A 168,039-nucleotide genomic window follows, 5' to 3' on the forward strand; every position below is an offset into this window, starting at 1 on the left:
GATGCCCAGCCTGTCGAGGTAAGGCACCAGCGCCTCTGCATCGGCGAACCGGAATTCGCCATTGAACTGCAGGCGGTAGGTTGCGCGAATATTCATTGGCAGCTTTCATTCAGGGCATCGGTTCGCGCCGCCACTTCGGGCAGCGCAAGCAGCATGGCAAGAGGCTGGGAAAGCCTGCGCCGCCAGTTGGGATGTTCGTCGATCGTGCCGGGCAGATTGGGCTGTTCGACAAGGCCGAGCAGATCTTCGATCGTGGCGATGACCAGCGGGCAGGGCGTCATTGCCAGATGCCGCAACGCCGCAACGATGACCGCTGCCGGCTCATCTGTCGGCGGACATGCCCCCGATGCTGCGCCAGAAGCCACAAAGGCGTTCCACAATGCCTGGCGTTGCAAAGCACGAGTGGCCTTATCCTCCGCCTCGGTGTGATGGTGCGAGCCGCGGCCGATCTGCCGGTTCCATGCCTGGTCGCGACCTGTCCACCAGCCGGCGATGGTCACCAGATCATGCGTCCCGGTCATCGCGACGGCATCGTGATCCCATGCTGCGGGCGGCAGGAAATCGTCTCCGGCCTGCTCGAACCAGAGCACGCGCATGCCGGCGACCGCGCGTGCCTTGAGCCGTTCGCGCAGGCCGGCCGGCACGGTGCCAAGATCCTCTCCGATTACCACCGCGCTGGCGCGATGCGATTCGATGGCGGCAATCCGCAGCATGTCTTCGAATGGATAGGAAAGATATGCGCCTTCCCCTGATGAAGCGCCGGCGGGAATGACCCACAGGCGGCGCAGGCCAAGCGCATGGTCGATGCGGATACCGCCGGCAGAACCCAACCCGGCCCGCAGGGTAGCGATGAAGCCCTGAAATCCGTTGCGTTGCATGGCAAACGGGGAGAGTGCAGTGATGCCCCAATCCTGCCCGTCCGGGCCAAGCTGGTCAGGCGGTGCACCCACGGACAGCCCGTCGAGCAACTCCCCACCACTGCCCCAGGCGTGACTGCCGCCTGCATCCATCCCGACGGCAAGATCGCAGATAAGGCCGATCGTCATGCCTGCCTCGCGCGCCTGCGCCTGCGCATGATCAAGGCTGATCCTGGCCAGCCATTGCGCAAAGACGAAGAAATCCACTTCCTCGCAGTGATCTGTGGCAAAGGTCTGCGCCGCCTCGCCGGCAGGATCATGGTAAGGCTCTGGCCAACCCTGCCATCCGGTGGCGCCGGTGGCGAAGAAATGGGTGTGCAGCGCATCAAACAACGCGTGCTGTTTCAGAGCAGGCCCCATCTGCAGCCGCCATTTCGACACTTCATCGCGCGTCTCCTGCGTCTGCATGGCAAAGACCTGTCGCAGCCAGCCGATGCGCGCAGGAATGGCGGCGCTCCAGTCAATGAGCGCATTGCAGCCTGTATCCGCTACATCAGCCTGCGGGTGACCAAGGAGCCCCGGATTGCCCAGCAGGATGTTCAGAAACAGTCTGCTGGAGGGGGCATAAGGGCTGAAACGCGAAGCATCTGCTGGAAAGAGGGCATGTACAGGGCTGATCGCCAGAGCATCCGCTCCTGCGCGCCCGAGCGGTGCCGCAGCAGCGGCCAGCGCTCCCAGATCGCCGAATGCGCCCGCCTGTCCCTCGACCCCATTGCATAATGACGGGATTTGCAGCGAAACCCCCCAAGCCTGCCTGCCGTTCGTCGCGTCAAGGATCAAGCGGCAGCGCGGCGGCGCAATCGCGAGGCGGATCACCTGCCCGGCAATGATGAGCTTGTGGTAACCGACAACCGCGATGCCGGGCACAAGCGCGCCTTCTGGTCCAACAGACAAGGATAGTAGCTGGACCGCACCTGTCTCCAGCCGCAGTTCGCCCGTTGCAGCGTCGTTTCCTGCCGTGAGTTCTCCTGCCGCAAACCATTGCAAAGGCAGGATGAACTCTTCACCACGATCAGCCGATACGAACCTGTTCCTGCCAAGCTGCTCCCGATGATGGGCGAGGCTTCGCGCCGCCGCAGCATCGCTCTGTGCATCATGGCCAAGCGCCGACAGGATTGCCGTGAGTGACTGGTCAGATACGCGCTGCGCCGTGCCTGCGGCATCCTGCCATTCGATCTGCAGGCCTACCGCCCGCGCAAGTTCGTGAAGCATGCTCATGCAAGACCTGCTGCAAAGCTGCCCGGCGCTCCGGCGTTGCCAAGGACGAAGAATGGATCCGGGATTGCCGGAAAAGCAACCGGCTCTGGCCCGATGTTGATCGCGATGTTCAATGCAGCCCCGTCCGCCATGTGCCAGAACGCGTGAACTGCGCCAGTACCGAGCAATGCAGCTTCGCCGTTCCGGGCTCCTTTCAGCCTTGGCACGACATATCTGTGTCGCAACGCGATCAACGCGCTGTAAAACGCTGTCCATTCCGCTGCATCCGGACCCGGCTCAGGAATCGACGCGGCAAAGCTCGCCTGCGCGTTCGGGTCAGGAATCCGGGCGCGATCGGCCGCATTGGCAAAAGCGGCAAACCCTGCAAATTCGCGGCGACGACCTTCGCGAACGGCATCGGCAAGCTCCTCTGTGAAATCCGTGAAGAACAGGAACGGTGTCGTGCTGCCCGTCTCATCGCCCATGAACAGCAGCGGGATCTGCGGACACAGCAGCAGCAAGGCTGTCGCTGCACACAATCGCGTCTTGGAAACGAGCTGCGTCAGCCGCTCTCCCATTGCGCGGTTGCCGATCTGGTCGTGGTTCTGAAGGAACGAGACAAAAGCCGTGGGTGGCAAATGCCCGCTTTTGGTGCCGCGCGCGTGCGTGGCACCGGGCGGTTGCTCACCTTGATAGACAAATCCCTGCGCCAGGCAGCAGGCCAGCTTGCCGGTCGGATTATCGGCGAAGCCTGCGTAATAGGCTTCTGTCTCACCGGTCAGCAGGACATGCAGCACATTGTGGAAATCATCGTTCCACTGCGCATCGTAAAGCGCCGGCGTCAGGCGGGCGGCATCGTTCGCCTCGTTTTCCAGCACCAGATGCTTGTGCACATCGGCAAATCGCTCCCGGATGCGGGTTGCCATTTCATCAAGGAAGGCGGTGTCATCTATGGCATGCACCGCGTCGAAGCGCAGGCCGTCGATCCTGAACTCGTCGAGCCACATCATCGCGTTGTCGATGAAGAAATCGCGCACCGGCAGCTGTTGCACCGCCACCGCACCGCCCCACGGGGTCTGTTTCCCGGTATCGAAAAATGCGCCGGCATAACTGCCCAGATAATTGCCGTCGGGGCCAAAATGATTGTAGACGACATCAAGGAACACCATCACGCCCAGTGCGTGCGCGGTATCCACAAGGGCTTTCAGCGCGTCCGGCGTGCCATAGGCAGGCGCGATCGCGTATGGCAGAACGCCGTCATAGCCCCAGCCCCTGCTGCCGGAAAAATCGCCGACCGGCATCAGTTGCACTGCCGTGATGCCAAGCTTCGCCAGACGCGGCAATTGCTGCGCCACGCCTGTAAAACCGCCCATGGCACCGACATGCACCTCCTGGATCACTGCCTCTGTCCAGGGGCGCCCTTGCCATGCGTTGCATTGCCAGGTGTAGCCTGCCGGGTCGGTCAGCACGCTCCAGCCATGCACGCCATCTGCCTGGCCGCGTGACGCCGGATCGGGCACAACGAGATCAGGAGCGAGGCGGAACCGATAGCGGGTGCCCAGAGCGCAGGGAGCCGTTGCCGAAAACCAGCCATCGTCCCGCCTTGCCATGGACACGGCCGCAACCACACCGGCAGTATCCAGTTCCAGCGTCACTTCGTCGCGATCGGGTGCCCACAGCGTGAACGTTGTGGTGCCGTCCGCGTCGGTTTGCGGTCCCCAGCGCATGCTCATCCGACCGGCTTATGACCGACGACAATAGCCGCTGCATGCGCGGCCAATTCGATCGTCTCGTGCACCGCACGCTCGCCCGCTGCCGGATCGGCACTGTCGATCAGCAGTTGCCGCACCATCGTGGGAGGCGGCATGTGGAAAGTGATGGGATCCTCTGATCCGTTCATTACCAGCAGAACCGATTCCAGATCGCCATCTTCCCGGCGGCGAACGCGACGCATGACCAGCGCCCGCCCGTCGGGATTATGCCAATCCTCGTCCGACAGGTTCTGCCCCCGCTCATCGAACCAGTCGATATCGAGCATGCCAGGCGCCACTTCCACTTCCCCATGGAGGAAGTTGCCGGCATGGATCAGCGGATAGGTTTTGCGTATCTCGATGAGCCGCGCGACAAACGCCTGCATCGCCTGTCCACGTTCGCTGCCGGCCTGTTCCCAATCGAACCAGCTGATCGCATTGTCCTGGCAATAGGCATTGTTGTTGCCGTTCTGAGTCCGCCCGAACTCATCCCCGCCCAGCAGCATGGGCGTGCCCAGCGATGCGATCAGCGTCATCAGCATGGAGCGGCTGACCCGATCGCGCAGCGCCTCTGTCGCGGCGTCATCGGCTGGACCTTCCGTGCCCCAGTTGCGCGACAGATTGTCCGAATGGCCGTCGCGATTTTCTTCGCCATTTGCGTGGTTATGCTTGCCCTCGTAGCTGACCACGTCGCGCAGCGGCTGCCCGTCATGCGCGGTGATGAAATTGACGCTGGCCCATGGCCGCCGCGCCCGGCGGTCGAACAGGTCGGCAGAACCGGCCAGCCGATTGGCAAATTCGGGACGCATTCCGGGATCGCCGCGCCAGAAGCGCCGCGTCGCATCGCGGTACTTGTCGTTCCATTCGGCAAAACCGGGTGGATGGTTGCCAAGCTGGTACCCGCCCGGCCCGATATCCCACGGCTCGGAAATCAGCTTGAGCTGATTGAGCACCGGATCCTGTCGCAGCACGTCGAAAAAGCCTGACCTTGGATCAAAACCATTGTTGCCGTCGCGACCAAGCGTCACGCCAAGGTCGAACCGAAACCCGTCAACATGGTAGGAGTCGGCCCAGTACCGCAGGCTGTCAGCCACCATCTGCAACACGCGCGGATGGCTCAGGTCCAGGGTATTGCCGGTGCCGGTATCATTGACGCAGTAACGCGGATTGTCCTCCACCAGCCGGTAATAGGTGGCATTGTCCAGCCCGCGCAAATTGAACGTGGGGCCAAGTTCGCTGCCCTCGGCGGTGTGGTTGTACACCACGTCCAGAATAACCTCGATCCCCGCTGCGTGCAGGCGCCGGATCGCGATGCGCAGTTCATCGCCGCTATCGGTGGATTGGTATCGCTGTTCAGGCGCAAAGAACCCCAGCGTGTTGTAACCCCAATAGTTTACCAGCCCCGCTTCCTGAAGGCGGCGGTCCTGCACAAAGGCATGGATGGGCAGCAGTTCCAGCGTCGTGACGCCAAGCTGCTTCAGATGCGCGATGACGCAAGGGTGCGACAATGCCGCATAAGTGCCACGTTCGGCCTTGGGCACCGCTTCTGCAAGCCGGGTGAGACCCTTGACATGCGCTTCGTAGATGATGGTGTCGCTCCAGGGCACCATCGGGCGCACATCGCCGGTCCAGTCGAAGGTGCCTGCTTCCACCACTGCCTTTGGCATGGCAGCAGCGCTGTCACGGCGATCAAAACTCAGATCCTTGCGGCCTGAATTGACGCGGTAGCTGTGCAATGCATCGGTCCAGCGCACATGCCCCGTCAGCTTCCTGGCGTATGGATCGAGCAGCAGCTTGTTGGGGTTGAATCTGTGGCCGTTTTCAGGCTCGTACCGGCCGTGCGCCCGAAAGCCATAGACAAGACCTGGTCGCGCATTTGGCAGATAGCCGTGCCACACCTCGTCGGTCCATTCGCGCAGCTCAAGCCGGGCAAGCTCCTTGCGCCCTTGTGGATCGAACAGGCAGAGCTCGATTTTGTCGGCATTGGCGGAAAACACGGCAAAGTTTACCCCCAACCCGTCGAAACTTGCCCCGAGCGGGTAGGGAGAGCCCGGCTCCAGCCGGTCAGGAAATCTGTTCAAGCATTTGTTCCTTCAAGATTTGTCATTGCCGGCACCAGGATGGTCGCGCTGAGCGGGGGCAGCACCAGCGCTGCTGATGCAGGCTGCCCGTGCATGCCTTCACCATCGGCAAGCACTTGTCCGGCATTGCCGAAATTGGCGCCACCGTAAGCCTGTGCGTCGGAGTTGAGCAATTCACGCCAGCTTCCAGTCTGCGGCATGCCGATGCGATAGTCGTGATGTGGTGTGGGAGTGAGGTTGAACACCGCGACGACCGGCGCTGCATCAGGAGCGCGGCGCACAAAGGCAAAGACGCTGTTGTGCGCATCATCGCCGACCAGCCATTCAAAGCCGTCAGGCTCGGTATCGCGGGCATGAAGCGCTGGCTGTATGCGGTAAATCCGGTTCAGGTCGCGCACCAGTGCCTGCACTGCGGCGTGTTCCGGCTGATCGAGCAGATGCCAGGGCAGCGAAACGTCGTGGTTCCATTCGGCATCCATGCCCAGTTCGCAGCCCATGAACAGCAGCTTCTTGCCCGGATGCGTCCACATGAAAGCGAGATAGGCGCGCAGATTGGCAAACTGCCGCCAGCGGTCTCCCGGCATCTTGTCGAGGAGAGACCCCTTGCCATGCACCACCTCGTCATGGCTGATTGGCAGCACATATTTTTCCGAATAAGCATAGACCATAGGGAACGTCAGCTCGCCATGGTGCCAGCGCCGGTGGATTGGATCACGCTCAAAATATTGGAGCGTATCGTGCATCCAGCCCATGTTCCATTTGTAGTCGAAGCCAAGCCCCCCATCGGCAACCGGCGCGGACACCCCGGGCCATGCGGTTGATTCCTCGGCCACGGTTATCGCGCCGGGGCAGCGCTGCGACACCGCCTCGTTCATGGCTTTGAGAAACGCGACATTCTCAAGGTTTTCCCGACCGCCGTGAATGTTGGGCACCCACTCGCCCGCATTGCGACTGTAATCGCGGTAAAGCATCGAGGCGACCGCATCGACGCGCAGGCCATCGACATGGAATGTTTCCAGCCACCAGATGGCGGATGACAGGAGAAACCCCGACACTTCGCGCCGGCCCAGATTGTAGATGAGCGTGTTCCAATCCTGGTGAAAACCCTCCTTGGGATCGGCATGTTCATAAAGATGCGTACCGTCGAACTGCGCCAGCCCATGCGCGTCGGTCGGGAAATGCGCCGGCACCCAGTCGAGGATGACGCCGATCCCCGCCCGGTGGCAGGCATCGACGAAACCTGCAAACTCCTGCGGATTGCCAAACCGTGCGGACGGGGCAAACTGGAACAGCGGCTGATACCCCCACGATCCGCCGAAGGGATGCTCCATTATCGGCAGCAATTCCACATGGCTGAACCCCATTTCCACCACATAGGGAATAAGCCTGTCTGCCAGATCGCGCCAGTTCATCGCGCGGTTGGCGTCATGCGCATCATCGCCGTCGGGCTTCATCCACGAGCCTGCATGCACTTCGTAAACGGCAATCGGGGCATCGGGCGCCTGCCGCCGGGCGCGGTCTGCCATCCATTCTGTATCGGTCCAGCCAAAGTCGGGTTTTGCTGCCACGACAGAAGCTGTCGCCGGCGGTCGTTCGGTCTGCCGGGCGAGCGGGTCGGCCTTTTGCAGGATGCCGCCATGCGCGCCCATGATCTCGTACTTGTAGACGGTGCCGGGACCGATCCGCGGTACGAACAGTTCCCAGACCCCTGCTGATTGGCGCAGGCGCATGGGGTGCCGGCGTCCGTCCCAGCTGTTGAACTCTCCCACTACCGACACCCTGCGGGCGTTGGGAGCCCAAACAGAAAAGGCAACGCCCGAAATCCCGTCCATCTCGCAAGGTTGGGCGCCGAACACATGGGCCAGTTCCAGATGCCGGCCTTCGGCAAACAGGTGCAGATCGAAATCGGTCAACACTGTACCAAAGGCGTAGGGGTCCTCTGTCTCCTGCACCGCACCGCCGGGCCAGCGGATCTGCAGCCGGTAAATCGCGGGCGAGCCGGTCTTCGCTGATCTCGTCCTGCCTGATGCCAGCGCGCCAGTGAACAGTCCGGGTGCGGTCTGCTCCAGCAAGCCGAGTTCACGGCCAGTTGCGCCGTCAAGCACGGCAACCGCTTCGGCTCCCGGCTGGAACGTGCGCACGACATCGTCGTCGCCGGTCTGGTGCCGCCCCAGCCAGGCAAACGGATCGTCCAGCCGCCCTTCGAGCAAGGCGGAGGCCGCTGCTCCCATCTGATGATCAATTGCAGTCATGGGCGGTCCTTGGGCAAGATGGTTCGGGCAGCGCGGGCCAGCCCTGCGATCGGCACGCCGATCCAGTCAGGTCGGTTGGCCGCTTCGTAAGCAACCTCGTAAGCGGCTTTTTCCAGCACCAGCAACGTCAGCAACGGATCGTCTGGATCCAGTTCCCCCGCAGCAGCAGCATAGCCGCCGATGAACGCCGCAATTGCCTGCTGCCGGAACGTCTCGGTGTTTTCCTGCGCTGCATGTTCGGACATTTCAGCCGCCGGTGGTCGGCTGCGTTCTGCCACGGCCGCGGCATAATCGAAGGACCGGATCATGCCGGCAACATCACGCAGCGGCAGATCCCTGGCGCGGCGATCCGCCAGCGGACGGGTTGGCTCACCTTCGAAGTCGATGATCATTACATCATCGCCGCTGACCAGCACCTGACCCAGGTGCAGATCGCCGTGAATACGGGTGCGCTGCTGCCCTTGCGCTTTTCTCACCAGGGTTGAAATCCGATCGATCAGCGCATCTCTGCTGGCGATGAGGAACTGTGCTTCGTCCGCGTCGCTGCCGGTCAGCGCTGCGCCGCGCAAACGGCCAATAGCCTTGTCGACTTCGCCCTTGATCCGCCCGCCGAGCTTGTCTGCATCGCCCAGATCCAGGGTTTCGGGCTTGAAGTCGGGATTGTCGGTGGATTGTCCCAGCACCTGATGCATCTCGCCCAGCCGTTTGCCCAGATTGGCGGCAAAATTGCGATAATTGGCAAACCCGCCATCCTCATCAGTGGCAAGCCGTTCCAGAGCGCCCAGCGTCCATTGCCAGCCGTCGCCCTGATTATAGACGAAGGCTTGCGCCAGCATCACGAGCGTTTCCCCTGTGTCATCCACCTGCTTCACGGTGCCCAATATCGGGGGAACATTGGCAAACCCGTTGTTCGCAAGGTAAGTCACCATTTCGGCGTCGGGGTGGACGCCGGGGGCAATCTTGCGCAGCAGCTTGAGCACGGCCTTGCGGCCCACGATCATCGTGCTGTTCGATTGTTCGGCCGCGATCCATTCCGCCTCGGCGGCTGGATCGACATCGAACTGGCTCGTGGCGGCAAATTGCAGCGTGCCGGTGCCGCTGGCAACACCTGCATTGTCTTGCATTGCCGTCAGGACCGACCGGCTGAATTCAGCCAGCGCAAATCCGTCCGTCAGAAGGCCGACATTGCGTCCGCGTCGCACCCGCGCCATCGCGAGATTGGAAGCGAACGGCCCATGCTGCTCGCCTTCCCAGGCGATCCCCAGCGGCAGGGTGTAGACCGCCTCTGTCGCGTCTGTCCGCACTCTCACCTGCGCCAGCAACAGGTCCTCTGCCTGGGGCAAGGGCGTCAGCGCTTCGATCACGATACCGCTGATCGTCTCGTCCTTGGCGCCGAACCAGCGACGGTGCGCAATATACTCCGGCAGCACGTCCTGCTCCAGCACACGGGCGTTATCACCACGCGCCACGTCGGCAAGCTGCGGCCGCAACACGAAGGTATGCCGCTCCACATCCAGGGCGGGCGCCGAGGATGACCATTCAGGCGCTTCTGCCGTGTCGCTCAGCTCAAACCAGACAAAGCCATAGGGCGGCAGCGTCAGCAGATAGGGCAATTGACCGATCCGCGGGAAAGCAGCGCCGCCGGTCATCTCGATAGGCGTGCGCCCTTCATATTCATGAAGGTCCAGTTCGACCGCTTGCGCGGTGCGTCCAAGATTGGCGACACACAGGATCGTCTCGTCCTGATGGCGGCGCAGATAGGCAAGGACACGCCGGTTGGCAGGACGCAGAAACACTTGCTCGCCGCGCCCGAAGGCCTGATGTTCGTTGCGCACTGCCAGCATCCGCTTCAACCAGTTGAGCAGCGAATGGCGGTCGCGTTCCTGCGCTTCCACATTGACAGCATCGTAACCATAAAGCGGGTCTTGGATGACTGGCAAGGTAAGCGATGCCGGATCGGCCTTCGAAAAGCCGCCGTTGCGATCGGGTGACCATTGCATTGGCGTGCGCACCCCGTCCCGGTCGCCCAGAAAGATGTTGTCGCCCATCCCGATCTCGTCCCCGTAATAGAGGACCGGTGTGCCGGGCATGGTCAGGAGCAGCGCATTCATCAGTTCGATGCGCCGCCGGTCCCGCTCCATCAGCGGAGCAAGCCGCCGCCGGATACCCAGATTGATCCGCGCGCGCCGGTCGGCCGCATACGTATTCCACAGATAATCGCGTTCGGCGTCCGTCACCATTTCAAGCGTCAGCTCATCATGGTTGCGCAGGAAAATCGCCCATTGCGCGTCTTCTGGAATATCGGGCGTCTGGCGCATGATGTCGGTGATCGGGAACCGGTCTTCCTGCGCGACCGCCATGTACATGCGCGGCATCAGCGGGAAATGGAACGCCATGTGACATTCGTCGGTGCGGTTGGCTTCATCCCTGCCGAAATAGGCCTGCGTGTCCTCAGGCCACATGTTCGCCTCGGCCAGCAGCATCTTGCCTTCGTAATGCGCATCGAGGTCGGCGCGGATCTTCTTCAATACGTCATGGGTTTCGGACAGGTTTTCATTCGAGGTGCCGTCCCGCTCGATCAGATAGGGAATGGCATCGAGCCGCAACCCGTCGATCCCGGCATCGAGCCAGAAATGCATGACCGACAGCACTTCTTCAAGCACGCGTGGATTGTCGAAATTGAGATCGGGTTGATGGCTGTAGAACCGGTGCCAGAAATAGGCGCCCGCCTCATCGTCCCAGGTCCAGTTCGACTTTTCCGTGTCGAGAAAGATGATGCGCGTGCCGGAATAAAGCTTGTCATCATCGGACCAGACGTAAAACTCACGCTCCGGGCTGCCGGGCGGAGCGCGGCGCGCTGCCTGGAACCATGGGTGCTGATCCGACGTGTGATTGATGACAAGCTCGGTGATGACGCGAATATCGCGTTCATGCGCGGCAGTGATGAGCGCGCGCACATCGTCCATGGTGCCATAGTCTGGACTGACCTCCCGATATTCCGCGATGTCGTAGCCATCGTCGCGACGCGGACTGGGGTAGAACGGCAGGAGCCAGATGGTGTTGACGCCAAGATCGGCGATGTAGTCGAGCTTCTGCATGAGCCCGGCAAAATCGCCGATGCCGTCATTGTTGGAATCGAAAAAGCTTTTGACGTGCACCTGATAGATGACCGCGTCCTTGTACCAGAAAGGATCTTCGGAACGGGTGATCGCGGCAGCGACGGTGTCGACAGAAGTGTTCATGCCATTCCTTCAGGGGCGGAGATCCGCCAGATGCGATAGGGTTGGTCGGGCGCCAGCGTGATGGTCTGTTGCTTGCCCTGCCAGTCGAAGCGATGCCCCTCCACCAGATCCTCCACATGGATTGCGGCATTGTCGTCTAGGCCAAATTCCCACAAAGGCACTTCAAACGTGCAGCCATGCGGTTGATGCGGATCGAGGTTGACCATCACCATGATCATTTCCACGCCATCGGGCGACGGCTTGCCATACCACAGGATGTGGTCGTCATTGGCGGCGTAGAAGCGCGTGTTGAGATGCGTCTGCAATGCCGCATTGTCGCGGCGCAGGCGGTTGAGCGTGGTGACATCGGCAATGATGTTGCCGGGCGCGGCCCAGTCGCGGGGGCGCAGCTCGAACTTCTCGCTGTCGAGATATTCCTCCTTGCCCGGCCCAAGCGGCGTTGCATCGCACAGTTCGAACCCGGAATAGACACCCCACAACCCCGACAGCGTCGCTGCCAGTACAGCGCGGATCCGGTGCGCGGCACGGCCGCCGGTTTGCAGGAAAAAGGGGTTGATGTCAGGCGTATTGACGAAGAAATGCGGGCGGTAAAATTCACGTGGCGCCTGCGTAGTCAATTCAGTAATGTAATCGATCAATTCCTGCTTCGTTTCACGCCACGTAAAATATGTGTAGCTTTGCGAAAAACCGACCTTGGCCAGTCGGTACATCATGACCGGGCGGGTGAACGCTTCGGACAGGAAGATGACTTCGGGACGGCGGGCGCGCACGTCCCCGATCATCCATTCCCAAAAGGGCAGCGGCTTGGTGTGCGGGTTGTCGACGCGGAACACTTTCACACCATGACCGACCCATAACAGGATCACGTCGCGCAGCGCTTCCCAAAGACCGGGCACGGCATCTGGCCCATAAAAATCTACGTTGACGATATCCTGATATTTCTTCGGCGGATTTTCCGCATATTTCATCGATCCATCGGGCCGCCAGGCAAACCAGCCGGGATGTTCCTTCAACCACGGATGATCGGGTGCGGCCTGAATGGCAAAATCCAGCGCAATCTCCAGCCCGTGCTCGTGCGCCGCCTGCACGAGCCTATCGAAATCGGCAAAACTGCCCAGCTCGGAATGAATGGCATCGTGCCCGCCTTCAGCGCTGCCGATAGCGTAGGGGCTGCCGGGGTCGCCAGCCGCCGGGGTCAGCGTGTTGTTCGGGCCCTTGCGGTTGATCCGGCCGATCGGGTGAATGGGCGGGAAATACAGCGTATCGAAGCCCATCGCGCGCACACGCGGCAGATGGTCGACAACATCGGCAAAGGTGCCGTGGCGCGGCGCTTCACCTGAAGCCGGCACCGGCCCCATGGACCGGGGGAACAGCTCGTACCAGCTTGAAAAACGTGCTTCGATCCGTTCCGCCTCGACCGCTTGGGCAGGCGAGCGAAGCATGTGCGGGCGATCATCGGTCCGGGCCATCAGTGACGCAAGCTCATCGTCAAGCAACAGCGCCGCCGTATCCACGCATGTCTGGTCGCCGCCTGCCTCGCCCCCGCCGGCCTTTTTGCCGCCGGCCTCGTTGCTGCCTGTCACGTCGTTGGCGGCCTCGTTCAAAGCGGCAAGCCAGCGCTTCAGCTCCGCTGATGATGCTCCGTCGGCTCGAGCCGCTGCTTCGCGCACCAGCTCGCAGCCTTCCTGATAATCGACCGGCTGCGCCACGCCTGCCTCGCGCTTCTTGCGATAATCCCGCCGAAAGCCGCCGAACCGGTCGAGCCAGGCTTCGACCTCGAACACGTGCCGGCCAAGCCGCTGCAGGACGAACGATGCCTCCCACTGATCGCCGGGCAGTTGCGTCATGGCAATGCGCGTCGGTTGCGCATCATCAGCTGCGCGCCAGAGCAGTTCGGCGGCAAGCTGCTCATGGCCATCGGCAAAAATCGTGCAGTCGACGGTGACTACATCACCCACCACGCATTTTGCAGCATAGCCGCCCTCCACGGTGGGAGACACATTTTCAATGACCAGCCGAGGCGCTGCAAAGGCGCGTGCTTCAGGCCCATTGCTGGTAGCAGCGTCGCTGGCATGGTTGCTGACCCCGGTACGCATGACAGGTTCGCCCCGATGAACGATCATGGTGCGGATTTCCTTTGGCCCAAGCGGCGGCTGCATCTGTTTGTTCAAACTGTCTGCTGCAAAAGGAGCGATATGCTGGCTCAGAGTTCCCGTTGCCGGCACCGGCTGCTCCCCATCGCTGCGGTTCATGAACACGAGCAGGGCACGCTGGCTTTGCCGCAGATCGGCACGCTCAGCACACATCAGCGCCTGCACCGGAGCAGTTTTCGCACTCAGCCGTTGTGGCGGGCCGGAAAACTTCCGGACCTCTCCAATGACTGCATGCGCCTGCGCGATCTCCTCTGAATATTCCAGTGCACGAGCCGGCAGGATTACGCCTGCCGACACAAGCAGGCCCTCATGATCGGCAGCAACGAAACCGGATGCGGGCAGCGCGGTTCGTGACAAATCGTAAAGCTGCGGAAGCGAACCGCGCCTTTCGCCGGGCGCACTGCCGGGCAATATGCCGGCCGCAGGCGCCCGCGCCAACGCATCGCAATGATCCGACCATACAGCAGCACTGCCATTGCCTGCATCGCCAATTTGCGCAATCAGGGTAAGCGCGTCACCCCCCGTGCGTAGGTTTTTCAGGACGTGCGCAACAAGACGCTCTTGGGGGAGGTTGGCTGCGGCGATAACGAAGCCATCTATCTTGCCCACGTCGGCCAGAACACCCAGCGTCTGGGCAAGCTCATCGGCCAAAGGCAGCCAGTCATCACCATCCTCAACGTGGGCAACCACCAGATTATCCGCCGCATCGTGCTGCGCCGGCATGCTTCTGCGCGGATCCACAGGAGCAGTGGCAGCCTGCCTGTCGCCCGGCTGTACAAACCATTCAGGGTTGGCTGCCACCATCGGGTGATCGGCCGGCAGCGTCTGCAAATCACCCTGCAGCAGAAACTTCAGACCGTGCCGATGCACACGATCGGCCAGCGTCTCGACAACAGCGGGATCAGCGTTCAGGATGCTGCGGGAACTTATCGCCACCACGCTGTCGCAGCCCGCGCTCGCCGCCTGATGCAACATTGCGTCATCGAACGCCTCTGCGCGAAAGTCAGCAGCGATGATGCAGTTCAAAAACGCCAAGAAATTCTCCCCGTGATCGGCACACCGCCTGTCTGGTTACATCCCCTTTACCAATGGGCCGGTGTGCCGATGGTTCCGCTAACGCGCCAACAAGTTGCGGGCCTGACTGGCAATCTGGGCCAGGACGGCGGGGCTGACCGGCACGCTGGCCTGCGCACGGCCGACAACAGCACGAAACCGCCTGATCGCAGCTTCATGTGTCGCAGCCCAGTCAGCCATGGCATCGGCCGGGTCTGTGCGCGCGTCACTGTTCTGACACAATGTCTTGAGGAAAATAAGCCGCATCTGCTGAAAATCGCGTGCCAGTCCTGCCACCAGCAGTCGCTCCCAGGGATCGGACGGGCTCATGATCGCGGCCATGCCTTGCGCCCAGTCCAGCCCCAGCCTGGCGCCAAGACCGGTGAAGGCTGCGGTCAGGCGACGCGGCTCCATCCCGGCGCTGGCAGCAAGATCGGCGATTCCCACTGCGCCATCCATTTCGAACACATGGCTGACTGCACCGGCGGCCGCTTCGGGCGCGCCCGCCTTGGCCAGACGCTCGCGCAACCGGCGGGAATGCCTCCGCGCTTCGTCCTCAAGCAGATTTTCCGTTTCGTCGCTGATAACGGAAAAACCGGGGGCCAGCTGTTCGTGCAATCGGGATGGCACCATCCGCCCTGCACCAGCGCGCAGCAGATCGGCCATGTGGCTGCGCACTGCAATCGCAAGCTGGTCGAACAACAACAGGCGCGCAGCCTCCGGCATTTCGGCATGGTCCAGAAGCTGCCAGATCGCGTCCAGCCCCAGCAATTGTTCGGCCACGACAAACGCAGAGGTGACCTGCGCCAGATCCGCGCCTTCCTCTTCGGCGAGCTCAAAGGGAAGCACGATGCCGAGCCGATTGACGATCCGGTTGGCAAGGCTGGTGGCGATGATCTGGCGGCGCAGACGATGGGTAGCAATGAAGCTTGGGTATTGCTCCTGCATCTGCGGCGGGAAAGCCGCCAGCAGCGTGTTCAGCAAGGTCGGATCATCAGGAACGTCGCTTGCCTCGATGGCGGATTGCAGCACCAGCTTGCTGCTTGACAGCAGCACGGCAAGTTCAGGGCGGGTCAAGCCCTTGCCTTCGGTAGCGCGGCGAGCCAGCACGTCGCCATCTGCAAGCCCTTCTGTCCTGCGGTCAAGGCTGCCCATATCCTCGAGCAGTTCCATGACACGGGTGTAGGACGCGGCCGCTGGCGCGCCGCCCAAGGACGCAATCGAAAGCGCCAGAGCCTGCAGCCGGTTGTCGTCAAGGACAAGCGCGGCCACCTTGTCGGTCATCTCCTCCAGCAAAATATTGCGTGCCGGTCGCTCCAGCGCGCCAGCGCGGCAGGCGGCAGCCAGTGCGATCTTAATGTTCACCTCATTGTCGGAACAGTCGACACCGGCCGAATTGTCGATGAAATCGGCGTTGATGCGCCCGCCAGACAAGGCGTATTCGATGCGTCCGGCCTGCGTCACGCCCAGATTGGCGCCTTCACCGACCACGCGGGCGCGTAACTCACCGCCATTGACCCGCAACGCGTCATTGACGGTGTCGCCTACCTGGACATTGTTTTCGACAGTGGCCTTGATGTAGGTGCCGATGCCGCCAAACCACAACAGGTCGACCGGTGCGCGCAAGATTGCGGAAATGAGCGCATCAGGCTCGATCTGCGCGCAATCGATGCCGAGCGCCTCCTGCGCCTGTTTGCTCAGAGTGATGCGCTTGTCCGCACGGGAAAAGACGCCACCTCCGGCCGAGATCAGCCCGGCATCGTAATCGGCCCAACTTGAATGCGGCAAATCGAACAGACGCTTTCGCTCCTGCCACGAAGCCGCAGGGTCAGGCGCCGGATCGATGAAAATGTGGCGATGGTCAAATGCAGCAACCAGCCGGATTGCCTGCGACAGCAGCATGCCATTGCCGAACACGTCGCCCGACATGTCGCCGCAGCCGACAACGTCGATACTGTCGGTCTGGACATCGACGCCCATCTCGCGAAAGTGGCGCTGCACTGACATCCATGCTCCACGCGCGGTGATCCCCATGGCCTTGTGGTCGTAGCCGTTGGAACCGCCGCTGGCGAATGCATCGTCCAGCCAGAAGTCGTGCGCCTCTGCAATGGCGTTGGCGACATCCGAAAAACGGGCCGTGCCCTTGTCCGCGGCGACAACGAAGTAGGGATCGTCGCCATCATGGATGACAACTCCGTCGGGGTGAACAACCGCGTCATCGATGATGTTGTCGGTAACCGCCAGCAAGGTGCGAATGAATATCTCATAGCTTGCCTGCCCTTCGGCCGCCCAAGCCGCGCGGTCGCGAGCAGGATCAGGCAATTGCTTGGGGTAAAAACCGCCCTTGGCGCCCGTCGGCACGATGACGGCATTCTTTACGCGCTGCGCCTTCATCAGACCAAGCACCTCGGTTCTGAAATCGTCCCTGCGATCGGACCAGCGCAAGCCGCCGCGCGCCACCGGTCCTGCCCGCAAGTGAATGCCTTCGACCCGGCGGGAATAGACGAAGATCTCGCGCCAGGGGATAGGCCGGGGCAGGCCTGGGATCTGCGCCGAGTCGATCTTGAACGCCAGCGCTTCTGCGGCGGTGGGCGCAAAGGCGTTGGTCCGCAAAACTGCCTCGATCATCGCCTGGTAAAGCCGCAGGAGACGGTCATCGTTGATGGCGGCAACCTCGACCAGCGCGCTTCTTATGGTTTCGCGCGCCTCGTCAGTCGCCGTGTCCCGGTCGCCTTCGAACATCGGGTCATGGCGGGCGCGGAACAGGTCGATAAGCGCACGCGTGATGGAGGGTGCCCGACCCAACGCATCCACCACAGTGTAGATGGTAAAGCTGATGCCTGCCTGCCGCAGGTAGCGGTATATGGCGCGCAGCCAGTCCGCCTCTGTTGACTGTAGTGAAGCCGAAATGATGAGCCGGTTGAAAACATCGTTCTCAGCCACGTGGTTGAGCACTGCGGCAACCGCTGCTTCCACAATCTGAGCGCGGTCGAGCAATGCAGCGGCATTTTCCCCGGGCGGAAGCGCCAGCGTGAAATCGTGGATCGTGCCCATCGTGCCCTTGTCAAGCAAGGTTGGCATTTCGCTCAGCACGGTGAAGCCGAAGTTTTCCAGGGCCGGCACTGCGTCAGAAAGCGGCAGATTGCCGTCGTGCTGGTAGATCTTCATACGCAGATGATCGACAGGGTCATTTTCCAGTCGGTAGAGGCGGGCATCGCGCGACACCGCCTCGTCCGCTTCGTTCCTGGCCTCGCCCGCGTGCAGGCGCCGGACGCGGCGGATATCCACCGCTGCCTCTGCCGCACCATACGAGGCGCGATAGGGCATCGGAAATGCTTCGGCAAAGCGGGTGGCAAGCGCCGCTGCGCGACCGGCATCTTCGCCCTGCGCGAGTTCGGCCTCCACTGCATCCGACCAGCCGCGCAACATTGCCTGCAAGGCCTGATCGATCGACGCTTCGTCGAAACGCCCGCGGCCTTCGCGAATGTCGAGGACATAGCGGATCATTGCCAGGGCACCGCCCTCCACCTGCAGGCTCCAGTCGAGCACGCTGGCGTCCGCCTCCTCCTCCAGCAGCGCCTGGATACGGGTGCGGGTGCGGGTCGACAGCATGTCGCGCGGCAACCAGACAAAGGCGAACAGATGACGGGCAAGCGGCGCCTCCACCAGTGCAACGCGCGGCCTTGGCCGATCCACCAGGCTGATCATGGTCGTGGCGACCCGTTCAACATCCGCATCGGAAAACCCGATCACCAGATCGTGCGGCAGCGCAGTCAGCGCGTGTTGCAACGATTTGCCGGTATGGCCGCCCGGACGAAAACCCAGCCGGTCCATCAGCCGCGCAAGCTGCTGCCGCATCCGGGGCACCTTGTCAGGCGCGACATTAAGGCCAGTGCTGGTCCAGATGCCGGCATGCACGGACAAGGCAGCAACGGTCCCATCGCGCATCACCGGCACGATGAACAGGTCAATCGGCACACGGCGGTGCACATTGGAGATGAGGTTGGACTTCACGATCAGTGGCGCGCGCGCACCGCCGCCCTGACGCGCATCGTCAAACCACCTGAATGCGCGTTCATAAGACGCGTCGGCAAGCAGGCTGGTCGCGCTCTTGCGGCAGATACCCAGCGCCTCTGCATGACTGCCATCACGATAGCGCGTCACATGACCCAATTGTGTCATCATGTCGTTGCCAAGCCAGCGCAGCAGTTCAGCGCCTTCCTCGTCGTTGATGCGCGTTGCATCATGGGCAAGCGCTGCCCGCATTCTGGGCCAATCCTGCACTGCGGCGCGCACGTCCCTTACTGTGACGGCGATCGCACGTTCCAATTCGCGTCTCTGCCGGGCATCCTGACGCGGCGTCTCGATATAGATCATCGATTCCAGACGTTCAGCATCGACCATTCCGACATCCACCAGCAATCCTGCCCGATCGCGTTCGACGCCAACGACAGGATGCACCAGCCGGTCGATCACCAGCCCTTGCGCGGCGACCGTGGAAGCAAGCGAATCGACCAGAAACGGCATATCGTCATTGATGACGCCGATCCGCATGACGCGCCGTCCGTCGCCGCCTGTGGCAATGGCAATGGCAGGATCACCATCCGGGCGCGATGCGGCGGTGTCGAGCAGGAAGCCGGCGGCTTCCTCAAGGTCTGCAGCATCCATGGGCGGCTCGCCTGCCAGCATGGACCGGGTAATTGCCTGGCCCAGCCGGACGGCCATCGCAGGGTCGCGATCCTGGTCCGCCCCGCCGGCGGCAGCATCGCCCGCAGTGGATCCTGCAGAAGTTTGCCCGGCAGCAGAAGCTTGCGCGCGATCCGTTGCTGCCGGGGAATTGCTGTCCTTGTCCTTGCGCAGGTCCATGTCTCTCTCCGTTAGAGCTGCGGTGCACCAAACGGCTCGCCGCGCTATATTATTAGTGCGTTATGGCGCAATGATCGTTCTTTTCAAGCACTGCCATCAAGAACCGGAACGCCTGTCCTCCTGGGTCGGTCCCACGGTTGCGGCAAGATTGTCGATCAGCCTCGTCCCGCCGATCCGTGCCGCGACAAACAGCCGGGCGTGTTCCTGCAACCGATCAAGCAGCAACAGACTGCGTTCGTCGCGCAATTCGGCATAATCAATGCTGTCGAAGCCTCTCTCGAGCAACCGGCAGCGCAGACGGGCAAGCGCCTCGCTGCACGCGTCGCCTTTGGCCATCGCCCGGACCGCCTCCTGCATGAACTGCGGCAGCGCAGCTGCGGTCACCCGCGCGTCGCCGGAGAGGTAACGGTTGCGCGAACTGAGCGCGAGACCGTCCGGCTCGCGAACGATGGGCACACCGTAAATGGCGTCGACATGCGGCTTGGCAAGATCCAGATCGCGCGCCATGCGGCGAATGACGCCAAGCTGCTGCCAGTCCTTTTCTCCGAAGAACGCAAGGTCAGGTGCGACCTGATTGAACAGCTTGAGCACCACGGTCGCCACTCCGTCGAAATGACCTGGACGATCCGCACCGCAAAGACCCTGGCTTACCCCTCCTACAGATATGTTGGTGGCGTAGTCATGGGGATACATCATGCTGACAGCAGGTGCCCAGAGCACGTCCACGCCCTGCGCCTCCAGCAAGGCGGCATCGGCGGCGAGCGTGCGCGGATAGGCATCCAGATCCTCGTTGGCGCCGAACTGCCGAGGGTTGACGAAGATCGATACCGCGACGATCTGCGCCTGTTGCCGGGCTGCGCGCACCAGCGCCAGATGTCCATCGTGAAGAGCACCCATCGTCGGCACGAGCGCCAGCCGCGCATCCGGTCCGGCCGCCTTGCGCAAATCCGCGATCGTCTGTCGCAGCGGTATGATTGCGTGGAGTGTTTGCACGCGCCAGATCCTCCCTTATGGCTGTTGCTGCATGTTCCTGATGCGTCTAGCGGCACGCGCGTTCTCGACAAGCGCGTTGTTGCGTGACAGGCGCTGCATGGGACGAATGGCGAAAGAGAAACGACTTGAACGATTTTTCAGCGATCGAGCAATCAGGACCCGGCTCCCGCGCTCCGCAAAGCCGGCCGTTCTCGGGGCCGCACCGGCTGGTCTTCGCCAACGAAAAGGGCGGTACGGGCAAATCCACCACCGCGGTTCACACAGCGGTGGCGCTTGCCTATCAAGGGGCTCGCGTGGCAGCGATCGACCTCGATTTCAGGCAGGCGACCTTCTACCGCTACTTTGAAAACCGCGTCGAAACAGAGCGGCGCCGCAGCATCGCACTTCCCGGCGCGTCGGTCGCCGTGTTTTCTGGACCCACCACCGAAGATCTCGATGCGCTGGCGGAGGAGATCGGCGCCGGCTGCGATTTCCTCATCTTCGACACCCCGGGCCGTGACGACAAATATGCTCGCCATGTCGCCGTTCAGGCTGACACGCTCGTAACCCCGCTCAACGACAGTTTCGTCGATTTCGATCTTATCGGACAGGTCGATGCCGAAACCTTCAAGGTGCGGCGCCTGTCTTTCTACGCCGAGATGATCTGGGAAGCGCGCAAGAAGCGCGGCTTGAGCACGATCAATGGCGAACGTCGGGAAATGGACTGGGTGGTCGTGCGCAATCGGACACAGCACATCGAAGCCCGCAATATGCGGCGCATCAACGAAGCGCTGGCCGAGCTTGCAAAGCGGGTAGGCTTTCGCGCAATCCAGGGATTGTCAGAGCGCGTCATCTATCGTGAGTTGTTCCCGTCCGGCCTCACCCTGCTGGACAAGGGGCATCTGGGCGAACTCGCTACCAGCCATCTGGTCGCGCGGCAGGAACTGCGAAGCTTGTTGAAGGGGCTTAACCTGCCCATGCCGGCGCGGCAGCAGGCCGATGCGCCTGCCACATTCTCCCTCTAGGCTCCGGCGTTGGCAAAGCTCCTCATTCTTGTCTTCCTGGCGATCATCATGTGCCGCATGGTGTTCAACGCCTGGCCCTGGCAATTGTGGCAAACCAGCACGACCGCTGCCCGGCAGCGGCAGGACCAGCTTGTCAATGCTCGCGAAGTTCTGCAGCTACCAGCGGGAGCAGGGCGTCAGGACATCGTCGCTGCACATCGGCGGGCTGTCCTTGATGCGCATCCCGATCATGGCGGAAGCGCAGAGGCGATGTACCGGATCGATGCAGCGCGTGACCTGCTGCTGGAACAATTGCCGTCCAAGACGCATCAGTAAAGACAGGCTGTGCACGCCGGGTGCGCTTACAACAAACTTCTGCAGGTTCGAACAGTTTAGCGACGGACCATGCCATCAAGTCGAAAGGTCATCATGTCCCATCAGTTCAATTCCACAGTCCTGCGCGAATACGACATCAGAGGCATCATCGGCGAAACGCTGGGGCCAGACGACGCGCGCGCGATCGGTCGCGGTTTTGCAACGTTGCTGAAACGTGCCGGCGGCAGCAAGGTCGTGGTGGGGTATGACGGGCGCGTCAGCTCACCAGTCCTTGAACATGCGCTTTGCGAAGGGCTCAATGCCAGCGGCTGCGACGTGGTGCAGGTCGGGATGGGGCCAACCCCGATGCTGTATTACGCAGAAGCGTCATCCGAACAGGTAGATGGCGGCATTCAGATAACAGGCAGCCACAATCCCGCCAATTATAATGGCTTCAAGATGGTATTTCTTGGACGGCCGTTCTTCGGGGCCGACATCCTCGAACTCGGCAGGATGGCCGCTGCCGGAGACTGGATCGACGGGACCGGCACTGTCGAGCGGCGCGATGTGATGGACGAATACATCACCCGCCTCCTCGCCCCCATCGCTGCGCTTTCCCCGGTCGAGCGGGAGCGGCTCTCCTCCCTGCGCATGGCCTGGGACACCGGCAACGGTGCTGCGGGCCCCGCTGTCGAGTTGCTCACTGCCAGACTGCCCGGGGAGCACTTCCTTCTTTTCACCGACGTTGATGGTCATTTTCCCAATCATCACCCTGATCCAACTGATGAGAAGAATCTGGCGGACCTTAAGAAAATTGTCGCTGGCAAGAAGCTCGATTTTGGAGTTGCTCTAGATGGGGACGGCGACAGAATAGGTGCGATCGACGGTGACGGGCGCGTGATCTGGGGCGATCAGCTGCTGATGATCTTTGCCGAGGATCTGCTCAAGATCCTGCCGGGATCGACGGTTATCGCCGATGTGAAGGCGAGCCGGGCGCTGTTCGACATGGTGGCAGAGCATGGCGGCAAGCCGCTGATGTGGAAAACAGGCCACTCCCTGATTAAGTCCAAAATGAAGGAAACTGATGCGCCGCTGGCTGGGGAAATGAGCGGACATGTGTTTTTCCGTGATGATTATTACGGATATGACGATGCGCTTTACGCCGGCGTGCGCCTGCTCGTCGCGTCGGCGCGACTCGGCCGCAGCGTAACGCAGATGCGCGGCGACATGCCCGGCATGATCAACACGCCCGAACTGCGCTTCCAGGTGGATGAAAGCCGCAAGTTTGCGGTCGTGGACGAGGTTAAGGAGCGGCTGACCGGCAGCGCCGACGATGTCGATGATACAGATGGCGTGCGCGTCACCAATGCCGATGGCTGGTGGCTGTTGCGCGCATCAAACACGCAGGACGTGCTGGTCGCGCGCGCCGAAAGCGACAGTGATGCAGGGCTGGAGCGCTTGATGGCGCAGGTCGATGCGCAGCTTGCCGCCAGCGGTGTGGAACGTGGAGAACAGGCGGCACATTGAGACTGGCTTTGCAAAGCGGGAACAGGCGCGTTGCAAAAAAGCCGTTTCATCTGTAATCATGTCCGGGAGGATCGGCGACGTCCCTCCTGCCGGACATGCACCGCCATCGTTCGGCCGGAATGAACCGCGACGCTGGATGGTAACAGGTGCGACAATATTATGGAAACACCAGCCACTGCCAAAAGCACGAGCGGCCTGCGTGGTGATTACAGCCGGGCCGCGGACGATTGGACCGTCACGCAGGATTGGGACAGCTACAGCGAACAGGAGCATGACCGCTGGCGGCGGCTCTATGCCCGTCAAGGCGCGCTGGTGCAGCACCATGCAGCGCCCGGCTTTCTCATGGGGCTCAACCGGCTCGATTGCGCAGCCGGGATTCCGCGTTTCAACGATGCCAACCGGCTGATCGGAGAGGCAACGGGCTGGCAGCTGGTGGCGGTGCCGGGATTCATTCCCGACGAGACGTTCTTCGACCATCTTGCCAACCGGCGCTTTCCCGTGACCCGCTGGATCAGGGAGGAGCACGAGCTTGATTATCTGGTCGAGCCCGATCTGTTCCACGATTTCTTTGGCCATGTGCCCATGCTGCTCGACCCGGCGTTTGCCGATTTCCTTGCCGCTTATGGACAGGCGGGGGAACGCGCGATGGCGATGGATGCGCTCGATATGCTGGCGCGCATCTACTGGTACACGGTCGAATTCGGACTGCTCGATACGCCCAAGGGGCTGAAGGCATTCGGTGCAGGCATTGTGTCATCGGCGGGCGAGACGGTGTTTTCCGTCACTGATCCCGATGTCCTGCGCCTGCGGTTCGATCCGGAGCGGGTGATGCGCACAGCCTATGCCATCGACGATTTCCAGAAAGTCTATTTCGTCCTCGACAGCACGCAGCAGCTGATCGACGGGCTGGTCGATCTGGATTTCGGGCCGATCTACACCGCCTATCGCGACAAGGAAGCCTTTGTGCCCGGCGAAGCGCGCGACACCGATGCCATCTACCCGATGCACAGAAACGCAAAGGATCAGACATGACCGACCTGTTCGAAAATCCGATCGGCCTAGACGGCTTCGAATTCATCGAGTTTTCCGCGCCTGACAAGGGTGTGCTGGAACCTGTGTTCGAGGCGATGGGCTTCACGAAGGTCGCGCGTCACCGGTCCAAGGATGTGGAGCTGTGGCGACAGGGCGAGATCAACCTTGTCACCAATTACGAACCGAAAAGCCCCGCCTGGTTCTTCAGTCGGGAGCATGGCCCAAGCGCATGCGGCATGGCGTTCCGCGTCAGGGACGCGCGCCACGCTTATGATGAATTGCTGAAGCGCGGGGCTGAACCGGTCGAGGTGGAAACCGGCCCCATGGAATTGCGGCTGCCTGCCATTCGTGGCATCGGCAACGCCATCATCTACCTCGTTGACCGCTATGACAATGGCGAGCCGGACCGCCTGTCGATCTATGACATTGATTTTGAATATCTGCCCGGTGTCGACCGCCATCCAGTCGGAGCGAACCTCGACCGGATCGATCATCTGACGCACAATGTCTATGGCGGGCGCATGGCCTACTGGGCCGATTATTACGAAAAGCTGTTCAATTTTCGCGAGATTCGCTTTTTCGACATCAAGGGCGAATACACCGGGCTGACGTCGAAGGCGCTGACCGCGCCCGATGGCAAGATCCGTATCCCGCTGAACGAGGAAAGCGACGGCGGCAAGGGCCAGATCGACGAGTTCCTGCGCGCCTTCAACGGCGAGGGCATTCAGCACATCGCGTTCATCTCCGACGATCTGTTCAGGACCTGGGACAGCCTGAAACAGAGCGGCGTGCCGTTCATGACCGCGCCGCCCGAAACCTATTACGAGATGCTGGAAGAGCGGCTGCCCGGCCATGGCGTTGCGGTGGATGAACTGCGCCGGCGCGGCATCCTGCTCGATGGCACCACGCTTGGCCCGGATGGCAAGCCGGGCGAGCCACGCCTGCTGCTCCAGATTTTTGCCGAGGCCAATGTGGGACCGGTGTTCTTCGAATTCATCCAGCGCCGGGGCGACGAAGGCTTTGGCGAGGGTAATTTCAAGGCGCTGTTCGAAAGCATGGAACGCGACCAGCTGCGCCGCGGCACGTTGAAAGTGGACGAGCCGGCCTGAACACTACCAGGTGATCCGGCCGCGCCCGTTCGCCTCCAGAAAGGCGTTGGCACGGCTGAACGGGCGTGAGCCGAAGAACCCACGATGCGCGGATAGTGGGCTTGGATGCGGCGAACGGATGATGCAATGGATGCTATCGGCGCCCAGTGCCGGGATCCGTTCAGCCTTGGCCTGTGCGTGACTGCCCCACAGGATAAAGACGCTGGGTGACTGCGTTGTAGCGACCGCTGAGACAATGGCATCTGTCACCGCTTCCCACCCTTCTTTGCGGTGAGAGGCCGCCCTGCCTGCCTCGACCGTCAGCACATCATTCAGCAGCAGCACGCCTTGTTCGGCCCAACGGGTCAGATCGCCGCTCGCCGGGGGGATGATGCCGCAATCTGCAGCAAGTTCCTTGTAGATGTTGCGCAGGGATGGCGGCAAACGCTGGCCATGGGGAACGGAAAAGGACAGTCCGTGCGCCTGCCCGGCGCTGCCCTGATCGGGCTTGCCCACATCGGCGTTGTTCTGTCCGGCAACGCGCTTACCGGGCCCATGGTATGGATCCTGTCCCAGGATCACAACCCGCACCATGTCAGGTGCGGTAAGCTCCAGCGCCCGCAGCCGGTCGCCTGCCGCGGGATAGATGATGGCTCCGCTGTCCGCCTGCAATCTTAGCCATTCTGCGATTGCGCGCATCTCCTGCTGCACCGGTTGCAAGATTCCGGCCCAGCTACCGGGCACCGCATCTGGAAACTGCGAAGCTGTACACTGCGGGCCTGCAAACTCCGGGTCTGTTGCCTGATGGCCTATAACCTCATGGCCGGTAACCTGATGGCCGGTAACCTGATGGCCTGTAACCTGATGACTGGCCGCCACCTGGCTGTTGCAAATGCGATTGTTCGGGCGTTCAATGGGCAGCGACATGGGTTCTTTCCTGGCGGCAGGCGCTGGCAAACCGCGCATCTGCCTGCCGGTTGTCACAGGACACCGGTAGCAGGCACCCTTTTCCTTTGTGCAGTTTACCCCTAAAGGCGTGGCCATGACAGTGTATTTTCATGAAGAAGACCTGCCCCCCGATGTGCTTGCACCCGGCGCCGTGGCGGTGGACACCGAAACGATGGGGCTCGTCACCCGGCGCGACCGGCTCTGCGTCGTGCAGATTTCGGATGGCCAAGGGGACGAGCATCTGGTCCGCTTTTCGCCGGCAAGCAGCTTCGATGCGCCCAATCTGAAGGCGGTTCTGGCGGATCGATCGCGGGAAAAGTTCTATCATTTCGGCCGCTTCGATCTTGCCGCCATCCAGTATTATCTGGGCGTCATGGCAGCGCCTGTGTTCTGCACCAAGATCGCCAGCAAGCTGACCCGCACCTACACCGATCGGCACGGGCTGAAAAACCTCGTCAGCGAATTGCTGGGCAAGGATATTTCCAAACAGCAGCAGTCAAGCGACTGGGGCGCGCCTGTCCTCAACGACGCGCAGAAGGATTACGCCGCCTCGGACGTGCGTTACCTGCACCAGCTGGTCGCCGTTTTTCGCGAGCGTCTGGAGCGGGAAAACCGCGTGGCAGTGGCGCAAGCCTGTTTCGATTTCCTGCCCGCGCGCGCGATGCTTGATATCGCAGGTTGGGAAGACCGGGATATATTCAGCCACGAGGCATGACGGCATATCGCTTCCTTTCGGCGCCCGTCGCTCTAGATAACAGGGCATGACCGCCCAGGCCGAAATCATGCGCGACAAGCGCCGGCACCTCGCGGAGCCGGGCGGCGGGCATGACCGGCTGATCCGGATCCTGTCGATTGTGCTGCCGGTGGCGATCCTTGCGCTGGCAGCCGCGATGGTGCTTGCGCCGCTGACGCCGCGCAGCGAAATAAGCTTCCTTCTTGACCGCAACAAGGTTGCGCTGACGCAGAACCGCATGACAGTCAAGAAAGCGATGTATCGCGGATTGGACAAGGATGCGCGTCCGTTCTCCCTCATGGCGGGAAGTGCAGTGCAACGCTCGCGTGAAACCGCGCGTGTGGGTATTGACGACGTGACCGCGCGCCTGCTTCTGTCGGAAGGTCCGGCGCAGCTTACCGCCCGGCGAGGCGTTTACGACATGGACCGGCAATCTGTGATGATCCCGGGTACCGTCCATTTCGAAGCAGCGGACGGTTACCGCATGATGGCGCGCAATGTCGCCATCGACCTTCGCGACAAGGCGCTGGTCGGCGACGGACGGGTTGAAGGCACCGTTCCTGCCGGTTCCTTCAGCGCGGATCGGATCGAGGCGGATTTGCAGCAGCGGACGGTTTCGCTTATCGGCAATGCCCGGCTGCGGATGACGCCAGGAAAACTGAAGGTGCCATGATGACCCGATTGCTGCCGCCACTCAGGACCATGCCCGTTGTTGCTGCAAGGCTGTCGCGCTGGCGTGCCGGTGTGCTGATCGTGTCATTGGCGTCCACCGGCGTCTTACTGGCGGGCGTCGATCAGCTTCTTGCTCAGACCATCGCGGGCTTCAATTCCAATCAGCCTGTCGATTACGCGGCTGACCGGATCGAGCTGCAGGACAGGGACAATCGCGTCGTCTTGTCAGGCGATGTGGTCGTTTCACAAGGCGATCTGCGACTGACGGCAGCGCGCACGATCGTGAACTACACCGATGCGGGAACGCTCCGCATCCAGCGGATCACCGCAACAGGCGGAGTAGAAGTGTCACGCGGCAGTGAAACCGCGCGTGGAGCAGTCGGCGTGTACGATTTTGATCGCCGTATCATCACGCTGGTCGGCGATGTGGCCTTGCGACGCGGCTCCGATACACTGAACGGCGGCAGGCTGGTAATCGATCTCGCCAGCGGGGTATCAAGCGTGGATGGCAGCAGCGCAGCCACGTCCGCCGTGACGCCAGGCGCAAGCTCGACATCGGGCCGCGTCACGGGCAGCTTCGCCGTTCCGCAGCGCTGACCATCCGCGCCTTTGTCGGGAGAGTAATGTGAAGGATGCACGCAAGGTTGCGCTGATCACCGGCGTGACGGGGCAGGACGGAGCGTATCTGTCGCGGCTGCTTCTCGACAAGGGATATGAAGTTCACGGGGTCAAACGGCGTTCATCGTCTTTCAACACCGGCAGGATCGAGGAGATTTACGAAGATCCGCATACCAAGGATCAGCAATTCTACCTTCATCATGGCGACCTTACCGATGCGACCAATCTCATCCGCATTGTCCAGGAGACCCAGCCCACCGAAATCTACAATCTGGCCGCGCAAAGCCATGTCGCGGTCAGCTTCGAGACGCCGGAATACACCGCGAATGCAGATGGCATCGGAACTTTGCGCCTGCTGGAAGCGATCCGCATTCTGGGGCGGGAGAAAAAGACCCGCTTTTATCAGGCATCGACATCGGAACTGTACGGGCTGGTGCAGGAAGTACCGCAGCGCGAGACGACGCCGTTCTATCCCCGCTCGCCCTATGGCGCAGCCAAGCTTTACGCCTATTGGATCACCGTCAACTATCGCGAAGCCTATGGCATGCATGCGTCGAACGGCATCCTGTTCAACCATGAAAGCCCGTTGCGCGGCGAAACCTTTGTCACGCGCAAGGTAACGCGGGCGGCCGCCGCAATCAGCCTCGGCCGCCAGGAGCGGCTCTACCTCGGCAATCTGGACGCCCGGCGCGACTGGGGTCATGCCCGCGAATATGTCCGCGGCATGTGGCTGATGATGCAGCAGGACGAGCCCGACGATTACGTGCTTGCCACAGGCGAGACAACGCAGGTGCGCGAATTTGTCCGCTGGGCATTCGAGGATGCAGGCATTCCCATCGTCTTTCGCGGCTCTGGCGTGGATGAGAAGGGCTATTGTACAAAGACTGGCCGCTGCCTTGTGGAGGTCGACCCTCGCTACTTCCGGCCGACCGAAGTCGAACTGTTGATTGGCGATCCGGCCAAGGCGCATCAAAGGCTTGGCTGGCGGCATGAAACACAGGTGCGGGAGCTTGCAAGCGAAATGGTCGCGGCTGACCTTGCGCTGATGCGGTCTGCCTCCGATGACGCCGGCTCCCCAGTGGCTGCCGATATTCGCGCAGCCGGCTGATGGCGTATGAACTTGCCGCAAAGCGGGTCTATGTCGCCGGACATCGCGGGATGGTCGGCTCTGCGATCGTGCGGCGGCTTCAACGCGAGAATTGCACGATCCTGACTGCCCCGCGCGACATCGATCTGCGCGAACAGCAACAGGTGCGCGGTTGGTTTTCCCACAACACGCCCGATATCGTCGTGATTGCGGCGGCAAAGGTCGGCGGCATCCTTGCCAATGACAGCTTTCCTGCGCAATTCCTGTATGACAATCTGATGATCGTGGCAAATGTGATCGAGGCTGCGCACTGTCACGGCGCTAGTAAGCTGCTGTTCCTCGGCTCGTCCTGCATCTACCCGCGACTGGCGCCGCAGCCGATTGCAGAAAATGCGTTGCTTACCGGCCCGCTTGAGCCGACCAATGAAGCGTACGCCATTGCCAAGATCGCGGGCATCAAGCTGTGCCAGGCTTACCGGCGGCAATATGGCTTTGACTGCATCAGTGCCATGCCGACCAATCTTTACGGGCCGGGCGACAATTACGATCCTGCATCAAGCCATGTCCTGCCTGCCCTTGTCCGCAAGGCGCATGAGGCCAAGCGCGGTCATGCGCCTGCCATGGAAGTATGGGGCAGCGGCACTCCCACGCGAGAGTTCCTGCATGTCGACGATCTGGCCGATGCCTGTATATTCCTGCTGCGCAATTACACGTCGGCGCAGCCTGTGAATGTAGGTTTCGGAGAAGAGATCAGCATTGCCAATCTTGCCCGGCTGGTCTGCGACATTGTGGGCTATACCGGCAGGCTGGTGTTCGACACACGGAAGCCCGACGGCACGCCGCGCAAATTGATGAGCAGCGCCAGATTGCGCGCACTTGGCTGGAAGCCGTCGATCGGCCTGCGCGACGGGATCGCGGACAGCTACGCGCAGTTCCTCGACGCCGGCGCGCTGCAGTGATGGCAGAGCGGCACGGCTCCATGAAGCTGCTGTTCATCGGTCTCAACTACACGCCTGAGCCGGTCGGGATCGGTCCTTATACAGCAGGGCTGGCAGAGGCGATGGCAGCGCGCGGCGCGCAGGTGTGCGTGGTGGCTGGCAAGCCTTACTATCCGCAATGGCGCGCCTATCGCGATCAGGCGCGCGGCATTCATACCGCCTTGGAAAACGGGGTGCGGGTCACGCGTGTTCCCCATTACATTCCGCGACAGCCGAGCGGGTTGCGCCGCCTGCTGCATCATGCCAGCTTTGCTGCCACGGCTTTCATCCCGGCAATGCTCCGAGCCCGTACCCGTGCTGACGCCGACGCTTACACCCGGCCCGGCCTGGTGTTCGTGGTCGCCCCTTCCCTGCTTTCCGTAGCGGTGGGCTGGTGCGCGGCGCGGATCGCCGGAGCCCGCTTGTGGGTGCATGTTCAGGACTTCGAAATCGAAGCTGCCGTTGCCACCGGGCTGCTGCGTGATGGGTCAATTGCAGCACGCTGGCTTCTGGCAATCGCAATGACAATGGAGCGGCGCCTGCTGCAAGGTGCCGATGTGGTGTCCGCGATCAGTCCGCAGATGTGTGCAAGGCTGAAAGAAAAAGGCGTGGCACCACCGCGCATCCGTGAACTGCGCAACTGGAGCAATGCCGCCTTTGGCTTCGAGAGGTCCGATGACACGGCGTATCGGCAGCAATGGTGCATTGGCGCGCGCAAGGTGGCGCTTTATTCAGGCAACATTGCCAACAAGCAAGGCATCGAGGTTGTCATTGCCGCCGCAGCGCTTCTGGAGAAGCGGGCGGACATATTGTTCATCATCTGTGGCGAAGGGCCGAACCGGGAGCAGCTGGCGGCATCGAGCGCGCATCTGGACAATGTGCAATTGCATGATCTTCAGCCAGCGCAGCGCATGGGCGACCTGCTGTCGCTCGCCAGCGTGCATCTGCTGCCGCAGATTGCAGGAGCAGCAGACCTGGTGCTGCCTTCCAAACTGACCAACATGCTGCGATCCGGCAGACCGGTGGTCGCCACCGCGCTTCCTGGCACCGGCCTGTTTGCCGAAGTCGAAGGATGCGGAATTGCCGTTGCGCCAGGCGATCCGCAGGCCTTTGCTGATGCCATCATCAAGCTTGTCGATGAACCGCAGCTTGCCAGCGCCTGCGGCGAGGCAGCGCTGGCCCGCGCTGCCGAGCGCTGGGATCGGGACAGCATCGTCGCTGACTTCGACAAAGCCGCGTCCGCGCTCGTACAGGCAGGAGAGTGAGCCACGGCCTGCGGCAGCTTCGCCACTCGCGGCTTGCGCGCAATATCGGTGCGCTGGGTTATGGGCAATTGGCGCAGGTTGCCGGGCAATTGCTTGCCGTGCCGGTGTTCGCGACCGTCTGGGGGCTTGAAACCTATGGCGTCTGGCTGCTGCTGTTCACCATCCCATCCTATCTTGCGATCAGTGACCTTGGCCTGACTTCGGCAGCTACCAATGACATGATCATGACACGCGCGGCAGGCAATCATGCACAGTGTGTCATGACCTATCGCACCATGCGCGGCGCATTGTTGCTGGCGGGCGGCATCGTCCTGATTGTGGCAGCACTGCTGCTGTTCCTCCTGGCGCCCGGCATGCTTGCTTTTGCACAAGCGGCAACGGGCGGTCATGCAGCAGGCGTCGCCATGCTGCTGGTTGGCTACGGAGCATGTTCCTTGCAGATGAACGGAATTATTGCCGGGCTGCGGGCCAGCGATCGATGGGCGCAGGCAGGGCTGGCCTATACCTCCGTCTTTGTCGCTGAAACAATTCTTGCAATTGCAGCGGTGCTGCTGGGGGCGGGCCTTGTGCAGGTGGCGCTGTGCTATCTTGGAACCAGAGCCGCTGCGCTGCCGCTGTTTGCGCTGTGGTTGCGATCTGCTGCGCCTGAACTGGTGGCGAAGCCTGCCTCCGGCCGGGCGGAATTCAGCGTGGCGGAACTCAGGCGGCTGGGCCGGCCCGCGCTTGCGGCGCTTGCCTTGCCGACAGGGTTTGCACTGTCGCTGCAAGGAAGCGTGGCGATTGTCGGCGCGCTGGCCGGGGTTGCAGCGGTTCCGGTATTCACCGCTGTCCGTACGCTCACCAGGCTTGGCGTGCAGATGACCAACATGGTCAGCAGTGCCGCCATGCCGGTCTTCTCGATTGCAAGCGCCACCGGGGCACGCACGCGGCAAGCTGCATTGCTGATCCTGAGCCTTGGCACCTGTGGCGTCGTGCTGATCCCTGCTTTTTTCGTGCTGTCGCTGTTCGGTCGATCGATCGTGTCTGTCTGGACCGGCGGGGTCGTGAAACCGGAGCACGCACTGGTCGTCACGATGGCGGCAGTCATGGCGTGCAACGGCACGTGGATGGCGCTGTCCAACATGTTGCTGTCGGTCAACCGTCACGCGGGATATGCCGTGTTCTACCTTGCCATGTGCCTTGTCTCGCTGGCGCTTGCGTGGTTGATGACCGGGCCCCTCGGCGTCGTAGGCGCGGCGCTCGCGCTTGTAGTGCTTGACGGTGCGATGCTGCTGCGGCTGATCATCGAGGTGCGGCGCGCGAGCCTGTTTTCAAAAGCGGACTTTCGGGCGGCCTGGCGTGACCTGCGCGTGCGGGCGCGGGAACTTGTCGGCGCAGGCTAGATGCCGATGTCGGTGAGCAGCTGGCGGATATTGTTGCGGTAATTGGCAAAACTGTAAGCGCGTGCAGACGCCTGCGCGGCGGCGCGCCAGCCATCCAGCCGGTCACGATCCTCGATAGCCTCCATCATGGCGGCATGGACAGCAGCAGTACCGGGGGCGCCGATCTGCACGCCGGTCTGCGGAGTCACGGCTAGCGCGCAGCGATCCGACTGGATCAACGCGCATCCCGCGGCGAGCCCTTCGTACAGGGTGATCCCCGCCCCTTCGAAATGGCTGGGCAACAGCAATACATGATGGTCTGCCATGATCGCTGGCACTGCCGAACGCGGCACTGTCGGAAGATAGGTAACGCGATCGCGATAACGGGCAAAGATGTCGCGCGGCAGCTTCATGTCACCCACGATGGTAAGCTGCGCGGCGCTGGGCGGGATCATGGCGATCGCTTCAAGCACATGCTGGATGCCCTTGCGCGGAATGACCAGCCCCATCCACAAGAACCGGACCGGCCTGGTCCGATCGACCGGCTGCGGCGACGGACAGGCGGCAAACAGTTGCTCGTCATAGCAATAGTTCAGCACCCGCAGCCTGGCGTCGATGACCGGATCACGCTCTGCCGAACGGATGGTTGTAGCGGCAAATTCGCTTCCGACCAGGATCGTATCGGCAAGCCGATACTCCTGCGCATCATCCTCGATAATCCGTTCCGGCACGCGTTCTTCCGATGGCAGGAACCAGGCGGCATATCGCTCGCGGACCTGCGCCATCATGGCGTTGTAGATGCGGAAATCACCATTGGTCCGGTCAAGGATGCAGCTTCGTCCATATTGCTGCGCAAGTTCGAACGTGCTGCGGGCCGATCCGCTGTACCCCCAAAGGGAGAAAGGCGTGGCAGAACGGATGTCGCTTGCCAGTGCTGCGACAAAGCGGCGATTGCCCGCACGGTCGATCCGCTTGGCCAGGCTGCGCCAGCCCGCCCGTGCCAGCAGGCGCTCTGCCCATTCCGCCAGTCCTGCCGTACGCACCAGCGCCGGATCGAGCGCGGGGTGACTGAACCTGCCGAACTCATGGTGAAGCCTGCTTGCCAGCGGTTCCGGCAGCAGCCGCTCCAGACGATACGGGAAACGGTCCGGCTGATAGAAGATGGAAGTGGCATACCAAGCCAATTGGCCAAGCTGCTGCAGCGCCAGCGCGGTCTGCCAGCTGTGCTGCGTGCCAGGATGGAAGACCGCTATGTTCATATGCCGCACTCCTACACCGTCGTTCGCCGCTTGGCCCTGCCGAATATCGCGCGATCTTTTATTTTCCTACAGATAACCAGATGGGTGATGGAGCAGGTAAGTCTGTCATCGAAGGATCTTGCAAATGCCCAAGCCAATACTCTCACCTGCTGGATATACGCCTGAATTTGCGATGGCGTTTGCAAACCAGAGCGGTTCATCGCAGCAGGTGTCGTCAGGTGCTCCGCTGCCGGTGACCTTTGCCACGCCTGCAGGACCGCCGCCAATGAGCGGCAAGGCTACTCTTGACAAGCGCGCCGGGCCGTTCCTGCCCCGGCCGGGACGCGCGGTCATGCTGGTACTGTCCGGCACCTGGCAAGGCACGGTCAGGCTGTTGCGGTCGACAGATGGCGGCGCCACGACTTTCGGGCTGACCGCAGCTGGCCTGCCTTACGGCGAATACAGCACCAATATCTGCGAACCGGTGTGGGAAGAAGCGGAAGAGGGCGCCGCGCTCTACCTCGACATGAAGGTAACGAGCGGCTCGATTTCCTATCGGTTGGGGCAGTAAGCGATGGCATTCGATATCATCGCACGCGCGGTCGCAATGGCCGCGCAGGACAAGGCGAGTCGCGCGCTGCTTGCCGGATCACCGCGCATCGGCCTTGTCGACCGGATCACCAATCTTGCTGCCCAGTCGCTTGACCATGCGGTGGAGCTGATCGTTGCAGGTGGCCATGCCGGCAATGGCAACGCCACGGCGAGCTATGTGAGCGATGCGCTGGCAAATGCTGAACTGCGCGCGCGTTTCCCTCTGTTCTGCTGGGCCGATCAGAAGGGGCGGTATTTTCGCCTGCTGCCCGACGCAGAAGGGCTGATCGCTGTTTCGGCAGGCGGTGTCATCGGCACCGACAAGCCGGATCATTCTGTCAATCACCAGCCGGGTATTCAGCAGGCGCTGGACTACGCAGCGGCCATCAAGGCCAATGGAGCACGGTTCGACAAAGCGCATTATTCGCTGCGCACGCCGCTGCGTACTCCGACCAGCGACGGCAGCGACATCAACAGCGATTTTACCGGCCACCCCATCATCATCAACAGCCGTCAGGAAATGCGTGCCGCCGCGGGCGGAACGACGTTGCACCGCCGCTGCAATGATGGGTCGGATCCGGCAATCCTTGCCAACACACAGAAAATCGCGAAAAATCGCCATTGGCGTGGTGGCTTGATTTTCCTGCGCGGCCGCACCGTGCGACCTGCCGATTACGATGAGCTTGCCACCTTGATCCTGCGGGGCGACTGGACCTTGCGAGGCGGCATTGCCCGTTCGGCAACTGGCGGGCTGACGGGAGAAGAGGATTATTACAAGCTCAACGCCGACGGATCGGGCTGGGATATTCTCGACAAGGGCATCTGGCTGGAAAACGACCGGCATGTGGGTGATGTCGTGTTCGACGGCATGATCTGCATCGACGGGTTCAGAGGCGAATTGTTCTACCAGGGTGGCAGGTTGCATGGTTCCATCTACCAGAAAGGCCGGCTGGAACTTGCCAATACCGACGCAGATGCTTTCAATCCCGGCCCCAGTTTTTCACGTGACAGCGACCGCGGAGAGATCATTGCCGAAAAGATCGTCATCCATGATGCGCATCAGGCGCTGGAGGGGGCGAGCGGCTATGGCGCAAGCCGGATCGGCGCGCTGACGATCAGGGATTGCGGCATGGCCAGCGGTCTGATGGCAGGATGGTGGAGCGATGCAGCAGATGCGCGTGACTACACTCCGAGCCTGTCGATGGGCACGGTCGTGGTCGAGCGGTCCGGAGAGTTCTGGCCGCTGCGCTGGAACCAGATCGAACGGGTCATCCTGACCGACACGTTCCTGCGCTTTGGTAACGGTTATTTCAACGTCTATGGCGCTCATGTGGGCGAGGCGATCGTGCGGGTGGAAGGAACACCGCTGGCCCAGGCGATCGCCTTCTCCAGCAATTCGGCCATTGCAGGAAGCCGCGGCACCTATGATTGTACGGTGCAGCGGCTGATCTGCGAACGCACGGCTAACGGGGTCAAGAACAATGCGCAGATCACCACGCCGGTAATCTGGAGCCAGTCGCTTGGTGACCGGCTGCATGTAGGCGAGATCATGGGCGAGACGCTCAAGATGCCCGAAGCCATTGGTTCGCCGCCCGACTTCGGTGTCGCAGTCGGCCGGATCGCGCTCAAGACGACGCAGTTTTCGGTGGCGAACATCGAGACGGGATCATCGACGCTCGACCTTCGCTACAGTTATGTAGGGGTGCATTCCAGCAATCCGGTCGGCATCTGGCCTGTGAAACTGCCGTCGCCGCAGAACAGGCTGCCGCGTGGTGCGCAGCTACATCTGTTCAACGACGGCACCGCACCGCTCGCGGTGCAGATTTCTGCCACCCGGCTTGATCGGCGGATGATCATGCTCAAAGGCGGGCATGCGATTTTCGAGACAGATGGCTATTTCTGGTTTCCACTGACGCCACATGCAGTCCTGAGCGGCAATGTCACGGCGACCATGCAGAAGGGCGGCGCGGCGATTGCGCCGGGTGAAATGTCCGACGAAGTGATGCTGACCGTGAATGGCGCGCGGCCGCTGATGAACGTACGGGTCGCCTGCACGTCTGTCTTGCCAGGCAGTGCACAGATGCTGGCACGAGTATCGGCGGACAACACGGTTGCCGTGCGGGTGCGCAACAATGGCAGTCAGCCGCTGACATTGCCGAGCGCCGGTTACAAGGTTGCGCTGGACTATCTCGACTGATCGACCGGGTCGGCTGGCAGGTGCTGCGTTATGCTTATGACGCGGCCGATTGCCAGCCCTGTTGCTGCTGCCTATAGCACGGCGCCATGCATGTCCCGGCCCACAGCGTCATCTCCGGCCTGTCGGGCCGCTGTGCAGGAAAGCAGGAATGAACCGGGTTGCAAGGCGGCAGCGGCCGCTGCGCATAGCGCTCGTCTGGTCGCAGTTCGGCGCTTACCACATCGACCGGTGCGAGGCGGTGGCCCGCAGGCTGACAGGCAAGGCGCAGGTGCTTGCGGTGGAAATGGCGACCGCGACGCACACCTACGCCTGGGAGCCTTCGGGCGATGTTGCCGGCGCACGCAAGATCACGCTTTTCCCGGGCCGGAACCGCGAAAGCCTGTCATTTGGCGAACGCTTTGGGGCTCAGCTGCGTGTGCTGCGCAGATGCGATTACGTGTTTATCGGCGTGCCCTACTCGCGATCGGATGTGATCGCGCTCAGCGTCACCCTGCGACTGCTCGGTGTGCAGGTGATCGCGATGAACGATTCAAAGTTCGACGACAAGCAACGTTCGGTGCTGTTCGAATTGGTGAAATCCTGCGTTCTGGTTCCTTACAGCGCTGCCATAGTCGCGGGCGCGCGGCAGTACCGCTACATGCGTTTTCTGGGCTTTCGCAATCGCCCGGTGCTGCCGGGTTACGACACCATCGGTGTAAAGCGGGTGCGTGCGCAATCGGAGCAACAAGTCGCGCCTAGTGGGACCCCATACGAAGAGCGCGACTTCCTGTTTGTCGGCAGATTTGTCGAAAAGAAGAACCTGCCGCTGCTGCTGGCGGGGTATGCGCAATATGTGCGCCTTGCCGGCACCATGGCGCGGCGACTGGTGCTTGCAGGGTCAGGGCCGCTGGAAGCGGAGCTGCGCCAGATGGTCCTGTCGCTTGGCATCGGTGAGAAGGTCGTGTTTACCGGCTTCCTTGGCCCTGTCGATGTCGCGCGGCAACTTGCCCAGGCGCTCGCGCTGGTCCTGGTCAGTGGCGAGGAGCAATGGGGTCTCGTCGTGAACGAAGCAGTCGCGCTTGGCTTGCCCGTCATCGCTTCGCTGCCGGTGGGTGCAGGCGACGCGTTGGTGCGCAACATGGTGAACGGCCTGCTGGTGGAGCCGGCCAGCAAGGAAGGTATCGCGCGCTCCATGCTGATGCTTGCAACCGATCAGGCGCAATGGACAAGAATGGCGGCAGCCTCTGCCCAACGGGCATGGTTTGGCGATGCAGAGCGGTTGGCCGATGCAGTCGAGCTGATCCTCGATCCCGATGCCGCCGCAGCGGGACGCGAAATGGCACGGTTGCGCGACACTCTGGGCATCTGATCGGCCCTGCTACTCCGCGTTCGGCCGGCCCGCGAAATGGCTGCACTGTCATCTTGACCTTGCACTGTGCCATATTGGCACGTAATCGGCAGATCGGCTTGGTGGGTGGTGGGCTGCGACGCCGCCCTCGTCATGAACGCAGGCGACGGTTCACCGGGAATGTTCTATGCCCGATCTGACGATCCTTGACTGCACCTTGCGGGATGGGGGCTATTACAACGATTGGGATTTCGATCCTGAGCTGATTGCCGCTTACCTTGATGCCATGCACGCGGCCAAGGTGGACGTGGTTGAACTGGGCCAGCGCTTCCTTGGCAATGCAGGGTTCAAGGGGCCGTGCGCCTATACGACCGACGAATTTCTGGCCACGCTCAACCTTCATGGCGATCTGCGCATCGCGGTCATGGTAAATGGCGCGGACCTGCTGCACGGCAGCGATGTCTCCGCCGCGCTGGCGCAGCTTTTCCCCCAGACCCGCTCCTGCTCCGCAGTCGATCTTGTTCGCATCGCCTGCCATGTTCATGAAGTGGAGGATGTGCTCCCTGCAAGTTTGTGGCTGCAGGACGCAGGTTTCAAGACCGGCATAAACCTGATGCAGATCGCCGATCGGTCTCGCGATGAGGTGGTGCAGATTGCCCGACAGGTAGCCCGCCACCCGGTTGACGTGCTGTATTTTGCCGACAGCATGGGCAGCATGACCCCGGACCATACTGCGCGCGTGGTCGGCTGGTTGCGCGAAGCCTGGCACGGGCCGATCGGCATTCACACGCATGACAACATGGGTCTGGCATTGCAAAACAGTCTGCGCGCGCTGGACGCAGGCGCTTCGTGGGTCGATGCGACAGTCACCGGCATGGGGCGCGGCCCCGGCAACGCCCGCACCGAGGAATTGGTGATCGAACTCAACGACCGGGAGGAACGCGGCGCGGATCTCGTTCCGCTGCTGTCGCTTATCCGACGTCACCTGCAGCCGATGAAAGCGCGTTATGGCTGGGGTACCAATCCGTTCTACTACCTTTCGGGCAAATACGGCATCCATCCCAGCTATGTTCAGGAAATGGCAGCCGACTCCCGCTTCGATGAAGAGGATTTCCTTGCCGTAATCGAGGATCTGCGCGCGCGCGGGGCTAAGAAATACAGTGCGACCTCGCTTGCAGCGGCACGCAATTTCTTTCGCGGCGAGCCGGGCGGCAGCTGGCATCCGGCGGATCTGATGGCCGGGCGCGAAGTGATGATCATCGGATCGGGTCCGGGCGTGGTTCGCCATCGCGATGCGATAAGCAGCTATATTCGCAGGAAAGAACCTGTGGTGCTTGCACTCAACACGCAGTCGCCCGTCGCGGAAGATCTGGTGACGCTGCGTGTGGCCAGCCACCCGGTCCGCCTGCTGGCCGATGCTGCGCAGCATTGCCATCTGCCTCAGCCGCTGGTGACGCCTGCATCGATGCTGCCGCCGCGGCTGCACGAGGCCTTTGCCGGCAAGGACCTGCTTGATTTTGGAGTGGCGATCGAAGACGGCCGCTTTGCCTTTGGCGACACATGCTGCACGATCCCCAATGCGCTGGTAATCAGCTACGCTTTGGCTGTCGCCGGCAGTGGCGGTGCGCAACGGATCCTGCTGGCGGGCTTTGACGGTTACCAGTCAGGAGACCGGCGTAACGCGGAGATGGATGCAACGCTCGACCTGTTTTGCGCCAGTGGCGAGGCGCCACCGGTGCACGCGGTGACACCCACGACCTATCGCGGGGTCGAGGCCATGTCGATCTACGGAATGTAGCCTGTGCAAAGCTGTGTCATCATCCCTGCCCGCCATGGCTCCACCCGGTTTGCCGGCAAGCCGCTGGTCCCGCTGCTGGGCAAGCCCATGGTGCTGTGGGTAGCGGAACTTTCGGCACGCGCAGTTGGCGCAGAGCATGTATATGTCGCGACGGAAAGCGAACACGTGCACCAGGTGGTCGAAAGCGCTGGCTTCAAGGCCATCATGACCAGCCCTGAAGCGCTTACGGGAACAGACCGGATCGCAGAGGCGGCCAGCGTGCTCGATTACGATGTCTTCATCAATGTGCAGGGCGACGAGCCGCTGGTCGATCCGGCCGACATCATCCGCTGCCGCGATGAAAAACTGCGTGACCCGGGCAGCGTCATCAATGGTTTCACGTGGCTGGGAATGGGAGAGGATGCCAGCGACATCGACCTTCCCAAAGTCGTGACAAACGAGCAGGACATGCTCGTCTACATGTCACGAGCGGCGATTCCCGGCTGCAAGAATCCGGAAAGAACAGGAGCGCTACGCTACAAGAAGCAGGTTTGCATCTACGCTTTCACCAGGCAGGAGCTGCACGGTTTTGCCGCTTTCGGGCGCAAGGGTCAGCTTGAGGCTTGCGAGGACATCGAGATCCTTCGCTTTTTCGAGCTTGGCTGCCCGGTGCGCATGGTCGAGACCCGCCCCGGCAGCCTGGCGGTGGACCGGCCCTGCGATGTTGCAGGCGTGGAGGATGCACTGCGCCGCAAATGGCGCATGAGCGGATCTTGATGCGGTATGGCACGCTTGTCTTTGACTGCGACGGCGTCATCATGGATTCCAATCGCGTGAAATCAGAGGCCTTTCACCGCATTGCCCAGCCCTGGGGCGAGCGGGCGGCCAGCGTGCTGCTCGAGTATCACCGCGCCCATGGCGGCATTTCGCGCCATGTGAAGCTGCGCCACTTTCTTGAGCATATCGCACAGGCGCCATCCGATGACGAACATCTGGACATCCTGTTGCAGCGCTATGCGAAGGCGGTGCGAAACGGCCTTTTGACCTGCGCCATTGCACCCGGGCTTGGCGCGTTGCGCGCGCGCACGGCAGACGCAAGATGGATGGTAGTATCGGGCGGACTGGAGACAGAGCTGCGCAGCGTCTTTGCCGAACGCAACATCGCCCATCTGTTCGATGGCGGCATCTTCGGCAGCCCCGCTGACAAGGACATGATCCTGACAAGGGAGCGTGCGCACGGCAATCTGACCATGCCGGCTGTGTTTCTGGGCGACAGCCGCTACGATCATGATGCAGCAAGGCGCGCCGGGCTGGATTTCGTCTTTGTGTCCGGCTGGACTGAAATGGAAGACTGGCGCGCCTTTGTCGCCGATTACCGCCTGCGGGCGATCGACAATATCGCGCAGCTTGAGCAATGACACAGGACTTGGATCGTGTCCGTGCCCTCATCGCGCTGTTCGCCGATGCGACGGGCGATCCGCTCACCATCGTTGCGTCTGTCTTCACGCCTTATCAACTGTTGCTGTTCAGGCGCATCCACGACCTGCTGCCCGGCCGGCCCGTGCTGCTCATCGACAGCCGGCCGCGGGCGTACCGCCTGCGTCATCCGGCCGATTTAACAGGTGCAGCGGTGCTGCCAATGGAACTGACTGGCGCGGTCACCGATCGCACACAGGCAGAGCTGGTGAACGAAGCCATGGCGGCGATCGGGCGGTTCTGCGGCGCAGACCCGTTTGTATTCCTGTGCGCGTCGTTCCAGCGACATTTCAACACGGTCGCCTACACCCGCCTGCGCCGGCGTCCGGACGTTCGCCTGCTGCTGATGGATGATGGGCTTGCCACCTTTCTGGATCAGGGAACCACGCCACGCGAACGCGCACGCAATCTGGCGCGCGAGTTGGTGGCCCGGATACGCAATCTGCCGGCGCGTGCGACAGTGCGCGGGCACCCTCTTGGACTTGACCTGGCAGAAGTGCAGGGCATCATCCTCAGCATGCATGTCGGCGCACCAGCCCGCAGCAAGGCATGCAGCGCAACAGGCGGCGGGCGGCGCTATTTCCTGCTGCCGCAGCAGACCGCCACGCTTCCTGAAGGGGATGCCAGCAAGGCGCTTTTCATCGGGCAGCCTTATCGCGACGTGTATGGCGATGCCATTCTTGATCCCATGATCGAGGCTATCTGCGCCGATCTTGCCGGACGCGGCTTTACGACCATTGCGTTCAAACCCCACCATTTTCAGTCTGACAAGGAGATCGCCCGCTATCTTGCACATGGCATGGTGCTTGATGATCCGCCCTGCGCGGTCGAGGAAATGATCGCGCATTCGCCCTATCGGACCATCGCCTCCATCAACACCACCGCGCTGCTGACGGTACGCGCATTGCTGGGCGATGAGGTCAGCGCCATTGCCTATGATCCGGCGGCTTTCAAGCCAGCACAGGACACACGCGACATTCTCGAGGTCGAGGCCCTGTTCCGGCAGGGCGGAGTGGAAATTGTTAATGTCTTGTCACGCGGCCGCGTAGCCAGCTGATCCCATGTATCTTGCCGCTGTCCTCCTGTCGCTGCTGACACTCACCATCGTGGCGACATGGTTTGTCCGCAGCCGCATCTTCAGCGTGTTCCATCCGCTGACCTTCTACCTTGCCTTTCACGCTTTCGTGTTCGTCCTTCGGCCGCTGTTGGCGGTCGTGCTGGATTATCGAACGGTCTATCGCTTCTACGGCTTCGTGCCGTCCACAGACGACCGGGTCACGGTCATCATCGCGTCCAACCTGGGCATGGTCGCCTTTGCGTTTTTTGCCGCGCGCGCAGGCAATGTGCCGATGCGCTTTGCAGCCGGCCCGGCCGTTGCGAAGGAGCGGCGCCAGCTTGCCAGCATCCTGCCTGCGGTTCTGGTGATTTGCCTGCCGCTAGGTCTTTTTTCGCTGTGGCAGCGGCTCAATAATGCGGCGCTTGGCTTTGCCGTCGAAGGCATGCAACTCGATCGCGGCACCGGTGCATTCATCAACACGCAGGCAATCGGCTATGTCACCGATGCGCAGCTCGTGCTGGCAAGTTCCTGCGCGCTGATCGCGTGGTTTTTCCGCTTCCGCCTGCTTGCCTGGTTGCCGCTTGGCGTTTTTGTCGTGCTGCGTGCAGGCACGGGCGGGCGCGGACCGATCATTGTCGCACTCGTGCTTGCTGCACTGTTCTACCTTTATGACCGGCAATTGTCCCGTCCGTCTGCACGGCTGGTGACAGGCGCTGCCGCCGTGCTGGCCCTGTTTTCCGCAATCGGAATCGACAGGGGTGCTGCTGTGCGAGAGGCTTTCGGCATGTCTGCAGCAGCGATGCCCGGTCCGACCCATGACGATGCCTTTCTGGAGGGCATGGATTTTGCCAATATGGAATATTTCGAATTCGTCGTTTACGCCGTTCCGCAGCGATCCGGCACTTACGATTATTTCCTGAACAATCTTCAGATCCTCACCGAACCTGTACCGCGTGTCCTGTGGCCGGCAAAACCGATCGGGCCACCTGTTAAGCGGGTGGAACTGTTCGACTACGGGTATCCGATTGGCATGACGTTTTCCCTGCCTGGGCTTGGGTGGTATCAGCTTGGATATGCAGGGGTGGTGATATGGTGCGGCCTGTGGGGCTGGGTGCTGGGGCTGTTTTATCGCCGTTTTGCAACCGGACCGCAGACAGTGCTGCACACAGCTTCCTACATGATTTTGCTTGCCGTGCTGCTCATCGCTTTTCGCGACGGCATGCTGCTCAGCATTATCCGCACGCTCGCCTTCTACCTGCTGCCTGTCATGCTGCTCTGGCTGCTGGCACGGGGGTTGGGTATGACGGCTGCTGCGCCGCCTCACCCGGATACAGAGCGCACACAAAGCGGGAGGGCTGCAAGAAGCGTGACGCCGGGCACGCCTGCACAGCGGCGCAGGCGCATGGCGCGCGCATGGCTGCAGCAGCGCAAGGGTGGGGCATGACGCGTCTGCGCATCGGCCTGCTGACCGCCTCCGCCTCTCGTCTTGGCGGCGGCGTATTCGAAGCCGTGGTGCAGCAGGCGCAGATGATCGAGGCAGTCGGCCATACGCCGGTCATCATCGCTCTCGGCGACAAGTTCAGCATGGCTGACCGCCCACGTTTCAAGGGCGCAGAGGTGGTGACCTGCACGGTGCTTGGTCCGGCCAGCATCGGCTATGCCCCGCAACTGGTTGGTCATCTGCACAGGCTTCGCCTTGATGTGCTGCATCTGCATGGCATCTGGATGTATCCGTCACGCGCTGGCGCTGTTTGGGCAAGGCAAAGCAGACGCCCCTATATCATCTCGCCGCACGGGATGCTTGCTCCCTGGATCACTGCACGGGGCAGATGGAAAAAGGCGCTTGCCCGCACTTATTACGAACGCAGCGGATGGCGGCAGGCAGACCTCCTTCATGCGCTGACCACGGCAGAGGCGCAGGACATCATGCGCGAGTGCGGTCGCACCGATACCGCTGTCATTCCCAATGCCGGCCCGCCGCCAGGCGCACCGCGCGATACGCTGCCCGCCCCGATAATCAGCTTTGTTGGCCGCATTCATCCCAAGAAAAATCTGAATTCGCTGATCCGCGCATGGGCCATGCTGCAGGCAGCAGACGCACTCCCTCCAGCAGCGCAACTGGTGATCGCCGGATGGGGTAACCAAGCGCAGGTTGCCGCCTTGCAGCAGCGAATTGGCGATGTGGCAAATGTCAGGTTCATAGGCCCGGTCACAGGCGCCGCCAAGCAGTCGCTGATGGAACGCAGCCGCTTTGCCATACTGCCTTCGCTGAGCGAGGGGTTGCCAATGGCGGTTCTGGAGGCGTGGGCTGCACCTGTGCCTGTGTTGATGAGCAAGCATTGCCAGCTTCCCGAAGGTTTCAACCAGGGTGGCGCCATTGACTGCGGCACTACTGCAAACGACATTGCGGCAGCGTTGCGCACCGCTTTTGCCATGGACGATCGCAAATGGCATGCAATGGCGCAGGCAGCGCAGCGGCTGGCAAGCACCCGTTTCGATCGATCCCGCATCGCGCAACTTTGGAATCACACTTACGAAGGGCTGGTCTCGCCCAAGGGCCGGGCGGATGCGGGCAAGGAAATCGCGGGGAGCTCGATTGCGGACAGGAGAAGCTCATGAGCCTGCTCGATGCCCGCCTAGCCAAATCGGCGGAAGGCGGGCCCAGCTTCTCCCTTGGCAACCGCCTGTTCCGCATCGTCTGGACTTTTGCGTGGCTGGTCCTTGCCCGGTTCACGCCGCCGCCACTGCATGGCTGGCGCCGGCTGGTGCTGATCGCTTTCGGTGCAAAAATCGGTGCGCGTGCACGTATCCACGCCAGCGTCGCCATCTGGCATCCACGCAACCTTGCGATCGGAGCCGACACCCTGATCGGACCGGGCGTTCGCCTTTACAACCAGGGACGCATCACGATCGGTGCCCGTGCAGTCGTCTCACAACGCGCACATCTTTGCGCCAGTTCGCACGATGTACGCGACCCGCATTTTCAGCTGGTCACCAGACCCATAATTCTTGCCGATCATTGCTGGATTGCGGCAGAGGCATTTGTGGGACCCGGTGTTCATGTCGGCAAAGGTGCGGTGCTTGCTGCCCGCGGCGCTCTGTTCACCCCGGCTTTGGCCGACACAATCTATCGCGGCAATCCAGCCGTCGCGATCCGCCCGCGCGGCACGAGCAGCAACGAAGTAAACATCGGCTAGCGCAACAAACGCTTCAGGAGTCCGGCATCTTGTCGAGCTGGATATGATGCAGCCGCACTGCAGCATTGCCCGGCGACAGCCAGATGCTGAGCACCTGCGACGGGCAGGAGGGCACGCGCATTGTTCCGATGTCGTCCATCACCGAACGCCGCTGCGGGACGCCGCAGTCCAGAGCCACGCCGATGCGGCGCGACCGACGTCCGTCTTCCGTCGCGATCCACCGGATGCGCACAGTTCCTGAAGGCAGTGCGACATGCTGCTTGAGGATCGGCCTCGCTGTGCCGGCTTCGCTCGTTACCAGGACAGCGCCGGTTGGCGCGCCGGTCTGCGCAATTGCCATTCGCACCTCTCCAGCGCCATCTCTGCCGGACCTTTGCACCGCGATATCGCCATGATGCATTGCCCGCCATCCCAGCGGATCGCCATCGCCGAACCTGGCAAAACGGTCAAAACTGCCGTCACGCAATGGCAGCAGCGCAGCCGGCCCGGCGCAATGTGCCGCCCAGATCGATTGGGCAAGCGCGAGGCGGTCGGCGATAACAAGCCGTTCGGCAAAAGGCGCAGCTGCACCACAGCCCACCACGCCCCCTGCTGCTGCCATTTGCGCCATGATCGCCGCGCGCTGTTCAAGCGTTCTGGTCGATATCGTACTGTCCGGCTGGAGGAATGCTTCGCGCCAGTCAGGTCCAAGCATCAGCCGTTTTGCCAGTACTGCCTGACCGCGCGGGTCCTGCTCCAGACGAGACAGCATGATTGCCGAGGCGCCATGGTCAGGAAGCGCACGCAGCATTGCATCGGTGCGCGCTGCGGCGCGTGTCCAGTCCTCCTGTTCAAGCGCCCGGTCCAGCCAATAGGCCTGCGTCAGCGGCTCCCGCCAGCCAAACTGCGCCGCGACCGCAAAGGCCTGTTGCGCACCCGCCTCATTGCCGCCGATCAGCCGGACCGTTCCCAGCAAAGCGGCCGGAGCTGCAGCGAACGGATCGCGCAGCACCGCACGTTGCACATGAGCTTCTGCAAGATCGACGCGCCCGTTCTGCAGCAGACGCCGCACAAGCGCGGCTTCTGTTTGCGCCCGCAGGTCAGGCGGTATCGCGCGCGTCCAGTGCAGATGCTCAGCAGAAGCACGGTCAAGCCCGCTCGACCAGGCAAGCACGGCATAAACACATACCAGCCCGACTGCGACGCATTGCCACCAGCGTGGCACGGCACCTGCACGAAATTGCGGATGGATCAGGCCCGTCGCCGTTCCCCTCGCGATCGCGTCCAGGGCAATTCCCACCGGCTGCCAAGGCGGGCCGCGTTCAGGGCATCGGGTTCTCCTCCATAGGCGGGGTAGCGGTAGTAATCCAGATTGCCATAGGCAGAGTTGCTGTGGGCAGCCGCGTCGGCGTCAAATTTGGTGAGCGTGGCGCCCAATACGACCGCCTGCACCTGCCGCAAACGGGCCAGTGCGTTCCGGACCGTCCTGCGCCGCGCAACGTCAGCTTCGACCACCAGGATCACTGCATCTGCCAGCGCCGCGATCGCCGGCGCATCCGCAAGGCCAAGCACCGGCGGGCTATCGACGATCACGGCATCGAATGTTCCTGCAAGCTGTTCCAGCAGCGCGGCGAACCTCGGTGTGGCCAGCAGTTCGCCAGCATTGGACAGGGTCGGTCCTGCGGTGAGGATCGACAGACCCGCCACGTCGAGCGGCCTGATCACTTCCTCCAGGGTAGCAAGGTCGGTCAGCACGCTCGACAGACCTGTTTCATTGCCCGTGCCGGCGATCTGGTGGGCGGAAGGACGACGCATGTCGGCATCCACAAGGATCACGTGCCGCCCCATGCGCGCAAGACCCGCAGCCAGGGCATAGCTGGTCGTTGTCTTGCCTTCGGCCGGGCGGGCGCTGGTAATCATCAGGATCTGCGGCAGTCCCAGCGGCGAGGCATGCAGCACAAGACCGCGCAGCGAGGCATACGCTTCACCCACGAAGGAGCAGGGGTCGGCCAGTTCCTGAACAAGATCGCCACTGGCAGCCGGAATGACGCCAAGCAACGGAAGGCCGGATTTCGCTTCGACATCCTCGGGGATCCGAATGATTTCATCAAGATGTTCGCGCACGAACACCAGAACGGCGGCAAGGAGCAGACCTGCGGCAAGACCGACAAGCAGATTGTGCAGCAGATTGGGTGACGAGGGCAGCGAAGGCGGGCGGGCGCGGTCAATGATGGCAATGTTGCTTGCCGCGATACCAGCGGCCGCGTTCAATTGGCGGCTGCGCTGCAACAGGCCGTCGTACAGCGCGCGGTTGGTGTCCGCCTCTCGGGCCAGCGTATTATACCGCACGGTCCGGTCCTGTTCGGCCAGCGTAGCCTGCTCCTGATTGCCAACCTGTTCGCGCAGCCGGTCCTCGGCAAGCTGCGCGGCAAGATATTGCGTGCGCGTTGCGTTGCGGATCTGCGTCGCGGTCTGCTGCAGCTGCGCCTGCGTTACCTCAAGCTGGCGCTGCAGTTCGCGGATAGCGGGGTGCTCGTCCACGTAGCGCAACCGCTGCGCCTGCAGTTCGGCATCGAGCTGTGATCGCCGGGTCATCAGCGCCTGCACGGTCGGATTGGAAAGCACCGCCTGCGAGGAGAGCAAAGGCTGTGCCCGCTCTGCCTGCCAGCGGGCTTCGGCAGCGGCCCGCTCTGCGCCTGCCGCTGTCGCTGCCTCGTTCAACATTGCAAGATTGCCCACCGTGACGCTGGTGTTGCGGACCGTTCCTTCTGCAGCGCCGGCGTCGTCGAGCCGGATGAGCCGCGCCTGCCGCGCGTAATCATTGAGCGCCCGCTCGGATTTCTCAAGGTCCGCCCGCGCATCCTCCAGCTGACCGGCGATGAAGGTCCTGGCATAAGCAGCGCTGTCGAAATCGCGTTGGAGATTGGCCGCGATCAGCTCCTCTGCAAAAGCGTTCGCGATTTTCGCAGCAAGCGCGCGGTCGGCACTGGCGACCGTTATGCGGGCGATATCGGTGTCGCGCGACAGGATTGCCGTGGTGCGTTCCTGCACGATGGCGGTGGCTGTCGCTTCTGCCATCATCCCGGGCGCCAGAGAAGGCGCTGCCATACCCATCTCCTGTGCAAAGCCGGGATCTGCGGCAAGATCAAGCTTGCGCACGACCCGTTCGGCCAGCCCGCGACTGCGCAGGATCTCGAGCTGAGAATTGAGGAACCGCTCGGCATCGAGCGATGATGCGCGCAGGGCGCGGTCGCTGTCCAGATCCTCTCCCAGCACATTGTCGGCAGCCTGCCGGATCTGCACGCTGGCCTCTGCCTCGTAAAGCGGAGTGGCCAGCAATGTTGCCACCAGCGCCACAAGCAGCGCAAGCGCCACCACGATTGCGATCGGCACGCGATGGCGGCGGATCTTGGCCCGCGCGCTACGCAGTGCCTGCCCGACGCTGCTTTCATCAGCGCTGAAATCGTAAGACCGTTCTGCTGCAGCAATCGGCGCCGCGTGGGGGCCTCCTGCCCTGCCCCGCGCACCAGCCATCTGTTTGCCAGCCCGTCCAGGACCGCTCATGCCGACAGGTTCAGGCAAGCGCCTGATCCTGCAGGACAGCGGCGGATCGCAACGGTGGATGGCAAGACTGCATCAAAACACCGTGAACACATTCAACAGCGGCGACATGCGCAAAACGTCCTGATAGCCCCGGCGAAGCTGAGAAAAGCCGACCACCACCACGTCGCCGCCCTGCACCAGCGGATCCGGGGCACGTCCGGCGCGGATCTGCGCCACATCGAAGCGCGCTCCCGCCCGCCGCCCGTCGATGCTGCGGAAAATCATGATCTCGTCCAGCAAGGCTGTATTCTGCGGGCTTTTGGCAAGTGCAAGCGCAGACAGCAAGGTATGGCCTGGCTGGATCTGGAACACGCCGGGGGCGGCAACTTCGCCCTCCACGGTGATCGTCTGCATCGCCGCTTCGGCAAGTGAAACCGTGACTCGCGGATCGCGCAACAGGCTTTCGCGCAACATCTGCGCGATCCGTTCGCCAAGCGCGCGCTGTGTGAGCCCGGCTGCGCGCATCTCGCCCAGCATCGGCAGAGCCACATTGCCGGCCCCATCCACCAGCAGCGATGATGCACCAAGATCTTCTTCGCGAAAGACGCGCACGTCGATCCTGTCGCCGATCGCAATGACGTGAACGCCAGCCTCCGTGGTGGGTGCAAGCGCAATGGCATCGTAAGCCGCAGTGCCTGTTGGCAGCACCGGCGCAACGCTGCTCTGGCAACCCGCCGACAGCGCAAGGCACACCAGAGGCGCCAATGCGCTGAAGCGGAACGGGACAGGCTCTGTCATGTCGATCCCACCTTCAAATCGCCCCGCATAGACATGTCTGGTGCTGCCTGCCGTGCGGTTCCGGAAATCGGCGCAGGCGCGAGCATCCCGATGGCGCAGGCGAACACGCACAGCAATGTGGATGAACGCAGCGGGTAGTCGACAAGGGAATGTGCTGCAAGGATCACCAGCACGCCCGATGTGAAAAGCACATGAGCTTGCGGCACCAGCCGGTTGCGCCACGCTCGCCACAGCAGGAACGCGACGATTGCGCCGCTTGCCAGCAAGACGGCGATCCCTGATCCGCCCGCTTCCACCAGAAGCTCCAGATAATCATTGTGGGCACGGTTGGGAACCGACAGATCGACGGTTTCCAGCGGCTCATAGGCGATCGCTACCGGCATGAAGGTGCCCATGCCAAACCCCACTGGCCAGGCCTGCTGAGCCGCATATGCAGCATCGCTCCACAACTGGAGCCGGAACTCGGTCGCAAAATCGAATCTTGCCGCCACCATCTGCAGGCTCGGCAGACGGAAAGCTAAAAACGCCGCACCGGCCCCGCCTGTAGCCAGAATGACTGCATTGCGTACTGCGTGACGCCGCATGGCAAGGTCAGGCACGGTAAGCACCGCCACAAGAAACAGCGCCGGCACCAGCAGAACAATGCCCGCGCGTGACCCTGTCATGAGCACGGCCGGCACGAACATACCAAAAACGATGGCAAGCACCACCAGCGGAGCCAACACGCGATACGCCGTGCGCGCCTCGTTGCCTGAGGAACTGTCGTCGGATCTGTGCTGATCCCTGCGGGCGTGCCTCCGTGTTTGGCGGGCGGTGCTTGCAAAGGCCGCCAAGGCCACCATCGCGATGAGCAGCATGTCGGCTGCCGCATTTCGGCTGGCCTGCAATCCCGTCAGCCAGCCGGTATTCCCGCTTGGGTAGAGCCGCGCTCCTGTTCCTGTACCCTGCGCAAGCTGCACTGCTCCCAGAAGCACGCCGGCAAAACCAGCCGTTGCAATGGCAGCGAGCAGGATGGTCCGGTCGGCAGGCGGCAAAGCTGCGGTCATGAGCAGCACGGCAAGGGGCGGCCCAAGCGCCAGCAGCACTGCGAGGGTGCGCATCGGCGCCACGCTGATCGGCCACCAGTTCTCCTGCGCTCCGACCAGTGCAAGCGATCCTGCAAGGCTTTCCCGCCCCGGCAGTGACTGCCAGATCCATGGTGGCAGCGGCACCAGCTGCAAGGCAGGCAACACGATCGCAATGGCAGCAAGGACCCGCACCGGTGTCGCTATCCGGGGCGGCGTGCCAAGGCAAAGCCAGACCAGCATGATGACTGCAGTCACCAGTTGGAGAGCCAGCCCGGCCAAAGGCGCCGGGCTGCCGCCGCCGCCAAGCACAAGCGCTGCCACCAGCGAGGCTACAGCAAGGCTGCGCCGGTTCTGACCTGCGCGGCTCTCCGCGATGGATGAGCGCGTCCAAGGCGCCTCCATCGGCTCGTGCACACGCCTGATCATGCACGGGAAGGTGCAGGATCATCCCGCACTGTCGGAAGGAACATCGTCCTGCTCAAGCAGCAGCCCAAGTCCGGCTGCAAGAATACCGCCCCCGATCCCGAAGAGGAGCAGCGGGTCTGCGCCAGCTGCGGCACTGGCTGCGCTCCTTGTGGGCAGTGTTCGCGCTCGCGCGGTGCGTGTCTGTCGTGGCAAGGCGGTGGGGCGGCTTGACGCAGGCAGATCACGCTGCATCACTGGCAGCGCATCAGCCGAGCGGGTCGCCTGCGCCCGGGCAACCGGCGGCAGTGCCGACATTGCGACGACTGCGGCTGCAAACATGAGTGTCGAAATATTCATTGCAATTGCCCTGGGCTGGCGTGTGCTGACCACGCGATCAGAACGCCCGTTCATGACACACGACGCGCACTGTCGCGCAGGTGATCGCGATGTCCCGCCACAAGGACCAGCCGTTCAGATATTGAAGATCGGATTGCAGGCGGCCGGTAAGGTCCGCCTCGGTGGCGGTTGCCCCGCGAAACCCCCTGATCTGCGCCAGGCCGGTCAATCCCGGCTTGAGCGTATGGCGCTGCCAGTAACGGACATCCACCTCCCAGAACAGTTTTTCCCCGGCACAGGAGCCCAGCGCATGAGGACGCGGGCCGACCAGGCTCATCGATCCGCCAAGCACGTTGAACAATTGCGGCAGCTCGTCGATGGAGGTGCGCCTGATGAACCGGCCAATGCTGGTGACGCGCGCATCCCCATGTGTGGCCGACTGATCGCCATCGGCATCATGGCGGTCGACCCGCATGGAACGAAACTTCAGGATGTGAAAGAACCGGTTGGACTGCCCCATCCGCCGTTGCACGAACAACACAGGACCCCTGTCCTCGAGCTTGATCAGCAGCGCGACCGTTACCATCAGCGGCGCAAGCAGGATGAGCGCCGGGATCGCAACTGCCAGATCAAAGGCGCGTTTGACCGCCTGCGAGCGCAAGCCAAGCGATTTTTGCGCCACCAGCAAGGTGCCATGCCGCCCGCGCCGCCGTGCGCCAAGCGCGCCCATCGCCGTGACCGCGTCATCGAGGATTTCTCCTTCGACCGACATGCATTTGAGGATCATGGCCCAGGCCACCCGGCGTTCCGGCGGGCAGGTCACCACCACCTTGTCCATGTTGCGCAGATACCGCCCCACCAGATCCAGCGTTGCAGGATTGTCGAGCGATGGAACAAGCCGGTGCGCGTCGGCAGTGATCCGGTAAGCGCCCGCTATGCACAGCGGCGGGCCATCATCATCGATGATCAGGAGGTTTTGAACGATCGGGCCGCAACGCCACGCTATGAAGTGACGCATGAGACTGCGCGCAAAAGCGAGCATCACAGAAGAAAAGACCACGCCCATGCTCAGCACCATGCGTGAAAATGCGTCACCTGTTTTGGTGTAAAAAGCCATGAAGATGAGCGCCAGAGCAGCGAGCACGAGAGCGGCAATGACATGAAGCATCGAATGTAGCGGTCGCTCAAGTGCAGCAAGGCAGTAGGCGCCGTTGTAAAGTCCGACTGTCAGGAACAGGGGAAGCAGCAGCTGCATCTGCAGCATCGGCTGCGGCGCGGCGAAATCGCCAAGGTAGATAGCTCCTGCGATCCCGAACCCCACGACCAGCGCGGTGATGTCTGCCAGCATCAGCGCCAGATAGCATTGCATGCGCCGCCGCTCCAAAGAACGGACCTTGCGCAAAGTGGACGCTTCGGATCGCGCCTTGCCGGCAAGCTGGGCCGAGTTGAACCGGTGGGTGAACCGCTGCGCTGATCGGGAGGATATCCCGACAAGTTCGCCAATATGCGCCAATATCGATACCCCACCCGCAACGATCTGCGATTCGGCCGAATTTGGACATTCGCGCCGCCCCCCCGCAATCAGATATTAACCATATTAGCGCGCCGAATCGATCGCACAATCCCTAATAGGAGAATGCCGCCCGGTGCTTCTCTGGCCGCTAGGGCTTGCGCGCGCCCCGGGCGATCTGCACGCATCCGGCCATGAACCGCAGGGTCGCCCCTTGGCTGTCGGCAAGAATTTCCTGATGCAGCTGCATGAGCCGCTGTGTCAGCCGCGCGAGCCGGTGCGCAGGCCAACGCCGCAGCTGGTCGGCAATTGCCGCGCGATGACGAAAGAAGATCCCCGGCTGCTGGTCGACGAAAGCGGCCAGATCGGTGCGTCGGCCAAGCCCACCACGCAGTTCGATAAGCTGTGCCACCCGCCGCTCCAGGGCAAGGATGGTGCCGACAGGGCTCATGTCCTGCTGACGAAATCGGGCAAGCTCGCCCGGCAGCGCCGCGACATTGCCTGATAATACCGCATCGACCAGCGGCATCATGCCATCGTCCTGCGTCACCGCGCCGATCGCGTCCACATCGGCAGCGGTGGCCGTACGCGGAGATTGTGGCGCAGCATCGAGGTAAAGCGCCAGCTTGTGCACTTCGGATGCTGCCATGCGCGTGTCGAGCATGACCGCAGCAGCAATGTGCTGTGCAAGGTCCGCACCCATGCGGACGCCTTGCGCATCGGCCATCTGCCGCACCTGCGCGGTCACGGACCTAAGATCGGGAGGGTGGAACATCGCGACCAGCGCGTCGTCCCGCTTCTCGAGCAGTTTGGCAGTGCGCGATTTGTCCGTGGCGCCGCTTGCCACCACGATGACTGGCCAGCCATTCAGCGATTTTGCCCCCATCTCGTCAAGCAGGAGCCTGATCGCCTCTGCCGCTTCGTCCCCTTGCGCGCGGACATAGATATGCCGCGAATCGCCGAATAGGGAAGTCGAGCGGGTTTCGGTAACCAGTTGCACCGGTTCGCGTCGGAGCTGCGCACCGGAAAGATCGACTCGCTCTCCGGGCCGGTCCAGCAAACCGACAATCCGATCTGCAGCGGCAAACGCACCCGACTCATCGGGGCCACAGCAAAAGAAGATCCGCGCCGACCCTGCTGCGCGGGTGACCACCTCATTGAAGTTGCGGCCGGTCGCCTTCAATGGATCATTGCTGCCGGTTGCGCAGGTTCAGCGCCAGCGTGGTGACGATCCGGTCGGCGACTTCGCGGGTCAGGTTCTGCAACGCGGTGCGTTCGGCCGCCACCGTGGCAAATTCGCTCGACACCACGTCTATGCCTGCGTCAGCGCCCGATGTCGCCTCCACCAGCACTTCGCCTGTCTGCGTATCGACCAGCCGGTAGCGGGCGCGCAAGGTGCGCCGTTCTCGCCCGATGGTATCGTCGCTGAGGAGGCCCAGCCCCTCAAGGCTGTCGTCCAGCCGCACGTCGAGCCGGTAAGCGGCGCCGGCATCCGCGCCGGTACCCAGCCGTTCCAGCAGGGCATCGCGCATCATCCAGCCTGCCTCGCCGGCGATCGGCGGCACCGTCACGCCCGACAGGCCAGCCGCAACCGCACCATCGCCGCCACCCACATACATCGGCTGCAGCCCGCAGGCCGCGACAAGCAGCAGCATGGGCATTGAGGCAAGGTGGCGCATCACACGACCAGATTGACGAGGCGGTCGGGCACCACGATCACCTTGCGCACAGCCGCGCCGTCGAGATTGCGCTGCACCTTCTCGCTCGCCAAAGCCAGCCGCTCCAGCTCATCGTTCGGCAGACCGCGCGCCACGGTCAGCGTGTCGCGCAGCTTGCCTTTGACCTGAACGGCGACGGTGACCTCATCCTCCACCAGCATTGCTGCATCGACCTTTGGCCAGGCAGCATCGGCGATCAGGCCCTTAAACCCCGCACGTGCCCATGCCTCCTCGCACATATGCGGCATCATGGGGGCGGCAAGCTGCATCAGCGTGCGGATCGCAGCGGATCGGCTGGCCGAAGGCGACGCCTTTTCAGCCGCATTCGTCAGCTCGTAGATGCGAGCCACGGCCTTGTTGAATGACAAGGCTTCGATATCCTCGCCGGTCGCGGCGATGATCTGGTGCGTCTTGCGCGACAGGGCGGCATCCTCGCCCTGCGCCTGCGGGTCGTATTGCCCGAACAGACGCCACAACCGCTGCACGAAACGGCTGCAACCCTCGATCCCGGCTTCGGACCAGGGCAGATCGCGTTCCGGCGGGCTGTCGGACAGCATGAACCAGCGCACTGCATCGGCGCCGTATTGGGCGATGATCGCGTCGGGGTCGATGACGTTCTTCTTGGATTTGGACATCTTGAGGACACGGCCAATTTCGACCGCTTTGCCGTCCGTTTTAAGCGTTGCACCTTCCGATGTTCGCGACACTTCCGCAGGCGAGAAAGAGTCGAGGGTCAAGATTGTCCCTTTGCCATCCGCCCGATTAACACGCTTTTCGCGGAAATACGTTTCGTGCGTCACCATGCCTTGCGTGAACAATTGCCGGAATGGTTCAGCAACATCGATCATGCCGATATGCTTCAATGCCCGCGTCCAGAACCGCGCGTAAAGCAGGTGCAGGATCGCGTGCTCCACTCCGCCGATATATTGATCGACCGGCAGCCATGCCGCAATTTCAGCAGGATCGAACGGCCGGTCGGCGGGCTGGCTAGCGAAGCGCAGGAAATACCAGCTTGAATCGACGAAAGTGTCGAGCGTATCGGTTTCCCGCACCGCCGCGCCGCCGCATGACGGGCAGGACACATGCTTCCACGTCGCGTGCCGTTCCAGCGGATTGCCGGGCGTGGCGAAATCCACATCCTCGGGCAGGATCACCGGCAGGCTGTCCTTCGCCACCGGCACGATGCCGCAGGCATCGCAATGGATGAACGGGATCGGCGTGCCCCAGTAACGCTGACGCGAGACGCCCCAGTCGCGCAGGCGCCAGACCGTCTTGCCCTCGCCCCAGCCGTCCGCTTCCGCCTTGTCGATGACCATGCGCTTGGCCGCATCGACTGTCATGCCGTCAAGAAAACGCGAATTGACCAGCACGCCTTCGCCCGGCTCCGCCTCGCCGGCAAACGGCTGGTCGGCTTGGTCGGTTGACGCTGCAACGACCCGCGGGATCGGCAGGCTGTATTTGGTGGCGAACTCGAAATCGCGCTGGTCGTGGCCCGGCACGCCCATGACCGCGCCGGTGCCGTAATCCATCAGCACGAAATTGGCGATATAGACGGGCAGATCGTCGCCAGTGAACGGATGCACCGACCGCAAGCCGGTATCGAACCCCAGCTTTTCCGCCGTCTCCAGCTCGGCAGCGGTCGTGCCGCCGGCCTTGCACCGGGCGATGAAATCGGCGGCATCGGACGACTGGGCCGCAACCTGCTGCGCCACCGGATGATCGGCGGCGACCGCAATGAAGCTGGCACCGAAAATCGTGTCGGGCCGGGTCGAATAGACCGCGATCGCCTCGTCGAAATTGCTGCCGGCGAAGCGAAACTCAAGGCCGGTGCTCTTGCCGATCCAGTTTTCCTGCATCAGCCGCACCTTGTCCGGCCATTTGTCGAGCGTGCCAAGCCCGTCCAGCAATTCCTGCGCGAAGGCGGTGATCTTCAGGAACCACTGCGACAGCTTGCGCTTTTCGACCAGCGCGCCCGAACGCCAGCCCCGCCCGTCGATCACCTGTTCATTGGCCAGCACCGTCTGGTCGACAGGGTCCCAGTTGACCGCGCTTTCCTTGCGATAGACCAACCCTGCATCGTAAAGCGCAAGGAACAGCGCCTGCTCCTGCCCGTAATATTCAGCGTCGCAGGTCGCGAATTCACGACTCCAGTCAAGCGCGAAGCCCAGCCGCTGCAATTGCGCCTTCATCGTGGCGATGTTTTCGCGGGTCCAGGTGCCGGGGTGCACGCCACGTTCCATGGCCGCGTTTTCCGCCGGCATGCCGAACGCATCCCATCCCATCGGATGCAAGACCTCATGCCCCGTCATCCGCTTGTAGCGCGCCAGCACGTCGCCCATGGTGTAATTGCGCACGTGGCCGATGTGGATGCGCCCCGACGGATAGGGGAACATCTCCAGCACGTAGCTCTTGGGCTTAGGGCTGGCCGAATCGGCGCGGAAGGTTTCCTCTGTTGCCCATGCATGCTGCCAGCGGGCATCGGCCTCACCGGGATCGAACCTGTTATCGGTCATGACTGGCCTGCGATCAGCCGACCAGCGCGTCGCGACGCAATGCGCGGGCCTGCGTCAGGATGATATCCTCCAGCTTCTGCACCGTAGCAGCCTGAACCGGGGCATCGACCCAGCCGCCGCCCTGCGCCACCTGCCGACTGGCGGCCACGCGCAAGGCATCGGCGCGCAATTCGCGATCAAGGATGGTGACCGTCATTTTCATCCGCTCGCCCGGCTGCTCGGGATTGACATACCAGTCAGTTACAATGACGCCGCCGGCACTGTCCGCCTGCACCAGCGGCATGAACGACAGCGTATCAAGGCTGGCCCGCCACAGGTAGGAATTGACGCCGATCGTCGTGACGGTGGCCGCAGCCATGTCCGTGCGCACGCGTTCCGAACCGCCGCACCCGGCCAGTGCGGCAACACCGACAAGAACGGCGCTGGTCAATATCGGGCGTCTGCGCATCACTATCATCAAGGCTCTCATCATATCGGGCTCGGCAATCACATTTACGGTATACAACAAACGCAGCGGAATGAACCGGGGGGTATGCCGGACCAGATCGCACAAGCGGCGCGGGACCCCCGCATGGATCCTGCGCGCCGCTTTAACACTGGCGACGCGCCGGCGGCAAGTTCTTGCACGTCGACAGATGAATGCGGCACAAACATCCCTCAAACAGCGCTTCTGGAACGCGCCTGCCCGTGTGCTGCGATGGCAAGGGATCGTTGAACACGGGACCCCGATCCACCGGCAGTTTGCAAACCCATCCAAAAAGCGGGTTTCGCGACTGTCGGATTCTTGCAACATTGCATCAAGGATCGCATTGGTGCTGTTGGTGGCCGTAGTAAAAGCAAGCGGGAACTGTTAAGGCTTATGAAACTTGTCTGACCAGCGGCATCGCGGGTCCCACTCGCAGGACCATGGCTTGCGCAGGGATGTTGTGCCGCTGGCTACGAGGGGTCACGAGGCGGCGAATGAAGAGGTGTCACTTGTCATGAAATCGGGGCGAGTAGGGGCATGAAGCAGAGGCAGACGGGACGCAGGATAGGGCGCGCTGGCGCAGCGCTGCTGCTTGGTGCTGTCTGCATTTCGGGCCTGTTCAGCGCTGTTTCTGCACAGCTTCCGCAAGAGATCGTCGGTGTAGCGGCTCTGGGCGGTTTGGGCGGATTTACCCCATCGTCTGCAAACCCGCGCCTCATCCAGCGCATCAGCAGCAGTTTTGACGGCGATCTGGCAAGCGATGCACGATTGTTCCGCTTTACGCCGGCCGGCTCGGCAGAACGTGGCGTGCGCGGCGTTACAGTGGCGGTCCGGGTCGATTCCCATGCAGCCCGGCTGCTGTCTTCGCGGCGCCAAGTCGCTTTTGGAAAGAGCACGGCAAGTCGCACCGGCATGCCGGCGATCGCACCGGTCGCTTTCAACCTTGGCGTTGCGCGAGGCTACCACAGCTTCTCGCAAGATCTGGCCGCGCTGACGGGTGGGGGCAAAAGTACACCGGGCCGTTCCTTGCAAGGCCGGCTGGCGGCACGCGAAGATATGAGCAGCGCAGCAAGCCGTTCATTGGTGCTGCCATCTGACGTGCGTCTCATCGAAATGCCGGATCTTGCCAGCTTCACCCCTGCCCGGCCTGCGGATCGCAGCAGGTTCAGCGCGCAGGTCGTGCTTGATGGACGCGAACTGCCTGGAACCGCTCCGCGAACCTTGGCGGGTGACGGGGGCGTTTCGGTTGATGTCGGCGGAGCCTATCGCGTGGCGCGCAATCTGGATGTGACCGCAGGCCTGCGCTATTCGGCAGAGCGTGATCGGGTGGCTCCTGGTGCAGGAGACCAGCAGGACAGCCAGGCGGTGTATGTCGGAACGAAATTCAAGTTCTGAACCGGTTCGGGCGCACGCTTCAGCCTGACACCGCAGAATAGGCGAAGACACGCTTCACATGCTCAACCTTGCAAGCGCTTTTTCATAGGTTGTGGGGAGCACGCAATTGCAGCAATTTCATGGTGCTCTGCAACAATATTGCGCTGTCCGGTAGATAATTTAACTATTCTGACAAAATTTGGCCTGAACGGTGTTGTTTGCTCTTCCTGCTGCCCATAGGTTGCATGTTCGAATACAAAAACAGGAGGATGCCAATGTCGAAAGTTGCAGTCGTTACAGGCGGGTCACGCGGCATCGGCGAGGGGATCAGCCTTGCCTTGCAAGACATGGGCTACACCGTCGTCGCCAATTATGCTGGAAATGATGAAAAAGCCCGGCAGTTTACCGAACGAACCGGCATTGGCTGTTACAAGTTCGATGTCGGCGACCATGAAGCCGTGCTTGAAGGTTGCGGCAGGATTGCCGCTGAGGTCGGCCCCATTGACATCGTGGTGAACAACGCCGGCATCACCCGCGATGGTGTGCTTCACAAGATGACTTGGGACGACTGGAACGAGGTCATGCGCATCAATCTGGGCGGCTGCTTCAACATGGCCAAGGCCACCTTTCCGGGCATGCGGGAAAGGAAATGGGGCCGGATTGTGAACATCGGCTCGGTCAATGGTCAGGCAGGGCAATATGGCCAGGTAAACTATGCAGCCGCCAAATCAGGCATTCACGGCTTTACCAAGGCGCTGGCGCAGGAAGGCGCGCGCTATGGCGTTACTGTCAATGCAATCGCGCCTGGCTACATCGACACGGATATGGTGGCCGCCGTGCCGGACCAGGTACTCGAGAAGATCATCGCCGGAATTCCGGTCGGCCGGCTGGGGCACCCTAACGAAATTGCCCGCGGGGTGGCTTTCTTCTGTGCCGAAGACGCCAATTTCGTGACAGGAGCCACTTTGAGCATCAATGGCGGTCAGCACATGTATTGAGGAATACATGTTGCGGTAACGGATCGCTGCGCCGTCAGCATGGCCAGGGCTCAGTCTTCTTCTGCATCAAGACCGTAGGCGGTGTGCAGGATCCGCACCGCCAGTTCGGTTTCATCCTCGTCGATCAGCACCGATACCTTGATTTCGGAGGTGGTGATCGCCTGGATGTTGATCGTGCGTTCGGCCAATGCGGCGAACATCTGAGCCGCGATCCCGGCGTGGCTTTTCATGCCGACTCCCACGACGGAGATCTTCGCCACCTTGCTGTCGGTGATGATGCGGTTGAAGCCGATGTCGCCGCGCCGATCCTCCAGCAAAGCCTCGGTGCGGATGAGATCGGCCTGCGGCACGGTAAAAGTCACGTCGGTCTCACCCTTGTCACGCCCGACGTTCTGGATGATCATATCCACGTTGATGCCGGCATCGGCCAGAGGCGTGAAGATATTCGCCACCGCCCCGGGCTTGTCCGGCACGCGGGTAAGGATGACTTTTGCTTCGTTCTTGTCATGCGCAATGCCGGTGACGAGTTGACGTTCCATGTCCAAAGTCTCCATTTCCTCGTCAGAGACGATCAGTGTTCCGGGCAGCAGGTCTGCAGGTGGTGCATCGGCGTCAATGAAGCTCGACAAAACCTGCACCCGCACTTTTTCCTTCATGGCGAGCCCGACCGAGCGGGTCTGCAGCACCTTGGCGCCGACCGACGCAAGTTCGAGCATTTCCTCGTAGGTGACGGCGCGCAGCTTGCGTGCCTTAGCCACAATCCGGGGGTCAGTGGTGTAGACGCCATCGACGTCGGTGTAGATGTCGCAACGGTCTGCCTTGACAGCAGCCGCGACTGCGACCGCAGAAGTGTCTGAACCGCCCCGCCCCATGGTCGTGACCCGCCCGTCGATCGACAGACCCTGAAACCCTGGCAGGACGGCGATCTCCCCGCTCTGCATCGCTGCGACCAGCCGGTCGGAATCGATGCCTTCCACCCGCGCCTTGGCGTGGCTTTCCACCGTGCGGATCGGCACTTGCCAACCCAGCCAGCTGCGCGCGCGGCATCCCAGGGCCTGTAACGTCAGCGCCAGCAGGCCTGCCGTCACCTGCTCGCCCGATGCGACGACCACATCGTATTCGGCCGCATCGAACAGCGGATTGGCTTCCCGGCAGAAATTGACCAGTCGGTCTGTTTCCCCCGCCATCGCCGAGACGACGACAGCCACCTCATGCCCCGCGTCCTGCTGTCGGCGCACGATATTGGCGACCCGGCGGATGCGTTCCGTCCCCGCCATCGAGGTGCCGCCAAATTTCATCACAATACGCGCCAAGCCATGTGCCTTTCGCTGGAATAGAGCCCGCCGCGCTGTTAGGCATGGCACATGGCCAATGCAACTGTATCACCTGCAACCATCCGCCCGCATGAAGCTGCGCATTTTGGCGCGCTGGCAAGCGAGTGGTGGGACCCCGCCGGATCGTCGGCAATGCTGCACCGGCTAAACCCTGTACGGCTGCGCTTCATCCGCGAGGCAATCGACAGCCATTGGGGCGGCGACATCCGCTCGCGCCAGCCACTCGCGGGCAAGCGTGTGCTCGACGTTGGCTGCGGCGCAGGGCTGCTGACCGAACCGCTGGTCCGGCTTGGCGGCATGGTGACCGGGGTGGATGCCGCGGCGCAGAACATCGCTGTTGCTCGCGCGCATGCAAACGCGATGGACCTCGACATTGCCTATCATGCCGGCGAACTGTCCGCGCTGGACGATGGCCGGTTTGACCTGGTGACCGCCATGGAAGTCATCGAGCATGTTGCCGACAAGGGCGCGTTTGTGCATGCGCTTGGCGAACGGCTTGCCGATGGCGGGCTGATGGTCCTCTCCTCGCCCAATCGCACGGTGCGCTCGCGGCTGCTGCTGGTGGAGGGTGCGGAGCGTCTGGGGCTGGTTCCGCATGGCACGCACGACTGGTCGTCCTTCATCACTCCTGATGAATTGCGCGAACTGCTCGCAGCGGCGGGGCTGACGATGGGTACGCCGCGTGGTATCGCCTTTTCTCCCATGCGGGGGCTGCAATTGGCGGACGACATGGCGCTGAACTATATCGTTACCGTCACCCGCAACACCCCGTTACAGCCTGGCGTATAGCGCAAGGATGCGCGCATAGGCCCGTTCTGCCGCGGCTTCGTCGTAAACCGGCAAATCAATCACCGTCCAGCCGTGGTCGGCGGGATAGACTTCCACCTCGGAACCGCGCCCGGCCTGTTCAACGCTGGTTTTCAACACCTCCTTGACCGAAGGCTCCCTGGCGTCGTCGTTCCGGGCAATCGCGATCAGAAAAGCTGCCTCGCTTGCAGCGATAAGGCGGTGCGGGCTGTTCGGTGCATCTGTCACCAGACCGCCGCCGTGCAGCGATGCTGCCGCGCCGACCCGGGCGGGATTGGCAGCGGCAGTGCGGACAGCGAACGGCCCGCCCATGCAATAGCCTTGCGTGCCGACGCGCCGTAATTTGTCGACCGCCGGCTGCGCATCAAGCCAGGCGACAAATGCTTGCGAATCATTGACGATGCGCGCGTCGGTCAACGCCTCGCGCATGGGGGCGATCTTTGCCTGACCTTCTGGCGTGCGCCAGTCGCTGAAGCTTTCCAGCACCGGGGCACGCGCATTGCGGTAGTAAGGATTGACAGCGAGAACGGCAAAGCCTTCTGCGGCAAGGCGGCGGGCCATGATCTTGAACGCATCGCGCAAACCCGCGACATCGGGCCACAGCAGCACGGCGGGCGCGGTTCCAGTTGCAGGATACACCCAGAACGCGTCCGCCACGCCATCGGGCGTCGGGACCGTCACCATCTGTTCGCGCAAGGCGCCTGCCGCGATGCCGGGCGTGGTGCAGGACGCCGCCATCATGGCCGCACTGGCAGCGGCGAACTGCCGGCGCGACAGGCCCTTGCCCACAAGCGCCCGCTGTTCCGCGTCATCGGTATGTTCGTCGCACATGGCACTGCTCCCCTACAAAAGCGCAGCCTGCCACGCCGCATCGTCAAAGCCAATGATGACCGCATCGCCATGCTCCATCACGGGGCGCTTGATCATGGCAGGATGCGCGAGCATCAGCGCCAGCGCGCGTTCGGCATCAAGCCCTGCCTTTTCGGCATCAAGAAGCTTGCGAAAGGTGGTGCCGCGCCGGTTCAGCAGCGCCTCCCAGCCATGCACGGCGATCCAGTGCCGCAGCCGGCCCTCGTCGACGCCATGTTTCTTATAGTCATGGAAGGTGTAGCCAAGGTCGTGCTCCTCGAGCCAGTGGCGCGCTCTTCTGACGGTGTCGCAGTTGGGTATGCCGTATACCTTAACGGTAACCGACTGTCTTGACGGCTGGTCTGTGGTCATCATTATCTCGCTTCAGTCGGGCAGGCGATATAACTAAAAACGCCATGCTGTTTTAGAAGGATCTAAGCGGCAGCTAACGACCCCAATTAGAGCCATCCGGTCTCGCGCAACGTTTTTACCATTGCCCGGCTTACCGGGATTTCGATCCCTCCTAGGAGTACTAATCGAATATCGCGCCCTTGACGGCGATGTTGCACAACCGCGCTTCGCGCGACCCACCAACTGCGATGAACTTGTTCGCCTGTGCCGTCCGGCATCAGTTCGATAGCTTCGGCAAGCGACAGCAGGAGCATCTCGCTGCGATCTTCAGCGATCACACGGACATAATGATCCTCGACAGATAGTGCGAGGATTGATGGAAACCGGGTCTGAAGGCGTTCATGCAGTGCGGACTCTGGTACGCCGGCAATCTCATTTTCGCGAATATCCGGCGCACTATCATTATGCTTGCCGTGTTCGTTGCCTTCGTTTGAGGCGGAAGCCCGCCAGTAGATAATAAAGAACAACCCGAAAAAGCCGACACCAACGAGGGTCGCCCGCGGCCAGATTACCGAAAAACCTTCTCCGAGCGCCGCCTCAGGACCACCCAGAAACCACAGCACCGTCCACGCAATAGCTGCTGAGGACAAAGGGATTGCAAAGACATAGCCCCACAACTTGCTCAGGCCCAAAAGCCGTGCAGCGGCAGTTCCCACAATCGCGAGCAACCGCACCACCACCCAAGCAGCAACGAAGCCTACGAGCGCGAAGGCTAATCTCGCGCCGAGCGGTATATCGGGAAGTGAAAACAGGTTGAGCAGCGCGGCACCGCACCCGACTGCGGCGACAATACCGAACTCGGCCAGCAAGCGCTCACTGCGACTCAGCGACACGCAGACCATCCGCGAAAAGCATAGACCATCCACGCATCCCAGCGATAAGCGACAAGCGACGCATTCGTGCTTTCCCTGCAAATGAGGAATGATCAGATCGGTCATGAACACCTCCTACCCACTTACCGATCCAGGAAACAAGCATGCCATTTTCTACAACGTTTCAAGCTAATAAACCCGCACGACCTTCAAGCCTGGCGGTCACGGCTGCAATTACGATTCTGATCACAGTCATCATGACGGTGCTTTCAATTTTCTTTGGCGGCTTTGGTTCAACGGACGCGATGGCAAGCGAGGTACGCGGCTTCAGTCTACCTATAATTATCCACCTCACCACCGCTGTACCAGCCTTGCTTGTTGGGCCGGTGGTACTGTGGCGGCGAAAGGGCAATAATTTGCATCGGTGGCTTGGGCGCGCTTGGATTGGGCTGATGCTGGTGACCGCAATCGCGTCGGCCTTCATTCATTCGCCCGGCGCGGGCATTGCCGGCACCGGGTACAGCTTCATCCACATCTTCACAATCTGGACGTTGACCAATGTGCCTCTTGGCGTGTGGTTCGCCCGAAGTGGACGCATTGAAGCGCATCGTAGCGCAATGGCCGGGCTTTATGTCGGGTTGGTGATAGCAGGTTTGGCTACTCTGACTCCCGGTCGCTTGCTCGGCAATCTTGTCTTTGGCTGATCTGCGGGTGCTCCGCAGTGTTTTCGATCACTGTAGGACAAAGGCTCACAAGAATGTCAGTTTTCCACCCATGTTCGGCCGTCAACGCGCGCCTTGGATTTGCTCGCGATCCGCCATCTTTATTCACGTTTGTCCAAGGCCGCCGGATCCTGTTTGCAAAGGCCGTCCTACAGAGGCAAGTGTAACGGCTCGTTTCCCACGCGAAATAGCCCCGCAGCATGGACTTTCGCGCCGCAACTCACCAAAGCGTGGCGGCAAAGGAACCTTGCCATGAGCGTCAACATTTTCGGCCGCGTGCTGCGGTTCACCACCTGGGGCGAAAGCCATGGGCCGGCGTTGGGCGCGGTGGTGGACGGGTGCCCGCCGCGGTTGCCGTTGACAGAGGCGGACATCCAGCCCTTACTTGATCGGCGCCGGCCCGGCACCAGCCGTTTCACGACGCAGCGCAATGAGCCGGACCAGGTGCGCATCCTGTCGGGCGTGTTCGAGGGGCAGACCACCGGCACGCCGATTTCGCTGATGATCGAGAACACCGACCAGCGCTCCAAGGATTACTCCGAAGTCGCGGACAGCTATCGCCCCGGCCATGCCGATTACGCCTATGACGCCAAATACGGGTTTCGCGACTATCGCGGCGGCGGGCGCAGTTCGGCGCGCGAAACGGCGGCGAGAGTGGCGGCAGGCGCGGTGGCGCGCAAGATTGTCGGCGATGTGCAGATCCGCGCCTGGGTCGCCGAGATCGGCGGCGATGCGATCGATCCTGCCCGCTTCGACGCTGCGCAAATCGCGCTGAACCCGTTCTTCTGTCCCGATCCCGTGGCCGCCGCGCGGTGGGAGACGCTGGTCGACAGTGCGCGCAAGGCGGGATCATCGCTGGGCGCAATCGTCGAGTGCGAGGCGCGCCATGTGCCCGCCGGGTGGGGTGCACCGGTCTATGGCAAGCTCGATGCCGATCTTGCCGCCGCCATGATGGGGATCAATGCGGTAAAAGGCGTGGAGATCGGGGATGGCTTTGCCGCGGCTGCCCTGCGCGGCGAAGACAATGCCGACCCCATGCAGCCGGGCGCGGATGGGGTGGAATTCACTGCCAATCACGCCGGCGGGATTGCCGGCGGCATCTCGACCGGTCAGCCGGTGCGGGTGCGCGTGGCATTCAAGCCGACTTCCTCCATCCTGGTGCCGGTCCCCACGGTCAACCGCGCAGGCGAAGCGGCGCGGATCCGCACCAAGGGGCGGCACGATCCATGTGTCGGCATCCGCGGCGCGCCGGTAGTCGAGGCAATGATGGCTCTCGTGCTGGCCGATCATTTCATGCTGCATCGGGCGCAATGCGGCGCCTGAACCGTTGCGCTCAACTGCCCGCCTGGCAAAGCGCTTCGAGTGTTCGCTTCTCTCGATCAAATGGGCGTGATTGAGTTATTCTATCACTCACATCGGTTTTTGCCGCTTGGGGTTTGGCATTGGTCCTCTTATCTGAAGCTGGCAACACCAACACAGCAACCAGCAGGAGATGCACCATGGGAATTATCGGAAGCCAGCTAAAGCCGTTCACCGCCACGGCCTATCAGGCAGGCAAGGAATTTTTTGACGTATCCGACACGGACGTGAAGGGCCACTGGTCCGTGTTCTTCTTCTATCCGGCAGATTTCACCTTCGTCTGCCCGACTGAACTGGAAGATCTGGCTGAACAGTACGACACGCTGAAGAAGATGGACGTCGAGGTCTATTCCGTCTCGACCGACACGCATTTCAGCCACAAGGCATGGCACGACACGTCGGACAAGATTTCCAAGATCAAGTTTCCCATGCTGGGCGACCAGCTTCACACGCTGTCGAACAATTTCGGCGTGCTGCGTGAAACGATGGGTCTCGCCGACCGGGCAACGTTTGTCGTCGATCCCGATGGCGTCATTCAGATCATGGAAATCACCAGCGAAGGCGTTGGCCGCAATGCCAAGGAACTGGTGCGCAAGATCAAGGCCGCGCAATACGTCCGCGCTCATCCCGGTGAGGTCTGCCCCGCCAAGTGGGAAGAGGGCAGCGACACCCTGGCTCCTTCGCTCGACCTGGTCGGCAAGATCTGATCCTGCCGAACCTGATTGGAGCCCGATGACGGCTCTGATCACGGGGCCTTGATAGCAGGGTCCTGACGAAACAGCGCGCGGCCCGGGGTGGTTTGCCGTCCCGGGCCGTTCTGTGCCCGCACCTGCAACATCGCCGATAACAGTGAAAGCCGCGCTATCTTACCTGAAAATCAAGGAAACCGAACATGCTCGACGCCAATCTGACCCAGCAATTGCAGACTTACCTCGGCAATCTGAAAACCCCCATCGAGCTGGTCGCCAGTTTGGGCGACGATGCCAAATCGACCGACACCCGCGCACTGCTGCACGAAATTGCGGCTCTGTCCGACAAGGTCAGTGTGCTGGAAACCGGCACCAATGCACGCAAGCCAAGCTTCGACATCCGCCGCGCCGACGATCATGCCGCCGCCGTGACTTTTGCCGGACTGCCGCTGGGTCATGAGTTCACCTCGCTGGTGCTGGCCCTGCTGTGGGCAGGCGGACACCCGCCCAAGGTCGATGACGAAATCATCGAGCAGATCCGCCAGCTTGGTGGCGACTTCGACTTCGAGATGTATTTTTCGCTGTCATGCCACAATTGCCCCGACGTGGTGCAGGCGCTGACGCTGATGGCAATCTTCAACCCACGGGTAAAGGCAACGCTGATCGAGGGTGGCGCCTACCAGGACGAGGTGGAGCGCCGCGATGTCATGGCGGTGCCGGCGGTGTTCCTCAATGGCGAAGTGTTTGCCAACGGCCGGATGGACGTGAAGGAAATCCTCGCCAAGGTCGACACCGGCGCGGCTGCCCGTGCCGCAGAGAAGCTCGCTGCCAAGGATGTGTTCGAAGTGCTGGTGGTTGGCGGGGGTCCCGCCGGCGCGGCAGCGGCAATTTATACCGCGCGCAAGGGGTTCAGCACCGGCATCGCCGCCGAGCGGCTGGGCGGCCAGGTAATGGACACGATGGGAATCGAGAACCTCATCTCCGTCACCTATACCGAGGGACCGAAGCTTGCCGCTGCACTGGCCAACCATGTCGCGGAATACGACATCGACGTGATGGACCTGCAAAAGGCGACGCAGCTGATTCCCGCAACAGGTCCGGGCGGTATCCACGAAATCGTGTTCGATAACGGCGCCTCGCTCAAAGCGCGCTCGCTCATCCTGACGACCGGCGCACGCTGGCGCCAGCTTGGCGTGCCGGGCGAGGATGAGTACAAGAACAAGGGTGTTGCCTACTGCCCGAACTGCGACGGTCCGCTCTACAGGGGCAAGCGCGTCGGCGTGATCGGCGGCGGTAATTCGGGTGTCGAGGCGGCAATCGATCTTGCCAATATCGTCGGTCATGTGACTTTGATCGAGTTCGACAGTCAGCTTCGCGCCGATGCGGTGCTGGTCGACAAGCTGAAAAGCTTCCCCAATGTCGAGATCATCACGTCTGCGCAAACCACCGAAGTGACCGGCGACGGCACCAGGATGAACGGCCTCGCTTACAAGGACCGGAACACCGACGCGGAACACACGATTGCTCTTGATGGCGTCTTTGTGCAGATCGGGCTGGTGCCGAACACCGAATGGCTGAAAGGTTCAGGCGTCGAACTGACCCCGCATGGCGAAATTATCGTCGATGCGCGCGGCGGAACCAATTTGCCCGGGGTGTTTGCCGCCGGCGACGTAACGACCGTGCCATACAAGCAGATCGTGATCGCCATGGGCGAGGGGTCGAAAGCAGCGCTGTCCGCCTTCGACTATATCATCCGCACCGAGCCTGCCGAACAGATCGCGCAAGCGGCGCAGGAAGCTGCGCAGATCGCAGCGGAGTAACACCCGCGGCAGGGCGGCGGCGGGTTTCTCATCCTCGCCGCCGTTTCAGCACGACGTACAATGCGCCCTGCCCACCATGCCGCGGATGGGCCGGGCGAATTGCTGCTACACTGCCTGCATGAGGTCCGGCGGCGATCCAGTCCATCAGCTTGGCGCGAATTGCCCCACGCCGCTCGGACCGGTCTGCGGCATGAACCGGGCGCGGTTTGCCAGCCACGATCAGCAGCAGGCGCGCGCCTTGCGCCACCGCCTGCTGCAAACCCGCGTTGAGACGCGCATAGGCGGCGTCAAGCGTGTGCCCGTGCAGATCGAGGGTGAAATCAGGCGCGACACTGGCACGCGCCATTTTCCTATCCCATGAGGCATCAAGAGAGCCGCCATCGCGTATTTGCGCAGCCTGCCGCATCGGATGCGGCATGGCAGGCGAAACCTTGGGCTTCGCCTGTGCAATGTCCAGGTGCAGGGTTGTTGGCGTCCTTGCTGCAGCAGGGGCAGCACCACCGCTGGGCCCGAGGAGTTGCGCGGATTGCGTAGCATCCTTGCCGGATAGCTTGTTCACGGGTGCGCCATTTGCCCGCTTGCCGCCGTCGAGCGGGGTTACCGTTGCCGCAAGTTGCGCCCATGATCGCTGCTCTTCCGGCGACAGCTTGCGAGCGCCCGGACCCGTGTTCGGCAATGAACCTGCCGGCCTGTGTTGCCGGCCTGCCCCAAAAGCGCTTGATCTGCGAAAGCCTGGTTCCCCGTCACTCGTTCCGTCGCGGCGCAAGGCAGCCCACTCCCGTGTTCGACCCGATGTCTGACTTAGCGTCTGACTTGGCGCGCTGATCCGGCACCTTGCGGAACGGGTCGGAGCCAGCCGGTGAGCAGGTCAGGCAGCGTCGGTGCTTTCCAGCAGCCAGTTCGGCGCTGCTGCATCCACTCTGCGGCTGAAGGTCCAGACATCGTCGCTTTCAACCGCATCATCAAGCGACCCGGCGATCATGGCGCCGTCACGATCGTGTGTCATGGCAGCAATGTCGGCAAGAAAACGCACGGTGAGATGCGCCATCGGAGCGGAAAAGTCCGCAGCAGTAATCTCTGCCTGTTCGATCCGGATGAGGCGATTGCTCACCACCTCGCCTGCTTCGACGCGCGCATCGATGGCTGCGGCGAAACTTTCGTAAACACCGTCATCGCACAATTCCTGCAGAGTTTCCTTGTCGCCTTGCCAGAACGCCTCCAGGATCATGCCATAAGCGGAACGTGCGCCTTCGATGAAGCGGGCAGGTTCAAAGGTCCGATCGGCAGCAGCGATTTCCTGCACTGCCCGCCGCGCACCCGGCGCGACCGCGCTCATCGCCCGCTCCATGGCTGACGGGGCCGTCTGCTCTCCGGTCGGCTGGGCACGATCCCGCGCTGGCAGGGCACTCGCGTCGCGCGACTGCGATGGCGGGGGCAGCCTGCCCAGCGTTTCTTCCTCATGCTCCGCCCGGCGACCAAGCACCGAATAAAGCTTGTAGCCAAGAAACGCAGCAATCAGCGCAAGTATGATGATCTGAACCACAAAATCCATCCATAGCAGTGCACATCGATAGCAGTGCACAAGGGTCAAGGCACGATAATCAGGTACGAAACCTTTGCAAAAAGGGTCACGTCAGCCACCAGGCGGACTCGACATATCCAACCTGCACTACATAAGCAGCGTTTGCAATTCGACAACAGTACCGCGCGATGGAGACGCCTTTTTCACATCAGCCAGCCATCCTTGCGGTAGCTGATGTCGCCTGTTGCAGTGCCTGTGCAGCTGCACGCCTGCGTGTGCCTATGGTTGAAGCGCGCAGCGGCTGGTGCTACGCGCTGCGCCGATGTGTTGCGCCAGGGGCAGATGCGCCGGACGCGTTCTTGCACCAAACAGCTACAGGAAGTGAACAGGCATGGCCGAGCAAGGCAATGGTTCCATCGATACCGCAGGTGGTCACGGCAACGGCAATGGCGCCGATACGCAGCCGGCGATTGGCATGATTTCCCAGTACATCAAGGATCTGTCGGTCGAAAATCCCAACGCGCCGCGCAGTTACCAATGGCCCTCGCAGCCGCAGCTTGACGTGCAGCTCAACATCAATGCGCAAGCGATCGAGGGCGAGGTGCACGAAGTCGCCCTGAAGGTGACCGTGACCGCCAAGGCGGAAGAAGGCACCAGCTATATCGTCGATCTGGTCTATTGCGCGCTGATTGGCATGCGCAATGTACCTGACGATCAGGCGCATGCATTTCTCTACGCAGAAGCGCCTCGTATCCTGTTTCCGTTTGTCCGCAGGATCGTTTCCGACGCGGTGCGCGACCTCGGATTTGCTCCGCTCCTGCTCGATCCGATCGATTTTCAGGGGCTTTACGTGCAGCAGCTCAACCAGCGTCGCGAACAGCAGGGTACAGGTGGTGACATGCCGCCTGTCGGCAGCGCCTGACGCAGGCTGAACGGCTCGCGCTGCACCAGGCAACGGGCAGATGAGCCTTGTTCGCAACGTCGGCACGATCGGCGGGTTGACCGCAGTCAGTCGCGTGTTCGGCTTTGCGCGCGACATTCTTCTGGCGCGCGTGCTTGGTGCGGGATTGGCCGCCGATGCATTCCAGCTGGCGTTCATCCTGCCCAACACGTTTCGCCGGCTGTTTGCCGAAGGGGCATTCTCGGTCGCGTTCGTGCCCATGTATACGCGCGCCCTGCATTCCGCCGATGGCCCTGATGGCGCAGGCGGACTGGCTGCGCAGAAATTCGCCAATGATGTGCTGGCGGTGTTTGTCTGGGTGTTGCTGGGGTTCTCCGCGCTCGCCATGCTGGCCATGCCCGGCATTGTGTGGCTTCTGGCGAGCGAGTTCAAAGAAATCCCCGGCAAGTTCGAACTGTCGGTGACGCTGGCGCAAATCACCTTTCCCTACCTGGCGCTGGTCAGCGTGGTGGCAATGCTGTCAGGCGTGCTCAACGCGCGGTCACGCTTTGCGCCCGGCGCTTTTGTCCCGGTGTTGCTCAACATCGTTCTTATCAGCGGGATCGGCGTGGGATATTACCTGCGCGGCGACAGCGGGGACAATGTCGTTGTTGCAACGACGCTTGCGGTCGCGGTGGCAGTGGCGGGTGCGGCCCAGCTTGCCTACATGGCATGGGCCACCCGCAGGGTAGGTGTGGTGCTGACGCTGCGGCTGCCAAAGCTTACTCCCGAGGTCAGGCGGTTGGCCAAACTGATCCTGCCGGCAACATTCGGTGCGGGCATTTACCAGATCAGCCAGTTTGTCGATACGTTCTTTGCGACCTCACTGCCGCAAGGCTCGCTGACATTACTGAAGCTGGCCGACCGGCTCAATCAGATGCCGCTGGGCATTGTCGGTATAGCTCTGGGGACCGCCATCCTGCCTATGCTCGCCCGTCATATTCAGACAGACGACCGGGCTGGTGCGCAGCGCTTGCAGACCAATGCGGTGGAAATCGCCATGTTGCTCACCCTGCCCGCCGCCGTGGCGCTGGCGATTTGCGCCCCGGCATTCGCAACCGCTTTCTTTGTCGGCGGACAGATGACGCAGGCCAATGGCGACACGATGGGGCGCATCGTCATGGCACTGGTGGCAGGCTTGCCGGCCTATGTGCTGGTCAAGGTGTTTCAGCCTGCCTTCTTCAGCAGGGAGGATACCCGTACCCCGGTATGGATTGCCGCAGGCGCGCTGATTATCAATATCGCGATCAACTTTGCCGTGGTGCCGGTGTTCGGGATCGTCGGCCTTGCCGGGGCGACGGCATTTACCGCGTGGCTTAACGTCACGACTTTGTACGTCGTGTTGCACCGGCGCGGGTGGTACCGGGCTGATCTGCACCTTGTGGGCCGGATCGGGCGTCAGACAGCGGCGGTCGGGGTCATGGCCGTGGCGCTGTGGCTGGTCGTGCCGCTGATGGCGGAAAATTACAGCGGCGGCGCGCTCGACCGCGTCTGGTCACTTGGCGTGCTGGTCCTGGGCGGCGGCGCGGTGTTCCTGATGGGGGCATGGGTCACAGGAGCGATCGACGCATCGCTGCTGTCACAGCTGACCAGACGCCGGCGCAACGCCGGTGCAGCTGTTCGCGGCGCAGAAGCGGCCAGGGACCCGTCGCTCACCGAGCCTGCCCTGCCCGTTCTCCCTCCCGCCAACCCCGATGCAAAAGACACAGGACCGACATGATGCGCGTGCTTTCCGGAATTCAGCCTACCGGCAATCTTCATCTGGGCAATTATCTGGGGGCGATCGTCAACTGGGTAGCGATGCAAGATGATGTCGCGCGCGATGGCGGCGCGTGTTTCTTCTTCCTGGCCGACATGCATGCGATCACCGTCCATGAACAGCGCGAACAACGCATGGCGAATGTGCGCGACATGGCCGCAGCGCTGATCGCAGCGGGTATCGATCCTGAAAAAAGCGTGCTGTTCAACCAGGCGCGCGTGCCCGCCCATGCCGAGCTTGCCTGGCTGTTGAACGGCACGGCCCGCATCGGCTGGCTCAACCGCATGACGCAGTTCAAGGACAAGGCGGGCAAGAACCGTGAAGGCGCCAGTGTCGGCCTGTTCGTCTATCCCGTGCTGCAGGCGGCCGACATCCTCCTCTACCAGCCTACCCATGTGCCCGTCGGAGAAGACCAGAAGCAGCATCTGGAATTGACGCGCGACATTGCGGAAAAGTTCAACACGGACATGGGGCGGGACGTGTTCACCATTCCCGAACCGTTCATCCCGGAACAATCGGCGCGCATCATGTCCCTGCGCGACGGGTCGGCCAAGATGTCGAAGTCCGATCCTTCGGACATGAGCCGCATCAATCTGACTGACGACAATGACACCATTGCACAGAAGATCCGCAAGGCGCGCACGGACGCGGAACCACTGCCGGGAGATTACGCAGGGCTTGCAGGTCGGGCAGAAGCGCAGAACCTTGTCGGTATCTACGCCAGCATCACCGGGCTAAGCCGCGATGCGGTGTGCGCGCGCTTTGCAGGACAGGGTTTCGGCACGTTCAAGCCTGCGCTCGCCGAAGCGCTTGTCGCGCAGCTTGCCCCCATCCGCACCCGATATGAAGCGCTGCGCCGCGACGACAGCATCGATGCCGTACTGGAACAGGGCGCGTCGGCCGCAAGGCAGGCCGCCGAACCGACGCTGGCGGCCGCGTATGATGCGCTCGGTCTGATGCGGTAGGTCAGCATCACGCTTCGCATCTGTGCCAACGCTGTTCCACAGCAGACGCAAGCCGATCGCCGCAGATACGCTGTCGGACGACCTCCGTCACCTGCAGGGGCATTCAAGACCAGTTCATTGGCAAGCTGCTACAAACTGTGCATAATTTGCGTTACAGCGTTCCGGTTCACATGTCGGTCGCTTGACCAATATGGAGATCAGTCAATGACAATCCTCGCCAAGCGCGCGGTACGATGGATCAGCGCCCCGCTCCTGCTGGGCGCGGTTGCCGGCTGTGCCACGCCTTTCAAAGCCGATGTTTCGCGCTTCACCACACAGTTGCCGGCGCCGCAGGGCAACAGCTTTGCCGTTGTCGCGGATGATCCGGCTTTGGCCGGCGGGCTTGAGTTCTCGCAATACGCCGATGTCGTTGAAGCCGAAATGAGCAAGCTTGGCTACACCGAAGCATCATCGCCCGAAACTGCCGATCTGATCGTGCGGTTCGATTATGGCGTGACCGACGGACGCGAACGGATCCGCACGACCGGGTTTGCCCGCGATCCCTTCTACAACCCCTGGTACGGGTACGGCTTTGGCCGATCCTATTATGGCGGACGGCCGTGGGGATATGGCTGGTACGATCCGTTTTTCAGCTCCGGCCAGCAGGTAACCAGCTACACCGTCTATACCAGTGGTATCGATCTCAAGATCGACCGCAGGGTGGATGGGCAGCGTCTGTTCGAAGGCAAGGCCGAAGCTGTGTCACAGTCGGATCGGCTCCAATATCTGGTACCCAATCTGGTCGACGCAATGTTCACCGATTTCCCAGGCAATTCCGGGGAAACGCTGCGCATTTCCATTGCGCCTGAAGACCGTGAAAAAAAGGTGCGCCGCATCTCCAGATGACCTGCGGCAAACAGCTGGACAGGCCGATAATGGGGAGGTGGGCACGCGCCCGCCTCCTTGAACAACCCGTCTTCTGGAATATCAGGCACTGATCGTCAGCGGATCGGTTCCACGTCCGCGGCGCCAAAGCCGGTGGAGCCGAAGCCCGCCTCCCCCCGTGCAGTTTCATCAAGATGTGTCACTGGCAGCCAGGCTGCACGCCTGACAGGTGCCAGAACGGCCTGCGCGATGCGGTCGCCCCTTCGAATCTTGTAAGGCTCCTGCCCCAGGTTGACGAGGATGATTTTCAACTCGCCACGATAATCGCAGTCGATCGTGCCCGGAGCGTTGAGAACGGTGATGCCATGCTTCAGCGCCAGCCCGGAACGCGGGCGGATCTGCACCTCGTAGCCCTCCGGAATGGCAAAGGCGATGCCGGTGGCGATTGCCGCGCGGTCCCCGGCAGGCAGGATATGCTCCTGTGCCGAAACCACATCCATGCCTGAGGCCCCTTGCGTCGAATAGGCGGGTAGCGGCAAGTCGGCACTGCCGGGCAAGCGTAAGACCGGAATGGGGATGGTGTCAGGCAAGGTCATCGGCAATCCTGTCGATCAGTGCTGCGGCAACAGCGTGCTTGGGCATGGCATGCCAGTGTTCGGCTCCCGATGCGGTGACAAGGGTGATGGCGTTATCGTCCCCACCCATGACATCGCCCGAAACATCATTGGCAACGATCCAGTCGACGTCCTTGCGCAAGCGCTTTGCCGCTGCGTTACGGTCGACATCCTCGGTTTCTGCTGCAAAACCGATCAGCAGGCGGGGTCGCCGATCCGATTTTGCCAGATTCGCCAGAATGTCGGCATTTTCCACCAGCTGAAGCGGCGCAACAGCCGCAGATTTGTCCTTCTTGATCTTGCGATCCTGCCGTTCGGCCACACGCCAATCGGCAACTGCGGCCACCAGGATCGCCACATCGGCAGGCAAGGCGCTTTGAACTGCGGCCGTCATCTCCGCGGCGGTTTCCACGTCAACCCGCTTCACTGCAACGGGGGTTGGAAGTGTAACCGGCCCTGATATCAGCGTAACGCGCGCACCTGCGGCAGCTGCGGCAGCTGCAATCGCGTAGCCCTGCTTGCCGCTGGACCGATTGGCGATATAGCGGACCGGATCGATGGGTTCATGCGTTGGCCCGGCGGTTACAAGAACATGCCGCCCGGCAAGCCGGTGATCGGGCCGGTGATCGGGCCAGTGATCGAGCCGGCCATCGAGCCAGTGGTCGGCTGCACCGGGCGCACCATCGCTGCCTGTGCGGGCAAGGTCGCGGATCGCTGCCCATATCGAATGCGGATCGGGCAGACGGCCAGCGCCGTATTCTCCGCAAGCCATCGCTCCTTCGGCAGGTTCCATGACGGCAACGCCATCAGCGCGCAGCTGCGCGACATTGCGGCATGTGGCCGGGTGCTGCCACATGCGCACGTTCATCGCTGGCACGGCAAGCACCGGCTTGTCCGTCGCCAGAAGGAGCGTGGTCGCAAGATCTCCTGCAAGCCCTGCAGCCATGCTGGCCAGCAGGTCAGCGGTGGCCGGACACACCACGACCAGATCGGCCTGCCGCGAAAGCTGGATGTGTCCCATCTCCACTTCGTTCTGAAGGTCCCACAAGCTGGTGTGTACAGGCTGCTCGCTCAATGCGGCAAGCGTCATGGCGGTCACGAAATGCGCGCCACCTTGCGTCAGCACACACGTCACCTTGCCGCCTTCCTTGCGGATGATGCGGATCAGCTCGCATGCCTTGTAAGCCGCAATACCGCCACCCACGATCAGCAGGATGTTCAGCCCGGCGGCGTTCTGGCTTGTACCCTTCTGATCCACGTCCTGCTCGCTCATGTCACGATGCTTGCCGCCACCATTGCGTAAACGGCTGCCCCGCCCAGCGCCGCGGCAAGCAGATACCGGGCCCAGCTGCCCGCCTCGCCGCGATCACGGCGTTCCCATACCAATGGCACGTGCGGCAGCGGCGGGGCCTGCGGCGCGCCGCCTGCTGGCGGAAAGCGTTCCTCGACCCGGCGGACCAGGTCGGGCAGGCCGAGCAAGGTGCGCAGATCTGTCCGGATGCGATCGGCAAGCGCCGCTTCGGGGCCAAGTTCGTCCCTGATCCACTCGCGCACGAACGGCGCGGCGGTGTCCCACAGGTTGATGCCGGGATGCAGGGATGTTGCGATGCCTTCGACCATCACCATCGTCTTTTGCAGCAGCAGGAGGTGCGGCTGCGTCTGCATGTCGAATTCGCGTGTGATCGCAAACAGACCGTCGAGCATCTGTCCGACGGAAAGTTCGCTGACCGGCTTGCCGCGCATCGGTTCGCCGACGGCCCGCAATGCAGTCGCGAATTCCTCCACCGAATGATGCGCCGGCACATATTGCGCTTCGAAATGAATTTCAGCGACCCTGCGGTAATTGCCCGTGGTAAGACCGTACAGGATTTCGGCGAGCCAGCTTCTGGCGCGCCGGTCGATGCGGCCCATGATGCCGAAATCGATCGCGACGATCGTGCCATCCGCCTCCACGAACAGATTGCCCTGGTGCATGTCTGCATGAAAGAAGCCGGCACTGATCGCCTGACGCAGGAAGGCCAGCACCAGCCGGTTGGCGATATCGTCAAGATCGTTTCCGGCAGCCAGCAGACGCTCGCGATCGGCAATCTTAATGCCGTCGATCCATTCCATCGTCAGGACCCGGCCGTTGGTGCGGTCCCAGTCGATGTCGGGCACGCGAAAGCCGGGTATAGCGGCCACGCCCTGCGCCAGTTCAGAAGCGGACGCCGCTTCCCTACGCAGGTCGAGCTCGCGTGTGGTCCAGCGTTTGAAATTGGCGATGATCAGCCGGGGGCGCAGGCGTGCCGCCTCTCCTCCGAATGCTTCCAGATGTGCTGCGGCCCATTCAAAGGTTTCGATGTCGCGGGCAAACTGCGCGCGCACATCCGGCCGCTGCACCTTTACAGCAACAGTGCGGCCCTGCAGCGTCACCGCCTTGTGCACCTGCGCAATTGAGGCAGCGCCGATAGGGATTTCGTCGATGCTGGCAAACAGCGCGCCGATCGGCCGTTCGAAGCTGCTCTCGATGACATGGCAGATACGCTCGAATGCAACGGGCGCCAGCGAATCCTGCAGGCTGAGCAGATTGCGGGCCGCATCCTCGCCGACCAGATCGGGGCGGGTGGCGAGCGTCTGGCCAAGCTTGATTGCCGCGGGGCCGATATCCTGAAACGCCCCGGCGTAGTCGGGAACACGCGGCTGCCGGGTGCCGAACCGGGCAATCCGGCACAGACGGCGCACCTGTGGCGGTGTTGCCGGATTGTCTTCGACGATGCGCAGCGCTCCGTGCCGGGCAAGCGTCCGGCCCCAGCGCAGCAGCCGCAGGATGTGAGTGGCGGGACGGGTCATTGGCGGATCAGGTTTTCCAGCCCGAATGCATGGCGACAAGCCCGCCCATGATCGGCTCGACCCGGGTTTGCGTGAAACCGGCTGCTTCGATCATCTGTTGAAACGCCGGCATGGTCGGAAACCGGCGGATCGATTCCACCAGATAGCGGTAGCTGTCTGCGTCCCCTGCGATCTGCTTGCCGATGCGCGGCACCAGATGATGGGAATAGGCGTCGTAAACCTCCCGGAAACCGGCCCATTGCGTGGTCGAGAATTCAAGGCACCAGAACCGGCCGCCATGGCGCAGCACCCGATACGCCTCTGCCAGCGCCTGGTCGATATGCGTCACATTGCGGATGCCGAAGGCGATCGTGTAGGCGTCGAACGATTGATCGGCAAAGCTCAGGCTTTCAGCGTTCTGGCAGGACCAGACCAGCGTATCGATGCCGCGCTTTACTGCCCGGTCCAGCCCCACGTCGAGCATGTCCTGGTTGATGTCGGCGACAGTCACGCGTGCACCGCGCTCCGCCATGCGAAAGGCGATGTCGCCGGTCCCGCCCGCCATGTCTAGGATCTCCTCACCGCCGCGCGGCTTGACCCGGCGCACGAAGCGATCCTTCCACAAGCGGTGCATGCCGCCTGACATGGCATCGTTCATGATGTCATATCTGCGCGCCACATTGGTAAACACCGCGCCGACCCGCGCGGTTTTTTCCGCCGGCGCGACGTTCTGGTAACCGAAGGATACCGTGTCGGTGTCGGTGTCGGTGTTGGTGTCGGCGTCGATGCGACTGCCGGTATCCAATTGCCCTGGAGCGAGCGGCGAAACTGTCAGCGTCCGATCGGCCGGTGCGTCGGTGCGCTCTGCAGGATCGGGAACGCGGTCGGTAGAGAGTGGATCATCCATGGCTAGGCCGTTTAGAATGGATCGCTGCACAGGCAAAGCAAATAGGTCGCACCATCCGACGCAGTGGCATTATCGTTGACAGGTCGGGCACCAGAACGTGCTGCGTCCACCCTGCACCATGCGCTTTACCACGCCGCCGCAGCGACAGGGCTGGCCCTCACGGCCATAGACCTGCCATTCACTGGCAAAATAGCCGAGTGCGCCATCGGGTTGAACGAAGTCGCGCATCGAAGATCCGCCGGCCGCAATTGATTCGTTCAACACATCCCGGATCGCCGGGACCAGCCGCTGCAAGGCCGGCTTCGACACCGCGCCCGCCGCCTTGTCCGGACGGATACGGGCGCGATGCAGCGCTTCTGCAACATAGATATTGCCAAGCCCGGCGACGATCCGCTGATCGAGCAGCATGGTTTTTATTGCCGATTTGCGCCCGGCAAGCTGCGCCGCCAGTTTCTGCGGCGTCAGTTCCTCGCCAAGCGGCTCGGGACCCAACCCTGCAAAAGGAGCAAATTGCGCCAGGCAGTCCGCTTCTACAAGGTCAACGGAGCCAAACCGGCGTGCATCGTTGAGCGCCAGCAGCCGGCCATTGCCTGTTTCCAGCACCAGATGATCGTGTCGGTCTAGTTCTGGCGGATCGATCCGCCAGCGCCCCGACATGCCAAGGTGAAAGACCATCACCAATCCGCGAAAATGGATGAGGCCGTATTTCGCGCGGCGCGACAGATGGGTTACCCTGGCTCCGGTAAGTGCCTGCACCAGACCGGCAGGGAACGGCCGGCGCAGATCCGGCCGGCGCACCTCTGCACGCGTGATCGTCTCGCCTTCCAGACAGGCTGCCAGACCGCGCACGGTCGTTTCGACTTCGGGCAATTCAGGCATGCGTTGCCATATAGGCAGTCAGCACCGCACCGGCAAATCCACAACGGCCAGAGGCACGCTGTACCGGTCAGCTTTCCAGCTGGCGCAGCAGCGAGCGCACATCGCCGTCCATGTCGGCATCGCGCGTGCGCAGATCCTCGATCAGCCGAACCGCGTGAATGACCGTGGAATGGTCCCGCCCACCGAATTTGCGCCCGATTTCCGGGTAGGATCGCGGCGTCAGCACCTTGGCGAGATACATGGCCACCTGCCGCGGGCGTACGACGGCGCGAGCCCGCCGCTTGCTGGCCATTTCCGATCGGTCGAGCCGGTAGAACTGGCAGACCGTGCGCTGGATCTCGTCGATCGTAATGCGCCGGCGGTTCGCCGACAGGATGTCGGTAAGCTGTTCCTCGGCCAGTTGCAGGCTGACCGGCTGGCCTGTCAATTGAGCATAGGCAATGAGCTTGTTGAGCCCGCCGACCAGTTCGCGCACATTGCGGCTGATGGTGCGGGCTAGGAATGCAATCACGTCTTCGGGCACATCGCTGGCAGTAAACCGCGCCAGGCGATGTTCCAGTATCTTGCGGCGCAGGCCCATGTCGGCAGGCTGGATATCCGCGACAAGCCCCATCGACAGCCGCGAGAGCAGCCGCGGCTCAACCCCATCGAGCGCCTGCGGCGCCCGGTCAGCGGCAAAGGCGAGGCGCTTGCCTTCGGCCAGCAGTGCATCGATGGTGTAAAGCAGTTCCTCCTGTGCACTCGCTTTGCCGATGATGAACTGGATATCGTCGACCAGCAGCATGTCGAAGCCGCGCAACCGCGATTTGAACTCCATCATGCGGTTCTGCCGCAAAGCCTGCACGAACTCGACCATGAAACGCTCGGCCGAACAGTAGAAGATGCGCGCGCCCGATCTGGTCGCGGCGAACTGATGGCCGAGCGCATGCAGCAGATGGGTCTTGCCCTGTCCTGTCGCGGCCTTGAGGTAAAGGGGCGAAAACTGCGGCGGCTCGACAGACGCCATGCGTTGCGCTGCATTGCAGGCCAGGACATTGCCTTCACCTGTGACAAAGCTGGCGAACGTCAGCATGGCATCGAGCCCCGCTGATGCGATCTCCTCCAACCCGTCGGCAGGACCGGCATGCGCATGCGTTCTGTCCAGACCCGTTTGCACGCGACGCGGCGCCTGAACCGCAGCGGCGGTGGGCGTGCCAATCTTCATCTCCGGCAGTTTGTGGCGGCGCGGGTCGACCCCGATCCGCACATTGCGAACATCGCTGCTGGCGATCTTCCAGGCCAGTGACAGACGGTCAGCGAAGCGGTCCATGACCCAATTGGCGGAAAATTCGGTCGGCAGATACAGATCGAGCGTGCCGGTATCGGGGCACAGCGCGCCCAGCCTGACCGGCTTGATCCACTGGCTGTAAACCTGCTGTCCCAGATCCTTGCGCAGGCCGGTGCAAATGTCTGCCCAGTCCGCCTGCAGATCCGCATCCGTTTCGCCTCCGCCAAGGGCAACGCGTTCTTTGGAGGCGCCGGTGGATCCGGATTTCGCCGGCCTCGCGTGAACCGCGTGCCGGTCTGCCATGTCTGCACGACCTGTCGTCCTGTCGGTGTCGTCGGCCACGCTGCTTGTTTCCTCGTTCAAAAAACCGGAGCCAGAAAATTCTGGCTTATTCAATGTATGCAAGCGTGCAGCTGTCCCGCTGGCTGGCCTTGCGTCGTTTGCAAAGCCTCCGGCTGCACTGCGCACTTGTTCCTCATGGTCCACCGATCGCGCCTGCGCTCCAGTTGCTGCCTCCAGATCGGGCATGCCCCTCACGGACTGGCGGTCCACGCAATCATGTAGCTCTCGCCGATCAGCCTTGATGGCATCGATCGGAGGGTGCCCTGATAATCTCTCGCGCAGCACGTCCGACCTTGCAATATTCATGCCAATCCACCCCTGCCCCCACACCTACGTGCAGCATCACACGCGCCGCAACTGCCGCACGCCTTGATCAATCATCTGCGCATCATCAGGCCGCCGCCTTAACCCCACGCATTCATCCGCTTTGCCGGTCGACATCCACACGAGCAGTGCGGTGGGGCGCAAAGCTGCCGACCACACCTGCCGAACAGAACGGCCGAACAGAACGGCCGACCCATGCTTCTGCACCTTGCTTCCGGCATCTCGCTTCCGGAATCCTTGCTTCCGACACCCTCGCTCGTGATGTCTTGGCCACATGCGAAGCACCGGAGCCTCAATTCACCATCTGGCTCGCCGCCGATGAGCAGTTTTGTAAAGTCATCGCGCCGGGTGCGGCAAGGGCCGGCCTGTAAAAAAACTGAAATAATGCGGCTTGACTCAAGCGGGCCGGCACTGCCCCCGCTGGCAGCAATAAGATACTGGTTTCGAAACATTTTTGGATTCATGCAAAGCACAGAATCATTGATTGTGCTGGTTTTGGCCAATCGCCGGATGCACCAGCAAATGGTGACGCACAGACCTTCTCGCGCGGGCAGCAAAAAGGCCGCCGGATCGCTCCGGCGGCCTTTTGCCTGCCCTTGCCCGCCTTTGCCTGCCAGCGACAGGGAAGGGACGAATCAGATACGCATGCCTAGCGCATGATCAGATCGACGCAACGCGCCGCGAAAGACGCGACAGCTTGCGCGACGCGGTATTCTTGTGAATGGCGCCGCGGGCAACGCCACGGGCAAGCTCGGGCTGCGCTGCCGACAAAGCCGAACGCGCTGCTTCACCGTCACCCGAATCGATCGCGGTCTCCACCTTCTTGATAAAGGTGCGAATGCGGCTCATCCGGTTGCCATTCACTTCTGCGCGTCGTTCGTTGCGGCGGATGCGCTTGCGCGCTTGCGGCGTATTGGCCATGTCGATCCTTTGTATGGCCAGGCAGCCTTGTGGGCAGCAGACGGCCGTCCTTGATGAAACTCTTCCTTGCCTGCTGCTTCTGGCATGCGTGCCAGAACGCAGGGGCGCGAAATCCATGCGCAACAGGCAAGCCCCTGCACAGGAAAGCGCAGCGCATAGCGCTCGCGTCCTGCATCGTCAAGCGAGCCGGATCAAGCGGGCAGGAGCTGCAGGCAAGCCGAAATGTCGGGCAGGCCGAAGTGTCAGGCAAATGAGCGCTCCTGAGATGGCTGCTTCAGTCAGGGTCGCTTTTTGGCAGGGTCTCTTTTGGCAGGGCCGCTTTTGGCAGGGCTGCTTCAGGCGAGGCAAGGCGGCAGCTCTTGCGCACAAGCGTGCAACTGGCGCAGAGGCAATTCATGACCAATCGCAACATGAACGCGCCGGGCTATTGTGACAGGCCCGAAAGCAACAGGATAGACAGGGCCAGAGACAGGGATAGCGACAGCGACAGCGACAGGCTGGAGCGGTTCGCACGCCATATCATCCTGCCCGAGCTTGGCGGGGCGGGTCAGGCAAGGCTTGGCCAGTCCCGTATCGTGGTCATCGGCGCAGGCGGAATTGGCTCGCCTGCCTTGCAATATCTGGCCGGCGCCGGCATCGGCCACATCGTGATCGTGGACAGCGATAGCGTCGATGCCGCCAATCTCCACCGCCAGACGATCTTTGCCCCCGCCGATCTGGGCAAGAGCAAGGCGCGGCTCGCTGCTTCCTGGATCGGCCGCTTTGATCCCTGCATCACGGTGCGCGCAGTAGAAGAGCGGCTGACGCGCGACAATGCCGAGGCGATCCTGTCAGGCGCGGATGTCGTGCTGGATGGCTGCGACAATTTTGCGACCCGGCTCGCCGTGTCGGACAGCTGCGTAGCGCTGGGCGTGCCTCTGGCAAGCGCGGCGATCGGCAGGTTTCAGGGCCAGGTTGCCAATTTTGCCGGTCATCTGCCGGATCAGCCCTGCTACCGCTGCTACGTCGGCGATGCGTTCGACAACGATGATTGCGACACCTGCGCAGAACAGGGCGTGCTGGGGGCCTTTGCAGGCATGATCGGCTGTTTCGGCGCCATGCAGGCCATGCGCATCCTGCTCGATGGAGTGGCCGCGCTCGGCGATCCGCAATGGGGCCGGCTGCACCTGATGGATGGGCTGGCGCCATCGCTGCGCACGATCCGCATTGCGCCCGATCCTGCCTGCACCGCCTGCGCCACTGTTTCCGCCGCATCCGGCTGACAAGCAGCTGGAAGCGCACAGCCTCTCGACCGGCTGCGTGCCTTCTTTTCTAAACCTTGCCCGCAAAGGCGCGCGGTCAGCGCTTGCGACACAATAATCCGGCATAACTCGACACGAGGCAGGCTAATCACCATATAAATCCCATGGCATCAGACACAAACCCCGCAACGACCGTCGGCATGGCACAGGCTCTGGAGCCGCTGGTTGCGCGTGTTCTGGCCGGCAATCCTTCCGCGTTCACTTTCGAAGGCACGCAGACCTACATCGTGGGTGCAGGCACCGACGTGGCGATCATCGACCCCGGACCTGACGATGCTGCACATCTCGACGCGCTGGTCGCTGCCATCAACGGCCGGACGGTGGCGGCAATCTGCTGCACCCACACCCATCGTGATCATTCCCCGGCGGCGGCACCGCTGCGGCGGTTGACCGGCGCTCCGGTAATCGGTTGCGCCCCGCTCGCCATCCCGTCCATCGGCCCGCGCAGCGATGCACCCTTCGATCCCGATTATGCGCCAGATCGCGTGCTTGGCGACGGCGAGCAGGTTACCGGCGAGGGCTGGACGCTGACAGCGCTGGCGACGCCGGGCCACACATCGAACCATCTGTGTTATGCGCTTCCTGAAACAGGAGCCCTGTTTACCGGCGACCATGTGATGGGCTGGTCAACCACGGTGGTCTCACCGCCCGACGGGGATATGGCGGACTACATGGCCAGTATGGAAATTCTCCATGCGCGTGAGGACCGCATCTATTATCCTGCACATGGTCCGGCGGTGGAAAATACCCGGCAGCTGGTCCGCGGCATGATCGGGCATCGACGCCAGCGCGAGCGTCAGATCGCGAAGCGGCTGGGCGAAGCGCCGCAGACCATCCCCTCGCTGGTTGCCACCATGTATGCAGGGCTGGATTCGCGGCTGATCGGTGCGGCCGGCCAGTCGGTGCTGGCACATCTGATCGACATGGAGCGCAAGGGCCGGGTCAGGCAGGATGGTCTCGATTGGGTGCTGACTGCCTGAACAATGGACCGGTTTGCCCGCGCAACCGCACAGCATGCACATTCCCAAGGCAGCGCCGCGCCGATATCACTGTAATTCGCAGCCCGCTGTGCCTAGATATATAGCGAAGTGTCACGATGTCCGCCTGGGCGCGTGCTGCCAGACCACGAGAAGAGCCAGAACATGACCGCACCAACGCACCAGAACCTTACCGGCATGGACTTGCGCGAAGAGATCGACCGGTTGCGCAAGGAACGCAATGCCGTGATCCTTGCGCATTATTACCAGAAGCCGGAAATACAGGATCTTGCCGATTTTGTCGGCGACAGCCTGGAGCTGTCCAGGAAGGCCGCCGCGACCGATGCCGATGTCATCGCCTTTTGCGGGGTGAAATTCATGGCTGATACCGCCAAGATCCTCAGCCCGGACAAGATCGTGGTGCTGCCCGACATGGATGCAGGTTGCAGCCTTGAAGACAGCTGCCCGCCCGACAAGTTCCGCGCCTTTCGTGCCGCCCATCCCGATCACATCGCGCTGACCTACATCAATTGCTCGACCGAGGTGAAGGCGCTGTCCGACGTCATCGTGACGAGTTCGAGTGCGGAAACCATCCTCGCGCAGATCCCGCGCGACCAGAAAATCATCTTCGGCCCTGACCGGCACCTTGGCGGTTATCTGAACCGCAAATTTGACCGAGACATGCTGCTATGGCCGGGCGTTTGCATCGTGCACGAAGCGTTTTCGGAAACAGAGCTGCTCAAGCTGCAGCAAAAGCATCCCGATGCGCCGATCGCCGCCCATCCTGAATGTCCGCCGCACATCATCGAACATGCCGATTACGTCGGCTCGACCAGCGGCATATTGCAATATGCGCGCACCATGCCTGGCGACACGCTGATCGTGGCGACAGAGCCGCACATCATTCACCAGATGGAGCTGTCGCTGCCCGCCAAGACCTTCATCGGCGCGCCGGGCGCAGATGGCAACTGCAACTGCAACATCTGCCCCTACATGGCGCTCAACACCATGGAAAAGCTTTATGTGGCCTTGCGTGACTTGCAGCCGCGCATCGAGATCGAGGAAGGGCTGCGGTTGAAAGCGAAGCAAAGCCTTGATCGCATGATGGAGATGGCGTCCGGCACGATCGGCATGGGCGATCTTGGCCGGGCCTAGCAGCCGGACGCGCTGCGTCATGCAGGAATGTCATCCTGGAGAGGCACTGCTGGGCGTTACGCAGCGCCGCTGCTGCCCCTTGCCACATCGCCGGCTGAACCGGGGCCGGCGTTCTGTCTTGCACGCTGCCGGCGGAGCTTGCCGATGAGGGCGCGGCTGCTGTCCGCGTTTGCGCAGATCAATGCAAGCTACTGGTTCTACCCGGCACTGTTTGCGATCATCGCCTTTGTCATGGCGCTGGTCACCATACATCTCGACCGCGCCTTTGCAGCCGAGCTTATTTCCAGCCGCGATTATCTGGTGCCCGCCCGCCCGGATGGAGCGAGCACCATGCTGCAGGTGATTGCGGCAACCACCATCGGCGTCGCCGCTACGGTGTTTTCAATCACCATTGCCGCTGTCGCTTATGCAAGCGGCACGTATGGCCCACGCCTGCTCACCAATTTCATGGAAAACAGGGGCAACCAGCTGGCTCTGGCGACGTTCATCGGCACCTTTGTCTATGCCATCATGGTGCTGCGCACCGTCCGGGCAGAGGACGAGGCACCCGCAACGACAGCGGGTGCGGTTGCCACTGCGCTGCCCGGTTTTGTTCCGCAATTGTCGCTTGTCGTTGCCACCGGGCTGATGCTCGTATCGATCGCGGTGCTGGTCTATTTTCTCAACCACATTCCAGCGTCGATCCGGATCAACACGGTGCTGGAACAGATCGGCCAGCGACTGTTGCGACAGATTGCAGACCGCTTTCCCAAGTCCGGTTCCGGCGCGGAACAGATCGCGGATGCCCGGCAAGGTGCGCCGGTCGCAGCAGAGGTTGCAGGTTACGTGGAGATCATCGACTATGAAGGCTTGCAGGACATTGCCTGCCGCGAGGACGTGGTGATCATCCTTGCTACCGAAGCGGGCGACTTCCTGCACCCCCCCATGCCGCTGGTGCATGTGTGCGGTCCGCCGCTGGACACTCAAAGCGCTGATGATGTCCGCAACTGCTTTGCGCTTTCCGGCCTCAGAACGCCGACCCAGGATCTGCGCTTCCTCCTTGACGAACTGGTGGAGATCGCCTTGCGAGCCCTGTCCCCCGGGATCAACGATCCTTTTACCGCGATGACCGCACTGCACTGGATCGGCGCCGCAACAGCGCAATTGGGCGGGCGGGTGCTGCGCCAGGAAGGCGGCGGGCTCGCACGTGACGAAGCGGTTCCTCGGGTCATCCCTCTGATGATGGATTTTGCAGGCTATGTCGCAGCAGGCTTCGGCGCCAGCCGTTCCGCTGTCGCGACCAGCCGCAAGGCAGCGCTTACCATGTATGATGCGCTGGAAAACGCCGCCAGAGCGCTGAACAGCCGCGATCGCGTGGAGGTCCTGCTGTCAGAGGGGCATGCCTTGATGGCGCAGACCAAGGACAGCCTGACCGGACCCGATCTGGTCGAAGTGCGCGCCCGCTACCTTGGCTTTTGCCAGGCCCTGACGAACGGGTAACACAGTGCGCGCTCTCATTCATGATTCCAGGTTAAGGAGCATGATCTCGGGAAAGCCGGCCTTCAGCGCGACGATTGCAGCCTTGCCAGGACCAGCGCGGCTGCCATCAGCACCATCCCGATCATATCGGTAAGCGACACCAATTCGCCGAACGCCAGCCAGCCGGCAAGCGCAGCAATTGCCGGTTGCGTCAGCAGCGCCAGCCCGATCACCAGCGGGCGAAACCATGCCAGCGAATAGATAAGCAGCCCCTGACCCACCACCTGGCTGCCCAGCATCAGCGCCAGCAGCGGTGTCCAGTCCTGTGGCATGATGTCCTCGCCAAGCAGCACCGCCATACCCAGCAGGACCGGCGCCCCTGCGATGGTTGACCACAGCAGCACGTTCCACTGTCCGAGCCGGTCGCGCGCCGGACGCAGCATCAGGATGTATACGGCATAAAAGGCCCCCGCGAGCAGGCAGAACAGGTCGCCCACCAGACTTTCGCGGCTGATCTCGAGCGAGCTGCCCATCAACAGCGCTGCCCCGCCCAGCGCGGCACCGACAGCGGCAAGTTCCATCATGCGCGGCAGCCGGCGCGCGGCAGCAAGGCTCCACGCCATCAGGATAATGCCACCCGAATTGCCAAACAGGGCGGCATTGCCCAGCCGCGTCTGTTCAATGCCAACGTGCCAGCTTGCAAGGTCAAAGGCAAAAAACACGCCTGCGCCGACAATCAGCAGGAACAGCGGTCGGCCAACCCGCAACGCGGAGCCTGTTTCACGCCGGGCCAGCAATGCCAGCAGCGGAACTGCCAGAATCAGTCGCCAGAAGCCAGCCGCCACCGGTCCTGTATCAGCCAGCCGCACCAGCCAGGGCCCCAGCGCCAATGCGACATTGCCGATCAGCAGCGCGGCAAAGCGCATGGCAGGCAGCCGGGAGGCGGTGATGGTCATATCCGAGCAGAGCGTTCGGCAGGAGCGGCGCAGGCAAGGATCAGCCTGCCGGCGCGTTGCCTTGGCGGCTGTCGGCAGGCGCACCGCCAGTGGCTGTATCCTGAACCGCTTCGACAGACCCGGCGCGGGGGTCATCACCGGAAGCACCGCCGCGCGCGAGGCCGCTTGCTTGCCGCCCCTGCGCGCCTTCGTCCGGGTCGGGCTCGGCCAGTTCGCCTTGCGAGCGCAGCTGATCGAGCGGGATCATGGCATCGTCGATCGTGCCGGGCAGCACAGCGCCTTCGGCTGCTCGGCCTTCGGTCGGCACGGTATCGCTGTCTTGCTGGCAGGCGGACAGCGCAAGCATGGCCGCCAGCATCATTTGAATCTTTACGGGCAGCATGGTGCAGATCTATCCTTCATTAAAGGTGTATTCAGCAGGCCGGCTCGGAGCGACGGTTCAGCGCCGCCAGGAAATCAGGCAGCCGGCCCAGCAGCGCTGCGTCCCATTGCACCGGTGTTACTTCATGGCCAAGGCGTGCCATGCTCGTGACGCCGAAATCGGTAATTCCGCACGGCACGATCCCGGAAAAATGCGCAAGATCGGGCGCAAGGTTCACTGAAAATCCATGCATGGTGACCCAGCCCCGGACCCGCACGCCAATGGCGCCGATCTTCGCTTCGCGCCCGTCGATATCGTCGGTCCAGATTCCGATCCGCCCTTCGGCGCGTCGGCTGGTCACGCCCAGATCGCTCAAGGTGGCAATGACCCACCCCTCGAGCGCGTGTACAAACCCGCGCACGTCGCGATTGCTGCGCGCCAGATCCAGCAGCACATAACCGATCCGCTGCCCGGGCCCATGATAAGTGAACTGCCCGCCGCGCCCTGCCTTCACCACGTCGAACCTGGGATCGAGGAGGTCGGCATCGCGCGCACTCGTGCCGGCGGTATATACAGGCGGGTGTTCCAGCAGCCAGACAAGCTCCGATGCCGCGCCGTGCCGGATGGCGGCGTTGCGCTGCTCCATGCAAGCCAGCGCTTCGCGATAGGGGACCTCTCCTTCTTCCCGCCATTCGATGCCGCAATGTTCGACGCCTTGCTCCATGGCATTTGCGTGGCGGCAAATCACGTGCCAAGCAAGAGCCATGGCGATTCCTCCTGAACGAAATGAACCTGCGCGCGCCCGCTTTGTTGCCGGTCCTGCGTGGAACAGAGCAAGCAGCATGATCGCTGCCAACCGGGAAATGCTGCTGGTGCTTGCCGGCGTGTTCTTCCTGTTGCCGCAGTTGATCGTTACCTTTGCGCTTCCCGCTGTTCCGGCGGGGCTGGAAGGTGAGGCGCTGGCAGAGGCGATCGGCGACACGTATCTTGCGTGGTGGCCGCTGCTGCTCGGCTCGTTGATCGTTCAGGCACTGGGCCTGCTTGCCGTGGTGGCGCTCCTTGCCGACCCGGCGCGACCCACGGTGGCAGAAGCAGTGCGGCGGGGCACAGCCGCGCTGCCAACCTACATTGCAGCGCAGCTTGTGGTGGTCGCCGGCGTGGGATTGTTGATGCTGCTGGTGCTGCTGCCATTTGGCTTCACCGGCAATGCAGGGATCGTGGCGATCGGCACCGGCATCGCGTTTGCCGCTGCCCTTTACATGCTTGTCCGGCTGTCGCTGCTTGCGCCTGTCATCATCGCAGCAAACCTGCGCAATCCGTTCGACGCACTGCAACATGCCTGGACGCTGACCCGCGGACAGGCAGGGCGGCTGCTGTTCTTCCTCATGATGCTGTCGCTGGCCGCGCTTGTCATCTACATGGTGGCCAGCATCGTGCCCGGCTTGCTGGTGCTGCCGATCGCCGGCGCCGATACAGCGGCGCTGGTCGTGGGGTTGATCGGGTCAGTGGTGGCGGCGGCCTATTCGCTGATCCTCGTTGCCGTGCTGACGTCGATCTGGTTTCAACTGGCGCAGCGGCCCGGTTGAAGCTGGCCCGGTTGAAGACGCCTGTCGTAGCCGGCAAAACCCGACCAAGGCGCTGAAGTCCACATAATCAGGCTGGCGCGCCAGCCCTGGCATGCATGCCGATCCGGCCAGAAGCGTGCGCACCATCATGCAAGCTGTGCTGGCTTGCGTCCGCTTGATCCTTCCAGCCCCAGAACAACCGGCAGGGGAGAACATTCAGCGGTTCGAAATCGGATTCGATGCGGGAAAAGCGCCTTGCCATGAAGCTGCGTGCCCTGGCTGAAAACTGGTAGACTAGGAAAGCGCCGCCGGCGCGAAGCACTTCATGCGTTGCATCGACGATAGCCGGGCCCACTCCGTCGGGCAGAGTGGAAAACGGCAGCCCGGACAGGATATAATCCGCCCCTTCGTGCCCGCGCGCAGCGATGATTTCCTGTACATCCGCAGCAGAGCCCAGCACCGCGGTAAAGCGACCGTCCGTGACGGTGCGGTTGAGATAATCGATATAAAGCGGATTGGTGTCGATCACGATCAGCCGGGCGTCCCGCTTCATCCGGTCGAGCACCGGCTGACAGAACGTGCCGACGCCTGGACCATATTCGACAAACAGATCGCACCTTTGCCAATCCACCCGCGACAGCATGCGATTGATCGTGAACCGTGATGAAGGGATGATCGAGCCAACCATCACCGGATGCTGGACAAACCCTTTGAAGAACACGCCCCAGGGTCCGAGCGCCTGCTCAACGCTGCGCTTCGCCCTGCGCGCCAGTGATTGGCGCGCCAGTTGTGTGCCCGTCATGAAAAGAGATCCCGTATTTCGGCCATGGTTGGCCTGCCGCGTGACAAATAGAGCCGGTTTTGGCAAGCGTCCAGTTGCCTCGACAAGCGCCGTCGCGCAGGTGAGCGCGCGTTCCCGTGGTGCGCCCCGTCTGATGCCGTTACAGGATTTCCTGCAGTTTTTCGACCGGCCGGCAGAGCCGCACACCCTTTTCCGTCTCCACCAACGGCCGTTCGATCAATGAAGGTTGCGCCGCCATCGCCTCAAGCACCGTGTCATCATCAGCGTGCAGCAGGCCGCGTTCCTCTGCATCGGTTGCACGCAAGCGAAGCCCCTGTTGCGGAGTGATGCCCGCATCTTGGTAAAGCTTGCGCAGCTGTTCCGCCGTGGGCGGATTGGCAAGATAATCCACAATTTGAAGCCTGATTTCAGGAATGTCCTGCAGCATGGCCAGAGCAGCGCGTGATTTTCCGCAAGCCGCATTGTGCCAGATCGTTGCCTTCATCGTCACCGTTCCTGCTGGTTTGCCTGCATGGTGCAAGGCCGGGTGGGCGGGCGGTGCGACGCTTCACAACATGCCGCGATCCGAAATGATCCACCCTCACGCGTGCCGCTTGTGTCCTGCTGTCGCGCAGATCATCCGCCTGGCCTGTAGTTGCAACACGCGGGCAATGGGACCGTATGGACACCGCGCTGCGAGCAATCAGTCGGCACGAAGTTCAGAAAAACCTGCCCATGATGCCACGGGACAGCCGTATCGAAACACGCGCTGCCGGTGCGATCCTGTCTGCGGAAGGCCGACGCAATACGCCGGCTTTGCAGCTTCAGCCCTGGCGCGCCTTGAACCGGCGATTGGTTTTGTTGATCACATAAACACGTCCGCGACGGCGGATTACGCGGTTGTCACGGTGGCGGTTCTTCAGCGACTTGAGGCTGTTACGAATCTTCATCTTGCAGTTCCATCACGAGGTCGGTCGCGGGCAATCGGCGTGCATCGAAGCACGAGTGGCAGACCCGCCAGCATCGAAGCCGGGCGGTTAGATGGGCGACCCTTGCGAGTCAAGTACGACAAGCCCGCGCCACATCATTTCCGCCACGCCGGGCCTGCCTCACGCGCAGGACCTGGCCTGACGCACGGGATCTGGCCCGCGCTTCACCCTTCCGTGCTATTGCGAAGGCCGGTTAGCCGCTTTTCCCATTGCAAGGCATCGCCAATGATGCCGGCAAGATCGGCATGGCGAGGCTGCCATGGCAGGGTGGCCATGATCCGGCTGTTGTCCGACACCAGCGACGGCACATCGCCGGCACGCCGCGCCTCCATGACCCGCGGCACCGGCTGCCCGACAACCTTGTCGACCGCGTCCAGCACTTCCAGAACCGAAAAGCCGCGGCCGTAGCCGACATTCATTGTCAGGCTGCGCTCCGGCTCGCTGATCAGTGCCTCAAGGGCGAGCACATGGGCATCGGCAAGATCCGACACATGGATATAGTCGCGCACCCCGGTGCCGTCAGGTGTGGGGTAATCGTCACCGAACACGCCAACCGCACCACGTTTGCCCAGCGCCGCCTCGACCGCAACCTTGATGAGATGCGTGGCACCGACGCTCGACTGGCCACTGCGCGCGTCAGGATCAGCGCCGGCGACATTGAAATAGCGCAGCACGCAATGGTTGAGGTCATAGGCTTGCGAGCAATCGGCAAGAATGCGCTCGGTCATGAGCTTGGACATGCCATAGGGGTTTACCGGCAGCAGCGGCCGATCTTCGGCAAGTGGCTCCAGCCCGGGCTCTCCATATACCGTGGCGGTAGACGAAAAGATCATGTGCCGCACACCGCCGCTTACCGCCGCGGCAATGAGGTCACGGCTCTTGGCCGTATTGTTTTCATAATATTTTAGTGGATCGGACACCGATTCCGGCACGATGATCGAGCCGGCGAAATGCAGGATCGCCTGCGTACCCTGTTCGGCAAAGATGCGCGCCAGCAATTCTGTGTCGGCAATGTCGCCCTTGTAGAAGGGAACGCCATCGGGGACTGCCCAGCGAAACCCGGTCACAAGACTGTCGATTACCGCCACTGGCCAGCCCCGATCCTGCAGTGCCAGCACAGCGTGGCTGCCGATATAGCCTGCACCACCGGTCACCAGCACCGGAACTTTTGTCTCTTCGCCGAATTGCTCCATAAATGGCCGGTAGCCAATGATGATCGCCAAGGTAACCCCTCGGAAGCTTTTTTGGCGGTAATGAAAAATGCAGTGGCCGGTTTACGGCAGGCTGATTTGCAGCATGCCGGTGGTAAACCGCAATATGCCGATCATGGCACAGGAATACGGCACAAGAATACGCCGACCACTGGCAGCCGATGGCCAATGCGGCATGGGAGAATGGGCATGATGAACCGTTTCAAGATCAGCCTGCCGGCAAGGCCGTTGCTCATGCTGGCTCCGCTTGTGCTTGGCGCCTGTGCAACAGGAGCAGCGCCGGTGGAGGTCACGCGGTTCAATGCACCTGCACAATTGGCGCAGCTTGGCCGCGGCACCATTGCGGTGACAGCCGCGCCGGGAATGGCCGCCGATTCGCTGGCGCTGGAGCCTTGGCGGGCAGCAGTGGCAGCAGAACTGGCGCAGGCGGGTTACACGCCGGGTGGAACAGGCGCTGCCGGACAGGTCGCCGAGATCCGCGTGCAGCGCGATGCATTTCGCCCGGGTCGTGAACGCGGACCGGTAAGCGTGGGGGTCGGTGGATCGACCGGTGGCTATCGTTCAGGCGTGGGCATCGGTGTCGGGCTCGATCTTTCCGGCCCGCCTGCCGAGCAGGTCGCGACAGAGCTTTCCGTCGTCATCCGCGACACCGCGACAGGGCAGTCGATCTGGGAAGGACGGGCAGAACAGATGGTCAAGGCAGGCTCGCAATTCAGCGATACGCGCGCGGCGGCTGAACGCCTTGCAAAGGCGCTGTTTGTCGATTTTCCCGGTACGTCGGGCGAAACCTATACGGTGAAATGACGAACGCATGGCAATCGGGCATACAGGGGCACAAGTGAACGACATCATGATCAACGCCGCCTTCGACAGCGGCAATATACAGGTGACGAGGATTGCCGGGTCAGAAGCATGGCTGACGATCCGGCCGGACAAGGACAGCCATTTCCTTCAATGGTTTTATTTCCGTGTCGCAGGAGCAGCGGGCCGCGAACTGACGCTGCACATAAATGGCCTCGCCCGTTCAGCCTATCCTGATGGGTGGCAGGGTTACAAAGCCTGCGTTTCGGAAGATCGCGTCGAATGGCTGCGAGCCGATACGGATTATGATGCGCAGGAAGACGGCGGCACGCTCACCATTCGCCACGCGCCTGCCGGTGATCTGGCCTGGTTTGCCTATTTCGCGCCATTTTCCATGGAACGGCACAATGATCTGATCGCTGAAGCCGCTCTGAATGACGGCGTGACGCACCGCACGCTTGGCCTGTCGCTCGATGGGCAGGCAATCGACTGTCTCGACATCGGCGATGGGCCAAGGCAGGTGTGGCTTTATGCCCGCCAGCATCCGGGCGAATCCATGGCGGAATGGTGGATGGAAGGCGCGCTCGACATGCTGACCGATCCGGCCGATCCGATTGCCCGATCGCTGCGGCGTCAGGCAAGCTTTCACATCGTGCCCAATCTTAACCCCGATGGAACGCAGCGAGGACATCTGCGCACCAATGCGATCGGCACCAACCTCAACCGCGAATGGCACGAACCCAGCGCAGAACGATCGCCCGAAGTGCTCGCGATTCGCAGCGCCATGGACGCGACCGGCGTGGATTTTGCCATGGACGTGCACGGGGATGAAGCGATCCCGGCGGTCTTCCTTGCCGGGTTCGAGGGGATTGCCAACGCCACCACGCGGCAGACGGCAGGATACAAGCTTTATTCAAAGCTGCTGCTGGCGCTGACGCCCGATTTCCAGGCAACACGCGGCTACCCGATTACCCCTGCGGGAAAGGCGAACCTTGCCATTTCCACCAATCAGGTGGCGCAACGCTACGGTGCGGTGTCGATGACCTTGGAAATGCCGTTCAAGGACCATGACGACATGGCTGATCCGGACAGTGGATGGAGCCCCGAACGCAGTGCCGCCATGGCCCGCTCCTGTCTCGGTGCGCTGCACCAATGGCTGGCGCAGGAGGATGCGGATCAGCCGTGACCGGACCGCCGCGGCGCTTTTCCCCTGCCTCGCTGCTGGTCTAACGCTGCGCGCTCGTCTAACGCGGCCAGCATGGATGATACCGCCACTCCGCTCCTGCTTGCGCAGCGTCTGATCGCGTGCAGCAGTATCACACCTGCACGGGGCGAAGTGTTCGATTGTCTGCAGGCCATGCTTGAGCCGCTCGGCTTTGCTGTCCACCGCACGCTGGATGGGGTACCGGCTGCCACGACCAACGCTGATACCAGCACCACTGGCACAAGCATCATTGGTCCGGACACCATCGGCTTGAGCACAATCGGCGCTAACGCTGCCGAAGCGCCGGTTGAAAACCTGCTTGCGATCCGCGACGGACCGCCCGGCAGCCGTCATTTCGCCTTTGCTGGCCATCTCGACGTGGTGCCGGCGGGCGATGGCTGGCATTCGGATCCGTTCGAGCCGGAAATCCGGGGCGACCTGCTCTACGGGCGCGGCGCGGTGGACATGAAAGGCGCGATCGCCGCCATGGTCGCCGCTGTGGCCAGAGTGCCGCAGGATGCCGGCACCATCAGCTTCATCATCACCGGGGACGAGGAAGGCCCGGCGCGGCACGGCACGCTGGCCTTGATGCAGCACATGGCAGCACGCGGCGTTCGCCCGGACCTGTGCCTGGTGGGTGAGCCGACTTCGGTTCACCGGCTGGGTGATACGATGAAGATCGGCAGGCGCGGGTCGGTGAACATTTTTCTCGAGGTGTGCGGCACGCAGGGACACGTCGCCTATCCGCAGCTTGCCGATAATCCGGTTCCTCGTCTCGTGGCGATGCTGGCGCAGCTGGAAGCACTGGTCCTCGATGATGGCACCGACTGGTTTCAGCCATCCAACCTTGAAATTACCGATATTTATGTCGGCAATCCGGCGCATAATGTCATTCCCGCAATGGCACAGGCGCGCATTTCCATCCGCTTCAACGATCGCCACACCGGCGCGCAACTGGGCAGCCGGGTCATGCAGATCGCGCAGCGCCATGGCGGCACGGCAAGACCGGTCATTTCGGGCGAACCTTTCCTGACGCGGCCTGGGCATTTCTCCTCACTCCTCGCCGCTGCAATCCGCGAGGAGACGGGGCAGGAGGCCGAGCTGTCCACCAGCGGCGGCACATCCGATGCACGCTTTTTGAACGCTTTGTGCCCGGTCATCGAATTCGGCCTGTGCAATGCCACCATGCACAAGCGCGATGAAGCCGTTGCCATCGCCGATCTCGATACCCTTGCTTCCATTTACCGTCGAACAGTCGTGGCAGCATTGCTGCACCGGGATGAACAAGAATGAATGGCGACAGCGCCGCCATTGCCGCACAGAGCGCCGCCAATGTGGATACCACGGACAGGCACAAGCGGTTGCAATGGCGCATCCTGATCGGGTTCATCACCGGTCTGGCCGGCGGGCTTGCAGCCTATAGCCTTGCGCCCGATGCCGTCTGGCTCGACGCGATCATCGAATATGTGACGCAGCCTGTCGGCCAGATCTTCCTGCGCCTGCTGTTCATGCTGGTCATTCCGCTGCTGTTTTCCGCACTGGTGGTCGGCATCGCCGAAATGGGCGAAATTGGCGCGCTGCGGCGCATCGGCATCCGCACGCTTGTCTACACGGTGCTGGTGTCGGGCATCGCGGTGCTGCTGTCGATCGGGCTGGTCAACCTCCTGCAACCGGGTCGCGGCGTCGATCCCGCCGAGGCCGCGGAACTGCTGGCCCAAGGCGGCGAAAGCGCTTCCAGCATTGTCGAGGCATCCGCAACCAGCACCACGGGCATTGCGCAGGTGGTGAACATCGTTCCCTCCAACATCATCTCGGCCATGTCGAGCAACGACATCCTTGCCGTCATGTTCTTCGCGCTGTTTTTCGGCATCGGCCTGCTGCTGGTGCAGACACCCCGGACAAAATCGCTGAAGGATGCGATTGAAGGCGTGTTCGAAGTGGCCATGCGCCTGATCGGGATCGTGATTCAGCTGGCGCCGATCGCCATTTTCTGTTTCATGTTCAACCTGTCAGCGCAGTTTGGCTGGGATCTGCTGGTCAAGCTCGCTGCATTCGTGGGTGTCGTGCTGCTGGCGCTGGGCATCCAGATGTTCGGCGTCTTTCCCCTCCTCCTGAAGTTCCTTGCAAGCAAAAGCCCGCTCGCGTTTTTCCGCGAAACGCGGGAGGCAAGCGTCATGGCGTTTTCCACCGCCAGTTCCAACGCCACGCTGCCCACCGCGCTGCGCGTCGCCGACGACCAGCTCAAGCTGCCGCGCCGGGTTGCCCGGTTCGTGCTGACCATCGGGGCGACCGCGAACCAGAACGGCACCGCCATGTTCGAAGGGGTGACCGTCCTGTTTCTGGCGCAGTTTTTCGGGGTTGATCTGGCTTTTACAGACCAGCTGTTCGTCATGCTGATCTGCATCCTTGCCGGAATTGGCACAGCAGGCGTGCCGGGCGGGTCACTGCCGGTCATTGCGCTGATCCTGGGCGGGGTTGGCGTGCCGCCCGAAGGCATCGGGCTGATCCTGGGGGTCGACCGCTTTCTCGACATGTGCCGCACGACATTGAACGTGGTCGGCGATCTGGTGGCGGCCACAGTCATCAGCGCCGGCGCCACCGGTGAGGAAATTGCCGAGCCGGCCTAAGGTTTGGTCATCATCGCCAGCCGGCTGGCGATGATGCCTTGCGCCTCTGCCATGATCCGGTCGATCAGTTCGCGCACCGTCGGAATGTCGTGGATCAGCCCCTGCACCATGCCGGCGGTCCAGATGCCATGGTCGGGATCGCCAGTGACCAGCCCGTCCCGCCCGCGCGTGCCCCTGACCAGATCAATGATGGCTTCGAAAGGCTTGCCTTCACTTTCCAGCCGGAATGCTTCCTGCGAGATGGCGTTCCTTGCCACGCGCGACGTGTTGCGATAGCTGCGGAACAGCAGTTGCGTCGCGCGCTCGTCATTGGCGACGATCGCTTGCTTGATGCCATCGTGGATCGGCGCTTCGCGGGTGGCGCAAAAGCGCGTGCCCATGTTGATCCCTTCCGCGCCCAGCGCCAGCGCCGCGACAAGCCCGCGCCCGTCACCAAACCCGCCACTGGCGATCATCGGGATCTTCACCCGGTCGGCGGCAGCGGGAATCAGGATCAGGCCGGGAATGTCGTCCTCTCCGGGATGGCCGGCGCATTCGAAGCCGTCGATGCTGATCGCGTCGACGCCCATCCGTTCGGCCGACAAGGCGTGACGAACCGCGGTACATTTGTGGATCACCTTGATCCCGTGCGCCTTGAACGCGTCCACATGCTCCTGCGGCTTGTTGCCCGCCGTTTCGACAATTTTGATGCCGCTTTCAATGATTGCCTGGCGGTATTCGGCGTAGGGCGGTGGGTTGATAGATGGCAGGATGGTGAGGTTTACACCGAACGGTCTGTCGGTCATGTCGCGGCAGCGGGCAATCTCGCGCACCAGCGCCTCTGGCGTGGGCTGGGTCAGTGCGGTGATGAAGCCCAATGCGCCTGCCTGTGCCACCGGCGCGACAAGCTCCGCTGTGCCCACCCATTGCATGCCGCCCTGTGCGATCGGATGCTCCACCCCGAACATGCGGGTGAAGCGCGTGGAAATGCTCAAGCGGCCGACCCTGCGTTGCGGCGGTCTGCGATCAGCCCGTCGATGAGCGATGCATCGGCAAGCGTGGACGTATCGCCCAGTGCATCGAACTCGTGCTCCGCAATCTTGCGCAGGATACGACGCATGATCTTGCCCGAGCGCGTCTTGGGCAGCGCGGGCGCGAACTGGATGTGGTCAGGCGTGGCGATGGGGCCAATCTGTGCCCGCACCTGCTGCTTCAGCTCGGCGACAAGGGATTCTGTCGGTTCGATCCCGGCGTTGAGCGTGACAAAACAATAGATGCCCTGTCCCTTGATGTCGTGCGGGAAGCCGACGACGGCGGCCTCGGCGACATCGTGGTGGCTGTCCAACGCGCTTTCCACTTCGGCTGTGCCCATGCGGTGTCCCGACACGTTGATGACGTCATCGACCCGGCCGGTAATCCTGTAATAATCGTCCGCATCGCGCCGGCAGCCGTCGCCGGTAAAATACTTGCCCTTGAAATGCGCAAAATAGGTGAGCACGAAGCGGTCGTGATCGCCATAGATGGTACGCGCCTGCCCCGGCCAGCTTTGCGTGATGCACAGCAACCCTTCGGCCACACCATCAAGAACCTTGCCATCGTTATCGACCAGTTGCGGCACCACGCCGAAGAACGGCTTGCCAGCACTGCCGGGTTTCATCCCGTGCGCGCCGGGCAGGGTGGTGATCATGATCCCGCCGGTTTCCGTCTGCCACCAGGTATCCACGACAGGAATGCGACTGGCGCCGACATGCTCGTGATACCATTGCCATGCTTCGGGGTTGATCGGTTCACCCACGGAGCCCAGCAGGCGGAGCGACGAGAGGTCGTGCCCCTCGACGTAGCTTGTCCCTTCCCGCATCAACGCGCGAATGGCGGTGGGCGCGGTGTAGAAGATGTTGACGCCATGACGCGCGATGACTTGCCAGAAGCGGCTGTGATCAGGAAAATTGGGCACGCCTTCGAACATCAGCACACTGGCTCCGGCCAGCAGCGGGCCATAAACGATATAGCTGTGCCCGGTGACCCAGCCGATATCGGCGGTGCACCAGAACAGCTCGCCGGGGCGGTAATCGAACACGGCGCGAAACGTCGTTTCTGCCCATACGGCATAGCCACCTGTCGTGTGCAGCACACCCTTGGGCTTGCCGGTGGAACCGGAGGTATAAAGAATGAACAACGGATCTTCGGCCCCCATCGGCTCGCACGGGCAGGTGTCGGCGACATCGCGCGACGCTTCGTCATACCAATGGTCGCGCCCTTCCTGCATCGGCACCGGCGCGCCTGTATTGCGGACAACCAGCACCGCCTTTACGGCCAGTTTTGCGAGCGCTGTATCGATGTTGGCTTTCAGCGGCACGATGCGGCCGCCACGCCGGCCTTCGTCGGCGCAGATCACGTATTCACTGGCGCAATCGGCGATCCTGCCGGCGATGGCATCGGCGGAAAAGCCGGCAAAGATGACAGAGTGGACTGCCCCGATGCGTGCGCAGGCCAGCATGGCAATCGCGCCTTCGACGATCATGGGAAGGTAGATCGTAACCCGGTCGCCCCTGCCCACGCCCATCGCCTTCAGCGTATTGGCGCAGCGCACGACTTCGGCCTGCAGTTCACGATAGGTAAGCCGGCGCACTGCGCCATCGGGATCGTCCGGCTCGAAAACAATGGCACGATCATCGCCGCGGCCCGCCGCCACATGCCTATCCACCGCGTTGTGACAGATGTTGAGCACGCCATCTGCAAACCAGCGGATCTCAACCGGGTCGAACGATGATTCGTCGCCCCGGGTCGGCCGCTGCTCCCAATCGAGCCTGCTCGCCTGCTCGATCCAGAAACGATCCGCCGTGCCCGCTACAGACCCGATGCTGCGCGTGTATTGTTGCTCATATTGCGCAAGCGTGTTGCTTGTCTGACCATATGATGCGGGAACAGAGATGGTTTCTTCCTGTGCTGCGCTCAACGCCTGTTTCCTCCTGCGATCGATTCCAGATTGTGACCATGCCGTGCGTTCCTGTCGTGGTAAAGACATCTGCGACGCCTTGCCTTGCAGCAATGCCCGTTTGCTCGGCACGGCCGTCACTTTCCGGAACGTTCAAGCGACCATCCGAACCGCTTGACCCGATCTGTGCCTCACGCGCATGCATCGGTCACCTCACGTTCAGGCAACCGGGCCAAGGCGTATTCCGATCAGGCAGGGCGATTGTGCGTTGTTGCAGGATCGAGATGGGCTACAACATTGAAATGGCTGCAGGATGGAAATGGCAGTCGACACGTTAGGCGCAACATGAACGACAGCGGCATTGCCATCATAGTCCCGACGTACAACCGGGCGACCCTGCTGCCCGATTGTCTCGATTCGATTTTGACACAAATGCAGCCGGCCGATCGCCTGATCGTGGTCGACGATGGTTCTGCCGATGACACGCAGGCCGTGCTCGCCCGTTACGAGCACCGTGTCGCGCCGATGAAGATCGAGAACAGCGGCAAGGCGGCTGCGTTGAACATCGCGCTGGAGAGGGCCGATCTGGAATTTGTCTGGATCGTCGATGACGATGATGTGATCGCGCCAACCGCACGTCAGGATCTGATGCAAGTGTTCGCAGCCGATCCGGAGGCGGACATCGCCTATGGCCGTCATCTGAGGTTCCACGCCGATCCGCAGTCCGGGGAACGGGTGCTGGACGAGACCGGCCACTGGACCCATTGTGAGCCCGAGCGGTTCCTTGTCGCCACACTCGAAGACATGTTCGTGCACCAGCCAGGCATGATCGTGCGCCGCGGGCTGTACGACAAGGTGGGTCCGTTCGACACTGAACTGAACCGCTCTGTCGATTATGACATGCTGATCCGGCTGGCGCTTGCCGGACGCGCGGTTGCGTCGGACACCGTCGTTTTCTACCAGCGCCAGCACGACGGGATACGTGGAAGCGAGGCACAGCCGGTCGATGCCGGGGATCGTGAGGATGTGTGGCAATCCTACGATTTTGACATCTTCAACCGCCTGTATGAAGAATTGCCGCTTGCCTGCTATCTGCCATCGCGGCGGATCGACGGGCCGGCCGACCTCAGGGCGGCGCTCATCCAGCGTGGCGTGGTCATGGCCCGCAAGAACCTGTGGGATCAGGCCATTGCCGATTTCGAGCAGGCTCTGAACGAAAGCACAGAACCGCTCGGTCCGCAGACCCGCGAGGTAGCGCGCAAGATGTTTTCATCGAAATACGGCTGCGATCAGCTCTTGAACGACGAGCCCGTGGTCGCTGACGTGGCAAAGCTGGCGCGCAGATCTCCCGCCGGGCGCCAATTGGCAAGGGCAATCGCTCGCGGCATGTACTGGCGCATCCGCGAGGCGGCACAGCAGCTTCGCTTTGGCAAGGCGGCGCGCTACAGCGCCGCTGCTGCCGCGCTGGAGCTTGCTTCTGCAAGGCAGGCTGCCGCCACACAGACAGAGCCGCTGGCCAGACAGGCCGAAGAGGCTTAAGGAACGCGTTTCGCGGGGAGCCATCTGCTCGTCCGGCAGGCTGCAAGGAAAGCCGATGAAGACGAACCAGGCTGTCCGCGTAGGCTTTCGCGTCGGCAAATATCCCGAGATCAGCGAAACTTTCATCGATGCGCAGATTGCCGATATGGCGAGCCGCGGCTTCGCCGTGTCCTTGCTGGGCGATACGGTCGCTCCCGGGACAGGCTCGGGTGTGGCGGTTTACCAGACGCTGCCGCGTGGTCGCGTGGCACAAAAAATATGGCCCATGCTGCCCTGGCGCATGCGGCAGGCCTGGATCGCCGCAACGGAACGACGCTGGGCCGCGCGCAACGATGTGATCGTGTGCAATTTCGGCTGGTTTGGTGCGCAGTTCGAACGCTTCACGAGAGCGGGCCAGCGACCACCTTTTGTCACCATCTTTCACGGCGCCGATCTGTCCCGCAACCTGCGTGACGAGGGTGAAAGGATCTACGATGATCTGCTGGCCAATTGCGACCTGCTGCTGACTGTCAGCGATCTTTATCGCCGGCGCTTGCTCGAGCTTGGCGCACCGGCTGAAAAGATCGCGGTGCAACGCATGGGCGTGGACCTGTCGCAACTGGCGTTCACGCCGCGCTCTCCCGATCGACCGGTCAGCAGGATCCTGCACGTCGGCCGGCTGGTGGAAAAGAAGGGAACCGAATTTCTGCTGCGCGCCTTTGCCGCGACGCGTTCCGACCCTGGCATGAGTGCGATAACACTGGATATCGTCGGCACCGGCCCGCTGAGATCCGGGCTGGAGCAGCTTGCTGCCACGCTTGCAATTACCGACCGGGTGAATTTTGCCGGCGCACTGCCGCATGACACGGTTCGCGCGATGCTTGAAAAAACCGATCTGTTCATATTGCCCAGTGTCACTGCGGCCGATGGTGACATGGAAGGCGTACCGGTAGCCTTGATGGAAGCGATGGCCAGCGGCATCCCTGTAATTTCCACCCGACACAGCGGCATACCGGAACTGGTCGAACATGAGGTGACTGGTCTGCTTGCGGACGAACGGGATGTGGAACAACTGGCCGCGCAGATCCGCCGCATGGTCGCTGATGCAACGCTGCGCAACAGGCTGGTCCACGCCGCTCGCGAACGCGTCGAGCAGCAGTTCAACCGCAAGCGCCTGCATGACGCGCTTGCAGACATGCTGCGTACCCTGGCGCGCCGGTAACGAAGGGCAGTCATGCCATGGATGGCAATGCGGGCGCCTCTTAAATCAGGCGTCGCGGTGCAGTCCCGACCAGCCAGCGCTCACCAGGCTATGCGTGATCAGCCGGTGCGGGACAGCCGTGCATCCTGCAAGATTTCTATAGAGCCAATGCGGCGGCCATTGCGCTGGCCCAGGCCCACTGGAAATTGTAACCCCCTAGCCAGCCTGTTACATCCACTGCCTCGCCGATCGCGTAAAGCCCCGGCATGCGGCGTGCTTCCATGGTGCGCGAAGACAGTTCAGCGGTACTGATCCCGCCGGCGGTGACCTCTGCCTTGGCAAAGCCTTCGCTGCCTGTGGGGCAGAACTGCCACTGCCGCAGCCGTTCCTCGGCCTTGCGCAGGGCGGCGTCGGACATGTTGCCGATATCGTGCGGAAGCATCAGTTCAGCGCCAAGGCGGTCGCACAAGGCCTGCGCCAGTCGCTCAGGCAATTCGTCGCGTAACATGGCGCGCAAGGCAGCCCGCGGTGTGTTGCGCTTTGCAGCAAGGAGCCAGCCTGCATCCCGACCGGGCAGGAAATCAACGCTGATCGGCTCTCCCTTGCGCCAGTAGGATGACACCTGCAGGATGGCTGGCCCGGACAGCCCGCGATGCGTGAACAGCGCCGCCTCGGTAAAGGCTGCCGGTCCGCTGCGGGCAATCACCGGAGCCGACACTCCGGATAATTCGCGAAACAGCGCCTCTGTCCCGCCAAGCGTCAGCGGCACCAGCGCGGGGCGCGGCTCCACCACTTTCAAGCCGAAGCGGCGGGCCAGATCATAGGCAAAGCCGCTCGCGCCAAGCTTGGGGATCGCTGGACCGCCGGTGGCGATCACAAGGCAGGGCGCGGACCAGCTGCGTTCGCCCGCCGTGACGCGAAATCGGCCGTCGGCATGGCTGACGTCGGTTACAGATGTGTCATAGCGTTGCACCACGTTGCCGCGGTCACATTCGGCCAGCAGCAGGTCGACAATCTGGCGTGCCGACCCGTCACAGAACAGCTGGCCAAGCGTCTTTTCATGCCAGGCAATCCCGTGGCTTTCGACCAGTGCCAGGAAATCTGCAGCGGTATAGCGGCTGAGCGCGGATTTGTGAAAGTGCGGATTGGCTGAAAGGAAGCGGTCTGGCGCGGTATGGATGTTGGTAAAGTTGCAGCGCCCGCCGCCCGAAATCAGGATCTTCCTGCCCGGCCGGTCGGCGTGATCGAGCACCAGCACCCGGCGTCCACGCTGCCCGGCAAAGGCAGCGCACATCAAGCCTGCCGCACCGGCGCCCAGCACGACGACGTCGAACGGATCGGTCAGTATGGCCATGCCGTCCGCGTCATCGGTGTGTGCCGGAGGGCATGGGTCAGAGCAGTTCGACCGCCATCGCCGTCGCCTCGCCGCCGCCGATGCACAGGCTGGCGACGCCGCGCTTCAGACCGCGGTTTTCAAGCGCCGCCAGCAGCGTCGCCACGATCCTTGCGCCCGATGCGCCAATCGGATGACCCAGCGCACAGGCACCCCCGTTGACGTTGAGCTTGTCACGCGGAATGCCCAGTTCGCGCTCGGCGATCAGCGCCACGACAGCAAAGGCCTCGTTGACTTCGAACAGGTCGACATCATCGACGCTCCAGCCGATTTTCTCCATCAGCTTGCGGGTGGCATAGACCGGAGCAGTGGTGAACCATTGCGGCGCATGCGCATGCACGGCATGGCCGACGACCTTGGCAACAGGAGTCATGCCCAGATGCTGCGCGGTGCTGAGCCGGGTCATCACCAGCGCAGCCGCGCCGTCCGAAATCGAGGAGGCATTGGCCGCAGTGACGGTGCCTTCCTTGGCAAAGGCCGGCTTGAGCTTGGCTATGCGGGCAGGATCGGCCTTGAACGGCGCTTCGTCTTTGTCCACCACGGTGTCGCCCTTGCGGCCATGCACTGTAACCGGCGTGATCTCGCGTTCAAAGGAACCATCTTCGCAGGCACGCAATGCCCGGGTCAGCGACAGGACAGCATATTCGTCCTGATCCTCGCGGCTGAACTGGTATTCGCGCGCCGCATCCTCGGCAAAGGAGCCCATCAGGCGGCCGTTATCATAGGCATCCTCGAGCCCGTCAAGGAACATCGAATCCTTGACGCTGTCATGCCCGATGCGCGCGCCGTCGCGATGCTTGAGCAGCAGGTAAGGCGCGCTGGTCATGCTTTCCATGCCGCCGGCCACCACGACACTGGCGCTGCCGGCGACCAGCGCATCATGCGCCATGATCGCGGCCTGCATGCCCGATCCGCACATCTTGTTTACCGTGGTGGCAGGGACGTGCTCGCCAAGGCCCGCGTACATGCCCGCCTGTCGTGCCGGTGCCTGCCCCAAGCCTGCGGGAAGCACACAGCCCATGTAGATGGCGTCGACATCATCACTGTCCACACCGGCGCGCGCCACCGCTTCGCGCACCGCCGTTGCGCCAAGATCGGTGGCCTTGACTGTGCCGAGCACCCCTTGCAAACCGCCCATCGGCGTGCGCGCATAACCTGCGATTACGACAGGATCTTCAACCGGTTCGTCTGACATTGAGCAGCCTTTCGTCAATCATTTCGATATTAAAGATAAGTATTTTCCAGCCCGTAAACAGCCCGTCGGGCAGGTGTTCGGACCAAGGTTGTGCTGCGCTGTGTCATATCAAGGGGCGGCAAGGCAACCTGAATGCGTATTCACTTGCAGTGAGCGCCTTCGCAAATGGCTCATGTTGCAGGGGCTGAACGGATGCCGGCTCCAGCGTGCAGACCCGCTTTGCCCCACTGCTGACGTGCCGGTGGATCTTGCGATTTTTCGCCAAAAGCACGAAAGAAGATTTCTGAATCGCGAAACATTGTCATGCTGGTTTTTCAGCACTGCAAGGATGCCATGACACAAGCCGCCACAAATTCATCGAACCTTCCCCCGCTCGAACTCTATGTTCCCGAGCCGCCTGCCCGGCCCGGCGAGGAGGTGAGCTTTGCCCATGTCGATCGCGGCGAGGCAGGAGCCGTGCGCCGCCCCGACAGCGCCGAGCGGGAAAAGGAGATGCGCGATCTTCCGTACAAGCTGATCCGCGTGCTCGATGACGAGGGCAAGGCGGTGGGGCCATGGAACCCGATGCTTGGCGCCGATACGCTGATCAAGGGTTTGCGGGCAATGATGCTGACCCGCGTTTTCGATGAACGGTTGTTTCGCGCTCATCGGCAGGGCAAGACCAGCTTCTACATGAAATCGAGCGGTGAAGAGGCGATCTCGGCAGCGCAATCGCTGGCACTCGACAAGGGGGACATGTTCTTTCCCACCTATCGTGCGCTCGCCTGGCTGCATGCGCGCGATTACCCGCTGACCACCTTGTGCAACCAGATTTTCTCTAATGCCGAAGATCCGTTGGCGGGCAAGCAATTGCCGATCCTGATGTCGGCGCGCGATTATGATTTCTACTCCATTTCCGGCAATCTGGGTGTGCGGTTTGCCCATGCCGTCGGGTGGGCAATGGCGTCGGCTTACAAGGGTGGCCACAACATATCGCTAGGCTATGTGGGGGACGGCACCACGGCCGAGGGCGATTTCCACGAGGCGATGACCTTTGCCAGCGTGTTTCGCGCGCCAACCATCCTGTGTGTGACGAACAACCAATGGGCTATCTCCAGCTTCGCCGGTTTCGCGCAGGCGGAACAGGTGCCGTTCGCGGCCAAGGCGCTCGCCTATGGCATGCCGGGGCTGAAAGTGGACGGCAATGATTTCCTCGCCGTGTGGGGCGCGACGATGTGGGCAGCGGAACGCGCGCGCACCAACAATGGCCCGACCCTGATCGAGTTCTACACCTATCGCGCGGAAGGCCATTCCACCTCGGACGATCCGACCAAATACCGGCCAAGGGACGAAGCATCCAAATGGCCGCTCGGCGATCCTGTCGAGCGGTTGAAGGATCACCTCATCGCCAACGGCGACTGGGACGAGGAGCGGCACGCAGTTCTGGTCGAGGAGTTGAAGGAACAGGTGAAGCACGCAGTGAAGCAATCGGAAGCGATCGGCACGCTGGGTCAGTCCAAGCCGCCGCTTGCCGAAATGTTCGAGGATGTGTTCGAGACGCCGGACTGGCGCCTGCGCGAACAGCAGCGCGAACTGTTTGCCAGACGCGGGCTCGACTCCGCCGGCAATCCTGCGGAAAAGGAGGGCTGACGATGGCGCAGACAGATACGCAGACAGAGGCGCAGACAACACCGGCAAACGGTCAGGTCACGACGGCCCAGGGCGAAACCATGCCCATGAACATGGTGCAGGCGCTCAATTCCGCGCTTGATGTCATGCTGAACCGCGACGAGAACGTGCTGATCTTTGGCGAGGATGTCGGCTATTTCGGTGGCGTGTTCCGCGTGACCGAAGGGCTGCAGGAGAAATACGGGCTGAAACGCTGTTTCGATGCGCCGCTGACCGAAGGCGGCATCATCGGCGCGGCGATCGGCATGGGCGCTTACGGGCTGCGGCCGGTGCCTGAAATCCAGTTCGCCGATTATATCCTTCCGGCCTACGATCAGCTGGTGAGCGAGGCCGCGCGGCTGCGCTATCGGTCCAATGGGGAGTTCTGGGCGCCAATTACGGTGCGCACGCCATATGGCGGCGGCATCTTCGGCGGACAGACGCACAGCCAGAGCCCCGAGGCGATCTTTGCCCATGTGACCGGGTTGAAAGTGGCGATCGCGTCCAATCCCTACGATGCCAAGGGTCTGCTGATCGCGTCTGTTGAAAGCAACGACCCGGTCGTGTTCCTTGAGCCGAAGCGGCTTTACAACGGACCGTTCTACGGCCGGGCGGAGGAGGAGCTGAAGACCTGGGCGAAATCGGGCCACGCGGGCGCCGATGTTCCGCTCGGTCATTACACAGTGCCGCTTGGCCGCGCCGCGCTGGTGCGCGAGGGGACAGAGGCAACCGTGCTCGCCTATGGCACCATGGTCCATGTGGCCGAAGCCGGTATTGCCGATTCGGGGATTGATGCCGAACTGATCGATCTGCGCTCCATCGTGCCGCTCGATATCGATGCGATCACCGCCTCGGTGCGCAAGACCGGACGCTGTGTCATCCTGCACGAGGCATCACGGTTCGGCGGTTTTGGCGGCGAATTGTCCGCGCTGGTGCAGGAGCGCTGCTTTGATTCGCTGCGTGCGCCGATCGCGCGGGTGTGCGGCTATGACATGCCATATCCCCATGCGTTCGAATGGGACTATTTTCCGGGCCCGGTCCGGCTGAGTGAAGCGCTCAAGGCCACGGTGGAGTATCGTTGATGGGACGGTTCAATTTCCGACTGCCGGACATCGGCGAAGGCGTTGCCGAGGCAGAAATGGTCGTCTGGCATGTGAAGCCCGGTGACGTCATCGCCGAGGACGACCCCTTGTGCGATGTCATGACCGACAAGGCGACCGTCGACATGACCTCGCCGGTAGACGGCAAGGTGCTCGCCATCCACGGCGAAGTGGGTGAGATGCGGGCGGTAGGCTCGGTCATTGTCGAACTCGAAGTCGAAGGCGCGGGCAATGCCGATCCCGGAAGTGACTCAGGTGCAGGCGGCGCGGCGGACGGGCCGGAAGCGACAACCGGCAAGACACCACAAGGCACTGTCGGCGATACAGATGATGTGCACGACCTGCCTGCCGGCGATGCACAGGCCGGTGCTCCTGCGCCCGAGCCTGCGCCGCAACCCATCGCGGACCCGACCGGCAAGCCCGGGCCGCATGCGACTCAAAAACCAGCACCCCCTTCCCGGCCTGCGCCCAGACCAGCCGGTTTGCGCACCGCTGCCGATACCACGGATCAGGAAAGAGGCGATTTCCCGCTTGCCGCTCCTGCCACCCGGCGGATGGCTGCCCGACTTGGGCTCGACCTTGGCAAGGTGCCCGGTTCGGGCCGCAACGGGCGCGTGACGCCCGAGGACATCGACGACTATCTGGCTGGCGGCAATAGTGGCGGCAGCGAAGACGAGCGCTATGCGCTCCGAGACGAGGTCGAGGAGGTGAAGATCATCGGCCTGCGCCGGCGCATTGCTGACCGCATGGCCGAGGCTGCACGCAACATCCCGCATATCACCTATGTGGAGGAGTTCGACCTTACAGAGCTTGAAAGACTGCGCAATGCGTTGAACGCGGACCGGGCGGCGGACCAGCCCAAGCTCACCATCCTGCCCTTCTTCGTGCGAGCGCTGGTTCGCGTGCTGCCGCAGTTTCCGCAGGTCAACGCGCATTTCAACGATGCCGCTGGGCTGCTCCACCAGCATGGCGCGGTGCATGTGGGCATCGCGACCGCCACGCCCGCCGGGCTGATGGTCCCGGTGCTGCGGCACGCGGAGACCCGCAGCATCTGGGACAGCGCGGAAGAAATCGGCCGGTTGAGCAAGGCTGCCCGCGATGGCACCGCTTCACGCGACGAACTATCTGGCTCCACCATCACCATTACCTCACTGGGCCCGCTGGGCGGCATAACGACGACGCCGATCATCAACCGACCCGAGGTGGCGATCATCGGGCCCAACAAGCTTGTCGACCGCCCGGTAATGGATGGCAGCCTTGTCACCATGCGCAAGATCATGAACGTGTCGTGCAGCTTCGATCACCGCATCGTCGATGGTTATGAAGCAGCGCTGTTCGTGCAGAGCCTGAAACGACTGCTGGAATACCCCGCAATGATCTTCATGGACTGATTGCCGGCTGGCTCGGCCATCGTCGTGGACAGCCGCGATCTGCCCGCCCGATCCGCCCTTCCAAGCTGCCTTGCTCCATCCGGCGGCTCCAAGGTGCTTTGCAAATTCGGCGTGGGTCGCTAGGTGCGGCGTTGATGCCAGTTTGAAACCGGAGTTGCCGCCTTGTCCAGTCTGATCCTTGTCCGCCATGGCCAGTCGCAGTGGAATCTGGAAAATCGCTTTACCGGGTGGTGGGATGTGGATCTTACCCCCAAGGGCGAGGCAGAGGCAAAGGCTGCGGGCGAACTGATGCGGGCAAGGGGCATGGTTCCCACGCAGGCCTTCACCTCGTTTCAGACCCGCGCCATCCGCACGTTGCACATCGCGCTGCATGCCGCCGGAAGGCTGTGGATTCCCGAGACCAAGGACTGGCGCCTGAACGAGCGGCATTATGGCGGCCTCACCGGATTGGACAAGGCGCAGACCGCGGCCAGGCACGGCAAGGATCAGGTGCATATCTGGCGGCGCAGTTTCGATACGCCGCCACCTGTCATGGACGCAGGCGGCGATTATGATCTTTCAATCGACAACCGTTACGCCGGCATTCCCGTGCCGCAGAGCGAAAGCCTGAAAGACACCATCGAACGGGTGCTGCCCTATTATCGCGCGGCGATCCAGCCGGTGATCGAGGCGGGTGAGACAGTCTTGATTTCCGCCCATGGCAACAGCCTGCGTGCGCTGGTCAAACATCTGTCGGGGATCTCCGACGACGCGATCACCGGGCTGGAAATCCCGACCGGGCAGCCGATTGTCTATCCGGTGGAAAACGGACAGGTCGCCGGCGAACGTTATTATCTGGCAGATGGCTGAACAGATGCCTGAACCCGGCGCAGCGCAGGTTGCCATCGTCATGGGCAGCCAGTCCGACTGGCCCACCATGCAATGCGCTGATACCGTGCTGCAGGAACTGCAGATTGCAACCGACGTGCGCATCGTCTCGGCTCACCGCACCCCGGACCGGATGGTGGCGTTTGCCAAGGAAGCGGCCGGGAGCGGCATTCGCGTCATCATCGCTGGTGCAGGCGGCGCTGCGCATCTGCCCGGGATGATTGCCAGCATGACTGTTCTTCCGGTGCTTGGCGTGCCGGTCCGGTCGAGCGCATTGTCGGGACAGGATTCGCTCCTGTCCATCGTGCAGATGCCCGCAGGGGTTCCGGTGGGAACCTTGGCGATCGGCGAGGCAGGGGCGACCAATGCCGGGCTTCTGGCAGCATCAATCCTCGCGTTAAGCGATGCGCCTGTTGCCGCGCGTCTTCTTGCGTGGCGGCAGGCAAGGACCGACGCTGTCGCCCTGCGTCCGCAAGGCGCGGCATGAGCGCTTTTGACCGGCACGCTGTCGCCGCGCCTGCCAAGATCCTGGCTGCTGGCAAGGAGCAAACATCAGGCGCCTTCGTAGCTGGTGCGGAACCGTCCGGCATGTTGGCGCCGGGTTCAACCATCGGTATTCTGGGCAGCGGGCAATTGGGCAGAATGCTGGGCATGGCCGCGGCGCAGCTGGGTTATCGCTGCCATATCTTTGCGCCTGGCCAACCTGGCGTCGCTGCCGAAACCTGCGCGCAGTTCACTGGCGCTGCCTATCACGACCGGGAAGCACTCGCGCGTTTTGGTGCAGCCTGTGATGTTGTCACATACGAATTTGAAAATGTGCCGGTCGCGCCACTCACCGCGCTCGGCGACACCCCTTTGCGCAGCAATGCACGGGCGCTCGAGATTGCGCAGGATCGGCTCATGGAGAAGCGCTTTGTCGCCGATCTGGGTGGTGCAACCGCGCCCTATGCTGTTGTGGATGGGTCGGCGGATCTGGAAGCGGCGATGCGGCGTATCGGCACGCCCGGCATCCTGAAAACCCAGCGGGAGGGTTACGACGGCAAGGGGCAATGGCGGATCGATACAGGCGCTGCTGCTGAAAGGCTGAGCTTGCCGGCAAAGCCGCTTATCTACGAAGGTCTGGTTCGCTTTGCCGCTGAGTTTTCGGTTATCCTCGTGCGCGGAACAGATGGCGATATCCGGTTCTGGGACAGCCCGCGCAATGAACATGCAGACGGTATCCTCGTTCGGTCTTCGGTGCCGGTCAGCTATGCCATGGCCGGACAGGTCGCGACTGCACGGGAACTTGGCAGCGCGGTAGCGCAGGCGCTGGACTATACAGGGGTGCTGACGCTGGAATTCTTCGCCACCGATGCTGGTCCTGTCTTCAACGAGATGGCGCCACGTGTGCACAATTCAGGGCACTGGACCATCGAAGGTGCGCGCACCAGCCAGTTTGAAAACCATATTCGGGCGATCTGCGGCCTGCCGCTGGGCGATACCACGACGATCGTGCCCGCCGTGCAGATGACCAATCTGGTTGGTGAGCAGGCGAACGCATGGGCATCGGTGCTGGCCGATCCTGCCAACCATCTGCATCTTTATGGAAAGACCATGCGGGACGGGCGCAAGATGGGTCATGTCACTCGCCTGGTCCTTGAAGAGCCGGCCGCATGACTGGCCCTGAACTGTTCCTCGTAGCGGCGCGCGCGCAAAATGGCGTCATTGGCAAGGACAATCGCCTGCCATGGCGCATTCCGGCCGATCTGGCGCGGTTCAAGCGGCTGACTATGGGCTCGCCGATGATCATGGGACGCAGGACCTTCGAATCGCTGCCCGGCATCTTGCCTGGCCGACGCCACATCGTAATGACCCGCAATGTCCATTGGCATGCAGAAGATGCCGAAGTGGTGCACGGCCTTGATGCTGCGCTTCAACGGGCAAACACGGCACGCATCGCGGTGATCGGCGGCGCCGATGTGTTTGCCCAGAGCCTGCCAATGGCGCGCCGCATCGAGATAACCGAGGTGCATGCTGATTTTGATGGAGACGCGGTCATGCCGCCAGTTGATCAGGCCGGCTGGCAGGAAACCGCTCGCGAAGATCACCCCGCCGATGGCAAGACCCCTGCCTTCAGCTTTGTCACCTACAAGCGGCGCGGCTGAGCGGCGACGCCGGTTTCTTCTGCAATGATCCGCTTTGCCCACACCGATCCTCTGCCCCCCTCGCTCGCCGATGCGACCATCGCGCTGGGCAATTTCGATGGCGTGCACCGGGGCCATCAGGACGTGATCGGCACTGCTGTCGCAGATGCGCGGGCGCATGGCCGGCCGGCAATCGTTGCCACTTTCGATCCGCACCCCGTGCGCTATTTCCTGCCCGACACGCCGCCGTTCCGCCTGACGACACTGGATCAGCGGGAGGAACTGTTTGCCGCTCTCGACGTCGATGCCATGCTCGTGTTCAACTTCGACCGCGACCTGGCGCAGACCAATGCCGAGGATTTCGTGTCGCGCCTGCTGGTTCGCGATCTGCGGGCGCGCTGCGTCGTCACCGGCAGCGATTTCACTTTCGGCCAAGGCCGCACCGGCGATTGCGACGTGCTCTCCCGTCTGGGGCCGCCGCTGGGCCTCGCGTCGATCCGGGTCCAGCCGGTAGCGAACGGCAGCGCAGTCATTTCCTCCAGCCGCATCCGCGAGGCGCTGGTGGCGGGCGAACCGGAAGAAGCGACGCGGCTGTTGACCCGCCCCTTTACCATCCGCGGCGTGGTGCAGCATGGCGACAAGCGGGGGCGCACCATCGGCTATCCTACCGCCAACCTCGACCTTGGGAGTTATCTGCGGCCGCGTTACGGCATCTATGCGGTGACGGGGCACCTGCCGGGCGGGCGCGTAGTGAAGGGCGCGGCGAATGTCGGCATCCGCCCCAGCTTCGACCCGCCCAAGGAATTGCTGGAGCCGCATTTCTTCGATTTTGCCGGTGATCTTTACGGGCAGGAGATCGACGTTGCGTTCCATCATTTCATCCGGCCGGAGGCGCGGTTCGACACGCTGGAGGCGCTGACCGCGCAAATGGCGGCCGATTGCGACCGGGCAAAGGCGCTGCTGGCGGGGTAAGGCTTTATCCGCCATGCTTTTGCCGCTAACGGCGATGCGATGACTGAAAAGCGCGACTACAAGGACACGGTGTTCCTGCCCCGGACCGACTTTCCGATGAAAGCGGGCCTGCCGCAGAAGGAACCGGCGATCCTTGCCAAATGGCAGGCCGATGACATCTACGCCCGCCTGCGCGATGCCCGGCGCGGATGCGAAAAGTTCATCCTGCACGACGGGCCGCCTTACGCCAATGGCGACATGCACATCGGTCACGCGCTCAACCATGTGTTGAAGGACATGGTGGTGCGCACGCAAACGCTGCTGGGCAAGGACGCGCCTTTTGTGCCCGGTTGGGATTGCCACGGCCTGCCGATCGAATGGAAGGTCGAGGAGCAATACCGCAAGCAGAAGAAGAACAAGGACGAAGTGCCGGCTGCGGAGTTTCGCGCCGAATGCCGCGCCTATGCCCGCCATTGGGTCGATGTGCAGCGCGATCAGCTGAAACGGCTGGGCACGATGGCGGACTGGGACAATCCCTATCTCACCATGGATTTTGCCGCCGAGGCGACCATCGTGGCCGAATTGCTGAAGTTTGCCGAATCCGGGCAGCTTTATCGCGGTGCCAAGCCGGTCATGTGGTCGCCGGTGGAAAAGACCGCGCTAGCCGACGCGGAGGTGGAGTATGAGGACATCACCTCCACGCAGATCGACGTGGCGTTCGAGATTGTCGAATCGCCAATCGCGGAACTGGTCGGCGCGCAGGCGGTGATCTGGACGACGACGCCTTGGACGATACCGGTGAACCAGGCGCTCGCGTATGGGCCTGATATTGACTATGCACTTAAAAGTTACCGCTGGGACGATGGTACACGAAAAGCAGGACCTTTCCTCTTTGCGCAACCTCTTGAACGGGAGTTGTTGGAGAGGCTAGGTATTCCAAAGGTGCAGTGGGGTGATGATCGGTCAACACCTCCACAAACTCGTGTTCACTGGCTGGGTAAAGGTTCTGATCTCGCCGGCACCAAGGTGCGCCATCCCATGCATCACCTCGGCGGGTTCTTTGCCGCGCTGCGTCCCATGCTGCCCGGCGAATTCGTCACCACCGACAGCGGCACGGGGCTTGTCCACATGTCGCCCGATCACGGCGAGGACGATTTCGATCTGTGTCGCGAATATGCCGACCGGCTCGGCACACCGCAATTGCCGCTGCGCCCGGTGTTCGCCGTCGACGGCGATGGCCGGTATCGCGCCGACTGGGGCTGGCTGGGCGGCGAAGGTTCCGTCATCAATGCGAAGTTCAACGCGCCCGATGGCCCGATCTGTTCCGACCTGCGCGTAATGGGCGCCCTGTTGAGCGCAAGTGCGGACTACTCCCACTCCTACCCGCATTCTTGGCGATCAAAAGCAAAGATCATCTACCGCTGCACGCCGCAATGGTTCGTGCCGATGGACCGCGACCGCGCCGATGGCACGACGCTGCGGCAGACCGCACTCGATGCGCTCGACAATACGCGCTTCTTCCCGGCCAAGGGACGCAACCGCATCGGCTCGATGGTGGCGAACCGGCCCGACTGGGTGCTGTCGCGCCAGCGGGCCTGGGGCGTGCCGATCACCCTATTCGTAAACCGCGCGACCGGCGATTATCTAGTGGATGCGGCAGTCAACCAGCGCATCATTGCCGCCGTGCGCGAACAGGGCGTCGATGGCTGGAGCGCGGACAATGCCGCTGCCCTGCTCGGCTCCGATTACGACCCCGCCGATTATGAGCAGATCACCGATATTCTGGACGTGTGGTTTGATTCGGGCTGCACCCATGCTTTCGTGCTGGAATCGGGCCGCTGGCCCGACCTGTCCTGGCCCGCCGATCTCTATCTTGAAGGCAGCGACCAGCATCGCGGCTGGTTCCAATCGAGCCTGCTGGAAAGCTGCGGCACGCGTGGCCGGGCACCATATGACGCGATCCTGACCCACGGGTTCACCATGGACGGCAAGGGGCAGAAGATGTCCAAGTCCAAGGGCAACACGATCAGCCCGCAGGATCTGATGCGCGATTATGGCGCGGACATTCTGCGGCTGTGGGCGTTGTCGGTGGATTATACCGAGGATCACCGGATCGGCCCGGAAATCCTGAAAGGCGTGGCGGATCAGTACCGCAAATTGCGCAACAGCTTGCGCTATCTGCTGGGTGCGCTGGTCGATTACACCGACGATGAACGCTTGCCGGTCGCGGACATGCCGGAGCTGGAACGCTATGTGCTGGCGCTGCTCGCCCGGCTCGATGCGCGGTTGCGGCGCTGTGTCGCCGAGTATGACTTCAACGATTATACCCGCGCGCTGACCGATTTCTGCAATGAGGATCTGTCGGCGTTCTTCTTCGATATCCGCAAGGACAGCCTTTACTGTGATCTGCCGGCCGATGTGCGGCGGCGGGCCTATCGCAGCGTGCTTGACATGCTGTTCCATGCGCTGGTCCGCTATGCCGCGCCGGTGCTGGTGTTCACCACCGAGGAAGCGTGGCAGACGCGTTTTGCCGACGCAGGTTCGGTGCATCTGCTGACCTGGCCCGACGTCGATGCGGCGTGGGACGATGCGGCGCTGGTCGAACGCTGGACCGCGTTGCGCAATCTGCGCGAGGATGTGAACGAAGCGATCGAGCCGCTGCGCCGCGACAAGATCGTGCGGTCGAGCCTTGCCGCTGAAATAGTCGTTCCGGGCGATGCCGCGCCAGCCGGGTTCAGTGATGCCGCGCTGGAAGAACTGTTCATCACCGCGACAGTGACGCAGGGGCAGGAGGATGCGGTGGAGGCAAAACCGACCGATCTTGCCAAATGCGGCCGCTGCTGGCGGCACCGCCCCGAAGTGGCCGAAGACGGCGCGCTATGCGCGCGCTGCGAAGATGCGGTTGCCGTGCTGGACGCAGCATGACGACAACAGAACCGGCAAGGGTTTTGTGGCGGCGGCGTCTGGCGGGGTTGGGTCTTGCCGCTGCAATCACGCTTGGGGACCAGTTGCTCAAGCTTTGGCTGCTTGGCCCGATGCTGCTGCGCGAACGCGGATTAATCCCGATCGTCTCCTTCTTTGATTTTCGCTATGCCGAAAACCGGGGGATTTCCTACGGTTTTCTAAGCGCCGACAGTCTGGAGAGCCGGTTGTTCCTGTTTGCTCTGACAGGGGCGATTGCGCTGGGAGTGCTGGTCTGGATCCTGCGCGAACGGCGGGCAGGCGACATCGCCGCGCTAAGCCTCGTTCTGGGCGGTGCGCTGGGCAACATCATCGATCGCGTGCGCTTTACCTATGTGGTGGACTATGCCGACCTGCATTTCGGCAGCATTCGCCCTTTTGCCATATTCAACCTTGCCGATGCGGCGATCACCATCGGTGTGGTGCTGCTGCTTGCCCGATCCCTGCTGATCCGCGATGATACGACGAAATCCGCCGCCACGACGCCTGAGCGCGGGTCTGCCGGACTTGGAGAATGAAGCCGATGCGTAAACTGCCTGTCGTTGCCGCCCTTGTCGCTTTTACGCCGCTGCTGTCGGCATGTGGCGCAGGGCTCAACCTGTTTGATCGCGGCGCGCCTGACGAGATGGTGGTCGCCCGTCAGGCACCGCTTGCCGTGCCGCCCGATTTCGCCCTGACCCCGCCGGAGCCTGGCGCACCCCGCCCGCAAACCCCCGGCGCCAGCCAGCAAGCTCTGGAAGCGATGTTCGGTGGGCCGGCTCCGCGCAGCACGGTTGAAAGCAGCGCGATCAGCAAGGCAGGCACGGCACAGCCCGGCATCCGCTCGACCGTCGGCGATCCCGACACGAACACAGTGGACAAGGGCGTGACAACCCAGGACATCGTTGCTGCTCCCGAAGGAGACGGCGCAGAAGCGCAGACCATCATTCCGGAGTAATTCTGCGCATTCGAGGCGGTTGCCCGACGCGGATTGTTACCCGCATGCCGCTTCCGGCAGCCGTGACAGGACAGCTCGGGAGATTGCTCAGCTATCTGGACGGCGCTCGATGAGCGCAGCGTCAGTGCCTTGTGCTGGCTGCCGCTGCGCCAGCAGCTTGTCGATGCGGCGGCCGTCCATGTCGACGATCTCGAAACGGCAGCCCTGCTCGACGAAGCTGTCCCCTTCCACCGGCAAGCGCTTGAGCATCCACAGCGAAAAGCCGGCGACGGTCGCAAACTCCCGGTCCTCGGGCATCTCCACCTCAAGGAGTTCGGAAAGCCTGTCCACCGGCAAGGCACCTGACAGCAGGAGCGAGCCATCATCGCGCTCCACGACCATGGGGTTGTCGCCCTCGTCCGCGTGGCTGACAAAATCACCCACGAGCGCTGACAGCAGATCGGCCGGCGTCACGATGCCTTCGAAATGCCCGTATTCGTCATGCACCAGCGCTATTGCGACATCGGCGCGCTGCATGATGCGCAACGCGTCGAGCGCGTCCACCTGATCGGGAATGATCTCCGCCTTGCGCGCCAGCAATGCGAGATCGGCCCGCTCCCCTTTCATCATCAGAGCCTGTGCCTCGCGCACCTTGATGACGCCGATGATGTTCTCTACCGATCCTTCGCCGACCGGCAGCAGCGAATGTGGCGATTGCTCTATGGCTTCGAGCAGACGGGCGGCGTCTGCATTGCGGTCGATCCAGTCGATTTCGGTGCGCGGGGTCATCAATTCGCGTACCGGCCGGTCGGACAGGCGCAGAACCTCGGACATGATCGTACGCTCGGCTTCCGCAATCACGCCGGACCGGGTCGCTTCCGAAATGATGAGGTGCAGTTCCTCCGATGTCACGCCTGTATCGCCGGAATTGCGCGCGCCGAGCAAGCGAAGGAGCAGGATTGATGACCGGTCGAGCAGCCAGACCAGCGGCGCTGCCAGTCGCGCCATGAGCGCCATGGCCGGCGCGGTAAGCGCGGCAATCCTTTCCCGCCCGCGCAGTGCGATCTGCTTTGGCACCAACTCACCCACGACAAGCGAGAAATAGGTGGTCAGCGCGATCACCAGGACAAATCCTGCCTGTGCTGCGATCGCTGGCGCCAGTCCGAGCCTGGCAAGTCTTTCGCCGACAGGAGCGCCAAGGCTGGCGCCGGAATAGGCACCGGCAATGATCCCGATCAGCGTGATGCCGATCTGCACCGTCGACAGGAATTTGCCCGAATCGGCCGCAAGGATCATGGCGGTGCGCGCGCCTCTGCTGCCGTTGTCGGCCATCTTGCGCAGCCGGGCTGGGCGAGCGGATACAATGGCCAGCTCCGACATCGAGAACATCCCGTTGAGCACGATCAGCGCCGCGATGATGAGAAGGTCGGTCCAGGGAAAAGGGGACAAGCCGGTGCGCCTTTGGCGAGAACATGTTCAACGAGGTTGCAGCAGAATAGCCGCCTTTGCACGTCGGGGGCAAGAGAACCAGTGGATCGTTCCGTTCGGAACCCTGACTGTGGACCTTGCCAGACCAGCTGTGCAGGAACCCGCCTGCGGGTGCAGCGTTGAAGATGAAACTGCGTCTGGCAGCATAACTATGTGCACGCAGGCAGATTTGCAGACACAACTTGCCTGCAAAACGCAATGGCTTGCGGGCGCGATGAAAGGACAGGGTAGATCATGAGGAAGAAATTTTTGGGAACAGCGCTGGCTGCGGTGTCGCTGATCGGTCTTTCAGGCTGCGTCACCGATCCCAATACAGGTGAGCGCAAGGTTTCCCGGACTGTTCTGGGTACGACCGGCGGCGCAGCAGCCGGCTATTTGCTGGGTGGTATCATCGGCGGCAAGACTGCACGGATCATCGGCGCAGGACTTGGCGGCGCAGCCGGCGGATATGTCGGCTACAACAAGGATCAGCAGATAAAGGAACTGCGGGAGCAGACCGCTGGCACCGGCGTCGAAGTGACCGATGCCGGCGATTCGATCATGCTCAACCTGCCTGACGGCGTGACTTTCGCCGTCGACAGTTCCAACATCCAGCCGCAATTTCGCAATACGCTTAATTCCGTGGCGCAGTCGCTCATCAACTATCCCAACAGCCTGATCGATGTTTATGGCTATACCGATTCGACAGGTGCAGAATCCTACAACCAGCAATTGTCGGAACGACGCGCGCAGGCAGTAAGCGACTACTTGGTGTCGCAGGGCGTGCCGCGCGGGCGGATTGCTTCCAAGGGTTTTGGCGAAAGCAATTTTGTTGCCAGCAATGACACTGAAAACGGACGTTCGCTGAACCGGCGGGTGGAAATGAAGATCATCCCGATCACACAGGATGATTTGGAACGCGCCCGCAACGGCTGATCGTCCGGTTACCGCGTCTGGCTAAGTGCCTTTTTCAAATTGCGTGCCGCGTCTGAATGAATTTCGGACGCGGCCGCCAGGACACCGAGAATGCGCGGGTTGGATTTGTTGAACACGAGATCGTCTCCGCAGGCGTCGGTAACGATGGCGCCTGCTTCGCTGGCGATGAGGCATGCGGCGCCCAGATCCCATTCGTGGCCCCAGCGGGTGGTGCCAACAAGATCGGCCTCGTCCGCAGCGACCATCGCGATCCGCAAGGCGATGCTGTTGGGTTTTGCGACCGCCACAAACCCGTGCTCTTTACCACTGCCTCTGATTGGCAGGTCGGCCGGCATGCGCGAGCCTGACAATGCGGCTCGCCGGCTGGCGCGCAGCCGATCGCCGTTGCGCCGCGCGCCCTGCCCCCGTTCTGCACTCCAGAACTCATCTTTTGCAGGGGCATACAGCGAAGCAATCAGGGGTTGGCCGCTTTTTATGAGCGCGACGGATACAGCCCACCCGTCTCTCCCACGAAGAAAGTCGCGGGTCCCGTCGATCGGATCGACCAACCAGATCAGGTCGCGACCCAGTCGTTCCAGCGTATCTTCGGTTTCTTCCGAAAGCCAGCCAGCCTGCGGCACAAGCGTGCTCAACTCGGTTCTGAGGAATGTGTCCACGGCCATGTCAGCCGCAGACACAGGGCTCTTGTCCGGCTTGTCCCAGACCTGTGGCGCGTGACCTGCCCCCGGCCACAGACCCATGCCGATTCGGCCCGCTTCGCGAACAATTCTCTCCAGTTCTTCGCGATCGAGCACGTCCAAACCTGCCTTTCCAGCCCTATTGCCTGCAAGATTCGTAAAAAGCCGTGCAAATTCATCGAAAATCCGCAACTGCGGTGTTTCCGGCGGCAGGCCTTTTCAATCACGCGCGGCTATGCTTTACGCGCAGAGCAAAGCGCCCGTCCATATGTCGGGCGCAGATCGAACGTGACAATCTGAACATTAAGGATCGGCAATGAACATCCATGAATATCAGGCAAAGGAGCTTCTGGCGGATTTCGGCGTGGGTATCCCCGCCGGTTTCCCGGCGCTGACCGTCGAGGAAGCGGTCGCGGCGGCAAAGAAGCTGCCCGGACCCCTGTTCGTGGTCAAGGCGCAGATCCATGCCGGCGGGCGCGGCAAGGGCAAGTTCAAGGAATTGGGCGCAGATGCCAAGGGCGGCGTCCGCCTGGCCAAGAGCGTGGATGATGTCGAAGCCGATGCCAAGGACATGCTGGGCAACACGCTCGTCACCGTGCAGACGGGCGATGCAGGCAAGGAGGTAAACCGCCTTTACGTCACCGACGGCGTCGACATTGCCGAGGAATATTACCTTGCCCTGCTGGTGGACCGCGCGTCGGGACAGGTTGCCATGGTCGTGTCGACCGAAGGCGGCATGGACATCGAGGATGTCGCACACAACACGCCTGAAAAGATCACCACCATCACCATCGACCCCGCTCAGGGGTTCATGCCGCACCACGGCCGCGCCGTTGCCTATGCATTGAAGCTTGATGGCGACCTCAACAAGCAGGCGCAGAAAGTCGCGCGTCAGCTTTACGACGCCTTCATGGCGCTTGACGGCGAGATGCTGGAAATCAATCCGCTGGTGGAAACCAAGGACGGCAAGCTGCTCGTGCTCGACACCAAGATGAGCTTTGACGGCAACGCGCTCTATCGCCATCCCAAGGTAGAAGCGCTGCGCGACGAAACCGAGGAAGACCCCGCCGAAGTCGAGGCATCGAAGCATGATCTTGCCTACATCAAACTGGATGGCAACATCGGCTGCATGGTGAATGGCGCAGGCCTCGCCATGGCGACGATGGACATCATCAAGCTCAACGGTGCGTTTCCCGCCAATTTCCTCGATGTGGGCGGCGGCGCTTCGAAGGAAAAAGTGACCGCTGCATTCAAGATCATCCTGTCCGATCCGGCTGTCGAAGGCATCCTCGTGAACATTTTTGGCGGCATCATGAAGTGCGACATTATCGCCGATGGCATTGTTGCAGCGGCCAAGGACGTGAATCTCGATGTGCCGCTTGTCGTCAGGCTGGAAGGCACCAACGTCGAGAAGGGCAAGGAAATCCTCGACAATTCGGGATTGCCGATCGTGTCGGCAAGCGATCTTGGCGACGCTGCCAAGAAGATCGTTCAGCAGGTAAAGAAGGCAGCGTGATGCGCGCGGGCAGAACCGATGGCGGCTCTGCCCCTGATGCCGCAGGATGTGCGGCGCACCATTGTATTGGAGAACGGCCATGAAGGCTCTTGTACCGGTAAAGCGGGTGATCGATTACAATGTGAAGCCGCGGGTCAAATCCGACGGGTCGGGGGTTGATCTTGCCAATGTCAAGATGAGCATGAACCCGTTTGACGAGATCGCCATCGAGGAAGCGATCCGCCTGAAGGAAAAGGGCGGCGTCGAAGAGATCGTCGCTGTCTCGATCGGCCCGGCAAAGGCGCAGGAAACCTTGCGCACCGCACTTGCCATGGGTGCCGATCGGGCGATCCTGGTTGAAACTGACGACACGGTCGAACCGCTGGCGGTCGCCAAGATCCTGAAGGCCATCGCGGCAGAGGAAGAGCCCGGCCTCATCCTTCTTGGCAAGCAGGCCATTGATGATGATTGCAACCAGACCGGTCAGATGCTGGCCGCGCTGATGGAAAGGCCGCAGGGCACCTTTGCCAGCGAAGTGACGCTTGATGGCGATCACGTGACGGTGAAACGCGAGGTCGACGGTGGTCTTGAAACAGTGCGCCTGTCGCTGCCCGCGATCGTCACCACCGATCTGCGTTTGAACGAGCCACGTTATGCGTCCTTGCCCAACATCATGAAGGCAAAGAAAAAACCGCTCGAGAACAAGACACCGGCGGATTATGGCGTCGATACCAGGCCGCGCCTCAATGTGACCAATGTCTCCGAACCGCCGGTGCGCCAGTCGGGCGAGATGGTCGCCGATGTCGATGCGCTCGTCGCCAAGCTCAAGTCCATGGGAGTTGCAAAATGAACACCCTCGTCCTTGCCGATCACGACAATGCTTCCCTTGGAGATGCAACGCTGGCGACGGTCACCGCCGCCGCCAGGCTGGGCGATGTCACCGTGCTGGTTGCCGGCGCCAATTGCGACGGCGCGGCGCAGGGCGCAGCGAAGGTCGCGGGCGTCGCCAAGGTGCTCAAGGCCGATGATGCGGCATATGAACACCAGCTGGCGGAAAACGTGGCGCCGCTTGTTGCAGGGTTGATGGATGGCTTCGATGCCTTCGTCGCACCGGCAACCACGCACGGCAAGAACATCGCGCCCCGCGTGGCGGCCATGCTGGATGTGATGCAAATCTCCGACATTCTTTCGGTCGAAGGGGACAGATCGTTTACCCGGCCGATCTATGCCGGAAACGCCATTGCCACCGTCACCTCGACCGATCCCAAGCTGGTCATCACCGTGCGCGGCACTGCCTTCGAAAAAGCGGATCCAAGCGGCGGTTCAGCCTCTGTCGAGGAGGTGAGCAGCCAGGGCGATGCAGGCCTGTCGAGCTTCGTCAGCCAGGAACTGGCCAAGAGCGACCGGCCGGAGCTTACCAGCGCCAGCATCATCGTTTCGGGCGGACGGGCGTTGAAGGACGGCGAAACCTTCGAAAAGATCATCATGCCGCTGGCTGACAAGCTGGGGGCCGGCGTCGGTGCCAGCCGTGCAGCGGTCGACGCAGGCTTCGTGCCCAATGATTATCAGGTCGGCCAAACCGGCAAGATCGTCGCACCGGAGGTTTACATCGCCGTGGGCATTTCAGGCGCGATCCAGCACCTTGCCGGCATGAAAGATTCCAAGATCATCATCGCCATCAACAAGGACGAGGATGCCCCGATCTTTCAAGTGGCGGACATCGGCCTTGTCGCCGATCTGTTCACCGCCATCCCGGAACTGACCGAGAAGCTGTGAACCAGCAAATTTGCAGGAACAACAAACCCCGGCGACCGCATGGTCGGCCGGGGTTTGTTCTGACCCTTGCCTCGCGAGCGGTGCCTGCCGACCGATGAAAGCAATCCCCTCTCCGTGCCGCAACATCTGCGCGCTTGATCCGCAGCAGCGTTTCTGCACCGGCTGCCTGCGCACGCTGGATGAAATCGCGCTATGGCCGACCGCAACGCCCGTGCAGCGCCGCGATATGATGCGGATACTGGCATGCCGGCAGAGGAAGTTATCGCAAAACGATCAGGTGTGACAAACATGCATTGACCAGAGCCTTGGGTTGCAGTGTTCGTGAAAAACAAGCCAGGGAGCCTTAAAGATGATTCGTGTTCTTCTTGTCATGGTGCTGTCTTTAGCGGCCTTTACGCCCGCCGCTGCACTGGAACGAACACTCGCGCCTTCGACAACATGGGTTGCCAGCTACGAAGATGACAGTTGCGTGCTTGCCCGGCAGTTCGGGACGGGCAAGGACCAGGTGGTTGTCCGCTTGGAACGCTTCGGCCCCGCCGATAGCTTCTGGATGCAGTTGATCGGCAAACCATTTCGCCTTTCGGAAAGCCAAGGATCCCGCGATCGGAAGGTCAGCGTATCGTTTGGCGATATCGGCAGATATGAACGCATTTCGTTTTACAACGGAACAGGCGGCAACAAGGCGCCGGCGGCGATCTTCCGCCGCAGCTTTAGCGTGACCGGAGATGTGGAGGAGGAGAGCGAGGAGGAACTTGCGCTTTAAAATGCTCGGGATGCTGACGAACGGGTAGCGCCAGAAACCTATGCAGCGATCGACAAGATGACCGTTAGAGGCTTTGGCTCACCAATCATTTTACAAACGGGTCCTCTGGACAGGCCCTTTGCTGCCCTGGAGCAATGTACGACTGAGCTGGTGTCCCACTGGGGAATCGATGCTGTTGCGCATCAGACCCTGTCCCGTAAAGCAACTGCAAAGCATGTGAAGAGCTGGGTTCCTGATTTCCCGCACGGCCAATTGATCGACAACAGCCGGGCGATGGTCCATTTGCGGCTCGCTATCAATACCGCTGGCCGGGTGACGCAATGCAACGTTCAACAATCTGCCCCGCAGCCGGATTTCGTGCGAACAGCTTGCCAGACCTTTCTGGAAAAAGCAGTTTTTGATCCCGCGCTTGATGCACAAGGGGAAGCGATTGCTTCATATTATCTGCTTGCGGTGGCTTTCACCGGATAGAACCGATCCTTTTTGCCCCACCCGGTTCGGCTAACAACCAAGATCTGCCTGCCTTCGCCGCATCTGCGTCCCGGCACGCAACTGTCATGGCAAGCTCACCACCTGTTGTGAATAAGGCGCCAGCACTCTCGGCGCGGCAGCGGCAGTGGTCGCTGCTGCAAACAGACAATCACCGGTAAGCGCTGCGCAGAACAAACAGTCATTCACAAGCAGGTCTCATCAATGACCGGCGGCATCCATACAGCACTTCTTGAATATGGACAGTTGCAGACCGCCTTAATGGTGCGTCTCATCCGAGCATTATTGTTGCGCATATAGCGTTGACAGCATCATCTTTGCTGCACGGCCTCACATCATTTGCGGAACCATGCGGTCCTTGCTGTTTTGAAAAGACAATGACTGCAAACCCGACAACCATCAGGAGAGATGATATGAATGTTACAAACCGGCTGCTCGCCGCCACTGCCGCGACGGCGATGGCAGTCGCCGCACCTGCTGCTGCGCAGATGCAGCGGATGGATCCCGCCACGGCATGGTCGCAATATTCAGAAGCACGCAAGAACATGGCAAGTGCGGGCAATGTCATGTCGGGCGATGTCACCAACGGCTTCAACATGCTCGGCAATATCCGCGACCTGATCCTCACGCCCAATGGCAGCCAAGTGGAATATGTCCTGTACGAAGTGCCCTTCCCCTGGAGCACCTATGGCGCCAACGACCGCGGGTTTGTCGCATGGGACAATGTCGCAATTGAAGGGTCTTTTGGCGGCGACCTCAACATCCGGATCGATGACGATGCCGATGCGCAGTCGCCTGATCGACTCACTCTCACCGCTGCGCAGGCGGAACGGCGGCTTGCCTCCAACATCATCGGCAGCATGCTGACCTTCTCCGACGGACAGCAGCGCGAGATCGAGGATATCCTGTTCGACCGCAACAGCGGCGCCATCACCAGCTATGTGGTGCAGTTCGACAACCAGTCGGTATTCGGCAGCGACACCCGGCGCATTCCCGCCAGTGCCGTGACCATGCAGGCTGATGGCCGGATGATGCTGCGCACGCCGTCCAACACAGATTACCTGATCTGGATCCCGTGAATCAGGAGCGGCGGCTGCACAACAGGTGCAGCCGTTGCAATCCTTTCATGGCACCTTGACTTTGCCGGCTGCTGCGACCAAAGCCCCTGCAACCGGGCGGGCTCTAACGCCTGACCGGCATTCCGTCCGAGACAGTCGGTGAAGGCTTCGACACCTTCTTAATTGCCGGCCTAGACGGGGACCGAGGATTTTGGGCACCTTTCGACAGGTTGCCACTCGCGCGAATGCGCTCCTTTTGCCCCTTCAACGGACTCGCCCGTTCCGACGCTTGTCGGGCCGGACAGACGAAGCCGGTTGCAGCGGGGTTTCCCGATGCAGCCATGTGTCAAGGAGTACGCATGGATCGTTCGCAGAAAACCGATGCGGTCGCGCAGCTCAACGGCGTCTTCAACGAGGTTGGTGTGGTGGTCGTCACCCGCAACCTTGGCATGACGGTCGCGCAATCGACCGACCTGCGCCAGAAGATGCGCGAAGCCGGGGCTTCCTTTCAGGTCGCCAAGAACCGTCTTGTGAAGCGCGCCATCGTCGATACCGATTATTCCGGCATCGATGCCTATCTGACAGGGCCTGTGGGCCTTGCCACCTCTTCCGACCCGGTGGCGGCTGCCAAGGTGGCAGTTGATTTTGCCAAGACCAATGACCGGCTGGAGATCGTCGGCGGCTCGATGGGAACGCAGGTTCTCGACGAAGCCGGTGTGCGTTCGCTGGCCGCGCTGCCTTCACTTGATCAGCTGCGTGGCACGCTTGTCGGGCTGGTTCAGGCTCCGGCAACGAAGATCGCCCGCCTGGCGAATGCCCCTGCGGCAAAGCTGGCGCGTGTGTTCGGCGCCTATGCCGCCAAGGACGCTGCCTGAAGCATCGACAATCCCGTTATCATATTGCCTGCCGATGGCCGCAACGCGGTCCGGCCGGACCTGAATGGAGTAAATTGAATGGCCGATATCCAGAACCTCGTCGACGAACTGTCCAAGCTGACCGTTCTTGAAGCTGCCGAACTCGCCACTGCTCTTGAAGACGCCTGGGGCGTTTCTGCCGCTGCTGCGGTTGCGGTTGCCGGTCCGGGCGGTGGCGGCGACGCGCCTGCCGCTGAGGAAAAGGACGAGTTCGATGTCGTCCTGACCGGCGATGGTGGCAAGAAGATCCAGGTGATCAAGGAAGTGCGCGCGATCACCGGTCTCGGCCTGGCCGACGCCAAGGCGCTCGTCGAGGGTGCGCCCAAGGCCGTCAAGGAAGGCGTGAACAAGGCAGAAGCCGAAGAGATCAAGAAGAAGATCGAGGAAGCCGGCGGCACCGTCGAGCTGAAGTAAACAGCGGTCGCAAGACCGATACAGAAAGAGCGGCGCTGCAAGGCGTCGCTCTTTTTCTTTACGCCTTGGCGATAAAGGCGGTCACGGTCGGCGGCTCCGCCTCAGCGCTATTGTCGCCAGTTCAGGCGGATGCCGATCATGTCGATGCCGGGGTTTTGCCGCGCATCGAACAGCCGGGCATGGCTGATGTGCACCCAGCTTGCCTCGATGGAGAAGCGATCGGATATCGCCGCGCCGATGCCAAGCTCCGGCTCGAACAGCACGCGACTGCCCAGATCCAGCCGCCGTCCGTCCGGCGCAATCCGGCGTCCCGGCCCATCATGCACGATCAGCCCGATACCCGGGCGCGCATAAACACGGCCCAACCAGATCTTCCAGCCCAGACCGCCGCCGGCAAAGCTGGTGTCGCCCTGGCTGTTGAGGGATGCAAGGATGTAGGGTGCCGGTCTGCTAATGACAGACAAGGCGTCGAGCGGGGCAAAGCGGTAGCCTGCCATGATGTCAACGCCCGCTTCGCCAGTGGCAAGCGTGAACGGCGTTTCTACCGCATGAGCATGAATGCCGGCGAAGATTTCTGCACCGACGACGCGGTTGTCTTCATTGCCCCCGCCTTCGATTTCATCTGCGAAAACCGGACCGGACACGGTGACAAGCAGCGCCAACGCAACAGGCAGCAGGCGCTTGCCGAAGACGTATCCAGCGTTGATCACCTCGACAACGGCTGTTGGCGCCGGTGCTGGTGCCGGTGCTAGTGCTGGTCTGGCCATTGCGCTCACCATCAGTTTCGCTGCGATCTCCTGACCGTAGTGGCCGTCCACCGAGCGGCTTATACCCTATCGCATTGCCGTTCTTTGGCCTAGTCGCTGCGCGTCATGCGAGCATTCCTTTCCTCTCCCCTGCGTGCCGAACTGCGCGAGACGACCCGGCTTGCCACGCCGCTGGCGGCGGCGAACCTGCTGCAGATGATGGTTTATGCGATCGACGTCATTTTCGTGGCACCGCTCGGCACCGAGGAACTGGCAGCGATCACACTTTCAACGTCCATTTATGGGCTTTCATTATGGTGTGCGATGGGGCTGGTCGGGGCCGTGGCGCCGCTTGCTGCCTCCGCGCTTGGCCGTGGTCGCCATGCCGTGCGCGAAGTGCGCCGGTCGATCCGCATGGGGCTTTGGGTCAGCGCTCTGGCTGGGCTGGCAATCATGGTGCTTGCGCTTGCAGGCGAGCCGATCATGCGCGCGACCGGCCAACCGCCGCTGGTGTCGCAGCTTGCCGGCGATTATCTCACCATCGTGAGTTTTGCCGCCATACCTGTGGTGGCGTCAAGCGCGCTGCGGATCTTCGTATCGACGCTTGGCCGGGCAGTAATCGCTACCTGGGTGACAGTGTTTGCCTTGGGCATCAACGCGCTGGGCAACTGGCTTCTCATCTACGGACATTGGGGATTGCCGGCGCTTGGGCTCAAAGGCGCGGCGCTGGCCAGCGTGCTTACCTCGCTGGCGACAATTGGCGCTTACGCTGCGATCATCCAGTCCGACCGGCGGTTGCGCCGCTATCACGTGTTCGGGCGGTTGTGGCGGGCAGATCCTGCACGCCTGCTTGAAATCTGGCGTATTGGCCTGCCGATTGCGGCTATCATTCTTGCAGAAGCAGGGCTTTTTTCGATTGCTGCATTCCTGATGGGTGCGCTTGGCAAGCTGGAGCTGGCTGCGCATACGGTCGCGTTGCAGATCGCCTCACTTGCCTTCCAGGTGCCGTTCGGCATCGCGCAGGCCGCCACCATTCGGGTCGGCCTGCACCATGGGCGCGGGAACGCCGACGCGATCAGGCTGGCGGGAATTTCAGCCATGCTGCTGGCGATCGGCTTTGCTGTGGTGTTTGTGGTCACCATGCTCGCCGTGCCGCAATGGTTGTTGTCGATCTATCTGGATGTCGACGATCCTCGCAACGCCACCTTGCTGGTCCTTGCCGGCAGTTACATGACCATCGCGGCCGCTTTTCAGCTGTTCGACGGTGTGCAGGCGGTGGCCGCCGGGCTGCTGCGCGGGCTTGCCGACACACGGGTGCCGTTTGTCCTGGCGGTGATCGGCTACTGGCCGTTCGGCTTCGGATCTGCCTGGCTGCTGGCATTTCATACGCCACTGGGCGGCCTTGGCGTGTGGATGGGTCTTGCGGTCGGGCTGATCGTTACGGCTGCAATGATGTTGTGGCGCTGGCAGCGGCGCGGCACGCTCGGGCTGCTTGACAGAAGTTTCTGAACCAACTCTCGGCAAAACCGCTCCGGGCGCTGTAAAATCTTGGCCGCCGGAGCTTGACGCGCCGCCTGTCACCCACCATATCCGCCGCGCTGGCACTCTTGATGATAGAGTGCCAAAAGCATTGTCTTCAACTTTTACTGGAAGAGGTCATAACATGGCATTCCGTCCGTTGCACGACCGGGTTCTGGTCCGTCGTATCGAAGCCGACGAAAAGACCGCCGGCGGCATCATTATTCCCGACAGCGCCAAGGAAAAGCCGAGTGAGGGCGAAATTGTCGCCGCAGGGTCCGGCGCGCGCGCCGAAGATGGCAAGGTCACGCCCATGGACGTGAAGTCCGGCGACCGTATTCTGTTCGGCAAATGGTCGGGCACCGAGGTCAAGGTCGATGGCGAAGACCTGATCATCATGAAGGAAAGCGACATTCTGGGCGTGATCTCCTGATCCGCTGACAGGCTGCTTTTCTTTTTCAATCATTCCTCAACAGGAGAATAAACCATGGCTGCCAAGGACGTGAAATTTTCGCGTGACGCACGCGAACGCATCATGAAGGGCGTCGACACGCTCGCCAATGCGGTAAAGGTCACGCTGGGTCCCAAGGGCCGCAATGTCGTCATCGACAAGAGCTTCGGTGCACCGCGCATCACCAAGGACGGTGTCACCGTCGCCAAGGAAATCGAACTCAAGGACAAGTTCGAGAACATGGGCGCGCAGATGATCCGCGAAGTCGCGTCCAAGACGAACGACCTTGCAGGTGACGGCACGACCACTGCGACCGTGCTTGCCCAGGCGATCGTTCGCGAAGGCATGAAGTCGGTTGCCGCTGGCATGAACCCGATGGACCTGAAGCGCGGCATCGATCTGGCTGTCGGCAAGGTTGTCGATAACCTCAAGGCCCGTTCCAAGGATGTGTCGGGATCGGCTGAAATCGCCCAGGTCGGCGTGATTTCCGCCAATGGCGACCGCGAGGTCGGCGAAAAGATTGCCGAAGCGATGGAAAAGGTCGGCAAGGAAGGCGTCATCACCGTCGAAGAGGCCAAGGGTCTCGAATTTGAACTCGACGTGGTCGAGGGCATGCAGTTCGACCGTGGTTATCTGTCGCCCTACTTCATCACCAATCCCGACAAGATGACCGTGGAACTGGAAAATCCCTATATCCTGATCCACGAAAAGAAGCTGTCGAACCTGCAGGCGATGCTCCCCATCCTGGAAGCAGTCGTGCAGTCGGGTCGCCCGCTCCTCATCATTGCCGAGGATATCGAAGGCGAAGCGCTGGCAACGCTGGTGGTCAACAAGCTGCGTGGCGGCCTGAAGGTTGCTGCGGTCAAGGCGCCGGGCTTCGGCGATCGTCGCAAGGCGATGCTGGGCGACATCGCCACGCTGACCAATGGCGAGATGATTTCCGAAGATCTCGGCATCAAGCTTGAATCGGTGACCGTCAACATGCTGGGTTCGGCCAAGCGCGTGACGATCGACAAGGACAACACCACCATTGTCGATGGTTCGGGCAGCGAAACCGAAATCAAGGCACGGGTCGAGCAGATCCGTTCGCAGATCGAGACGACCACGTCGGACTACGACCGTGAAAAGCTGCAGGAACGTCTGGCCAAGCTTGCCGGCGGTGTTGCGGTTATCAAGGTTGGCGGCGCATCCGAGATCGAGGTGAAGGAACGCAAGGATCGCGTCGACGACGCGCTTCATGCGACCCGCGCCGCGGTCGAGGAAGGCATTGTGCCCGGTGGTGGTGCAGCACTGCTTTACGCGACCAAGTCACTTGACGGCCTGAAGGGCGAGAACGACGATCAGACCCGCGGTGTGGATATCGTGCGTCAGGCGATCCTGTCGCCGATCCGTCAGATTGCCGCCAATGCCGGCCATGATGGCGCGGTGGTTTCGGGCAATCTCCTGCGCGAAGGCGACGAAACGCAGGGCTTCAACGCCGCGACCGACACCTACGAAAACCTGGTGCAGGCCGGCGTGATCGACCCGACCAAGGTTGTGCGCACCGCGCTGCAGGACGCAGCATCGGTGGCTGGCCTGTTGATCACCACCGAAGCGGCGATCAGCGAAGTGCCTGACGACAAGCCAGCGCCCGCGATGCCCGACATGGGTGGAATGGGCGGCATGGGCGGCATGGGCGGGTTCTGATCCCGACACTGCCAATCCTGCGCTGACAGGAAAGGGGCCGGAAGCAATGCGCTTCCGGCCCCTTTTTCATGCTCTCAGGTGGCGACAATTGCCGCATCTGTCCTTTTGGATGGACCTTCGGGGCGGCTCGCGCGTTAACCAAAGTGTAAGGAAATGATCGAGGAGAAACACACCATGCGTCTGCCGCATAATGCGCATCTGGCAATTGCCGACGGAAACCGCTTTGTTCTCATGCGCAATGCAGGCAGCCCCGATGAACCGCGGCTGGTTCAAGAAGCCGCGCCTGATCTTGAGGGCACCAATTTCAGCGCCGGGGTGCGCAAGCAGGATGAAGCCGGGCAACGCACCGGCAGCACCGACCTCAACGAACTCGCCTATGCCGCAGCTGTCGCCGAATGGCTGAACAAGGCGGTGCTGGAAAACCGCATCGAGAAGCTCGGCATTGCCGCCGATCCCAAGACGCTCGGAGAAATGCGGCGCCATTATCATAAATCTCTGGAAGCAGTGCTGGTCGGCGAAGAGGCCAAGACATTGACCGGAGAATCGACCGAGCGGATCGAAAAGACGCTGCTGTCCAGTTGAACTGCCTCACCCTCACGAGAGATGAAATGACCGAACCTGCGTCCACCAGAAGCACTCCGACACCACCGCGACGGCTGCCTCTGGTGGACCAGCCTGCTCCTGGAGACCTGCGGACCAAAGCGGCGTTAGCCCGTGCGCGTGGTGCAGAAATTTGCCCTGCGGTCACTGCGCTCGACCGGTGCTGTGCAGGACAGCTTCAGGCAATCGAACAATCCTATCGGCGCTTCGACCCCTTCGATACCGGGCATTATCGTGCCTTCCTGCTGGGTCAGGCGATGGCTCTTCCCGGTCTTGAAAACTCGGTCAGGGACAAGGGCTGGTCGGGGTGGAAGCCCCGGTTCGCACAACTCATGGCCGACCTTGCGGATTTCGGCATGTTCCTGCCCAAGCCGATGCTGGCGAGCCATGCGCAGGGCGCAGGCGCATGGGGCATTCAATATGCGCTCGAAACCCTGCAGGGAAGTATCCGGACAGCATTTCCGCAAGTCGCCGCCGGCATGCCGGCGCGTTATCTGAACGCCTTTGGCGACCATGACGCGCGCTGGCGGGCGTTCTGCCGCGCCTTGGCAGCAGAGGGGATCAAGGGCAACGCAGAATGGAGCGAAATGCTCGTGGATGGCGCGACAGAGGCCTTCCAGCACATGCACAGAGGCACATTGATCGTGCTGGACGACACTGCCTGAATGAAGCGGCGACGACGCGGGTGTTGTGCGTGATGGTGGCAGATGGTCAGCGCCGCGCTACGTTACAGGCGTAATCGCGGTTAAATTGGCTTTGCCGCCTCGGCTGATCTGGTACAGGAGTGCTCTTTCTTTCATCTCGCCGCGGCGAACGCTCCCAATCCCTTGTCTGACGAACGGAAATTATCATGCGTGTCCTGGTGACCGGTGCTGCCGGCTTTATCGGTGCGGCCACTGCATTCAGCCTGCTCGAGCGGGGGGACGAAGTGATAGGCATCGACAATTGCAACGATTATTACGATATCAATTTGAAGGACGCGCGGCTGCGTCACCTCCGCGAGCGTTTTTCGGATCGGTTTGTCTTCATCAAGCAGGACTTTGGCAACACCGCCGCGTTGAACGCCACGCTCGCAGATGAGGACTTTGACACGATCGTCCATTTGGGCGCGCAGGCTGGCGTACGCTACTCGCTGGAAAATCCACATGCCTATGCCCATGCCAATCTGCTTGGCCATCTCAACGTGCTGGAGATAGCGCGGCATCGTAAGATTGCGCACATGATCTACGCCAGCAGTTCCAGCGTCTATGGTGGCAACACCAAGCTGCCCTTCGAAATCGGGGACACGGTCAATCACCCGCTGTCCCTTTACGCAGCCACCAAGATTGCCGATGAATTGATGAGCGAAACCTATGCGCATCTGTATCGGCTCCCTTTAAGCGGGCTGCGGTTCTTCACCGTCTACGGACCTTGGGGCCGTCCGGACATGATGATGTGGATCTTTACCGTCCGCATCTTGAAGGGGCAGTCGATCCCGGTGTTCAACCAAGGCGAAATGTATCGCGACTTCACCTATGTCGATGATGTGGTCAAAGGGGTGCTTGCCTGCCTGGACCAGCCACCTGTCGATGATGGCGCGATCAAGGCCGGCGGCAGCACGGCGCCGCACCGGCTCTACAACATCGGCAACAACAGGTCAGAACATCTGATGAAAGTCATCGGACTGCTGGAGCAGGAGTGCGCAAGGAAGGCGCATCTGGAAATGCTGCCGATGCAGCCGGGCGATGTTCCCCGCACCTTTGCCGATATCGATGCGATCCGGGCTGATGTTGGCTATGATCCGACCACGCCGATTGAGACCGGCGTGCCCCGGTTCGTCAAATGGTTCAAGGATTACCACGCTATTTCGTGAAGTGGTCTGCCGTTAGCGTGTCAGGACCGGCAGATCTGTATCGAGCGTCAGCTCGTAAAGCAGTTCGTCGTCGCGATGGTTGCCTACCCAGAAATCGACATCCGCAATCTTGCGAAAGCCAAATCGTTGGTAGAACCGTTGTGCGCCATCATTGCCGCTCCAGACGGTCAGCTGGATGGCATCGCGGCCGTGTGCCTGAGCCTTTGCGATGGTCCAGTGCATCAGCTGCGCGCCGATACCGCGCCGCGTTGCCTGTGGCGCGGTATAAAGCTGCGCCAGCACCAGGGGAGAAGAAGCCGCGCTGTGTCCATAGGTTTCATTCAGCTTGAGCTTGCAGAAGCCAAGCAGGTCATCCCCGCCCATTGCCAGACAAAAGCGGATGCCGGGATCGTTGATTTCGCGGCTGACAACCTCGTGACTGTAGGTTTGCGCAAGAAACACGGCAAGATCGTTTGCCGCATACAGATGCCCGAACGCGGCATTGAAGCTGTCACGGCCAAGCGCAGCTAGCCTGCCGGTGTCCGCAACGGTCGCAGCTCTGAGCACGCAGTCGGGTGCAGCCGTGCTGTCGCCCTCTTGTCGGGTGCGTGGTTCAAGGCCGCGCTTCACTTCAGCGCCCCGGCAGATCGTGCCGCCGGCCATGGCAGCGGCGCTTCATCATTGAACCCATGCTGATCATGCTCCATGTGCCCTGCGGCTTATCCGATGCGCAAGCGGCGCTCGCCTGCTCCAGGCGCCATCCATTTCGGTAATGATACCTGAACAATGATACCCGGACAATGAAACAGGGCGATGACATGACTGACAACAGCTGGACAATAGCCATTCATGGCGGCGCCGGTTCTATGCGTCCCGATGCTTTTCCCAAAGAGCGGCAAGACGCCTGTAAGAAAGCGCTGGACCGGGCGCTCGACGCGGGGCGGGCGACGCTCGCAGCGGGCGGAACAGCGCTGGACGCTGTGGAGCGCGCAGTCATGGTGCTTGAGGACGATCCCTTGTTTAACGCGGCCTGTGGCGGGGTGCTTACCTTCGAGGGCAGGATCGAGATGGATGCGGCAATCATGGACGGAGCGACCCGCCAGGCGGGCGCGGTGGCAGGCTTGCTGACGACCCGCAATCCGGTCTGCGCGGCGCGTGCGGTCATGCAGCACACGCCGCACGTCCTGCTGGCAAACGAGGGTGCAAACCGCTTCGCAATGGAGCGTGGCCTGCGTCAGGAGGAACCAGCCTACTTCACTACTGCGGAACGCCACGAACAATGGCAGGAGTTTGTCGAACGAGGCGAAGGCTGGTTTGATGCCGAGCTGAAGTACGGCACGGTGGGCGCAGTGGCGCGGGACTGCGACGGTCACGTAGCGGCGGCAACCAGCACCGGTGGACTGACAGGCAAACGATGGAGCCGGGTGGGCGATTCTCCGCTCATCGGCGCAGGCACCTACGCCGATGATCGCAGCTGCGCGATTTCAGCCACGGGCACTGGCGAGGTGTTCATTCGCCTCGCCGCAGCGCATGAAATCGGGGCGCGGATGCGCTTGCTGGGCGAAACTGTGCAGGAGGCCGCCACTCATGTCATCGGCGAAGTCGGCCGCATGGAAGGCCATGGCGGCGTGATCTTTGCAAGCGCAGATGGCAGCAGCGGCTTTGTCTTCAATACGCCGGGCATGTTCAGAGCAAGAGCAGACAGCACCGGCAGTCACGAAGTTGCAATCTTTGCATGAAATTACGCTGCCCGTGCCGGCCTGCGCCGATCGATCCCCTCAGCGGCGCGCGCGCGCCTGGGGATAGGTGCCCAGCATGCGCAGATCACGAGCGAAATAGGCAAGCTCTTCCAGTGCCCGGTCGACAGGTGGCATTCCCGGGCAGCCGACGATATCGGCATAGAACTCGGTTGCTGAAAAGCCGGCGCCGTTCTGATAGCTTTCCAGCTTTGTCATGTTCACGCCATTGGTGGCAAACCCGCCCAACGCCTTGTAAAGTGCAGCGGGAATGTTGCGCACGGCAAATTTGAAGGTTGTCATTGCCGGTCCGCTGATCGTGGCAGTATCAAGCGGGTCTGTCGCAAGGATGACAAAACGCGTCATGTTGTCCGCGCCATCCTCGATATTTTCCGCTACGATCTGCAGCCCGTACAAACGCGCCGCAAGGGCAGGCGCGATGGCGGCTACGCCTGCATCGCGCTGCTGCGCAACGCTTGCCGCTGCCCCTGCTGTGTCGGCATGATCGAGCGGCACGATGCCGCGCGACCGCAGCCAGCCGCGACACTGGCCCAGCGCCTGCGGGTGGCTCATTGCCGCGCGAAACGGGCCGGGTCCAGTCGCCATCAAGATGTGGTGAATAGGCATGAAGTATTCGCCCGTGATCGCCAGCCCGGATTCCGGCAACAGGAAGTGGATGTCGGCCACTCTTCCATTGTGCGAATTTTCAATCGGAATGATCGCATGGGCCGCACGCCCTTCTTTTACAGCGTCGAGCGCGTCGGCGAACGAGAAGCATGGCAGAGGCAGACAACTATTGTCATATTGCAGCGCCGCAATGTGCGAATTGGCACCGGGCGCACCTTGAAACGCGACCGTCCGCGCGGGATTGCCCGCGGCCGCCATTGTCATTTCCTCGACCAGCGCAAGGGCGCATTCGGCATAGCTGTGCATGCCGCACCCGTTAAGGCCATGATGCGGTAAAGCCAAGATCAAACGGCGCAAAGCACTTGCCTTGATGAAGCGCTGCAATTAGAGCGTCGCGCAACCGTATGAAGCGGTGCCTGACCCAGATTGACGGATTGCCAGATGGACGACAAGTTCAATACGATTGCCGGATGGACGCTGTTTGGCGGTGTCATTGCTTTGGGACTGAGTGCCGTCAGCTCACGTGTCTTTGAAGCGGACCGGCCGGAAACCGATGAGTTTGGCTATATCATCGAAGCCGCCGAGGATGGCGGCGCGGCCGAGGAAGGACCTTCGCTTGCGGTTCTGCTCGCTTCGGCTGATCCGGTGGCGGGCGAGGCTGTGTTTGCCAAATGCACTGCTTGCCATACCATTGCGCAGGGCGGTGCCAATGGGATCGGGCCAAATCTTTATGGCGTCATGGGTCTGCCGATCGGCAAGCATGTTGCAGGCTTTGCCTATTCCAGTGCATTGTCCGGTCATGGTGGCGACTGGAACTTTGAGAATATGGATGCGTGGCTCAAGAGCCCGCGCGCCTTTGCCGACGGCACCAAGATGAGCTTTGCCGGTCTCAGCAAACCTGAGGACCGAGCCAACATCATCGCCTATCTGAACATGCAGGGATCAAACCTGCCCTACCCCGCAGTGGAAGCAGAAGCAGAATCGCCCGAAGGTGAGCCCGGAGATGGCGATACCACCGGCGTTTCGGCATCTCCGGCAGGATCGATGGGCCCGATCGACAAGGTCACGCCCGCAGCGGCCGGCGCCATGGCGCAGCCTGCGCTCAAGCCGAGCGGTGGCGACGATCCGACGGGTGATGTGGAATAGGCACTGCGCCGCTCCTGGCCGACACATCCGCGCGCGATTCAGCCACAGCAAGAACACAAACCCGATCCACAAACGGTCACGTTGCGGACTTCAACTGAGCGCCTGATCTGCTTGTGGTGAAGGCTCTCGCGCGGCTTGCCCTTTGAAACCTTGGGCAAGCACATACCATTCCGAGCTGCCTTTGCGGCTGGCGGGCGGCTTTGCGTGCTTGATCGTGGTGAAATGGCGCTTCAGCACTGTGAGCAGTTGGGTGTCCGTTCCTCCGGCGAGCACTTTTGCCACGAAAGCTCCGCCGGGACTGAGTGTGTCGACAGCAAACTGCACTGCTGCTTCTACAAGGTTCATGGTGCGCAGATGGTCGGTCTGGCGATGTCCGACCGTGTTTGCCGCCATATCCGACAGCACCAGATCCGGCGCTCCGCCCAACGCATCACTCAGCGCCTGAGGTGCAGCGTCATCCATGAAATCCATCTGCAGGATGGTCACCCCGGGTAGCGGATCGACTTCCAGCAGATCAATACCGACGATTTCCGCTCCCGGACAGCGCGCAGCGACCACCTGGCTCCACCCACCGGGAGCAATGCCAAGATCGACGATGCGCCTGCGTCCGTGCAGGACATTGAACCGTTCATCCAGTTCGACCAGCTTGTACGCGGCCCGGCTGCGGTAGCCATCGGCCTTGGCCTGCTTGACATAAGGATCGTTGATGTGCCGGGACAGCCAGCGTGCCGACGAGGCGCTTCGTTTGCGCCGATGGAGTTTCTCGCGGTCCTGTCCTGCCCTGCTCATATCTGGTCCCGTTGTTCTAAAGCGGCCGCGGGACCGGCTGCATCGCGGCGGTGTCCTCCGCTGTGCCGTGCACGCCGGCCATGAGGCCGCGCAGAATGCCTTCCCTGATGCCGCGGTCGGCAACGCCCAGCCGTTCTGCCGGCCAGAGGTCAAGGATCGTCTCCAGAATGGCACAGCCTGCGACGACCAGCTCGGACCGGTCCCGCCCGATGCAAGGCAACCGTTCGCGTTCCTGCGGCGAACTGCTCGACAGCATCGTGGCAATGGCGCGCATCGCCGCTGCCGGCACGATCAACCCGTCGACGGCGCGACGATTGTACTGCGGCAGTTGCAGGTGCAGGCTTGCCAGCGTGGTGACCGTGCCGCTCGTTCCCAAAAGCCGTGGCGAGCCGCCGGTCACCACCATGCTGCGCACGGGCGCAAGCCGCTCCGAGAACCCGGCGAAGCTGCGATGTACAGCCGCGCGCATCCGGGTATAGCGTGCGCGTCGTTCCCCGGCGCTGTCACCGCCCTTCATCGGGAAGGTTTCGTTAAGCGATACCACCCCCCAAGGCACGGACTGCCAATCGAGAATTCGCGGCACCACAGGTCCCGTTTCGATCAGGACAAGCTCGGTCGACCCGCCGCCGATGTCGAAGATCATTGCCGGCCCTTCCCCCCGTTCCAGGAGGACGTGGCAGCCCAGCACGGCCAGGCGCGCTTCTTCTTGTGAACTGATGATATCAAGCGCGATATCGGTTTCATTGCGCACCCTGTCGATGAATTCAGCGCCGTTTGCCGCCCGCCGGCACGCCTCTGTCGCCACCGACCGCGCAAGGTTGATGTTGCGGCGCCGCAGCTTGTCCGCGCACACCTGCAAGGCGGACACGGTACGGTCCATTGCTTCTGGACTGAGCCGCCCGGTGTGCGAGAGCCCCTCGCCAAGCCGCACGATCCGGCTGAACGCGTCGATCACTACGAAGTGTTCGCCAGAGGGCCGGGCAATCAGCAGCCGGCAGTTGTTGGTGCCAAGATCAATCGCTGCATAAGCCTGCCGCCCGCCCGCCGGGCGCTGGGCTGGCAATCTGCGAAACGGCGCATCCGTGCTTTTCCCCTTCAGCTCCTGCCCACGGGTCTGTTCCGGATGTGCTGCCGGCGCATTGGTGCGTTGTTCGCCGAAAGCGCGCGTAGGACACGTTGAGGCGGTGCGGCGCTCCTCTTTGCTACCTGCAGAAGCGTTGGTTGTACCCGCACCCGACCGCTGTCGATGCCTTTCCTGCGATGTCGGCGGAAAATTGTCCGCCATGACCAAACTCTTGTTATGCTGTTTCTGAACCCTGCACTTAAAGAGCAGGGACGATGTTGCCATCATGGTAACGTTTTGCGCGCTGGGTGGCAAGTTTGTGTGAAATTTCCTCGCCCTCGCCACGCAGCAGAGTGAAAGCGGGACACGGCAAACCATCGCTGCATTGCCGGACATGTGCATCTTCATTTGCGCTGGCGCAAAAGCGCGCTAAGGAACAGCGCCTTGCGCCCTTAGCTCAGCTGGATAGAGCACGAGACTTCTAATCTTGAGGCCGCTGGTTCGAATCCAGCAGGGCGCACCATCATTCCTGTTTCTGCAATTGCCTGACTGGCGTTGCGAAGCATCAGCTTGCGTAGGCAAGTCCGTCTGACTTGCCGATCGCGGCAAACGCCCGCCTGCGCAGGCGGCAGCTGTCACAGGCGCCGCACGCCTGTCCATTGGCTAGCGGGTCATAGCATGACCAACTCAGCCCCGGATCAAGGTCAAGCCGGAAGGCTTCGGCTGCGATCTGCGCCTTGGTGAGCATTTGCAGCGGCGCATGGATGTTAAACCTGGTCTTGCCGGTTCCGGCTCTGGTGGCGAGATTGGCGGTTTCCTGAAAGGACCTGATGAATTCAGGGCGGCAATCAGGATAGCCGGAATAATCAAGCGCATTGACGCCGATGAAAATGTCGGCGGCTCCCAATGTTTCGGCAAAAGCCAGCGTCAGCGAAAGGAAGACCAGATTGCGCGCCGGGACATAGGTTACCGGGATCGCATCGCCCGAAGCGGAAAGTGGCGACGCTGCCAACGTCATCCCTGCCCCATCCTTGGGAACGGCAATATCGTCAGTCAGCGCCGAGCCGCCAAATACGCCAAGATCAAGCGAGAGGAACTCGTGGCGCGTTACTCCCAAAGCCTGCGCAATCCATCGTGCACTCTGCAATTCACGTCGGTTACGCTGCCCGTAATCGATGGTGAGCGCACTCACTGCAAAACCCTGCTCTGCGGCAAGGGCGGCCGAGACCATGGAATCAAGACCACCGGACAGCAGGACCACTGCTGCCCTGCCATTGTGGCCTGCTGCATCATGATCCTTGTCGGTGCTGTCAGTCATGCACGCGCGCTACCTCTTGTGTCGCTGGCTGGAAAGTCAGCGCGCCGGCGCGTCAGTTCCAGGGGCAGCGGGTCAGATGGCAATGCAGCGGCCGGCACTGTGCTGGTCATCAGACATCGATCCTGAACAGCTTGGAGCAGAACGCGCAATCGACATGGATGTATCCGTCCGCTTCGCGCATGTCCGCGCGTTCACTGGCGGGGAAGCGGGCGAGCACCTGCGAATAATATTCCGCCGTGCAGCGGCAACCACGCTCCAGAGCTGCGCCTGTGTCAATCAGGATGCGGTCCTCTTCATGGAACAACCGCCAGATCAGCGCCTCGGCACTGATCGCCGGATCGACCAGCTCGGCATGGCGCACGCTGCCGCCCATCGTGGCGACATGCTCCCAATCGGGATGATCCATGCGGACGTGCAGGCGTTCGCGCCCCTCTTCCCCTTCGGCGACGTGCTGAATGAGCAATCCTGCAGCAATGGTGGAGCGGCCATCCGACTGGACAGCTACACGCAACAAGGTCGGGATCTGCTCTGACTGGCGGAAATAATGCTCGCAGGCCTGTGACAGGGTGTCACCACTCAGCGGCACGATGCCCTGGTACCGTTCGGCTGCCGTGTCACCATCAGTGGATGCAAGATCAAAGGTGATCGCCAGATGGGCATTGTGCCCGAAGAGATCGGAGAGGCCGATATTGGATCCGTGATTGGCCAGTTTCTCCGGATCGTGCCGGACATAACCGCGCAGTTCTCCCGCCCGATAGTCACACACCAGCAGGCTGATCGCGCCTTCGTCGTCCTGCGAACGATTGTGCGCCACTTGCGCCTGAAGCGTAAGCTGCCCCTGGTCTGCCTTGATGAGCGCACCCATCAAAGCTGTCAGCACCAGCGCTTCTGCCAGGAGGTGGCGTACAGGCGGGCTGTAGTCATGCGCACCCAGAACCTCATCGAGCACCGGGCCGAGCCGCACGAACCGGCCGCGCGCCGCGCGCTCGGGCAGGCTGAAGGCAAGGATCTGATCGAATCCGGTTTCTCCAGCCGGTCCGGCGTTGTCCAGAGTGGTCACAGGCGCCCCATTGCCCACAGCAGGATCGATTTTTGCGCGTGAATCCGGTTCTCCGCTTCATCCCAGACCCAGGATTGCGGCCCTTCGAAAACGCTTTCGCTGACCTCTTCCCCCACATGTGCAGGCAGGCAATGCAGGAACCCGGCGTCCGGCCTTGCCAAAGCCATCAGCGCGTCATCGACCTGAAACGGGCGCATCGCCGCAAGTTTTTCATGCGCCTGCTCCTGCCCCATCGACACCCAGGTGTCGGTGCATACAATATCGGCATCCTGCACCGCATCGGCGGCAGAGCGGCAAAGGACAGCCTCGCCGCCATTTTTTTTAGCGGCGGCGACCTGTCGTGCGTCAGGCTCGAACCCTTCAGGAACAGCAAAACGCACCGTGAACTTCATCACGCCAGCCGCTTCGATGATCGAGTTCAGCACATTATTGCCGTCGCCCAGCCAGGCAATCTGCAAGCCGGGAAGCGATTTGCCATGTTCGACTATGGTGAGAAGATCGGCAACGATCTGGCAGGGGTGCAGATCGTCGGTGAGGCCATTTATCACCGGCACGCTTGCATGATGCGCCATTGCCTCGACCTTGGCATGATCATCGGTGCGGATCATGATGGCGTCGACCATCCGCGACAACACGCGTGCGGTATCGGCAATCGATTCGCCGCGGCCCAACTGCATTGCGCCTGCCTCCATGATAAGGGACGACCCGCCAAGCTGCCGCATGGCCATGTCAAACGAGACGCGCGTCCGGGTCGAGCTCTTTTCGAAGATCATGGCCAGCGTGTGGCCGGCCAGTGGAGCATCGTGATCGGCTTGCCCTTTCGTCCACCCCTTGCGCCGGCCCTTGCGATCGATGGCATCGCCAATCATGCCGGCAATGGCATCGCCGCCGGCATCGGACAGGCTGGTGAAATGGCGCAGCGGCTGCGACCGGGACTGGCTGGCGGACGCGCTCACGGGTGGTAATCCGACGCACCGGCGGAGAGTTTCTCCATGAACTCTTCTATGTGCGCATCCTCGATTACCAGTGGCGGCAGCAGGCGCACGACATTTTCGCCCGCCGCTACGGTCAGGAGACCGTGATTGTCACGCAGATGCACGACGAACGGCCTGCTCTCCGTGTGCATCTGCAGACCCAGCATCAGGCCAAGCCCGCGAACTTCGATAAAGAGGTCGGGATGGTTGCCGATAAACTGTTCAAGGCGCGAACGCAGCCGTGCGCTCATGTCGCGCACATGCTCAAGAAAATCCTCTTTGGTAACCTGATCCAGAACAGCAGTGCCTGCTGCCATGGCAAGCGGATTGCCGCCGTAGGTGCTGCCATGCGTGCCGAAAGTCATGCCGCGTGCAGCCTTTTGCGTCGCGAGACACGCGCCCAGCGGGAAGCCGCCACCAATCCCCTTGGCAGTGGCAAGGATGTCCGGTGTTATGCCGAACTGTTCATAAGCGTACAGCATGCCGGTGCGCGCGACTCCGCATTGCACCTCATCAAGGATCAGCATCAGATCATGCTCATCGGCAAGGTCGCGCAGGCCTTGCATGAACTCCTTGCTGGCAAGGCGGATACCACCCTCGCCCTGCAAGGGTTCGACCAGAAAGGCTGCCGTGTGAGGACCGATTGCTTGGCGCGCCGCATCAAGATCATTGAACTCGACATAGCGAAAGCCCGGCAGCAGCGGGCGAAATCCATCATGCATCTTGGTCTGATTGGACGCACTGATCGTGCCCATCGTCCGGCCATGAAACGCCATGTTGAACGTGATGATCTCGAACCGCTCATCCGAACCTTGCGACTGGTGATAGGCGCGGGCTGTTTTCATGGCAGTTTCCACAGCCTCGGCGCCCGAATTGGTGAAGAACACCGTGTCAGCAAAGGTGTGATCGACAAGCTGACGCGCGAGACGCTCCCCTTGCGGGCTGCCATAAAGGTTCGACACGTGCATCAGCGTCGCTGCCTGCTCCTGTATGGCGGTAATCAGGCCCTGATTGGAATGGCCGAGCAGGTTGACTGCAATACCGCTGGCAAAGTCGAGGAACCGACGTCCGTCTTCGGAGATGAGATGACAATTGTCGCCGCGCACCGGACGCACGTCGCACCGGGGGTAGACCGGCATCAGGGGGGTTATGCTCATGACCGAAGTTTTCATCCTCTTTCCTCTGCGCCGACTGGCATCTGCTTCGACTGGCATCTGCTTCGACTGGCATCTGCTTCGACTGGTACCTGCACGGACCGGCAATCGCGCTGACCGGAACGAATGGCATATGCGTGCGCAATTCCATCATGCAACAGCTTGCCGAACGCAAAACGGCAGATGGCGGCACCCTGCAAGGTGCCGCCATCTTTGAATTCGCAAATGCGTCGCTGGACAGGGCCGAACCGCCTCGTCCTGTTCGTCTCAGCTTTGCAGCGGGACCAGATTGACAGCAGAATATTTGCCGCGCCGGTCAACTTCGACATCGAACTCAAGCCTGTCACCCTCGTTCAGTTCGCGAAGGCCGGACCGCTCCACTGCGCTGATATGCACAAAAGCATCCTGCTCGCCATCATCACGTGTGATGAAGCCAAAGCCTTTCATGGAATTGAAGAACTTGACAGTGCCCGATGCCTTGTCGCCGGTAAGCTGCCGCTGCGGTGCGCCGCCTGCAGAACCACCAGAACCGCCGGGACCACCTGCATCACGTCGCGGCGGACCTTCGCTTGGCGGCACGACATCGCCAACAATCTGAATGTCACTGGCCGAAACCTTGCCGCCCCTGTCGACGAGGTTGAATTGCAGTTCCTGCCCCTCGCCCAATCCGTCGAGACCGGCACGTTCGACCGCGCTGATGTGGATGAACACGTCTTCGCCGCCATCATTGCGCTGAATGAAGCCAAAGCCTTTCTGCGCATTGAAGAACTTGACCGTGCCCTGGCCTGTGCCGACCACCTGGGGCGGCATTCGTCCGCCACCACCGCCACCTCCGCCGCCGCCGGAGCGGAAGCCGCCGCCGCCGCCGCCGCCGCCGCCGCGGTCCTGGCCGAAGCCGCCGCGGTCGCCGTAACCACGTTCCTGGCCGAATCCGCCACGGTCATTGCCGCCGAAGCCGCCGCGATCCGCACCGCGGTCGTTGCCGAACCGGCTGCCCGAGGAGAAGGGGTCGTAGCTGTCTTCGCCAAAACCCTCGCGCTTGTCGCGACCCCTGCCGCGCCGACCTTTATCAAAACCCATAAACCTGAAACTATCCCAAATACTCGCCCTGTGCACCGTCGTATCGGCGTGAGGACGATTCATGCCGAACAACCAAATTCCATCTGCCGGGGGCGCGCCATTGCGCCATAGGCAAAAGAATTCCCTCTTACCATTCTACGAATATCGCAATTTTGCGACAATAGCGAATGATTTGCGTTCGATGGGCGCATTTTCAGACCGTCTGGCCGCGTAGCAGCAGGCAAGCCCGGCAGGCCGGGCCGCAGCTTGCAGGTTTTGTATCGGGTCGCAGGGCCCGCTTTTATTTTCCTACTGCGGGACGCGCGTGTCTGCTGACAGGTCCTTCCGTCGATGGAGCGAAACTGCCATGCCCATTCTCAACGCCCTTATCGGTCCTGTCGCCAACATCATAGACAAGGTCATTCCCGACCCGGACGCGCGGGATCGCGCGAAACTCGAACTGCTCAAGCAGGAAACCGATCAGGCGCTTCGCCTCGCCGAATCGCAGCTATCGGCGATCGTCAGCGAAGCGGAATCGAGCGACCGGTGGACCAGTCGCGCCCGGCCCGGCTTTCTTTACGTCATGTATATCATGATCCTGTTTGCCATTCCGATGGGTGTCATCGGTGCCTTCAGACCCGATACCGCCAAAGCTATCGCGTTGGGGATGAACAGCTATCTCAATGGCTTGCCGGAATCGCTCTATGCATTGTTCGGAACAGGCTACCTTGGCTACACCGCCGCGCGTCAGTGGGGCAAAGTGAAGGGCGTGGAGAAATAGCGCGACTTGCTACGGGCGGTGCAAACCGGCACCGCCCCTTGCTCTTGCCTGAAAACCTTTGCATAGCGCAACGCTTTGCAGCCGAAGTTTCAGCAAGGAACATTCATGGGCGACCCGACATCCGGCCCGAACGATGCCAAGTCGAACAATAACAGCATGAACATCGACAGCGCGATGGTGCGTCAACTGGCCGACATGCTGATTGAAACCAGCCTCACCGAGATTGAAGTCGAAGATGGCGTGCGCAAGATCCGCGTGTCGCGCGCAGCGCCTGCTGGCATGCACGTCGGCCTTGCAGCTGCCGCGCCAGCCGCCTACCCGACGGCCGCACCTGCCGATGCCGCCGCAGCGTCAGCCGACGTTTCGCAAGGCAATTCTTCTCCTGCCGGCGCAGCTTCAACCGCATCTGCCATGGTCGATGCTGGCCAGACCGATCCTGCGAACACGGTCAGATCGCCAATGGTGGGCACAGCCTATCTTTCGCCCGAGCCTGGCGCTCCGGCGTTCATCACTGTCGGGCAGCAGGTCACGGCCGGAGAGACCCTGCTGATCGTGGAGGCGATGAAGGTGATGAATGCCATTCCTGCACCAAAATCCGGCACTGTCAGCAAGATCATCGTAGGTGATGCGGAACCGGTCGAGTTCGATCAGCCGCTGATCGTGGTTGCGTGACGGGTCAAGGCGGCAGCGTTTCGGGCACCCGGGCCTGACTCATCTACATCTAAGGGTTCGATAATGGCGATTACCCGCATATTGATCGCAAATCGCGGAGAGATCGCGCTGCGCGTGCATCGAGCCGCCCAGGAAATGGGTATTCAGACAGTGGCGGTGCATTCCACTGCTGATGCAGATGCCATGCATGTGCGGCTTGCCGATCAAGCGATCTGCATCGGACCGCCTGCGGCTGCAGGAAGCTATCTCAACATGGCCGCCATCATCGCTGCGGCCGAAATCAGCGGCGCGGATGCGATCCATCCCGGCTATGGCTTCTTGTCCGAGAACGCCAAATTCGCCGAGATTGTCGAAACGCATGAAATTGTGTGGATCGGGCCAAAGCCTGAACATATCCGCACGATGGGCGACAAGGTTGCGGCCAAGCGCACGGCAGGCGCGCTGGGCCTCCCGCTGGTACCGGGCAGCGACGGCGCGGTTGAATCGCCACAAGAGGCGCTGCGGCTGGCAGAAGACATTGGCTATCCTGTCATAATAAAGGCGGCTTCTGGTGGTGGCGGGCGCGGCATGAAGGTCGTGAACAACGCCGATGAGCTGCCGACCCTGATGAGCCAGGCCAGATCCGAAGCAAGCTCGGCCTTTGGTGACGATACGGTTTATATCGAGAAATATCTGGGCAATCCGCGTCACATCGAGTTCCAGATTTTTGGCGATGGCAAGGGGAACGCCATTCATCTGGGCGAGCGGGACTGCTCCTTGCAGCGTCGCCACCAGAAGGTACTCGAAGAAGCGCCGTCGCCAGTCATAACGCCCGCTGAACGGGAGCGGATGGGCATGATCTGCGCCGATGCCATGGCGCAGATGGGCTATCGCGGCGCCGGCACGATCGAGTTCCTGTGGGAAGACGGCAAGTTCTACTTCATCGAGATGAACACGCGCCTGCAGGTAGAGCATCCGGTGACAGAAGCGATCACCGGTGTCGATCTGGTGCGTGAACAGATCCGCATCGCAGCCGGCGAACCGCTATCGGTGCAACAGGACGAAGTGCGCTTCCAGGGACATGCGATCGAATGCCGCATCAATGCAGAAGATGCGCGTACCTTTGTGCCCTCTCCAGGCCTGGTGACCAGCTATCATGCCGCCGGCGGGATGCATGTGCGGGTCGACAGCGGGTTATACGCCGGATACCGGATCCCGCCCTATTACGACTCTATGATCGCCAAGCTCATCGTGTACGGCCGCACGCGTGAAGGGTGCATCATGCGCCTGAAACGCGCACTTGGCGAGATGGTGATCGAGGGAGTGAATACGACCACGCCGCTGCATGAGGCGCTGATTCGCCAGGATGATTTCCTGAGCGGCGATTACACCATCAAATGGCTGGAAGAATGGATGGACCGGCGCGTCGATTGATCGTGCACCTCCGCCATCTTCGCCCCTGATAACGGCGGCATGGTGCGGAAAAAAGGTCCGATCCGTTGATCAAGCCAGCAAACCTTAAAGCTGAACAACTGGTCACGGCCCGCGGACTCCCATTGGCAGCGCCAGTCTTGCCTGCCTATGGTGCGGACAGGAGCGGGCGGACAAGAGCGACAAGAATTCTGATGTTTTCCGGTGCAATCCCTTTGACGTATAAGGTCCAGAAGCGCCAGCGCTCTGCAGTTCGGGCAGCGGTCCGTCAGCCGCAATCGCCGGATCGCCGGCAAGGTCATAGCTGACGCGGGAACGGCGGGCGGCAGGGCAGTCTCTGCAGGTAGCTTGTCAGGTCGCCCTGCGCTGAAGGCTGCAACGACTGACCTCCGCGCTGAAGTGATCAAAGCTGCCCTGTGTATTTCCCCGTGGGGGCTCCCATGCTGACAGGCACGGCCCGCTGCTTGGGGCGAGACCGCAGCAGCACACGACGATTTCAGCGCCAGCCGCTCTGCCCTGAGCAGGACCAGATGTGGTGTGTTCAGCAAGCAGCAACCCGGCTCTTCGCCAAACAAATGTATCACATTGCAACATGGCGTTCAGGACCGTCGCATTAGCGCGTAAGCCCGGCCAAGGACAAGGAAGCAAGCGACTTTGACCGTCTATTCCCCCTTCCTTGGCGCGGATTGGCTTAAAAATGTTGCCTACGGCCGTGTTTGGTCATTCCGTTCGCAAAGGTTGCCAACATGATCCGCATCAGCTTCATCATGCCAACTTTCAACCGTGCAGCGTTGATCACCCATTCCATCGAGTCGGTTTTGCAGCAGATGGGTCCGCAAGATGAGCTGCTCGTCGTCGATGACGGCTCCACTGACAGCACGGCACACCATGTGCGGCGCGTTGCCGAGGCCGCAAAATTAAAGAATTTGAAGGTGCGCTATCACCGTCAGGCCAATGCGGGCAAATCGGTGGCGCTTAACACCGCGCTGGCCATGACGACCGGACGCTATGTATGCATCTGCGATGACGATGATCTGTTCCGGCCGGGCGCTGTAGAGGTTCTTGTCAACGCCCTGGAGCAAGGCGATGCCGGTGTGGCTTTCGGCCGCTACACCCGCTTCGTCGAGAAGAACGGGCACGTTCGCGATCTGGGCACCGGATACTGGCCGGAGCTTCAAACAGGCTCTGTATCGCGCCACCTGCTCGAAGATGCGTTCATCATGCACAATGCCGCTCTGGTACGGCGAAGCGCCTATGAGAAGGTCGGACCGTTCGATGAAGCGTTGCTGCGCTCGCAGGATTACGACATGTTCCTGCGGCTTGTGCTGCAGGTGCCCACGATCTTTGTCGACGAATTGATCTTCGAACAAAGAAAGCACGGTGGCGCTCGCGGCCCTGCCCGCGTGAGGCATGCCGCCGGTAGCTCCAACCAGGTATGGAGCACCTATGACCGCCGCATCTTCGCCAGGCTGCACAAGGCGCTGCCATTGTCTTTTTACGAAGCCATGTTTGACGCCGAATGTCCGCAAATCCGCCGGCGTACGGCATTGCTGCAACGGGCGTGCGTCATGGGGCGCCATGACATGTGGTCCCACGCCATGGACGATCTGGAAGCTGCGGCCGCGATCCTGCCTTTGTCTCCGCTGCTGCCGCTGGAGCGGACCATCTGCCACCGTGCAGTGGCAGGCAAGCACGGCTTCACCGGGGCAGTCGCACCCGACATCGGCCTTCGCCTGAGGGCGCTTAACCATACCGGCGGAGAAGCGGCCCGAATGATTGTCTACGAGCTGGTGCGTGGAACTTTCTGGCGCTTCCGACAGGCTGACCTTCAGCCCAAGATCGATGCGCTGAGACTTGCCCGCTTTGCCTATGACGTTCCCATGCTGTCTCGCTTCAGCTGGGAAAGATTCAGACGCCGCCGCAACATCATGCGCGACAGGCAGGTGCTCGACAGCTTGAAATTGATCGAACATCCGGATCTGGCGCCGGTCGGTCCGCTGTGGCATCCGCGTACGACAATCAAGGCAGCGTAGCATATTGCCTGACGCTGGCTCAGCCGTATGCCCCAGCCGTTTTTCAGAAAGTGACGATGATGCCTGCCTCTCATCCCATGGCAAGAACGATGGACGGGCCGCAACCGGCGCAGGTGGGCTTCATCACCATGGCGTTCGGCGCTGACAAATATTTTGCGCAGGCAGAGACGCTTGCCCGATCTTTGCGTCGGCACATGCCCGGCTACGCCATCGCGATCGTCACTGACCGCGCCGATGCCGGGCCGCTGTTCGACATTACCGTGCCCATGGACCCGGTGGACATCGCGGGAACGGTCCTCAAGACCGACCTTTACCGCTACTCACCTTTTGCAGAAACCCTGTTCATCGATTCCGACTGCGTTGTAGCACGTGATTTCACACCTCAGCTTCAGCAGATCCGCGCGCATGACTTCACCCCCGTTGTCGGACGTTATCTGAGCCGCGGCGATCAGGACCTGTGGATCAGGGATGTCGGCGCAGCGATCGAGAAGGTGGGCGGCACGAAATTTCCCAAGTTTAACGGCGGCGTCTATTTCTGGCGCAAGAGCCCGTTTGCACAGGAAGTGTTCCGCCGCGCCATCGCCATCCGCGCGCGGGCAGACGAGCTTGGCATCCTCGACTTCGACAGATCCGGTCCAGGGGAGGAAACACTGATCGGACTGGCGCTGTCGCAGATGCACGTTATCGACCTTTATGACGATGGCGGCATGCTGATGCGCACACCGCTCAATTCGACAGGTCCTGTCCACCTCGATGTGATTGGCGGCGCATGCCGGTTTATCAAGGAAGGGGAAGAGGTAACTCCGGCGATCTGCCATTTTTGCGGCGAATGGATCGATCATCCCGCTTATCTGATCGCGCAGCATGAATTGCTGCGCGGGCAGCGCTTGCCTGAGCATCGGCGGCTACGCACGCGTCTGGCGTATCGTAGCGCCCGTTTTGCCCAGCGCATTCGTTCCAAGATTAGACGGACATGGCTGAAAACGACAAAAATGGAACGGACAGCGGCAGAAAAAATGCCGATTGCGTGACATGAAGATCCTGTTCGTCAACACACATTATTTTCTCCCGCAATCCCGTGGCGGCATGGCCAACACGCTGGACCAGCTATGCCGCGGTCTCGCCGATCGGGGACACACGCCCGGCGTCCTGTGCGCCTTTCTCGGGTCGCGGGACATGTTCGGGCTTGCAACCCGTGCGCGAATAAAGGTCGCGGCAATGGCAACCGGGATCGGGGCCGCACATGATGCAGCATTATCGTACCCGGTGTGGCGCGCGTGGCATCCGGTCGATGTGCTGCCTGCACTGGCTGGACGCGAACAGCCCGACATCATTGTCGCCATGGGCGGCAAGGTGGTGCAGGTGATCGACGCTGCCCGGCAGACCGGCATCCCGCTATTGACCCAAGTGCATGACGTGGAATTCGATTGGCACGGCGGCGATTTTGCGCACATTGCCGACGTTCCTGTGGTGGCCAATTCGCAGTTCACCGCCGATGCTTATCGCACAGCCTTCGGGGTTGACGCGCAGGTGATCTACCCCTTCATGCCGCTCGATCAATATCGCACTGACACGCACCGACGTGTGGTCACCTTCGTCAATCCGCTGCTGCGCAAGGGTTTCCGGCTGGGAGTGGAGATCGCGGCCCTCTGCCCCGAACTCCCCTTTCACTTCGTAGGCGCCATTCCCGATGTCGACGAGACAGGGCGCGAGCTTGACAGGGGCATGCTGGCCTTGCCCAATCTGACGGTCGAGCCGTTTCGTGGCGACATGCGGGACGTCTATGCCCAAACCCGGGTGCTGCTCGCCCCCAGCCAGTGGAATGAAGCATACGGCCGCGTCATCAACGAGGCACAGGTCAGCGGCATCCCCGTGCTTGCATCGACGCGGGGCGGCATTCCGGAAGCCGCGCAGGACGGGGGCATATTGCTGCCCGCTGATGCGCCTGCCGAACGATGGGCCACAGCGCTTCGCCGCATGTGGAACGATGAGACCCTGTATGCCGACCTCTGCGCCAAGGCCGTGCATTCGGCATCACGCCCGCAATTGCAGGCCGAAACGCAGCTGGATCAGCATGAATGCGCGTTGGAAGCCGCGATCAACGACCACCGCGCCGCACATCTGTCTGGCTGTCAGCTTCCAGCATAGATGCGGTCCAGCGCTTCGGCTGTTTCGGCAATCTGCCAGACGGCGGGGTCGAAGCCGGCATCATGACCGAGCCGCAGCGCCCAGGTCGCGGCAGCACGTCCGCCCCAGTCGTCAGGCGGTGCGACCACCTGTTCGGTGTGCGTGCCGCGGTGATGCCACGCGCCGAAATCGTAGAAGCTGCCGCCAATGTTGTGCAGCGTCACGCCGCCCTTGGTGCCATAGAAAGCGGCCTTGATGGCGGCATCGCTGCCAACCGGCAGTCGCCACGAACAGGCAAGCTGCACGCTTGCTCCACTCGCAAGATCGAGCCGGGCAATTGCATGATCCTCCACTTCCGTCGCGTTGGGCAGGAGCCTTCGGCCTCCCGCATGAAGGCTGGAGGCAGCAGCGGTAACCTGCGGAAAATCAAGCAGCCACAGTGCCAGGTCAACCAGGTGCACACCCAGATCGATGAGACAGCCACCGCCCGATTGCGTGCGGTCGTAGAACCACGGTTTGTCCGGCCCATATGCATTGTGGAAGGTAAGATCGACCGCGAATATCTCGCCAAGCGCACCATCGCGGATCAGGCCGGCCAGCGCCTGCGCCGCAGCCGTCAGCCGGTAGGACATGTCCACGCCCAGAAGCCTGTCCGCACGCTGGGCAGCGGCAACGACGGCGCGGGTCTCCCCTGCGTTGCGGCCAAGCGGCTTTTGACAGAACACCGCCACGCCGCGGTCCAACACTGCCAGCGCCTGCTCTGCATGCAGCGCGCTTGGTGTGGCGATGACCAGCCCGTCAGGATTGCTGTCAAGCATGGCGGCCAGATCGCCAAATGCCTGTGCACCGGGCGCAAGTGCCCTGGCTTGCGCCATGCCATCGGCGGATGGCTCGACAATCCCGCAAGCGTCGATCCCGCCGGTGGCGATCATCGCCTCCATCCGGTGCCGCCCGATCCAGCCGGTGCCAAGAAAGCCGACGCGCGGGCGGATCATCCAAACATCACCAGCGCTTTTACAAATCCGTCCGGCTTGTCGCGCGTGGCATCGAGCGCTTCGTCCAGCCGCTCCAGCGGGTAGATGTGCGTATAAAGCGGCGCTGTATCCAGCCGCCCGCTGGCCACGGCTGCGATCGCCTCGTGCAGCCCCTGCAACTGCACGGCGGGATCGCGCTCATGTGCATTGATGACATCGATGCCTTTCCAGTTCCACATCTGCATGTTGACCTGGCGGGGTGCGTCCTGATGATACCCGGCGATGACCAGCCTGCCGCCGGTAGCAACAAGTTCGCCGGCCAGATCGAGCGGCCATTGCAAGCCCACGCATTCGATTACCCGGTCGCACAGCGCGCCATCGGTCAAGGCTTCCACCGCACCGATGATGCCATGATGATCGTGCATCGGCACCGTTTCGGCAGCGCCATATCGCGTCGCCAGCGCGAGCGATTCCGGGCGGCGGGAAATTGCGATTACCCGCGCGCCGGCCGCACTGGCGAGGCGGGTCAGCACCGCCCCCAGAAAGCCGATGCCGATGATCGCCACCGTCTGGCCGGCACGGATATCGCTGCGCCGAAAGATGTTGAAGGCGCAGGCGAGCGGCTCACCTGCAAACGGCTGGCCAGCCAACGCATCGGGCAGCTTGGCCACCATGGCTGCGTCGGTCACGTCCATCTCTGCATAGGCTTTGGTACCCAGCGTCGCCACCCGTTCGCCAGCCACAAAGCTTGTCACGTTCGACCCGACCTTGTCGATGACGCCCCAGCCCTCGTGCCCCAGATCGCCGGGCGGGGTGGGGAACTGCATCCATTCAGGCCCGCTCCACGGAGTGAGATTGGAAGCGCAGACGCCGCACCCCTCCAGCCTGATGCGCACTTCGCCCTCGCGCGGCTCAGGCGGCGCCACATCGGCAATGGTCAATGCCTGCGGCCCGGTAAGCACCGCTGCTTTCATGCTCCTGGTCATGCCGCTTTGCTCAACTGGTCGAGCACCCTTCTTTGTTCAATCGCCTGAAGCTCTGGATCGTCCACCTGAAGATTTTCGACACTTGCCAGATTGTCCCCACGCTTGCGATTGAGCGGAGGCTCCAACGCTTCGATCAACAATGCTTCAAACGCTGCGATAAGACGATCCGCGCTGCCATGCACCGAAACTGCTTCCAGCGTACCATCGGCATTGACAGACCTCAGCCCGAACCACGAAAAACGATCCCATCGGCCGCTCAGCCGATCGGCAGTGTGGGCCTTCAATCGCTGGTGCAGCGCCTCACTTGCTCGTCCCACGTAAACAGTGCGGTCACGATCATGCAGCAGATACACACCGATCTGGTCGGCAAAATCGACTTGCGAAGCACCCGGCCCCTGCCTTCCCAACAGGCGCGGCTTTGCGTTCCAGACGACAGCGTTGCGGTTCCAGAACATGCCAAATGCCGTCAACAGACCAGTTTCCGCAACGTCCGGCGATACTGATGGCTGTTTGTTGCCTTCTTTCTGAAGCGCTGCTTTCAACATGTATTCGCCAGGGGCAACCCGTTCAAACGGCGTGTCCGGCAGCTTCAACGAAACACTGAGCTTCGCCGATACGGTCTGGTGCGGCGTTGCACCAAGGTTCGTGCGATAACCTGCAGCAATGATCCGTTCGGCGATCTCCAGATAGTGCAATGCACCGTCAGCTTCTTCCATGACGCGCTTGATGGCGTCATCCCACTTCATCTTCATGCAACTTCAGCGTGGATGAAATTTTCAAGCAGGCTCCAGGCCTCATCGTCGGTCATCTGTTCGGGCGGATGCTTGCAGAAATAAGCAGCGGCGGCATCGATCGGCCCGGCCAACCCACGATCCTGCGCCAGCTTTGCACAGCGGATCATGTCGATGGCAACCCCGGCCGAATTGGGGCTGTCCTCCACCGACAGGCGCAGTTCAAGGTTCATCGGCACGCCGCCGAACAACCGCCCCTCCATGCGCAGGAAGCACACCTTGTTGTCGTTCTGCCACGCGACGTAATCGGAAGGACCGACGTGGATGTTCTCATCCTGCAACCGCGCCGCCGCCACCGATTGCACCGCTTCTGTCTTGGATTCCTTCTTAGATGCCAACCGACTGCGTTCCAGCATGTTGAGGAAGTCGGTGTTACCGCCCGTGTTGAGCTGATAGGTGCGGTCAAGCTTCACGCCGCGCTTGCGGAACAGGTCAGTCAGCACGCGGTGCACGATGGTCGCACCAAGCTGCGCCTTGATATCGTCGCCGATGATGGGCACGCCCGCATCGCGAAACCGGTCCGCCCAGACAGGATCGCTGGCAATGAATACGGGAATGTTGTTGACGAAGGCCACCCCTGCCTCCAGCGCGCATTCGGCGTAGAACTCGGTTGCCTGCTGCGACCCGACGGGCAGGTAATTCATCAGCACGTCGGCGCCGGTTTCACGCAGCACGGCAACCACCGCGGCCTTGTCCGGCTGGGGCAGGTCGGCGACGCGGAAACTGCGGTCGTCGGGAAATCCGTCCATGTGGTCGGCCACGCCATCAAGCACGTGGCCCATGCGCACAGTGGCACCCGTTGGCTCCACCCGGTCGCAGAACACCGTGGTGCAATTGGGCTTGGCGAAGATCGCCTCGGCAACGTCGGTCCCGACCTTGCGCCGGTCGATGTCCCATGCGGCACACACATGGATGTCGTCGGGTTCATACCCGCCAAGATCGCGGTGCATCAACCCCGTCGTATCATTCGCGCCGGCCCGGTAATGCGCCAGCCCCTGCACCAGCGAGCTGGCGCAATTGCCGACGCCGACCAGCGCGACCTTGATCTGTTTTTCAGCGGATGCGGGCATGTCGGCGGTCCTTGTTCACGCTTGCGCCGGCAGCCTGCCGGACACCGCCTGCGCCGGTGCATAACGCTCGATCATCCAGGCGCAGAAATCGGCGAATTGCTGCGGGTCTTTGGCACAGCTGGTGTGATGCCCCTCCACGCCCAGATGCTCGGGCGTGAAGCAGAACGTCACCAGCACTTCGAAATCCTGCAACGCTTCCATTTGCCGGTCGAACCAGCCCAAGGCATCAGGCCGGAACGAATCTGCCCAGGACAGGCCGGTGCGCAGTTTCTTAACGCCCAGCCGTTTCATCCACGCAACCGCATCGTCAAGCCGCGGGTCCTGATAATGGAACCATTGCATCAGGCCCATCTTGTCCGCATGGCGCGCATAATGATCGAGCGCGAGCTTCGGCGTGCCGTCCTCGCGGATCAACCCCATGTAAAAATGGCGGTAATAGCTTGATCCTTCCGCCTCCCGGTGGCGGGTTTCCGCACCCCAGCTTTGCGGCAGGTCGAACAGTGAATACCAATAAACGTTAGGCACGCGCCCGATCAGCAACTCTGCGGTGCGGTCGACGCCGAAAACCTGCACCTCCTCGGCACCGAACGAGCCGACGCCAACTTCGGTTGCCCAGATCGGCTTGTCGGGCACGACCGCCTCTATTTCGGCGATCCGGTCGGGCCAGGAATGGATCGGCCACAGGTTCCAGTCGAGCGGAAAGCCATGCACCGCCACCACATCGACGGCATCGAGCGCGCCTGCCTTGCGCATCCGTTCGAGCCAGTGCGGATCGATCGGCGACATGCCGCCCAGCACGCGGGTGATGGCGGGGTTTACCGCCTGGATCGCCCCGCCTGCGCGGATCACCGTATCGGCATAGATCGACCAGTCGGGGTCAAGCTCCGGGTTCCAGTGCGATTTGTTGTTGGGTTCGTTCCAGATCATCGCCGCTTCGATCATGCGCCGGCTCCTGTCGCGGGATAGACCGCGGCTGGCCCGCCATCGGCGTAAGGCACCGGCGCAATGCGGCACAGATAGACTTCGCTTTCGGGCTGCGCCTCGATGGTAAAGCCGGCGCTGCGCAGCATGGCCTGGCTGCAGGCGGCATTGGGCGCCCACCAATTGGTCCAGTCATGCGCAAACTCGCGTTCGATGAAGTGCATCTTCGGATAGCCGGGATCATTGAAATATTCGGGCGGATCGAACGTGCCGGGTTTGTGGAACGGGTGATCAGCCGGCACGTCGGCCACATTATCGCTGCCCTGCTGCATTGTCTGGAACAGCATCATGTCGCCAGCCACATGTTCGCGCACCAGGTCGAGCGCCAGCAGCGGATGGCGAAGATGATAAAGCACGCCCATGAAAATCACGAGATCGAACTTTTCGCCCAGCGCGCCCACGTCATAGACCGAATGGTTGCGGTATTCGATGTCACCAAACCCAAGCGCGTCGGAGGCCAGCCGCGCCTGCGCCAGATAGCGGTCGTCGCTGTCGATGCCCAGCACGCGCCCGGCGCCGCGCCGCTTCATCTCGATCGCGTAGAACCCGGCATTGCAGCCAATGTCCAGCACCGACCCGCCCGCAAGGTCGGCCGGCAGCGCATCGGCGAAGCGGCGGAACTTGAACCCCGGATAATCGCCGAGGAAATGGTCGGGCGCGGTGTGGACGCCATGACCAAGGTCCATGTTCTGAAACCATGGGGCCAGCGCGGCCACTGACCGGCGCAGATCCTGCGCCTGGGTGCTCTCCTCGGTCTGCGTGCTATCCCGCGTCGCGCTCTGCGCTGCCTGACCTGCGCTCATCCTGCCTCCTCATTCATGCTCATGACCCGTGCCCCCCAATCGCCAACGACGACGCGGCTGATCGAGGCGGGGTTGATATCGAAGCGCAGCACATGGTCAAGCGGCAGTCCAAGAATGCCGGCAATGGCAGCACGGATAACGTCGCAATGCGACACCATTGCGATGACTTGCCCTGCATGTCGCAAGGCGGTTTCGCGCAAATGCGCCATGACCCTGCCCTGCACCCCGGTCATCGCTTCCCCACCTGGCGGGATTGCGACTGCGCGCGCGCTGTTCCAGTGCTGCCAGCCAGCATCATCCTCAAGATCGGCAAAATTGCGCCCCGTCCAACCGCCGAAGTCGATCTCTTGCAGCCCGTCCATGATTGCGGTTCCGGTGCCGCAGCGGCGAGCCAACGCATCGGCGGTCTGCCGCGCCCGCAGGAGTGGGCTTGACTGGACGACATCCAGCCCTGCACTGCTCAGCCGCTCGGCAAGCGCCTCTGCCTGTGCCAGTCCTTGTTCGGACAAGGCCAGGTCGGGCGTGCGGCCGGACAGCACCCGTCCCAATTGCCCATGCGCGGCGTGACGGATCAGCAGGACGGTCGCGGTGCCGGTAATCTTGCGCCTCCCTCATCCCTGCCCTGGGCCATGCATGGTGCTCCTGGCCGTAGTGTTGAAGCCTGCGCCGACCGGGCGCTGCATGTCGGGGTCGGGCGTAGCTTCTACAAAGCGCGAACACAACGCCCGATCGGCCCGCCCGCCTGAAAAACATGGTGATAGCGGGAACTTAGATGAACAAGAAGCGTTGCCCCGCCACCCTATATTTTGTAGAAGCGCTCCCTAACAGGACGCATATCTGCGTCAAAGCGGGCGCAGCGAACATTGCGCTCGAGACATAAGGATGATTGATGGCAGAGACGGTTCTTGTCACAGGCGGCGCAGGTTTCATCGGCAGGTCGGTGTGTCGCGAACTGCTGGCGCGGGGCAATCGCGTCCGGGTGCTCGACAGCCTCATCGAGCAGGTGCACGGACCCGATCCGTCCACGAACATTCTTGATGGCGATGTCGAGTTCATCCGCGCCGACGTCCGCGACGGCGCTGCCGTGGCACAGGCGCTGCGCGGCGTGGACAGCGTCGTTCATCTTGCTGCCGAGGTTGGCGTGGGCCAGTCGATGTACGAGGTGGAACGCTACACCTCCACCAATGATGTCGGCACCGCCGTCCTGTTCGAAAAGCTGATCGACAACCGGGTGCGCCGGATCGTGACCGCCTCATCCATGAGCATTTATGGCGAAGGGCTCTATTGTGATGCCGAAGGCGTGCTGGTCGAGGATGCCGCCCGCGCCGCGCTGAAGGATGGGCAGGCGAACTGGGACCCGGTGGATGGCCAGGGCCGCCCGCTGACTCCCATGGCGACACCGGAATGGAAACGGCCGAGCCTGTCGTCGATCTACGCGCTCAACAAATATGTGCAGGAGCGCACCACGCACATCATGGCCGGGCCCTATGGCATGGAAAGCGTGTGCCTGCGCCTGTTCAATGTCTATGGCCCCGGTCAGGCGCTCTCCAACCCCTACACAGGGGTACTGGCGATCTTTGCGTCGCGGCTGTTGAACGGTCAGCCGCCGATGATCTTCGAGGATGGAGAACAGCGGCGGGACTTTGTTCATGTGCTGGATGTCGCCCGCGCCTTTGCCGATGCGCTGACCCTGCCCAAAGCAGCGGGCGGCACCTTCAACATCGGTTCGGGAGAGGATCGTTCGGTGCGCCAGGTCGCCGATGCGCTCGCCTCCGCAATGGGCAAGAACCGCATCGAGCCGGAAATCGTCGGCAAGGCGCGCACGGGCGACATCCGCCATTGTTTCTGCGACACGACCCTGGCGCAGGCAAAGCTGGGGTTCACCGCGCGGGAGGATTTCATCGCCGGACTTGCCGATCTTGCTGAGTGGGTATCGAGCCAGACCGCCGACGACAGGGTCGCGACCGCCCGCAGCGAGCTGGAAGCACGCGGACTGGTCGCATGAGCAGCGCCGCGCCCTGCACAGTGCTGGTGACAGGCGGCGCCGGATTTATCGGATCCAATCTTGCTGATCGTTTGGCAGCAGAGGGACACCGGGTGCGGATCTATGACGCGCTGACCAGGCCGGGTGTCGAAGACAATCTGGAATGGCTGGTCAGCCGTCACGGCGACAGGATAGAACCCGCCATTGGCGATATCAGGGACGATACCCGGCTGCGTCAGGCCATACTCGGGGTCGACGCGGTATTTCATTTTGCCGCACAGGTCGCCGTCACCACCAGCCTTGATGATCCCCGCGCGGATTTCGACATCAACATCGCTGCCACGTTCAATCTGCTGGAAGCCATCCGCCGCCAAAATCCGGCAACGCCGGTCATTTTCGCTTCCACCAACAAGGTTTACGGTGATCTTGCCGATCTGGGCACGCACACCACCGAACTCGGCCATGAACCGGCCGCGCCCGCGCTGGCCCGTAGCGGCGTATCCGAACGCCAGCCGCTTGATTTTCATACCCCATATGGCTGCTCCAAGGGCGCGGCGGATCAATATGTGCTCGACTATGCGCGAAGCTACGCGATGCGAACCGCTGTCCTGCGGATGAGCTGTATCTACGGCCAGCGGCAGATGGGCACCGAGGATCAGGGCTGGGTCGCGCATTTCCTGATCCGTGCGCTGCAGGATCAGCCGATCACGCTGTTCGGCGACGGACGCCAGGTGCGTGACATCTGCGACGTGGCGGACACCTGCGATGCCTATCTGTCGATCTGGCGCAACATCGACAAAGCGGCCGGCCGTGCCTTCAACTGGGGTGGCGGGCCGGCCAATGCGGTCAGCCTGCTCGCCCTGATCGAGGAGATCGGCCGCATTACGGACCGGACGCCGCAAATTCGCTTCGAAGACTGGCGTGCCGGCGACCAGCGCTGGTTTGTCGCCGATACGTGGACCATCGATACGACGCTCGCTTTGCAGCCGCGCACGCCATGGCGCGATGGCGTGCGCGGCCTTGCCGGCTGGCTGGCGCAATCACGTGGGCTGCCGCTCAAGGCGACAGACTTGAGCAAACAGGCGGCCGGTCTGCACCATGAAAGCATGCAGGTGCACGGCCTTTCTGCATGACTGTGGTTGCCGCCAAACACCCACATGGTCGCCACATCTTCATGACTGCCGACGCGGTAGGCGGGGTGTGGCAATATGCGCTCGAACTGGCCGAACAGCTGATCACCTGCGGCAATCGCGTGACGCTGGCGGTTCTTGGTCCAGACCCGGATGTAATACAGGAAACCGCGGCCCGACGCGTCAGGAGCCTGCGCCTGATGAAAACCGGCTGTGCGCTTGACTGGATGTGCAGCGAGGCAGCGCCGGTGGCTGACGCAGCTGCAAAGATTGCGGGGCTGGCGGCTGATCTTGGCGCCGATATCGTGCATTGCAACACGCCCGCGCTTGCTGGTGCAGCGGTTTTTCCAATGCCGGTGGTTGCCGTTGCGCATGGCTGTCTGGCGACATGGTGGCAGGCAGCGTATGGCGGCACCCCCGCGCCGCAGTTTGACTGGCACCGCCAGATGATGCGTCGGGGCCTCATCGCTGCCGATGCTGTCGTTGCGCCCAGTGCAGCCTTTGCCGCTGATGTGCAGGCAGCCTATCGCCTTCCCTGCTTGCCGCTGGTGGTGCACAACGGCCGCACCCCGCCTGCCGCACTGGCAGGGCCGGCAGACCGGGCAGGACAAGCTGGGCAGCTGGATGCCGCGCTGACCGTTGGTCGGCATTGGGACAAGGTGAAGAACACGGCCCTGCTCGACGCAGTTGCAGGCCGGATCTCGGTGCCTTTCCTGTGCGCCGGGGCCTTGCAGTCCGCAAACGGAGAATGCCTCGCTCCGCGTCATCTGCAGACGCTGGGGCAGGTTGATGCACTCGAATTGGCGGCGTTGCTGGCCCAGCGACCGGTGTTTGTGTCGGCAGCCCGGTTCGAACCGTTCGGACTTGCGGTGCTGGAGGCTGCACAGGCGCAATGTCCGCTCATCCTGTCGAACATCGCCACTTTTCGCGAATTGTGGGACGGCGCCGCATTATTCCTCGATGCTGACGACGAGCAGGGTTTTGCGGCTACCGTTACTGCGCTGATTACAGACCCGTCCCGACGTGAAGAGCTTGGCACGGCGGCGGCTGACCGGGCAGCGCGCTTCACGCCGCACGCGATGGCACAAGGCATGCAGCGGACTTATGCAAAGCTGCTGAAGGGAGAAGAAGCAGCGGCATGAATATCGCATATTTCACCCACTCGCTTGCCTCGTGCTGGAACCATGGCAATGCGCATTTCCTTCGCGGGATACTTGATGAGCTGATCACCCGCGGCCATCAGGTTCAGGCGTTCGAGCCGGACAATGCGTGGAGCATGACCAACCTGCTCGCCGATCATGGCGAGGAAGGCTTATCCGCCTATCGCGAAGCATACCCCAGGCTTGCCGCGTCGCGCTATGCGCCCGCGGACGATTGCGAACAAATGGTTGCAGATGCCGATCTGGTCATCGTGCACGAATGGAACGAGCCTGAACTGATCGCGCAGCTCGGCAGCTTGCGCAAGGCTGGCGCAGCTTTCCTGCTCCTGTTCCATGACACGCACCATCGGGCAGTCAGCGCGCCTGAAGAACTGCGAGCTTTCGACTTGTCGGGCTATGATGGGGTGCTTGCCTTTGGCGAGGCGTTATCGCGCGTTTACCGCAGTCAGGGATGGGGCGACCGGGTCTGGACGTGGCACGAAGCGGCTGACCTGCACCGGTTCCATCCTCCGGAGCAGGAGCAGGAACGTCAGGGCATTGTCTGGATCGGCAATTGGGGCGATGGCGAACGCACCGCAGAGCTGGAAGAATATTTGCTGGCGCCTGCCCAGGCTGCCCAACTTCCGCTCGACATCTACGGGGTGCGCTATCCGGCTGCGGCCCGGGACATGCTGATGCGATATGGCGCTCGCTACCATGGCTGGGCGCCCAACGCCGCAGCACCGAAAATCTTTGCCCGGCATACGGCCACCGTGCACGTGCCACGCAATTTTTACGCAACGACGCTACCGGGCATCCCGACCATCCGCGTGTTCGAGGCGCTTGCCTGCGGTATCCCGCTGGTCTGTGCGCCCTGGGAGGATGCGGAACATCTGTTTCGGCCCGGCACCGATTATCTGGTCGCCCGCAGTGGCGCTGAGATGGAGCGGCATTTGAAGGCGATTGCACATGATGCCGACTTGCGCGCGTCGCTCATCGCCAGCGGGCTTGAAACCATGCGGGCACGTCACAGCTGCGCCCATCGGGTGGATGAACTGCTGGCCATTGTCAGGCAGGTATCGCCAGTCCTCCTGGCAGGGGAAAATGCGTGAAGATCGCCTTTTACGGATCGAGCCTGCTGTCCTCCTACTGGAACGGGGCGGCCACCTATTACAGGGGTATTCTGCACGCGCTGGCCAAGCGGGGCTATGACATCACGTTCTACGAGCCCGACGCCTTCGACCGCCAGCAACATCGCGACATCGATCCTCCTGACTGGATACGCAGCGTTGTCTATCCTGCCACCTCGGCCGGAGTGCGCGATGCACTGGCCGGGGCCGCTGCTGCCGATGTGGTGGTGAAAGCCAATGGAGTCGGCGTTTTCGATCGCGAACTGCTGGAAGGCGTGATCGCTCAGGCCCGCCCCGGGGCACCGCGCATCTACTGGGATGTGGATGCCGCCGCCACGCTCGACGAAATGCGCAACGACCCGGATCATCCGGTGATCGCCGCGCTTCAGCAGCTCGATCTGGTCTTCACCTACGGCGGCGGGCCGCCGGTGGTGGATGCGTATACGCGCTTTGGTGCAAGGCAATGCACACCCATCTACAATGCGCTCGATCCCGCGACACATTTTCCGGTTGCGCATGATCCTGCTTTTGCCTGTGATCTGGGGTTCCTGGCCAACCGCCTTCCTGATCGCGAAGCCCGGGTGGAGGAGTTCTTCCTCAAACCGGCTTCCCTCCTGCCTGACGCGAGTTTCATGATTGGCGGCAACGGCTGGGCCGACAAGGACATGCCGCCCAATGTCCGGGCAATCGGCCACACCGGCACGGCGTTGCACAATGCCTTCAACTGCACACCGCGAGCGGTGCTGAACGTGGCACGCGATTCCATGGCAGAGGTCGGTTTTTCTCCCGCCACCCGCGTGTTCGAGGCCGCCGGGGCCGGAGCCTGTCTCATCACCGATGCCTGGGAAGGGATCGAGATGTTCCTCAAGCCGGGGGTAGAAGTGCTGGTTGCGCGTGACGGAGCCGATGTCGCCGACATCCTCGCCGGCCTGTCTCCTCAGCAGGCAGCATCGATCGGCGAGGCTGCGCTGCGCCGCGTGCTGGCAGATCACACATATGAGTTGCGCGCAGCCGAAGTGGACGCGGCCCTGCATGAAGCGTGCGCCCGCCTGCGGGATCGTGTCGAATGAAGCTGGTGGTGCTTGGGCTCAGCCTGTCCTCATCCTGGGGCAATGGCCACGCGACGACATTTCGCGCGCTGCTTTCCGCCTTTGCGGGAAGAGGTCACGACATCCTCTTTCTGGAGCGCGAACAATCCTGGTATACCGCCAATCGCGATCTTGCCGAGCCTGACTTCTGCAAGCTGTGTTTTTACGACAGCGTGTCCGAACTTGATCGCTGGCGCGATGCGGTGGCGGAAGCGGACGCGGTAATTGTCGGCTCCTACGTGCCGGACGGCGTCGAGGTTGGCGCATGGGCGCAGCGCACCGCGCGTGGGCCCGTGTGCTTCTACGATATTGATACACCGGTCACGCTTGCCAAGCTGGCGCGCCAGGATTTCGAATATCTTTCGCCTCAGCTCATCCCCGGCTTCGCTATCTATTTCTCCTTTACCGGCGGGCCTACGCTCGACCGGCTGGAACGCGAGTTCGGCTCACCGTGTGCACGGCCACTCTATTGCTGTGTCGATACAGCGCTTTACCATCCAACGGATGTTCCGCACCGCTGGGATCTGTCGTATCTTGGCACCTACAGTCCAGACCGGCAGCCCACGCTGGAGCGGCTGTTGCTGAACCCTGCGCGTGCCTGCCCCGATCTGCGCTTTGTCGTGGCTGGTCCGCAGTACCCCGACGACGTGGAATGGCCTGTCAATGTGGAGCGGATCGACCATCTGCCCCCTGCTGATCATCCCGCTTTTTATGCCGCATCGCGCTACACCCTCAACGTCACGCGCGCTGACATGATCGCCGCAGGCTGGTCGCCCTCTGTACGCCTGTTCGAGGCAGCTGCCTGTGCGACCCCGATCATATCCGACATCTGGAACGGGATCGAGGAAATTTTCGATCCTGCCAGCGAGATCGTGCTTGCACGCTCAAGCACAACAGTCGTGGAAACACTGGCCGAACGTGATCCGGCCATGGGTCACCGCGCCCGCACGACTGTCCTTGCGTATCACAGTGCCGAACGACGGGCAGAGCAGCTTGAGCAAGACCTTGCCGATGCCATCCGCAATGGCAGGCGGGCCGGTGCCGGTCTTAACGCAACAGCCACATCGCAGAGGGTCGGGAACAACGCCCCTTGATCCACAATCCGGGGCAAGAAACCGCTTGACCGACCTGTGGTCGCTTCGTAGACGCCGCCGCAGTTGCCCTGTCGTCTAATGGTAAGACTACGGACTCTGACTCCGTCAATCGAGGTTCGAATCCTCGCGGGGCATCCATTCCATCAAGAAAAATTTTGCTTTATCTGTGCTTTAGGTGTTTGGCATACATTCTGCCCCCACACTTTCCCCCACAAGGCGTGGTGCCCGCATCATTCTTGCTTAGCCTTGATCGCTGTCGAACCATCGCCGCAATTGCGTTCTCAGGCGCCCCTCTGAGTTGCTTCTAGTGCTAGCTTGCTCCGCGATGGCTGCTTTTCCACTTTCCTTTGCGCATCGCCTGTGCACGAACTGACGATCTCAAACGCACTTCGCGATGCCAGAAGATGACAATTGGCATCTAAGAACGTAATTGTCAGCTGGTTAAAGTAAGTGTAAATTTACCCGCAATTAGCTTAGAATCAGGACCTGTTAAATCACTTGCACGAAGCATTTATGGACGATCCAATGGAGGGCTTGAGGAGGCGCGCTACCGATTGAAGTTCCGTTTCTGCTAAGCAAGGCGCAGATGTGCCGGATTGAGCCATTTTTCCAGCTTTCGCATGGCGTTCACAAGGTCGATGATCGCAGGCATGTGTCGGCGATCATCTTTGTCATCAAACACGGCTTGATGTGGCGCAATGCGCCCAAGGATTACGAGACGCACAAGACGATCTGCAACCGCTTCATCCGGTGGAGCCGGATGGGGGTGTTCAACCGCATCTTCGCCAAGCTGGCTGGTAAGTCAGGTCAGCCCGAGCGGATCATGATCGACGCCACTTACCTCAAGCTGCACCGGACGGCCACCAGCCTGTCAAAAGGGGGGCTCTTGCCCGACGTACCGGGCGCACCAAAGGAAGTATGAACTCCAGGCTCCGCGCGGTGT

General features: G+C 61.9%; 150 protein-coding genes and 2 tRNA genes (1 of these 152 cut by a window edge). 88 read left to right on the top strand and 64 right to left on the bottom strand.

The annotated features are described in order from the left end of the window. The 9 genes from treY to panC form a co-directional block, all read right to left on the bottom strand. A protein-coding gene (treY, locus tag RM533_RS05835) for a malto-oligosyltrehalose synthase (RefSeq protein WP_311340272.1) crosses the window boundary here: on the bottom strand, positions 1–96 show its 5' end (the start). The gene continues 2,382 nt to the left of window position 1, outside the view; only the first 96 of its 2,478 coding nucleotides appear in the window; it begins with the start codon at positions 94–96; the stop codon falls past the left edge of the window. Further along, complete coding sequence (gene malQ / locus RM533_RS05840; protein ID WP_311340273.1) at positions 93–2,135, bottom strand: 4-alpha-glucanotransferase; 2,043 nt, start codon at positions 2,133–2,135, stop codon at positions 93–95. The genes treY and malQ overlap by 4 nt, the downstream gene beginning before the upstream one ends. Further along, positions 2,132–3,847, bottom strand: coding sequence for a malto-oligosyltrehalose trehalohydrolase (gene treZ, locus RM533_RS05845; RefSeq protein ID WP_311340274.1), 1,716 nt, complete (start codon positions 3,845–3,847; stop codon positions 2,132–2,134). Before treZ ends, malQ begins: the two co-directional genes overlap by 4 nt. Next, positions 3,844–5,946: a glycogen debranching protein GlgX gene (gene glgX / locus RM533_RS05850; protein WP_311340275.1), complete on the bottom strand. Its 2,103-nt coding sequence runs from the start codon at positions 5,944–5,946 to the stop codon at positions 3,844–3,846. The genes treZ and glgX overlap by 4 nt, the downstream gene beginning before the upstream one ends. Beyond that, entirely contained in the window at positions 5,943–8,198 is a 2,256-nt protein-coding gene (gene glgB / locus RM533_RS05855; protein WP_311340276.1) for a 1,4-alpha-glucan branching protein GlgB, read from the bottom strand. Before glgB ends, glgX begins: the two co-directional genes overlap by 4 nt. Next, positions 8,195–11,440, bottom strand: coding sequence for a maltose alpha-D-glucosyltransferase (gene treS, locus RM533_RS05860; protein ID WP_311340277.1), 3,246 nt, complete (start codon positions 11,438–11,440; stop codon positions 8,195–8,197). The genes glgB and treS overlap by 4 nt, the downstream gene beginning before the upstream one ends. Then, on the bottom strand, positions 11,437–14,628 hold the full coding sequence (locus RM533_RS05865) for an alpha-1,4-glucan--maltose-1-phosphate maltosyltransferase (RefSeq protein ID WP_311340278.1): 3,192 nt from the start codon (positions 14,626–14,628) through the stop codon (positions 11,437–11,439). The genes treS and RM533_RS05865 overlap by 4 nt, the downstream gene beginning before the upstream one ends. Before the next feature lie 78 nt (positions 14,629–14,706). After that, positions 14,707–19,371 (bottom strand): NAD-glutamate dehydrogenase domain-containing protein, encoded by a 4,665-nt coding sequence (locus RM533_RS05870; protein WP_311340418.1) that lies wholly within the window; start codon positions 19,369–19,371, stop codon positions 14,707–14,709. A gap of 237 nt (positions 19,372–19,608) precedes the next feature. After that, positions 19,609–20,505 (bottom strand): pantoate--beta-alanine ligase, encoded by an 897-nt coding sequence (panC, locus tag RM533_RS05875; protein ID WP_311340279.1) that lies wholly within the window; start codon positions 20,503–20,505, stop codon positions 19,609–19,611. 143 nt (positions 20,506–20,648) lie between these two features. Between panC and RM533_RS05880 the strand changes: the two genes are divergently transcribed. The 5 genes from RM533_RS05880 to hppD all read left to right on the top strand — a co-directional run bounded on the left by RM533_RS05880 (position 20,649) and on the right by hppD (position 25,471). Further along, complete coding sequence (locus RM533_RS05880; protein ID WP_311340419.1) at positions 20,649–21,509, top strand: division plane positioning ATPase MipZ; 861 nt, start codon at positions 20,649–20,651, stop codon at positions 21,507–21,509. A 9-nt stretch (positions 21,510–21,518) separates the two neighbouring features. Continuing rightward, on the top strand, positions 21,519–21,824 hold the full coding sequence (locus tag RM533_RS05885; protein WP_311340280.1) for a molecular chaperone DnaJ: 306 nt from the start codon (positions 21,519–21,521) through the stop codon (positions 21,822–21,824). Between the two features lie 93 nt (positions 21,825–21,917). Continuing rightward, complete coding sequence (gene pgmG / locus RM533_RS05890) at positions 21,918–23,330, top strand: phosphoglucomutase/phosphomannomutase PgmG (RefSeq protein ID WP_311340281.1); 1,413 nt, start codon at positions 21,918–21,920, stop codon at positions 23,328–23,330. A gap of 159 nt (positions 23,331–23,489) precedes the next feature. Then, on the top strand, positions 23,490–24,362 hold the full coding sequence (gene phhA / locus RM533_RS05895) for a phenylalanine 4-monooxygenase (protein ID WP_311340282.1): 873 nt from the start codon (positions 23,490–23,492) through the stop codon (positions 24,360–24,362). Next, positions 24,359–25,471: a 4-hydroxyphenylpyruvate dioxygenase gene (hppD, locus tag RM533_RS05900; protein ID WP_311340283.1), complete on the top strand. Its 1,113-nt coding sequence runs from the start codon at positions 24,359–24,361 to the stop codon at positions 25,469–25,471. Before phhA ends, hppD begins: the two co-directional genes overlap by 4 nt. Positions 25,472–25,474: 3 nt before the next feature. On the opposite strand, the gene RM533_RS05905 is transcribed toward hppD, so the two are convergent. Then, positions 25,475–26,377, bottom strand: coding sequence for a uracil-DNA glycosylase (locus RM533_RS05905; RefSeq protein WP_311340284.1), 903 nt, complete (start codon positions 26,375–26,377; stop codon positions 25,475–25,477). A 115-nt stretch (positions 26,378–26,492) separates the two neighbouring features. Between RM533_RS05905 and RM533_RS05910 the strand changes: the two genes are divergently transcribed. The 7 genes from RM533_RS05910 to RM533_RS05940 are packed head-to-tail and all read left to right on the top strand — an operon-like array spanning position 26,493 to position 33,132. Next, the gene (locus RM533_RS05910; protein ID WP_311340285.1) at positions 26,493–27,113 is read left to right on the top strand and encodes a ribonuclease D; all 621 of its coding nucleotides are present in this window, start codon (positions 26,493–26,495) and stop codon (positions 27,111–27,113) included. 46 nt (positions 27,114–27,159) lie between these two features. After that, complete coding sequence (lptC, locus tag RM533_RS05915; protein ID WP_311340286.1) at positions 27,160–27,804, top strand: LPS export ABC transporter periplasmic protein LptC; 645 nt, start codon at positions 27,160–27,162, stop codon at positions 27,802–27,804. Further along, complete coding sequence (locus tag RM533_RS05920; protein WP_311340287.1) at positions 27,804–28,400, top strand: LptA/OstA family protein; 597 nt, start codon at positions 27,804–27,806, stop codon at positions 28,398–28,400. The genes lptC and RM533_RS05920 overlap by 1 nt, the downstream gene beginning before the upstream one ends. Before the next feature lie 28 nt (positions 28,401–28,428). Next, entirely contained in the window at positions 28,429–29,529 is a 1,101-nt protein-coding gene (gene gmd / locus RM533_RS05925; RefSeq protein WP_311340288.1) for a GDP-mannose 4,6-dehydratase, read from the top strand. Further along, on the top strand, positions 29,529–30,467 hold the full coding sequence (gene fcl, locus RM533_RS05930; protein ID WP_311340289.1) for a GDP-L-fucose synthase: 939 nt from the start codon (positions 29,529–29,531) through the stop codon (positions 30,465–30,467). Before gmd ends, fcl begins: the two co-directional genes overlap by 1 nt. Positions 30,468–30,487: 20 nt before the next feature. Further along, entirely contained in the window at positions 30,488–31,750 is a 1,263-nt protein-coding gene (locus RM533_RS05935; RefSeq protein WP_311340290.1) for a WcaI family glycosyltransferase, read from the top strand. Further along, positions 31,747–33,132: a lipopolysaccharide biosynthesis protein gene (locus RM533_RS05940; RefSeq protein ID WP_311340291.1), complete on the top strand. Its 1,386-nt coding sequence runs from the start codon at positions 31,747–31,749 to the stop codon at positions 33,130–33,132. The genes RM533_RS05935 and RM533_RS05940 overlap by 4 nt, the downstream gene beginning before the upstream one ends. Here the strand turns inward: RM533_RS05940 and RM533_RS05945 are convergent. Further along, positions 33,129–34,370: a glycosyltransferase family 4 protein gene (locus tag RM533_RS05945; protein WP_311340292.1), complete on the bottom strand. Its 1,242-nt coding sequence runs from the start codon at positions 34,368–34,370 to the stop codon at positions 33,129–33,131. The genes RM533_RS05940 and RM533_RS05945 overlap by 4 nt on opposite strands. A gap of 124 nt (positions 34,371–34,494) precedes the next feature. Between RM533_RS05945 and RM533_RS05950 the strand changes: the two genes are divergently transcribed. The 10 genes from RM533_RS05950 (at position 34,495) to RM533_RS05995 (ending at position 45,971) form a co-directional block, all read left to right on the top strand. Beyond that, on the top strand, positions 34,495–34,920 hold the full coding sequence (locus RM533_RS05950; protein WP_311340293.1) for a hypothetical protein: 426 nt from the start codon (positions 34,495–34,497) through the stop codon (positions 34,918–34,920). Between the two features lie 3 nt (positions 34,921–34,923). Continuing rightward, complete coding sequence (locus tag RM533_RS05955; protein ID WP_311340294.1) at positions 34,924–37,137, top strand: hypothetical protein; 2,214 nt, start codon at positions 34,924–34,926, stop codon at positions 37,135–37,137. Positions 37,138–37,285: 148 nt separating this feature from the next. Beyond that, positions 37,286–38,485: a glycosyltransferase family 4 protein gene (locus RM533_RS05960; RefSeq protein ID WP_311340295.1), complete on the top strand. Its 1,200-nt coding sequence runs from the start codon at positions 37,286–37,288 to the stop codon at positions 38,483–38,485. 166 nt (positions 38,486–38,651) lie between these two features. Beyond that, positions 38,652–40,262: an aldolase catalytic domain-containing protein gene (locus RM533_RS05965; RefSeq protein ID WP_311340296.1), complete on the top strand. Its 1,611-nt coding sequence runs from the start codon at positions 38,652–38,654 to the stop codon at positions 40,260–40,262. Between the two features lie 3 nt (positions 40,263–40,265). Beyond that, positions 40,266–41,018: a 3-deoxy-manno-octulosonate cytidylyltransferase gene (locus tag RM533_RS05970; protein WP_311340297.1), complete on the top strand. Its 753-nt coding sequence runs from the start codon at positions 40,266–40,268 to the stop codon at positions 41,016–41,018. Then, on the top strand, positions 40,997–41,659 hold the full coding sequence (locus RM533_RS05975) for an HAD family hydrolase (RefSeq protein ID WP_311340298.1): 663 nt from the start codon (positions 40,997–40,999) through the stop codon (positions 41,657–41,659). The genes RM533_RS05970 and RM533_RS05975 overlap by 22 nt, the downstream gene beginning before the upstream one ends. Continuing rightward, a complete protein-coding gene (locus tag RM533_RS05980) occupies positions 41,656–42,774 on the top strand; it encodes a polysialyltransferase family glycosyltransferase (protein ID WP_311340299.1) in 1,119 nt (372 codons plus the stop codon). The genes RM533_RS05975 and RM533_RS05980 overlap by 4 nt, the downstream gene beginning before the upstream one ends. A 4-nt stretch (positions 42,775–42,778) precedes the next feature. Next, complete coding sequence (locus tag RM533_RS05985) at positions 42,779–44,218, top strand: O-antigen polymerase (protein WP_311340300.1); 1,440 nt, start codon at positions 42,779–42,781, stop codon at positions 44,216–44,218. Further along, a complete protein-coding gene (locus tag RM533_RS05990; protein ID WP_311340301.1) occupies positions 44,215–45,393 on the top strand; it encodes a glycosyltransferase in 1,179 nt (392 codons plus the stop codon). The genes RM533_RS05985 and RM533_RS05990 overlap by 4 nt, the downstream gene beginning before the upstream one ends. Next, on the top strand, positions 45,390–45,971 hold the full coding sequence (locus tag RM533_RS05995; protein WP_311340302.1) for an LbetaH domain-containing protein: 582 nt from the start codon (positions 45,390–45,392) through the stop codon (positions 45,969–45,971). Before RM533_RS05990 ends, RM533_RS05995 begins: the two co-directional genes overlap by 4 nt. Before the next feature lie 13 nt (positions 45,972–45,984). On the opposite strand, the gene RM533_RS06000 is transcribed toward RM533_RS05995, so the two are convergent. From RM533_RS06000 to RM533_RS06045, 10 genes are all read right to left on the bottom strand, one after another. Beyond that, entirely contained in the window at positions 45,985–47,250 is a 1,266-nt protein-coding gene (locus RM533_RS06000) for a hypothetical protein (protein WP_311340303.1), read from the bottom strand. Then, entirely contained in the window at positions 47,202–49,532 is a 2,331-nt protein-coding gene (locus RM533_RS06005) for a GumC family protein (RefSeq protein WP_311340304.1), read from the bottom strand. Before RM533_RS06005 ends, RM533_RS06000 begins: the two co-directional genes overlap by 49 nt. A 54-nt stretch (positions 49,533–49,586) precedes the next feature. Continuing rightward, positions 49,587–50,291 carry a polysaccharide biosynthesis/export family protein gene (locus RM533_RS06010; protein ID WP_311340305.1) on the bottom strand — a complete coding sequence of 235 codons (705 nt, stop codon included), beginning with the start codon at positions 50,289–50,291 and terminating at the stop codon, positions 49,587–49,589. Then, positions 50,288–51,784 carry an O-antigen ligase family protein gene (locus tag RM533_RS06015; RefSeq protein WP_311340306.1) on the bottom strand — a complete coding sequence of 499 codons (1,497 nt, stop codon included), beginning with the start codon at positions 51,782–51,784 and terminating at the stop codon, positions 50,288–50,290. Before RM533_RS06015 ends, RM533_RS06010 begins: the two co-directional genes overlap by 4 nt. An 18-nt stretch (positions 51,785–51,802) precedes the next feature. Beyond that, positions 51,803–52,120, bottom strand: a complete 318-nt coding sequence (locus tag RM533_RS06020) for a hypothetical protein (RefSeq protein ID WP_311340307.1) — start codon at positions 52,118–52,120, stop codon at positions 51,803–51,805. A 37-nt stretch (positions 52,121–52,157) separates the two neighbouring features. Further along, positions 52,158–53,612 carry a sugar transferase gene (locus RM533_RS06025; RefSeq protein WP_311340308.1) on the bottom strand — a complete coding sequence of 485 codons (1,455 nt, stop codon included), beginning with the start codon at positions 53,610–53,612 and terminating at the stop codon, positions 52,158–52,160. Positions 53,613–53,760: 148 nt separating this feature from the next. Beyond that, positions 53,761–54,792, bottom strand: coding sequence for a DNA polymerase III subunit delta (gene holA / locus RM533_RS06030; protein ID WP_311340309.1), 1,032 nt, complete (start codon positions 54,790–54,792; stop codon positions 53,761–53,763). 4 nt (positions 54,793–54,796) lie between these two features. After that, positions 54,797–55,264, bottom strand: coding sequence for an LPS assembly lipoprotein LptE (lptE, locus tag RM533_RS06035; RefSeq protein ID WP_432265037.1), 468 nt, complete (start codon positions 55,262–55,264; stop codon positions 54,797–54,799). Positions 55,265–55,287: 23 nt separating this feature from the next. Continuing rightward, on the bottom strand, positions 55,288–57,840 hold the full coding sequence (gene leuS, locus RM533_RS06040; RefSeq protein ID WP_311340311.1) for a leucine--tRNA ligase: 2,553 nt from the start codon (positions 57,838–57,840) through the stop codon (positions 55,288–55,290). A gap of 13 nt (positions 57,841–57,853) precedes the next feature. Then, positions 57,854–58,288, bottom strand: coding sequence for a DUF3576 domain-containing protein (locus RM533_RS06045; RefSeq protein WP_432265041.1), 435 nt, complete (start codon positions 58,286–58,288; stop codon positions 57,854–57,856). 555 nt (positions 58,289–58,843) lie between these two features. Here RM533_RS06045 and RM533_RS06050 point away from each other — a divergent pair. Then, positions 58,844–59,701 carry a hypothetical protein gene (locus RM533_RS06050; protein ID WP_311340312.1) on the top strand — a complete coding sequence of 286 codons (858 nt, stop codon included), beginning with the start codon at positions 58,844–58,846 and terminating at the stop codon, positions 59,699–59,701. A gap of 254 nt (positions 59,702–59,955) precedes the next feature. Beyond that, on the top strand, positions 59,956–60,678 hold the full coding sequence (gene phbB, locus RM533_RS06055; protein ID WP_311340313.1) for an acetoacetyl-CoA reductase: 723 nt from the start codon (positions 59,956–59,958) through the stop codon (positions 60,676–60,678). 50 nt (positions 60,679–60,728) lie between these two features. Here the strand turns inward: phbB and RM533_RS06060 are convergent, their stop codons facing one another. Next, entirely contained in the window at positions 60,729–61,991 is a 1,263-nt protein-coding gene (locus tag RM533_RS06060; protein ID WP_311340314.1) for an aspartate kinase, read from the bottom strand. Positions 61,992–62,042: 51 nt separating this feature from the next. On the opposite strand from RM533_RS06060, the gene ubiG reads away from it, so the two are divergent. Continuing rightward, positions 62,043–62,801, top strand: a complete 759-nt coding sequence (gene ubiG / locus RM533_RS06065; protein ID WP_311340315.1) for a bifunctional 2-polyprenyl-6-hydroxyphenol methylase/3-demethylubiquinol 3-O-methyltransferase UbiG — start codon at positions 62,043–62,045, stop codon at positions 62,799–62,801. Here ubiG and RM533_RS06070 read toward each other — a convergent pair. The 3 genes from RM533_RS06070 to RM533_RS06080 all read right to left on the bottom strand — a co-directional run bounded on the left by RM533_RS06070 (position 62,784) and on the right by RM533_RS06080 (position 65,017). After that, positions 62,784–63,650 (bottom strand): dienelactone hydrolase family protein, encoded by an 867-nt coding sequence (locus RM533_RS06070; protein ID WP_311340316.1) that lies wholly within the window; start codon positions 63,648–63,650, stop codon positions 62,784–62,786. The two genes, ubiG and RM533_RS06070, sit on opposite strands and share 18 nt — an antisense overlap. Positions 63,651–63,662: 12 nt before the next feature. Next, positions 63,663–64,040, bottom strand: a complete 378-nt coding sequence (locus RM533_RS06075) for an ArsC family reductase (protein ID WP_311340317.1) — start codon at positions 64,038–64,040, stop codon at positions 63,663–63,665. Positions 64,041–64,126: 86 nt separating this feature from the next. Further along, positions 64,127–65,017, bottom strand: coding sequence for a LytTR family DNA-binding domain-containing protein (locus RM533_RS06080; protein WP_311340318.1), 891 nt, complete (start codon positions 65,015–65,017; stop codon positions 64,127–64,129). Positions 65,018–65,055: 38 nt separating this feature from the next. Between RM533_RS06080 and RM533_RS06085 the strand changes: the two genes are divergently transcribed. The 4 genes from RM533_RS06085 (at position 65,056) to ahpF (ending at position 69,481) form a co-directional block, all read left to right on the top strand. Then, on the top strand, positions 65,056–65,595 hold the full coding sequence (locus RM533_RS06085; protein ID WP_311340319.1) for a DUF2306 domain-containing protein: 540 nt from the start codon (positions 65,056–65,058) through the stop codon (positions 65,593–65,595). Between the two features lie 270 nt (positions 65,596–65,865). Beyond that, complete coding sequence (aroC, locus tag RM533_RS06090; RefSeq protein ID WP_311340320.1) at positions 65,866–66,936, top strand: chorismate synthase; 1,071 nt, start codon at positions 65,866–65,868, stop codon at positions 66,934–66,936. A 176-nt stretch (positions 66,937–67,112) separates the two neighbouring features. Beyond that, the gene (ahpC, locus tag RM533_RS06095; protein ID WP_311340321.1) at positions 67,113–67,679 is read left to right on the top strand and encodes an alkyl hydroperoxide reductase subunit C; all 567 of its coding nucleotides are present in this window, start codon (positions 67,113–67,115) and stop codon (positions 67,677–67,679) included. Positions 67,680–67,864: 185 nt separating this feature from the next. Next, positions 67,865–69,481 (top strand): alkyl hydroperoxide reductase subunit F, encoded by a 1,617-nt coding sequence (gene ahpF, locus RM533_RS06100; protein WP_311340322.1) that lies wholly within the window; start codon positions 67,865–67,867, stop codon positions 69,479–69,481. A gap of 28 nt (positions 69,482–69,509) precedes the next feature. Here the strand turns inward: ahpF and RM533_RS06105 are convergent, their stop codons facing one another. Beyond that, a complete protein-coding gene (locus tag RM533_RS06105; RefSeq protein ID WP_311340323.1) occupies positions 69,510–70,157 on the bottom strand; it encodes a Smr/MutS family protein in 648 nt (215 codons plus the stop codon). Positions 70,158–70,349: 192 nt separating this feature from the next. Continuing rightward, a complete protein-coding gene (locus RM533_RS06110) occupies positions 70,350–71,033 on the bottom strand; it encodes a Tim44/TimA family putative adaptor protein (RefSeq protein ID WP_311340324.1) in 684 nt (227 codons plus the stop codon). Positions 71,034–71,394: 361 nt separating this feature from the next. On the opposite strand from RM533_RS06110, the gene secB reads away from it, so the two are divergent. The 4 genes from secB (at position 71,395) to RM533_RS06130 (ending at position 75,552) form a co-directional block, all read left to right on the top strand. Further along, positions 71,395–71,925, top strand: a complete 531-nt coding sequence (secB, locus tag RM533_RS06115) for a protein-export chaperone SecB (protein ID WP_311340325.1) — start codon at positions 71,395–71,397, stop codon at positions 71,923–71,925. Positions 71,926–71,965: 40 nt separating this feature from the next. Continuing rightward, positions 71,966–73,663, top strand: a complete 1,698-nt coding sequence (murJ, locus tag RM533_RS06120; protein WP_311340326.1) for a murein biosynthesis integral membrane protein MurJ — start codon at positions 71,966–71,968, stop codon at positions 73,661–73,663. After that, on the top strand, positions 73,663–74,667 hold the full coding sequence (gene trpS / locus RM533_RS06125) for a tryptophan--tRNA ligase (protein ID WP_311340421.1): 1,005 nt from the start codon (positions 73,663–73,665) through the stop codon (positions 74,665–74,667). Before murJ ends, trpS begins: the two co-directional genes overlap by 1 nt. A 204-nt stretch (positions 74,668–74,871) precedes the next feature. Then, positions 74,872–75,552 (top strand): DUF4136 domain-containing protein, encoded by a 681-nt coding sequence (locus tag RM533_RS06130; protein WP_311340327.1) that lies wholly within the window; start codon positions 74,872–74,874, stop codon positions 75,550–75,552. Positions 75,553–75,647: 95 nt separating this feature from the next. Here RM533_RS06130 and dut read toward each other — a convergent pair whose 3' ends face one another. The 7 genes from dut to rpsT all read right to left on the bottom strand — a co-directional run bounded on the left by dut (position 75,648) and on the right by rpsT (position 83,593). Then, the gene (gene dut, locus RM533_RS06135) at positions 75,648–76,127 is read right to left on the bottom strand and encodes a dUTP diphosphatase (RefSeq protein WP_311340328.1); all 480 of its coding nucleotides are present in this window, start codon (positions 76,125–76,127) and stop codon (positions 75,648–75,650) included. Further along, positions 76,114–77,418 (bottom strand): bifunctional phosphopantothenoylcysteine decarboxylase/phosphopantothenate synthase, encoded by a 1,305-nt coding sequence (locus RM533_RS06140; RefSeq protein ID WP_311340329.1) that lies wholly within the window; start codon positions 77,416–77,418, stop codon positions 76,114–76,116. The genes dut and RM533_RS06140 overlap by 14 nt, the downstream gene beginning before the upstream one ends. Continuing rightward, a complete protein-coding gene (ubiB, locus tag RM533_RS06145; protein ID WP_311340330.1) occupies positions 77,415–78,974 on the bottom strand; it encodes a 2-polyprenylphenol 6-hydroxylase in 1,560 nt (519 codons plus the stop codon). Before ubiB ends, RM533_RS06140 begins: the two co-directional genes overlap by 4 nt. Positions 78,975–78,981: 7 nt before the next feature. Continuing rightward, positions 78,982–79,860, bottom strand: a complete 879-nt coding sequence (locus RM533_RS06150) for a class I SAM-dependent methyltransferase (RefSeq protein ID WP_311340331.1) — start codon at positions 79,858–79,860, stop codon at positions 78,982–78,984. A 69-nt stretch (positions 79,861–79,929) separates the two neighbouring features. Beyond that, on the bottom strand, positions 79,930–80,739 hold the full coding sequence (gene mutM / locus RM533_RS06155) for a bifunctional DNA-formamidopyrimidine glycosylase/DNA-(apurinic or apyrimidinic site) lyase (protein WP_311340332.1): 810 nt from the start codon (positions 80,737–80,739) through the stop codon (positions 79,930–79,932). A 67-nt stretch (positions 80,740–80,806) separates the two neighbouring features. After that, a complete protein-coding gene (gene dnaA / locus RM533_RS06160) occupies positions 80,807–82,348 on the bottom strand; it encodes a chromosomal replication initiator protein DnaA (RefSeq protein ID WP_432265038.1) in 1,542 nt (513 codons plus the stop codon). Between the two features lie 984 nt (positions 82,349–83,332). Beyond that, positions 83,333–83,593, bottom strand: coding sequence for a 30S ribosomal protein S20 (gene rpsT / locus RM533_RS06165; protein WP_311340333.1), 261 nt, complete (start codon positions 83,591–83,593; stop codon positions 83,333–83,335). A 395-nt stretch (positions 83,594–83,988) separates the two neighbouring features. Between rpsT and RM533_RS06170 the strand changes: the two genes are divergently transcribed. The 4 genes from RM533_RS06170 (at position 83,989) to RM533_RS06185 (ending at position 88,505) form a co-directional block, all read left to right on the top strand. Continuing rightward, entirely contained in the window at positions 83,989–84,855 is an 867-nt protein-coding gene (locus RM533_RS06170; protein ID WP_311340334.1) for a HesA/MoeB/ThiF family protein, read from the top strand. A 143-nt stretch (positions 84,856–84,998) separates the two neighbouring features. Continuing rightward, entirely contained in the window at positions 84,999–85,874 is an 876-nt protein-coding gene (locus tag RM533_RS06175) for an MBL fold metallo-hydrolase (RefSeq protein WP_311340335.1), read from the top strand. A 162-nt stretch (positions 85,875–86,036) separates the two neighbouring features. Further along, positions 86,037–87,026: a quinolinate synthase NadA gene (nadA, locus tag RM533_RS06180; protein WP_311340336.1), complete on the top strand. Its 990-nt coding sequence runs from the start codon at positions 86,037–86,039 to the stop codon at positions 87,024–87,026. A 144-nt stretch (positions 87,027–87,170) separates the two neighbouring features. Beyond that, positions 87,171–88,505, top strand: coding sequence for a DUF2254 domain-containing protein (locus RM533_RS06185; protein ID WP_311340337.1), 1,335 nt, complete (start codon positions 87,171–87,173; stop codon positions 88,503–88,505). A gap of 62 nt (positions 88,506–88,567) precedes the next feature. On the opposite strand, the gene RM533_RS06190 is transcribed toward RM533_RS06185, so the two are convergent. Genes RM533_RS06190 through lipB form a run of 3 tightly spaced genes read right to left on the bottom strand, consistent with a single transcriptional unit; the run spans position 88,568 to position 90,525 of the window. Further along, on the bottom strand, positions 88,568–89,440 hold the full coding sequence (locus RM533_RS06190; RefSeq protein WP_311340338.1) for a DMT family transporter: 873 nt from the start codon (positions 89,438–89,440) through the stop codon (positions 88,568–88,570). 40 nt (positions 89,441–89,480) lie between these two features. Next, positions 89,481–89,822, bottom strand: coding sequence for a hypothetical protein (locus RM533_RS06195; RefSeq protein WP_311340339.1), 342 nt, complete (start codon positions 89,820–89,822; stop codon positions 89,481–89,483). 31 nt (positions 89,823–89,853) lie between these two features. Next, positions 89,854–90,525: a lipoyl(octanoyl) transferase LipB gene (gene lipB, locus RM533_RS06200; RefSeq protein ID WP_311340423.1), complete on the bottom strand. Its 672-nt coding sequence runs from the start codon at positions 90,523–90,525 to the stop codon at positions 89,854–89,856. 40 nt (positions 90,526–90,565) lie between these two features. Here lipB and RM533_RS06205 point away from each other — a divergent pair, with 40 nt between their 5' ends. Continuing rightward, positions 90,566–91,387 (top strand): hypothetical protein, encoded by an 822-nt coding sequence (locus RM533_RS06205; protein ID WP_311340340.1) that lies wholly within the window; start codon positions 90,566–90,568, stop codon positions 91,385–91,387. A gap of 67 nt (positions 91,388–91,454) precedes the next feature. Here the strand turns inward: RM533_RS06205 and RM533_RS06210 are convergent, their stop codons facing one another. The 4 genes from RM533_RS06210 to galE form a co-directional block, all read right to left on the bottom strand. Beyond that, the gene (locus tag RM533_RS06210; protein WP_311340341.1) at positions 91,455–92,168 is read right to left on the bottom strand and encodes a class I SAM-dependent methyltransferase; all 714 of its coding nucleotides are present in this window, start codon (positions 92,166–92,168) and stop codon (positions 91,455–91,457) included. A 139-nt stretch (positions 92,169–92,307) separates the two neighbouring features. Then, on the bottom strand, positions 92,308–92,652 hold the full coding sequence (locus tag RM533_RS06215) for an ArsC/Spx/MgsR family protein (protein WP_311340342.1): 345 nt from the start codon (positions 92,650–92,652) through the stop codon (positions 92,308–92,310). 319 nt (positions 92,653–92,971) lie between these two features. Further along, on the bottom strand, positions 92,972–93,097 hold the full coding sequence (gene ykgO, locus RM533_RS06220; protein WP_202082613.1) for a type B 50S ribosomal protein L36: 126 nt from the start codon (positions 93,095–93,097) through the stop codon (positions 92,972–92,974). Between the two features lie 203 nt (positions 93,098–93,300). Further along, a complete protein-coding gene (galE, locus tag RM533_RS06225) occupies positions 93,301–94,329 on the bottom strand; it encodes a UDP-glucose 4-epimerase GalE (RefSeq protein ID WP_311340424.1) in 1,029 nt (342 codons plus the stop codon). Positions 94,330–94,389: 60 nt separating this feature from the next. Here galE and RM533_RS06230 point away from each other — a divergent pair, with 60 nt between their 5' ends. From RM533_RS06230 to RM533_RS06245, 4 genes are all read left to right on the top strand, one after another. After that, positions 94,390–95,151 carry a DUF4136 domain-containing protein gene (locus RM533_RS06230; protein WP_311340343.1) on the top strand — a complete coding sequence of 254 codons (762 nt, stop codon included), beginning with the start codon at positions 94,390–94,392 and terminating at the stop codon, positions 95,149–95,151. A gap of 34 nt (positions 95,152–95,185) precedes the next feature. Continuing rightward, positions 95,186–96,334 carry a M14 family metallopeptidase gene (locus RM533_RS06235; RefSeq protein WP_311340425.1) on the top strand — a complete coding sequence of 383 codons (1,149 nt, stop codon included), beginning with the start codon at positions 95,186–95,188 and terminating at the stop codon, positions 96,332–96,334. 72 nt (positions 96,335–96,406) lie between these two features. Continuing rightward, on the top strand, positions 96,407–97,645 hold the full coding sequence (gene dapE / locus RM533_RS06240; RefSeq protein ID WP_311340344.1) for a succinyl-diaminopimelate desuccinylase: 1,239 nt from the start codon (positions 96,407–96,409) through the stop codon (positions 97,643–97,645). After that, a complete protein-coding gene (locus tag RM533_RS06245) occupies positions 97,642–98,979 on the top strand; it encodes a dicarboxylate/amino acid:cation symporter (protein WP_311340345.1) in 1,338 nt (445 codons plus the stop codon). Before dapE ends, RM533_RS06245 begins: the two co-directional genes overlap by 4 nt. Here RM533_RS06245 and RM533_RS06250 read toward each other — a convergent pair. Both RM533_RS06250 and acs read right to left on the bottom strand, forming a co-directional pair. Next, positions 98,976–99,953: an NAD(P)H-dependent flavin oxidoreductase gene (locus RM533_RS06250; RefSeq protein ID WP_311340346.1), complete on the bottom strand. Its 978-nt coding sequence runs from the start codon at positions 99,951–99,953 to the stop codon at positions 98,976–98,978. The two genes, RM533_RS06245 and RM533_RS06250, sit on opposite strands and share 4 nt — an antisense overlap. Further along, positions 99,950–101,914, bottom strand: a complete 1,965-nt coding sequence (gene acs / locus RM533_RS06255) for an acetate--CoA ligase (RefSeq protein ID WP_311340347.1) — start codon at positions 101,912–101,914, stop codon at positions 99,950–99,952. Before acs ends, RM533_RS06250 begins: the two co-directional genes overlap by 4 nt. A 324-nt stretch (positions 101,915–102,238) precedes the next feature. Between acs and RM533_RS06260 the strand changes: the two genes are divergently transcribed. Both RM533_RS06260 and RM533_RS06265 read left to right on the top strand, forming a co-directional pair. Next, a complete protein-coding gene (locus RM533_RS06260) occupies positions 102,239–103,432 on the top strand; it encodes a glycosyltransferase (RefSeq protein ID WP_311340348.1) in 1,194 nt (397 codons plus the stop codon). A 55-nt stretch (positions 103,433–103,487) separates the two neighbouring features. Beyond that, on the top strand, positions 103,488–104,633 hold the full coding sequence (locus RM533_RS06265) for a glycosyltransferase (RefSeq protein ID WP_311340349.1): 1,146 nt from the start codon (positions 103,488–103,490) through the stop codon (positions 104,631–104,633). A 136-nt stretch (positions 104,634–104,769) separates the two neighbouring features. On the opposite strand, the gene RM533_RS06270 is transcribed toward RM533_RS06265, so the two are convergent. Further along, positions 104,770–105,966, bottom strand: a complete 1,197-nt coding sequence (locus tag RM533_RS06270) for a BaiN/RdsA family NAD(P)/FAD-dependent oxidoreductase (RefSeq protein WP_311340350.1) — start codon at positions 105,964–105,966, stop codon at positions 104,770–104,772. 37 nt (positions 105,967–106,003) lie between these two features. Continuing rightward, positions 106,004–107,200, bottom strand: a complete 1,197-nt coding sequence (locus RM533_RS06275; protein ID WP_311340351.1) for an acetyl-CoA C-acyltransferase — start codon at positions 107,198–107,200, stop codon at positions 106,004–106,006. A 333-nt stretch (positions 107,201–107,533) separates the two neighbouring features. Here RM533_RS06275 and RM533_RS06280 point away from each other — a divergent pair, with 333 nt between their 5' ends. The 11 genes from RM533_RS06280 (at position 107,534) to RM533_RS06330 (ending at position 119,177) form a co-directional block, all read left to right on the top strand. After that, a complete protein-coding gene (locus RM533_RS06280) occupies positions 107,534–108,829 on the top strand; it encodes a thiamine pyrophosphate-dependent enzyme (RefSeq protein WP_311340352.1) in 1,296 nt (431 codons plus the stop codon). A gap of 86 nt (positions 108,830–108,915) precedes the next feature. Next, positions 108,916–109,929: an alpha-ketoacid dehydrogenase subunit beta gene (locus tag RM533_RS06285; protein WP_311340426.1), complete on the top strand. Its 1,014-nt coding sequence runs from the start codon at positions 108,916–108,918 to the stop codon at positions 109,927–109,929. Further along, positions 109,929–111,338 carry a dihydrolipoamide acetyltransferase family protein gene (locus RM533_RS06290; protein WP_311340353.1) on the top strand — a complete coding sequence of 470 codons (1,410 nt, stop codon included), beginning with the start codon at positions 109,929–109,931 and terminating at the stop codon, positions 111,336–111,338. The genes RM533_RS06285 and RM533_RS06290 overlap by 1 nt, the downstream gene beginning before the upstream one ends. A 162-nt stretch (positions 111,339–111,500) precedes the next feature. Further along, positions 111,501–112,187 carry a 2,3-diphosphoglycerate-dependent phosphoglycerate mutase gene (gpmA, locus tag RM533_RS06295; protein ID WP_311340354.1) on the top strand — a complete coding sequence of 229 codons (687 nt, stop codon included), beginning with the start codon at positions 111,501–111,503 and terminating at the stop codon, positions 112,185–112,187. Positions 112,188–112,191: 4 nt separating this feature from the next. Further along, on the top strand, positions 112,192–112,692 hold the full coding sequence (purE, locus tag RM533_RS06300) for a 5-(carboxyamino)imidazole ribonucleotide mutase (RefSeq protein ID WP_311340355.1): 501 nt from the start codon (positions 112,192–112,194) through the stop codon (positions 112,690–112,692). A gap of 101 nt (positions 112,693–112,793) precedes the next feature. Next, a complete protein-coding gene (locus tag RM533_RS06305; RefSeq protein ID WP_311340427.1) occupies positions 112,794–113,861 on the top strand; it encodes a 5-(carboxyamino)imidazole ribonucleotide synthase in 1,068 nt (355 codons plus the stop codon). Further along, positions 113,858–114,349 (top strand): dihydrofolate reductase, encoded by a 492-nt coding sequence (locus RM533_RS06310; protein ID WP_311340356.1) that lies wholly within the window; start codon positions 113,858–113,860, stop codon positions 114,347–114,349. The genes RM533_RS06305 and RM533_RS06310 overlap by 4 nt, the downstream gene beginning before the upstream one ends. 24 nt (positions 114,350–114,373) lie before the next feature. Next, on the top strand, positions 114,374–115,300 hold the full coding sequence (locus RM533_RS06315; RefSeq protein ID WP_311340357.1) for a bifunctional riboflavin kinase/FAD synthetase: 927 nt from the start codon (positions 114,374–114,376) through the stop codon (positions 115,298–115,300). A 39-nt stretch (positions 115,301–115,339) separates the two neighbouring features. After that, entirely contained in the window at positions 115,340–118,204 is a 2,865-nt protein-coding gene (gene ileS / locus RM533_RS06320; protein WP_311340358.1) for an isoleucine--tRNA ligase, read from the top strand. Further along, complete coding sequence (gene lspA / locus RM533_RS06325; RefSeq protein WP_311340359.1) at positions 118,201–118,758, top strand: signal peptidase II; 558 nt, start codon at positions 118,201–118,203, stop codon at positions 118,756–118,758. The genes ileS and lspA overlap by 4 nt, the downstream gene beginning before the upstream one ends. A gap of 5 nt (positions 118,759–118,763) precedes the next feature. After that, entirely contained in the window at positions 118,764–119,177 is a 414-nt protein-coding gene (locus RM533_RS06330) for a DUF3035 domain-containing protein (RefSeq protein WP_311340360.1), read from the top strand. Positions 119,178–119,264: 87 nt separating this feature from the next. On the opposite strand, the gene RM533_RS06335 is transcribed toward RM533_RS06330, so the two are convergent. Further along, on the bottom strand, positions 119,265–120,605 hold the full coding sequence (locus RM533_RS06335) for a hemolysin family protein (RefSeq protein ID WP_311340361.1): 1,341 nt from the start codon (positions 120,603–120,605) through the stop codon (positions 119,265–119,267). A gap of 273 nt (positions 120,606–120,878) precedes the next feature. Here RM533_RS06335 and RM533_RS06340 point away from each other — a divergent pair, with 273 nt between their 5' ends. Then, positions 120,879–121,559, top strand: coding sequence for a YiaD family glycine zipper/OmpA-like lipoprotein (locus tag RM533_RS06340; RefSeq protein WP_311340362.1), 681 nt, complete (start codon positions 120,879–120,881; stop codon positions 121,557–121,559). Positions 121,560–121,567: 8 nt separating this feature from the next. On the opposite strand, the gene RM533_RS06345 is transcribed toward RM533_RS06340, so the two are convergent. After that, entirely contained in the window at positions 121,568–122,353 is a 786-nt protein-coding gene (locus RM533_RS06345) for a 3'(2'),5'-bisphosphate nucleotidase CysQ (RefSeq protein ID WP_311340363.1), read from the bottom strand. Positions 122,354–122,552: 199 nt separating this feature from the next. On the opposite strand from RM533_RS06345, the gene sucC reads away from it, so the two are divergent. The 9 genes from sucC to rplL all read left to right on the top strand — a co-directional run bounded on the left by sucC (position 122,553) and on the right by rplL (position 129,145). Next, on the top strand, positions 122,553–123,752 hold the full coding sequence (sucC, locus tag RM533_RS06350) for an ADP-forming succinate--CoA ligase subunit beta (RefSeq protein WP_311340364.1): 1,200 nt from the start codon (positions 122,553–122,555) through the stop codon (positions 123,750–123,752). Between the two features lie 79 nt (positions 123,753–123,831). Next, entirely contained in the window at positions 123,832–124,581 is a 750-nt protein-coding gene (locus RM533_RS06355) for an electron transfer flavoprotein subunit beta/FixA family protein (protein ID WP_311340365.1), read from the top strand. After that, positions 124,578–125,507, top strand: a complete 930-nt coding sequence (locus RM533_RS06360) for an electron transfer flavoprotein subunit alpha/FixB family protein (protein WP_311340366.1) — start codon at positions 124,578–124,580, stop codon at positions 125,505–125,507. The genes RM533_RS06355 and RM533_RS06360 overlap by 4 nt, the downstream gene beginning before the upstream one ends. 94 nt (positions 125,508–125,601) lie before the next feature. After that, positions 125,602–125,790, top strand: coding sequence for a DUF1289 domain-containing protein (locus tag RM533_RS06365; RefSeq protein ID WP_311340428.1), 189 nt, complete (start codon positions 125,602–125,604; stop codon positions 125,788–125,790). Between the two features lie 66 nt (positions 125,791–125,856). Continuing rightward, the gene (locus tag RM533_RS06370; RefSeq protein ID WP_311340367.1) at positions 125,857–126,270 is read left to right on the top strand and encodes a hypothetical protein; all 414 of its coding nucleotides are present in this window, start codon (positions 125,857–125,859) and stop codon (positions 126,268–126,270) included. A gap of 57 nt (positions 126,271–126,327) precedes the next feature. Beyond that, the gene (locus RM533_RS06375; RefSeq protein ID WP_311340368.1) at positions 126,328–126,741 is read left to right on the top strand and encodes an energy transducer TonB; all 414 of its coding nucleotides are present in this window, start codon (positions 126,328–126,330) and stop codon (positions 126,739–126,741) included. Positions 126,742–127,172: 431 nt separating this feature from the next. Continuing rightward, positions 127,173–127,838, top strand: a complete 666-nt coding sequence (locus tag RM533_RS06380) for a hypothetical protein (protein WP_311340369.1) — start codon at positions 127,173–127,175, stop codon at positions 127,836–127,838. Between the two features lie 338 nt (positions 127,839–128,176). Continuing rightward, positions 128,177–128,692, top strand: coding sequence for a 50S ribosomal protein L10 (gene rplJ / locus RM533_RS06385; protein WP_311340370.1), 516 nt, complete (start codon positions 128,177–128,179; stop codon positions 128,690–128,692). Between the two features lie 78 nt (positions 128,693–128,770). Then, positions 128,771–129,145: a 50S ribosomal protein L7/L12 gene (gene rplL / locus RM533_RS06390; protein ID WP_311340371.1), complete on the top strand. Its 375-nt coding sequence runs from the start codon at positions 128,771–128,773 to the stop codon at positions 129,143–129,145. Between the two features lie 107 nt (positions 129,146–129,252). Here rplL and RM533_RS06395 read toward each other — a convergent pair whose 3' ends face one another. After that, on the bottom strand, positions 129,253–129,855 hold the full coding sequence (locus RM533_RS06395; RefSeq protein WP_311340372.1) for an acyloxyacyl hydrolase: 603 nt from the start codon (positions 129,853–129,855) through the stop codon (positions 129,253–129,255). Positions 129,856–130,017: 162 nt separating this feature from the next. Here RM533_RS06395 and RM533_RS06400 point away from each other — a divergent pair, with 162 nt between their 5' ends. The 6 genes from RM533_RS06400 to RM533_RS06425 all read left to right on the top strand — a co-directional run bounded on the left by RM533_RS06400 (position 130,018) and on the right by RM533_RS06425 (position 135,998). Next, positions 130,018–131,400, top strand: a complete 1,383-nt coding sequence (locus RM533_RS06400; RefSeq protein ID WP_311340373.1) for an MATE family efflux transporter — start codon at positions 130,018–130,020, stop codon at positions 131,398–131,400. A gap of 154 nt (positions 131,401–131,554) precedes the next feature. Next, a complete protein-coding gene (groES, locus tag RM533_RS06405; protein WP_311340374.1) occupies positions 131,555–131,842 on the top strand; it encodes a co-chaperone GroES in 288 nt (95 codons plus the stop codon). 54 nt (positions 131,843–131,896) lie between these two features. Further along, positions 131,897–133,546 (top strand): chaperonin GroEL, encoded by a 1,650-nt coding sequence (groL, locus tag RM533_RS06410; RefSeq protein WP_311340375.1) that lies wholly within the window; start codon positions 131,897–131,899, stop codon positions 133,544–133,546. A 153-nt stretch (positions 133,547–133,699) separates the two neighbouring features. Further along, on the top strand, positions 133,700–134,128 hold the full coding sequence (locus RM533_RS06415; RefSeq protein WP_311340376.1) for a baeRF12 domain-containing protein: 429 nt from the start codon (positions 133,700–133,702) through the stop codon (positions 134,126–134,128). 26 nt (positions 134,129–134,154) lie between these two features. Beyond that, a complete protein-coding gene (locus RM533_RS06420; protein WP_311340377.1) occupies positions 134,155–134,811 on the top strand; it encodes a hypothetical protein in 657 nt (218 codons plus the stop codon). Positions 134,812–134,996: 185 nt separating this feature from the next. Then, on the top strand, positions 134,997–135,998 hold the full coding sequence (locus RM533_RS06425) for a GDP-mannose 4,6-dehydratase (RefSeq protein WP_311340378.1): 1,002 nt from the start codon (positions 134,997–134,999) through the stop codon (positions 135,996–135,998). Positions 135,999–136,010: 12 nt separating this feature from the next. On the opposite strand, the gene RM533_RS06430 is transcribed toward RM533_RS06425, so the two are convergent. Further along, positions 136,011–136,640, bottom strand: a complete 630-nt coding sequence (locus tag RM533_RS06430; protein ID WP_311340379.1) for a GNAT family N-acetyltransferase — start codon at positions 136,638–136,640, stop codon at positions 136,011–136,013. Between the two features lie 137 nt (positions 136,641–136,777). Between RM533_RS06430 and RM533_RS06435 the strand changes: the two genes are divergently transcribed. Beyond that, on the top strand, positions 136,778–137,716 hold the full coding sequence (locus tag RM533_RS06435) for an isoaspartyl peptidase/L-asparaginase family protein (protein WP_311340380.1): 939 nt from the start codon (positions 136,778–136,780) through the stop codon (positions 137,714–137,716). 39 nt (positions 137,717–137,755) lie between these two features. On the opposite strand, the gene RM533_RS06440 is transcribed toward RM533_RS06435, so the two are convergent. After that, entirely contained in the window at positions 137,756–138,646 is an 891-nt protein-coding gene (locus RM533_RS06440; RefSeq protein WP_311340381.1) for a prephenate dehydratase, read from the bottom strand. A 135-nt stretch (positions 138,647–138,781) separates the two neighbouring features. Between RM533_RS06440 and RM533_RS06445 the strand changes: the two genes are divergently transcribed. Continuing rightward, positions 138,782–139,486: a c-type cytochrome gene (locus tag RM533_RS06445; protein ID WP_311340382.1), complete on the top strand. Its 705-nt coding sequence runs from the start codon at positions 138,782–138,784 to the stop codon at positions 139,484–139,486. Between the two features lie 90 nt (positions 139,487–139,576). Here the strand turns inward: RM533_RS06445 and RM533_RS06450 are convergent, their stop codons facing one another. After that, complete coding sequence (locus RM533_RS06450; RefSeq protein ID WP_311340383.1) at positions 139,577–140,275, bottom strand: RlmE family RNA methyltransferase; 699 nt, start codon at positions 140,273–140,275, stop codon at positions 139,577–139,579. Between the two features lie 16 nt (positions 140,276–140,291). Then, positions 140,292–141,560 (bottom strand): Ppx/GppA phosphatase family protein, encoded by a 1,269-nt coding sequence (locus tag RM533_RS06455; protein WP_311340384.1) that lies wholly within the window; start codon positions 141,558–141,560, stop codon positions 140,292–140,294. Positions 141,561–141,784: 224 nt separating this feature from the next. Between RM533_RS06455 and RM533_RS06460 the strand changes: the two genes are divergently transcribed. After that, positions 141,785–141,861, top strand: a tRNA-Arg gene (locus RM533_RS06460). Positions 141,862–141,903: 42 nt separating this feature from the next. Here RM533_RS06460 and queC read toward each other — a convergent pair. From queC to RM533_RS06485, 5 genes are all read right to left on the bottom strand, one after another. Beyond that, entirely contained in the window at positions 141,904–142,656 is a 753-nt protein-coding gene (queC, locus tag RM533_RS06465; RefSeq protein ID WP_311340385.1) for a 7-cyano-7-deazaguanine synthase QueC, read from the bottom strand. Positions 142,657–142,765: 109 nt separating this feature from the next. Further along, a complete protein-coding gene (hslO, locus tag RM533_RS06470) occupies positions 142,766–143,707 on the bottom strand; it encodes an Hsp33 family molecular chaperone HslO (RefSeq protein WP_432265042.1) in 942 nt (313 codons plus the stop codon). A 5-nt stretch (positions 143,708–143,712) separates the two neighbouring features. Beyond that, positions 143,713–144,585 (bottom strand): ornithine carbamoyltransferase, encoded by an 873-nt coding sequence (gene argF, locus RM533_RS06475; RefSeq protein ID WP_432265043.1) that lies wholly within the window; start codon positions 144,583–144,585, stop codon positions 143,713–143,715. An 83-nt stretch (positions 144,586–144,668) separates the two neighbouring features. Further along, positions 144,669–145,847, bottom strand: a complete 1,179-nt coding sequence (locus RM533_RS06480; RefSeq protein WP_311340429.1) for an aspartate aminotransferase family protein — start codon at positions 145,845–145,847, stop codon at positions 144,669–144,671. Between the two features lie 264 nt (positions 145,848–146,111). Then, complete coding sequence (locus tag RM533_RS06485) at positions 146,112–146,924, bottom strand: cold-shock protein (protein WP_311340388.1); 813 nt, start codon at positions 146,922–146,924, stop codon at positions 146,112–146,114. A gap of 346 nt (positions 146,925–147,270) precedes the next feature. Here RM533_RS06485 and RM533_RS06490 point away from each other — a divergent pair, with 346 nt between their 5' ends. The 6 genes from RM533_RS06490 to RM533_RS06515 all read left to right on the top strand — a co-directional run bounded on the left by RM533_RS06490 (position 147,271) and on the right by RM533_RS06515 (position 153,947). Then, positions 147,271–147,684, top strand: coding sequence for a holin family protein (locus RM533_RS06490; RefSeq protein ID WP_311340389.1), 414 nt, complete (start codon positions 147,271–147,273; stop codon positions 147,682–147,684). Positions 147,685–147,789: 105 nt separating this feature from the next. After that, positions 147,790–148,356 carry an acetyl-CoA carboxylase biotin carboxyl carrier protein gene (gene accB, locus RM533_RS06495; RefSeq protein WP_311340390.1) on the top strand — a complete coding sequence of 189 codons (567 nt, stop codon included), beginning with the start codon at positions 147,790–147,792 and terminating at the stop codon, positions 148,354–148,356. Positions 148,357–148,419: 63 nt separating this feature from the next. After that, on the top strand, positions 148,420–149,769 hold the full coding sequence (gene accC / locus RM533_RS06500) for an acetyl-CoA carboxylase biotin carboxylase subunit (RefSeq protein ID WP_311340391.1): 1,350 nt from the start codon (positions 148,420–148,422) through the stop codon (positions 149,767–149,769). A 743-nt stretch (positions 149,770–150,512) separates the two neighbouring features. Beyond that, complete coding sequence (locus RM533_RS06505; protein WP_311340392.1) at positions 150,513–151,799, top strand: glycosyltransferase family 2 protein; 1,287 nt, start codon at positions 150,513–150,515, stop codon at positions 151,797–151,799. A gap of 77 nt (positions 151,800–151,876) precedes the next feature. Further along, positions 151,877–152,830 carry a hypothetical protein gene (locus tag RM533_RS06510; RefSeq protein ID WP_311340393.1) on the top strand — a complete coding sequence of 318 codons (954 nt, stop codon included), beginning with the start codon at positions 151,877–151,879 and terminating at the stop codon, positions 152,828–152,830. Between the two features lies 1 nt (position 152,831). Continuing rightward, the gene (locus tag RM533_RS06515; RefSeq protein ID WP_311340394.1) at positions 152,832–153,947 is read left to right on the top strand and encodes a glycosyltransferase; all 1,116 of its coding nucleotides are present in this window, start codon (positions 152,832–152,834) and stop codon (positions 153,945–153,947) included. On the opposite strand, the gene RM533_RS06520 is transcribed toward RM533_RS06515, so the two are convergent. The 7 genes from RM533_RS06520 to RM533_RS06550 are packed head-to-tail and all read right to left on the bottom strand — an operon-like array spanning position 153,932 to position 160,130. Further along, the gene (locus tag RM533_RS06520) at positions 153,932–154,921 is read right to left on the bottom strand and encodes a Gfo/Idh/MocA family protein (RefSeq protein ID WP_311340395.1); all 990 of its coding nucleotides are present in this window, start codon (positions 154,919–154,921) and stop codon (positions 153,932–153,934) included. The genes RM533_RS06515 and RM533_RS06520 overlap by 16 nt on opposite strands. After that, positions 154,918–155,886 (bottom strand): MDR/zinc-dependent alcohol dehydrogenase-like family protein, encoded by a 969-nt coding sequence (locus RM533_RS06525; protein WP_311340396.1) that lies wholly within the window; start codon positions 155,884–155,886, stop codon positions 154,918–154,920. The genes RM533_RS06520 and RM533_RS06525 overlap by 4 nt, the downstream gene beginning before the upstream one ends. Continuing rightward, the gene (locus RM533_RS06530; RefSeq protein WP_311340397.1) at positions 155,883–156,638 is read right to left on the bottom strand and encodes an HTH domain-containing protein; all 756 of its coding nucleotides are present in this window, start codon (positions 156,636–156,638) and stop codon (positions 155,883–155,885) included. The genes RM533_RS06525 and RM533_RS06530 overlap by 4 nt, the downstream gene beginning before the upstream one ends. Continuing rightward, entirely contained in the window at positions 156,635–157,747 is a 1,113-nt protein-coding gene (locus RM533_RS06535) for an inositol-3-phosphate synthase (RefSeq protein ID WP_311340398.1), read from the bottom strand. The genes RM533_RS06530 and RM533_RS06535 overlap by 4 nt, the downstream gene beginning before the upstream one ends. Positions 157,748–157,762: 15 nt before the next feature. Continuing rightward, positions 157,763–158,689 (bottom strand): glycosyl hydrolase, encoded by a 927-nt coding sequence (locus tag RM533_RS06540; RefSeq protein WP_311340399.1) that lies wholly within the window; start codon positions 158,687–158,689, stop codon positions 157,763–157,765. Then, entirely contained in the window at positions 158,686–159,531 is an 846-nt protein-coding gene (locus tag RM533_RS06545; RefSeq protein WP_311340400.1) for a TIGR04290 family methyltransferase, read from the bottom strand. Before RM533_RS06545 ends, RM533_RS06540 begins: the two co-directional genes overlap by 4 nt. Continuing rightward, positions 159,528–160,130, bottom strand: a complete 603-nt coding sequence (locus tag RM533_RS06550) for a histidine phosphatase family protein (RefSeq protein ID WP_311340430.1) — start codon at positions 160,128–160,130, stop codon at positions 159,528–159,530. Before RM533_RS06550 ends, RM533_RS06545 begins: the two co-directional genes overlap by 4 nt. A gap of 290 nt (positions 160,131–160,420) precedes the next feature. On the opposite strand from RM533_RS06550, the gene RM533_RS06555 reads away from it, so the two are divergent. From RM533_RS06555 to RM533_RS06590, 8 genes are all read left to right on the top strand, one after another. Further along, positions 160,421–161,536 carry an NAD-dependent epimerase/dehydratase family protein gene (locus RM533_RS06555; protein WP_311340401.1) on the top strand — a complete coding sequence of 372 codons (1,116 nt, stop codon included), beginning with the start codon at positions 160,421–160,423 and terminating at the stop codon, positions 161,534–161,536. Then, positions 161,533–162,648: an NAD-dependent epimerase/dehydratase family protein gene (locus RM533_RS06560; RefSeq protein ID WP_311340402.1), complete on the top strand. Its 1,116-nt coding sequence runs from the start codon at positions 161,533–161,535 to the stop codon at positions 162,646–162,648. Before RM533_RS06555 ends, RM533_RS06560 begins: the two co-directional genes overlap by 4 nt. A 41-nt stretch (positions 162,649–162,689) precedes the next feature. Then, entirely contained in the window at positions 162,690–163,787 is a 1,098-nt protein-coding gene (locus tag RM533_RS06565) for a glycosyltransferase family 4 protein (RefSeq protein WP_311340403.1), read from the top strand. Next, complete coding sequence (locus tag RM533_RS06570) at positions 163,784–164,896, top strand: CgeB family protein (protein WP_311340404.1); 1,113 nt, start codon at positions 163,784–163,786, stop codon at positions 164,894–164,896. Before RM533_RS06565 ends, RM533_RS06570 begins: the two co-directional genes overlap by 4 nt. Then, positions 164,893–165,984, top strand: coding sequence for a CgeB family protein (locus RM533_RS06575; RefSeq protein WP_311340405.1), 1,092 nt, complete (start codon positions 164,893–164,895; stop codon positions 165,982–165,984). The genes RM533_RS06570 and RM533_RS06575 overlap by 4 nt, the downstream gene beginning before the upstream one ends. Continuing rightward, positions 165,981–167,096: a CgeB family protein gene (locus RM533_RS06580; RefSeq protein ID WP_311340406.1), complete on the top strand. Its 1,116-nt coding sequence runs from the start codon at positions 165,981–165,983 to the stop codon at positions 167,094–167,096. Before RM533_RS06575 ends, RM533_RS06580 begins: the two co-directional genes overlap by 4 nt. Before the next feature lie 64 nt (positions 167,097–167,160). Continuing rightward, positions 167,161–167,234: transfer RNA gene (locus tag RM533_RS06585), tRNA-Gln, on the top strand. 430 nt (positions 167,235–167,664) lie between these two features. Further along, a complete protein-coding gene (locus tag RM533_RS06590; protein WP_311340431.1) occupies positions 167,665–168,018 on the top strand; it encodes a transposase in 354 nt (117 codons plus the stop codon). Positions 168,019–168,039: the final 21 nt, after the last annotated feature.

The sequence above is a fragment of the Croceicoccus esteveae genome (genome assembly GCF_031846435.1).
In the GTDB taxonomy this organism is placed as follows: domain Bacteria; phylum Pseudomonadota; class Alphaproteobacteria; order Sphingomonadales; family Sphingomonadaceae; genus Croceicoccus; species Croceicoccus esteveae.

Coding starts and splice junctions, on each gene's coding strand:
- RM533_RS06490 (WP_311340389.1), top strand. CDS start 147,271: ATGCCCATTCTCAACGCCCTTATCGGTCCTGTCGCCAACATCATAGAC.
- RM533_RS05990 (WP_311340301.1), top strand. CDS start 44,215: ATGACGCGTCTGCGCATCGGCCTGCTGACCGCCTCCGCCTCTCGTCTT.
- leuS (WP_311340311.1), bottom strand. CDS start 57,840: ATGACCGATAACAGGTTCGATCCCGGTGAGGCCGATGCCCGCTGGCAG.
- glgB (WP_311340276.1), bottom strand. CDS start 8,198: ATGACTGCAATTGATCATCAGATGGGAGCAGCGGCCTCCGCCTTGCTC.
- RM533_RS06130 (WP_311340327.1), top strand. CDS start 74,872: ATGACAATCCTCGCCAAGCGCGCGGTACGATGGATCAGCGCCCCGCTC.
- RM533_RS06080 (WP_311340318.1), bottom strand. CDS start 65,017: ATGACCGATCTGATCATTCCTCATTTGCAGGGAAAGCACGAATGCGTC.
- trpS (WP_311340421.1), top strand. CDS start 73,663: ATGCGCGTGCTTTCCGGAATTCAGCCTACCGGCAATCTTCATCTGGGC.
- RM533_RS06445 (WP_311340382.1), top strand. CDS start 138,782: ATGGACGACAAGTTCAATACGATTGCCGGATGGACGCTGTTTGGCGGT.
- RM533_RS06420 (WP_311340377.1), top strand. CDS start 134,155: ATGACCGAACCTGCGTCCACCAGAAGCACTCCGACACCACCGCGACGG.
- RM533_RS06265 (WP_311340349.1), top strand. CDS start 103,488: ATGAAGACGAACCAGGCTGTCCGCGTAGGCTTTCGCGTCGGCAAATAT.
- lptE (WP_432265037.1), bottom strand. CDS start 55,264: ATGCTGCTGCTTGTCGCGGCCTGCGGGCTGCAGCCGATGTATGTGGGT.
- phhA (WP_311340282.1), top strand. CDS start 23,490: ATGGAAACACCAGCCACTGCCAAAAGCACGAGCGGCCTGCGTGGTGAT.
- RM533_RS06455 (WP_311340384.1), bottom strand. CDS start 141,560: ATGGCGGACAATTTTCCGCCGACATCGCAGGAAAGGCATCGACAGCGG.
- RM533_RS06170 (WP_311340334.1), top strand. CDS start 83,989: ATGACCAATCGCAACATGAACGCGCCGGGCTATTGTGACAGGCCCGAA.
- malQ (WP_311340273.1), bottom strand. CDS start 2,135: ATGAGCATGCTTCACGAACTTGCGCGGGCGGTAGGCCTGCAGATCGAA.
- ykgO (WP_202082613.1), bottom strand. CDS start 93,097: ATGAAGATTCGTAACAGCCTCAAGTCGCTGAAGAACCGCCACCGTGAC.
- RM533_RS06310 (WP_311340356.1), top strand. CDS start 113,858: ATGACTGGCCCTGAACTGTTCCTCGTAGCGGCGCGCGCGCAAAATGGC.
- RM533_RS06020 (WP_311340307.1), bottom strand. CDS start 52,120: ATGAATATTTCGACACTCATGTTTGCAGCCGCAGTCGTCGCAATGTCG.
- RM533_RS06560 (WP_311340402.1), top strand. CDS start 161,533: ATGAGCAGCGCCGCGCCCTGCACAGTGCTGGTGACAGGCGGCGCCGGA.
- RM533_RS05980 (WP_311340299.1), top strand. CDS start 41,656: ATGACACAGGACTTGGATCGTGTCCGTGCCCTCATCGCGCTGTTCGCC.
- RM533_RS06305 (WP_311340427.1), top strand. CDS start 112,794: ATGTTGGCGCCGGGTTCAACCATCGGTATTCTGGGCAGCGGGCAATTG.
- accB (WP_311340390.1), top strand. CDS start 147,790: ATGGGCGACCCGACATCCGGCCCGAACGATGCCAAGTCGAACAATAAC.
- ubiB (WP_311340330.1), bottom strand. CDS start 78,974: ATGACCCGTCCCGCCACTCACATCCTGCGGCTGCTGCGCTGGGGCCGG.
- RM533_RS05910 (WP_311340285.1), top strand. CDS start 26,493: ATGACAGTGTATTTTCATGAAGAAGACCTGCCCCCCGATGTGCTTGCA.
- murJ (WP_311340326.1), top strand. CDS start 71,966: ATGAGCCTTGTTCGCAACGTCGGCACGATCGGCGGGTTGACCGCAGTC.
- ahpF (WP_311340322.1), top strand. CDS start 67,865: ATGCTCGACGCCAATCTGACCCAGCAATTGCAGACTTACCTCGGCAAT.
- RM533_RS06355 (WP_311340365.1), top strand. CDS start 123,832: ATGAAGGCTCTTGTACCGGTAAAGCGGGTGATCGATTACAATGTGAAG.
- RM533_RS06440 (WP_311340381.1), bottom strand. CDS start 138,646: ATGCACAGCTATGCCGAATGCGCCCTTGCGCTGGTCGAGGAAATGACA.
- RM533_RS06195 (WP_311340339.1), bottom strand. CDS start 89,822: ATGCTGCCCGTAAAGATTCAAATGATGCTGGCGGCCATGCTTGCGCTG.
- RM533_RS06510 (WP_311340393.1), top strand. CDS start 151,877: ATGGCAAGAACGATGGACGGGCCGCAACCGGCGCAGGTGGGCTTCATC.
- RM533_RS06580 (WP_311340406.1), top strand. CDS start 165,981: ATGAAGCTGGTGGTGCTTGGGCTCAGCCTGTCCTCATCCTGGGGCAAT.
- RM533_RS06045 (WP_432265041.1), bottom strand. CDS start 58,288: ATGCGCAGACGCCCGATATTGACCAGCGCCGTTCTTGTCGGTGTTGCC.
- RM533_RS06380 (WP_311340369.1), top strand. CDS start 127,173: ATGAATGTTACAAACCGGCTGCTCGCCGCCACTGCCGCGACGGCGATG.
- RM533_RS05950 (WP_311340293.1), top strand. CDS start 34,495: ATGCCCAAGCCAATACTCTCACCTGCTGGATATACGCCTGAATTTGCG.
- RM533_RS06425 (WP_311340378.1), top strand. CDS start 134,997: ATGCGTGTCCTGGTGACCGGTGCTGCCGGCTTTATCGGTGCGGCCACT.
- purE (WP_311340355.1), top strand. CDS start 112,192: ATGCCTGAACCCGGCGCAGCGCAGGTTGCCATCGTCATGGGCAGCCAG.
- RM533_RS06070 (WP_311340316.1), bottom strand. CDS start 63,650: ATGTGCGACGAACATACCGATGACGCGGAACAGCGGGCGCTTGTGGGC.
- queC (WP_311340385.1), bottom strand. CDS start 142,656: ATGACTGACAGCACCGACAAGGATCATGATGCAGCAGGCCACAATGGC.
- RM533_RS06210 (WP_311340341.1), bottom strand. CDS start 92,168: ATGACGGGCACACAACTGGCGCGCCAATCACTGGCGCGCAGGGCGAAG.
- RM533_RS06375 (WP_311340368.1), top strand. CDS start 126,328: ATGACCGTTAGAGGCTTTGGCTCACCAATCATTTTACAAACGGGTCCT.
- RM533_RS06015 (WP_311340306.1), bottom strand. CDS start 51,784: ATGATCAGGCGTGTGCACGAGCCGATGGAGGCGCCTTGGACGCGCTCA.
- RM533_RS06555 (WP_311340401.1), top strand. CDS start 160,421: ATGGCAGAGACGGTTCTTGTCACAGGCGGCGCAGGTTTCATCGGCAGG.
- RM533_RS06260 (WP_311340348.1), top strand. CDS start 102,239: ATGAACGACAGCGGCATTGCCATCATAGTCCCGACGTACAACCGGGCG.
- treS (WP_311340277.1), bottom strand. CDS start 11,440: ATGAACACTTCTGTCGACACCGTCGCTGCCGCGATCACCCGTTCCGAA.
- RM533_RS06545 (WP_311340400.1), bottom strand. CDS start 159,531: ATGAGCGCAGGTCAGGCAGCGCAGAGCGCGACGCGGGATAGCACGCAG.
- lptC (WP_311340286.1), top strand. CDS start 27,160: ATGACCGCCCAGGCCGAAATCATGCGCGACAAGCGCCGGCACCTCGCG.
- RM533_RS06285 (WP_311340426.1), top strand. CDS start 108,916: ATGAACATGGTGCAGGCGCTCAATTCCGCGCTTGATGTCATGCTGAAC.
- RM533_RS06230 (WP_311340343.1), top strand. CDS start 94,390: ATGAAAAATGCAGTGGCCGGTTTACGGCAGGCTGATTTGCAGCATGCC.
- ileS (WP_311340358.1), top strand. CDS start 115,340: ATGACTGAAAAGCGCGACTACAAGGACACGGTGTTCCTGCCCCGGACC.
- RM533_RS05960 (WP_311340295.1), top strand. CDS start 37,286: ATGAACCGGGTTGCAAGGCGGCAGCGGCCGCTGCGCATAGCGCTCGTC.
- RM533_RS05935 (WP_311340290.1), top strand. CDS start 30,488: ATGAAGCTGCTGTTCATCGGTCTCAACTACACGCCTGAGCCGGTCGGG.
- RM533_RS06245 (WP_311340345.1), top strand. CDS start 97,642: ATGAATGGCGACAGCGCCGCCATTGCCGCACAGAGCGCCGCCAATGTG.
- dut (WP_311340328.1), bottom strand. CDS start 76,127: ATGACCTTGCCTGACACCATCCCCATTCCGGTCTTACGCTTGCCCGGC.
- RM533_RS06365 (WP_311340428.1), top strand. CDS start 125,602: ATGAAAGCAATCCCCTCTCCGTGCCGCAACATCTGCGCGCTTGATCCG.
- RM533_RS06505 (WP_311340392.1), top strand. CDS start 150,513: ATGATCCGCATCAGCTTCATCATGCCAACTTTCAACCGTGCAGCGTTG.
- sucC (WP_311340364.1), top strand. CDS start 122,553: ATGAACATCCATGAATATCAGGCAAAGGAGCTTCTGGCGGATTTCGGC.
- aroC (WP_311340320.1), top strand. CDS start 65,866: ATGAGCGTCAACATTTTCGGCCGCGTGCTGCGGTTCACCACCTGGGGC.
- RM533_RS05870 (WP_311340418.1), bottom strand. CDS start 19,371: ATGGCCGTCCGGCTGGGCCAGGCAATTACCCGGTCCATGCTGGCAGGC.
- dapE (WP_311340344.1), top strand. CDS start 96,407: ATGGATGATACCGCCACTCCGCTCCTGCTTGCGCAGCGTCTGATCGCG.
- lipB (WP_311340423.1), bottom strand. CDS start 90,525: ATGGAGCAAGGCGTCGAACATTGCGGCATCGAATGGCGGGAAGAAGGA.
- RM533_RS06085 (WP_311340319.1), top strand. CDS start 65,056: ATGCCATTTTCTACAACGTTTCAAGCTAATAAACCCGCACGACCTTCA.
- RM533_RS06140 (WP_311340329.1), bottom strand. CDS start 77,418: ATGAGCGAGCAGGACGTGGATCAGAAGGGTACAAGCCAGAACGCCGCC.
- RM533_RS06450 (WP_311340383.1), bottom strand. CDS start 140,275: ATGAGCAGGGCAGGACAGGACCGCGAGAAACTCCATCGGCGCAAACGA.
- ubiG (WP_311340315.1), top strand. CDS start 62,043: ATGGCCAATGCAACTGTATCACCTGCAACCATCCGCCCGCATGAAGCT.
- RM533_RS06330 (WP_311340360.1), top strand. CDS start 118,764: ATGCGTAAACTGCCTGTCGTTGCCGCCCTTGTCGCTTTTACGCCGCTG.
- argF (WP_432265043.1), bottom strand. CDS start 144,585: ATGATTGGCGATGCCATCGATCGCAAGGGCCGGCGCAAGGGGTGGACG.
- ahpC (WP_311340321.1), top strand. CDS start 67,113: ATGGGAATTATCGGAAGCCAGCTAAAGCCGTTCACCGCCACGGCCTAT.
- RM533_RS06275 (WP_311340351.1), bottom strand. CDS start 107,200: ATGTCAGACGAACCGGTTGAAGATCCTGTCGTAATCGCAGGTTATGCG.
- hppD (WP_311340283.1), top strand. CDS start 24,359: ATGACCGACCTGTTCGAAAATCCGATCGGCCTAGACGGCTTCGAATTC.
- RM533_RS06370 (WP_311340367.1), top strand. CDS start 125,857: ATGATTCGTGTTCTTCTTGTCATGGTGCTGTCTTTAGCGGCCTTTACG.
- phbB (WP_311340313.1), top strand. CDS start 59,956: ATGTCGAAAGTTGCAGTCGTTACAGGCGGGTCACGCGGCATCGGCGAG.
- RM533_RS05965 (WP_311340296.1), top strand. CDS start 38,652: ATGCCCGATCTGACGATCCTTGACTGCACCTTGCGGGATGGGGGCTAT.
- RM533_RS06570 (WP_311340404.1), top strand. CDS start 163,784: ATGAATATCGCATATTTCACCCACTCGCTTGCCTCGTGCTGGAACCAT.
- accC (WP_311340391.1), top strand. CDS start 148,420: ATGGCGATTACCCGCATATTGATCGCAAATCGCGGAGAGATCGCGCTG.
- RM533_RS06340 (WP_311340362.1), top strand. CDS start 120,879: ATGAGGAAGAAATTTTTGGGAACAGCGCTGGCTGCGGTGTCGCTGATC.
- groL (WP_311340375.1), top strand. CDS start 131,897: ATGGCTGCCAAGGACGTGAAATTTTCGCGTGACGCACGCGAACGCATC.
- RM533_RS05905 (WP_311340284.1), bottom strand. CDS start 26,377: ATGTCGCTGCCCATTGAACGCCCGAACAATCGCATTTGCAACAGCCAG.
- treZ (WP_311340274.1), bottom strand. CDS start 3,847: ATGAGCATGCGCTGGGGACCGCAAACCGACGCGGACGGCACCACAACG.
- RM533_RS05995 (WP_311340302.1), top strand. CDS start 45,390: ATGAGCCTGCTCGATGCCCGCCTAGCCAAATCGGCGGAAGGCGGGCCC.
- rplL (WP_311340371.1), top strand. CDS start 128,771: ATGGCCGATATCCAGAACCTCGTCGACGAACTGTCCAAGCTGACCGTT.
- RM533_RS05975 (WP_311340298.1), top strand. CDS start 40,997: ATGGCGCATGAGCGGATCTTGATGCGGTATGGCACGCTTGTCTTTGAC.
- RM533_RS06540 (WP_311340399.1), bottom strand. CDS start 158,689: ATGATCGAAGCGGCGATGATCTGGAACGAACCCAACAACAAATCGCAC.
- fcl (WP_311340289.1), top strand. CDS start 29,529: ATGGCGTATGAACTTGCCGCAAAGCGGGTCTATGTCGCCGGACATCGC.
- rpsT (WP_311340333.1), bottom strand. CDS start 83,593: ATGGCCAATACGCCGCAAGCGCGCAAGCGCATCCGCCGCAACGAACGA.
- RM533_RS06480 (WP_311340429.1), bottom strand. CDS start 145,847: ATGAGCATAACCCCCCTGATGCCGGTCTACCCCCGGTGCGACGTGCGT.
- RM533_RS06215 (WP_311340342.1), bottom strand. CDS start 92,652: ATGAAGGCAACGATCTGGCACAATGCGGCTTGCGGAAAATCACGCGCT.
- RM533_RS06290 (WP_311340353.1), top strand. CDS start 109,929: ATGGGACGGTTCAATTTCCGACTGCCGGACATCGGCGAAGGCGTTGCC.
- RM533_RS06315 (WP_311340357.1), top strand. CDS start 114,374: ATGATCCGCTTTGCCCACACCGATCCTCTGCCCCCCTCGCTCGCCGAT.
- RM533_RS06010 (WP_311340305.1), bottom strand. CDS start 50,291: ATGACAGAGCCTGTCCCGTTCCGCTTCAGCGCATTGGCGCCTCTGGTG.
- RM533_RS06430 (WP_311340379.1), bottom strand. CDS start 136,640: ATGGCCGGCGGCACGATCTGCCGGGGCGCTGAAGTGAAGCGCGGCCTT.
- RM533_RS06280 (WP_311340352.1), top strand. CDS start 107,534: ATGACACAAGCCGCCACAAATTCATCGAACCTTCCCCCGCTCGAACTC.
- galE (WP_311340424.1), bottom strand. CDS start 94,329: ATGGAGCAATTCGGCGAAGAGACAAAAGTTCCGGTGCTGGTGACCGGT.
- RM533_RS06525 (WP_311340396.1), bottom strand. CDS start 155,886: ATGACCAGGAGCATGAAAGCAGCGGTGCTTACCGGGCCGCAGGCATTG.
- RM533_RS06535 (WP_311340398.1), bottom strand. CDS start 157,747: ATGCCCGCATCCGCTGAAAAACAGATCAAGGTCGCGCTGGTCGGCGTC.
- RM533_RS06415 (WP_311340376.1), top strand. CDS start 133,700: ATGATCGAGGAGAAACACACCATGCGTCTGCCGCATAATGCGCATCTG.
- mutM (WP_311340332.1), bottom strand. CDS start 80,739: ATGCCTGAATTGCCCGAAGTCGAAACGACCGTGCGCGGTCTGGCAGCC.
- RM533_RS06520 (WP_311340395.1), bottom strand. CDS start 154,921: ATGATCCGCCCGCGCGTCGGCTTTCTTGGCACCGGCTGGATCGGGCGG.
- RM533_RS06175 (WP_311340335.1), top strand. CDS start 84,999: ATGGCATCAGACACAAACCCCGCAACGACCGTCGGCATGGCACAGGCT.
- rplJ (WP_311340370.1), top strand. CDS start 128,177: ATGGATCGTTCGCAGAAAACCGATGCGGTCGCGCAGCTCAACGGCGTC.
- RM533_RS06270 (WP_311340350.1), bottom strand. CDS start 105,966: ATGGCCATACTGACCGATCCGTTCGACGTCGTCGTGCTGGGCGCCGGT.
- RM533_RS06190 (WP_311340338.1), bottom strand. CDS start 89,440: ATGACCATCACCGCCTCCCGGCTGCCTGCCATGCGCTTTGCCGCGCTG.
- RM533_RS06110 (WP_311340324.1), bottom strand. CDS start 71,033: ATGGATTTTGTGGTTCAGATCATCATACTTGCGCTGATTGCTGCGTTT.
- RM533_RS06515 (WP_311340394.1), top strand. CDS start 152,832: ATGAAGATCCTGTTCGTCAACACACATTATTTTCTCCCGCAATCCCGT.
- RM533_RS06565 (WP_311340403.1), top strand. CDS start 162,690: ATGACTGCCGACGCGGTAGGCGGGGTGTGGCAATATGCGCTCGAACTG.
- RM533_RS06530 (WP_311340397.1), bottom strand. CDS start 156,638: ATGAAGATGAAGTGGGATGACGCCATCAAGCGCGTCATGGAAGAAGCT.
- RM533_RS06360 (WP_311340366.1), top strand. CDS start 124,578: ATGAACACCCTCGTCCTTGCCGATCACGACAATGCTTCCCTTGGAGAT.
- RM533_RS05945 (WP_311340292.1), bottom strand. CDS start 34,370: ATGAACATAGCGGTCTTCCATCCTGGCACGCAGCACAGCTGGCAGACC.
- RM533_RS06485 (WP_311340388.1), bottom strand. CDS start 146,924: ATGGGTTTTGATAAAGGTCGGCGCGGCAGGGGTCGCGACAAGCGCGAG.
- RM533_RS06435 (WP_311340380.1), top strand. CDS start 136,778: ATGAAACAGGGCGATGACATGACTGACAACAGCTGGACAATAGCCATT.
- pgmG (WP_311340281.1), top strand. CDS start 21,918: ATGTCCCATCAGTTCAATTCCACAGTCCTGCGCGAATACGACATCAGA.
- RM533_RS06075 (WP_311340317.1), bottom strand. CDS start 64,040: ATGACCACAGACCAGCCGTCAAGACAGTCGGTTACCGTTAAGGTATAC.
- RM533_RS06205 (WP_311340340.1), top strand. CDS start 90,566: ATGGCGATTCCTCCTGAACGAAATGAACCTGCGCGCGCCCGCTTTGTT.
- RM533_RS06150 (WP_311340331.1), bottom strand. CDS start 79,860: ATGGATGATCCACTCTCTACCGACCGCGTTCCCGATCCTGCAGAGCGC.
- groES (WP_311340374.1), top strand. CDS start 131,555: ATGGCATTCCGTCCGTTGCACGACCGGGTTCTGGTCCGTCGTATCGAA.
- RM533_RS05985 (WP_311340300.1), top strand. CDS start 42,779: ATGTATCTTGCCGCTGTCCTCCTGTCGCTGCTGACACTCACCATCGTG.
- RM533_RS05920 (WP_311340287.1), top strand. CDS start 27,804: ATGACCCGATTGCTGCCGCCACTCAGGACCATGCCCGTTGTTGCTGCA.
- RM533_RS05955 (WP_311340294.1), top strand. CDS start 34,924: ATGGCATTCGATATCATCGCACGCGCGGTCGCAATGGCCGCGCAGGAC.
- RM533_RS06185 (WP_311340337.1), top strand. CDS start 87,171: ATGAGGGCGCGGCTGCTGTCCGCGTTTGCGCAGATCAATGCAAGCTAC.
- nadA (WP_311340336.1), top strand. CDS start 86,037: ATGACCGCACCAACGCACCAGAACCTTACCGGCATGGACTTGCGCGAA.
- secB (WP_311340325.1), top strand. CDS start 71,395: ATGGCCGAGCAAGGCAATGGTTCCATCGATACCGCAGGTGGTCACGGC.
- RM533_RS06400 (WP_311340373.1), top strand. CDS start 130,018: ATGCGAGCATTCCTTTCCTCTCCCCTGCGTGCCGAACTGCGCGAGACG.
- RM533_RS06050 (WP_311340312.1), top strand. CDS start 58,844: ATGAAGCAGAGGCAGACGGGACGCAGGATAGGGCGCGCTGGCGCAGCG.
- lspA (WP_311340359.1), top strand. CDS start 118,201: ATGACGACAACAGAACCGGCAAGGGTTTTGTGGCGGCGGCGTCTGGCG.